The 181,503-nt window shown below is 71.1% G+C and carries 150 protein-coding genes and 3 pseudogenes; 50 read left to right on the top strand and 103 right to left on the bottom strand.

The window, feature by feature from the left end; translation table 11 throughout:
- Window positions 1–3,955 (bottom strand): beta-ketoacyl synthase N-terminal-like domain-containing protein (locus ACZ31C_RS28020; RefSeq protein ID WP_465797823.1); only part of this gene is annotated, 3,955 nt, incomplete at its 3' end.
- A 284-nt stretch (window positions 3,956–4,239) separates the two neighbouring features.
- Here ACZ31C_RS28020 and ACZ31C_RS28015 point away from each other — a divergent pair.
- Entirely contained in the window at window positions 4,240–5,076 is an 837-nt protein-coding gene (locus ACZ31C_RS28015; protein ID WP_465797822.1) for a lantibiotic dehydratase C-terminal domain-containing protein, read from the top strand.
- The gene (locus ACZ31C_RS28010) at window positions 5,073–6,095 is read left to right on the top strand and encodes a 3-dehydroquinate synthase family protein (protein ID WP_465797821.1); all 1,023 of its coding nucleotides are present in this window, start codon (window positions 5,073–5,075) and stop codon (window positions 6,093–6,095) included. The genes ACZ31C_RS28015 and ACZ31C_RS28010 overlap by 4 nt, the downstream gene beginning before the upstream one ends.
- Before the next feature lie 64 nt (window positions 6,096–6,159).
- Here the strand turns inward: ACZ31C_RS28010 and ACZ31C_RS28005 are convergent, their stop codons facing one another.
- The 3 genes from ACZ31C_RS28005 to ACZ31C_RS27995 are packed head-to-tail and all read right to left on the bottom strand — an operon-like array spanning window position 6,160 to window position 9,178.
- Entirely contained in the window at window positions 6,160–6,849 is a 690-nt protein-coding gene (locus tag ACZ31C_RS28005) for an HAD-IA family hydrolase (protein WP_465797820.1), read from the bottom strand.
- A 53-nt stretch (window positions 6,850–6,902) separates the two neighbouring features.
- A complete protein-coding gene (locus ACZ31C_RS28000; protein WP_465797819.1) occupies window positions 6,903–8,012 on the bottom strand; it encodes a Gfo/Idh/MocA family protein in 1,110 nt (369 codons plus the stop codon).
- On the bottom strand, window positions 8,012–9,178 hold the full coding sequence (locus tag ACZ31C_RS27995) for a DegT/DnrJ/EryC1/StrS family aminotransferase (protein WP_465797818.1): 1,167 nt from the start codon (window positions 9,176–9,178) through the stop codon (window positions 8,012–8,014). Before ACZ31C_RS27995 ends, ACZ31C_RS28000 begins: the two co-directional genes overlap by 1 nt.
- 209 nt (window positions 9,179–9,387) lie before the next feature.
- Between ACZ31C_RS27995 and ACZ31C_RS27990 the strand changes: the two genes are divergently transcribed.
- Complete coding sequence (locus ACZ31C_RS27990) at window positions 9,388–9,816, top strand: type II 3-dehydroquinate dehydratase (protein ID WP_465797817.1); 429 nt, start codon at window positions 9,388–9,390, stop codon at window positions 9,814–9,816.
- Here ACZ31C_RS27990 and ACZ31C_RS27985 read toward each other — a convergent pair.
- The gene (locus tag ACZ31C_RS27985; protein WP_465797816.1) at window positions 9,774–10,550 is read right to left on the bottom strand and encodes a thioesterase II family protein; all 777 of its coding nucleotides are present in this window, start codon (window positions 10,548–10,550) and stop codon (window positions 9,774–9,776) included. The two genes, ACZ31C_RS27990 and ACZ31C_RS27985, sit on opposite strands and share 43 nt — an antisense overlap.
- 366 nt (window positions 10,551–10,916) lie before the next feature.
- Window positions 10,917–11,618, bottom strand: a complete 702-nt coding sequence (locus ACZ31C_RS27980; RefSeq protein ID WP_465797815.1) for a lysostaphin resistance A-like protein — start codon at window positions 11,616–11,618, stop codon at window positions 10,917–10,919.
- Window positions 11,619–11,855: 237 nt separating this feature from the next.
- On the opposite strand from ACZ31C_RS27980, the gene ACZ31C_RS27975 reads away from it, so the two are divergent.
- Window positions 11,856–13,535 (top strand): ricin-type beta-trefoil lectin domain protein, encoded by a 1,680-nt coding sequence (locus ACZ31C_RS27975; protein ID WP_465797814.1) that lies wholly within the window; start codon window positions 11,856–11,858, stop codon window positions 13,533–13,535.
- Window positions 13,536–13,538: 3 nt separating this feature from the next.
- On the opposite strand, the gene ACZ31C_RS27970 is transcribed toward ACZ31C_RS27975, so the two are convergent.
- From ACZ31C_RS27970 to eccD, 14 genes are all read right to left on the bottom strand, one after another.
- Window positions 13,539–14,363 (bottom strand): zf-HC2 domain-containing protein, encoded by an 825-nt coding sequence (locus tag ACZ31C_RS27970; RefSeq protein ID WP_465797813.1) that lies wholly within the window; start codon window positions 14,361–14,363, stop codon window positions 13,539–13,541.
- A gap of 44 nt (window positions 14,364–14,407) precedes the next feature.
- A complete protein-coding gene (locus ACZ31C_RS27965) occupies window positions 14,408–14,977 on the bottom strand; it encodes a sigma-70 family RNA polymerase sigma factor (protein ID WP_396750189.1) in 570 nt (189 codons plus the stop codon).
- 146 nt (window positions 14,978–15,123) lie between these two features.
- The gene (locus ACZ31C_RS27960) at window positions 15,124–18,444 is read right to left on the bottom strand and encodes a right-handed parallel beta-helix repeat-containing protein (RefSeq protein WP_465797812.1); all 3,321 of its coding nucleotides are present in this window, start codon (window positions 18,442–18,444) and stop codon (window positions 15,124–15,126) included.
- Window positions 18,441–20,507: a hypothetical protein gene (locus tag ACZ31C_RS27955; protein WP_465797811.1), complete on the bottom strand. Its 2,067-nt coding sequence runs from the start codon at window positions 20,505–20,507 to the stop codon at window positions 18,441–18,443. Before ACZ31C_RS27955 ends, ACZ31C_RS27960 begins: the two co-directional genes overlap by 4 nt.
- Before the next feature lie 76 nt (window positions 20,508–20,583).
- The gene (locus tag ACZ31C_RS27950; RefSeq protein WP_465797810.1) at window positions 20,584–21,618 is read right to left on the bottom strand and encodes a hypothetical protein; all 1,035 of its coding nucleotides are present in this window, start codon (window positions 21,616–21,618) and stop codon (window positions 20,584–20,586) included.
- Entirely contained in the window at window positions 21,615–33,713 is a 12,099-nt protein-coding gene (locus ACZ31C_RS27945) for a WXG100-like domain-containing protein (protein WP_465797809.1), read from the bottom strand. Before ACZ31C_RS27945 ends, ACZ31C_RS27950 begins: the two co-directional genes overlap by 4 nt.
- Window positions 33,714–33,742: 29 nt before the next feature.
- On the bottom strand, window positions 33,743–34,078 hold the full coding sequence (locus tag ACZ31C_RS27940; protein ID WP_465797808.1) for a hypothetical protein: 336 nt from the start codon (window positions 34,076–34,078) through the stop codon (window positions 33,743–33,745).
- Window positions 34,075–34,545: a YbaB/EbfC family nucleoid-associated protein gene (locus tag ACZ31C_RS27935; protein ID WP_465797807.1), complete on the bottom strand. Its 471-nt coding sequence runs from the start codon at window positions 34,543–34,545 to the stop codon at window positions 34,075–34,077. Before ACZ31C_RS27935 ends, ACZ31C_RS27940 begins: the two co-directional genes overlap by 4 nt.
- Window positions 34,546–34,560: 15 nt before the next feature.
- On the bottom strand, window positions 34,561–36,888 hold the full coding sequence (locus ACZ31C_RS27930) for a hypothetical protein (protein WP_465797806.1): 2,328 nt from the start codon (window positions 36,886–36,888) through the stop codon (window positions 34,561–34,563).
- A gap of 46 nt (window positions 36,889–36,934) precedes the next feature.
- The gene (locus ACZ31C_RS27925; RefSeq protein ID WP_465797805.1) at window positions 36,935–37,258 is read right to left on the bottom strand and encodes a hypothetical protein; all 324 of its coding nucleotides are present in this window, start codon (window positions 37,256–37,258) and stop codon (window positions 36,935–36,937) included.
- A gap of 13 nt (window positions 37,259–37,271) precedes the next feature.
- Entirely contained in the window at window positions 37,272–37,568 is a 297-nt protein-coding gene (locus ACZ31C_RS27920) for a WXG100 family type VII secretion target (RefSeq protein WP_387256962.1), read from the bottom strand.
- 35 nt (window positions 37,569–37,603) lie between these two features.
- The gene (locus tag ACZ31C_RS27915; RefSeq protein ID WP_465797804.1) at window positions 37,604–37,903 is read right to left on the bottom strand and encodes a hypothetical protein; all 300 of its coding nucleotides are present in this window, start codon (window positions 37,901–37,903) and stop codon (window positions 37,604–37,606) included.
- A 57-nt stretch (window positions 37,904–37,960) separates the two neighbouring features.
- Entirely contained in the window at window positions 37,961–39,358 is a 1,398-nt protein-coding gene (gene eccB, locus ACZ31C_RS27910; protein WP_465797803.1) for a type VII secretion protein EccB, read from the bottom strand.
- 5 nt (window positions 39,359–39,363) lie between these two features.
- Window positions 39,364–40,761, bottom strand: coding sequence for a type VII secretion integral membrane protein EccD (gene eccD / locus ACZ31C_RS27905; protein ID WP_465797802.1), 1,398 nt, complete (start codon window positions 40,759–40,761; stop codon window positions 39,364–39,366).
- A 187-nt stretch (window positions 40,762–40,948) separates the two neighbouring features.
- Here eccD and eccCa point away from each other — a divergent pair, with 187 nt between their 5' ends.
- Entirely contained in the window at window positions 40,949–44,896 is a 3,948-nt protein-coding gene (gene eccCa, locus ACZ31C_RS27900; RefSeq protein WP_465797829.1) for a type VII secretion protein EccCa, read from the top strand.
- A 7-nt stretch (window positions 44,897–44,903) separates the two neighbouring features.
- On the opposite strand, the gene ACZ31C_RS27895 is transcribed toward eccCa, so the two are convergent.
- The gene (locus ACZ31C_RS27895) at window positions 44,904–46,100 is read right to left on the bottom strand and encodes a S8 family serine peptidase (protein WP_465797801.1); all 1,197 of its coding nucleotides are present in this window, start codon (window positions 46,098–46,100) and stop codon (window positions 44,904–44,906) included.
- A gap of 12 nt (window positions 46,101–46,112) precedes the next feature.
- A complete protein-coding gene (locus ACZ31C_RS27890; RefSeq protein ID WP_465797800.1) occupies window positions 46,113–47,654 on the bottom strand; it encodes a S8 family serine peptidase in 1,542 nt (513 codons plus the stop codon).
- Window positions 47,655–47,786: 132 nt separating this feature from the next.
- Between ACZ31C_RS27890 and ACZ31C_RS27885 the strand changes: the two genes are divergently transcribed.
- Window positions 47,787–49,721, top strand: a complete 1,935-nt coding sequence (locus ACZ31C_RS27885) for a hypothetical protein (protein WP_465797799.1) — start codon at window positions 47,787–47,789, stop codon at window positions 49,719–49,721.
- On the opposite strand, the gene ACZ31C_RS27880 is transcribed toward ACZ31C_RS27885, so the two are convergent.
- Window positions 49,640–51,322, bottom strand: a complete 1,683-nt coding sequence (locus ACZ31C_RS27880; protein WP_465797797.1) for a hypothetical protein — start codon at window positions 51,320–51,322, stop codon at window positions 49,640–49,642. The two genes, ACZ31C_RS27885 and ACZ31C_RS27880, sit on opposite strands and share 82 nt — an antisense overlap.
- A 244-nt stretch (window positions 51,323–51,566) precedes the next feature.
- Here ACZ31C_RS27880 and ACZ31C_RS27875 point away from each other — a divergent pair, with 244 nt between their 5' ends.
- A complete protein-coding gene (locus tag ACZ31C_RS27875) occupies window positions 51,567–52,967 on the top strand; it encodes a S8 family serine peptidase (RefSeq protein WP_465797796.1) in 1,401 nt (466 codons plus the stop codon).
- Between the two features lie 181 nt (window positions 52,968–53,148).
- Here ACZ31C_RS27875 and ACZ31C_RS27870 read toward each other — a convergent pair whose 3' ends face one another.
- The 3 genes from ACZ31C_RS27870 to ACZ31C_RS27860 all read right to left on the bottom strand — a co-directional run bounded on the left by ACZ31C_RS27870 (window position 53,149) and on the right by ACZ31C_RS27860 (window position 56,773).
- The gene (locus tag ACZ31C_RS27870; RefSeq protein WP_465797795.1) at window positions 53,149–54,252 is read right to left on the bottom strand and encodes a glycoside hydrolase family 53 protein; all 1,104 of its coding nucleotides are present in this window, start codon (window positions 54,250–54,252) and stop codon (window positions 53,149–53,151) included.
- Between the two features lie 190 nt (window positions 54,253–54,442).
- Window positions 54,443–55,987, bottom strand: a complete 1,545-nt coding sequence (locus ACZ31C_RS27865; protein ID WP_465797794.1) for an MFS transporter — start codon at window positions 55,985–55,987, stop codon at window positions 54,443–54,445.
- A 204-nt stretch (window positions 55,988–56,191) separates the two neighbouring features.
- The gene (locus ACZ31C_RS27860; RefSeq protein ID WP_350698246.1) at window positions 56,192–56,773 is read right to left on the bottom strand and encodes a TetR/AcrR family transcriptional regulator; all 582 of its coding nucleotides are present in this window, start codon (window positions 56,771–56,773) and stop codon (window positions 56,192–56,194) included.
- 292 nt (window positions 56,774–57,065) lie between these two features.
- Here ACZ31C_RS27860 and ACZ31C_RS27855 point away from each other — a divergent pair, with 292 nt between their 5' ends.
- The 6 genes from ACZ31C_RS27855 (at window position 57,066) to ACZ31C_RS27830 (ending at window position 61,443) form a co-directional block, all read left to right on the top strand.
- Complete coding sequence (locus ACZ31C_RS27855) at window positions 57,066–57,749, top strand: DivIVA domain-containing protein (RefSeq protein WP_465797793.1); 684 nt, start codon at window positions 57,066–57,068, stop codon at window positions 57,747–57,749.
- Window positions 57,750–57,794: 45 nt separating this feature from the next.
- Window positions 57,795–58,367 (top strand): GNAT family N-acetyltransferase, encoded by a 573-nt coding sequence (locus tag ACZ31C_RS27850; RefSeq protein ID WP_449949101.1) that lies wholly within the window; start codon window positions 57,795–57,797, stop codon window positions 58,365–58,367.
- A 222-nt stretch (window positions 58,368–58,589) separates the two neighbouring features.
- A complete protein-coding gene (locus tag ACZ31C_RS27845) occupies window positions 58,590–58,871 on the top strand; it encodes an ArsR/SmtB family transcription factor (RefSeq protein ID WP_465797791.1) in 282 nt (93 codons plus the stop codon).
- Entirely contained in the window at window positions 58,868–59,134 is a 267-nt protein-coding gene (locus ACZ31C_RS27840; protein WP_449949116.1) for a hypothetical protein, read from the top strand. Before ACZ31C_RS27845 ends, ACZ31C_RS27840 begins: the two co-directional genes overlap by 4 nt.
- Window positions 59,135–59,148: 14 nt before the next feature.
- Entirely contained in the window at window positions 59,149–60,117 is a 969-nt protein-coding gene (locus ACZ31C_RS27835; protein ID WP_465797828.1) for an NAD(P)-dependent alcohol dehydrogenase, read from the top strand.
- A gap of 69 nt (window positions 60,118–60,186) precedes the next feature.
- A complete protein-coding gene (locus ACZ31C_RS27830; RefSeq protein ID WP_465797790.1) occupies window positions 60,187–61,443 on the top strand; it encodes a PP2C family protein-serine/threonine phosphatase in 1,257 nt (418 codons plus the stop codon).
- 14 nt (window positions 61,444–61,457) lie between these two features.
- On the opposite strand, the gene ACZ31C_RS27825 is transcribed toward ACZ31C_RS27830, so the two are convergent.
- On the bottom strand, window positions 61,458–61,811 hold the full coding sequence (locus ACZ31C_RS27825; protein WP_465797789.1) for an STAS domain-containing protein: 354 nt from the start codon (window positions 61,809–61,811) through the stop codon (window positions 61,458–61,460).
- A gap of 201 nt (window positions 61,812–62,012) precedes the next feature.
- Here ACZ31C_RS27825 and ACZ31C_RS27820 point away from each other — a divergent pair, with 201 nt between their 5' ends.
- Window positions 62,013–62,420: an ATP-binding protein gene (locus tag ACZ31C_RS27820; RefSeq protein ID WP_465797827.1), complete on the top strand. Its 408-nt coding sequence runs from the start codon at window positions 62,013–62,015 to the stop codon at window positions 62,418–62,420.
- Window positions 62,421–62,559: 139 nt separating this feature from the next.
- Here ACZ31C_RS27820 and ACZ31C_RS27815 read toward each other — a convergent pair whose 3' ends face one another.
- A complete protein-coding gene (locus ACZ31C_RS27815) occupies window positions 62,560–63,714 on the bottom strand; it encodes an acyltransferase family protein (protein ID WP_465797788.1) in 1,155 nt (384 codons plus the stop codon).
- Between the two features lie 267 nt (window positions 63,715–63,981).
- Between ACZ31C_RS27815 and ACZ31C_RS27810 the strand changes: the two genes are divergently transcribed.
- On the top strand, window positions 63,982–64,773 hold the full coding sequence (locus ACZ31C_RS27810) for a LytTR family DNA-binding domain-containing protein (protein ID WP_465797787.1): 792 nt from the start codon (window positions 63,982–63,984) through the stop codon (window positions 64,771–64,773).
- Between the two features lie 5 nt (window positions 64,774–64,778).
- On the opposite strand, the gene ACZ31C_RS27805 is transcribed toward ACZ31C_RS27810, so the two are convergent.
- Together ACZ31C_RS27805 and ACZ31C_RS27800 are read right to left on the bottom strand one after the other, a co-directional pair.
- On the bottom strand, window positions 64,779–65,273 hold the full coding sequence (locus tag ACZ31C_RS27805) for a phosphotransferase (RefSeq protein WP_465797786.1): 495 nt from the start codon (window positions 65,271–65,273) through the stop codon (window positions 64,779–64,781).
- A 96-nt stretch (window positions 65,274–65,369) separates the two neighbouring features.
- A complete protein-coding gene (locus ACZ31C_RS27800; RefSeq protein WP_465797785.1) occupies window positions 65,370–65,840 on the bottom strand; it encodes a winged helix-turn-helix transcriptional regulator in 471 nt (156 codons plus the stop codon).
- Between the two features lie 72 nt (window positions 65,841–65,912).
- Between ACZ31C_RS27800 and ACZ31C_RS27795 the strand changes: the two genes are divergently transcribed.
- From ACZ31C_RS27795 to ACZ31C_RS27785, 3 genes are all read left to right on the top strand, one after another.
- Window positions 65,913–66,881: a zinc-dependent alcohol dehydrogenase family protein gene (locus ACZ31C_RS27795; RefSeq protein ID WP_465797784.1), complete on the top strand. Its 969-nt coding sequence runs from the start codon at window positions 65,913–65,915 to the stop codon at window positions 66,879–66,881.
- 404 nt (window positions 66,882–67,285) lie between these two features.
- Entirely contained in the window at window positions 67,286–67,468 is a 183-nt protein-coding gene (locus tag ACZ31C_RS27790; RefSeq protein ID WP_465797783.1) for a hypothetical protein, read from the top strand.
- Window positions 67,469–67,524: 56 nt separating this feature from the next.
- On the top strand, window positions 67,525–69,030 hold the full coding sequence (locus ACZ31C_RS27785; protein WP_465797782.1) for a cellulose binding domain-containing protein: 1,506 nt from the start codon (window positions 67,525–67,527) through the stop codon (window positions 69,028–69,030).
- Window positions 69,031–69,088: 58 nt separating this feature from the next.
- On the opposite strand, the gene ACZ31C_RS27780 is transcribed toward ACZ31C_RS27785, so the two are convergent.
- Entirely contained in the window at window positions 69,089–71,533 is a 2,445-nt protein-coding gene (locus ACZ31C_RS27780) for an ATP-binding protein (protein ID WP_465797781.1), read from the bottom strand.
- 569 nt (window positions 71,534–72,102) lie between these two features.
- On the opposite strand from ACZ31C_RS27780, the gene ACZ31C_RS27775 reads away from it, so the two are divergent.
- On the top strand, window positions 72,103–72,390 hold the full coding sequence (locus tag ACZ31C_RS27775; RefSeq protein ID WP_465797780.1) for a hypothetical protein: 288 nt from the start codon (window positions 72,103–72,105) through the stop codon (window positions 72,388–72,390).
- 165 nt (window positions 72,391–72,555) lie between these two features.
- Here the strand turns inward: ACZ31C_RS27775 and ACZ31C_RS27770 are convergent, their stop codons facing one another.
- The 3 genes from ACZ31C_RS27770 to ACZ31C_RS27760 all read right to left on the bottom strand — a co-directional run bounded on the left by ACZ31C_RS27770 (window position 72,556) and on the right by ACZ31C_RS27760 (window position 74,592).
- Window positions 72,556–72,726, bottom strand: a complete 171-nt coding sequence (locus ACZ31C_RS27770; protein WP_350698235.1) for a hypothetical protein — start codon at window positions 72,724–72,726, stop codon at window positions 72,556–72,558.
- Between the two features lie 72 nt (window positions 72,727–72,798).
- Window positions 72,799–73,455, bottom strand: coding sequence for a hemerythrin domain-containing protein (locus tag ACZ31C_RS27765; RefSeq protein ID WP_465797779.1), 657 nt, complete (start codon window positions 73,453–73,455; stop codon window positions 72,799–72,801).
- 237 nt (window positions 73,456–73,692) lie between these two features.
- Entirely contained in the window at window positions 73,693–74,592 is a 900-nt protein-coding gene (locus tag ACZ31C_RS27760) for an SDR family NAD(P)-dependent oxidoreductase (RefSeq protein ID WP_465797778.1), read from the bottom strand.
- Between the two features lie 183 nt (window positions 74,593–74,775).
- On the opposite strand from ACZ31C_RS27760, the gene ACZ31C_RS27755 reads away from it, so the two are divergent.
- Window positions 74,776–75,396 carry a TetR/AcrR family transcriptional regulator gene (locus tag ACZ31C_RS27755; protein ID WP_465797777.1) on the top strand — a complete coding sequence of 207 codons (621 nt, stop codon included), beginning with the start codon at window positions 74,776–74,778 and terminating at the stop codon, window positions 75,394–75,396.
- Window positions 75,397–75,667: 271 nt separating this feature from the next.
- On the opposite strand, the gene ACZ31C_RS27750 is transcribed toward ACZ31C_RS27755, so the two are convergent.
- Window positions 75,668–76,063, bottom strand: coding sequence for a DUF4260 family protein (locus ACZ31C_RS27750; RefSeq protein ID WP_465797776.1), 396 nt, complete (start codon window positions 76,061–76,063; stop codon window positions 75,668–75,670).
- A 79-nt stretch (window positions 76,064–76,142) separates the two neighbouring features.
- Here ACZ31C_RS27750 and ACZ31C_RS27745 point away from each other — a divergent pair, with 79 nt between their 5' ends.
- Complete coding sequence (locus tag ACZ31C_RS27745; protein WP_465797775.1) at window positions 76,143–76,268, top strand: hypothetical protein; 126 nt, start codon at window positions 76,143–76,145, stop codon at window positions 76,266–76,268.
- Between the two features lie 7 nt (window positions 76,269–76,275).
- On the opposite strand, the gene ACZ31C_RS27740 is transcribed toward ACZ31C_RS27745, so the two are convergent.
- From ACZ31C_RS27740 to ACZ31C_RS27720, 5 genes are read right to left on the bottom strand one after another with little or no spacing between them, the layout of a single operon-like run.
- On the bottom strand, window positions 76,276–78,747 hold the full coding sequence (locus ACZ31C_RS27740) for an aldehyde dehydrogenase family protein (RefSeq protein ID WP_465797774.1): 2,472 nt from the start codon (window positions 78,745–78,747) through the stop codon (window positions 76,276–76,278).
- Window positions 78,744–79,559 (bottom strand): ABC transporter ATP-binding protein, encoded by an 816-nt coding sequence (locus ACZ31C_RS27735; RefSeq protein ID WP_465797773.1) that lies wholly within the window; start codon window positions 79,557–79,559, stop codon window positions 78,744–78,746. Before ACZ31C_RS27735 ends, ACZ31C_RS27740 begins: the two co-directional genes overlap by 4 nt.
- A 1-nt stretch (window position 79,560) precedes the next feature.
- Entirely contained in the window at window positions 79,561–80,316 is a 756-nt protein-coding gene (locus ACZ31C_RS27730) for an ABC transporter permease (protein ID WP_465797772.1), read from the bottom strand.
- 11 nt (window positions 80,317–80,327) lie between these two features.
- Window positions 80,328–81,092 (bottom strand): ABC transporter permease, encoded by a 765-nt coding sequence (locus ACZ31C_RS27725; protein ID WP_465797771.1) that lies wholly within the window; start codon window positions 81,090–81,092, stop codon window positions 80,328–80,330.
- Window positions 81,093–81,095: 3 nt separating this feature from the next.
- A complete protein-coding gene (locus ACZ31C_RS27720; protein WP_465797770.1) occupies window positions 81,096–82,166 on the bottom strand; it encodes an ABC transporter substrate-binding protein in 1,071 nt (356 codons plus the stop codon).
- A 145-nt stretch (window positions 82,167–82,311) separates the two neighbouring features.
- On the opposite strand from ACZ31C_RS27720, the gene ACZ31C_RS27715 reads away from it, so the two are divergent.
- Both ACZ31C_RS27715 and ACZ31C_RS27710 read left to right on the top strand, forming a co-directional pair.
- On the top strand, window positions 82,312–82,794 hold the full coding sequence (locus ACZ31C_RS27715; RefSeq protein ID WP_396750273.1) for a MarR family winged helix-turn-helix transcriptional regulator: 483 nt from the start codon (window positions 82,312–82,314) through the stop codon (window positions 82,792–82,794).
- A 264-nt stretch (window positions 82,795–83,058) separates the two neighbouring features.
- Window positions 83,059–83,736, top strand: coding sequence for a hypothetical protein (locus tag ACZ31C_RS27710; protein WP_465797769.1), 678 nt, complete (start codon window positions 83,059–83,061; stop codon window positions 83,734–83,736).
- A gap of 107 nt (window positions 83,737–83,843) precedes the next feature.
- Here the strand turns inward: ACZ31C_RS27710 and ACZ31C_RS27705 are convergent, their stop codons facing one another.
- Complete coding sequence (locus tag ACZ31C_RS27705; protein ID WP_465797768.1) at window positions 83,844–84,734, bottom strand: hydroxymethylglutaryl-CoA lyase; 891 nt, start codon at window positions 84,732–84,734, stop codon at window positions 83,844–83,846.
- Window positions 84,735–84,820: 86 nt separating this feature from the next.
- Here ACZ31C_RS27705 and ACZ31C_RS27700 point away from each other — a divergent pair, with 86 nt between their 5' ends.
- Complete coding sequence (locus ACZ31C_RS27700; protein WP_396694313.1) at window positions 84,821–85,477, top strand: GntR family transcriptional regulator; 657 nt, start codon at window positions 84,821–84,823, stop codon at window positions 85,475–85,477.
- A 30-nt stretch (window positions 85,478–85,507) separates the two neighbouring features.
- On the opposite strand, the gene ACZ31C_RS27695 is transcribed toward ACZ31C_RS27700, so the two are convergent.
- From ACZ31C_RS27695 to ACZ31C_RS27615, 17 genes are all read right to left on the bottom strand, one after another.
- On the bottom strand, window positions 85,508–86,467 hold the full coding sequence (locus tag ACZ31C_RS27695) for an ABC transporter ATP-binding protein (RefSeq protein ID WP_465797767.1): 960 nt from the start codon (window positions 86,465–86,467) through the stop codon (window positions 85,508–85,510).
- The gene (locus tag ACZ31C_RS27690) at window positions 86,464–87,501 is read right to left on the bottom strand and encodes an ABC transporter ATP-binding protein (protein WP_465797766.1); all 1,038 of its coding nucleotides are present in this window, start codon (window positions 87,499–87,501) and stop codon (window positions 86,464–86,466) included. The genes ACZ31C_RS27695 and ACZ31C_RS27690 overlap by 4 nt, the downstream gene beginning before the upstream one ends.
- Entirely contained in the window at window positions 87,498–88,364 is an 867-nt protein-coding gene (locus tag ACZ31C_RS27685; RefSeq protein WP_465797765.1) for an ABC transporter permease, read from the bottom strand. Before ACZ31C_RS27685 ends, ACZ31C_RS27690 begins: the two co-directional genes overlap by 4 nt.
- A complete protein-coding gene (locus ACZ31C_RS27680; protein ID WP_465797764.1) occupies window positions 88,357–89,370 on the bottom strand; it encodes an ABC transporter permease in 1,014 nt (337 codons plus the stop codon). Before ACZ31C_RS27680 ends, ACZ31C_RS27685 begins: the two co-directional genes overlap by 8 nt.
- On the bottom strand, window positions 89,370–90,005 hold the full coding sequence (locus ACZ31C_RS27675; RefSeq protein ID WP_449949235.1) for an isochorismatase family protein: 636 nt from the start codon (window positions 90,003–90,005) through the stop codon (window positions 89,370–89,372). Before ACZ31C_RS27675 ends, ACZ31C_RS27680 begins: the two co-directional genes overlap by 1 nt.
- Before the next feature lie 11 nt (window positions 90,006–90,016).
- Window positions 90,017–91,189 (bottom strand): CaiB/BaiF CoA transferase family protein, encoded by a 1,173-nt coding sequence (locus tag ACZ31C_RS27670; RefSeq protein WP_465797763.1) that lies wholly within the window; start codon window positions 91,187–91,189, stop codon window positions 90,017–90,019.
- 191 nt (window positions 91,190–91,380) lie between these two features.
- Window positions 91,381–92,796, bottom strand: coding sequence for an FAD-dependent oxidoreductase (locus ACZ31C_RS27665; protein ID WP_465797762.1), 1,416 nt, complete (start codon window positions 92,794–92,796; stop codon window positions 91,381–91,383).
- On the bottom strand, window positions 92,793–93,581 hold the full coding sequence (locus tag ACZ31C_RS27660; RefSeq protein ID WP_465797761.1) for an alpha/beta fold hydrolase: 789 nt from the start codon (window positions 93,579–93,581) through the stop codon (window positions 92,793–92,795). The genes ACZ31C_RS27665 and ACZ31C_RS27660 overlap by 4 nt, the downstream gene beginning before the upstream one ends.
- Before the next feature lies 1 nt (window position 93,582).
- Window positions 93,583–94,092 (bottom strand): BMC domain-containing protein, encoded by a 510-nt coding sequence (locus ACZ31C_RS27655; RefSeq protein WP_465797760.1) that lies wholly within the window; start codon window positions 94,090–94,092, stop codon window positions 93,583–93,585.
- A gap of 1 nt (window position 94,093) precedes the next feature.
- Window positions 94,094–94,381, bottom strand: a complete 288-nt coding sequence (locus ACZ31C_RS27650; protein ID WP_396694295.1) for a EutN/CcmL family microcompartment protein — start codon at window positions 94,379–94,381, stop codon at window positions 94,094–94,096.
- A gap of 19 nt (window positions 94,382–94,400) precedes the next feature.
- Window positions 94,401–95,030, bottom strand: a complete 630-nt coding sequence (locus ACZ31C_RS27645; protein WP_350698211.1) for a hypothetical protein — start codon at window positions 95,028–95,030, stop codon at window positions 94,401–94,403.
- Between the two features lies 1 nt (window position 95,031).
- Window positions 95,032–96,189 carry a class I SAM-dependent methyltransferase gene (locus tag ACZ31C_RS27640; RefSeq protein WP_449949249.1) on the bottom strand — a complete coding sequence of 386 codons (1,158 nt, stop codon included), beginning with the start codon at window positions 96,187–96,189 and terminating at the stop codon, window positions 95,032–95,034.
- Entirely contained in the window at window positions 96,186–96,953 is a 768-nt protein-coding gene (locus ACZ31C_RS27635) for a hypothetical protein (RefSeq protein WP_465797759.1), read from the bottom strand. Before ACZ31C_RS27635 ends, ACZ31C_RS27640 begins: the two co-directional genes overlap by 4 nt.
- 35 nt (window positions 96,954–96,988) lie before the next feature.
- The gene (gene eutM / locus ACZ31C_RS27630; protein WP_117230296.1) at window positions 96,989–97,288 is read right to left on the bottom strand and encodes an ethanolamine utilization microcompartment protein EutM; all 300 of its coding nucleotides are present in this window, start codon (window positions 97,286–97,288) and stop codon (window positions 96,989–96,991) included.
- A gap of 78 nt (window positions 97,289–97,366) precedes the next feature.
- Window positions 97,367–99,373: a hydantoinase B/oxoprolinase family protein gene (locus ACZ31C_RS27625; RefSeq protein ID WP_465797758.1), complete on the bottom strand. Its 2,007-nt coding sequence runs from the start codon at window positions 99,371–99,373 to the stop codon at window positions 97,367–97,369.
- Entirely contained in the window at window positions 99,370–101,430 is a 2,061-nt protein-coding gene (locus ACZ31C_RS27620; RefSeq protein ID WP_465797757.1) for a hydantoinase/oxoprolinase family protein, read from the bottom strand. Before ACZ31C_RS27620 ends, ACZ31C_RS27625 begins: the two co-directional genes overlap by 4 nt.
- A gap of 115 nt (window positions 101,431–101,545) precedes the next feature.
- A complete protein-coding gene (locus ACZ31C_RS27615) occupies window positions 101,546–103,159 on the bottom strand; it encodes an ABC transporter substrate-binding protein (RefSeq protein WP_465797756.1) in 1,614 nt (537 codons plus the stop codon).
- Window positions 103,160–103,514: 355 nt separating this feature from the next.
- Here ACZ31C_RS27615 and ACZ31C_RS27610 point away from each other — a divergent pair, with 355 nt between their 5' ends.
- The 8 genes from ACZ31C_RS27610 (at window position 103,515) to fxsT (ending at window position 115,538) form a co-directional block, all read left to right on the top strand.
- A complete protein-coding gene (locus tag ACZ31C_RS27610) occupies window positions 103,515–104,303 on the top strand; it encodes a cupin domain-containing protein (protein ID WP_465797755.1) in 789 nt (262 codons plus the stop codon).
- Window positions 104,300–104,746, top strand: a complete 447-nt coding sequence (locus ACZ31C_RS27605; protein WP_465797754.1) for a dimethylsulfonioproprionate lyase family protein — start codon at window positions 104,300–104,302, stop codon at window positions 104,744–104,746. Before ACZ31C_RS27610 ends, ACZ31C_RS27605 begins: the two co-directional genes overlap by 4 nt.
- A gap of 63 nt (window positions 104,747–104,809) precedes the next feature.
- Window positions 104,810–106,300: a CoA-acylating methylmalonate-semialdehyde dehydrogenase gene (locus ACZ31C_RS27600; protein ID WP_465797753.1), complete on the top strand. Its 1,491-nt coding sequence runs from the start codon at window positions 104,810–104,812 to the stop codon at window positions 106,298–106,300.
- Between the two features lie 89 nt (window positions 106,301–106,389).
- On the top strand, window positions 106,390–106,779 hold the full coding sequence (locus tag ACZ31C_RS27595) for a hypothetical protein (protein WP_465797752.1): 390 nt from the start codon (window positions 106,390–106,392) through the stop codon (window positions 106,777–106,779).
- Window positions 106,776–108,563: a caspase, EACC1-associated type gene (locus ACZ31C_RS27590; RefSeq protein WP_465797751.1), complete on the top strand. Its 1,788-nt coding sequence runs from the start codon at window positions 106,776–106,778 to the stop codon at window positions 108,561–108,563. The genes ACZ31C_RS27595 and ACZ31C_RS27590 overlap by 4 nt, the downstream gene beginning before the upstream one ends.
- Before the next feature lie 237 nt (window positions 108,564–108,800).
- Window positions 108,801–110,237 carry a VMAP-C domain-containing protein gene (locus ACZ31C_RS27585; protein ID WP_465797750.1) on the top strand — a complete coding sequence of 479 codons (1,437 nt, stop codon included), beginning with the start codon at window positions 108,801–108,803 and terminating at the stop codon, window positions 110,235–110,237.
- Between the two features lie 22 nt (window positions 110,238–110,259).
- Complete coding sequence (locus tag ACZ31C_RS27580) at window positions 110,260–111,291, top strand: AAA family ATPase (protein ID WP_465797749.1); 1,032 nt, start codon at window positions 110,260–110,262, stop codon at window positions 111,289–111,291.
- On the top strand, window positions 111,288–115,538 hold the full coding sequence (gene fxsT / locus ACZ31C_RS27575) for an FxSxx-COOH system tetratricopeptide repeat protein (RefSeq protein WP_465797748.1): 4,251 nt from the start codon (window positions 111,288–111,290) through the stop codon (window positions 115,536–115,538). Before ACZ31C_RS27580 ends, fxsT begins: the two co-directional genes overlap by 4 nt.
- A 4-nt stretch (window positions 115,539–115,542) precedes the next feature.
- Here fxsT and ACZ31C_RS27570 read toward each other — a convergent pair whose 3' ends face one another.
- The 5 genes from ACZ31C_RS27570 to ACZ31C_RS27550 form a co-directional block, all read right to left on the bottom strand.
- The gene (locus tag ACZ31C_RS27570; protein ID WP_465797747.1) at window positions 115,543–117,330 is read right to left on the bottom strand and encodes an HEXXH motif domain-containing protein; all 1,788 of its coding nucleotides are present in this window, start codon (window positions 117,328–117,330) and stop codon (window positions 115,543–115,545) included.
- Window positions 117,327–118,538 carry an FxsB family cyclophane-forming radical SAM/SPASM peptide maturase gene (locus tag ACZ31C_RS27565; protein ID WP_465797746.1) on the bottom strand — a complete coding sequence of 404 codons (1,212 nt, stop codon included), beginning with the start codon at window positions 118,536–118,538 and terminating at the stop codon, window positions 117,327–117,329. The genes ACZ31C_RS27570 and ACZ31C_RS27565 overlap by 4 nt, the downstream gene beginning before the upstream one ends.
- Before the next feature lie 8 nt (window positions 118,539–118,546).
- The gene (gene fxsA, locus ACZ31C_RS27560; protein ID WP_465797745.1) at window positions 118,547–118,900 is read right to left on the bottom strand and encodes an FxSxx-COOH cyclophane-containing RiPP peptide; all 354 of its coding nucleotides are present in this window, start codon (window positions 118,898–118,900) and stop codon (window positions 118,547–118,549) included.
- 347 nt (window positions 118,901–119,247) lie between these two features.
- Window positions 119,248–119,991: a hypothetical protein gene (locus ACZ31C_RS27555; protein WP_465797744.1), complete on the bottom strand. Its 744-nt coding sequence runs from the start codon at window positions 119,989–119,991 to the stop codon at window positions 119,248–119,250.
- A gap of 356 nt (window positions 119,992–120,347) precedes the next feature.
- Window positions 120,348–121,091, bottom strand: coding sequence for a TetR/AcrR family transcriptional regulator (locus ACZ31C_RS27550; RefSeq protein WP_465797743.1), 744 nt, complete (start codon window positions 121,089–121,091; stop codon window positions 120,348–120,350).
- Between the two features lie 126 nt (window positions 121,092–121,217).
- Here ACZ31C_RS27550 and ACZ31C_RS27545 point away from each other — a divergent pair, with 126 nt between their 5' ends.
- Window positions 121,218–121,997 (top strand): SDR family NAD(P)-dependent oxidoreductase, encoded by a 780-nt coding sequence (locus ACZ31C_RS27545; RefSeq protein WP_465797742.1) that lies wholly within the window; start codon window positions 121,218–121,220, stop codon window positions 121,995–121,997.
- Between the two features lie 330 nt (window positions 121,998–122,327).
- On the opposite strand, the pseudogene ACZ31C_RS27540 reads toward ACZ31C_RS27545, so the two are convergent.
- A pseudogene (locus ACZ31C_RS27540) lies at window positions 122,328–122,673 on the bottom strand (NADAR family protein); the annotation flags it as partial.
- A 150-nt stretch (window positions 122,674–122,823) separates the two neighbouring features.
- Between ACZ31C_RS27540 and ACZ31C_RS27535 the strand changes: the two are divergent.
- Both ACZ31C_RS27535 and ACZ31C_RS27530 read left to right on the top strand, forming a co-directional pair.
- On the top strand, window positions 122,824–123,213 hold the full coding sequence (locus ACZ31C_RS27535; protein WP_465797830.1) for a hypothetical protein: 390 nt from the start codon (window positions 122,824–122,826) through the stop codon (window positions 123,211–123,213).
- 184 nt (window positions 123,214–123,397) lie between these two features.
- Window positions 123,398–124,219 carry a phosphotransferase family protein gene (locus ACZ31C_RS27530; protein WP_465797741.1) on the top strand — a complete coding sequence of 274 codons (822 nt, stop codon included), beginning with the start codon at window positions 123,398–123,400 and terminating at the stop codon, window positions 124,217–124,219.
- Between the two features lie 100 nt (window positions 124,220–124,319).
- Here the strand turns inward: ACZ31C_RS27530 and ACZ31C_RS27525 are convergent, their stop codons facing one another.
- The 3 genes from ACZ31C_RS27525 to ACZ31C_RS27515 all read right to left on the bottom strand — a co-directional run bounded on the left by ACZ31C_RS27525 (window position 124,320) and on the right by ACZ31C_RS27515 (window position 126,473).
- Window positions 124,320–124,745 carry a DUF4259 domain-containing protein gene (locus ACZ31C_RS27525; RefSeq protein ID WP_465797740.1) on the bottom strand — a complete coding sequence of 142 codons (426 nt, stop codon included), beginning with the start codon at window positions 124,743–124,745 and terminating at the stop codon, window positions 124,320–124,322.
- A gap of 250 nt (window positions 124,746–124,995) precedes the next feature.
- Window positions 124,996–125,295 (bottom strand): HAD domain-containing protein, encoded by a 300-nt coding sequence (locus ACZ31C_RS27520; RefSeq protein WP_465797739.1) that lies wholly within the window; start codon window positions 125,293–125,295, stop codon window positions 124,996–124,998.
- A 128-nt stretch (window positions 125,296–125,423) separates the two neighbouring features.
- A complete protein-coding gene (locus ACZ31C_RS27515; protein WP_465797738.1) occupies window positions 125,424–126,473 on the bottom strand; it encodes an alpha/beta fold hydrolase in 1,050 nt (349 codons plus the stop codon).
- Here ACZ31C_RS27515 and ACZ31C_RS27510 point away from each other — a divergent pair.
- A complete protein-coding gene (locus tag ACZ31C_RS27510; RefSeq protein ID WP_465797737.1) occupies window positions 126,450–127,427 on the top strand; it encodes a helix-turn-helix transcriptional regulator in 978 nt (325 codons plus the stop codon). The two genes, ACZ31C_RS27515 and ACZ31C_RS27510, sit on opposite strands and share 24 nt — an antisense overlap.
- Before the next feature lie 153 nt (window positions 127,428–127,580).
- Here ACZ31C_RS27510 and ACZ31C_RS27505 read toward each other — a convergent pair whose 3' ends face one another.
- The 3 genes from ACZ31C_RS27505 to ACZ31C_RS27495 all read right to left on the bottom strand — a co-directional run bounded on the left by ACZ31C_RS27505 (window position 127,581) and on the right by ACZ31C_RS27495 (window position 128,644).
- Window positions 127,581–127,793, bottom strand: a complete 213-nt coding sequence (locus tag ACZ31C_RS27505; RefSeq protein WP_465797736.1) for a trypsin-like serine protease — start codon at window positions 127,791–127,793, stop codon at window positions 127,581–127,583.
- Window positions 127,790–128,083: a trypsin-like serine protease gene (locus tag ACZ31C_RS27500; RefSeq protein WP_465797826.1), complete on the bottom strand. Its 294-nt coding sequence runs from the start codon at window positions 128,081–128,083 to the stop codon at window positions 127,790–127,792. Before ACZ31C_RS27500 ends, ACZ31C_RS27505 begins: the two co-directional genes overlap by 4 nt.
- 66 nt (window positions 128,084–128,149) lie before the next feature.
- Complete coding sequence (locus tag ACZ31C_RS27495) at window positions 128,150–128,644, bottom strand: GyrI-like domain-containing protein (RefSeq protein WP_465797735.1); 495 nt, start codon at window positions 128,642–128,644, stop codon at window positions 128,150–128,152.
- Window positions 128,645–128,793: 149 nt separating this feature from the next.
- On the opposite strand from ACZ31C_RS27495, the gene ACZ31C_RS27490 reads away from it, so the two are divergent.
- Together ACZ31C_RS27490 and ACZ31C_RS27485 are read left to right on the top strand one after the other, a co-directional pair.
- On the top strand, window positions 128,794–129,627 hold the full coding sequence (locus ACZ31C_RS27490) for a phytanoyl-CoA dioxygenase family protein (protein ID WP_465797734.1): 834 nt from the start codon (window positions 128,794–128,796) through the stop codon (window positions 129,625–129,627).
- Window positions 129,628–129,714: 87 nt separating this feature from the next.
- Window positions 129,715–130,539 (top strand): TrmH family RNA methyltransferase, encoded by an 825-nt coding sequence (locus ACZ31C_RS27485; protein WP_465797733.1) that lies wholly within the window; start codon window positions 129,715–129,717, stop codon window positions 130,537–130,539.
- 66 nt (window positions 130,540–130,605) lie between these two features.
- On the opposite strand, the gene ACZ31C_RS27480 is transcribed toward ACZ31C_RS27485, so the two are convergent.
- The 5 genes from ACZ31C_RS27480 to ACZ31C_RS27460 form a co-directional block, all read right to left on the bottom strand.
- On the bottom strand, window positions 130,606–131,163 hold the full coding sequence (locus ACZ31C_RS27480) for a hypothetical protein (protein ID WP_465797732.1): 558 nt from the start codon (window positions 131,161–131,163) through the stop codon (window positions 130,606–130,608).
- Window positions 131,164–131,348: 185 nt separating this feature from the next.
- The gene (locus ACZ31C_RS27475; protein WP_465797731.1) at window positions 131,349–132,104 is read right to left on the bottom strand and encodes a HEAT repeat domain-containing protein; all 756 of its coding nucleotides are present in this window, start codon (window positions 132,102–132,104) and stop codon (window positions 131,349–131,351) included.
- 95 nt (window positions 132,105–132,199) lie between these two features.
- Window positions 132,200–132,565 carry a hypothetical protein gene (locus tag ACZ31C_RS27470; protein ID WP_465797730.1) on the bottom strand — a complete coding sequence of 122 codons (366 nt, stop codon included), beginning with the start codon at window positions 132,563–132,565 and terminating at the stop codon, window positions 132,200–132,202.
- Between the two features lie 166 nt (window positions 132,566–132,731).
- Window positions 132,732–133,463 (bottom strand): hypothetical protein, encoded by a 732-nt coding sequence (locus tag ACZ31C_RS27465; RefSeq protein ID WP_465797729.1) that lies wholly within the window; start codon window positions 133,461–133,463, stop codon window positions 132,732–132,734.
- Window positions 133,464–133,522: 59 nt separating this feature from the next.
- A complete protein-coding gene (locus tag ACZ31C_RS27460) occupies window positions 133,523–134,059 on the bottom strand; it encodes a hypothetical protein (protein ID WP_465797728.1) in 537 nt (178 codons plus the stop codon).
- A gap of 247 nt (window positions 134,060–134,306) precedes the next feature.
- Here ACZ31C_RS27460 and ACZ31C_RS27455 point away from each other — a divergent pair, with 247 nt between their 5' ends.
- A complete protein-coding gene (locus tag ACZ31C_RS27455) occupies window positions 134,307–134,543 on the top strand; it encodes a hypothetical protein (RefSeq protein ID WP_465797727.1) in 237 nt (78 codons plus the stop codon).
- A 60-nt stretch (window positions 134,544–134,603) separates the two neighbouring features.
- On the opposite strand, the gene ACZ31C_RS27450 is transcribed toward ACZ31C_RS27455, so the two are convergent.
- From ACZ31C_RS27450 to ACZ31C_RS27420, 7 genes are read right to left on the bottom strand one after another with little or no spacing between them, the layout of a single operon-like run.
- Entirely contained in the window at window positions 134,604–135,881 is a 1,278-nt protein-coding gene (locus ACZ31C_RS27450; protein ID WP_465797726.1) for a sensor histidine kinase, read from the bottom strand.
- A complete protein-coding gene (locus tag ACZ31C_RS27445; RefSeq protein ID WP_396748803.1) occupies window positions 135,881–136,552 on the bottom strand; it encodes a response regulator transcription factor in 672 nt (223 codons plus the stop codon). Before ACZ31C_RS27445 ends, ACZ31C_RS27450 begins: the two co-directional genes overlap by 1 nt.
- A gap of 52 nt (window positions 136,553–136,604) precedes the next feature.
- Window positions 136,605–137,873, bottom strand: coding sequence for a cation:proton antiporter (locus ACZ31C_RS27440; protein ID WP_396748802.1), 1,269 nt, complete (start codon window positions 137,871–137,873; stop codon window positions 136,605–136,607).
- Window positions 137,870–139,207: a cytochrome P450 gene (locus ACZ31C_RS27435; RefSeq protein ID WP_465797725.1), complete on the bottom strand. Its 1,338-nt coding sequence runs from the start codon at window positions 139,205–139,207 to the stop codon at window positions 137,870–137,872. The genes ACZ31C_RS27440 and ACZ31C_RS27435 overlap by 4 nt, the downstream gene beginning before the upstream one ends.
- Window positions 139,204–140,265: an alpha-hydroxy acid oxidase gene (locus ACZ31C_RS27430; RefSeq protein WP_465797724.1), complete on the bottom strand. Its 1,062-nt coding sequence runs from the start codon at window positions 140,263–140,265 to the stop codon at window positions 139,204–139,206. Before ACZ31C_RS27430 ends, ACZ31C_RS27435 begins: the two co-directional genes overlap by 4 nt.
- A 1-nt stretch (window position 140,266) precedes the next feature.
- Window positions 140,267–141,829, bottom strand: coding sequence for an NAD(P)-binding domain-containing protein (locus ACZ31C_RS27425; protein WP_465797723.1), 1,563 nt, complete (start codon window positions 141,827–141,829; stop codon window positions 140,267–140,269).
- 10 nt (window positions 141,830–141,839) lie between these two features.
- Window positions 141,840–143,336 carry an aromatic amino acid ammonia-lyase gene (locus ACZ31C_RS27420; protein ID WP_465797722.1) on the bottom strand — a complete coding sequence of 499 codons (1,497 nt, stop codon included), beginning with the start codon at window positions 143,334–143,336 and terminating at the stop codon, window positions 141,840–141,842.
- Between the two features lie 63 nt (window positions 143,337–143,399).
- On the opposite strand from ACZ31C_RS27420, the gene ACZ31C_RS27415 reads away from it, so the two are divergent.
- The 6 genes from ACZ31C_RS27415 (at window position 143,400) to ACZ31C_RS27390 (ending at window position 154,177) form a co-directional block, all read left to right on the top strand.
- The gene (locus ACZ31C_RS27415; protein ID WP_465797721.1) at window positions 143,400–144,944 is read left to right on the top strand and encodes an NAD(P)-binding domain-containing protein; all 1,545 of its coding nucleotides are present in this window, start codon (window positions 143,400–143,402) and stop codon (window positions 144,942–144,944) included.
- The gene (locus ACZ31C_RS27410) at window positions 144,934–146,376 is read left to right on the top strand and encodes a class I adenylate-forming enzyme family protein (RefSeq protein ID WP_465797720.1); all 1,443 of its coding nucleotides are present in this window, start codon (window positions 144,934–144,936) and stop codon (window positions 146,374–146,376) included. The genes ACZ31C_RS27415 and ACZ31C_RS27410 overlap by 11 nt, the downstream gene beginning before the upstream one ends.
- 230 nt (window positions 146,377–146,606) lie before the next feature.
- The gene (locus ACZ31C_RS27405; RefSeq protein WP_465797719.1) at window positions 146,607–147,536 is read left to right on the top strand and encodes an ABC transporter ATP-binding protein; all 930 of its coding nucleotides are present in this window, start codon (window positions 146,607–146,609) and stop codon (window positions 147,534–147,536) included.
- Window positions 147,533–148,255, top strand: a complete 723-nt coding sequence (locus ACZ31C_RS27400) for an ABC transporter ATP-binding protein (protein ID WP_465797718.1) — start codon at window positions 147,533–147,535, stop codon at window positions 148,253–148,255. Before ACZ31C_RS27405 ends, ACZ31C_RS27400 begins: the two co-directional genes overlap by 4 nt.
- Window positions 148,256–148,262: 7 nt before the next feature.
- Window positions 148,263–151,421, top strand: coding sequence for an FtsX-like permease family protein (locus tag ACZ31C_RS27395; RefSeq protein ID WP_465797717.1), 3,159 nt, complete (start codon window positions 148,263–148,265; stop codon window positions 151,419–151,421).
- Complete coding sequence (locus tag ACZ31C_RS27390; RefSeq protein WP_465797716.1) at window positions 151,418–154,177, top strand: FtsX-like permease family protein; 2,760 nt, start codon at window positions 151,418–151,420, stop codon at window positions 154,175–154,177. The genes ACZ31C_RS27395 and ACZ31C_RS27390 overlap by 4 nt, the downstream gene beginning before the upstream one ends.
- 24 nt (window positions 154,178–154,201) lie before the next feature.
- Here ACZ31C_RS27390 and ACZ31C_RS27385 read toward each other — a convergent pair whose 3' ends face one another.
- From ACZ31C_RS27385 to ACZ31C_RS27350, 8 genes are all read right to left on the bottom strand, one after another.
- Window positions 154,202–154,813, bottom strand: a complete 612-nt coding sequence (locus ACZ31C_RS27385) for a LutC/YkgG family protein (protein ID WP_465797715.1) — start codon at window positions 154,811–154,813, stop codon at window positions 154,202–154,204.
- Window positions 154,795–156,204 (bottom strand): lactate utilization protein B, encoded by a 1,410-nt coding sequence (locus tag ACZ31C_RS27380; RefSeq protein WP_465797825.1) that lies wholly within the window; start codon window positions 156,202–156,204, stop codon window positions 154,795–154,797. The genes ACZ31C_RS27385 and ACZ31C_RS27380 overlap by 19 nt, the downstream gene beginning before the upstream one ends.
- Window positions 156,205–156,221: 17 nt before the next feature.
- Window positions 156,222–156,995: a (Fe-S)-binding protein gene (locus tag ACZ31C_RS27375; RefSeq protein WP_465797714.1), complete on the bottom strand. Its 774-nt coding sequence runs from the start codon at window positions 156,993–156,995 to the stop codon at window positions 156,222–156,224.
- Between the two features lies 1 nt (window position 156,996).
- A complete protein-coding gene (locus tag ACZ31C_RS27370) occupies window positions 156,997–158,532 on the bottom strand; it encodes a rhamnulokinase (protein ID WP_465797713.1) in 1,536 nt (511 codons plus the stop codon).
- On the bottom strand, window positions 158,529–160,559 hold the full coding sequence (locus tag ACZ31C_RS27365) for a bifunctional aldolase/short-chain dehydrogenase (protein ID WP_465797712.1): 2,031 nt from the start codon (window positions 160,557–160,559) through the stop codon (window positions 158,529–158,531). Before ACZ31C_RS27365 ends, ACZ31C_RS27370 begins: the two co-directional genes overlap by 4 nt.
- A gap of 73 nt (window positions 160,560–160,632) precedes the next feature.
- Window positions 160,633–161,814 (bottom strand): L-rhamnose isomerase, encoded by a 1,182-nt coding sequence (gene rhaI, locus ACZ31C_RS27360; RefSeq protein ID WP_465797711.1) that lies wholly within the window; start codon window positions 161,812–161,814, stop codon window positions 160,633–160,635.
- Window positions 161,811–162,152: an L-rhamnose mutarotase gene (locus tag ACZ31C_RS27355; protein WP_465797710.1), complete on the bottom strand. Its 342-nt coding sequence runs from the start codon at window positions 162,150–162,152 to the stop codon at window positions 161,811–161,813. The genes rhaI and ACZ31C_RS27355 overlap by 4 nt, the downstream gene beginning before the upstream one ends.
- 19 nt (window positions 162,153–162,171) lie before the next feature.
- On the bottom strand, window positions 162,172–162,444 hold the full coding sequence (locus tag ACZ31C_RS27350; RefSeq protein WP_465797709.1) for a hypothetical protein: 273 nt from the start codon (window positions 162,442–162,444) through the stop codon (window positions 162,172–162,174).
- Between the two features lie 305 nt (window positions 162,445–162,749).
- Here ACZ31C_RS27350 and ACZ31C_RS27345 point away from each other — a divergent pair, with 305 nt between their 5' ends.
- On the top strand, window positions 162,750–163,769 hold the full coding sequence (locus ACZ31C_RS27345) for a LacI family DNA-binding transcriptional regulator (protein ID WP_465797708.1): 1,020 nt from the start codon (window positions 162,750–162,752) through the stop codon (window positions 163,767–163,769).
- 21 nt (window positions 163,770–163,790) lie between these two features.
- Here the strand turns inward: ACZ31C_RS27345 and ACZ31C_RS27340 are convergent, their stop codons facing one another.
- From ACZ31C_RS27340 to ACZ31C_RS27325, 4 genes and pseudogenes are all read right to left on the bottom strand, one after another.
- Window positions 163,791–164,546, bottom strand: coding sequence for an AAA family ATPase (locus ACZ31C_RS27340; protein WP_465797707.1), 756 nt, complete (start codon window positions 164,544–164,546; stop codon window positions 163,791–163,793).
- A 175-nt stretch (window positions 164,547–164,721) separates the two neighbouring features.
- Window positions 164,722–165,030, bottom strand: coding sequence for a GNAT family N-acetyltransferase (locus ACZ31C_RS27335; RefSeq protein ID WP_465797706.1), 309 nt, complete (start codon window positions 165,028–165,030; stop codon window positions 164,722–164,724).
- Window positions 165,031–165,174: 144 nt separating this feature from the next.
- Window positions 165,175–165,551: pseudogene (locus ACZ31C_RS27330) on the bottom strand (DUF5996 family protein).
- Window positions 165,552–165,695: 144 nt separating this feature from the next.
- Complete coding sequence (locus ACZ31C_RS27325; protein ID WP_465797705.1) at window positions 165,696–166,109, bottom strand: flavodoxin family protein; 414 nt, start codon at window positions 166,107–166,109, stop codon at window positions 165,696–165,698.
- 191 nt (window positions 166,110–166,300) lie between these two features.
- Between ACZ31C_RS27325 and ACZ31C_RS27320 the strand changes: the two genes are divergently transcribed.
- Together ACZ31C_RS27320 and ACZ31C_RS27315 are read left to right on the top strand one after the other, a co-directional pair.
- A complete protein-coding gene (locus ACZ31C_RS27320) occupies window positions 166,301–166,858 on the top strand; it encodes a dihydrofolate reductase family protein (protein ID WP_465797704.1) in 558 nt (185 codons plus the stop codon).
- Between the two features lie 224 nt (window positions 166,859–167,082).
- Window positions 167,083–168,543 carry an SDR family NAD(P)-dependent oxidoreductase gene (locus tag ACZ31C_RS27315; protein WP_465797703.1) on the top strand — a complete coding sequence of 487 codons (1,461 nt, stop codon included), beginning with the start codon at window positions 167,083–167,085 and terminating at the stop codon, window positions 168,541–168,543.
- A gap of 82 nt (window positions 168,544–168,625) precedes the next feature.
- Here ACZ31C_RS27315 and ACZ31C_RS27310 read toward each other — a convergent pair whose 3' ends face one another.
- The 6 genes from ACZ31C_RS27310 to ACZ31C_RS27285 form a co-directional block, all read right to left on the bottom strand.
- Complete coding sequence (locus ACZ31C_RS27310) at window positions 168,626–170,143, bottom strand: aldehyde dehydrogenase (NADP(+)) (RefSeq protein WP_465797702.1); 1,518 nt, start codon at window positions 170,141–170,143, stop codon at window positions 168,626–168,628.
- A complete protein-coding gene (locus tag ACZ31C_RS27305; protein ID WP_465797701.1) occupies window positions 170,140–171,333 on the bottom strand; it encodes a fumarylacetoacetate hydrolase family protein in 1,194 nt (397 codons plus the stop codon). The genes ACZ31C_RS27310 and ACZ31C_RS27305 overlap by 4 nt, the downstream gene beginning before the upstream one ends.
- Entirely contained in the window at window positions 171,330–172,511 is a 1,182-nt protein-coding gene (locus ACZ31C_RS27300; RefSeq protein WP_465797700.1) for a mandelate racemase/muconate lactonizing enzyme family protein, read from the bottom strand. Before ACZ31C_RS27300 ends, ACZ31C_RS27305 begins: the two co-directional genes overlap by 4 nt.
- Before the next feature lie 6 nt (window positions 172,512–172,517).
- Window positions 172,518–173,348, bottom strand: coding sequence for a carbohydrate ABC transporter permease (locus ACZ31C_RS27295; protein WP_396748739.1), 831 nt, complete (start codon window positions 173,346–173,348; stop codon window positions 172,518–172,520).
- Window positions 173,345–174,304 (bottom strand): carbohydrate ABC transporter permease, encoded by a 960-nt coding sequence (locus ACZ31C_RS27290; RefSeq protein WP_396748737.1) that lies wholly within the window; start codon window positions 174,302–174,304, stop codon window positions 173,345–173,347. Before ACZ31C_RS27290 ends, ACZ31C_RS27295 begins: the two co-directional genes overlap by 4 nt.
- A 66-nt stretch (window positions 174,305–174,370) precedes the next feature.
- On the bottom strand, window positions 174,371–175,618 hold the full coding sequence (locus ACZ31C_RS27285; protein WP_465797699.1) for an ABC transporter substrate-binding protein: 1,248 nt from the start codon (window positions 175,616–175,618) through the stop codon (window positions 174,371–174,373).
- Window positions 175,619–175,762: 144 nt separating this feature from the next.
- On the opposite strand from ACZ31C_RS27285, the gene ACZ31C_RS27280 reads away from it, so the two are divergent.
- A complete protein-coding gene (locus ACZ31C_RS27280) occupies window positions 175,763–176,530 on the top strand; it encodes an IclR family transcriptional regulator (RefSeq protein WP_465797698.1) in 768 nt (255 codons plus the stop codon).
- Between the two features lie 96 nt (window positions 176,531–176,626).
- Here the strand turns inward: ACZ31C_RS27280 and ACZ31C_RS27275 are convergent, their stop codons facing one another.
- Window positions 176,627–178,156: an alpha/beta hydrolase-fold protein gene (locus tag ACZ31C_RS27275; RefSeq protein ID WP_465797697.1), complete on the bottom strand. Its 1,530-nt coding sequence runs from the start codon at window positions 178,154–178,156 to the stop codon at window positions 176,627–176,629.
- Between the two features lie 240 nt (window positions 178,157–178,396).
- The gene (locus ACZ31C_RS27270) at window positions 178,397–179,884 is read right to left on the bottom strand and encodes an alpha/beta hydrolase-fold protein (protein ID WP_465797824.1); all 1,488 of its coding nucleotides are present in this window, start codon (window positions 179,882–179,884) and stop codon (window positions 178,397–178,399) included.
- Window positions 179,885–180,460: 576 nt separating this feature from the next.
- Between ACZ31C_RS27270 and ACZ31C_RS27265 the strand changes: the two genes are divergently transcribed.
- A complete protein-coding gene (locus ACZ31C_RS27265; RefSeq protein ID WP_465797696.1) occupies window positions 180,461–181,246 on the top strand; it encodes a class I SAM-dependent methyltransferase in 786 nt (261 codons plus the stop codon).
- A gap of 164 nt (window positions 181,247–181,410) precedes the next feature.
- On the opposite strand, the pseudogene ACZ31C_RS27260 reads toward ACZ31C_RS27265, so the two are convergent.
- Window positions 181,411–181,503, bottom strand: a pseudogene (locus tag ACZ31C_RS27260) (transcriptional regulator); the annotation flags it as partial.

The following is a 181,503-nucleotide window of genomic DNA, read 5'->3' as shown; positions in this document are numbered from 1 at the left end:
TAACCGCCGACCCCCGCACCACACCCAAAACCCGATGCCCCCGACGCCGCGCATCCGACAACCGCTCCACCAACAACACCCCCACCCCCTCGGACCAGGCGGTGCCGTCCGCCTCGTCCGCGAACGCCTTGATCCGGCTGTCGGGAGACAGCGCGCCCTGGCGGGAGAATTCGATGAAGGATGCCGGGGTCGCCATCACGGCGACGCCGCCGGCGAGGGCCATCTCGCACTCGCCCCGACGAAGGGACTGCACCGCCAGGTGCAACGCGACCAACGACGACGAACACGCGGTGTCCACCGTCACCGCCGGCCCCTCCAGACCGAGCACGTACGCGATGCGACCACTGGCTACGCTGCCGGCGTTGCCGACGCCCAGGAATCCGTCCACGCCGGCGGGAACGCGGCCGACGCCGCTGGCGTAATCGTGGTACATGAGGCCGGTGAAAACGGCGATGTTACGACCGCGTACGGAGGTGGGGTCGATACCCGCCCGCTCGAACACCTCCCAACACACCTCCAACAACAACCGCTGCTGCGGATCCATCGCCAACGCCTCACGCGGCGAAATCCCAAAGAACCCCGCATCAAAACCCGCAACATCCTCCAAGAACCCACCACGACGCACATAAGACCGCCCCACCGCACCCGGATCAGGATCAAACAAACCCTCGACATCCCAACCCCGATCCACCGGAAAATCAGAAACCACCTCACCCCCACCAACCACCACCTCCCACAACCCCTCCGGCGACACCACCCCACCCGGAAAACGACACGCCATCCCCACAATCGCAATCGGCTCATCCACCACCCCACCACCCGACGACACCTCCACCAACCGCTCCGGCACACCGAGGATCAGCCCCAGCAGGTAGGTCGTGACCGCATCGACGTTCGGGTGGTCGAAGGCGAGCACGGTCGGCAGTCGGAGGCCGGTGCGCGCGGTCAGCCGGCTCCGCAGCCGTACCGCGTCCAGGGAGGTGAACCCGAGATCCTTGAAGGACCGTCGACCGGAGGCGTCCGCCACACCGGTGAGTCCGACGACCTCCTCGGCGACGATGGCCCGCACGTACTCGCGCTGCTGTGCCTCTCCCATCTGGGCCAACCGGTCACGTAACGAGGCGACCAATGCGTCGTCGGGCGTCATGGCCGCCGCCGGCAGGTCGATCAGGGCCCGCAGTGGCGCGGGGACGGGGACGGTACCCAGCGTCGCCGGCCCGAGTCGCATCGCGACCGGTGTGACCGCCCCGGTCGTGCCGGCCGCGTCGAGCATGGCCAGCGCCTCGATCGTGCTGAGCGTGTCAGGACCACCGTCGGCGTCCCACGGACCGAGGCTGAGCGCGAGGCCGGGTAGTCCGTGCGCGGCGCGCTGTTCGGCGAGCGCGCAGGCGAAGGCCGCAGGCCCGGCCTCCGGCCCGCCGAGGACGCCGGTCGTGGAGGTGAGCAGAACGAAGGCGACCAGGTCCAGGTCCCGGGCGACCGCGTCGAGGGTGACGGTGCCGGCGGTGTCCGGTTCGGTGTGGAAGATCGCGCGGACGGGGTGCCGCTGCCGACCGACGAGTCTCCGGACGGCCGCCTGGTCACGTACCTCGCAGGCGCGCAGTTCCACCTCTGCGCCCAGGCCGGTCAGCTCGGCGGCCAGTCCGGCGGCCCGGGGGGCCGTGCCGTGTCGGCTGGTCAGCAACAGACGCCGGGCACCATGCGCGGTCACCAGATGGCGGGCCACCTCCGCGGCGACGGGCGACTCCGCGCCGGTGATCAGTACGGTCGCGGCCGGGTCGACGAACTGGACGGCGGCGGTGTCCAGCGGTGGGGTGACGCGGCAGAGCCTTGGCAGCAGCGTGATCCCGTCCCGGATGGCGAGCTGGGATTCGCCGGTGCCGATCGAGGTGGGCAGGGCGGCTGCGGACACGTCCCCCAGATCGAGGTCCACGATGGTGATCCGGTCGGGGTGGCGGGCCTGCGCCGTGCGGACGGCGCCCCAGACCGCCGCCTGGGACAGGTCGGTGAGTCGGTGGTCGCCGGTGGCGGTCAGCACGGCGCCGCGGGTCGCGACGACGAGGAGGGTGCCGGTCAGGTGTTCGTCGGCAAGCGCCGCGTCCAGCGTCTCGGTGATGGTGGTGGCGGCGGCCCCCGCCTCGTCGGCGAGCGAGCCGGCGGACCGCAAGCCACGGCCGGTGGAGAGCAGCAGCGCCTCCGGGGCAGCAGCCCCGTCGGCGACGGCCCGTCGCAAGGCGTCGAGGTCACGGAACGTCTCGACCGTCACACCACCTGCGGTCAATACCGCGGCGAGCCCGAGCGGGTCCGCTCCGGCGACCGCCCACCCGTCGATCCGGGCCGCCACCGGCGGTACGGACGGCTGCGGTATCCAGTCCAGCCGGAACAGCGACTCGAAGTGTGCGCTGCTGGCGGCGCGCAGCCGGGCGGGCCGGTGCAGCAGGGCATGCCGGGTGATCTTGCCGGAGGCGGTACGCGGAATGCGGTCGATCTCGTACAGCTCCTCGGGCACCTTGAAGTAGGACAACCGGTCCCGGCACTGCGCGATGAGTTCCGCAGGGTCGAAGCCCTCGGGCCCGGGAACCAGGAACGCGACCGGCACTTCGCCCAGCACCTCGTGGGGCTTGCCGGCGACCGCCACGTCGGCGACGCCCGGCATCCGGCGCAGTACCTCCTCGACCTCGCCGGGATGGATGTTCTCGCCGCCCCGGATGATGAGTTCCTTGATCCGGCCGGTGATGGTGAAGTACCCGGCGTCGTCGCGCCGGGCCAGGTCTCCGGTGCGGTACCAGCCGTCGCGCAGCGCCTCGGCGGTCGCCTCGGGCTGGTTGTGGTAGCCGACCATGACGCTGGGGCCCCGGACCCAGACCTCGCCTTCGTCACCAGCCGGCACGTCCACGCCGGTGGTCGGGTCCACGACCCGGACGCCCAGTCCCGGCACGGGCAGGCCGCAGGAGCCCTCAACCCGAGCGCCGGTCGGCCAGTTGATGGTGATCGACCCGCACGTCTCGGTGCTGCCGTAGGCGTCGATCAACGGCGCTCCGAAGGTCTCTTCGAACGACTGACGCAGCGCGGCCGTGGTGACGGCGCCTCCGACCAGACACATCCGCAGACTCGGGGCGCGGAATCCGGTGCGACGGCCGGCCTGCACAAGATGGTGGTAGACGGTCGGCACTCCGGCCAGGAAGGTCGAGTCCTCCTCACCGAGCACCCTCAGCACCTCTTCGGCGGAGTACCCGTCGAGGATGCGCGCGGTGGCGCCGACCGCGGTGACGCCGAGCACGCAGGCGATGTGCGAGAGACTGTGGAACAGCGGCAGCGGCCAGAGCACCCGGTCCTCGGCGGTCAGCCCAGGGATCGGCACATAGCAGGCCGCCACGGACCAGAGGCAGTTCCGCTGGGTGGAGAGCACGCCCTTGGGCCGGCCCGTGGTGCCGGAGGTGTAGAGCATCCAGGCGATGTCGTCGAGCCCGAGGTCGTCGCGGGGCGGCAGGGCCGGGGTGGTGGTGGCCAAAGTGTCGAACGAGACGGCACCGGGAATCGCGCCTTCCGGAGCCGTGACCACCACACGCAGATCCGGGCGGGCCGCTCGGAGCGCCGCCAGCATGCCCACGTGCGCCGGATCGGTGATGATCACCCGTGCCCCGCTGTCCTCGATGAGATAGGCCAGCTCGGTCTCCGTCACCCGGGGGTTGATCGGTACGCCGATCGCGCTGGTGCGGGTGATCGCGAAATAGCTCTCCACCAGTTCCACGCAGTTGCCGAGCAGCATGGCGGCGCGGTCGCCGCGCTGTAGCCGCATCTGGGCGAGGTGACCGGCGATGCGGCCGGTGCGTGCGTGGAGTTCGGCGTAGGACACCGACCGGCGGTCGTCCCGGAACGCGATCTTGTCGCCAAAGGTCTCAGCCTGCGTCCGCAGCAGATCGTGCAGGGGCCGGATCAGTTCGGTGCGGAGCATGCCACCATCCTTGGCTCGACGGGGAACCACCGTGCTGCGCCGAAATCGCCGTACACCGACAGGCACGCGGCACGAGGCTCCCCGTCATTGTTGTGCCACCAGCGGCCGCCCCAACCCCTGCCGTACCCCCTATCTGGTCCCTGAAATCGAGGCACCTCAACAGCGCGATGGAATGCTTCGACCGAACGCCAATACGATGCACCGGGAACGCTTCGGGGCCTGCCGAGCCGCCCCTTTTCTCCGTTCTTCGCTTTCATTCTCGACCGCTCCGGAAAGGATCTGCGGTGACCCGCGACTGGTCCTTGTACTGCCTGCGCCGCGCGACGCCCGGTACGGCCGACCTGGCCGTGCCGGACGTCTCGGACCGACTCCTCGCCTTCGCCGACGCGCTGCGCGCGGCCGACCCACGGGCACGCTGGCTGTTCCAGCGGCTCGACAACGGATCCCGGCCCTACCTCGGGGTCTGGACGGACTGCGACCCGGCCGCGGGGTCGGGGGCGGCGGCTTACGCGGCCCTCGCCGTCGACCCCGCCACTGCGGAGGTGCCCGAGCGCTATCTGCCACCGATCGCCCGCTACCCGGACGGACCTGGTCGGGAACTGGCCGAACGGCTGGCCATGGCCTCCAGCGAACTGATCGCCGAGACACCGGTTCCGGCCGCCCTGCCCGTCGTGGTGCTGCACCTACGTGAACTGGTGGAGTTGCTGCCGGCCGCTGACCGGCCTGGCTTCCTCTTCACCTGCTGGCAGGAGTGGTCGAGCGAACTGGGACCGCGCCGTCGGGTGGAACTGGCGGTGGAATCCGACTACCAGGCGGAGCTGCTCGGCACGGCCATCCTGGATCCGGCGCTCTCCGGCGAGCGTGGCCCGGCCTGGGCCGGCTATCTCGACACGCTGCGGCACGTCGCCGGCGCGGCGCACGCCGATCCGCAGACTCCCCTGGGTTACCTGTTGTTCGACCACGCACACCTGACACACAACCGGCTCGGCGTCACACCGGACCTGGAGGCGATGGCCGCCCGGTTGCTGCGCGCCGTGCTGCGGAACGGCTCGGGCGCGCTCGCGACCGTGCACCACAGCCGGCAACGGCTGCTCGATGCGGGCCGAGGCGGCACCTCATGATCACCGCTCCGCCCCACGCCGTGATCGACGTTCCGCTCGGCGAGCGGGCCTACCAGGTGATCGTCGGGGCCCGCGTACGCGAGTTGCTTCCCGCGCTGTTGGCCGGGCTCGGCGCCGGTCGGGTGGCGATCGTGTCCGCCCGTCCCCCCGAGTGGGATCCGCCCACCGGCCTGCCCACGTTGCGGCTGCCCGCGCAGGACGGAGAGCGGCACAAGACCCTGGCCACGGTGGAGCGGTTGTGTCAGGCCTTCGCCGAGTTCGGCCTGACCCGCCGGGACGCGGTGGTCTCCTGCGGCGGTGGGACCACGACGGACACCGTCGGCCTGGCCGCCGCGCTCTACCACCGTGGTGTGCCGGTGATCCACCTGCCCACGACGCTGCTGGCCCAGGTGGACGCGAGCGTCGGTGGCAAGACCGGGGTCAACCTACCGGCCGGCAAGAACCTGGTCGGCGTCTACTGGCAGCCGCGGGCCGTGCTCTGCGACACCGACTTCCTCGGCACGCTGCCGGAGCGGGAGCGGATCAACGGGTACGGTGAGATCGCGCGGTGCCACTTCATCGGCGGTGGGGACCTGCGCGATCTCCCACTGGTGGACCAGATCGTGGCGAGCGTGACGCTGAAGGCGTCTGTCGTGGCCGCCGACGAGCGCGACGCGGGTCTGCGCCACGTGCTCAACTACGGCCACACGTTGGGCCACGCGCTGGAGCGCGCCACCGGGTACGCGCTGCGCCACGGCGAGGCGGTGGCGATCGGTACGGTCTTCGCCGGCCGGCTGGCCGCGGCGCTGGGCCGTATCGGCGAGGATCGTGCTGCCGAGCACCTCGACGTGGTCCGTGCGTACGGTCTGCCTACCCGCCTTCCCGACGGGGTCGACGCGACCGGTCTGGTCACCCTGATGCGGCGGGACAAGAAGGCCACCGACGGGCTCACGTTCGTCCTGGACGGCCCGTCCGGCGCCGAGTTGGTGACCGACGTGCCGGAGGCCGTGGTCCTCGCCGTCCTCGCCGAGCTCGTCTGACCCGAAGGCGCGCGAAAGGGCCGGCGGTCTGTGGAGGATCCGCAGACCGCCGGCCCTTTCGCTCTCAGACGGCCACCGTGGCCGTCAGGATTGTGATCAGCTCGTCCGGTGAGCCGGCAGCCAGATCGGGGCCGGCAGCGAGCAGGCGTTGGGCGTCGCACTCACCCCACAACGCGGCGATCGAGGTCACCCCGGCCGCCCGGGCGCTGGCCAGATCGGTGACCGCGTCCCCCACCATCACGGCTTCCTCGGCGCGCACGCCCATCAGGTCCAGGGCACGTCGCACGATGTCGGGGGCCGGCTTGGGCCGGGCCACCTCATCGGATCCGATGACATGATCGAAGAGGTCCAGCACGCCCAGGTTGTCCAGCAGCGAACGGGCCCGGGGGCCGCTCTTACCGGTGGCCACGGACATCCGCAGCCCTCGGCGACGCAGATCGGCCAGCATGTCCGGTATGCCGTCGAACATGGTGACCCGCCCGGCGAGCCGGTAGCTCTCCCGGACGAACGGACCCTCCATGGCCAACGGGAGACCCATGATCCGCATGATGTCCGGGAAGTAGCGCCCCAGGTGCTGCTCGTACTCCTCGAACGGGGCCGGGCCGGGCCCGACCACCTCGGCGTAGGCGACGGAGAAGGCCTCTCGCATGACCGCGAAGCTGTCAACCAGTACGCCGTCGAGGTCGAAGACCACCGCGCGGAGCGGATGTTCTCGCGGTGTGGCCGTGGGCATGATGACGGTTGGCACGTGCATGACGTTGTCTCCTTCGATTGACCAGGCCCGGGGGTCGTGTCCCCGGGGAGGCCTCAGCCGCGGCGCGCCGGTGTGGCGGTGCGTCGCGTCCGGGCGGACTCGTAGAGCCGGCTGATCAGGGCGATGGTCCGGTGTGCCTCGGTGACGGAGCGGCCGCGGGTGGCGGGCTCGGCGAGCAGCGCGGGCAGCTCGTCGAGCTGCCGGTCGTACTCCGCGCCGACCGGCTCCGGAGGTACCTCGGCGACGACGACTTCGCCGTCGCGCAGGAGCGTCAGGACGGGGCTCGGTAAGCGGTTGGGACTGAAGCCGAACGTGCAGCGCAGGTGGACGGTACCGGCGCTGCCTTCGACTCGGATGGATGTGACGTCGCAGGGTTCGTGCGAGGCCCAGCTCGCCCGCAGCGACACCGCCGTGCCGGCCGGCGTCACGAGGAAGCTGCGCACCGTGTCCTCCACGTCGATCGGTGCCGCGTCTGCGGACGGCGGTGCGTCCTCGTGGTGCCGCCACGCCGCCGCGGCGTCGGAGGCGTGGACGAAGTCGTCGCTGGTGGTCGCCACGGCCTGCTCGAACTCGACCTCCCCGAGTATCGGGCCGACGATGTCGAGCAGGTGCCACCCGAGGTCCATCAGGGCCCCGCCCCCGGCGAGGCGACGCTGGGTGAACCAACCGCCGCCGTCCGGCACGCCGCGCGCCCGCACCCAGGCCAAGTCGATGTGGCGTATCGGGCCGACGGTCCCGGCCAGTTCGTAGAGGCGTCGCACGTCCGCCCGGCAGCGGGCGGCGCTGCCCGCCACCAGGACGCCCTGACCATTCGACTCGGCCTCGGTCAGCCGGTCCGCCTCGGCCGCGCTGAGGCAGACCGGCTTCTCCACGAAGACCGAGACGTCGCGCCGCAGCAGGCGGGTGGCGACCTCGCTGTGCAGATGGTTGGGGACGGCCACGACGGCGAAGTCCACCCGTTCGCGGTCCAGCTCCTCGACGGTGGCGAGCACCGGGACGCCGGCGCTCGCGGCGGCGGCTGCCGCATCCGGCCGAGGCGCGGGGTCGACGGCCGCGACCAGGTCGAAGGCGGGGTGGCGACGCAGGCGGGGCAGCCAGATCGCGCTGCCCGCCCAGCCGAGTCCGACCACCGCCGCCCGCACCGGGCCGGGCCGGTCGTCCATCACGCTCCGACCAGCACGTCGCGGACGATCTCCGCGATCCGCTCCATCTGCACCTCGTCGGCGAGCAACGTGCGGTGATGCAGCCAGATGGCGTCCCGGGTCAGCTCCTCGGTGACCGGGCAACGCTCGGCCAACTGCGTCTCGGTCAGGTGGGGCGCGCCGGCCTCCCAGAAGCCGTTGGACCGGTAGATCGCGCGGAACGCGGCGAAGGCGGGCAACCCGCGTGCGATCAGCTCGTCCACCAGGCGGTTGCGCCGCTCCTCCGTGCAGCCCGGGATGCGGAACATCGCCATGTAGTGCGGGTTTCGATCGCACCGGTCGTCCCGGCCCTGCGGCACCACGCCGGGGATCTCGGCCAGCAGCCGGGCCAGCACCGGCCAGCGACGTTCCCGGGTGTCGATCTGCTCGCCGAGGCGTGCGAGCTGAGCCCGCAGCACGCTGGCGGTGAACTCGTTCATCCGGAAGTTCGACCCGGAGGTCTGGTGGAAGTAGAGGCGGTCGGTCGGGGGTCGGCCACAGCTGTGCCGGAGGAAGCCGTCCTGGTACGACTCGTCGTCGGGGAAGAGCACGGCACCGCCCTCACCTGCGGTCATCAGCTTGCCGTTCTGGAAGCTGAATGCGGCGATGGAGTCGAGTTCGCCCATTCGCCGGCCGTTCCAGCGCGCGCCGTGGGCGTGCGCCGCGTCCTGGAGGATCGCCACTGACGCGTCGGCCGCGAGCTTGTTCAGGGCGTCCATGTCCGCGACCTGACCGCCCATGTGCACGGGCATGATCACCTTAGTACGGGAGGAGATCGCCTCCGCCGCGGCTGCCACGTCGATGCAGTAGGTCTCCGGGTCGACGTCGACCGGAATCACCGTCGCACCGAGACGTTGGGCGGCCTGCGACGATGAGATGAAGGTGAACGCCGGGACGATGACCTCGGTCCCCGGACCGACACCGAGCACCTCCAGGGCGAGTTCCAGCGCGTGCGTACCGTTGGTGACGGCCAGCGCCCGCGGCGCCCCGTGGTACGCGGCAAACTCCTCCTCGAACGTCCTGACCTCGCTCCCGGTGATGCGCCACCACTGTCCCTGTTCGAGCGCCCGGATCAGCCCCGCCCGTTCCTCGTCGCCGAATTGCGGCCAGGCCGGGAATTCCGGACCGCCGGAAGGTGAACCACTCATGATGGACCGTCCTATTCCGGAGTCGTTCATACGGAGGGCGGCGCCGATTCAATGACGCCGCCGGAATACCGCGACCGTACGTCAGCGCCGACGGCGGGAGCCTCCCCTAATCGCCCCCCTACCGAACCCGAAGCATTCCGGTCGGCAGCAATTCACCGCTACCAGCTGCTATAAAAGCCTCAGTCAACCGAGCGGTCGAGGGGACAGCCATGGAATTGCTGCTGCTGAATGGGCCGAATCTCGGTATCCTCGGCCGACGCGAGCCGGAGATATACGGCACGGACACGCTCGCCGACATCGAGGAGGCCGTGCAGGCCGAGGTCGTCGACAGAGGATGGAAGGTCGTCTCCCGGCAGCACGATTCCGAGGGCGACCTCATCGGCACCATCCAGGGCGCGTACCACACGGTGGGCGCGATCGTGAATCCCGGCGCGTTGATGATCGCCGGCTGGTCGCTGCGGGACGCGCTGGCGAGCTACCCCCGCCCCTGGGTGGAGGTGCACCTGTCGAACGTCTGGGCGCGTGAGTCCTTCCGGCACGAATCCGTCATCGCCCCGCTGGCCAGCGGCGTCGTCGTCGGGCTGGGCGCGCTCGGCTACCGCCTGGCAGCCCGTGCCCTGACCGAACTCGTGGCGTGAGCGGCGAGGGTGTTCCGGATGAGCGCGACGACCGCAGCGGCGTGATCGACGAGAAAGAAATGGCCGCCGGGGAAGGTCCGCAGCTCGCAGGGCCCGGTCGTGTGCCGGGCCCAGGCGGCCGCGTCGGCGGTGCTGGTCACCGGGTCGGCGTCCCCGGTGAGGACGGTGAGCGGACTGCGTAGTCGCCCGCCCGACGCGCACTGGTAGGTCTCCACAGCCCGGTAGTCGCCCCGTACCGCAGGCAGGATCACCGCCAGCATCTCCGGGTCGTCCAGCGCCCGCTCGTCCGTACCGCGCATCCGACGCATCTCCCCGATCAGGCCGGCGTCGTCCAGCAGGTGCACCTGCTCCCCGGCACGGCGCAGCGATGGCGCCCGTCGACCGGAGACGAACAGATGCACAGGTCCGCCGCCCGTTTGCGCCTCCATCCGCAGGCCCAACTCGTACGCGACGAGCGCGCCCATGCTGTGTCCGAAGATCGCCACCGGGCGGTCGTCTGCCGGTGGAAGGGCCGGCAGGATCGCGTCGGCGAGTTCGGAGATGCTGCCCGGCACCGGCTCCCGCCGCCGCTCCTGCCGACCCGGGTACTGGATGCTCAACACCTCCACGTCAGGCGACAGCGCGGTGGCGAGGGGCAGATAGAAGGGGGCGGATCCACCCGCGTGCGGCAGCGCGACGAGCCGAGGCGCATCCGGGGCTGCCGGGCGGAAGCGGCGTACCCACAGATTGTCCATCATGTCTCCCTGCGGCTCCCGAACACGGCGTCGAAGGCCGACGATATGAGCCGCACGGGAGCCCGACCACCCCTGCCAGCCCCCTCAATCGGCCCGCACCCGGCCGCCTGTCTGCGTCGGTCGGCCTCGACGTCGACCGACAAGGGCCTGCTTCATGTGTCGCCCGACGGCCGGACACGGTCACCGCACGGTGGGAACGGATCCGATCGTGACCACACCGCCCAAGACATCCTAGGAAGTCATCCTGATCGCAGTAGACGCCGAGCGCCCGACACGTACCTTGGCCCCTCGCCGATGTCTGCTGCGGCACAGAACCGGTGCCGCAGCTTCGAGCGTCCCGGTGTGTCGACGCGTGGCAGGGTTCGGTCAGGCCGCGCCTGCCAGGAGCAGGGCCAGCACCTGCCCGAGCAGGTTGTTGGTGACGTGTACCGCGACGGCGGGCCAGATGGAGCCGCTGCGGCGGAACACCTCGGCGGCGACCAGGCCGACGACCAGTGCGGTCACGAAGACGAGGTTCAGGCCGTGCATCAGCGCGAAGATCAATGAGCTGCCGACGACGCCGACAACCGCGCCGTAGCGCAGCAGTGCCGTGGTGACGATCCCGCGGAACAGGAACTCCTCGCCGATGGGCGTCAGAACCGCCAGAAACAGCAACGACAGGATCAGCGTGAGGATCCCGTCGCCGGCCGCGTCGAGATACGGCTGCTGGACATTCTCGGACGGACTGGTGAGGTAGTAGACCGCGGCGGCGATGATCCGGGAGACGACCAGGGCGACCAGGCCACCCGCTACCCCGATCAGGAGCCAGCGGCCGGTCGTCGGACGGACACCGAGGTCGTTCCAGTTCGTGGAGCGGATGCGCGCGGCGGCGGCGAATGCGATGAGACCGGCGACACCCGAGAGGGCGGCCAGAATGAGGCCGGACGTGACCGGGCTGAGCCCGTCGGCGGCTCCGGTCCGGTCGAGGGTGATGGGGAGGCCGTAGCCGACCAGCGCCATCACGGCCAGCCCGACGAGGATCTCCGGCCATCCCGGCCTCTTCGTCTTCACCGACGTGTCAACGGCCATCGCGATCGCCTCCACTGTGCACCCCGAGCTGAGCCGAGACAGATAGTTGCCCTTCTTGTCCTATCCCAAACCGAAACGATTCGGACCTTGCCCAGCGGGCTGTCCACCAGTGTGCTGCGGGCAGGGCCGCCTGGCGGCCATGGTGGACAGTAGGCTTCGATTCAGGGCGATCGGTCGTGAACTTCGGCCCACTCGCGGGCGTAGTAGGCAGCGGATTCCATGACGAGGAGGGTCGCTGTGCAGGTGACGTCTGGCGCCGACGCCATCCGTCGGATCGGCGACCTCGCCGTTTCCCTGTCCAGGCGTCTCGTTGCCCGCTACCGCCGGCTCGACGTGCGGCTGCGTCGGGCGGTCGCGATCACCGGAGTGCTCGCCATGCTCGGGGTCTCCGCCGTGGCGTCCAGCATCGGCACCGCGACCGCCGAACCGGCCGTCCTGGTCGGCAAGGACGTACCAGCCGACCAGGCGACGGCGATCGTCGCGGCGGCACTGTCGTGTCCCGCGCTCACCCCGGCGCGTCTCGCCGGCCAGGTGATGGCCGCGTCGGGTTTCGAGGTCAACCAGCGCTCCGCCGCCGGAGGGGCCGGCGTGGCCGCCCTCACCGAGGCGACGTGGCAGCGGTGGGCGCCGTGGCCGCAGGCGCCCCGGCTGGACGCCGCCGCGAACATCCTGGCGCTCGCCCGGCACATGTGTGACCTGGTCGGCCAGGTGCGGCACGCCGGTGTCAGCGGTGACCCGTGGCGGTTGGCGCTGGCCGCGTACCACTCCGGCGCCGACGCGGTCCGCGCGGCCGGCGGGGTACCGACGTCCGCCGAGGACTATGTCGCGACGGTCGCCGCCTACGCCGAGGGCTACGCCGGGCGGTCGGACCTGGCGGTGACCGTCGAGCCGACTCCGCCGCCGCGTCCGGTCGAGGCCGCCCCGACGCCGGGCACCACGCCCCGGCCGGTCCCCGGCGCCTACCTCGACCTGGTGCTCGCCGCCGGGAAGGTGTGCGCGACGGTGACCCCGGCCCGGGTGGCGGCGCAGCTGATGGCGTCGTCCGGCTTCAATCCCAACCTGCTCGGCCCCAACGGCGGACAGGGCATCGCGCAGTTCCTGCCGGCCATCTGGGCCCGGTACGCCGCACCGTCGGCCTCGCCGTGGGATCCGACCGTGGCGATTCCGACCCTGGGGCGGGCGATGTGCAGCCTCTCCGGTGAACTGGCCGGGCTCGGGACCGACCCGTATCCGATCGCCCTGGCCGCCTACCAGTGGGGCACGACCGTGGTGCAGCAGGCCGGTGGGGTACCGGACGCGGCCGGGCTGCGCGATTTCACCGGCATGGTGCTGGCGTACGCCGAGCACTATGCCCGGGACCCACGGCTCGGTGCGCCCCCGGCCGCGCCGACCACCGGCCCGAGGTCGGGTAGCCCGTCGGCACCGCCGCTCGCCGACGCTCCCCCACCGGCACCGCCGGCCCCACCGACTCCGGCTCTGCCGACCCCGGGCCGGGCGACGCCGGCGCGCACGACGCCACCTCCGGCGACGACCGCACCACCCAGCTACCCCGGACGACCGATGATCGGCTGGGAGGACCGGTGCATCGAGGTGCCCGGGGCAAGGTCGGTGGATGGTGCCCAGTTGCAGATGGCGCGCTGTGTCGCCGGGAACGTCGGCCAGAAGTGGTCGTTCAGCAAGGGCACGATGATGGCGCTCGGCAAGTGCATGGACCTGGCGTGGGCGGGAACGACCGACGGTACGGCCATTCAGCTCGCCGACTGCAACGGTGGCTGGGCCCAACAGTTCCGGCTGACCAGTGCGGGCGACATCGTCAACCCGCACACCGACAAGTGCGTCGACATCCGGGACTGGGGCACCCGCCTGCAGTTGTGGACCTGCTCGGGTACGGCCAATCAGAAGTGGCGTCGGGGCTGAGGCTCAGCCGGTCGGCGTGGGGGTGACGGGGTCCAGGCGGGCCGAGACGACCGGGCCGCCGTCCGTGCGGGCGACGGTGAAGAAGGTCAGCTCGGCGAGGGTGGCGTCGAGTTCACCGTTGACCTCCTGCGCGCCGGGCCGGCCGTCCCACTCGACCACCTCGTGGGTCTGTCCGTCGCGGGTGACCCCGAAGAGTCGGTAGCGGATGCCGCTCTCCAGGCCGACGACGCTGGCGACGATCGTCGACCGGCCCTCGGTCTCGGCGATGGAGACCGACAGGCGTGCCGAGCCGCCGCCCACGCCTTCGGCGGTCGCGACGCCGACCGGCGTGACCACCGTCGGCTCACCGGTGAGCCGGGGCAGACCGACGGCCAGGCCGCCGACGAGGACGACGGTCGCGGCCAGTGCGCCGGCAGCAAGCCGAAGCCGGCGGGAGAACCGACGCCGGGGGTCTCCCGGTCGGACGCCCTGAGGTCCGGTCGGAGCCGTCCGCCTCGGCGTGCCGGCGGAGGTCGGTCGGGTGCCGGGCTGGTCCTCGACCTCGCCGGACCCGGCTGTCGGTGCCACGGCGGATCCGGCCGCGTGGGTGGTGTGCGCGGGCGCGGCCACGGAGCCGGGCTCGGCGTGCGGGTCGAGGTCGGACGGCTCGTCGTCGAGCTGTGCCAGGGCCAGTGCGAGGGGCCCTACCCGGTCGCACTCGTCGAGGCACTCCCCGCAGCCGGCGAGGTGCACCTCGAAAGCGGCCTCGGCCGCCGGGTCCAGCGCGCCGGCCAGGTAGAGGGCGCAGGTCTGCCGCGCTGCGTCGTGGTCGCTGTCGAGGTCAGTCATCACGCGGGTCCGGGTCCATGCTGTGCAGCGGCGGATGGCACATGTCATACCCCGTCCGTCGGCCCGACGATGGCGCGCAGTGCCCGCAGCCCGTAGTGGGCGCGGGACTTGACCGTACCCTCGGGGATGTCGAGCCGGGCGGCGATCTCGGCGGTGGACCGTCCGTGGAAGTACAGGTCGATCAACACCGTACGCTGCTCCGGCTTAAGCCTCGGCAGGGCGTCGTGAACGGTGTGCACGGCGACGATCTCCTCGACGTGATCGGTCGTGGTCGGCATCCGGGAGACGTCGACGGCACCGACCTCGGTCGGGCGGGCCTGTCGGGCCCGCGCCGCGTCGATCGCGATCCGCCGGGCCACGGTGAACAGCCAGCGGCGCTGGGTCTCCGGGTCCGACGACAGGTGGTCGATGTTGCGCCAGGCCCGGACCATCGTCTCCTGCAACAGGTCCTCGGCGATGTGTCGGGCCCCGAGCGAGAGCCTGAGCAGGAAGCGGAACAGCGGTTCGGAGTGGGTCTCGTAGATCAGGCTCATCCGGGATTCGGCACCGGGTGTCGGTGTCTCGTCCGGTGTGGCGCAGGCGTCTGCACCGGCCCCGCTCGACACCGTCGCCACCGACCCGCCTTTCCTGTCCGGCCACCGTCGGTGCCGGGGCAGGGCCCACTTCTCGGCCCTGCCCGGCTTCGTGTACCGACGGTGCGGGCGAAAGCATACGGGCGTCACTTCACGATCCGGTACCGAATCGCGCATGGTCGCCGATGTCACATGTGGACAGTCGTTCGGGCCCGGACGTCGTCGACCCGCAGCGTCCGCAGGTCGTCGACGCTGGGGGCGGTGACCGAGCGGAGCCGGCGCGCCTGCCGGGTGACCACCTCGTCGAGCAGTTGCCGGGCGTACCGGCCGTTGCCGAACGTACGGCCGGTCTCCACCTGCTCGAAGTGGCCGCGCAGGGCCGTCAACGTGTCTCCCGGGCACTCGTACCCGCTGGCCCGGGCCAGTCCCTCGAAGATCGCGACGAGTTCGTCCGGCGAGTAGTCGTCGAAGTGGATCCGGCGGGTGAACCGGGACTGCAGGCCGGCGTTGGCGGCCAGGAAGGCGGCCATCTCCGTCTCGTAGCCGGCGGCGATCACCACCACCTCGTCACGGTGGTCCTCCATGAGCTTGACCAGGGTGTCGATCGCCTCCCGTCCGAAGTCGTTACGGGCGTCCGGCGGCGCGAGGGTGTACGCCTCGTCGATGAACAGGACGCCACCGCGAGCCCGTTCGAACGCCTCTTTGGTCCGGTGCGCGGTGTGGCCGACGTACTCACCGACCAGGTCGGCGCGGGCGACCTCGACCAGTTGCCCGGCCGTCAGCACACCGAGCGCGTGGAGCAGCCGGCCGTAGAGGCGGGCGACGGTGGTCTTGCCGGTGCCGGGCGGGCCGGAGAAGACCAGGTGCCGCGAGACCGACGGGGCGGGCAGTCCGGCCCGGACCCGCTGGCGGATGTTGGCCAGCAGGTCGATCAGCTCGGCCACCTCACGCTTCACCCCGGCAAGTCCGATCATGTTGCCGAGTTCGCCGAGCAGCATGTCCAGTTCGGAGAGTCGGGGCGTACCCGGGCTGCCTTCGGCTTCGGGCGCGACACCGAGGTCCTGGGGCAGCAGTTGCGCCAGTTCCACTCCGGAGGCGGCACCGGCCTCGGAGAGCCGGTAGGCCTGCCGGCCGATCATGTCCTCGAACACCTTGCGGGCGACCCGGGCGTTGCCGAACGACTCGCCGCGCGGCATCGCCCGGAACCATCCGGCCAGCGCCAGGCGGGTGTCGTACTCCAGCGAGTAGTGGTGGGTGCTGCACAGCCGCTCGACGATGGTGACCAGCTCGTCGTCGGTGTAGCTGTCGAACTCGACCGTGCGGGAGAAGCGGGACGCCAGCCCCGGGTTCGAGTCGAGGAAGGCCCGCATCTGCGGGGAGTATCCGGCGACGATCACCACCACCTCGTCGCGGTGGTCCTCCATGAGCTTGACCAGGGTGTCGATCGCCTCCCGTCCGAAGTCGTGACCGCCGCCGCCGTCGACCGGCGCCAGCGTGTACGCCTCGTCGAGGAACAGCACGCCGCCGATCGCTTCGGTGAACCGTTGCGTGGTCTTCACCGCCGTGCCGCCGACGTGCTCGGCGACCAGGTCGGCGCGGGACACCTCGACCAGTTGTCCGCCGGGCAGTACCTGGAGTGCGGCCAGGATCTGGCCGTAGAGGCGGGCCACGGTGGTCTTGCCGGTTCCGGGGGCGCCGGCGAAGACCATGTGCCGGGACATCGGCGGCATCGGCAGGCCGGCGGCGCTGCGCCGTCGCGCCACCCGGTGCAGTCCGACCATCGTCGCCACCTCGCGTTTGACCCCGGCGAGTCCGACCAGGGCGTCGAGTTCCGCCAGCAGCGGGGTGGCCGGGTCGTCGCCCGGCCGGTCCGGTCCCTCCGCTGCGACGGGCGGTGCCGGGCTGCCGGTCGGCACCGGTGCCGGGCGGGCCGCCGGTGCCGGGGCGTCGTCCGACCGGCCACCGTCCGCCGGTACGGATCCCGTCGCGGGTACGGTCCGGCGTACCTGCTGGCCGGCGTTGCCACGGACGGTCGTGCCGTCCATCGGCACCGGCTTCAGGGTCTCCACCACCACGCCGTCGCCGGTGTTGTCGAAGACCTCGCACCGGTCGAGTCGTCCCCCGGACCGGCTGGCGAACCGTATGCCGTGGCCGACGCAGCCGTGCACCCGGGTCTGCACGAGACGCAGCCGTGCGCCGGCACCGACGTCGGCACCCGATCCGCCGGTCTGCGCGACGTCGCAGGAGGTGGCGGTGACCGATCCGTCGTCGGCGACGAGCAGCCCGACGCCGCCGCCACGGATCCGGCAGTCGGTCAGGGTCAGCGCGCTGTCGGCGGCCACCCGGACCGCGGCCGTGCCGCCGGTGACCGTGCCGCCCTGAACGGTGCCACGGCCGCCGTCGACGGACTCGATGCCGTAGTCGGTGCAGTCGCGGACGGTGGCGTCGGTCAGCACCGGGTCCGCACCGGCGCGCACCAGGAATCCGGTCCGGCCACCGTCGACGGTCACTGCGGTGAACGTGCCGCCGACCGCACCGTCGAGCAGCACCGCGATCCCGGTGCCGCCGTCGATCCGGCCACCCTCGACCCGGGGTGTGGCCTGCCCGGTGGCGGCGAACGCGGCGGCCCCGGTCGCGCTGATCTGGCAGTCGACAAGTGTGCCGGTGGTGGTGCCCAGCACGATCACGCCGTGGCCGGTGGTGCCGGTGACGGTGCACCGACGGGCGGTCGGATCGGCGTCCCCGGAGACGACGATGCCGTGGCCGCCGAGGTCGCGGAACTCGCAGTCGTGGAGTACCGGTCGACCGCCGGTGGTGATCAGCCCGGAGCCGGGGCTGTCGTGCACGACGCTGCGTTCGACGCGTACCGTCCCGTCGTGCTCGACCGCGACGGCCGGGCCGTCGACCGCGCTGATGTCGCAGCCGTCGACCAGGCCCCGACCGGCGCGGGTGGACAGCACCCCGGCGCCCCGCACGTCGGTGACCGTGCAGCGGCGGAAGACCGGGTCGGCACCGCCTGCGATCACGACGGCCGCCGCCGCCACGTTGCGCACGGTGGTGTCGGTGACCGTACCGGCCGCACCGCCGTCGATCAGGAAGCCGGCGCCGCCCGGGTTGCTGACCAGGCAGTCGCTCAGTTCGAGGCGACCGGCGGCGGCGTGCACCCCGACCACCGCGTCGGCGTGCACCTCGCACTGGGTCATGCGCAGGGTGCCGGTGGCGACCTGGACCGCCGGGAACGCCTCGTCGCCGCCGGTGAGGACCAGCCCGCGCAGGGCCACGGTGCCACCGGACTGGAAGACCGCCGGGCCGCCCACGCCGTGTACGGTGACCGACCCCCGGCCGTCCTCGGCGACCAGGGTCACGTCGCCGGTGAGCCGTAACCGTTCCTGATAGATGCCGGGCTGCACGACGACGGTGACACCCGGACGGGCCAGGGCGAGTGCGTCGGAGATGGTCGGCAGGCAGTCCGGATCGGTCTGGGAGACCGACAGCACACCCTGGCTCACGGTCGGGTACCTCCACGTTCGGGGTCGGATGCCGGGCCGGTGGCCTCGGAAGGCTCGGGGACGAGACGCCGGCCGTCGTCGTGCAGGCCGGGGGCGAACCGCAGCAGCCGGCTGGTCCCGTGGGGGTCGGTGGCGTCGGACGGTGCCGGGACGTGCTGTTCCTGCGCCTGACGTAGTCGGTCGCGCATCCGGCCGACCGTGCGGGCTGGTTGCGGCCCGGCGCCGGCCAGGTCGCCGAGCAGTACCCGGGGCGGCCGGCCGGGGGTGTCGGCCGGGTCGACCGCGAGGACGACGAAGCGGCTGCCGGGCGGGAAGAGGGCACCCGATCCGAACCGGTCGACGCGGCGGGCGGTGGCCGACCAGATCGCGAACTCCACGGTCGCCGCCGAGGTCGGCCGCCGGACCAGGTCCACGTCGACGAAGGCGGGCTCCACCAGTTCGTCGCCGGGCTGGTAGCCGTCGAGTATCGGGCTCGGGACCTCCCCGTGCGCGTGTACCGGTCCCAGGACGGTGGGCAGCCGGCGCAGTCCGTGCCGGGCCCCACGGGCGAGCAGCAACAGCTCCGGGACGCCGTCCGGGCCGCCGCGCAGGGCGTCGTTGATCCGGTCGCGCTCGGATCCGCCATACGCGCAGAGTGCCACCAGGGCGGCGACCACGTCGGCGGCGGCGCCGGCGGCCCGGAGTCCCGGCTCCTCGGCCAGCACCCGGGTCACCATCCGGGCGTACCCGTCGTAGCGGCCGTCGAGCACCTGTCGGAGTCGGGTCCGGTCGTTCGGGCCCCACCTGTCGTCGAGCCGGCGCGCGACGGCGCGGGACGGGGCCGGTCCGGGCGGCGCCTCGGGGTGTGTGTGGTCCGGGCCGGTGGGCCCGGGCCGCGGCGTGGGCGACCCGGACTCCCCTGGCACCACGGGCGGCGCGCCAGCGGTCGGTCCGCCGGACGTCACCACCGGTGGGACCGGCGGCGGACCGGGGACAGGTGCCGGGCCGGTCGGGCTCGGCCTCGGGCTCGGGCTCGCGGGGACCGTGACCGGGATGTCGGTGGCGAGTCGGGCGGGGTCGACCGCCGTCGGCACCCGCCACCGGTCGCCGCCGCCCAGTTCGATGATCGTGGCAGGGTCGAGGGCCACCGGCATCGGTTCGTCGCTCGCCGCAGGACCGTCCGGATCCGGGTCGGCGGAGAGCGTCGCGCCGATCTCCTGTGGACGTGGTGTGGTGGGACCGTTGCGGGGCGGCCAGCGGTGGAACGTCGTCGTGGTCGTCAGTGTTCCGTCGTCGGCCGCGGTGACCGTGCCGGTGCAGACCAGGATCGGTTCTCCGAGGGCGGTGGCCAGCCCGCCGAAGATCAGTCCGGCGGCGGCCGGCCCGGTCGGTGTCGTGCCGGTGACGACCAGCACGACCGGACGGGGGTCGTCGTCCCGAACGGTCATGAGCAGGGTGGCCAGGGTCGCCGCTGGCACCGGTCGACCGGCGATCCGGAACCCGGTCGCGCCGACCTCGATCTGCACCACGAATCCCGCCGCTGCGCTCCCGGTGGCGGGTGACCCGGCGACGGGTGAGCCGGTGTCCAGCAACGACCAACCGGTGGCGGTGCGTACGCCCGGCGGCACGGCACGGGTGGGCGGTGCCGGGGCGGGCCAGTCCTGGCCTGTTCCGGCCGGGCGGCCGGGTGGGTAGACCCGCCACTCGTACGGGCCGGTCCACCCGGTCTGGTTCCCGGGCAGCGGGTCCCGTGGGATCGTCACCGCCTGGCCGATCCGCTCCGCCAGCCCACGTGCGGCCCGGTCGACGACGGAACGGTCGGCGTACTCGCCGAGCGGCAGCAGCCGGATCCCGTCGGCGCTGCCGCCCAACTCCGCCCCGAGCACCCGGGACAGCACCACGAAGAACTGCGGCAGGGCGGTGACCTGTGGCGTACTGACCACCGTGATCTGGTCGGCCTCGGCGGGCAGCGAGCCGACGAGGCGTACCACGGGATCGGGGTCCTCGGCTGCGGTGCGCAGCAGCAGCGCGTCGCCGACCGACTCGGTCAGCACCCCTCCCACCGCCACCGTCGTCGAGGCCATCCGTGGTTCTCCCTTCCGCCCGGTCGCGGGCGTACCGACCCGAGTGCCCCCACTACGACCGGAGGGTCGGGGCGGTTCATGGTCGGCGTGGGGTTTCCCGCCGGTCGGTGGGCGTCGAGCGCAGTGCGGCCCGGGCGCGGTGTAGCGCGGCGGGCCCGACCTCGGGCGGGTCGGTGCCGCTGGCGAGCAGATGGGCCAGGAAGGCGGGACCGGGTGCGAGCCGGTGCCGGTCGAGGTAGTAGGTGATCGTGTCGCTCCAGATCCACTCGCCGTCGGTGCGCAGGTCCGTGGGTACGGCCCCGGTCCGGGAGCGGTCCAGGGCGTCGTCGAGGAGGGTCGCGGTGGTCAGCAGCGGCACGCCGGACGCGAGACGGGTCAGCGCCTGCTCGCGGTCCGGCCCGTCGAGGCGGGGCTGGTCGGGGGTGAAGTCGGGTGACTCGGCGACCCTGATCGGGGGGTGTGGCCGGGCGGTCCACAGCAGCGCCGCACAGTCCAGGGCGATCCGGTGCTGCGCGGGCAGGGTCGTCTCGTCGTCGAAGACCTGCACCAGTGGTGCGCTCTCCCCCGCTTCGCGCAGCACTGCCTGCAACCCGGCGGCGGCCGTCGGCAGCGGGCCGTCGGGTCGGTGCACGAGGTAGGCGCGCCGGGGTGGGGTGCCGTCGGTCGGGTAGCGCCATGACCGCCACAGCGCCTCGACGCCGATCACCGCCGGCATCGTGGCGACGATCGCGGTGTCCACCGGGTCCGGTGCGCCAGGGCCGGCGTGCCCGCTGGTGAGGTCGAGGATGGCCGGCATCCGCTGTGCGGCCAGTGCCTTCGGGTCGGCGGGCGCCAGCCCGTACATCGGCGGTGGCGGTCCGTCGGCGCGTCGGACCTCGGCGAGGGCGGCGGTGTCGGTGCCGCCCGCCGACAGCGTTTCCGAGAGTACGGCGGCGTCCGTCGCCGTCAGCGGGACGTCACCGGTCAGCATAGTGAACACGATCGCCTGGGCGACGTCGAGCGCCAGGCCGTCGGCGAGCCAGGTGCGCGCCTCGCTGACCAGGTCGTCGGGGAGGCGGCCGTCGAGGCGGAGCAGGAGGTGGTGCAGCGCGAGCGTGTGGTCTCCGGTCATGGTCCCGCCTCGAAGGTCGTGGGGAGGTGGCCGTGGTCGGCGGCGTACCGGTCGGCGGCGGCCACCGGGTCGGTGCCGTGAAGCAGGGCCTCCTGGATCCGTGTGCGCAGTCCGTCGAGGAACGTCGGATCGACCGGTGGTGACAGGTCGTACCGCATGACGACGGCGTCGACTGCCTGGTGCAGTGCGGTCGGATCGAGATCGGAGTGGTGCCACTGGAGTGCGCTGCCCGATGTGGTGGTGCCGGACGGTGGCGGGTGCACCCCACCGGCCCACGTGGTGCCGTCGGCCGGTTCGAGGGACTGGAAGTGGTTGAAGGTGCGGGCGACGTAGAGACGGCGGGGCGCCAACGGCTGCAACGGCTGGGGTGCCCCGGTCACGAACGGCACGCGGCCGGGGCCTCCGTCGATGGGGACGACGACGATGTCGAGGTCGAGAGCCAGTGCCAGGGCGGTCGGCACATCGTCGCCGATCGCCGAGTTCCACAGGTCGCGCTGCCGCATCGCGGCCTCCAGCAGTTCCACACCGCTGGGTGCCCGGCCGTGTCGTTCGACGGTGTCGAGGACCAGTCTGACCACCTCGGCGTTGCCGGCCTCGTCGCGGTCGGTGAAATGGACGGCGAGCATCCCCAGGACGTTGCGATCGCCGCGGTCGACCCGAGCGGCGACCTCGTCGCGCCACTGCACCATCGGCTGCCGCCGCTCCCGCATGGCGACCGTGCTCTGCACGTGGTCGGCGATGGTCCGGACGGTCGCGGGGTCCTTCGCGGTCAACACCGCGCGCAGATCCTCCCGAGTGAGGTCGTCGACGCCGCTCACGTGGTGTGCTCTGGCGCGGCGGCGCAGCTCGGCGAGCTCCGCCTCGTCGCGCCACGCGGCCCGGGTCTCGGCGGTGGGCGGCACGTACGTCCAGCCAGGGGTGAGGCGTGTGTCGACCTGCTGGCGCTCGAGCTGGTCGGCGAGGATACGGCCGGCGGTACGACCGAGATGCGGCTCGAACCTCGCTGGGTGCTGCGCAATCAGGTCGGCGGCGTGGGCTCGCAGATCCGCCGGGCCGGTCGGGTCGCCGGGCAGCGGCACACGCTGCCGCCGCCCGGCTTCGATCACCGCCCAGAACAGACAGTCACGGTCGTCGGGGACGTCACGTAGCCGCAGTCGCCCGGCACCGGGCACGGTGATCTGGGCGCCGGCCGGGCGCCAGGCCCGGGTGCGTTCGCGCAACCGGCGCAGCTCGGCGTGGTCCGGACTGTCGTGCGGCACGCGGGACAGCATGCGGTCGAGCCGGTCGCGCAGGCCGTCGACCATCTGTTGCCTCTGTGCGACGGTAAGGAGCCGCTGCACGTCGGCGATGGTCCGCCCGACCTCGGACCGGCTGCCGTCGGTTCGGTCCACCGGAGCGGCCGGGTGTCGCTGGTGACCGCCGGTGCCCTGCTGTCGGGGCCGGAGGTGCAGCGACCCGTCGGTGTGGGAGGCGTCCTTCGCAGCGGCCGGGTCGCGATCCTGATCGGGGTCCCTACCCTTTGGTCGACCGTCGGTCTTGCCGTCCCCGTCGGTCTTGCCGTCCCCGTCGGTCGGTCCATCCCCGGGGGGCGGCGGTCCGGGTGGGCGGGGGGTCCCACCGTCCCGGTCGACGCTGCCCAGCCCGTCGGTCTCGACGACGAGGACACCGCGTTCGTGCCACGCCTGTCGCCCGAGCGGCACCCCGTGCGCGTACTCGTCGGCCCGGTCCCTCCGGTCGGCCTGCGCGGCCTCGTCGCTGCTGAGTCGGTCAGCCGGGCCGTCGTCCCCGACCTGCCGCATCGCCTCGGCCTGCGCGAAGAGGCGGTCCAGTTCTCCCGGCGTCAGTCGCAGTTGCCGGGTCGGGTCCAGCTCGGCGATCAGGGCGTGGACGGCCGCGATCTGGTGGTCCAGGATCGTGCTGACCAGCAGGTCGGGCAGATGCGCGGGTGCGGTGTCCGGGTCGAGTCGGAGATGGGCGGCCAGCAGGGAGTCGTTGTACGCCTGGCTGCGGCCCATCCAGTCCGGCGCGTCGTCCGCCGAGGCGGTGAGCCGGTCCTGTTGGTCCGCCACCGTCTGCCGCCAGTCGTCGAGCGCGGCCCGTAGCTCCCGCAGGTGCGTCCGTCGTCGCCCGACGGTGGCGTCTGCGGGCAGCCGGTTAGCGATCCGGGTCAGTCGGGCGTGGTGGCGGAGCCACTCCGTCGGGGCCTCGAACTGCTGCCGGCGATACGTCGACACCGCACCGGCCCGCGGCGGGGCCGGGCCGTCCGGCGAGTCGCCGTACCGGGCGCCGGAGAGGGCGGCCCGACCGGTGCTGTCGCCTCGCATCGCCCGTGGTTCGAGGTGGACGGTGTCGACGCCGAGCAACGCCGACAGGTCGACGCCGCTACCCGGCATCCCGACGGAGAGCAGGGGTCGGTGGCCGTCCTGTCGGAGCCGGTCCAGCAGGTACGCCTGTGCGGCCGGGTCGGCGGGAGCCGGGCCGACGCCGGTCAGGTCGGTGTCGGCGAACAGGTCGGGTCGGCGGGTCCGCAGCGCGGGACCGGGGTCGTCGCCGATCAGCAGCACCCGCCCGCCCGGCTGGCGGTGCCGGTATCCGTCCGCGATCTGCTCCAGGAAGGCGTCCGGCAGGTCCGGTTCGGGGTACGAGCGGCGTACCCACAGCAGCATCACCGGCTGCCCGTCGTCGAGCCCGAGCGTGCGGATCCGGTCGTCGAGGTGGTCCCGGCGATCCTGGGACAGCCTGCCCGGGAGGTCGGTGCGTAGCCGGTCGCGGGCGGCCGGTTCGTCGGTGCGGTAGTGGTCGGCGACCAGCTCGTACGGATCGCCGGCCGCCCGGCCAGCGATCTGGTGGACGTCGTCGATGTAGACGAGTCTGATCCGGTCCGCGGCGACGCCGAGGTTGATCAGGCCGTCCCGGATCTGCTGGGCGCGGGCCAGTCCCCGGCGGGCGAGGTGTCCGACCACCTCGGACCGGGGCGCGTCGGGGCCGGGTAGGTCCGGCTCGCCGAGGAGGCGGGCGTGGTCGACCGGGTCGTCGAGTCCCGCCGACTCGGCGGCCCGGGTGTACTCGGCCAGGTGGGAGACCGGGTCGTAGTAGATCTCCACTCGGTTCTCCGGTGCCAGGTGCAGCGCCGCCGCGTACATCGGCAGGTCGTCGTTGTCGACCATCGAGATCCGGTGGGTCCGGGAGCCGGTCGGGGTGGGCTCGGGGAAGGCTTCCTGGCCGGCGGCGCGCAGCTCGGGGCGGAGGTCGTCGACGAGGCGGGCGTCCTCGGCCGTCCGGTCGACCGGTGTCGTCGGCGGGTCGGTGGGTGGGTCCTGGGTCTGGGCCAGTCGGCGGGCGACGGTGTGCGGATCGGTGCCGTCGAGCAGCGCACCGATGACCCGGTAGCCGTGGTCGAGTAGTACGGCGGCCGACCGTGGCGTACCGGCGTCGTGTCCGGCGGTGATGGCGTCGGCGCGGCGTCGGAGCTGGGTCGCTGCGGCGGCGTCCAGTGCCGCGATTCGCCGGTCGACGGTGGCCCGGTCCACCGGCGGCAGGCCGGGCGGCGGTGGGGGCGGCAGGGGCCGGTCGGTGAACTCGGCCGCGTACCGGCCGGCGGCTGCGGTCGTGCCGGTCTGCCAGCGCGCCTCGATCTCCTCGGCCAGGGCGACGAGCGCGGCAGCCCGGGCTAGCAGGTGGTCGCCGCCGGCGCGACCACCGGGTCCGACCAGCCGGCGGAACTCCTGCTGCAGTTGGCGTCCGGCGACCGTGCGCTGGAGCCGGGCTGCCGTGCGTTGGAGCCCTGCTGACCTGTGCTGGAGCCAGGTGCCCCGCCGGGCGCCGGGTGATCCGCTGCGATGCCGCAGTGCCCGGCGCTGTGCCCGCAGCACCGAGGTCAGGTCGGGCTCGGCAGGTGGGTTCGCGGTGACCTGGTCGAGCAGGGCGCGGGCGGCAGCGGCGAGGTGCACCAGCCTTTGGTCGACGCCCGGTTGTCCGGCCGGTTCCCCTCGTCCGTCGTCGACCTCGGCGTTCGTCTCCGGGGTCAGCTCGCCGCGACGCAGCTGGTCGGCGAGCTGGACGAGATGGTCGCGGTTGGCCCGGGCGGTCGCCAGGTGACGCAGCTGGTCGACGGTGGCGGTACGCGGGCGGCGCAGTACCGCCTGGAAGTCGGTGGTGTGACGATCCAGGGCGGTGGTCAGGTCCTGCGCGGTGGTCAGGTTCAGGTTGCCGAGGGACCGTCCCCGCTCCTCCTCGAACCGTCGTCGGGCGGCCTGGTCGTCGGGCAACGCCGGGATCCCGTCGGCCGTCACGTCGTCCGGCTGTCGACGGCGACCGGCGGCCAGCCGGTCGGCGACTCCCTCGGCCTCCGATCGGGCCTGCAGGTACTGCTCCTGTGCCGCCCGGCTCTCGACTCGGGCCGTGCCGGCCTGTTCCTCGGCCCGCTCCCGCTGCTCCGTCGTGGCGTCGTCGGGAAGGTTGCGCAGCTCGGTGTCGGCGGCCCGCCAGTCTGCGGCCTTCTGCAGCCAGGCGGCGCGGCTGGTCAGGGCGTTCTCCCAGGCGGCCACCGTCGAGTCGATGGCGTGACGGCGGGCCGGGTCGGTGTCGTCGAGCCAGCCGTTGGCGCGGGCCACCTCCTCCGGCACCTGCACCTCGATCGTGCCGGGCAGCGTCACCTCGGTGCCGACCCCGTCTGCGGGCGGATCCGCCGGGTCGCGGACGACGTGCCGCTCCTGCACGGTGAAGGTGAAGACCATCGTGCGGCCCTTGTACTTCACGTTCGAGCCGGTGTTGGCGGTCGCGCCGATCCGGGCGGCGCCGGCCGCGCCGACCCCGAGCTGGCCCGGCATCGGAGCGTCGTGTCGAGTCACCGGACTGATGCCGGCGGTCCCGGTCCGCACGTCGGCCTGGAAGCCGGCGAGGTTGCGGGACTGCGCCTGGGTGGTGGTCGCGACCGAGACCTGTTTGGGCCGCTCCATCCGGTCGTCGGTGACGATCCGGGCCAGCGACGGCGGGCCCAGGCGGGCGTACCGTTCGTGGACCGCTCGGTAGCGCGGGACGATGCCGGGGCCGGTCAGACCGGTGGTGACGCCCTCGTTCGCGATGCGCGGGTACTGCGCCTTCGACCACTCCGGTGTGGCCTGGTCGTGGACGGCCGCCGGGACGATGGAGCGCGGGTTGCGCAGCGGGTCGGCGCCGATCGCGCGCTGGACGGTCGAGGTGCGGGCGTGGGCGGCGACCGCCATCCGGGCCGCGTCCTCGGAGGCTCGCGCGGCCGGGAAGGAGGTGACCATCGCCTCGGTCGGCAATCGGGTGCCACCGCGTTGCCACCGTCGGATGGCGTTCGGCTCGGTCTGCGCGGGGGTCAGCGCGCGCGGTCCGCCGGTGGGACGCCGGTCCGGGTGAGGCGCACCCGAGTCCGCCGCCCGGAGGTCGGGCGCAGGTTCACGGACCCGGGTGGCGGACTCGGGGATCCGTAGTCGGATCGGTACCCGGATCGGTTCACCGCTCGTTCCGCTGGGGGTCGTGACGGTCAGTTCGAGGATGCTCTCGAACTCGATCAGTGGTCCGGTGCCGGTGACGACCCGTTCGTCGACCGTCGCCGTGGTGGTGTTCCGATCCGCCTCGCTCTGGTGGCCGACCCGGGCGCCGGGTCCGGCACCGAATGTCCCCCCGTGGTGCGTCGGTGGGTTCTCCGGGTCGCTGCCGCTGGTGTCCCGGCCGGGCGCGTAGCTTCCGCTGACGTCGACGGTGATGCCTCTCGACCTGTCGGTGGCGGCGGTCCGACTGGCCTTGGTGTAGTACTCGATCTCGGTCGGATCGGAGATGATCTCCGTCAGGCGGGGTGGGGTGAGTCGGGCCCGGATCCGGATGTCGACTCCGGTGGTCGTGCGGGCGATGAAGGCGAACCGGCGCATCCGTCGCCGGTCGTAGAGCCGTACCAGCAGGTCGTTGGAGAGCAGGCTGTCGAGGAACGCGGCCAGACCGAAGCGGCCGAAGATCGCTCGGGCCCGTCCGACGTTGCCGAGCGGATCCTGCAACGGCTCGTCCGGCAGCAGGTCCACCCCCTGCTCCCGGAGCCGGTCGCGGACCTGCGCGTACAGGTCCGGACCGCCCAGGTTGTCGACCCAGGCCCGGCCCAGGTCCCCGGAGTCCAGGGCCAGGTGCTCGGGCAGGTGCCAGGTCGGTGCGCCGGTCGCCGGGGTCAGGTGGATGGTGTCCGGCGGGGTGGGTGCATCCGGAGGCAGTGGCAGTGGCGGGATCTGCCGGTCGGCGTGGGCCGGGTCGGCGTTGTGCTGCGCGATCCAGGCGTTGGTGGTGTGGATGTCGCGCAGGGCGACGGCGATGAGCATGCCGCTCTCGACCGACACCCGCTGGTGCCGGACGCCGATCGCACCGGTGAGGAAGTCGGACGCACCGGCCCACCGGGTCCCTGCGGTCAGGTGCCAGTCGCCGTCGACCCGGTAGAACACGAACGGGCCGCTCTGGACGACGTTGCGTTCGGCACCGCCGGTGTCGGTCGCAGAGGTGGTGCGCAGGTCGGTGTGCCACTGCAGACCGGGTTGCAGGCTGGCGTTCCCGGCGTAGTCGCCGTCCTCCCGGTGCCCGAAGATCCCGAACAGACGCAGGGTGTGCATTCCGCCGGTGACCTGCGCCGAGGTGATCGGGTAGCTGCCCGCCATCGACGATTCGAGTTCCCAGGATCCGGGATCGACCGGACGGAACGCGGTCGGCACGAACGCGACCTGCAGCGAGCCGAGGTCGTCGCGGAACACCCCACCGGCGAACAGCGTGCCCGAGGTCTCTCCGGGACTGATCAGGGTGCGGGTCCGCCCGTTGGCGAACTCGGGGGTGAAGAACGCGTCGATCTGGCTGCGGGACGCGGTACCCGGAGCGGTCAGCACCTCACCGTGCGGCAGGCTTTCGACCAGTTCTACCGCCTCCTGACGGATCCGAGCGAGCGGACCGACGGCCTCGGTGTGGAAGCGCAGTGGAAGGCCGGCGAAGGGCAGTGGCGGCGGTGCGGTCTCGGTGACCGGGTGGACGACCGGGGCTGCCGTGTCGTCCGTGGCGCCGGGCGGTCGAGGGGCCGGCTCCTCGATGCCCATCCGGTCGGCCCACAGCTCGGACACCCAGACTCGCATCGTGCCGGACCGCAGCCTGATCGGTTGCGCGATGCCGGAGAACTCCAGGTGCTCGGCTGCCAGTTGCTGCCTTTCCGGCAGGCTGACCCACTGCTGGTCGCTCCGGTGCGACAGCAAGCCGGCGGAGAGGGTGCGGTAGAGCGCCCGGGGCCGGGTGTACGACGACACCGTCACCTGGAAGTCGAGGTCCAGTTCGTACTCGCGAACGGTGGTCCGGCCGTCCTTCGGCGTCGGGCTGACCGACATCTCCACCTGGGCGACCTGCTGTCCGGTCACCAGTTTGCGTCCGCTGGTGTGGGTGTACTGGTAGCCGAGGCCGGCGGCGGCCAGCGCCCGGGACGACGGTTTGCGCCACCGGTCGAAGAATCCGAAGCGGATGCCGGCCTGGTAGTCCCGGCTGACCGAGGTGTGGGCCTGCGCCCGGTCGCCGCCGATGTCGGTCTCCCGCATCGAGATCGTCTGGGACTGCCCGGTACGACGTCCCGCGGTCCGGGTCGCGGTGAGCTCCACCCGCACGTACTCGTTGCGATACCAGCCGTACCGCTTCAGCTCCACGACGATGCCGGTGTCGAACAGGCTGTCCACCATGGCCCGTACCGCTGGCTGACTCAGCGCGGTCCGTAGCGACTCCTCGTTACGGCGGTGCGCCATCAGGTCCTGCAGGGTCCGGATCGTGTCCACCGGTGCCGGGCCGTCGACGACGAAACCCGGGTACGCCCTGAGGACGGTCTCGATGTCGTCGAGAACTCCGGCGAGACCGGTCACGTCCCGTACCGCCCCGTCGCCGAGCGGCCCGGTCAACACCTGCGCGTCGGCCGGCAGGTGGGTGCCCTGTCCGGACGGTAGGTCCGGCGGGAGGTCGGTCGCCACCCGGACGAAGAGGTGGTCGGGTTCGGTGGAGCTCTCGTCGATTCCGGCGCCCCGGATCGTCCAGGTCACCGGGTAGTCACGTAACTCGGTCTCGCCGGTGTAGATCACCGCCCGCTTGCGTCCGCCGCTGCCGCCGCCCAACGCCGCCTGTTCCCGCCGGCCGGAGACCCCGACGCCGACCGACCCGGTCAGCGGTACGCCCGTCTCGTCGCGCGGCCCATTCCACCCGGCCTGTAGCGCCGCCCCGAAACTCGCCGAGGCCGCCGCGCTGTGCTCGTTGGCGACCACCAGTTGCGCGCTGTCGCGCAACACCACGTCCGAGGCGGTGGACCGGACGATGTGCTCAGTGCTGCTGGCGGTGATGGTGAACGGTCCGGCGGCCTCACCGGTCACCTCGTTCCACAGCGCCGGGATCCGCAACCCACCGGCGAACTCCTCCAGTGCGGCCTCGACGTTGCGGGCGCTGAGCAGGCGGGTCAGCTCGGCCCGGCTCGCCGAGCCGACCGCGAACAGCCCGATCGGCAGCGTGCGCTCGGCCAGTCGCCACAACTCGGGTACGACGGCGGCTTCGACCTGGTGCACCCTCGGAGTCGTCGCCGACGGCCCCAGTCCTCCCTCCCGCGACTGATTCTGGTCGGCGACCAGGGCGTGCCGGGGAATCTTCAGGAGTGCTTCGGTAGGTATCAACCGGGCTTGGCCGACCTGCTGGTTGGTCCCGTCGCCGGCGCGTTCCCACAGTTCCAGCCGGTACGTCGCCCTCGCCGCGATCCGGTCGGCGCCGTTGCTCGGCCGGGCCTGCCGATGGGTGACCAGGGACCGGACCGTGGACAACGCCTGCGTCAGTCGCCGGAGCGTCGCGTGCAGGTTGAGCCCGCCGCCGACAAAGCCGGGCTCGACAGCCCCGGCCGGGCTCACCGTCACCGACGCGTCCACGCCACCGCTCTTCGACTTGGCGATGCCGCTCGTCGTGGTGACCGCTCCGGCCCGGTCGACCCGGGTCAGGACGCTGTCCGGATCCTGGTCGGGGGTCCGGCGAAGGTCGTCCAGCGTCACCGAGACACGCAGTTCCACCTGGCGGCCGTCCACGGTGACCGGGACGTGTTCCCCGCGACCGACGAACCCGTGCAGGTCGCCGCTGCCGTCGGCGTCGTTGTGCAGCCGGCGGAGGAACTCGTCGAGGCCGCGTACCTTCCGGCTGCCCCGCTGCCCGACGAGATCCCGCGCGGCCTGCTCCACCTCGGCGAGGCCGGCCACCCGGACCACCTCGGCGGCGCCCAGTGAGCCGGCGGACAGATAACGGACCGCCACCAGGCCGTCGTCGAGCGGATCCGGGGCGGAATGCCTCCCCTCCTGATCGTCGTCCCGGTGCAGCGCTGCGTCCTCGCTGTCCTCGTTTCCCTCGATGCCCTCGGGCGTCGGCGGCGGGACGACCGTCTCGGCGTCGCCGTCGGAGTCCGTCCCGGTGTCGGCGGACGTGCCCGCCCGACCGCCGGTGGTGTCCGACGAGCGGCCGCCGATCGGCACGTCCAGGCCCCGGACCGGGCCGTCGACCGGTACGCCGTCCGTGGTCGGGACGAACAGCACCGTGTCGGGCTGGATCGTGAGGTCGGCGAGCGTGCCGTTCTGGCCGTCGAGGAAGACCACCCCGTTGTGGTCGTGGACCACGTTGAACGCGTGGGCGAAGTCCCGGCCCGCCCGGTGCACGACGACGATGCCCCGTGACCCCTGCGGTGCGGACCGCATGACCCGGGTGACGGCGGCGAAGTCCGCCACGGCCACCGGCGCGCGGTCGCGGTATCGGGTCAGGTGCTCCAGTGGAGCCAGCGTGGACGGTGACGACTGTAGGCGTTCATCGGGCCGCAGTCTCTCGGTGAACGCCATGTCGGTGACGATCGCCGTGAGTACGCAGTTCGTGCCGAACTCGCCCCGCCGCTGCCGGTACGGGTTGATCCCGGAAAGCCACGGGTAGTCCCGCTGGACGACCGTGGCGTCCGGCTGGGGATCGGCTCGCGGGATGGCCTCGATCCCTGACTCGACGTTCCGCGCTCGGAGGTCCCCACTCGGTCCACCGTCCATTTGCGGTGTGGTGTCCGTCGGCGGGGTGTCCGTCGGCCCGAGGGCGGGCGGGCTGGCCGGGCTGAGGTTCGGCGTGACGGTGATGGTGCTCGCCCCGGTGGTGGCCGCTGTGGGCGCGGCTCCCGACCGGCCGGCGAGCGGGGCGGTAGGCGAGGACGCGGAGGCGGTGGTGGCCGAGGAGGACGGCACCGGTGTCGGCGCAGTGGTGGAGGTGGTCAGGGACGACGACACCGGTGACGGCGTGGGGGCGGGGCGTGTGGGCGACGGCCCGCCGTTCGTCGTGTGGTGGGCGGTCGATCCGCCGCCGTTCGGGGACGAGCTCGCCGGGGACGTGCCGGTGCTGGGTCCCGATGCGGGTGCGGCACCGGTGGGGGCGGCGGCCGGCGCGGGATTCGCGGCCGCCTGCCCGCCCACTGTGGGTGCAGGGGTCGCGGGCGCCTGGCCGCCGACCGAGGGCGTAGGGGTCGCCGGGGGCGCAGGCGCGGCAGGCGGTACCGGTGGAGCGGAAGCCGGCCCACCGGCCGTGGCGACGGCTGCCGCCGGGACGACCGATGGCCGGGCACCCTCCGACGGGGTGGCGCCGGTGGTCGGGGCGCTCGCGACACCGTTGCCGGTCACGGCACCCGGCGCTACCGGTCCGCCCGCCCCTACCGGTCCGCCCGCCGGGTGCGGCCCCGTCGGGTCACCCTGGCGCCCGGGGCCGACCCCGGTGCCGTCCGACGGTGGTGATCCTGACCGGTCGGCATCCCGCTCCCGGCTTGTGCCGGGTGCGGTGGCCGGGTCCGGCCCGGCGGACGTGGTGGATCTGCCGCCGGAGGGTCCTCGGGGCGTACCGACCACGGCGGGCGGACCGGTGTCGTCGGGTGCGGCGGGGGTGCCGACCCCATCCGGGCCGGGCGGTGGCGGGGTGTCGGCCGACGAGGGGTCGTCGAGGGGCGGCGGGGTGCCATCAGGCGGTGGGGACGAGGACTTCGAGGTGGGATCCGGTGTCGGCGTCGTGCGCGGGGGGGCCGGGTCGTCGGGCTCGGCGTCTCGGGTACTGCCGTCGGGGTCCGACCGGATCGCGTCGCCGATGTTCGTGCCGGCGGCGCTGGCCGCTCCGGACACCGCGCCGGAGACCGCCGCCGCACCGCCGACGTTCCATCCCTGGCCGGTCATCACCCCGTAGAGGCCCTCGGTCAGGTACTCGACGACCGCCTCGGAAGCCATCTCACCGGCGGCGTCTGCGGTGGCCTGACGCCCGGTCGGCTTGGGCTCGGGAGTGGTGAGCGCCTGGCGGAACGTCGAACCGGGCGGGGGTACGGAGTCGGCGCCGGTGTCGGTCAGCGCCCGCGCGCCGGGGCCGCCGAGTCGCCGGGCCAGCAGGTTGATCGCCGGACCGAGGAAGGTGGAGACCGCGCCACCGAGCGCGCCGACCGCCGCAGCGTCGCGGGTCAGCTTGCTGTCCCAGCGGTCGCGGGTGCCCGTCGACAGTTGCAGCCGCTGGACGATGGCGTCCATCAACACCTGTAGGCCGATGCCGAGCACCTGGTTGACGGCGACCATCTGGATCAGCCGGCCGAGCAGCGTACGGACCAGGAAGCGGAACACGGCGACCCGGGCGGCCAGCCAGTTCAGTGCCGCACCCGGATTGAAGAACGAGAAGGCGAGGGCGACGATGAAGTCGATCATCAGCTGGATCAACGCGCCGATGATCATCATCTTGACGTACTGGACCTGGGTGCCCGAGGCCCGGCTCTTGGCGCCGAGGTCGCGCAACTGATCGGAGGCGGCCGCGAGGTAGCCGGGATTGCGGACGTACCCCTGCATCGACTCGACGAACGCCTCGTCGGCCCGGCCGGAGACGCCGCGTCGGATGGAGCGGACGGCGTCGACAAGTAGCGGCAGGGCGGAGTCGACCCCGTCGGCCGCGCCGCTGTAGGCCCGTGAGAGCCCGAACAGGCGGTCCTCGTCGGTCCCGGGGAAGTCCTCACCCGAGATCCACTTGAGGAAGCCGGCGAGGTCGTCCGACGCCTCGATCCCCATCTCCGCTCACCTCCCCCGGTCCGACACCGTCAGGTACGCACCGGACCGTTGCCGGACCAGCCGGTCGCCGTGTCGCCGTTCTCCGCCTCGTACCTGGCCAACAGCGCGGCCAGATCTTCCACGCGGCTGCCATCGCCGACCGCCAGCTCCCGCAGGCCGGTCAGCACGTACCTCGCCAGCGGCAACTCGCGGTCCAGATCGGCGGCGACCGCCTCGTCGACCTCGCCGCGCACGCTGAGCACGACCGGGGTGTTCGCGCCCACCTCACCCTCGAACGTCTCGACGACCGCCTGCATGTGCGCGAAGTAGGCGGCGAACGCCTCCTGTCGCAGCCGGTCCGTGTCCGCCGAGAGCGGGGCGCTCACGTCCGGCTCCCGGTGCCGTCGCCGCTCGTGTGCGCTGCTCCCCCGGCCGGTCGAGACGCGGCCGGCTCGGCGCCCGGCCACGGGTCGTTCACCAGCCGGAGCGCGTCGCGCATCATCGACTCGAAGTCGGCCTCCCCGTTGATCATGTCGAGGACCGGCATCCCGGGCGGCAGGACCGAGGCGAAGGCCGCCGCGACGACGGCCTGGGCCTGCTGTCGGGCCTCCCCGATGGTGTCGACGAGCAGGGTCGCCAGTTCGGCCGAGGGCATGCTGCGGTACGACCGGCTCAGGAACCGGACGTCGACGAGGTCGCCACGGCTGTTCACGGTGACCGTGATGACCCGGTTCTTCGACGTCACGCTCGTCTCGCCACCGTCGAGTCGGGCCTGCACGTCGGCGATCGCCGCCTGGCTGGCCGCCAGCTCGGCGTACGCCTGCTCGATCTGGTCCTGCATGGGACCTGGCATCTCGTTCCCCTTCCGCTAGTTCCGGCGCCGGGTGGTGTCCCGGTGCGTCGGGCCGTACGGCGATCCCGGGCCGCGCGACGGTACGGCCGGTCGGCCGGTGCGCGTACCCTCACCGGAGTCCGCCTCGCCGATGTCGTCTCTTCCGATCACGGCCGGTGCGCAGTCGGGATCGGTGCCCCACACCTCTTCCTCCTCGGCGAGCCAGGTGGTGCGTTCGCGGTCTTTGTCGTTGTCGCGGCCGCCGCCCTGTCCCATGCCACCCATCGGCGGCATCATCGGGAAGCCACCCATGCCGCCCATGCCGGGTATGCCGACGCCGGCGGCACCGGCCGCACCGGCCGATCCGAACGGTGCGCCGGCGGTGAAGCCGCCGCTGGTGACCGCGCCGGTGCCGGTGCCCGCCACACCGGCGAAGCCGGGCAGGGCCGAACCGGCCACGTAGCCAGGCGGCGGTTCGCCGATCGGGCCGATGACCGCGCCGCCGTTGAGGCCGCCCGACGAGCTGCCGGAGTCGAAGCCACCGGAGCCCACACCGCCGACCGCGTCCGGGTCGACGACCGAGGGGTGCGGCGTGGACGGCGGGGTCAGGCCACCCAGGCCGCCGCTGCCGCCGGTCGGCACACCGCCGGAGGCCGAGCCGTCACGGCCCGGACCGCCGACGACGCCCGAGTCACCGCCCGACGGGTTCGGCGTGGATGGTGGGGTGAGGCCGCCCAGACCGCCGCTGCCGCCGGACCCGGATCGGGAGCCGCCGCCGGACCCTCCGCCACCGGGCGTTCCGCCCACCACACCGCCACCCAGGCCGGGCAGGAAGGTGCCGGGACCGACCGAGCCGCCGCTGCCGACCGGGCCGACCCCGCCGCCCGTCCCGTCGCCGATGCCACCGGTACCGCCGCCCAGACCGGACGGGTCGAAGCCACCGGCGGACGGCCCGCCGGTGAACCCGCCGCCCGCGCCACCGCCACCGAGCTCCCCGCCCGCGCCGCCACCGGATCCCCCCGCCCCCAGGCCGGACGGGTCGAAGGATCCACCGGAGCCGGATCCGGTCTGTGCACCGTCCGGACCGCCGCCGAAGCCCGCACCGCCCGGCCCACCGCCGATGTCCGCGCCGCCGGAGCCCCCACCACCGAACTCCGCGCCGCCGGAGCCGCCACCACCGCCGCCGAAATCCGCGCCGCCGGAGCCGCCACCACCGCCGCCGAAATCCGCGCCGCCGGAGCCGCCGTCGTTCCCGCCACCGCCGAAGTTGGCGCCGCCGGAGCCGCCCCCGCCCGGCCCGTTGCCGAACGGGTTGTCGTCCTGCGGCGAGTAGTAGACGCCCCGGTACAGCGGGAAGACCCCGCGTCGCATCGCCTGGATCGTCTGGTCGAAGCTGGTGACGAGGGCCTGCGTGGCGTTGAGCGAGGCGAGGTTCAACGCCTCCAGGTTGCTGACCCAGGTGGACTTCATGCCGTCGTTCAGTTGGGTCCAGCCGTCGTTGCTCATCAGGTCGTACGTGCCGAGACCCTGGTCCGGGAAGGAGAAGATCCACGGCTGCTCGGGCCCGGCCGTCCACGTCCCGCTGCTGGTGCGGGCGTCGTACTCGTCGACCTGTCGCTCCATGGAGCGCAGGACCTCCCAAACGAGCGTGTTCGGGTCGTGGTACCGGTATGCGACGAATGCGTTCCAGGCGTTCTCCATCGCGGTCTTGAAGGCGTTGACCGCGTTGCCGTTGTCGTTGAGCAGTTGGACCCAGTCACCCTGTTCGGTGATGTTCTCCTTGAGATAGAGCATGGTCCGGGCCATGTCGTCCATGGCGAAGACGAACGCGTCGGCGGCCGACCCGTCGAAGCCGGCCCGGTCCTGGTCGATCCGGTCGACCACCGCCCGGACGGTGGGTTGGCCGCCGTTCATCAGCCAGTCCGTCACCTGCCAGTAGAGGTGGGCGGCGTCGAAGAAGGTCTGTGCGTCCAGGAACTCGTTGGCGCGGATGCCGGAGACGATCGGTCCGCTGGCGGTCACCGTCTTCTGCGAGTGGTTGGCCGGGGAGTTGTCGCCGCCCTCGAAGAAGGTGACCCAGCCACGGATGAGCTGGAAGTACATCCGGGAGTCCCGGCCGCCGTGCCGGCGTTTGCGATAGAGGGTGATCCGGTTCCAGCCCTCCTGGTCGCCGGGCATCCAGTGGTTCCACGGGCTCTGGTTGCCGTTCTCGGTCACCTGCCAGAACGAGGTGTCGAGCTGTAGCCAGGTGTTGCGGGCCGCGACTCCGGGGTCCGCCTGTTCCTCGGACCCGAGCACGTCCCGCAACGCCGGCATCCACTCCATGGACCGGCCGGCGGTGGGACCGCCACCAGGCTGGGTCATGTTGTTCCCTCCGTTGTCGCAGGTGTGCCCGGGTCCGGGGCGCGGGTCAGAAGGCCGGGAGGCGGGCGCCGAACTCGGCGACCGACATCTCGTTGAGCGTCTCGGCGCCGTCGGTGAGCGCCATGAACGAACGCAGCTGCTGGCCACGGGTGGCGGACAGGGTGCCGATCTCGTTCAGCCGCGCCTGGATGTTGGCGCCGTTGGTGCGGATCAGGTTGCCGACGGTCTGTCCGATCGCGAAGTTCTGGTGTCCGGGGCGGATGACCAGGGTGTCGATCGGGCCCTTCGCGGCGGCGGGTGCCTCGGTGGCCAGGGTCATGTTGACGGCGACGAAGTCGTTGAGCATGCCGTCGTCGACGTGGATCGGCATCGTCGTACCCCGTTCAGAGGTTGCCCTGGAACAGGGCCGCGCCCTGGGCGTCCGCAACCTGGTACGTCTCGCGGATCCGGTCGATGGCGGCGGCACCGGAACCGAGTGAGTTGTTCATCGTCGTCATGCCGCCCTCCCAGACGGTCTGCGCCGCCCGGTACGACTCGGCGGCACCGCCGAGGTTCATGGTGATGAACCGGTTGACGACGGCGTTCAGCTCGTCGAGTGCGTTGTCGATCGACCGGGTGACGCCGCGCAGCTCCTCGCCGCTGCCGAGCAGACCGTCGGGGTTCAGGCCGTAGGTAGCCATCGGGATTTCCTTTCGTTCGGGTGCGGAGGAGGCGGTCAGTCGCCCTGGTACCAGCGGGAGTGCGTGGAGGTCTCCTGCTCGGCGTTGCTGGTGGCCTGGAGGTACTGGCCCATCGCGGTGCGGAGCATCTCCAGGCCGTTGCGGACCTGGTTAAGGCCGCCGCGCCAGTTCGCCAACTCCTGTCCGTAGAGGGTGCGGGCCTCGCCGTGCCACTGCATCGACGAGTTCACCGCGTCGACGCTGGCGTCGGCGGCGTTGCAGTTGGCCATCGCCACCTCGAACGCCGACAGCAGCTGGCGGATGGTCTGTTCGTCTACTTCGGTCTGTGCGGGCATCTCGCTCTCCTTCGTGTCGGATGTCCGGTCCGTGCGGCGTCGCGGGCGCGGCGCCGGTCATCTGCGGGCCAGTTCGGGGTCGAGCAGTGGTCCGGTCGGTAGCAGGTCCAGCAGGGCCCTGGTCACCGTCGCCGCGCCGTCCGGGGGGTAGCCGAGGGTCTCGGCGACGGACGGATCGGCGAGCGGGTACTTGATCCCGGCATCGGTGACGAGGAAGTAGCCGGTGCCGGGAAGCTGTCCGGGTCGACCGAGCCGGATCAGGCCGCCGACCCCGGCAGCGATCGACACGGCACCGGCCGTCTGGGCGGTGCGGGTGATGCCGGTGCCGTCGACGGTGCGCGCGCCCGGCGAGGTCAGCGGCGGTCGTGACGTCACTCCGATGCCGCCGCCGTCGGTGTGCTGCACGCACCAGACGCGGCCCGGTCCGGGGTCGGCGCGGGTCGGCGGGGTGGACGGCAGGTCGGCGGCGACGGTCGGCTGTGTGGAGACCGGCAGCCGGGCCAGTTCCGCGGGGCTCAACGCGGTGGGTGCCACCGGCGTCGGCCCGTACGCCCGGGCCGTGTCCGGGTCGCTTTCCACCAGTCCGTGGGCCAGCGGGCCGAGTTGGCTGAGTCCGTCGCGTTGCAGCAGGTAGTGACGTTCGGGCAGGCCGGCGACGCGGACCACGAAGAGCTGGCCGATGCGGGTGGGACGACCGTCCACCTCCGGTCCCGGTCGGCCCCGGTCGGGTACGGGCACCGGTGCGAGGTCCGGGCCGACCGGCAGTTGCTCCAGCCAACCCGGCTCGACCAGGACGGGTACGCCGTCGTAGCCGAAGGCCCGGCTCAGCCAGTCGCGGGTCAACGCGAAGCGTCGTCCCTGCCAGACCAGGAACGTCGGGCCGGCCGCGACGCGGGCGACCATCGCATGGTCCGCGGGAAGCGGGGTGCCGGTCGTCGACCGGTCGACCGCCAGGGTGGTCGTGGTGGCCTGGGTGCCCGCGCCGTCCCGGATCGCCCGCGCACACACGTGCCAGGTGGTGCCGTCGAGCGCTCCGGGTGCGGGCAGGGCGTCGGGGGCGCCGACGATGCCGAGCGGGCGTCCGCGTGGCACGTCGGCCAGTGAGCGGCCGGAGACCGAGACGACCTTCGGGGAGGCGCCGAGGATCAGCCGGGCGGAGGTGTAGTTGAGCACCGGGCGCAGCGCGCCGTCGACGAGGACGTACCGGCTGCCGGTCTCCTTCTCGACGACGAGTTGTCGGGGTTGTCGCCAACTGTCGGCACCGCCGGGACGCAGGAATCCGTAGACCGCGAAGCCGGCGACGACCAGGGCGGCGACCAGCAGCCCGGCGAGGCTGCCGACCAGCATTCGGCGGTGCGGGTTCTCCGGTGTCTCCGGCTCCCCCGCCACCAGGGCACCGGTGAGCCGGCCCAGGACGTACGACTGGGCCTGCACCTGGTCCCGACGTGACTGCACGGCCCTCAGCCGCCCAACGCCCGGGCGAAGGCGTAGACGTCCAGGACGGCGAGCAGGACCGGGAAGACCGCGACCATCGCCAGGGTGTGGGTCAGGTCGCCGACGCGTCCCCAGTACGGCATGAGCCGCCGGCCGGGCAGGGTTCGGGCGGTGGTGACCAGCAGTGCCGCGCCGATCGGCACCAGGAGCGCCGGCACCAGCAGGCGCGGCCAGCCGGTGCCGGTGGTGCTCAGGTGCAGCAGCACTGTGGCCAGTCCCACCACGGCCGGTCCGCAGAGTGCGAGCCGGTGCCATGCGCTGGTCATCGGGCGGGCGGCGAGCAGCCGTACGGCGGCGACGAGGACGACCAGCGTCGTGGCCGCCCAACCGTCGGCGGCACCGACCAGCGTCAGGGCGCCGAGCGTGACCGTGGCCAGGCCGGCGTGGAGCGCCGTCATGTAGCGGTCGGCGGTGGCGGTGCGGGCGAGCAGTGGTTCGCTCGGCTCCGGGTCAATGCCTTCCTGTAGGTGCTCGGGCTGGACGGGCAGTGGTTCGAGGTGCAGTCCGGCCAGGCGGAACGCGAGCAGGGGAACGGCCGTACCGGCGATGGTGGCGGCGACCGCGACGACGGCGGCGGCCCGGACGGTGCTCATCGGGACGAACGCGGCGAGTGCGGCGCCGGCAGCGGTGAACAGGGCTGCGGTGAGGACGGCGGCGAAGAGTGGACCGGCCCGGCCGAGCAGGATCCGGCCGAGGGCCGCGGTGGTGAACACGGCGGTCGCGGCGACGACGAGCCGTGGTCCGTCCACTATCAGCGCGGTGTCCGGGCGGCCGATCTCCGGCACCAGCAGACCGGCGAGGCCGGCGTGTGCGACGGCGGCGACCAGGAACACCGTTCCGGCGGCCGGGTCGCCGACGGCTCGGGTGAGGGCGAACGCGGCGGCCAGGCAGCCCAGCGCGAGCGCGGCCGCGCAGAAGAGGCGGGGTACGGGTGGGCCGGGCGCCGCCAGCACGGCGGCGCCGGTGCCGAGCAGCACGGCGAGTACGCCGAGCGCCGCCCAGCGCACCATCTGCGGTCGCCACAGGCCGGACCGGGCGCGGGCTCCAGTGGCCACACCGTCGATCAGGTCGTCGAAGTCGACCGGCGGGATCTGTTCGGCGCGCGGGCGCAGGTGCACCGTGTCGCCGTCGCGCAGGCCGAGTGAGGCGACGGTGCCGTCCTCGTCGAACGGTGGTGCGCCGAGGCGTTGCAGCACCCAGCCGCCGTGCAGCAGGCCGGTGTCCGCCAGGTCCTCGCCGAGGTGGTGCAGCAGCGCCGGCAGCAGGTCGGCGACCAGCACCTGGGCGGGTACGGCCAGCTCGATCTGCCGGTCCGGTCCGCAGACGACCAGTCGGCACATCTGCTCACCAACGGCGATGCTCATGCCCTCTCTACGGGCCGTCTCCGAGGCGGTTCAACGAAGGTGCGGAATATTTTTCTGACCCGCCGACCGGCCCGGCGCGTAGTAGGACGCACGCGGGCGGTCGGCAGGGGCCGGCCCGCAGCGGGACAGGAGGCGGACCGTGACCACAGTGGTGTTCCGGCGACCGGCGCGACGCAACGGCCCGGAGATGCCGGCCGGCGAGATCAGCCTCCAGGAGCCGCCGGAACTGCCCGAGACGCAGTCCGGCGGGCTGCGGCACGTCATGACGATCATGCCGATGATGCTGATGTCCGGCGTCATGATGCTGATGTTCGTCGGCGGTGGTCGTGGCGCGATGACCTGGGTGATGATCGGCCTGATGATGGTCGCGATGGGCGGGATGCTGGTCGGTCAGATGGTGGGGGCCGGCGGTGAGCGTAAGCGGCGGCTCGGCGGCGACCGCAGGGACTACCTGCGCTACCTGGCCCAGAACCGCCGGCGGGTGCGGCGGACCGTGGCGCAGCAGCGGGACGCCGGCGCGTGGCGGCATCCCGACCCCGGTGCGCTGTGGTCGGTGGCGATGACGTCGCGGCGGTGGGAGCGGCGGGCCAGCCATCCGGACTTCCTGGAGGTGCGGTTGGGCACCGGTCGAGCCCGGTTGGCCACCCCGATCGTGCCGTTGCAGACCAAGCCGATCGAGGACCTGGAGCCGTTGTCGGCGAAGTCGCTGCGCCGCTTCATCAAGGCGTACAGCACGCTTGAGGAGCAGCCGGTCGCCGTGTTCCTGCGCGGCTTCGCCCTGATCCGGTTCACCGGTGACGCCGACGGTGTCCGAGCGGTGCTGCGCGCCATGGTCACCCAGCTGGTGACCCTGCACGCACCGGAGGAGGTGGTGGTCGCGCTCTGTCTGGGTGGGGAGGGCGCCGCTGCCTGGGAGTGGGCGAAGTGGCTGCCGCACGTCCAGCATCCGGTCGAGCAGGACGCGGCCGGGGCCACGCGGCTGGTGGCGGAGAGCATCGAGGGGGTGGAGCGGCTGCTCGGTGAGGGTTTCCTCGCGCGCCCGCGCTACGAGCAGGGTGCCACGCCGAGTCGCGACGAGCCGTACGTGCTGGTCGTCTGCGACGGTGGGCGGATCCCGACCGGGGCCCGGATGACCTCCGGCGGTTACCGCAACGCCGTGCTGGTCGACATCGGCGTCGCGCCGGCCAGCACTCCCCGCCATCTGCTCTGGCTCGATCTGGTCGAGGACCGGTTGGAGATGGTGCGGCACGACGCGGTCGGTCGGGAGAAGCGGTCGCCGTTGGCCCGCGCCGACCGGCTCAGTGTCGCCCGGGCCCGGGCGGTGGCGAGGATTTTGTCGCCGTACCGGCTCGGCATCGCCACCGAGCCGGTCGCCGAGGCGCTCGACTCCGACTTCGACCTGGGGGCGCTGCTCGGGGTCGCCGACCTGAGTCGGCTCGACCTCGACGCCGTCTGGGCGCCCCGGTCGGCGACGGACCGGCTCCGGGTGCCGATCGGGGTCGACTCCGACGGCGCGCCGGTGGAGTTGGACCTCAAGGAGTCCGCGCTCGGCGGGATGGGCCCACACGGCATGTTGATCGGGGCCACCGGCTCGGGCAAGAGCGAGCTGCTGCGTACCCTCGTGCTGGCGCTCGCGGTGACGCACTCCAGTGAGACGTTGAACCTGATCCTGGTGGACTTCAAGGGCGGTGCCACGTTCCTGGGGCTGGACCGGTTGCCGCACACCTCGGCGGTGATCACCAACCTGGCCGACGAGGCGGCGCTGGTCAGCCGGATGCGTGACGCCCTGCACGGGGAGCTGGTCCGCCGGCAGGAGCTGCTGCGGCAGGCCGGTGGCTACAGCTCGGCGTTGGACTACGAACGCGCCCGGGCGCAGGGAGCTCCGCTCGATCCGCTGCCCACGCTGTTCGTCGTGGTCGACGAGTTCAGCGAACTGCTCGCCGCGCACCGCGACTTCATCGACCTGTTCGTCATGATCGGTCGGCTGGGGCGGTCGCTCGCGGTGCATCTGCTGCTGGCCAGTCAGCGCCTCGACGACGGTCGGATCGCCCAGTTGGAGTCGCATCTGTCGTACCGGATCGGGCTGCGGACGTTCTCGTCGATGGAGTCGCGGGCGGTGATCGGTGTGCCGGACGCGCACGAGTTGCCCAGTCAGCCCGGCAACGGCTACCTGCGAACCGACGTGTCGACGCTGATCCGGTTCAAGGCCGCGTACGTCTCCGGTGCGCACCGACCCCGGGCCGTGCGGTCCCGGCAGGACGTGGTGCAGCGGCAGTTGGTGCCGTACCTGTTGGAGCACGTGCCGTACCGCACTCCGGTGGAGACGCCCTCGGCGGCGGAGGTCACACCGGACGAGGCGGACGTGGCGTCGCCGAGTGTGTTGTCGGTCGTGGTGTCGCAGCTCACCGATCAGGGGCCGCCGGCACACCAGGTGTGGCTGCCGCCGCTGTCCGCCGCCCCGACGCTGGACCAGTTGCTGCCGGCGCTGGCCCCGGATCCACAGGCCGGGCTGCGGGCTGCGGACTGGCCCGGCGTCGGGCGTCTGGCGGTGCCGGTGGGGTTCGTGGACAAGCCGTTCGAGCAGGTCCGGGAACTGATGGTGGTGGACCTGGCCGGCATCGGCGGGCACGTGGGCATCGCCGGTGGTCCGCAGAGCGGCAAGAGCACGCTGCTGCGGACGGTGATCTGCGGGCTGGCGTTGACCCACAGTCCGGCACAGGTGCAGTTCTACTGTCTGGACTTCGGTGGGGGAACGTTGTCGACGATCGCCGACCTGCCGCACGTCGGCAGCGTCGCCGGCCGACTGGAGATCGACCGGGTGAGCCGGATCGTCGCCGAGATCAGTGCGCTGGTCACCGAGCGGGAGCGACGCTTCGGCAGTCTCGGCGTCGACTCGATGGCCACCTACCGGCGGGCTCGGGCCGAGGGCACCATCACCGACGACCCGTACGGTGACGTGTTCCTGGTGGTCGACGGCTGGTTCACGTTGCGGCAGGAGTTCGAGTCCGCCGACTCCGCGATCCGGCAGATCGTCGCGCGGGGGCTGAACTTCGGGGTGCACGTGCTGCTCACCGCCGCCCGCTGGTCCGAGGTCCACCACGGCATGCGGGACCAGCTCGGCACCCGGCTGGAGCTGCGTCTCGGTGACGCCGTCGACTCCGCCATCGACCTGCGGATGGCGGCCACGGTGCCGCACCTGCCCGGTCGGGGGTTGACCGCGCAGAAGATGCACTTCCTCGGCGGGCTGCCGCGAATCGACGGTTGCGGTGAGGCGGAGAGCGTGGCCGAGGGTGCTCGGGATCTGTCCGCGTCGGTGCGGGACTTCTGGGCCGGGCCGCCCGCCCCGCCGGTGCGTACGCTGCCCGCGCTGCTGCCGGCCGGCGAGTTGCCGCCGCCGGACGGCGACCTGCGGGTCGCTCTCGGCATCGACGAGGAGCGGATGCAGCCGGTCTGGCACAACTTCGAGGAGGTGCCGCACCTGACCGTCCTGGGCGACACGGAGAGCGGCAAGACCAGTCTGCTGCGCCTGCTGGTCGACGGGGTGACCCGACGGTTCACGCCGAAGGAGGCCCGGATCATGGTGGTGGACTACCGTCGTCGGCTCTTCGATTCCGTTCCCGGTCCCTACCGGCTCGGATACTCGGTGTCGCCGGGGGCGACGAAGGAGACCGTGGCCAGCGCCGTCGAGGGGTTACGCAGCCGGATGCCGGGCAACGACGTCACCCCGGAGCAACTGCGTCGCCGCGACTGGTGGACCGGGCCCCGGCTGTTCGTCTTCGTCGACGACTACGACCTGCTCGCCGGTCACGACAGCCCGCTGGCACCGCTGATCCCGTTCCTGCCGCAGGGCACCGACATCGGTTTCCATCTGGTCCTGACCCGGGGTGCGGCGGGGGTGATGCGGATGTCGATGGATCCGCTGATCCGCCGTCTGCAGGAGACGAACAGCCCGGACCTGGCGCTGTCCTGCCCGCCGTCGGAGGGGCCGCTGCTCGGCAACACCAAGCCGCGCATCCTGCCGCCGGGGCGGGCGCTGCTCTGCACCCGCCGGGGGCATCGACTGATCCAGACCGGGTGGACGCCGCCGCCGGAGCTGTCGCCGCCGGCCGGTGCGGTGGCCGGTGTCGCCGGATGATCGGTGGTCAGCGCGGGTTCCACCGGCGTCGTCGCCCGCGCCGCAGGACCGCGATCGAGGCCAGTGCCACGGCGGTCGACAGGAGCAGCGCCGTTGCCGCGACGGCGGCGCGGCGGACCGCCGGATTCTGCGCCGGAACCGGCGCCAGGACGACCGGTGGTACCGGTCCGCGGGCCGGGGTGCCGGCCAGCGTCGGGTCGATGACGGCGACCGCCGCGTACGGGTCGACGGTGCCGGCGCCCAGCCGGGGGTCGCCCGGTGTCGGGGGCGGTTCGGCGGTGAGCCGCAGCCGCTCGCGTACCTCTGCCTGCGTCAGCTCCGGGTGGTACGACCGCACCAGCGCGGCGGTCCCGGCGACGTACGCGGCGGCGACGGCGGGACCACCGACCCGGTAGTGGCCGGTGCCGGCGGGTGCGACGCTGACCGCGCCGGTGGCGGGCGCCACCAGGTCGACGCCGGCGGACGGCGGGCTGTCCTCGGTCGGTACGCCGTCCGGGTCGATCCCGCCGACGGCCAGCACCTGCGGGAACGCGGCCGGATACCAGGCCGGTGGCGCGGTGGCCGACGACGGCGTGCTCCGGTCGCTGACGGCGGCGACCACCACGATGTCACGGGCGACGGCCTCGGCGACCGCGGAGGCGAGCCGGTCGTCGGTGCCGGGGCGACCGGCGCCGACCAGGATCACGTCGGCGCCGAGGGTGGTCGCGGCCCGGATCCCGTCGGCGAGCCCGGTCGGCGGCACCCGCCCGTCAGGGCCGGTGATCCGGATCGGCAGCAGCGTCGCCGCCGGGGCAATCCCGACCACCGCGGTGCCGTTGACCGGGCGGGCGGCGACGATGCCCGCCAGTGTGGTGCCCCGGCCGAGACAGTCCCGGTCGGCCCGGCCGCCGTCGGTCACGTCCCGGCCGGCCGTGACCGCTCCCCGCAGGGCCGGGGCGGTGGCGCTGACCCCGCTGTCGACCACGGCCACGGTCACCCCGGCGCCACGGCTCAACGGCCAGGCCGCCGACGGCCCCAGTCGGGCCACCGCCCACGGCATCCCCGTGGCGGTGACCGGTGACCCGCCGACGCACCCGTCGGTCACCGTCGGCAGGGCCGGCGGTTCGTTCTGTCGGGCCTGGGCGGGAGCCGCCGGTACGGCCAGCGCCGTGACCACGACACACGTGCCGAGCGCCGCTCGGGAGACCGTTCGTCCGACGGGCACCGCCGTCTCCTCTCAGCCGGTCCGGTCGGCCGGCGACCCCGGCGGTCGGGCCGGCGGATCGTCGGGCCGGTGGTGGTCGTCGTGGCTGGGCACGGCGTCCGGGAGCGTGTCGACGGGCCGGGTCCGGGCCCGCCGTGACCACCAGGCGAGACCTCCGGCTGCCACGGCCAACAGGAGCACCACCAGCGCGGCGACCGCTGCCGGAGCAGGGGTCGCGTCGGTGCCGAGGGTGGCGAGCTCGTCGTGCCGTTCCTCCTCGGACAGCGTGGCGGTCACGGCCGCGCCGGCGTCGACCATGCCGAAGCCGGTCAGCGGGTCCGGTACGCGCGCGGCGGCCGGGTTCGCGGTGACCCGCAGCCGGTGGGCCACCGCCGCCGCGTCGAGATTGGGCAGGGCCGCCCGGACCAGCGCCGCGGCCCCTGCCACGAACGCGACCGCGTACTGGGTTCCGCTGCTGGCCCGCGTCCCGTCCTTGCCGGCGACCAGGGTGGCGATGTCGATACCGGGGGCGACCAGGTCGACCCCGCCGCTGCGGTAATCGGCGGCGAGCTGGCCGTCGACCCCGACGCCGGCCACCCGCAGCAACCCGTCCGCGTCGTCGGGGCCGGCGGCGGCACCGGTGGTGGTCGTCGCGCCGGCCACGACCACCACGTCGTGCGCCAGCGCGGTGCGGATCGCCTCGGCCACCTCTGGGGCGGCCGGGTCGACGTAGCCCCCGAGCGCGATCACGGTGCTGCCGGCCGAGACGGCGACCTCGATGCCGGTGGCCACGTCGGCGGCCCGTGACTGGGGGGCCGTCGTCACCACCCGCACCGGCAGCACGGCCGAGGCCGGGGCGACGCCGCCGCCGGAATCTGTGCCGTCGCCCCGGGCGGCGATGATGCCGGCCATCGCGGTGCCCGATCCGAGACAGTCGACGTCGCCACGCTCGTTGCCGGCGACGATGTCGACCCCGGTGGTGATCCGTCCACCGAGTGCAGGACGGCTGCTGTCCACTCCGGAGTCGATCACCGCCACCATGACACCGCTGCCCTCGGTGAGCATCCACGCCTGCTCGGCTGCCAGTTCCTGCCAGGCCCAGTCCGAGCCGGTCTGCGGACCGGCCGCGACCGCGCAGCGGCCGGTGTCGGGCGCCGGGGACCGTGCGGGGCGCGGGGTGCTCGACGGCCGGGTGCCCGGCGTCGGTGTGGTGGGGGCGCCGACCGAGGAGAGCATGCCGTAGCGGACTCCCTCGCCGTAGGCGTCCCACGGCAGCACGATGATCCAGCCCGGCCGCAGCTGGTCCGGGTCGGTGAGCCTGCCGCCATCGGGTTGCACTCGGCCGGCGTTGAGGTGCAGGACGTCGGTGGTCCGTGCCGTGGTGCCCAGGAACCGCTGTGTGATCATCGACAGTCGCTCCGGTTCGCCCTGGTAGGACGAGGTCACGACGTAGTACTTGGCATAGGTCTCGACCGGGGCGGCAAGCGCCCGATCCGGTGTCACCAGCGACGCGACGACGGCCAGCACGAGCAGCCCGCACCACCATCGGATCCACCGACGCCGCTGTGCCGTCACCGACAGCCTCCTCCACTCGGGTGGGTCCACCTCATGTCGACGCCTGCACTACGCACGCCACGCCGGACCGGTTCATCACGTGTGTCGTCGACGATCCACAAGGGTCGTACGGCGGTGCTATAGATGGACGATATGCGGCCCATCGCGCGCGCGGCGTCCGGCGGTCCCCCTCAGCTCCGCCGCCTCGACGCGGCCCGGCACCGCCGGGTCGAGGGCCTGTTCGACGTCTGGCTGGAGCCGCGACCGGACGGCGCGTTGACAGCCCTGGGGACGGACGGCCCGGCGCTGACCGCGAAGGACGTCGCCGACCTGGTACGCCGGTCGGGGGCCGCCGGTGACGACGTGCGGATGCTGACAGCAGACGGAGAGCGCCGGGCGAGCCTGTTCCGCGAGGTCGCCGCCATGCTCGGTCAGGACGTGCTGATCACTCCGGCAGGCGCCGACGTCCGGCACCGGTGGCTGCCCGCCGAGCCGGAGGCGCCCCGGGACGCCATCGCCGTGGAGCGGGCCAGCGGAAACCCGGTCGACTGGACGGTGATCCAGCCGCCCGGCCTGGAGTCGTCGCTGCCCGGCTGGTTCGATCTGGTCGACGGGACGGTGCAGGCCCGGACCGGAACCGTCGCGCTGGCCCTGCCCGGCGGGCTGGTGCTGGCGACCCGCGCCGATTTCACCGCCCGGCGGGCGGCGGTGGCCCGGCTCGCCCCGGGTGACCCCGATCTGGTCACCGTGGCCGTCACGATCCGGTCCGCCGGGTTCCTGGTCGGCGACTACCGGGGCACCCAGGAGATCCTGACCGGCCCGGCGCTGGCCGCGGCCCTGTCCACCCTGCCGCTGTACGGCGGTGACCTGCGACTGTGGCTCACCTGGCCGGCTGATCCCGCCGAACGGGTGCGGCTGTCCGCCGCGCTCACCGCGCTCGCCGAGGCCAGTGGGGCGACGGTGTGGACACCGCCGACCGGCGGCACCGCCGAGATCCTCGCCGACTCCGGTGACCTGCGTGCGCTCGACGCTGGCGGCATGCCGGGCCGGTGGCAGGACCATCAGCCGGACAGCGAGTGCGGCGGTCCGCCGCGCTACCTGAGCACCGCCGACGGTCGGCTGCTGCCCACCACCGAGGTCATCATGGCCGGCCTGGCCGCCGCCCCTCGGAGCAGTGTGGTGCCGACCGACGTGCCGACCGACGAACCAGCGGGTCGTCGCCCGGTGCTGGCCGCCGACCCGCAACGTCCCGCCGGGTACGGCGTGAGCTGGTTGACCGACGGCCTGCCGGTGAACACCGCCCCGGTCGAGTTGTACGTGACGGCACCGGTTCCGCCCGCCGAGGTGCTGGCCGGTGGCGTACCGGCTGCGGAGCTGTTCCTGATCGGTCGTCCCGATCTGGCGCAGGCCGCCGCCGGCCGCCGTGACGGGTACCTGTTCCGGGCCCGGGTGGCACCCGGCGGGGCCGTCCGGGTCACCTCCCTCGACCTGCACGTCCCGGCCGACCTGCAGCACCTACTGGCGCAGGCCGACGCGTACCTGTTGCCGGCCGGTCGGCTCGACCGGGTCCGGTTGCTCGCCGCCTACTCCCTGGACCGGGCCTCGGTGTCCACGTTGGAGCAGGAGTTCGACGAGCCGGCACCGGTCCGGTTGCGGTGTTCCGGGGCCCGGCACGGGGTGGCCGGCCTGCCCAACGACGCGGACCGCTGGCCCCGGGCCCGCATCGGCCGCGGCTACGCGCTGGTGCCCATCACGGCACGGGCGCTGCCCGGCGGCTGGCTGCCCCTGCACCGCGAGCAGCCCGGTGTCCGGGACGGCCACTGGCTGATCGAGCTGCGGGTGCCCGCGCGGCGGGCGATCGACGTCGCGGCCACCGCGGATCGGCTGGACGGCCTGCCGCTGGTGCGCTCCCGGGCCCCGCGCCTGCGGGCTGCCGGGATCGCTCTGGTGCTGCCGAGCCGGGCCTATCCCCGGGTGACGGTCACCCGCAGGTTCCGACCGACGGCTCAGGGTTGGATGGTCGTCCCCGGGTCATCGGCCGCCGTGTCGTTGCCGGAGATGCTGTCGGCCGTGCCACCGTCCGCCTGAGTCGGGGTGACCGCTCCGGTCGGGGTCGTCACGTCGACCACGATCGACCATCGGGCGCGGAGGACCTCCCCGGTGAGCACCGGCACCACCCGGCCGCCGCTGTCCGCGGCCATCCGTCGCGCGGCCCGCAGCCGGGCACCGCGTAACCCGCCACTGAACACGACGGTCGGGCCGCTGCCAGGCTCGGGCACGTCCAGGGGGAACTCGTCCCACCAGCGGACGCCGGGCGGCGGCTCGGCACCGAGAGCGTCGCCGACGACCATCACGTCCACGCCCGCCGCCAGCAGTTGCCCGGCGAGTGACGCGGCCCGTCGTCGGCAGGCGACCGGGTCACCGGTCACGGTCAGGACGTCGGGGGTCCGGGCCAGGTCGACCCAGAGGGCCCACCCGTCGCGGTGGCCCAGCAGGACCGGCACTCTGGCGCCGGTGAGCTGTTCGTCGTCGGCCAACCAGGCGTACGCGGGCGGCTCGGACGGTCCGGCCGCACCGACGAGCTGGACCCGCAGTGCGGTGGAAGCGTCGTCGAATTCGGTCCGCAGTTTGGTGTATCCGCTGGTCACGCTCTCGGGCCGAGGGTGCACGGCGGGGTCCGGCCGGCCGGAGGTGAACCGCTGGTCGATCCCGTCCCGCGAGCTCGACGCGACGATTGGACCGTCCGACGTGCTGGCCGGGCTGCGGGAGGTGACGGTCGGGCCGTCCGGCGCGCCGCCGGTGTCCGGCCGGTCAGTGAGATCCGGGGCGCTCGTGGAGTCCGGCCCGGCATCGGCCACCGGGCTGGCACCGGTGAACGGGCTGGCACTGACGGCCGGGCCGACATCGGTGGCCTGGTCGTTCGCAGGGCCCGGTTCGGCTTCGGCGGTCAGACCGACGGGGGCGGACACCGGTGGCGGCAGCGGGACGGCGATCCTCTGCGGGTCGTCGGATGCCGGGGCGGCGTCCAGCGGTCCGGTGTCAGCCGGAACGACGACGGCGGGCATCGGCGGTCCGGATGCCCGGGCGACCTGCGCTCCGGATGCCGGGCTGCGCTCCGGTCGGATGCGCGGTGCGGGCGGTTCCCCGACCGACGCGGTGACGGCCTGGCTCGGTCCCGACCGCCCGCGTCGCAGCATCCACAGCACGATCGCGAGCAGCACCACCATGACACCGAAGGCCGCCAGCCGGAACAGGAAGCCGCCGACACCGTCCGGGTCCGGGTCGGTCGGCGGCGGTCCCGCGACCGGTGCCTCACTGGCGGATGCGGCCGGTGCCGTCACCTCCGGCAACGGTCCCACCGTCACTCCAGGGCCGTCGGCGTCGGCCGGCAACTCCAGCAGCCAGCCCTCGCGCAGCACCAGCGGGTCGGTGAGCCGCTCGCCGTCCGGCTGCAACCGGTCCCGGTTGAGCTCGAAGATCTCCCGGAACCGGTTGCCGTCGCCGAGGGTGCGGGCCGCGATCTGGTACAGGAACTCCGGTGCGCCCTGATCGGTCGCGCCGACGACGTAGTACCGGGTCGTGGTGGAACCCGCGGTAGCTGGCGTCGGTGTGTCCGCAGGTGCAGCGGCACGGGCCGGTCCGGCAGTCGCGAGCGCCAGGAGGGCGGACACCAGTACCACGGCAGCCATGCCACCGGTCCGGCGTCGACTGACGCGAAGCCCCATCGTCGACCGCCCCTTTCCGACCGCGATCCACTCCGGACCACCGACCCGCTACACCGGTTTTGCCGCACCCACTACGCACGCCACCGCCGTCAGGTTCACACGGTGGCGGGAGCACGATGATCGGTCAACGGCTACGACGGACCCGGGTATCTTGCAAGACGGCGGGGCAGTCGTGACGGGGGCGGCTGGTGACCTGGAGGTGTGATCGTTGGGAGCGCCACGACGGTTCATCGCACCGCTGGTCGCCGCTCTGCTGTGCCTCGGCGCCCCGGTGCCGGCCCGGGCCGAACCGGTACCGAATCCGGCCGGTTCCCACGTGAAGTACTACGTCGTGCAGGGCACCGACGGCGGCGCGGCGGAGTCTCTGTGGGACATCTCGACCCGGCTGCTGGGCAGCGGCGACCGCTACCTGTCGATCGTCGCGCTCAACCAGGGACGCCCCCAGCCGGACGGTGGCACGCTCACCGACCCCACGGAGCTCCGGGTCGGCTGGCTGCTCGTCCTGCCCTGGGATGCGTACGGCGACGGGGTCCTGCACGGACTCCTGCCGACTCGCGTCCCGGCCCCGCCCACGCCACCGCCGTCGAGAGCCGACGGCCGTTCGTCCGGCGACGGGTGCGGTTCAGCGGCCACCACCAGCGACATGGCGGTGCCGTGGGCGCAGTTGCGGCTCGCGCCGAGCGTCGCCTGGCAGCGGAGCACCGGCAACGGGGTGACCGTGGCCGTGGTCGACTCCGGAGTCGACGCCACCGTGCCGGCGCTCGCCGGGCGGGTCCGCCCCGGCGCGGACGTGGAGGTCGTCGACGGCCGCGGCGACACCGACTGCCTCGGGCGGGGCACCGCCCTGGCCGGCATCGTCGCGGCACAGGCACGCCCGGGAAGTCACTTCGCCGGGATGGCGCCCGGGGCCGTGATCCTCCCGGTCCGGATCCCGCTGCGCGACGGGAGGGCGACAGGTGAGGACGTGGTACGCGCCGTCGGGCTGGCCGTCGACGCCGGTGCCGACGTGGTGATGGTGCCGGCCGAGGTGACTCTGACCGAGGCGCACCGCGCCGCCCTGCTCGGCTTCTCGGCCGACGCCGACGTGGTGCTCGTGGTCGCCGCCCCGCCGGCCGGCTCCGCGCTCGGCGACGGCCCGTACGACGGGCTGCTGCGCGTCGGGGCGGTCGGCACGGACGACGAACCGGCGTACCCGTACCCGAAACGGGCCGTGGACGTGCTCGCGCCCGGCGTCGCGGTGGCCAGTGTCGGGCTGGGCGGCACCGGAGAGGTCGAGGCCAGCGGCACCGACTTCGCCGTGCCGTTCGTGGCCGGCCTGGTCGCGCTGGTCCGTTCCGCCCACCCGGATCTGAACGCCGCCGCCGTGGTCGCCCGCGTCGTCGACGGCGCCGAACTGGGTCAGGAACGGACGCGGGATCCCCGGTACGGCTGGGGTGTCATCGACCCCGCCGCCACCGTCGGTGCCGCCGCGCAGGCGGGAACCACAGGCGGGCGGACCGGCACGTTCACCGTCGACCGGGGTCCGGGCCTCGCCGCCGTGGTGGTGGTCCTGCTCGGGGTGGTCGGACTGCTGGTGGTGGGTGTCCGACAGGGGCGACGGCGAGAGTGACCGGCGTCCGAGGGTGTCCACTCCCCCGCACCTTCTGACGGCGCCGTAGGAATGGGCGGGTGGCCGGTCGTGCCCCAGTCAGACCGGTGCCCCGCACTGTCCGGGTGCCACCGCGCCCACGGCCCGGCCGTCGTCCACCGGTGGCCCGGCGGGCTCATCCGCCGGACCACCGGGGGGCGGGTCACGGGGTCCAGACCACGTGCGGGTTGACGCGTCCGGTCCAGTCGAAGACGGCCATGTTGTCCCAACCGTTGCCGGTGCCGTTGATGTCCGCCGGGTCCCAGCCGTTGCCCCGGATCGCGTACCAGGTCGGCTCCCAGTAGAAGACGCCCACGCCGCCGGCGTTGCGCACGGTGTTCTGGACCCAGGTGAACTGTTGTGCCTGCCCGGCCCAGGTGGCCGGGATGTTGTCGCACAGCACGGTGCCGGGGATCGCGTTCCCCTGGTGGTCGGCGTCGGCCGTGGTGAACTGGTACGCGGTCTCGGCGAGCACCACCGGCTTGCCGTAGCGGGACTTCACGTCGACGATCACGTTGTACAGGTTCGCCAGGGAACCGTGCCACATGCAGTAGTAGGACAGGGCGGTGACGTCCCAGGTGACGCCCTGTGCCCGGATGCCGTCGTAGAACCAGCGGGCGTTGGCGAGGCTGTCGGCGTTGGCGGTGTGGATCCACACCTGGGTGCCACTGTTGCACGCCTTGGTGGCGTGGTAACCCTGCTTGAGCAGGCTCGCCAGCGGGGCGAAGTCGTTGTTGACGACCCGACCGGTCGGCCACAGCATGCCCACGTTGATCTCGTTGCCGATCTGCACCGCGTCCGGGGTGGTGCCCTGCGCCCTCAGGGCGCTGCACACGTCGTGGGTGTAGGTGTAGACGTCGGTCTGCAACTGGCTGAGCGAATGGTTGGCCCAGGCCGCGGGCGGATACTGCTTGCCGGGGTCGGCCCAGGTGTCCGAGTAGTGGAAGTCGATCAGGAGCTTGAAGCCCTTCGCCTTGATCGTCCTGGCCTGCTGGAGCACCTTCGCCTTGTTGTTGTAGCCGCTGGCCGGGTTGTTCCAGACGCGTAGCCGCAGGTAGTTGACGCCCTTGGCGGCGAGGATGTCGTAGGGGTCGGCCTGGGTGCCGGAGGCGTTGTAGTAGCGCGCGCCGAGGTCGAGGCTGCGTTGCAGCGACGAGACGTCGGCACCGCGCATGGTGAGGGTGGTGGCTGCCTGCGCGGGGGCGGTCAGGGCCAGCGGGGCGGCGAGGACGACCGCCGCCAGGACGGCCCGGAGGGACGGTTTCATGGCGCTCCTTCACGTGGAGGATGCGATGCCCGCGCCGGGAGCGGGCACGTCCGGCTGAACTACCGGACGGCTCGAGGACCAGGTGAGGTGGTGTTGGGCGCGCCGGCGGACCATGGTGAAAGGTGGGTCCAGTGTGGCAGCCAACCCGCCAGGTGTCGACATGCATCGATGCGCTGGCGGACGGTGCGGGTCAGTGCTCGTGCTCCGCGGCGAGATCCGCGTTCGCGGCGGCACCTCGTAGTGTGACGAGGGCCCAGATCGCGGCGAGAACCATGATGGCCGCGCCGATCGCGCCGGTGACGGTGATCGCGTCGGTGAACGCGGTCGACGCGACATCGAGGATGGCGGCTCCGGTGCGGCCGTCGACCTCGCCGGCGACCAGCAGCGCCTCGGCCATCGTCGAGGACGCCCGCTCGGCCAGGGACGCCGGCAGATGCAGGCCCTCGGTGCCGGCGGTGAACGCCCTGGTATACCAGGCGACGAGCATCCCACCCAGCACGGCCGTGCCCAGCGTCGTGCCGACCTCGTACGCGGTCTCCGAGGTCGCGGCGGCCTGTCCGGCTCGTTCGGGCTTGATGGAACTCATGATGATGTCGTTGCTGAGGGTCAGGCCGACACCCGCGCCGAGCGAGACCAGTGCGAGGGCGGTGGCGACCAGGGCCGGGCTCGATGTCGGCGCCAGGAAGGTGGTCAGCCCGAAGCCGGTGGCGGCGATCAGGAGTCCGGCCGCGATGACGTACGCGGGAAGGATGCGCTTGACCAGAGCCGCCGCGACGAATCCGGCGGTGCCGGCGAGGACCGCCTGTGGCATGAGCCAGACGGAAGCCTGAAGTGGATTGAGGCCGAGCACGAGTTGAAGGTGCTGGACGAGCGCGACCAGCGCGCCGACCATCGCGAAGATCGACAGCAGATCTCCGATGACAGCGCCCCGGAAGTGCCGCACCCCGAACAGCCGGACCTCCATGAGCGGCGTCGGCAGGGTGAGCTGCCTGCGCACGAACTGGACGACCGCGATCAGGCCGACGACGAGGGCCGCCACCGCCAGACCGGTGTCCTTGCCGCCGGCCAGGGTCTTGACGGCGTAGACCACGCCGATCATGCCCACCAGGGACAGTCCGACGCTGGGCAGGTCGATCCTGTGCAGCGCGGGGTTGCGGCTCTCGGGCAGCAGGAGTGGACCGACGATCACGAGGAGCAGCATCACGGGCATGTTCATCAGGAACGCTGCCTGCCAACTGAATGCCTCGATGACCCAGCCACCGAGGATCGGCCCGACCGCCGCGCCGACTGACGCCATCGCGCCCCACACGGCCATCGCGTAACGGCGCTGCTGCCGGTCGAGGAACATGTTGCGTACCAACGACAGCGTCGAGGGCATCATGATCGCACCGCCCACGCCCAGGAGAGCGCGGGCGCCGATCAGCATCCACGGCGCTGTGGCCAGCGCGCCGGCAACGGAGGCGATCGCGAAGACGACCGCGCCGATGAGCAGGTTGCGTCGTCGGCCGAAACGATCACCCACGGTACTCATCGCCACGAGCAGACCGGCGAGGACGAGTGAGTAGATGTCAATCATCCAGAGCTGCTCGATGCCGGTGGGGCTCAGGTCGGCGGAGATCGCGGGCAGCCCCAGGATCAGGACAGTGCCGTCGATCGTGATCAGCAGCAGGGGCAGGACGAGAACGGCGAGGCCGAGCCAGGTCCTGGTGGTGGCCTTGGGAGGGGCGTCAATCATCAGGATTCCTCGTCAGCAGTCGGCGGGGCGGTGACCTCCACTCAAGTTACCGTCCAGATGGTCGGTTAGACAACGCGGATGGTTTGTTGAGCCGGGTGATCGTGCGGTCAGGGTCGACCCGTCACCTGTCCGCCAGCCCTCCCGGCACACAAAGAGGTCCGCTGCGCCGGCTGGCGCAGCGGACCCGAAGGAGTAGACAGAAGGTCAGATGGGTGCGGGGAAGGTGCCGTCGGTGGCGAGGTCGAGCAGGAGCCGGCGCGCAGTCGCGATGCTCGCTTCATCCTCTTCCCCGTGCAGGACCGCGAGCGCGACACCCTCAGCGGCTCGACGCACGAGCTGGATCCGCTCGGCACTCAGCCCGTCGGCGGCGAACTGCTCGCTCCACCACACACCGCGCTCGCGCACCACGGCGGCAACCCCGGGAATCGCGTACAGGCCGTTCCAGATCGGCGCCGACGTGACGTCGCGCGCCGCCACCGCGTCGGCGCTCCCGGCGCAGAGTGCGCGGACGTAGGCACGGAGCATCTTGCCGGGGTAGTTCTCCGACAGGTCGAGGTGGCCGAGGACCGCCTCCCCGAAGCGTTCGTACATGTCCTCCACCACGGCGATCACCAACTGCTCCCGGCTGCCGAAGTGGTGGATCAGGCCGCTCTTCGACACGCCGGCGGCCGAGGCGACCTGCGCCAGGGTGATGGCGTCGCCTCTCTCCAGGAGCATCGGAGTGGCCGCGTCGAGCACCGCCCGCCGAGTGCGCTCGGCGTTCCGCGTCTGCCGCCCCTCAGTCACCGGCACACCCACCCGTCATCGACTCAACTACGGACCAGTTGGTCGACAGTACAACGCAAGCGGACCGACCACCCGCACGAGCGGTGCGCGTTGCGCGGCCGCACGACCAGCGGACTCCCGTACGGGACGGGAGGGTGGCGGCACAGGACGGACTTCCGCACGGGATCTTGGTGACTGGCGAGGTGCGGTCGTGCGATGCTCTCCACGGCCATCTCGTGAATCGAGGTCTCGCAATGGAGTTGACGAGGAAGCGGGTTCGTCGGCGCTCGGCGTACTGCTTCTCGCCCTCGGCGTGTTCCTGTTGCTGGGGACGGCGTCGCCCGGCGTCGGCACGTGGATCCTCGCCGGTGCCGCGCTGCTCGTGGGCGGCACGGCCGTCGCCGCCGCGTTCAGGCCGTTCCGGTTCCGGATCACCGCCGACGGGCTGGACCTGCGGGTCGCCGGTCTCGATCGGCTGGTGCCGTGGAGCGAGATCGAGGCGGTCGTCCTCTTCCAGCCGACACCGGGAGCGGGGGCCAGTACGTCGCCACTCCCCTCGTTGATGCTGGTGCCGGCCGCCGGCAGCACCATCGGGACGGCGTCGGGCCGTCGCGGTTCCGCAGCCGGCCTTCGGGGCCTGATCGTGCTGGATCTGGCCGACGTGCGGCAGTCACCGGACGAGACGGCAGCCGCCCTGGCCCGCTTCGGCGGTGACCGCTTCACCGATGCACGGCAGGACGAGGAAGGTCTTGCTTCGCCGTGCTTCGACATCGCGTTGCGCGGCTACGAGAAGCGTCAGGTGGATGATCTGATCGGGCGAGGCGAGGAGGCACTCGCCACCGATCTGCCGACTCGGCGCAGCGCCGTTCGCGCGGAGGTCGAGGCGGCGCGCGGGGACCTCCCCATCGCCCTCCGTGGGTACGACATGACGCAGGTCGACGCCTACCTGAAGAGGCTGTCGGCGGAGCTGGGCAAGGACAGCACCGGCTCCGACTGAGCGGCAGGGTCGGCGGTGTCGGTGGGCGGTGGCAGGGTGGGTGTCATGGAGATCGAGGTACGTCCCGCGACCGTGTTCGAGGATGTCGCGGCCCTCGTCGGCCCGAAGCGGCCGGACGCGAACGTGTGCTGGTGCCTGAGCTACCGCATCGGCGCGAAAGCGAACCAGCAACTGCGTGGGCCGATGCGCGGCGAGCGCGTTCGTGAACTCGTCGGGATGGATCCCCCTCCCGGCGTGCTCGCCTACGACGGCGACGAGCCCGTCGGGTGGGCGGCGGTACACCCGCGCGCCGACACCAGCTTCGCCGGCACCAGACGGATCCCCCACGTCGACGATCTCGATGTGTGGAGCGTGTGGTGCTTCCGGGTCCGGCCGGGCCACCGTAAGCGGGGCATCGTGCACCACCTGCTTGCCGGCGCCGTCGATTTCGCCCGCGAACGCGGCGCGCCGGCGGTCGAGGGCTATCCCGTCGACAATCGCGGTCAGAAGGTCGACCTCACCATGGCCTACGTCGGCACACGCGCCGTCTTCGAACACGCCGCCTTCGTCAAGGCAGCCGACACCACCTCGGTACTCGCCGGCTTCCCGCGCGTGCTCATGCGGCTCGACCTGCGCTGACGACCTGCCCTCGGTGTTTGCTCGCTCGCTTCCGGCCGGCTGCCGTCGGCCTCGCCCGCGAGCTCCTCACGGTGGGTGTCAAGTCAGGACGAGCGGATTCCTTGATCGTCGTCGTGTGTCGGTCTGGGTGTCGGGTACCTCGGCCGATCAAGGCCGGCCTGACGTCGCGCCAGACGCATCAGGACAGCGGCCAGGCCGGCGCAGGTCGATGCCGCGGCAGCGATGCTGACGGCGAAACTCGCCGGTGGCCGCGACTACGTGAGCCACCTGGCCCGCGAGATCGGCGTGAGCCGAACCCTGGTGCACATGCACCTGCAACGGCTGGAAGCCACCGGCCTGATCACCGGCAGCCTGGAGCTGTCCGACGACGGCAAGGCCATGAAGTACTACGAGGTCACCGAGTTCGACCTGCACCTGACCGCGTCGGCGCTCGTCGCCGCCGCACAGACCCTCACCAGCTTCGAACCCACGACGGGTCCGGCACCGAAGGAGCGCTCCCGATGACACAGACCTGGCCCGCGACGGTCCTCGTACTCGGTCTGCTGCTGTTCGCCTTCCTGATCCTCGGCGGCACCGCCGCCACCGTCCTCGAATTCCGCAAGAACCGGATCGACGCCCAGCGCGACGAGGAGCTGCGGCAGCTCGTGGGCCGGTACGAGAAACTGGCCGAGAACACGTTGGACGCCCAGCAACGGGTGGCCGCCGACGTCTCCGAGCTGCGGACCCGCACCGCCTCCATCGAGCAGATCCTGCGGACCGTGGAATGAGCGCGGCGGCCACCATGAAGGCCATCACCCAGGAGCGTTACGGCACCCCGGACACTCTGGCCCTGCGCGACGTCGCGCGGCCCGAACCCGGCAAGGACCACGTCCTGGTACGGGTCCGGGCCGCCGGCATCCACCGGGGCGACCGGATCCTGCTCGCCGGACGGCCGTACGCGGTCCGCGTCGTCGGACCCCGCGCGCCGAGACACCGGGTCGCGGGCACCGAGGGCGCCGGTGAGGTGCATGCCGTCGGCAGCGCCGTCACCGAGTTCGCACCGGGTGACGAGGTGCTCGGCTGGGGCACCGGCCTGTACGCCGAGTTCGCCTCGATCCCGGCGAAGAACCTCGTCCCGAAGCCGGCAACGCTCACGTTCGCGCAGGCCGCCGCCGTACCGGTCTCCGGCATGACCGCCCTGCAGGCCCTCGACGGCCGGACCCGCCCCCGGCCCGGACAGCGGGTCCTCGTCATCGGCGCCGCCGGCGGAGTCGGCACCTTCGCCGTCCAGATCGCCAGGGCGTACGGAGCCGAGGTGACCGGCGTGGGCAGCACCACCAAGGTCGATCTGATCCGGTCGCTCGGCGCCGACCACGTCATCGACTACACCCGCGAGGACGTCACCCAGAGTCGACAGCGCTTCGACGTCATCGTCGACCTGATCGGTGACCACCCGGTGAACCGGCTCCGCCGACTCCTCACCCCGACCGGAACGCTCGTCCTGGTCGGGGTGGAGAACGGCGGCCCACTGCTGGGCGGGTTCGAACGCAACCTCACCACGATGCTGACCGCGCCCTTCCTGCGGCGGCGTCCGGTACGACCCCTCTCGTCGATCGGCCGGAGGGCCGACCTGCTGGCGCTGACGCACCTCGTCGACGCGGGCAGTCTCGCGCCGGTCGTCGACCGTACGTATCCACTCGGACGGACCGCCGAGGCATTCCAGTACCTCGCCGACGAGCACGCACGCGGCAAGGTGGTCATCACCCTGTGAGCCGTCACCCGGCGCCGCCGCCCTCGCCGCGCGGTGCTGGTCGGCGGGGTGGTTCCGTAAGATTCGGGGGTGGAGAGCAGTCAGGGACGTGTACTGGCCGGTCTGTTGGACGCGGCGGAGGATGCCTCACCGGTAGAGGCCGTCGAGGCGGTCACCCGTGAGGTCGGTGCGGCGCTCGGTGCGTCGACGGTCTCGTTCTTGATCACCGATCTGAGCGGTCGGGCGTTGGTGCGACTCGCTCACATGCCGTTCGGCGACGCGGGTGGCGACCGCCGCCACGGCGACGAGGTCGCCACCGTGCAGCCGTTCGACGGGGGTCCCGCAGAGCAGGCGTTGCGGACACAGACGGTGCAGGTGACCAGGCAGGCCGACGACTGGACGGTGTTGGCACCGGTGACCGACCGTGGCGAGGCCATTGGTCTGCTGGAGATGACGTTGCCCAGCGAGCCTGGTGCGCAGGCGCTGGGAGAGATCACCCGTACGGCGCACGCGTTGGCGTTCGTGGTCATCGCGAACCGGCGACACACCGATCTGTTCGAGTGGGGACAGCGTACGACCCCGTTCACGCTGTCCGCGGAGATCCAACGTCGTCTGCTGCCGAGTTCGTTCACCTGCGAGGCCAGTGCGTTCACGCTGTCCGGCTGGCTGGAACCGGCTGCCAGCATCGGCGGCGACACCTTCGACTACAGCCTGGGCCGCGATGTCCTGCACTTCAGCGTCACCGACGCGATGGGCCACGGGGTGGCCAGCGCCCTGACCGCCACCCTGGGGGTGGGCAGCCTGCGCAACACCCGCCGCCGCCCCGCCGGTCTGGTCGAGCAGGCCGACGTCGCGAACGCCGCGGTGGCCGAACACGCCGTGGTGCGCGGCAGCTACGTCACCGCGGTCCTGGGGCGCCTCGACCTCCGCACCGGAGTCTGCGCGCTGCTCAACGCGGGACACGTCCCGCCACTACTGGTACGCGACGGGACCACGCAGCCGGTGCGGCTGCCGGGAAACCTTCCGTTGGGCATGTTCGCCGACGCCGAGTACCACCATGAGGAGATCACGCTGCAGCCCGGCGATCGCCTGGTCCTGGTCACCGACGGCATGCTGGAGCGCAACGCCGCCGGCCTGGACCTCCCAGCGGTGTTGCCGACGCTCGGTGACCTGCACCCACGCGAGGCCGTCCGGGCGTTGGCCGACGCCGTGCTCCAGGTAGCCGGACCCACCCTGGCCGACGACGCGACGCTGCTGGTCCTCGACTGGTACGGCGGACACCAGCGCGGCCGGATCGCCAGCGCCGGCGCTGACTCGAAGCGTGCCAGCGCGGCGTTGTCCGACTGACCGTTGTCGGCCCGTCACACCGCCGAAGGCGGGTACGTCGCTTCGGCGGTCGGTACGTCGTCGTAGATGTCGATCACCCGATCCACCGAGGTGATGCTGAGCACGCGGCGCACTCCGGGCTGCACCGCCGCCAGGCTGAGCCGTCCACCGACCTCGCGCAACGACTTGAACGTCACCACCAGTGCGCCCAGTGCGCTGGAGTCCATGAACCCCACCTCGGTCATGTCCACCACCACCTGCCGGTCACCGGAATCGATGAGCTTCTGCAGGGTGTCCCGCAGCTGCGGGGAGGTCGCCATGTCGAGGTCACCCTGCACCTCCACCACCGTGCACCCCTGACCCGACCGGGCCGACACCTGCAGACTCACCACGACCTCCTCGCACGCGATCCGCACCCCAGCCTATGTGCCCGGCGGCGAAACCACCGGAGACGGCCACAGGTCGAGGCGGCACCTCGGCCGTTTCGGCAGACCGGCCCCGGGTACGGTGGATCAACAGTCGGTGCGGGCAACGGCACACCGACGCGGCCAGCCGACGGCCGAGAGGGAGCTGCGGGAATGCACGTGACCATGAGGCTGTCGCTGCCACGGCAACCCTCCTCGGTGACCCGCGCCCGCCACGTGCTGACCACCCTGCTCAGCCTCACCGACGCCGGCGAGGAACCTCGAGATCACCTCGCGGTGATGATGTCCGAGGCCTGCGCCAACGCGGTGCTGCACGCCGACAGCGGCAGCACCGTCGACGTGACGATTCTCATCGACGGTCACGAGTGCCTGATCGAGGTCGGCAATCGCGGCGACACTCCCCACGCCGGGAGGCTGGCCGCCGAGTTGCCGGATCCGTTGACCGTCGGCGGCCGTGGGCTGCCCCTGATCGGCGCCCTCGCCGACACCGCTGCCTTCCTCGACGCGGAACCCGGCCGAGTTCTGCTCCGCCTCACCAAACACCTGAGCACGATGCCGGCCCCCGTCACGTGATGATCCGGGGCTGAGGTGCTCGTCGGCCGGCGCGAACCGCGCACCGAGCCCTACGGCCGCGTCGTGGTCTTCCTGGACGTCGCCGGCAAACGCCGGGACATGCTCGGGTGGCGGCCTCCGCTCACGCGGCCGCGACGAGCTACCGGGTCGCGGCACGGGCCGGATTGTCCCTGCGCTTGAGTCCGAACAGCGGGCGGATCCAGGAGACCCGTCGGATCAGCAGTTCGTGCAGCACTGCGCAACCGAGCAGGGTGCCGAGAAGGATCACCGAGGCCTCGATCCACAGGGACACGGTGCTGTCGAGGAACGCGTACCCCAGGACGACGGTGATGCCCTGATGCAGGATGTACCACGGCAACACCGCCTCGGTGGCGTACGTCAGCGCCCGTGACGGCCGTGCCAGGAATCGCTGCGCCAGGCCCAGCACCGAGGCGATGACCGCCCAGGCGTAGGCCTCCTGCGTCACCGCGAACAGTGCCCCAGGCCCGCCGGTGTCGCCACCGGCGGACAGCGACAGCGCTGCGCCCAGACCGACTGCGATCAGCAGCGCCGGCACCAGACAGGCCCGGATCGCCGACCAGAACGTCGCGCTCTTGGCCGCGAACCACCCGAGCAGCACCATGGTGAGGCTGTGCGCGTGGGTGGCCCAGTCGTTGATCATCATGTGCGTCGGCGGGAAGGCGGGATCGAGGACGATCGCGTAGATCATGGCGGGCAGCGCCGGCACCACCAGTACCAGCCACGGAGTGCGTCTGAGCATCATTGCCGCCGCCGGGCCCATCCGGGCGCGCACCCGACTCATCCGCGTGTGGCAGGCCGCCAGCAGCAGGCTGTAGACCAGCACGTAGGCGAGGAACCAGAGATGGTTCCAGGTCGGTGTGATTACGGAGAAGGACTCGAAAGGCGAAAGGTATCGGGGAAAGAACCCGAGCAGTCCCGGCTCGATCTCACCCTTGGCGCGCAGTTCGACGTAGGCCTGCGGCATGACCACCACGAGCATGCCGAATCCCAGGGGAAGCAGCAGCCGGTCGATCCGGTCCGAGGCCACCGCGCGCGGCCCTCGGGAGTCGAGCAGGAATCGCAGCGCCACCCCGGAGATGAAGAACAGCAACGCCAGCCGCCATGGATTGACCAGGGACATCAGCGGTTCGAGCTGCGGCGACATGTGGTCGCTCTTCACGTGCCAATCCCACGTGACATAGAACATTCCCACGTGGTAGAGGATGAGGGTGGCGAAGGCCAGGACGCGCAACCAGTCCAGGTCATGACGACGGGGAGATCTGGTGGAGGTCATCGCATCGCAACTTTCCAACGGGGGCCGCATCACCTCGGGTCGTACCTCGCACGCTAGGCACACCGACGGAGGGGTCGAAACCCGGCGGGGACGGGCGGCGGACGGCCGGGACCAGTGGCGGACTCGCACCGCCGGTCAGGGACGAGTGGTGCAGCGCGACGATCTCCCCGACGCCGCGCAGTGGCGGGCCCCTCGGTGAGCACCTCCCGTGGGCAGGACCACGAGCTGGAGCGTCGGACCTGGGTACGCGTCGCACTGATCTGTGTCGTGACGTTCCCGTTGGTGGCGGCGGTCAACGCGATGACACTCGTCACCGATGCTCGGCGTTCCACTGGTGATATCCAGTGGGCTGAACCGTGGTTGCTCGAAATGACCAGCGTGGTCGGGGCCTTGCTGCTCGTTCCCGCCGTCTCCGCCCTGGAACGCCGCGTCCCCTTGGTGTCGGGAATGATGCTGCGGCATGGCGCGGGGCTGCTCGCGGCGAGCGTGCCGTTCTCATTGGCCCATGTCGGAATCATGGTTGGTCTACGCACGGTCCTGATTCCCCTGGCGACCGGTAAGGCGTACACATTCTTCGTCGACCCGCTGACCGATCTGCTCTACGAGTACCGCAAGGACCTGTTTCTCTTCATCGTCATCACCGGGCTCCTGACGCTCTCCCGTCAGATCGAACTCGGTCGGCAGGAGGCGGCGGCGGCACGGGCCGACGCACGCGAGAGCGGCCGACTCACCCTGAAATCCCAGGGCCACACGATCCACCTCCGTGCACGGGACTTCTCCTGGGCACAGGCCAGCGGCAACTATGTCGACGTCATGGCCGCCGGGAAGTCCTACCTGCCGCGGACGACGCTCAACGATCTCGAACAGCAACTGCACAGCGCCAAGGTCGACGTGGTCCGCGTCCACCGTTCACGGCTGGTGAACCGGGAACAGATCATCGAGGTGCGCCCGACACGCAGCGGCGACGTGGAGATCCACCTTGCCGACGGCACGACTGTCAAGGGTTCCCGGCGTTACCGCGACCGGCTGTCCCTGCCCAACAACGCTTCCCCGCAGTAGCGTGGCTACGCGTCCGGGAAGTCGGCCAGCTCTTTCACCGCTGTCTCCAACGCCACGTCGATGCCGTGTTCGATCATCTGCTGGTAGGCCGGGTCGCCGGCTGCCGCGGTGTGTCGGACGCCCCGGGCGGAGGCGCTGACGCGGTCGCGGACGAATTCGATGAACTGGCCGACCGAGCCGTCCCATCCGTAGGCGTCCAGGAACAGCCGTACCCGTCGTGGCCGGTCCGCGAAGGCGGTGAATCCTTCCGCCCGCACCACGTGCCGGGCGTGCAGCGGCACCCAGGAGAAGGCGGTGAACGCCAGGTCCCACTCCGGCGTGACAGGTGCGGCGAGGTCCCAGTCGAAGAAGCCGACGAGACGTCCGCCGCTCCAGGTCGCGTTGTAGGGCGCGGCGTCGTTGTGGCCGACGATCAGACCTGGCCGCCAGGTCCCTCCCTCACGCCACACCGCGTCCGGCGGAGGAACGAAGCTCGCGACGGCGGCATGGAACCGCTTCACCCGTTCCCACCCGCAAGACGCTGCCCCTCGCTCACTCCCCCATCCTTGTCGAGCGTCTCCGAAACCCCTATCGATCGACAGGATCGAACGTCCGCGTCAGCGAGGCTCGGACCGGCGACTGAGAACGCGGCGGCCATCTGCACGTCGCGGAGCCAGACCACGCTCGGCGGACCGAGCAGGAGCGGTGGCTTGCGCCGTCTCTTGGAAGTCGGCGATGGCCCCGCCGTAGTCCCGTGCCCAGGCGGTCAGGACCTCGACGGGTTCGACGAGAGTTCGGCCGAGGTCGGTGAGGTCGTACTCGACCCGCCGTGGCGCTTCGGCTTGACGTTCGACCAGACCGTACTGCTGAAGCCGGCGCAGCGTCTGGGTGAGGACCTTCCGCGAGATGCCGCCGATGAGGTCCACGAGCTCACCGTGTCGGCGGGGCTGAAGGCTGAGCCCGAAGATCACGAGCACGGCCCATTTGTCGGAGATGATCTCGACCGCCAGGCGGGTGGGGCAGTCGGCGAGGAAGGACGGTCCAGCCGCGTTCTGCATGGAAATCGAAGGTACCAGGAGGTAACTCACGCCTCCGTAGCGTCTTCCGTGAGCACGAAGGCCAGCACCGGATGCGGAGGAGTCACCATGCCACGAATCGTTGTGTTCGACGAGGTCGGCGGGCCGGATGTCATGCACGTCGTCGAGGAGCCGGTCGGCCCGCCTGCGGCCGGCGAAGTCCGGATCAGGATCGAAGCGTTTGCCGTCAACCCGTTGGACCAGATGATGCGGTCCGGCGCCCTTCCCGCAGTCGTCACCCTGCCGCACGCTCGCCTCGGTGTGGAGGGAACCGGCGTCGTCGACGCGTTGGGCTCCGGGGTCACCGGGCTGGAGATCGGCGACCCGGTCATCCTCACGGCCGTTGCGGACGCGAGCGTCCGGGGCAGCTACGCCGAATACACCACGGTCCCCGCGAGCCGGGTCGTCGCCCGGCCGGCCGGGCTCGCCGTTGCGGAGGCGGCGGCGATCTGGGTCGCGTTCTCCACTGCCTATGGGGCGCTCGTCGAGAAGGCGAGCATGCGGCCCGGCGACCACGTCCTCATCACTGCCGCGTCCGGCGGCGTCGGCCGGGCGGCGATGCAGATCGCCAATCAGATCGGCGCCGTGCCCATCGCCGTCACGCGGCACACCGCGAAGCGGGACGACCTGCTCGCCGCCGGTGCCGCCGCAGTCATCGCCACCGACCGTGACGACGTCGCCGACGCCGTACGCCACCACACCGGCGCAGCCGGTGCCGACATCGTCCTCGACGTCGTCATGGGTCCTGGCCAGCAGGATCTCGTGAAGGCGGCCCGTCCGGGCGGGACGCTGATCGCCGCAGGTTTTCTGGACCCTCGGCCCACTCCCTTTCCGGCCGGCACACCGCTCACCATCTTTAGCTACCGCAGCTTCGAGCACACCCTCGACGCCGTCGTGGTGAAGCGCATGGCGGCCTTCTTGAACGCCGGTGTACGCCTCGGCGCACTGCGACCCGCCATCGACAGGATGTTCACCCTCGACGGTGTCGTCGAGGCACACCGCCACCTCGAGAAAGGGCTGCACGGTGGGAAGAAGATCGTCGTCACGGTCTAGAAACCGACCATGCCAGCGCTGCTCTCAGACCGATACCGGGAACTGGCTGTTCGATCCGCAGTTGCCGGACCAGTAGACCGATCGCGAGAAGTTCGAACGGGCGGGGGCGGCCACACGGTGCAAGGACGACCGACAGTCGCCGTCGGTGACGGCCCGCGAGGCTGCCGGCGTGTGATGCCGGAGGGTTCGGCGTCCAGATACCAGGCGATCCCCACAGCCGAGACCGCGCGCGGTCGGCGGCAAGATCATGCTCGATCCGGGATCGAGTGGTATCCAAGCGCCGCGATAACCACTCGATCCCGGATCGAGCGATGCTGTACTGGCGGACAGCTCGTCCCCAGCCGCGACCTGTCCGACCGCGGCGTTGGCGTTGCCCGGCGGCATCCGGACGTCGGTGAGCCCGGTTGCAGAACGCCGAGCAGTTCGCGCCGCAGGAGTACAAGACCGACGCCAGACTGACGGACAGCATTGCCATGGCGGGATACGGGCGGCGCACCGACTTCGCGGTGATGAAGTCGGCCGGCGGTACCCGGCGACAGGTGCTCGGCTTCGCGGCCACCGAGACCGGCACATGCCCGGCAGGCTGACTCCTGCCGGGCGTCCTGCCTGTCTCGGACCATCGAACGCCGCTTGACTCACTGTCATGACACGCATTCGGAAAGCGATCACCTGTACGGTGGTCGTCGGGGCACTGGTCGGTGCGACGGCGATCAACGGTCCCGCCTCCGCGTACTCGCAGACCGGCGAGCCGGAGGCCGCCGCGTCCATCCTCGACCTGATCCCGGCCCCGACCCTGGACCGGATGGTCGCCCAGGCGCCGCTGGTCGACGCGGCCAACGTCATCCGCACCGCGGTGGACCGCGCACCGGCACGCGGCTACGCCGGTATCGGGCTGGTCGACGACCACGTCGCCCTGTGGTGGAAGGGTGCGGTGCCCACCGACATCGTCGCCGCCGTGACGTCCGCCCGCCGGATCGCGCCGGTCGAGGTGACCCGCGCCGCCTATTCCCGCGCCGAGCTGCGAACGGCGGCGGCCAGGATCACCCGGGCGGTGGAGGCCGATCCGGCGGACGCGGTCCACGCGGTGCGAGTGCGTACGGACGGCGCCGGCATCGAGGTCGCGGTGGAGGACGCTCCCGGCGTCACGCGGCCGACGTTGCCGGCCACCGGTGTGCGGACCAGCTTCGTGGAGCGTGACCGCATGGTCGAGCGGTCACGGGCCAACGACGCGGCGCCGTTCGACGGCGGCTCGGGCATCGGTTTCACCACCCCCGGGTGCACCGCCGGTTTCGGCGTGCGCAACGCGGACACCAACGCCGGGTACGTCCTCACCGCCGAGCACTGCGGCGCCATCGGTTCGCCGTGGCACGTCGGATGGAACACGAGCACCAACACCGGCACGCTGGTCGGCTACGCGGTCGACAGCAACGACGACCACGACACGATGATCATCTCGACGTCCTCACCGGGCGACCACCTCTATGTCGGCGGCCAGCACGACGAGGTACGCGCCCAGGTGGTGGGGTGGACCGAGGTGTACCCCGGCCAGCTGCTGTGCCAGTCCGGGTACACCTCGGCGGGTGAGCTCGGCGGTCCGGTCTGCAACCTGCGGGTCGATTTCCACTACGACGACATCGAGGATCTCGTCGAGGCCACCCAGCTCGACGGCGACGAGGCCGCCCGGGGCGGTGACAGCGGTGGTCCGGTCTATGCCGTGAACGCCAACGGCACCGTGCTCGCTGCCGGCACCACCACCCGGTCGGCCGGCCCGGGCTTCGGGTTCCAGGACTTCGCCACTGCCCGCGACGACTACGGCAACATCGTGCCGGCGACGGCGATCGTCAGCACCTGCCGGGTCTCCTTCGTCGTCACCGATTCGTGGTCCACCGGCTACACCGCCAGCGTCACCGTCTACAACGACGGCCCGGCCGTCAACGGCTGGTCGCTGGGCTGGTCCTTCCCCGGCGGGCAGCTCGTCCAGGGCCATTGGAACGGCGTCTTCCAGCAGACCGGCGCGGCGGTGACCGTCACCAACGAGAACCACAACGCGGCCATCCCGACCGGTGGCGCCGTCAACATCGGCTTCACCGCGAACGGCACGCCCGCCACCCCGGCGCCCTTCACCCTGAACGGCACCACCTGCAACTGACCCTGTTCACCGGTACCGGGCCCCGCCGTATCGTCGGCGGGGCCCGGTGTGTGTCCGGTCAGGCCCGTGCCAGTTCCCGCCGCAGGGTGGCGCGAAGGGTCCGTACCTCGGGGGCGTCCAGTTCGCCGCACCGGTCCAGGGCCCGCTGGCGCAGCAGGTCGGCCTCGACAGCCCGGGCCGGATCCACGTCGGCCACCGCCGCGAGCGCGTACAGGGTCTGTGCCTCCCACCACGGGCAGCACAGCGCGGCGTACAGCGCCAGCGCCGCCTGCAACGCCTCACTCGCCGCGTCGGCCTCACCCAACGCCTGAAGGGCCAGCCCGTACTGGCGGATGGCGTTGGCCTCGCTGAACGTCGCGCCGAAGGCGTGGAACACCCGCCGCGCGTCGGCGTACGCGTTCGCGGCTTCTCGCCAGCGGCCCAACCCCGCCAGGTCCGCCCCGAGACTCATCATCGCCCCGGCGCCGGCCACCGCCGCGCCGGTACGGCTGAGCCCGTTGCCCCGGCCGTAGAACGCCAAGACCTCGCGGTGCAACTCGGCCGCCTCGGCGAACCGGCCGAGCGCGGCCAGCGCCCCACCCTGCACGCTCGCCGCGCTGTGCTCGCCGAGGGCGTACCCGACCTCGCGGAACAGGCCCACGGCCCGGCGGCAGTGGTCGACAGCCCACCCGGCCCGACCGGTCCGGATGAAGATCACGGCGGTGTAGGTCAGCGCCCACCCCTCCTCCCGGCGGTCCCCGATCCGCCGGGCGAGCTCCAGCGCCCGTCCCAGGGCGGTCAGCCCGTCGGTGTTGCGGTCCCGGCAGAAGTACCGGGCCCAGCCCAGGAAGTTCAGGAGAACCGCCTCGTCGCGGGGGCTGCCGACGGCTCGGGCGGCGGCCACCCCCAGCGAGAAGATCTCGTCCCAGGGGTGACGGTGGCTGTGGGCGTCGGAGTACCAGTGCAGTGCTCGGGCCACCGCGACCACCTCGGTGTGCCGACCGCACCGGGACGCGTCCCGCAGGGCCGCCAGCCAGTTGCCGGACTCGCGGTCCAACCAGGACGCCGCCGCCCGATCGTTGACGAACGGAGAGTCGGCCCGACAGCCGGCCGGCTCGAACATGGCACCGGCCTGTCGGGTGCGCCGCAGCAGCCAGCGGGTCATCCGCTCGTGCGCCCCCGTCCGGCAGGACTGGTCCTCCTCGGCGTCGAGGCGTTCCTGGGCATAGAGCCGGACCAGGTCGTGGAACTGGTACCGGTCCCCCGTCGCGACGAGGACACCGGCCTCGACCAACTCCTCCAGGGCCGCCGCCGCAGCCTCCTCGTCGAAGCCGGCCACGGCGGCGACGAGCCCGGGTGCGAAGTCGGCGCCGGGGATCAGCGAGGCCCGCCGGAACACCTGCGCGGTCCTCGGGTCCATCTGTCGGTAGGACACCTCGAATGCGGAGCGCACGCCCAGGTCGCCGGCGGTCAGCACGGTCAGCCGCCGACGCTGGTCGCGGAGCAGGTCCACCAACCAGCCGACTGACCACTGGGGCCGGCTGGCCAGGCGGTTGCCGGCGATCCGCAGGGCCAGCGGCAACCGACCGCAGAGGTGGACGAGCTGGTCGGCGGCGGTCGGTTCGGCGGCGACCCGGTCGGCCCCGACGATCGCCGCGAGCAGTTGTCGACCGGCTGCCGGGTCGAGCAGGTCGAGCGGCTGGCGGAGCGCACCGGCGAGACCGGTCAACGGACGTCGGCAGGTGACCAGCGCGAGACACCCCGGTCCGGCCGGTAACAGGGGGCGCACCTGGGCCTCGTTCGCGGCGTTGTCCAGGACCACCAGCAGTGGCCGGTCCCGGGTGAGGGTGCGGAACAGGCCGCCCCGTTCGGCCGGTGACACCGGCACCCGAGTGTCCGGCACGCCGAGCGAGCGCAGCAGTCCGGCCAGGGCTTCGGCCGGGTCGACCGGTCCGTCCGGCGAGACGCCCTGCAGGTCGACGAAGAGTTGCCCACCGGCGAAGGCCGGGCTGAGTCGATGTCCGGCTGCGACGGCGAGGCTGGTCTTGCCGATCCCGGGAGGCCCGTACAGCACCACCACCGAGGCGGTGTCCGGCCGCCCGGCGGCCACGTCGTGGGCCACCGTCGAGAGGCGTTCCAGGATCTCCGCCCGGCCGGCCAGGTCCGGAACGGAGGCGGGCAGTTCTCCGGGTACGACCACTGCCGGTTGCCCGGACGGCACCATCGTGCCGTGCTGCGGCGTCGGGCGGTCGGGTGGCCCGGTGGCCGGGTCTGATGGTTGCCGAGCGGCCCGGGCCGAGGCGACGAAGCGGTCCCGGTCCACCCCGCCCAGTCGCAGGGCATCGGCGAGCAGCTCCACCGTGCGGCGCTGCGGACTGCGTACCCGGCCGCGCTCCATCTCCCGGATACCGCGGACACTGGACCGGGCCGCCTCGGCGAGCCCTTCCTGGGTCATCCCCCGCTCCAGACGGAGGGCCCTGAGCAGGTTCCCGAACTGGTCATGCTGTACCTGACCTGTGGGCATGTTCCCCCAACCACCCGACGCCCGCACGCACGTACCGGTGTCGATGCTCGCACGTCAGTGACGATCAGCGGATCCCTCGTATACGGGGTGTGAGCATCGCCATGAAGAATCCGGGACGAGCCATCGAAATCAGCCCATCCCGTCCGTGGCGCCTTCCGGCTTGTCCGGTGTGGATGGCGCGGTCTACCGTGTTGGGTCGTCGGGCAGGGCGGCTCCCCCCGTGGCCGCCCTGCCCGACGCTTCGCCGACCGCATGAGTGTCGGCCTCCCTTCGCCGTCGTGCCCACACACTGCCGCCGCACCTTCGCGCTTCAGGCTCGGGCACCGGCCTGGATGCCCGCCGCCGGCGGGCGGCGAGCCCTTGCGAAACGCCTCGATCGCAGGCTTCGGACCGGCGCGGGTCCACCTGCCGGGGGACGCGGGAGGCCGGCATCACCCGCCTGGTGTACGCGGCAGGTCAGATCGTGGGCCGACGACCAGAGCCCGTTCTCGGCGCAGCATGAACGCATCGATCATCGAAGGACGCCCTCGGCCGGACATCCGGCCCCGGGCGCGTGGGAGGAGAACCCGATGCGCAAAAGATCATTGCGGCAGCGACTGGCGACGACGGCCCTGGCGGTCACCCTGGTGGCCACCGGCCTGGGTACGACGGCCGGGGCCGCCCAGGCCGCCCCCGTTTCCGCCGTCAACACGGCGGTGAGCGCCGCGCCGGTCACGCAGGCCGCGGCGGGTGCCTGGCTGCTCCAGGGTGTCTTCCCCGATCCGATCACCTGTCACATCGCCGGGGTCGCCTCCGGCCGGGAGTACGTCTGCGTCTGGTACGTCCTCGCCTGGGCCCTGAACGTCTGGCAGGACTGAGCCCCGCGTCGTCGCCCCCTCGCCGAACCGTCGAGGAACCAGCACGCATGACAGTGTCGCCCGGTCCGCGATGACGGACCGGGCGACACCTGCCGGTCAGGCGGTGGACTCGCCGACGACGGTGTAGCCGCCGGGAGTGTTGATCGGCTCCGCCCGCGACCGTTGTCATGCCGGCTCGGGTACGCCTCCCGGATCACCGTCGTCGGGCGACGGCTCGACCGGCGCCTCGGGCAGCTCGCCGGGCGTGTCGGGAAGAAGCTCGCCGACGTCGTCCGGCACGGGCTCACGAGGGTCGAGGGGCGGATAGACGTCCGGATCGAGGTCAGGATTTGTCATCGGGCAATTATCCGCCACGACCGGCGTCGCCGCCTCTCACACCGCAGGCCAGGGGGCGGCCGCCCCGCGCGATCAGGCTGCGCTCACCCGGTCCAGGCCCAGTCGCCGGACGTACCTGCCGTAGGCCACGGGTCCCAGGCGGGAGAGCACGAACCAGACCGGCGCCGGGACCACCGCCTTGAGACTCTCGGTGTGTTCGGGCCGGGCGTCGTGCAGCAGCATCCCGAAGATCATCGGCAGTTGGCTCTTCTGCGCCGAGGCCATCCCGTGCTTACCCGCCTCGGCCCACTCCTCGTCGGTCAGGTATTTGTCGATCAACGGCAGCACGTGGGCCTCCTCGGCGTCCAGGTGTGCCGACATCGGCGCGATCAACGCCTCGACGGCTGCGGCGAGCGCTTCCCGATCGGCCACGCTGGCGGTGCGGCGCCACACGGTCGCCCGGTCCTCCACGTCGGCCAGCGCCGCGTGCAGGCTCTCGTGCTGAGTCTCCATGGTCTCGACCAGCGGCGCGATCTCGTCCGGGCCACGTTGCCGCAACTTCGGCCAGACATGCTCGTCCTCACCGCTGTGATGCGTGTGCAACGCGCCGGTGAGCAGCAGCACGTGGTCGGCGACGCGGGCGGCAGCCGGAGCGTCATCCGCGGGTACTGTCCGGACCAGGGCCGCAGCGGCCGGGAACTCGCGCCTGAAGAGGCTGTGCACGACGTACATGTCACGGCTGTCGGCCATGGTCCTTCTTTCCGCTCGATCCGAGGGAGGGCGGGTCTCACCGATGTGGACCGACTCCCACTGAAACCCGTACGTGGCCTGACATATCGTCCGGCCGCGTACGGGCACGGGTGTACCCACCGACGGCGCTCGCCACGCCGACCGACCCCGAATCCGGCGTTACTCCGATCATGGCTCTCGACCATCCTCGTGCTGACGGGCCGGACGTCGGGTGGCGCGGCGTGCGCCGGACACGTCCTAGGTGACCGGTAGCCCGACCAGTTCGGCGCTGTCCCGCCACAGGCGATCCCGCACGTCGTCGCGGCGGGCCAGCTCGGAGGGGGACGGCCAGGTGAGCTGCCCTCGCACGAGCCGTGCGTAGTAGGCGCCGGCGGGCGGCACCGTACGCCCCGAGGCGATGTCGGCCAGCGCGCCCCCGGCGGCCGGGACGCTGTTGAATCGGGGCATCAGTGCCCGCAACGGGGTGCCGAACATTCGCCAGATGAGGCGGACCGGGAGCGGAGTGTTGCGCAGGAGGCTCGTACCCGGCGTCGGACCCGGGTCGAACGCGACGATCCGCAGCCGTGACGCCTCCGGCTGGGCGGCGAGCCCCCGGACGGTGAGGATGTTGCAGAGCTTGGACGAGGCGTAGGCCCGTGCCCCCGCCGCCCTCGCCTCCTCGTCGCGTTGCGGATCCCGTTCGGGGTTGGCCAGCAGCCGCGCGTCGGCGTGGCGGGGTGGGGTGCTGCTCAGCATGGTCCTGATAGCCGGGTCGTGCGTGCCGCTGGTGGTCAACGTGACAACGGCACCCGGTGCGAGCTGGGGCAGCAGTAGCCGTAGCAGGAGGTAGTGCGCGAGGTGGTTGACGGCGAAGGTTGTTTCGAAGCCGTCCGCCGTGCGCTGGTCGCCGGAGGTCAGGCTGACACCCGCGTTGAGCACGAGCGCGTCGACCTCCGCCGACCCGAGCCGGTCCCGCACCGCGGCCGCGAAGGAACGGACGCTGTCGAGCCGGGCCAGGTCCAGCGGGTACGTCTCGACGCCCGCCGGCCCGGCGCCCCGCGCGCCGAGCAACAGCCTGGTGCCGGGGGACTTCGTCAACTGCCCCAGGGCGTACGCGCCGAGACCGGCCGTGCCTCCGGTCATCAGAACGGTCTTCATGTGTGCTGCTCCAGTCGGGTGGTCGGACGGGCCGGGGAACGTGCGGCGACGAGGCAAATAAAGTGAGTCTCGACTCCGGTTCGGATATTATGAGTGATCACTCACCTTGTCAACGGAGCCGTCCGGCGCGGCAGTATCCTGTGGTCGACACAGGAGGCCAGTCGGTGGAAAGGAGCGACCGCAGTGAGCCCAGGTGCCCCTGCGGCCAGCGGCAGAGACGTGCAGGGCAGCCGGCCGTTACGCGCCGACGCGCAGCGCAATCGGACCCGCATCCTCGACGCCGCCGACGCGGTCTTCGCCGTGAAGGGTCCGACCGCGTCGACCGAGGAGATCGCCCAGCGGGCCGAGGTCGCGATCGGTACGCTCTTCCGGCACTTCCCGACCAAGGAGGCTCTGGTCGAGGCGGTGTTCGTCGGCCGCTTGGATGCCCTCGCCGAGCAGGCCCGGTCGCTGGCCGGGGCGGCCGACCCCGGTGCGGCGTTCTTCGCGTTCCTGACCGAGGCGGTACGCCAGTCGACCATCAAACACACGTTCGCGGACGCCCTGGCCGACGCAGGCGTGAACCTGCACGCCTACGAGGGCACCGTGGCCGAGGCCATCCGCGACCTCCAGCAGTCGATCGGTGAGCTGCTCGGTCGTGCCCAGCAGGCTGCAAGAGTCCGCGTCGACATCGACGTGCGAACGCTCATCGCCCTGATAGCCGGTGCCGCCCACGCGATCGGGTACGCGAGCCAGGATCCCGCGATAGAGAGGCTCGTACTGTCGGTGACTTTCGACGGCCTGCGTCCACCGGTGTCGCCCTGAGTGACGGCGGCCGGGTCGCTGGTTTGTGCCCGCCACCGGGCGGCGAGTCCTCCGACGGTGTCCCGCTTCGAGCTCGGCAGCACACCCGGCAACGCCGATGTCAGCCTGCAGGTCCGAATGAGTGGACTTCGGGGTAACGCGGCCAGCCGGGGTCGCCGGTGGTCGCGAAGCGGGTCCATGCCGAGTGCATGCGGGTGGCGAGTTCGCCGGGGGGCGCGGTGTCGCCCAGCAGGGCCTGGGGGCCGTGCAGCGCCGCTGCGGAGCCGACGGTTCAACCGGCCCGCCGGGCCCTGCCGACCGGACCGAGGTGGGTGTGTTCGAATCCCTCGGTGTTCTTGAGCCCGTAACCGAGGGCACGGTCGACGGCGATGTGGAACATCCACGCCACGGCCAGGATGCCGAGCCAGTCGATCCGATCGCCGGACCCGGCCGCCACCACGGCCACCGCCCCCAGCGCCGCCGGTACGGCGTAGGAGTGGGCCAGGTTGTAGCAGGTGGCACCGAGACGCGGCCCGCGCAGGTAGCCGAGCATGGACAGGTCGAAGACGAGGAAGAGCGCGAGCAGCGACCACCACGGGTACCCCACGGCGACGGTCACCACGACCGCGAGGGCCGCGACGACAACGGCCTCGATGCGCTGCATCGCGACCGGGTTCAGGTACGGCATCTCCCACCTCGATGTCGGTCGAAGGAATCGGTGGACCTCAGCTTCGCCGAATCGAGCCGAGCGTGGGTAGCCCTCGCCGATGCCGTCGCCTACTCAGCACCTGAGCCTCGCTGCCGCGTCGGGACTGTCGGCGCTCACCTTCCTGGCCATCGCCGCAGCCTCGATCATGTGGGTGCAGGCGGCAGTCAGCGGCATGGACGGCTGAACACGCTCTACAGGTACGTCGCGAACCAGTCGAGCATGGGTTCGGGGCGGCGCTGGAACTCCAGGTAGCCGTCCCAGCGTGCGGTCGTCCCGTCGATCCAGTGCAGCTTCTTGTCGGTGACGGGGATGTTGTCGTACATGGTCTGGACGTCGTCGGGGTCGGTGAGGATGTCGTCGCGTACCTGGTAGAGGAAGGTGGGGACGCGCACGTGGCGGGCCCACTCCTGGGGGCTGCGACGGGCGAAGTCGATGCCGGTGTGCCGGATGATGAGCTGTTCCAGGTCGTTGAGGCGTTCCGCCGCGTCGAGCAGCGCCAGTCGGCGTTCCATGATGACGCGGGCGGTCACCGGCTGGGGCGCGACGAGGCAGCGTACGCCCTCGAACGCCTGGGGGAACTGGGTCATGGCGGCGAAGGTGGAGCTGGCGCCGAGGCATCGACTGAACAGGCCGATGGTCGCGTCGCGGGTGTCCGGGCGGTGGCGGGCGTAGGTGAGTGCGCCGACGACGTCGCGGGCCTCGAAGAGGCCGCTTGAGCTGATGCCGCCGTTGGCGGCGCCGCTGAGGCCGTGGTTACGCAGGTCGTAGGCGAGGACGTGGTAGCCGGCATCGTGCAGGATGCGGTAGTCGGGGTTGAAGTCGACCTCGAAACCGTTGCCGCTGGCTGCCCAGGCCGAGTGCCAGGGTTCCAGGTGGGTGGGCAGGCCGGCGCGGGTGAAGCCCATCGGGTGGTTCGCGATGACCAGCTTGGTCGAGCCGGGCGCGGGCAGGAACCAGCCTTCCAGCGGCACCCCGTCGTGGGACGGGAAGGTGACGTCCTCGAAGTCGAGCCCGACCTCGCGCGGTGAGTGCAGCACCGGTGAGCGGGGTGGGTGGCTGAATCCGGCCGCGATCCGGTCCAGCAGGTGTGACATCTGGTCGCTCATGGTGTCAGTCCTCTCCGTCTGGTCGTCCGCGTCGAGCCGGTCACGCGCGGCGGCGAGGGCTCTGGCCATGGCGCCGGGTGGACGCGCGAAGGTGGTGGTGGGTGTCGGGGTGGGGCCGGTGTGGACGGTGATGGCGTGTGGGTAGACGAATTCGAGGAGTCCTTCGTCGCCGTGCTTGCGGCCGTGGCCGCTGTGTCCGCGCCCGCCGAACGGCAGTCCGGCGTTCTGGGAGAAGGCGAGCGCGTCGTTGACGCTGGTCATGCCGACGCGCAGGCGACGGGCGATGTCCTCGCCCCGGTCGCGGCTGAACACGGCGCTGCCCAGGCCGTACGGGCTGGCGTTGATCCGGGTGATCGCCTCCTCGGTGTCGCGGACCCGGACGATCGCCAGCACCGGCCCGAAGGTCTCCTCGGTGGCGGCCAGGGCGTCCGGCGGGACGTCGACGAGGATCGTGGGTTGGACGTACCGGTCGTCGGTGCCTCCGTCGGCCGGGGGGCCGACCACGGCGGTGGCGCCCCGTCGGAGGGCGTCGGCGACGTGGTGGCGGATGACCGGGATCTGCGCCGGTAGGGGGACCGGGCCGATCAGGTCGTCGTCACCGCTGCCGGCGTGCACCCGCCCGGCGTGGGCGGCGATCTTCTCCACCAGGGTGTCGTGCACGGCGTCCACGACGTAGGCCACCTCGAGGCTGATGCAGCCGAGGCCGGCGTTCTGCAGCGCACCCCAGGTGATGTGGGCGGCGGCGGAGTCCAGGTCGGCGTCCTGTGCCACCACGACGGCGTCGTTGCCGCCGAGTTCCAGCAGTGCCGGGGTCAGGCGCGTGGCGCAGTCCGCGGCCACGGCCCGGCCCGAGCGGACGCTGCCGGTGAACGCGACCTTGTCCACGCCGGTGGTGAGGTGTCGGCCGGTGGCGGCGAAGCCGACCACGGCTTGGAAGGCGCCGGGCAGGTCGGGTACGGCCCGCCGCCAGGATCGGGCCAGCCAGACGCCTACTCCGGTGGTGACCGGGCTGGGCTTGAGGATGACGGCGTTGCCGGCGGCCAGGGCGTGGATGACGATCGCTCCCGGGGTGCCGAGCGGGAAGTTCCACGGCCCGATCACGCCGACCACGCCGTACGGGAGGTGTTCCACCCACGCCCGCTGGTGGGGCATCGCGGCCGGCGCGGGGATCTCGCGGCGGCCGAGGACCCGTTCGACGTTGTCGAGTGCGAAGGTCAGGTGCCCGAGGACGGAGAGCACCTCTGCCCGGCCGTCTTCCAGGGACTTGCCGTTCTCCGCGTGGATCAGCGCCGCCAGGTCCTCCCCGCCCCGGGCGATCTCCCGGCGCCAGGCACGTAGTCGTACCGCCCGTCCGTCGAAGCCGAGGTCCCACCACGGTCCGGCGGCGGTCCGTGCGACCTGGACGGCCGCGCCGACCTGCTCGGGACCGGCCGCCCGGTAGCGGGCCAGTTCGTCGCCGGTGCTCTGGTCGAAGGTGATCACCTCGTCGCCGGTGGTGTCCGGGTCGCCGTCCCGGGTCGCGGTGCTCTGCGTGGTCTGCGTGGTCTGCGTGGTCATCGTCGTTCCCCGATCGTCGAGTGTCGGTCCGGCGGCGGCGTCGAGCCGTCGAGGGCGGTACGCCGGATCAGCGTCAGTACGTGTGCGCGCAGCTCCGCGAATCGGGGCAGGCGCTTGGTGGACACCTGGTCCCGTGGGCGGGGAAGGTCGACCTGCACCGTGTCGAGTACGACGCTCGGGCGTGCGGACATCACCACCACCCGATCCGACAGGTAGACCGCCTCGTCGATGTCGTGCGTGACGAGCAGCATGGTGACGCCGGTGTCGTCGCGTACCCGCAGGATCAGGTCTTCGAGGTCCGCGCGGGTCTGGGCGTCCACCGAGGCGAACGGCTCGTCCAACAGCAGGATCTCCGGTGCGTACGCGAGGCCCCGGGCGATCGCCACGCGCTGCTGCATGCCACCGGAGAGCTGCCACGGGTAGCGGTCGCCGAACCCGCTCAGGCCCACCGCGTCCAGCGCCGTGGCGACCCGTTCGGCGCGGTCGGCCGTCGACCGGTACCGGTTGCGCAGCGGCAGACCGACGTTGCGTCGCACGGTGAACCAGGGCATCAGCGACCGGCTGTAGTCCTGGAAGACGGAGGCGATCTCCTTCGGTGGACCGGTGACCGGCACGCCGTCGAGGGTGACCGTGCCCGACGACGGCTTCAGGAGGCCGCAGAGGCACTTCAGCATGGTCGTCTTGCCGGCGCCGGACGGCCCGACGATGCAGACGAACTCTCCCTTGTCGACCGTCAGGGTCAGGTCGCGGATCGCCTCGACGGCATGTGCACCGGAGCCGTACGTCTTGCCCAGGTTCGTGACCGAGAGCATGTCAGTTCCTTTCCGTCATGCCGATGTGCCAGCGCAGGACGCGTCGTTGCAGGACGAGGAAGAGGGCGCTCAGTGCCACCCCGAGCAGGCCGAGCAGCACGGTGCCGGCCCACATCTGCGGTACGTCGAAGGAGTTGCGGGCGCTGAGGGTGACGAAACCGACACCGTTGGTCGCGGCGTACAGCTCGGTGACCACCATCATGATGAAGGCGATCCCCAGCGCCGTGCGGATGCCGGCGAAGATCTGTGGTGCCGCCGCCGGCAGCAGGACGAAGGCCAGTCGCTGCACGGGGGTGAGCCGGTACGAGCGGGCCACGTCCTGCAGGTGCGGGTCTGTGCCGCGGACCGCGTCGGCCGTGTTCAACAGCACCGGGAACAGGCAGACGAACGCGATGACCAGGATCTTCGAGGCGTCACCGATGCCGAAGAGGACGACGCTGATCGGGATCAGTGCGGTGCCGGGTAGCGATCGGCCGAACTGCACCGCCGGGTTCAGGGCGTTCCGGAGCAGTCGGTGGCGGCCGAGTGCGGTGCCGACGGCGATACCGACGACGGTCGCGATCAGCAGGCCGGCGAGGAGCCGGGTGACGCTGGGAACCAGGTCCGAGCCAAGTCGTGTGAACAGCCATGACTCGGCGAAGGCGGCCAGGACGTCGGGCAGCGGCGGGTAGAAGGGTGAGGTGCTTGCCGTCGAGGTCGTCCACCAGAGCAGGACGAGCAGCACGGGTACGAGCAGCCGGAGGCCGGTTCTCTTCACGTTCGGCCTCCTCATGCCTGCTGCGTCCGGTAGGCGGAGTGCCAGCGCAGTGCCCGCCGTTCCAGCCGCTCGAAGACGGCGTTGAGGCCGACGCCGAGCAGGCCGGCGATGACGATGACGCCGTACGTCGCGTCGTAGCGGCCGTTGCCCGCGTAGGTGGCCAGGGTGTTGCCGAGGCCGGGTACGGCGCCGATGAGTTCCATCGCGATCGCCACCAGCAGCGTGATCGTCGAGGCGATCCGCAGGCCGGTGAAGAGGTACGGCAGCATGCTCGGGGTCGTCACCCAGAGCAGTCGCTGCGGTGTGGTCAGTCCGAACACCCGTGCCGTGTCGGTGGTGACCGGGTCGACGTCCCGCACGCCGTAGAGCGTCTGGAGCAGCATCGGCCACAGGGCCGCCACCGCCGCGAGCACGACCACCACCACCGGCCTGGCGCCGAGCAGCAGCAACATGACGGGCAGATAGACCACGACCGGGATCGGGCGGAGGAACTCGACCACGCCGAGCAGAAGCTCGTTGACCACCGGGACGCTCGCCATGGCGGCCCCGACGAGCGCGCCGAGCGTGACGCCGATGACCAGCGCGGCGGCCCAGTGCGCCAGGGTCTGTGACACGGCCGTCCAGAGGACGGCGGTGCCGATGTTGGCCCAGAGCCAGGTGGCGATCGCGGAGGCCGGCGGGACCTCGGCCGGGAGTACGCCGATGCCGGCCGCCGCCTGCCAGGTGCCGAGCAGCGCCGCCGTGGTGAGTACGGGTAGCAGCGGGGTGGGTCTCATCGGCTACTCCGAGATCCGGAGCCCGCGCGGGGGCGTGTCGAGGTCGTGCGCGTCCGGTGATTCCGACCAGGTGAACTCGTCCAGCGCCGGTGCCGTGTCGATCCGGTCGTAGTCGACCATCAGCCGGGCGACAAGTTCCGCCGAGCGTCGGTCGATCCCGCTGACGTACCAGGGCAGCGGTAGTCGCGCCACTGCCTCGGTGGGCGCGCCGGTGGTCCGTACGATCGTCGCCCGGACCGCGTCCGGGTTGTCGTTGGCGTACGCGGTCGCCTCGTTCCACGCCTGGAGGAAGCGTCGCATGACGTCCGGATTGCGGTCCACGAACCGCTGGGAGCCCATCAGGATGCTCGGTACGCTGCGCGGGCCGAGCGCGCTGGTGGCGGGGTTGCCGAGGGAACGGAACCCACCACCGGTCAGCAGTTGACCGGCGAACGGTTCCAGGGTGCTGATCGCGTCGACGCGGCCCTGCCGCAGCGCGGCGACCTGGTCCTCGAACGGCACGGCGAGGATCCGGACCGCGTCGGGGTCGCCGCCTGCCTGGCGTACCGCTTCGAGGAGGGTCAGGTCGAAGAAGCTCTCCAGACCGTTGACGGCGACGGTCCGGCCGGTCAGGTCCGCGAACGACCGGATGTCGCTGTGTTCCGGCACGATCAGGGAGAAGGCGTCACCCTCCGGCGACTCGTAGTCGGTGACCAGCGAGGTGACGATCTCCACCGGAAAGCCGGCGGCGACGGCGGCCGGCACGGCGGTGATCTCGCTGACGGCCAGGTGGATCTGTCCGTTCAGGAGCAGCGCGACGCTGTTGGCGCTGGCTCCGGAGCCTGGTACCTGGTCGATCTCGAAGCCGTGTCGTTCGAAGATCCCCTGGTCGACGCCGAGCGAGAGCTGGGCGTTGTTGGCGGTCGGGCTGAAGTCGATGACGAGTCGGGTCAGGCCCGATCCGGTGGTCTCGGCCGGTTCGCCGTCGGTGCCGCAGGCGCCTGCGGCGGCGAGCAGGCCGAGGGCCAGGCTCGTGGCCGTCAGTCTCCGGCCGGCTCTGCGGTGTGGCGGGTGCCGCCCCTGTGTCCCGTGCATGGCCTTGATCCCCTTCCGTGCTCAGTCGCTTGAGTGGATGGATCGTCGGCGGAATCGACGACATCGACCCGCATGACGACAGTATCAAGACCTTGATATGACGCAAGTGCTGAATTCAGATCAAGATGCGGTAAGCTCCGTGACCGTGACCGACGAAACGGCAGTGACCTTCGATCGCGAGGAGATGCTCGGCCGCGTCGCGTCGACACTGCGCCGGGCCGACCTCGCCGTGCTCGCCGCCAAAGAGCCGCCGCTGCGCAAGGTCGGCGTGTCAGGCTCGCTCTACGCCGTCCTGGCCAACCTGGGAGTGGCCCCCGGTCTGACCGGTGCCGAACTCGCCCGCCTGGTCGGGGTGACACCGCAGGCGATCACCCCGCTGGTCGTGAAACTCGTCGAACGCGGCCTGATCGAACGTCGCCCCCACCCGCGCCACGCCAACATCCAGGAGTTGCACCTCACCGACAGCGGGCGCCGCGAGACGGCCAGAGCCGACCGGATCATGCTGCACCTGGACAACCACATCCGCGATTCGCTCGGCGACGAGGACTACCAGCGACTCCGTGTACTGCTCGACGCCGTCATCCGCAGCATGCCCTCCTGGACTCCCCCGCCGGACGAATCGTCCTGACGTACGTCTGCGCTGGGGACATCGACGGCGTAGCACTCACGAACGGATGTCACCGTCGAACGTGGAGTTCCGGCGGCATTCTGTCCTCGGTGACTGCCGGAGCCAACTCAGGACCAACACCCGACACGTGACGAACCGCTCGGGTGGCTGTCGTCACCCGAGCGCTCTTCTCGGTGGCCGCCCGGAGGTTGTCAGTGTTCGTCGGAGGCAAGCAAGCTGACACCCGCAGGGATTCCGCCAAGCGATCAGGAAGCAGGTGCCACAGTGGTCCCGATCGAAGTCGCCGGTCGACCGGTGTCCGACCCGCTTGGCGTCTTCGTCGACTACTGCAAGCAGCATGCCCGCACGGTTCGCGCCTACGACTGGCTGGCCGGCGCGTACCCGGTGTTGACGCCAGCGCTCATCAAGGTAACCCGCGCGCCGTACATGGGCAGCAGGATCAGTCGAGAGCAGGAGCACCACCTGCTCCGGTTGAGCGAGACCGCACCCTGGGGCGAGGTTCCGCTCGACGCTCACCTCCGCGACGCCGACCCGATGGCCGACAACGGCTACTACGACGGTGCGCTCCGGTTGTACCAGCACTTCTTTCAGGATCGGCCGCCAGGGCTCGGGCACGCGAAGGTGCGCAAGGCGCTGCATCTGGTGCGGCCTGGCCTGTTCATCATCCTCGACAGCGCGCTGCTACGGCGGTACCGGCGGGCTGCCGAGGCGGCAGCCCGCGAGTTGCAGCAAGCAGGCCGGCAGGCACCACCGCAGCGGGCGTACTGGGCGGCATACCGCACTGATCTGCTACGAGCCACCGATGGCCTCGCAGCGCTACGGGGCGCCGCCCGCGACCACGACGATCCGCTGGTCGCCGAGGCAGCAGAACGCCTGACGGACGTACGCCTGCTGGACATCCTCGCCTGGACGCCGGACCGAGAGGCTGCAGCGGCCTCGTGACGTTCGATCCGATCGACGCGATCGGTGACCTGACCTCTGTGGATGTCATCCACGACCGCCCACGCCTGTTCGTCGACCGACGGAAGACGCCGATCGCACCGGCCCGCCTAGCGCCGGTCGGCCGGGAACCAGCCGGCCCGACCGAGGGCGCCGGGTAGCCGGTCCTTGCCGAGCTGCTCGCCGATCCACGCCGCCGTCTCGATGACCTTCGACGGGTCGAGGCCGGTGGGGTGGCCGGAGCGGTGCAACGCGTAGGTGAGGTCCTCGGTGGCCACGTTGCCGGTGGCCGCCGGAGCGAAGGGGCATCCGCCGATCCCCCCGACGCTGGCGTCGAGCACGGTGACGCCCGCTTCGACCGCCGCCAACGCGTTGGCGACGGCGGTGTTGCGGGTGTCGTGGAAGTGGGCGCGCAGCGGCACACCCGGTGCCGCGGCCGTCACGGCGGAGACCAGGGCGCGCACCTGGGTGGGTACGCCCACCCCGATGGTGTCCGCGAGGGCGATCTCGTCGGGCTCGCCCTCGGCCAGCCGTCGCGCCAGGTCACCCACGGTCGTCGGAGAGACGTCGCCTTCGAAGGGGCAGCCGAAGGCGGCGGCCACGGTCACGCTGGCGCGCACTCCGGCGGCGTGGGCGGCCTTGGCGATGTCGGTCCAGGCACCGATCATGGCTCCGACGGAGGCGCCCTGGTTGCGCTGGCTGAAGGTCTCGGTGGCGACGACGACGCAGTTCACCTCGTCGACTCCGGCCGCCAGCGCCCGGTCCAGCCCGCGCCGGTTGAGCACCAGGCCGATGTACGATACGTCGCTGCGTCGTGGCACTGCGGCCATCACCGCTTCGGCGTCGGCCATCTGCGGCACCCGGTCGGCGCGGACAAAGGAGACCGCTTCGACCCGTCGGGCTCCGGCCTCGACACAGCGCCGGATCAACTCGATCTTGCTCGCTGTCGACAGGATCTCGGGCTCGTTCTGCAGACCGTCCCGTGGAGACACCTCCACCACCTGAACCACCATATGTATACAATCTCAGACTGTCAGAGCGGCGGCAAGGGTGCCGACGACATGCGGCTCACACGACGGAGGCACGGGTGACGAATGCCGCGGAGGACGCGTACGAGGCGCTGCGGAGCGCGATCCTGAACGGCTCGATCGGCCCGCGTGCCCGCCTGGGCGAGATGGAGTTGTCCCGGCAGTTCGGCGTCAGCCGGACGCCGATCCGGGAGGCGCTGCGCAGGCTCACCGCGGAGGGCCTCGTCGTCTTCCAGCCCAACCGTGGCGCACGGGTCGCGGAATGGTCGCTCGGCGATCTGCAGGACATCTACGAGATCCGCGCCCGGCTGGAGAGCTACGGCGCGGCCCTGGCCGCCAAGCGCATCGAACCCGAGGTCCTGGACCGGCTGGACGGGCTCTGCGATCAGATGGAGGAGCTGGCCCGGCGGATGGGTCCACAGGATCTGGACCGGATCGCCACCCTGAACGCCGAGTTGCACAACGCGGTGCTGAAGGCCGCCGCCAGCCCTCGGCTCACCTCGCTGCTGTCCGCGGTGGTGGAGGTGCCGCTGGTCGTACGGGCGTTCCGCCTCTACACGCCGGATGCCCTGGCCCGCAGCATGGCGCACCACCGGGACCTGGTGGCGGCGCTGCGGGCCAGGGACGCCGAGTGGGCGTCGAGCACGATGCGCGCCCACGTGCTGGCCGCCCGGACGGTGCTGCTCGACGGCATGGTGGACCGCCCCGAGCTGTGAGCGGTCGCTACTCCCCCACCGCCGTGCGGGTCAGCTTCCGGGCGCTCCGGGCTTGATGCAGGCCACCTCCCGGTCGGCGCCGATCGGCGTCAGTCGCACCTCGGTCTGTACACATCTGTCCTCGCCGACCGGGCAGCGTCCGTGCAGGACACATCCCGGTACGAGCTGGGTCGGGCTCAGCGGATCACCGACCAGCCGGGCCGGGGCCAGCTCCTGGTCGGGATCGACGGGCAGGGCCGCCGCCAGCAGGGCGCGGGTGTACGGGTGCTGTGGATCGGCGAACACCAGCTCGGACGGGCCGGTCTCGACGACCCGCCCCCGGTACATGACGGCGATGCGGTCACTGACGTACCTGACCGTGTGGATGTCGTGCGAGATGAACAGGTAGCCCATGCCGAGTTCGGCCTGCAGGTCGGCGAGCAGGCGCAGGATCTGGGCGCGGACCGACAGGTCGAGTGAGGACGTGGGTTCGTCCAGCACGACCAGGGACGGCTCGGTCACCACGGCCCGGGCGATGCCGACCCGCTGCTGCTGCCCGCCGCTGAGTTCACCGGGATAGCGCCGTGCCATGTCGGGGGCGAGTCCGACCTGTTCGATCATCTGCGCGACCCGGGCACGGCGCTGTGCGGTGGACATCGCCGGCCGGTGGATGGCCAGCGGTTCACCGATGATGTCGGCCACCCGCATCCGGGGGTTCAGCGACTCGAACGGCTCCTGGAAGATGATCTGCAGCTTCGCGCGCAGCTTGCGCATCTCGGCGGCGGGCAGCGCGAGCATGTCGGTGCCGTCGAAGCGCACCGAGCCCCGAGTCGGTTCGATCAGACGCAGGGCCAACCGGCCCAGCGTCGACTTGCCGGAACCGCTCTCGCCGATGACCGCCACGGTCTCTCCGGCGTCCACCGACAGCGACACGTCGTCCAGCGCGTAGACCCGGGTGTCGCCGCCGACGTGGAACTCCTTGCTGACGTTGGTCAGCTCCAGCAGACTCACTGCGCTGCCTCCTTCTCCTGGGGCAGGTGACACCAGTACGTCCGGCCGGAGGTCTGGGTCACCGCGGCCGGGACCACCTGGGCGCACGGTTCGAAGGCGTGCGGGCAGCGGTCCCGGAAGGGGCATCCGGACGGGTAGTCGATCAGGTCGGGCAGTCGACCGGTGAGGTGCACCAGCGGCTGACCGGGCCGGGGAATGGCCCGGATGAGCGCCTGCGTGTACGGGTGGCGGGGGTCCTTGAGGACCTCCCGGACGGTGCCGTGTTCGATGACCTTGCCGGCGTACATGACGACGACCCGGTCGCAGTACTGCGCGACGACGCCGAGGTCATGGGTGACCAGCAGCATCGAGCGGTCGTGTTCGCGGACCAGGCGGCGGATGAGGTCCAGGATCTGCCGTTGCACGGTCAGGTCCAGGCCGGTGGTCGGTTCGTCGGCGATCACGAAGGTCGGGTTGAGCAGCATGGCCATGGCGATCACCACCCGTTGGGCCATGCCGCCGCTCAACTGGTGGGCGTAGCCGTCGAGGACCCGGTCCGGTCCGGCGATGCCGACGTCGGTGAGCGCGGTGCGGGCCCGGTCCCGGACCTCGCCGTCGGCCTTGACCCCGTGCGCGGCCATGATGGTGGCGAACTGCCGGTGGATGCGCATCACCGGGTTCAGGGCGCTGAACGGGTTCTGGGCGATGAAGCCGATCTCCTTGCCGCGTAGTCGGCGCAGTTCGCTGCGGCGCAGGCCGAGCAGGTCGACGCCGTCGAAGCGGGCGGTGCCCTCGACCACCCGGCCGGGCGGTCGGACCAGGCCGAGGATGGACCGGATGGTCACCGACTTGCCGCATCCGCTCTCGCCGACGACGCCGACGATCTCGGCCCGGTCGACGTGGAAGTCGACTCCGTTGACCGCGTGGACCAGGCCGTCGGGCGTGTCGAACCGGGTGGTCAGGCCGCTGACCTCCAGCAGCCGTCCGGCGGATCCGCCGGAGGGCGGCGGGGTGGGACGGCTGTCGGGTCGACGTCGGGCGTTGAGCAGGCTCATCGTTGCCTCGCCCGGCCGAAGGTGTCCTGCAGTTCGTCGCTGATGGCGTTGAAGCAGAGCACGGTGAGGAAGATGGCGAGGCCGGGGAAGACCGAGACCCACCACTGGCCGGTCGTCATGTTCTGCGCTCCTGTCTGGATCATCGCGCCCCAACTCGCGTCGGCGGCGTTGATGCCGATGCCGAGAAAGGAGAGCGAGGCGATCACGACGATCGAGTGCGCGACCGCCAGTGACGCCTGGGCCAGGATGATGCCGGTCATGTTCGGCAGGACGTGCCGGAACATCACGCGTGGCCCGGTCGCGCCGATGGCGTGGGCGGCCTCGATGTAGCGGCTCTCCCGGATGGTCAGTCCCTCGCTGCGGACCAGTCGGACGAAGCGGGGGACGTTGATGATGGCGATGGCGACCACGACGTTCTCGATGTTGTTGCCCATCAGCGCCACCAGGGCGATGGCCAGGATCAGCAGCGGGAACGCCTGGAAGACGTCGAGGGCCCGGACGACCCGTTCGCCCCACGGTCCGCGGTGCAGGGCGGCGAGCCCGAGCAGCACGCCGATCACCAGCGAGATCAGCATGCCGGCGAGGGCCAGTGGGATGTCCACCCCGGCGGAGGCCACCAGGCGGCTGAACACGTCGAGGCCGAACTTGTCGGTGCCCATCCAGTGCTCGCCGTCGGGGACGGTGAGGGTGTTGGTGGACGGTTCCGCCGGGTCGTGCGGCAGCGGTGCGAGGTAGGCCGCGGCGAGCATGCTCGTCAGGATGGTGCCGGGCACCCACAGTCGCCACCGTCGGCGGCCCCGGGGCCGTTTCCTGGTCGTCGGGGCGGTGACCGTGGTGGGGTCGGCGGCCAGGGTCTCAGTCATAGCGCACCCTCGGGTCGAGCGCCGCGACCAGGATGTCCAGCGCGGTGAAGGCCAACAGGGTCCCGAGTCCGGCGGCCAGGATGAAGCCCTGCACGGCCGGGATGTCGAGCTGGAGGATCGAGTCGATCGCCCACTCGCCGAAGCCACCCCAGGAGAAGATGGTCTCGATGATGGCCGCGCCGCCGAGCAGCGCGGCGAGCAGGATGCCGCCGTAGGTCAGGATCGGGGTCCGGGCCTGGCGGAAGGCGTACGCGAGGACGGTGCGCTCGCGCAGCCCGCTGGCGCGGGCGAACTCGACCTGCTTGGACTCCAGCGCCGGCACCAGGGAGGCGTACGTGCTGCGGGCGAAGTACGCGGAGTAGTAGATGCCCAGCGTCAGGACGGGCAGCACCGAGTGCGCCACCGCCGATCGGAAGGTGCCCATGTCCCCGGAGATCAGGGAGTCCAGCAGCAGCGCCCCGGTCACGGTCGGCGGTGGTTCGTCCATCAGACCGAGTCGGCCGACCGGTGCCGGCGCCCACCCGGCGAGATAGAAGAGCAGGTAGATGAGCAGCAGCGCGAGGAAGAAGTCCGGGATGGACTGGAAGGTGGTGACGACGAAGCGGGAGGTGCGGTCGGCCACCGTGCCCTTGCGGTAGGCGCCCAGGGTGCCGAGGCCGATGCCGAGGAGCGCGGCGAGGGTGAGGGAGAGGAAGACCAGTTCCAGGGTCGCCGGGGCGAACCGCAGGATCTCGTCGAGGATGGGCCGGTCGGTGTAGTAGGACGAGCCGAGGTCGCCGCGGACCAGGTTGCCGAGGTAGGTGACGAAGCGTTCCCACAGGGGCTGGTCCAGGCCAAGGCGGCGTTCGATCTCGGCCAGTTCCGTCGGGGAGGCGGCCGGTCCGGCGATGACTCCGGCCGGGTTGCCGGGCAGCGCGTTGACCAGCAGGAAGGCCAGCACGATGACGGAGAGCAGGCCGACCGGGAGGAAGAGGATCCGTCGGCGGGCGTATCTGAGGACCCGCATCACGCACCTCCCGGTTCGAGCAGGGTGGTCGCCTCGTCCAGGGTCAGGACCTGCGCGTACTTGGCGTCGAGGTCGAACAGGGCGGCCTGGTGCGGGCGTGGGTCCCGGTCCAGGCAGGCGTCGGCGACGACGAGTGGGACGAAGCCGTGTTGCAGGGCGTCCACCGCGCTCGCCCGGACGCAGCCGCTGGTCGAGGCGCCCGCGATGAGCAGGGCGTCCACGCCCAGGACGCGCAGGGTGCTGGCGAGGCTGGTGCCGAAGAAGGCGCTGGCGTACTGCTTGGTGACGACCGCTTCATCGGCGGCGGGTGCCAGGATCGGTGGTGCGGCGGCGAGGTGGCTGCCGCGTTCGAAGACCCGCAGGGCGGGCACCTTGCGGGTGAACAGGCCGCCGTCGATCCCGCCGGGGGCGAGTTCGACCCGGGTGTGGATCACCGGGGTGCCGTGGCGTCGGGCGGCGTCGAGCAGGTCGGCGCAGGCCCGCAGGGCGGGTGGGTTCTCGTCACCGGCGTAGAGCGGTGAGGCCGGGTCGAGGTAGGCGCGCACCAGGTCGACGAGCAGGAGCGCACGGCGGGTGCCGTGTCCCAGGTCGCCGCCGAAGCCGGCGTTGCGGTAGTCCGCGTGGAGGTCATTCACCGTGTCCGCCTCTAGATGACGCCGCTGGCACGCAGTTCGTTGATCTCGGACTTGGCCAGGCCGACGATGTCGGTCAGCACCTGGTCGGTGTGTTCGCCGAGGCGGGGGCCGGTCCACTTGACCCGGCCGGGGGTGCGCGACAGTCTCGGCACGACGTTCTGCATGGGAAACTCGCCGAACTCGGGGTGGTCGACGCGGACGATGGCCTCGCGGGCGGCGAAGTGCTCGTCGTGGAGCATCTCCGGGGCGCGGTAGACGCGGCCGACCGGGACGTCGTGTTTGATCATGACGGCCATCAGGTCCTCGGTGTCGTGCCGGCCCGACCACTCGGCGATGATGGCGTCGAGTTCGACCTGGTGGCGGCCTCGGGCGGCGTGGGTGGCGAAGCGGGCGTCGGTGCTCAGCTCGGTCATCCCCATGGCCGAGGCGAGGCGCCGGAAGACGGTGTCCTGGTTGGCGGCGATGAGCAGCAGGCCGCCGTCGCGGGTGGGATAGACGTTGGAGGGTGCGATGTTCGGCAGGATGGCGCCGGTACGTTCGCGGACGTGGCCGCCCAGCGTGTACTCGGGCAGCAGCGACTCCATCATCGCCAGGACCGCCTCGTAGATCGCCGAGTCGACGACCTGGCCACGGCCGCTCTGGTCGCGTACGCGCAGGGCCATCACCGCGCCCAGGGCGGCGAAGGTGCCGGCCAGGGAGTCGCCGAGGCTGACGCCCACCCGGCTGGGTGGGGTCTGCGGGTCGCCGACGACGTAGCGAAGGCCGCCCATCGCCTCACCGACCGAGCCGTAGCCGGGTCGACTGGAGTACGGTCCGGTCTGGCCGAAGCCGGAGACGCGCACCATGACCAGGCCGGGGTTGTCGGCGGAGAGGTCCTCGTAGCCGAGGCCCCAGCGTTCCATCGTCCCGGGTCGGAAGTTCTCGACGACCACGTCGCTCTGCGCGATCAGCTGCCGGGCGACGGTCTGACCTTCGGGTGTGCGCAGGTCGACGGTGATCGACTTCTTGTTGCGGGCGACGATCGGCCACCACAGCGACTTGCCGTGCGGCTTCTCCTGGCCCCATTCGCGCATCGGGTCGCCCTGGCGTGGCGGCTCGCACTTGATGACGTCGGCGCCGAAGTCGGCCAGCAGTTGGCTGCAGAAGGGGCCCGCGAGCAGGGACCCGAATTCGATCACGCGCACGCCGTGAAGCGGTCCTTCGTGGTGCGTTTCGCTAGACATGGACACCTCTCATAGCAGCCCACCCGAGTGGGTGTTTGTATACAACAGTTCTGCGTCGTCCGCTGTCAACAGCGGCTTTTGTCAGCCGGAGCCAGAGCTGGATCCCGTGGTGGACCTCCGTGCATACAGTGGTTAGTGGTGTGCCATACCGATCACCCGCCGAGCCGACGGCCGAGCAGCCGCCCGAACGCCAGCGCCGGGGTCACCGCCATTCCCCCGCAGAACGCGGCGCCACTGGTGGCGCCCATGCCGATGGCCTCACCGACGGCGTACAGGCCGGCGATGACCGCGCCGTCGTCGCGGCGTACCCGGAAGGCGGGATCGACGTCCAGGCCGCCGAAGCTGCAGAGCAGCGCGGCGGCCGACCGCACCGCGTAGAAGGGCGGCCGGGCCACGCGGTGGCCCAGCGCCCGTCGGCCGAGCGGATCGACGCCCCGGTCGACCGCCAGGTGGTACGCCCGCACGGTGCGCCGCAGGCCGTCCGGATCGATTCCCGCCCGCCGGGCCAGGTCGGTGAGGTCGTCGGCGACCCAGGCGACGTCTCCCTGCCGTGCCTGGGCGCGGAGCCCGTCCGGCCCCCACGCGGGCACCAGGGGTGACCCGGCGTCGACGGCCGCGTCGTCGCACACGATCCAGAACGCGGCGTCCGGCTGGCTCTGCACGGCCCGCTCGTGACGGGTGACGTCGCCGAGATCCTCGGCCACGAACCGGTCGCCGTCGACGTTGACCCAGATCTCCCGGGGTGCGCGTTCGGCGGGCGCCAGATGCGCCACCTCGGACCAGAAGTCCACCCGGCCCGGCGTCGAGCGACGTTCGAGCAGGCCGAGGCGGGGGGTGTGCAGGTCGGCGAAGCGGACGGCGGCGCCCAACGGCGTGGCCATCTCGACCGCGTCGCCGGTGGACGTGGGCTCGGCGTTGGTCACCAGGCGGGGTGCGCCCGGGGTCACCGCGGAGAAGATCTGCGGGTTGGCCCCGTACCCGCCCGAGGCCAGCACCGTGACACCGGCGCGCAGCTCGCGGTCACCGTCGGGGGTACGCACGACGGCGCCGGTGACGGCACCACCCTCGGTGCTCAGGTGCAGGGCGCGTGAGCGCAGCCGCAGGGTGACCCGACCGGCGTCCACCTGCGCGGCGAGCAGTGGTCGTAGCGTCTCGCGGATCGAGCGGCCCCGATCGACGCCCCAGTAGGTGCGGGGTCGGGAGTATGGCGAGTGTCCGTGGTAGACCACCGGCATGCCGGGTGCGAACGGGAAGCCGTTCTCGTCGAGCCAGTCGACCACCCCGGGGGCCTCGTCGACGGCCAGCCGGATCAGGGCGAGGTCACCCTGGCCGTGCCCGATGCGCCGCACGTCGGCGAAGTGCCGGTCCGGGTCGTCGTCGATGCCGGCCGCGCGTTGCCGGCGGGTGCCGGCGGCGCTCATGTGCCCGGCGGAGACCCGCAGGGTGCCGCCGATGTCGGTGCCGACGTCGACCAGGTCGACGCGGAGCCCGGCGCGGGCCGCCTCGATCGCGCAGGGCAGACCTGCGGTGCCGGCACCGATCACCAGGACGTCGGCGTGGCTGGTCACGGTGCCCGTCCGGTTCCGGTGACGAAGGAGACCACGGCGGTGGCGAACTCCTCCGGCACCCGCCACGGCAGTTGCCCGGTGGTGTCGGTCAACTGAATCGACGTCGCGTCCGGGCGGATCTGCCGGGCGATGTCGTCGCAGTGGGCCAGCATGTCGCGGGCCGCGGTGAGCAGCAGCACCGGGCAGGGTGCGGTGCGCAGCGGCTCGGTGGGGTCGTAGCGGAAGGCGGCGCGGTAGGCCCAGTTGTACCGCTCGAACACCGAGGCGATGTTGGCCACCGCGAGGTTGACCAACTCCGGTGGCTGCTCCCAGATGTCCAGGTACCGCGCCCAGAGATCGCGAAGATGCTGGCCGGACGGGTCGATCGGCTTGTCCGGCGCCCAGGTGGCACCCAGCCGTTCCCGTTCGGCCCGGTCGAGCACGAGGCCGGACAGGATCGCGTGGGTGACCCGGCCGGGCGTGGCGAGGTCGGTGACCGCCAGCGCCAGGGAGGCGCCGGTGTGCTGTCCGGCGACGGCGAACTCGTCGATGCCCAGCGCGTCGACGGCGTCGAGCAGCAGGCGCGCGTAGCCGGGGATCTCCAGGGGCTCGGGCGGCGGGTCGGACTGCCCGTACCCGGGGGTGTCGAAGGCGTACGCGCGCAGTGATCGGCCGAGCGCGGGCATGGCGGGCGCGAAGACGTTGGAGGCCTGCGGCGACTCGTGCAACAGCACGAGCGCCGGTCCCCGGGTGCCGCTGCTCCGGTAGTGGATCTGGGCCCCCGGCGGGCCCACGTATCCGCGCATGTCACTCCCCTCGCTCGGTCGGTGCTGCGGGCGGCGGAGGCCGCCGCTTCGGGGCGGTCGACCGCGCCGACCGTCGCTTCGGGCTGCCGCCGGGTGCGGGCGTCGCAGGGCGGCCGGCCTCACCGGTGGTCTCCCCGACCGGGTCCGGCCGGTCCTCGCCACCGGTGACGTCGGGTTCCGGTCCGGCGCCGTCGGGGCGTTCGGCCTCGCGGGGGTGGCCGCCGGTCGGTGGGGTGTCCCGGACGAGGTGCGCCGGCACGGCGGGACGGCCGACGACGGTCGCGGCGATCGTGCCGCCGGTCGCCGCGACGGCTCGCCGGGCACTGTCCACCGCCGCCGTCGTCGAGGCCATGTCGCCGATGAAGGAGACCGTGACGAGGCCGTCGCCGATGCGGCTGACGCCGATCACCGTCACCTCGGCTGCCTTGGCCATCACGTCGACGGCGACGATCGAGGCAGCCAGTCCGCGCGTCTCGACCATGCCGAGCGCACCCGCATTCCACAGGTCCACGTCAGTCCTTCACATAGTTGACCCACGCCTCGGTCTCCAACCGGTCGACGATCGCGACGATGGTGGAGTCCACGGGCGCCTGGCTGGATTGCCGTTCCGCCAGCCGCGCGGCACTGCCGCAGGCGACCAGGACGACCTCGCCCCGGCCCGCGCCGACGGTGTCGACGGCGACGTACGGCTCCACGGCGTGCCCCTCACCCAGGGGCGTGACGACGAGCAGCTTGGCGCCGGTCAGCGTCTCGGCCTTGACGGTGCTGACCACCGACCCGATCACCCGGGCGATACGCATGCCGGATCACCTCGTTCCTCTAGCGCCGGGACCAGGGCGTCTTCTCGAAGGCCAACCGGACGGCCTGCCGGGCCGACTCGATCTCGGCGTGCAGTCCGGAGACCCACAACCGCCCGAACTGGCCGACGCCCCGCACGTCCACGATCTTGACGTCCGCGGACTTCTCCACCTCGTTGCCGACGGCGGAGATGTAGGCGGCCGGCTGGCACTCCACCACCAGCATCGACTCGCCGGCCACCAGCAGGGAGCCCTTCTTCGACCGGTTGACCAGTTGCGCCTGGTAGGCGTCGATGTTGGAGACCACCTTCGCCGAGACCAGCTCCGCGGGCTGCGCGTCGGCCTCGGTCATCCCGAGCAGGTCGAGGATGGTGCGGCCGGCCTGGCGGACGGCGTCCTGCGACATCGAGTGCAGCTCCGTCATGCCGTACTGGCGCTCGACCACCTGGGAGCCGGGCCGGACCCCGGCACCCTTGACGGCCGCGTCGACCAGGGCGTAGACGTCACTGCCGGGGGATATCTCCAGAAAGAGCTGGGACATCCCCTCGACGACCGGGTCACCGGACATCACGCTGCCGAGCAGGGCGGCCATCTGCGGCTGGAGTCGGTCGACGAACGCGTACGTGCGCAGCTCCACCTCGCTGCCGGCCACGTCAGCGCCGACCCACGAGCAGCGAGAGGGTGCCGCTGCGCCGACGTTCGCCGCTCTGCAGGACGCGACCGGTCGGCGTGCTGACCTCCTCGACGCACTCCCGTTTGCAGGACAGCTCCGAGCAGTCGCCGGTGAATCCGGCGTCCCGGGCGGCCTGGAGGAGATCCATGTCCCGCATCGGGCCCCAGAACGGCTCGTTGTTGTTCCAGGTGTCCCAGTCGATGAGGAACTGCACCAGCGGGTCGAGGCCGGCGTAGCCGGGGAAGTCCGCGTGGATCATCATGCCGCCGGGGGCGAGCAGCCGGTGGCACTCGCGCAGGATGGCGCGTACCGCGTCCGGCGGCACCTCGTGCAGCACGATGTGCGAGACGATCAGGTCGAAGTGCCCGTCCGGGAACGACGTCGCCTCGGCGTTCTGCTGGGAGAAGTGCACCTTGCGGCCGAGTGACTCGGCGCGGGCGTGGCCGTAGCGCAGCAGGGCCGCGCCGACGTCGATGCCATGCACTTCGGCGTTCGGGTAGGCGTCGACGTAGGGCAGCGTCGAGTTGCCCACCCCGCAGCCGATCTCCAGGATCCGCTTCGGGCGGAAGTCCCGGTGGGACTGCTTGAGGTAGTTGTTGACCACGGACTGGCCGTAGTCGTCGTTGAGGGCACCCATCTGGCCCATGGCGTACACGTAGACGCCCCGGTCGTAGAGGGCCCCGGCGGTGAGGTCGTCCGCCGTGTACTCGCCGCGGTAGCCGCCGGGCATGGCGTGGATGTCGATGCCCCAGAAGTACCAGGGCAGTTCGAAGGCGGGATCCAGTTCGAGGGAGCCGAGCCCCCGTTCGGCCCGCTGCGCGCGGGCGGCCAGGTCGTCCCACTGCCGGGCGATGCTGTCGGCCACCACGTTCCAGAGCAGGTCCTGGCTCGCCCGGCGTACGGAACTCCAGAGCTGGTAGTACGGCTCCGGTTCCATGGCCCGACGGACCGCTTCCCGGTCCCGGGGCGCGACGCCCATCTCCTGCTGGTAGCGGGGTGCGACGCGGTGTGCGTACAGCTCTCGTACCCCGGGGGTCACCTCGGTGGAGATGTGCGACTTCAGTGCCCGGACGAAGTTCTCGCGCGCGAGTTCGTCGTGGTTCTCGCGGGGCAGGACACCGTGCTCCTGCTGCGTCATTTCCCCTCCCCCACCTGTGCGAAGGCCTGCCGGATGACCTCCCGGTAGGACTCCGGGGTCTCCTCCCGCACGATCTCCTCGCGCCACTCGTAGAAGACCCGCAGCACCCGGGCGACGAACGCCGCCGCCTCGGTGTCGCGGGCCTGTGCGTCGTCGCCGGAGACCGTGTACGCGTCCACGGCGCCGCGCTCGACCACCCGCCGGTCGGCGAGAAGCTGTTCCAGCGTCGTCAACCGTTCCCGCAGCACCCACACCTCGGAGGAGAGGGTGACCACGGTCGAGACGAGGGCCTCCATGCCCGGCTCGGCGAAGAACTGCGGGCGGGCGCCCTTCGCCTTCTTGGGCAGCGGCTGCCCAGGCAGTGGCTGCGCCTGGTCGGGACGGCCCACACCGGGTCCGCCGAACGCCCCCAACGCCTTGAGCGTCTCGTTGGCGACCGTCGAGGCGTCCGCGTCCGGGTTCGCCGACAGCACGGCGGCGGCGACGGTACGGAGAGTCCGTTCCGCCTGTTCCTCGGCGTCGGTACAGCCGCACGAGCAGTCGTCGGCGTCGCCGCATCCGGCGCCCGTGCCGCCGGTGGGTGCCGGTGGCGCGGGCGTCGGCGGTGGCGCGTCCTGTCCTGCTCTGCGGACGTCGATGCCCAGGTTGCGGGCCAGGTCCTCCGCGTGCGGCGAGATCAGGTCACGCGCGCCCAGAAGGATTTCGCGCGGCCCGGTCGACCGGGCGACGTCTTCGATATCGACCGCAGTCCATACCCGACTCATGTATCAACTCCTTCGACGAGCACGCGGCGCCCTGTTCAGGCCTTGGTTCCGCCCCGGGTGGCCCCGGTCGGCAGGATCGCCTCGACCTCGCCGTGCGGGCGCGGGATGACGTGCACGGAGACCACCTCACCGAGCCGGGAGGCGCTGGCCGCTCCGGCGTCCGTGGCGGCCTTGACCGCGCCGACGTCGCCGCGTACGACCACGGTGACCAGGCCACCGCCGACGTACTCGGTGCCCACCAGCACGACGGTGGCGGCCTTGACCATCGCGTCGGCGGCTTCGATCGCCGCGACCAAGCCACGGGTCTCGATCATTCCGAGCGCGGACATCTGCAGGTCAGCCATGACAGTTCTCCTCCGGTAGTTCGTCGGCGGACGGGTGTCCGCCGGTGTTGTGGGCCTTGCTGGTCCGGCTCATCGCCCGGTCACCTGCCGGGCGATGCGGTGCACGAGCACCTCCAGCGGGGTGCGGGGGGTCGTCTGCGGACGTGCGTCGGTCGCCCGTTGACCGCCAAGCGCCGCCGACGATGTGCTGCCGGGTCCGGTGCCACCGGTGGCCTGCGCCGGGACGCGGGTGGGTGCCGGGTCGCGGGGCGGTTCCAGGCCGGTCTCGGCCCGGCACCGGGCCCGCAGTTCATCGACCGTGCCGCCGCGGTGGAATCGGGGCAGCTCCGACCGGTTCGCGGCGATCTCGGCGCGGAGTCGGCGGGTCTGGTCGTCGTCGACGCGGTCGCCGACCAGGACCACCCCGTAGCGGCGGGCGCCCTCGACGGTGACCAGTCCCCGTTCGACATCGTGGCGCACCTGCTCCGGGTCGCGCTCCAGTGGGTCGCCCCACCCACCACCACCCCAGGTGACGAAGTGCAGCAGGTCGCCGGGGTGCACGCCAACGTGGTCGCACTTGGCCGGCACGGTCTGCTGCGATCCGTCGGCCCGTTCCAGGATCTTCGTGCCGCGCTGTCCCGGCTCACCGCCCAGCACGCCCCAGGGTTTGGTGAACCACCGGTCGTCGTGGATGGAGACCTCGCCCGGTTCGAGGAACCGGTAGCCGACCCGGATGCCGTTGCCGCCCCGGTGCTTGCCGGCGCCGCCGGAGTCCGGGATCGACTCGTAGGACTCGATGCGCAGCGGGTAGTACGCCTCCAGGTACTCGTTCGGCACGTTGGTGAACGAGGGCCACATCGAGTGGCCGTCGAAGCCGTCGCCGATCGGTCGGGCGGGCACCCCGCCGAAGCCGATCTGGTAGAGCTGGAACCAGGTGCCGGAGCGGTCCAGGCCGGAGTACATCAGGTGTGGGCTGGACGAGAAGCCGGCCGCGCAGAGGAAGTCCGGCTGGCACTGGCCGAGCAGTCCGGCCAGGACGTCGAAGAGCCGGCCCAGGGCGTGCGTACGGCAGGACAGTGCCGCCGGGCGTCGGGGCTTGAGCAGGCTGCCCTCGGGGATGCGGACGTCGACCAGCGGATAGAACCCGTCGTTGAACATGATCAACGGGTCGACGGCCATGATGGTGTACACGCCGAAGAACATCCGCAGCACGTTCTCGTTCAACAGGAAGTTGATCGAGCCCTCGGCCTGGTCGCTGGTGCCGGTGAAGTCCAGCACCACCCGGTCGCCGTCGCGCCAGAGCGTGCACCGGATCCGGAACGGCCCGGCGCCGCGCCCGTCGTCGTCGATGTAGTCCTCGAAGGTGACCGGCTGCTCGGGCACCACCTGCCGGAACAGCTTCGCCATGGCCTGCCGGTTGCGTTCCAGCAGCAGGTCCAGCGTCGCCAGGTAGGTGTCCAGGCCGAAGCGCTCGCACAGTTCCCGGACCCGGGTCTCGGCGGTCCGGCAGGACGCCAGGACCGCGTTGAGGTCGGCCCGGTTCCAGTTGGGCAGGCGCACCTGGTTGAGGACGGTGTCCAGAAGCTGCTGGTCGAGCGTGCCGCCGCGGACCAGTTTCACCGGCGGGACGATGACGCCCTCTTCGTAGATCGACACCGCGTCGGTCGGGAGACTTCCCGGGACCTTGCCGCCGACGTCGCTCATGTGGCCGAACATCGCCGCCCAGCCGACCAGCGTGCCGTCGGCGTAGATCGGCAGCAGCACCAGCCAGTCGTTGGCGTGGCTGATCGCGCCGTCGCAGGCGTACGGGTCGGAGGTGAAGAAGACGTCGCCCTCCTCCACCGTTCCGTCGTAGCCGGAGAGGAAGCCGTCGATGAAGGAGCCGAACTGTCCGGCGACCATCCGACCCTTGCGGTCGGCGATCAGCGGGAAGGCGTCGTTCTGTTCCCGGATGCCCGGGGACATCGCGGTGCGCAGGACGACCGCGTCCATCTCGAACCGGGCGTTGCGCAGGGCGTTCTCGACGATGTCGAGCACGGCGGTCTCGACGTCGACCGGACGCGGCGACCGGGTCGTCTCGACGATGACGGCACTCATCGGGGCCCCTTCTCCTCGGCGGGCAGGATGAGCAGGTTGCCCAGCCTGTCGACGCGCGCGACGCAGCCCGGCAGGATCAGGCTGGTGGAATCCATCTCGACCACGATCGCGGGACCGCGCAGTTCGTCGCCGGCGCGCAGGGCGGTGCGGTCGTAGAGCGCGGCCTCCTGCCAGCCGCCGTCGACGTACACGCGCTGGCCGCCGATGACCGCGCGGGAGGCGTCGTGGTCGCCCGACTCGATCTCGACGGGTCGGATCCGTTCGGCGTCGGAGACCCCCACCGCGCGGATGTTGACGATCTCGTGCTGCTCGTCGAGGGCGAAGCCGAACAGGCGTCGGTGGGCCTCGTCGAAGCCGTCGCGCAGCGTGGGGATCAGCGGCCCCTGGCCGGCTGCCGGGACGCTGACGGGGACCTCGAAGCCCTGCCCGTGGTAGCGCACGTCCGCCTCGAAGCGGACCGTGCGGGCGTCGACAGGTACCTCGGCCCGGTCGAACTCGGTGTCGATCTGGGTGGCCAGGTCGCTGAACTCGCGGCGCAGCAGCGCCTCGTCGAGGTCGTCGAGCGGGCGGACCAGTGACTTGTTCGCCTCGGCGCGAACACCGGTGGAGGCGTCTCCGTAGGCGCAGAGCACCCCTGGGGACTGCGGGATCACCACCGGCCACGAGCCGAGGAGTTTGGCCAGGGCGTTGGCGTGCAGGGGGCCCGCGCCGCCGAACCCGAAGAGGGCGAAGCGTCTCGGGTCGTAGCCGCGTTGCACCGAGACCAGTCGGAGGGCGCCGAGCATGTTCTCGTTGACGATGTCGATGATCGCGGCGGCGGCGGCTTCGACCGTCACGCCGAGTTTGGTCGCCACGGTGCCGACCGCGGTGCGGGCCTTCTCCACGTCGAGGGGCATCGCGCCGCCGAGCAGCGCGTGCGGCAGGTAGCCCAGCACGACGTTGGCGTCGGTGACCGTGGGCAGGACGCCGCCACGACCGTAGGTGGCCGGGCCGGGTAGGGCGCCGGCGCTGGCCGGGCCGACCCGGAGTGCGCCGGTCAGGTCGGGGACGTGGGCGATGGAGCCGCCGCCGGCGCCGACGGTCTGCACGTCGATCGAGGGCGAGCGGACGGCGAGGTCGGCCACGGTCGTCTCGCGGCGGATGACCGGGGTGCCGTCCTCGATCAGGGCGACGTCGGTGGAGGTGCCGCCCATGTCCAGGGTGAGCAGGTCACGGAAGCCGGCGGCCGGTCCCAGGGCCACGGCTGCGGCGACGCCGCCGGCCGGTCCGCTCATCAGCAGGCTGACCGGGATGTCCTCGGCCCGTTCGAAGGTCATCAGTCCGCCGTCGGAGCGCAGCACCCGACGGTCGCCGACCAGGCCCTCGGCGATCAGTTTGCTGCTCAGGTTGCGCAGGTAGGCGCCGACACCGGGGCGGACGTAGGCGTTGGCGACGGTGGTGAGAGTGCGTTCGTACTCGCCCAGTTCCGGTAGGACACCGGCGGAGGTGGAGACCGGTACGCCGGGTGCCTCGGAGGCGGCGATCTCGGCGGCCCGCTGCTCGTGGGCAGGGTTCGCGTAGGAGTTGACGAAGCCGATGGCCAGCGCGTCCACGCCCCGGTCGACCAGGTCGCGGACGGCGGCCCGCACGGCCGTCTCGTCCAGGGGGTCGATCTCGGTGCCCCGGGCGTCCAGCCGGCCCCGGACCTCTCGGACGTCTTCGAGTGCGACCAGTTCGGCGGGTCGGTCCCAGACGATCCAGCCACCGAGTCCGCCGGGCACGAACGACCTGGCGATGTGCAGGACCTGCCGGTAGCCGACGGTCACGATCAGACCGACCCGGGCGCCCCGGCGTTCGAGGACGGCGTTGGTGGCCACGGTCGTGCCGTGCAGGAACTGGCGGATGTCGGGCGCGCGGGCGGTGGCGTCGGCGAGGACCCGGGTCACGCCCTCGACGACGCCGACGGACTGGTCCTGCGGCGTGGAGGGCACCTTCGTGCGGCGGGTCCGGCCGGTCGCCTCCTCGATCAGAAGGACGTCCGTGAACGTGCCACCGACGTCGACTCCAAGTCGGTACATCAACGACCTGCTTTCTCGGGTACGTCAGCTGTCTCGGAACGTCGTCGCCGGCGGGTCCGACCGTGGGCCCCGCCGGTCGGCGTCCCCGGCGTGTGCACCGGGGACGCCGGCCGGGTCAGGAGACGGAGATGTCGTAGTAGTTGACGTGGCCCTGGGAGTAGCTGACGAAGCCGGTCACGCCGTCGCGGAAGGCGTAGAACTTCTGGGAGTCGACCAGCGGGATGGCCGGCATGTCCCCCACCATGAAGTCGTTGACCTGCTTGACCAACGCCTCCCGTTCGGGCCCCGGCTGGGTTTCGAGGATCTGCCGGGACAGCCCGTCGACGGTCGAGGAGCTGTAGTTCTGCAGGTTGGTGAGTCCACCGGTGGAGTAGAAGACCTGCAGGTAGTAGGCGGGGTCGGGCACCAGCGGGGTGCTGGTGGCCAGCCAGCTCTGCAGCTTGCCCTCGCGCTTGGCGGCGTCGAAGTCCGCACCGGAGGCGACATTGTTCAATTTGACCTCGATGCCGACCTTGGCCAGTTGCGACCGCAGCAGGACGGCCACCTGTTCGCTGTGCGCGCCGACGTTGGCCGCGTTGTAGGCGAGTTCCATCGGGAAGCCGTTGGGCAGGCCTGCCTCGGCCAGCAGTTGCTTGGCCCGGTCGATGTTGTGGGTGAGGGACTGCGCCGCCGCCGGGGCACCGAAGTCGTCGTGGATGAAGTCGCTCGACGCGGTGGAGTAGCCCTGGTAGGCGGATTCGACGATCGCGGCGCGGTCGACGGCGTAGGAGATGGCCTCGCGGACCCGCTTGTCGTCGAAGGGCTCGGCCTTCAGGTTGGGCACCAACACGTCGATGTTGGGATAGAGCACCCGTTCGAGCCGGACGCCGTCGCTGTTCTCCAGCGAGGAGAGCTGGTCGAAGGTGAGCGCGCTGGCGACGTCGACCTGGCCGCTCTGGGCCAGTTGAAGCCGGTTGGAGGTGTCGGCGACGGCACGCACCACCACGTCGGTCACCGTGGGCGTACCCCGGAAGTAGTTCTTGTTGGCGGTGAGCCGGACTTCCTTGCCCGGGTCGAACGAACGCACCTCGTACGGGCCGAAGGTGGCGGTGTTCTCGCCCAGCCACTTGTAGGCGTACGGGTCGTCGCCGGTGGCGTGCTTCTTGGCCTCGACCGAGTCGTAGATCGTCATGAAGAAGGTGCTCAGGATCGAGACGCTGACCGCGTTCGGCTGGGCGACGTTGATCGTGACGGTCCGGTCGTCGGTGACGGTGACCGGGTTCTCGATGTCCCATCCGCCGATGCCCATGAGGATCTTGGCGATCGGTACGCCTTCGCTGTTGACCATGCGGTCCACGGACCACTTCACGTCCTCGGCGGTGAGGGCGTTGCCGAACTGGCTCTTGGCCTCGCGGAGGGTGAAGGTCATCTGCTTGCGGTCGTCGCTGAGTTCCCAGGACTCGGCGAGCTCGGGCTCGATCTGGTCCGGAGTCTGCAGGGTCGTCGCGCCGGCCTCGGGCTTGGTGAAGCGCACGAGGGTCCCGGAGATGTTGGGTAGCAGGTCGATCGAGATGAAGCCCTGGTAGCGCTCGGAGTCGAGGCTGGAGACCACTCCGGGCGCGGCGACGGTCAACGCCTGGCTGGTGCCGGCGTCGGCGTCGTCGCCGTCGTTTCCACTACAGCCCGCGACAGCCAGGCTCGTCACGGCGAGCGCCGCCACGGCCCGCATCCGAACGGAAGTCGTTCCCATGCCGACACCTCCACATTGTGTGCAAGGTTGCTATATCAGGCGTGCTTGACTTGGTGAAGCGGATCACAGGATGCGATGTTTGTATACAGGTTGCCGGCTGTCAAGGCTTCGTTCCGCCAGATCGGGGTCACCCCGACGGGCCAGGAGCGGGCACCCGGCGGTCAGCAGGGCAGACACCCGCACGCACCGGAGCACGCGCACCGCTGCCAGGCTTTGCATACATGGACTTTGCGACACCCTAGCGCCGCACCGAGCCCAGAGCTACTAGCTGCGAAGTCAGCGCGAGTGCCACTCGCGGACCTAGACGACCTCCTGCGGATTACATACAATCCGCGTCAACGTGAAGGAGGTCACCGTGACTCATGCCGGTAAGCGACGGGTCATCATCGATCAGGTGCCGCACCGCGTGTGGCGGGCAGCGGGCCTGCCCTTCGGACTTCTCACCCGCCAGATCAACGCCGACCCGGAGACCGGAGCGCAAACGCTGGTCGTCGACGTCCCACCCGGCTGGCACATGCCGGAGCACTGGAACGGCGCCGACCTCGAACTGCTGGTCCGCGACGGCGACCTGACCATCGCCGGGCGCCAGTGCCGCCCCGGGCACTACCTCTTCCTGCCCTCCGGCACCGAGCTCGGCCCGATCTCGTCGGAGCACGGCGCCACGTTGATCTTCTGGACCGACTCCCCCTTCGAGGTCCGCACGGACGCCCCACCGGCACCGTCGACACCGCTGGGCGAGACCGTCGACATCTTCGACCAGGCCAACTGGCAGCCGGTACGGGAGGCGTTCGCGGGGGTCACCGACACCAGCAGCCACGGCGACCTCGAGGTCCCCACCCAGTGCATCCGGCTGCGCAAGGTCGAGGAGAGCGGCAAGGACACCATCCTGTTCGTCCTGCCCCGGAGGTTCGCCAAGACCGCCCTGGAGTTCCACCACAGCACCGAGGAGATCTTCTTCCTCGGCGGCTGGTGCGCCACCGACCCGGAGCACGTGTACCACGCCGGTGAGTACCTGTGCTGGGAGCCCGGCGTCATCCACGGCGTGGTCACCGGCTGGGAGGCCATCTGCCTCTCCAAGCACCACGGGCCCCTGACCAGCCCACAGATCCCCCTCGGCGCCACCAGCGTGGACGCCGAACGGTGACCCGGTTACCCCGCGACGGTCACCGCCGCAGCACACCGGGGACGCCACGCCCGCCGTTCGTCGTGCGCCGCGACGAGCTGGAGTACGAGCTGATCTCCGCCCTCAACCACAACCCGGACGACGAGGGACTGGTGCACCGTCTCGTCGACCGGGACACCACCGGCGATCCGGAGTGCGAGTTCCTGACCGGCGTCTACCGCATGGAACCCGGGATGAGCCACCCGCTGCACCTGCACGCCGACTCGGCCGAGTTCTACTACGTGCTGGCCGGTACGGCCCGGTTCACCCTGGCCGACGAGGAGTTCGAGGCGGGACCGGGCACCGCGATGTACATCCCCGCCGGCGTCGCCCACGCGATCGAGACCGGCAGCGCCGACGGCATGGAGCTCGTGTACTCCTTCAGCACCCCTGACCTGCGGGGAATCGGCACCAGGTGGCTCTAGGCCGGTATCGGGCCCGGACCCACCGCACATCGACGCAATCGTGGATCGACGAAGGAGACGAGGGTGCGCAGCATCGAACATTGGATCGGCGGGGCTTCCGTCGCCGGCAGCGGGTACGCGACCGTGTACCAGCCCGCGACCGGCCGGCCCCAGGCACAGGTCGCGATCGGTGCCCAGCCCGAGATCGACCAGGCCGTCGCGGCGGCGGCCCGGGCTTTCGAGTCGTGGGGCGACGTGTCCCTGTCCCAGCGCGCCAAGGTCCTCTTCCGCTTCCGTGACCTGGTCGAACGGCACGAGGACGAGTTGGCGAAGCTGGTCACCGCGGAACACGGCAAGACCGTCGAGGACGCGCGCGGTGAGGTGATCCGGGGCCGAGAGGTCGTCGAGTTCGCTTGCGGCATCCCGCAGCTACTCAAGGGCGCCTACTCCGACCAGGTCTCCACCGGTGTCGACTCGTACTCGCTGCGCGCGCCGCTCGGGGTCTGCGCCGGCATCACCCCGTTCAACTTCCCGGTGATGGTGCCGATGTGGATGCACCCCATCGCCATCGCCTGCGGCAACACCTTCGTGCTCAAGCCCAGCGAACGCGACCCGTCCGCGTCGAACCTCGTCGCGCAGCTCTACGCCGACGCGGGCCTGCCCGACGGTGTCCTCAACGTGGTGCACGGCGGTAGGGAGGCGGTCGACGCGCTGCTCGACCACCCGGACGTCGCGGCGGTGTCGTTCGTCGGCTCCACCCCGGTCGCCCGGCACGTGCACCAGCGCGCCGCCGCCTCCGGCAAACGGGTGCAGGCGTTGGGCGGAGCGAAGAACCACGCCGTGGTGCTGCCCGACGCCGACCTGGCCGAGGCGGCACGGCAGATCACCTCCGCGGCGTACGGGTCGGCCGGACAGCGCTGCATGGCGATCTCCGCCGTGGTCGCGGTCGGCGCCGCCGGTGACGAACTGGTCGACCTGCTCAGGCGGGAGGCCACGGCCATCGTGGTGGGCCCCGGCGACCAGGAGTCGTCCCAGATGGGTCCGGTGGTCACCGACGAGGCACGCGACCGCGTCATCACCTCCGTGGACGGTGCGCAGAAGGCCGGCGCCACAGTGGTCGTCGACGGCCGGGACCTGCGGGTGGACGGCCACGACGACGGATACTTCGTCGGCCCCTGCCTGCTGGACCGGGTCACTCCCGACATGGCCGCGTACCAGCAGGAGATCTTCGGACCGGTGCTGGTGGTGGTGCGGGCCGAGAGCCTGGACGAGGCGATCAGGATCATCAACGCCAACCCGTACGGCAACGGCACCGCCCTGTTCACCTCCGCCGGAGCGGCGGCCCGCCGCTTCGTGCGTACCGTTTCGGTCGGCATGGTCGGGGTGAACGTCCCGCTGCCGGTGCCGATGGCCTACCACTCCTTCGGCGGCTGGAAGGCGTCACTCTTCGGCGACACGCACATCCACGGCCAGGAGGGCGTGGCGTTCTACACCCGCGGCAAGGTCGTCACCAGCAGGTGGCCGGGCACCACCCCGACGGCCCGCCCGGACTTCCACTTCCCCACCGCCACCTGACCGGAACAGGACCCACCCGCCGAATTGACATCGATGGTCATGCTGGAAACCCAGTCAGGTACGGGTGGACCGGTACGGCAGGAGGCGACGTGGCGGACGCTGTCGACGACGTGGTGGTGACGGCCTTTCTGGGCGCTGGTCCCCAGGAGGATCCGTCGGATCTCGAACGGGAGTTGAGCAACCTCAACCAGGAGTTGTGGAGCCTGGGGACCGTGCTGCCAGCGCCCACGGCCCCAGCCCCCGACGGTACGCGGGGCGTCGATCTCGCCGCCGTCGGTGCAGTCTGCGTGGCGGTGCTGCCGGTCCTGCCGGACCTGCTCGCGGTGGTACGCATCCTGCGCGACTGGGCCGGACGTGGGGCCGGGCGCACCGTCAAGGCGGTCCGGGCGGATGGCTCCCGCATCGAGCTGACAGGATTGTCGGAGCAGGACGTGCAGGCGCTGGTGACCGATTGGATCGACCGCCGCCCGTCGTCGTGACTGCGCGGCGAGCCCTGCTCGTAGCGTGCGCCGAGTACGCGGACCCCCGGCTGAGGCGGTTGCGCTCACCCGTGCATGACGTGGACGAGTTGGCTGCTGTCCTCGCCGATCCGCGGATCGGCGCGTACGAGGTCGAGCCACCGCTGATCAATCGGTCTGACGCGGAGGTCCGGCGTGCGGTGTCCCGGTTTCTGCGGACCGCCAACCGGTCCGACACCCTCCTGCTGCATTTCGCCTGTCACGGCTACAAGGACGACGGGCAACTGCACCTGGCGGCACAAGACACCGATCTCGACGACCTGATGGTGAGCGCACTGCCCGCAGATCTCCTCAGCCGGCTGATCAACCGCTCACCGTCCCGCCGGAAGATCCTGATTCTCGACTGCTGCTTCAGCGGTGCCGTCTCACGGACGATGATCCATCGTGGCGTGGACGACCACACCGTCAACATCGCCGGCTTGTTCGGTGACGATGACGGCCAGGGCCTGGGCATCATCACCGCCAGCCAGGCCGAGGAGTACGCATTGGACAGCTCCGCGGAGCCGGTGGCGTTGACGGCCGAGGTGGCGCACTCGGTGTTCGCGGCGGCCCTGATCGAAGGCCTGCGCAGTGGCGGCGCCGACCTGGACGGCGATGGGCGGGTCTCCTTCGACGACCTTTACCAGTACGTCTACCGCCGGGTGGTCGCCGCCGGTGTGCCGCAGACTCCCGGCCAGTGGAACTGGGTACGCGGAAGCCTGATCGTGGCGCATCGCCCACCCACCGTCCCGCCTGCGCAGGAGCCGACCGGTTCGGGCGTGCCGACCCGGGCGGACTGCCGCTCCCCCTGGGACGCCGCGCTGCTGGACTGGCGGTTCGCGGTCACGCCGGCGGTGGACCGGCTGCTCAGCGTCCAGGCGCGTACGCCGGCCGAGCGATATGGCTGGGGGTTGTTGCGCAACGGGGAATGGGACGTCGCGCAGGTGCGTTTCGCGGAGGCGGTACGGCATTCCGGGGGTGGATCGGCCTGGTGGGGACGAGCGGTCTGTCACGCCGCCGAGGAACAGTGGGGCGACGCGGGTGAGGCGTTTGAACGGGCCGCCGACCGGCTCGCCGCCGGGCTGGGCGGCCGCGACCAGGGCACGGGCTCTCCGTCGACGGTCGACTCTGCTGGGCTGTGCGCCGCAGCCGCGCTGCTCGGCGCGGTCACCTTCGCGGCGGCTGGCAGTCCCCGGGCCGACGACCTCCTGGTCACGGGCCTACACCGAGTTCCGTTCTGTCCCCAACTTCTTGCCTACCGGGGGCTTCTGCACCAGGAAAGGGCACCCCTCAGCCTCGCCCTGCGCCTCGATCCGGGAATCGTGGACGACTTCGCGGCCGTCGGGCTGGACATCGAGCAGGCTGTGCTCGACGCGGCGAGCGAGCTCGATCGGCGGCTCGACACCCTCGCTCGGGAGCGCGACCGGCTCGCCGCACTCGCCCGGACGGTTCCCACCGTCCGGGAGGAGCCGCCCACTGCGCAGTCGCCACCGCGTACGGCCACGCCTCGCGAGCGGCTCGACGCCGGCCATCGGCGGATGCACACGGAGCGGGAATCGCTGACCGCTTGGGCCCGGCGACTCCGCATGGACGCCCTGGCGTTGCTCATGGGCACGGAGACGGTCGCCAGCCCAGAGTCAATGATGCGGGAGACCGTGATGATCGAGGTGATCCGGTCGGCGGTGCTGGCTGTCGAGGCTCTTCAGCGCACGGAACTTCCACCTCCGGTCACCGCGCTCGGTGTTCCACCACGACTGGCGCGGTAAAAGCTGTCGCCCTTTGGACAGTCGTCCCGGCGGCGGTACTGGGGATCGCCGCCCGACACCTACCATTAAGAGACGCACATCACTACAGGAGTCGTACGAAAGGCCGCTGGAACGCCTCGGACGCCATCGGTGTCCGGCGTTGCCTGACCCACCCGGCCGCGTCCGTTGGAGGAGTGGACCTGTGTCAGTGATCAGAGCCACCCCCGGTCGGACTCCCTCTGCACGTCGGGAACGCTAGTGGCACCCCTCGCCTATCACGGGCGGCTGGTCGATGCGATCCTCCAGTTCCCCGGCAGCCGGCAGCGGGAGACCCGCGACCGATACGCCAGTGCGCTCTCGCTGCTTCTCGACGCGCAACCGGATCCACCCCGGTCCGACGATGCCGCCGAGGATGTCGCCGCCCTCGTCTCGTGGTGCGCCGGCCGGACGGACGGACTGACGAAACTGGTCGAGGCGGTCGCCCTGGTGGAGGGGCCGTCGGAACACCTCGACCGGCTCCGTGCCCTGGAGTCGATACGCCGTCCCGCTGAGGTGCTCGAACCGGACGAGCGGGCCCGGGTGGAGGCGCTGCTGGCCGAGCTCGACCCGGCAACCGTGCTGCCGTTGCTCCGGGACCTGCTGACCCGATGGGGTCCCCGGGTGCGCTCGGACGCCAGCGACCCGGGTGCGGTGGTGCGGCTGCTGGAGGACTCGATCAGGGGTGCCGACCCGGTCCATCCGCTCTACGCCTTCCTCAGCCGACTGGTCGGTCTGCTCCACGGTCCGGCCCGCGAGGATATCGCCGAGCTCGTCAGTAACGTCGGCGACCGCACCGGCGTGCCGCCCGAACCGCCCCTCGGGCGACCACCGACGGTCGGCGAACCGGGACAGCACCACTTCGTCATGCGGCTGGCCGAGGACGGTCGGACCAACTCCCGGTACCTACTGCACGTCTGGTTGGTCACCGAGGACGGCACCTGGCACCTGCGGTACACCTCGGACACGCCGCATCTGCTGGCCGAGATCCGGGTCAAGCTGGACGAGCAGCTCGCCGAGTTGGCCCGCGACGAGGACGTGGACGTAGGCGCGCTCTCGGTCGAGTTCATCCTGCCCAGGGCGTTGCTGGGGCATGACGTCGACCAGTGGGTGGTGACGGCGCCAGGCCACTCCGACCCGATCGGGGTGCACTATCCGGTGGTGGTCCGCGACCTGGCGCGGATGCGCAACCGGATCAGTCGGCACCGCTGGCAGCAGCGCTGCGATTCGCTGCGCCGCGACGGCGAAGGCGCGACGGCGGGTGCCGTCCGGTTCGAACACGCCAGCGGTGTCGCGCCCGTCCGGTTCGCCGAGTTGATGCGCAACCTCGAACAGCCGGTTTGCCTCATCGTGCTCGGCGCGTCCGCTCGTCACGTGCTGCACAACATCGGTGCCTGGCTCACCGCCGGATTACCGGTGATCGCCTGGTGCCGAGCAGAGGAACACGCGGCGCGGTTCGACGCCGACATCCCGGGTGTGCTGGTGAGCGGCGGTATCCGTGCCCTGCCCGCGGCCGTGTGGCGGCTGCGGCAGGACGCGGGCGGCACGGAAGCGTCCACGGGGCATGTGGGCCACCACATCACCCTGCTCTGGGACGAGCAGGACCGGTTGCCCCCGGACGAGCGGACCCGGCTGAGCCATCCGGCTCAGCCACGGTAGCGGGAGAGGAAGGCGGAGAGCGGTGACCACGGACACGAACGCCACGGCCGGCGCCGACGGCGACTGGCGGATCTACCGGGGCAGTGGCCACAGCCACGACGACATCGGTCGGCTGCCGCCGCCGCCGCGTTGGCGGCGGTTCCACGGCGGTGACCTGGTCGAGCCACGCTTCCCGGCCGAGGATCCGGCGGCCAAGCGGGCGGCCGGCTATCAGATCACCGATGATGCGATCGAGATGGTCAACGCCGCGCTCTACCTGCGGCGTCCGCTGCTCGTGACCGGCAAGCCCGGCACCGGCAAGTCCACCCTCGCCTACAGCATTGCGGCGGAACTCATGCTGGGGCCGGTGCTGCATTGGCCGATCACGAGTCGGTCCAGGTTGGACGACGGTCTCTACCGGTACGACGCGATCGGTCGGCTTCAGGAGAGCAACCTGCGTCAGTCCGCAGAGCGCGACCACGAGGTCCTCGATGTCGGCCGGTACATCACGCTCGGTCCGCTCGGTACGGCGTTGCTTCCGCAGGCCCGGCCCCGGGTGCTGCTGATCGACGAGCTGGACAAGAGCGACATCGACCTGCCGAACGATCTGCTCAACGTGTTCGAGGAGGGTCGGTTCGAGATCCCGGAGCTGGTCCGGCTGCCGGCGGAGCAACGAGAGGTGGAGGTGATGACTGCGGACAGCACCGACCGGGTTCCGGTGCGGGACGGCCTGGTGTGCTGCCACGCCTTCCCGGTCGTCGTCATCACCAGCAACGCGGAGCGGGAGTTCCCGCACGCGTTCCTGCGCCGGTGTCTTCGGCTCGACATCCGGCCACCGGACAAACGGACTCTCGGGAAGATCGTGGAGTCCCTGCTGGGTGCTGAGGCCGCGGCACACAGCACCGATCTGATCAGCCAGTTCCTGGAGCAACGCGACCGTGGTGAGGCGGTGACCACCGACCAGTTACTCAACGCCATCTACCTGGTCACCTCGGGCATCCGGCCGCCCGAGTCGACCCGGGCCCGGCTACGGGCGAACCTGATCCGCGACCTCAGCGCGACCGGTCCGCAATGATCGACCGGTTGATCGCGGGGCTCGGTGAGGCGGCGTCCGCGCTGACCGCGGAGGAGCTGGCCGAGGCCCTGTGGTTGGCCGGTTACATGCCGGTGCCGACGGACTTCTCAGCGGAGGACACCGGATCGTCGGCGCCGGTCGCGATGCCGGAGCCGCCCGCCGGTCCGACCAGTGGCAATCTGGCACGGCCGGCCGAGGACGCACCGGCCGGCGGCGGTGCCACCGCGAGGACCGGAGCCGGCGCAGCAGGCAGAGCGCACCTGTACCTCGCCACGACCGACGGCCGGCAGGGCGAGGCGTTGTGGGCCGGAAGTCCCGCCGTATCCGCGCTGCCCCACGCGCTCGCCCTCGGTCGGGCACTCGGCGGACTACGCCGGGCCGTCGACTCGCCTCGGCAGGTGGAGTTCGACGAAGACCGCACGGCGGATCTGATGGCCGAGACCCGTATCCCACAGGTCGTCTTCCGCAGCGGCCGGGACCGGTGGCTCAACCTGGACCTCGTCGTGGACACCAGCCCGTCGATGGTGATCTGGGAGTCGACCGTACAGGAGCTGGTGGCCCTGGCCCGGCGGATCACCGCGTTCGGCGCAGTACGGGTCTGGCGGGTACACCCGGACGTGACGGAGACGACGCCGGTACTGAGCACCGGGACCACCGGGACCCGGCGGAGCCCGGGCGAGCTGATCGACGCGACCGGACGCCGACTGATCCTGATCTTCAGCGACTGTATTGCGCCGATGTGGGCTGGCCCGGAGATCCTCCGCTGGTTGGAGAGCTGGGGACGCTCCGGTCCCGTCGCAGTCCTGCAACCGCTGCCGCAGCGGCTCTGGCACCGCTGCCGGACGCCGACACACCTGGTCACGCTGCATCCGCCGGGGCCGGCAGCGCCGATGGCCCGGATGCGCCCGACGTTGAGGGACGAGGGGACACCGGTTCCGGCGGAGGCGGTCGCGATCCCGGTGCTCGAACTCACCGCGCCGTGGTTGGAGTCCGGGGTGGCCATGATCACCGGAAGGGTCGCCCGGCTCCCTGCTGTCGCCCTACTCACCCGGCAGCCGGACGATCTGCTCGACGACGCCGGCCTGCTGAACGACGATCCGCCACCGAGCGACCCGGACCAGACGGCGGCGATCGACCTGGTGCACACCTTCCGCGCGGGTGCCTCGACCAACGCCCGCCACCTCGCCGAATTCCTCGCCGCAGCGCCGCTCACCCTGCCGGTGATGCGGCTCGTGCAACGGCTGATGTTGCCCGACTCGCTTCCCCGGGATCTGGCGGAGGTCTTCCTCAGCGACCTGCTGTACCGCAAGACGCCGCTCGATCCTCCGGTCCCGGCCGACCGGGTGCTCTACGACTTCCGTACCGACGTCCGGCAGATCCTGCTCACCGGGCTGCGGGCGGGCGAGGCGTTGACGGTGCTGGACGAGGTGTCGCACTTCGTCAACCAGCACATGGGCACCTCGTTCGACTTTCCCGCGCTGCTGGCCGGGCAACAGCGCGGGATACCCACCGACGAGCTGGGCCAGCCCTTCGCGGAGGTCGCCCGGGAGGTGCTCACGGCGCTCGGTGGCCGCTACGCCGCCCTCGCCGACGGTTTGCTGCCGGCGGCCACCACACCCGGCGCGGGGCCGGCCGGGTTCACGAACGACGATCCACCGTCGCGCCGGCCGGACCGGAGACGGAAGGGAGATCAGATGACCCCCACCCACGACCGTGGCCCTGCCGTCCCGGACACCGACCACCGGCCGGCCGTCTGGGGCGGCGACATCCCGCCGCGCAATCCCGACTTCACCGGCCGGGAGGAGCTTCTGCAGCAACTACGTGGCCAGTTGACGAGCCAGGTCCGTGCCGCCTTGTTGCCGCACACCCTGCACGGGCTCGGCGGGGTGGGCAAGACCCAGCTCGCCGTCGAGTACGCCTACCGGTACGACCACGCGTACGACCTGGTCTGGTGGGTGCCGGCCGAGCAGCCGACACTGATCCGGCAGTCGCTCAACGCGCTCGCGGTACGGCTCGATCTGGTCGCGCCCGACGACGTCGATGTCGGACGGGCATTGACCCGCGTGTACGACGCACTGCGCACCGGGCGGCCGTACCGCCGCTGGCTGTTGATTTTCGACAATGCGAACCGGCCCGAGGACCTGTCGCCGTTCCTGTCCATCCCGGGCGGGCACCTGCTCATCACCTCCCGTAACTACAGTTGGGCGGGCATCGCGCAGACCCTTGAGGTCGACGTGTTCAGCCGAGCCGAGAGCAAGAAGCTGCTCAGGTCCCGGCTGGACGGTCTCACTGAGCCGGACGCCGACCGGTTGGCGCAGTTGCTCGGTGACCTGCCGTTGGCGCTCGAACAGGCGGTGAGTTGGATCAACGGAACCGCGACTCCGGTGGCCGAGTACGCCGAACTGTTGGAGAAGCGGACCGTGGAGGCGTTGCGCGAGGGCACGCCGGGCGTCTACGGCGTCCCCGTCTCGGCAGTCTTCGGGCTCGCGCTGGACCAGTTGGCCGAGCAGAACGAGCCGGCCCTGCAGTTGCTGGAGCTGTGTGCCTTCTTCGGCGCCGAACCGATCTCGATTCGCCTGCTGCCGATGGGCAGGTACGCCAACAACCTGCCAGAGGCTCTCAACGAGACGGTCCGTGACGACATCGCGTTACGCCGGGCGGTGCGGGACATCGGCCGGCTCGGTCTGGCCCGGGTCAATCCCACCCGCAACAGCATCCAGGTGCACCGGCTCGTTCAGGCGGTGCTGCGTAACCGGCTGGCGCCCGGGCAGCAGGCCGGGTACCGCCGTAGTGTCCAGGAGATCCTCGCTGCCTACAACCCTGGCGACCCGACCGACGACCCGAAGACCTGGGACCGGCACGCCGAGATCGGTCCGCACGTCGCCACCTCCCAGGCGGTGGAGAGCGATGCCACGGAGATCCGGGACGTGGTGCTCGACCAGATTCGGTACCTGTACGTGACCGGGGACTACGTCAGCAGCCGGGAGCTGGGGCACACCGCGTACCAGACCTGGACCCGAAAGCTCGGCGCCGAGCACCGGCTGACCATCGTGACGGCTCGGTTCCTCGCGAATGCCATGCGCTCCACAGGTGAGCTGGCCGCGACTCGAGAGCTCAACGAGAAGATGCTGGATGTCGCACGACGCTCGCTCGGCGAGGATCACGAGCACACGCTGGCACTGGCCAACAGCCTCGGAGCGGACCTACGGCTGTCCGGTGACTGGCACCGGTCCCGCACGCTCGACGAGGATCTGCTGGTCCGGCATCGCCGTGTGTTCGGCGAGGACGATCCGAACACCCTGCGGGTGGCCAACAACCTTGCCATCGACCTGCGCCTGCTGGGCGACTTCCGTGCCGCGTACCAACTGGACCTGGAGACGTGGAACCGGCGCCGGCGGGTCCTCGGCGACGACCATCCGGCTACCGTCCACGGTGTGCTCGGTGGGTTGTCCCGCGACTTGTACGGTCTGGCCCGCTACTACGAGGCGATCGACCTACAGCAGCGCTGGCTTCCGGTGCTGCGGGAGCGGCTGGGCTCGGACCACTCCAACGTGCTGCTGGCCTCCCGGGTCCACGCGGCGACGCTGCGCGAGGCCGGGCGGTCGCACGAGGCTCTCGACCTGGCCAGGGACGTCGCGGAACGTCGCCGGGAACGCTACGGCTCGGACCACAACGAGACGATGAGCGCCATGCTCACCCTGTTCACCATGCTCGCGCAGACCAACCGGCTGGCCGAGGCGCGGCTGATCGGCGAGGAGACGTTGGCCGGATATCGTCGGCTCGTCGGCGAGCAGCACTCGTTCACGTATGTCGCGATGACCGACCTGGCCATCGTGCTGCGGATGGCCGGCGACTATCAGCGGGCACGGGATCTCGACGAGGCCGCTCTGCACGGCATGATGACGGCGACGGCGCTGGGCCCGGAGCATCCGTACACCATCTGCACGACGGTCAACATGTCCAACAACCTGGCGTTGGCGCGCGAGTACGACGCGTCCGTCGCGCTGCTGTCGGAGACCTGGGATCGAGCCCGACGGGTGCAGGGGCCCGAGCATCCCGAGGCACTCGCCATCGCCGCGAACCTGGCCTTGGACCTGCAGGCCACGGGTCAGGTGGAGGCCGCGCGGCAGCTGCGTGAGGAGGCGCTACGCGGGCTGCGACGCACGCTGCGGGAGGGCCACCCGGACATCGACGACCTGGTGCAGGGCCGGCGGTTGTACTGTGTGGTCGATCCGCCGCCGACCTGATCCGTCAGCGCGGTTCGGTTGCCTGATCCGCCATGGCCGGACCGGCCAGCCACTGACCAAGGCGTATCGGGTCGGGGGCCGGTCCGCCGGCGGCCCGGACAGCGCAGTGCAGCGCGAAGGGAATCTCCGGACGGGTATGCCATGGTTCATCGGCGGGTGCGTCGCACCGTCGACACGCCAGCGTCAGGCCGAGCCAGCCGCCCCGGTCGTCGGGGTCGGCGGCGATCTGATCGCGGTATGCCACGACGGCCGCCGCGAAATCGCCCCGTGCGTACGCGTGATCCCCGGGTGTGCCCGGCAAGTCGGTCCGGTCACGTTCCCCGGGCTGGGCGCAGGTGCCGGCCGGGCGAGCAGGTGCGGCCATCCGCTGTAACGCCAGGTCGAGGCGGACGTTGCGGGCCAGTGCCCGGACGTCTGCCGCGGCCACGCGCACGGTCAACTGGTCCAGGGTTCCCGGTGCGGCCGGTTCTCCGCCCAGCCATGCGTCGGCGAGGCGTCCGAGCTGTTCGGGGTCCGGCCGCAGGTTACGCAGCCGCCAGCCGGCCCAGTGGTCTTCGGCGGCCTCCGCCGCCAGCCGATCGAGCTCCGCCGGCACCGGATCGGCCAGCCACGACTGCTGCGTCGCCCGCATCCCGTCGAGGAAGCGGCGCCCGTAGGCGTCGAACCGGCCGGACCGCTCGATCGACTGGAACGTACGCCACACCCGCTCGCGCCAGCGGGCGAACTCGAAGTGGGCGAATCGGGCCCGGGCCCCGGACAGCTCAGCGCGCTGAACTCGCCAGAAGTCGGTGACACCGAGGAACGCGTACACGCCTTGTAACAGTCCACCGAGGGGACGGGGGTCGTCCCGCCACGGCGCGTAGTGTCGGCGAACGGCGTCGTCGGTGTAGAGCGGGAACAGGTCGAGCAGCGCACCGAGCTTGGCGTGCTGGAACTCGTGCAGCAGGGACGAGGCGAAGCCGAGGTCGTCCCGCGGCAGCGTGAGCGACACCGACCCGAAGGCGTGCATGGAGGTGCCGTTCACGCCGTTGCCCGAGGCGGGCGGGGTGAGCGGCACGATGCTCAGCAGACCGGCGGCGATCGCCTCGGCGTAGCGGCGGTGGTGCTCGACGAGGAGATGCCAGGACGGGTCGAGTATCTGCTGCCACCGGTTCGCCTCGACGGCGCTGAGTCGGCCGGTCGCGTTGAGCCGGTGGGTGTCCCGGTAGGGGTCGAGGTCGTCGAGCCGGACGTCGAGGATGAGGCCGTCCCGCTCTGCCCGCAACCGGCGCAGCCCCTGCCAGTCGGGACCGTCGATGGCCGGATTAGCCGGCACGGCCACGGATCCTACCCGGATGTCGCCGGACCGGCCGGCGACGACGACCCGACCGGGGCCGGTGCGCGCCCAGCCCAGTCCGGGCAGGTACACCCCGCCGTCGACGGCGGCCACCTCGATGGTGAAGTCCAGTCCGGCGCGGGCGGCCGCCGCGGCCGCGATCGCCGCGAGGTGATCGAGAGGGTCGGCACCATCGCCGATGGCACCGCGAGCCGTTCGCGAGGCCGTCACGACCCAGGCACCGAAGTGGGGTGCGGCGACGGCCTCGGTCACCACAGCCGGGTCGGCCCGCTGGGCGGCGGCCAGCAGGCGGTACGGCTCCGTCAGCCGGTCCGGTGTGGCGTCCAGGACGCCGCGTAGGAGCAGTAGCCGGCGGCTCACCTGCGCCGACCGCAGCGCGCGGATCGTGGCGGCACCGCCGTGGCCGGCGGCCAGATCGTCGAACTGGTGTGCGTTCAGCGTGTGGGTACGGATCACGATTGCCGCCCTACGACCGATGCCGCGTTGCGGGTCGCGGTCAGTCGCTCGACGTCCGCGTGAACTCGGCGGGAGATGTGTCGGATCAACTCAAACAGGTCTGAGCAGTAGACCGACGGATTGCGGAAGCCGTTGTCCGCCCGATACCGGTGCGGATAGTAGCCACCACCGCAGACGCGGCGTACCGGGCAGGCGCGGCAGGCTTCGGCAAGCGACTCGATCCCGGCTTGCCGGTCGCGCGCCGCCCCGCGCGCCAGTGCCGCGTCGAACGAGTGCTCAAATACATTGAAGGGCGTGGATACTGCGCCCGGGTAGGTGGTGCGGAGGGTGTCGACCTGCTCCAACGCACCGTCGGTGTCGACCACGATCACACCGAGCGGACTCAACCCGATTGATTCGGACCGGCTCGCCCCACCGAGCAGCCCGGTGATTATCTCCCCGAAGAGCCGCACCTCGGTCTCCTGCTGCGGCGCCTGATACCAGCGGTCGAAGACAGCGATCAGCCACTCCCCGTAGGGCGCGCTGTTGTCGGCCGGGCGGCCGGGCGGCGGGGCGGTCCAGTTGCCGTGCGGGAGGAGGAAGTCGATGACTTTCGGTGTCTGTTCGAGCAGCGCGGTGTACGTCTCGACCGGCGGGTTGTCCAAATCAATGACGCACAACAACCCGGCGTAGACGTCCGGATAACGGCGCAGTGCGGCAAGCCCTCGCAGGACCTTGTCGTGGCTGGACCGTCCGTCGGCGTACCGGCGGTGCCGGTCGGTGGCGGCTCGACCGCCGTCCAGGCTCACGCCTATCCGGATGCCTGCCGAACGCAGCGCTTCGATCCGCCGCTCGGTCAGAAGCACACCGTTCGTCTGAACGGTGAAGGTGACTTCCGGTCCCGGCTTGAGCGCGGCGCGGAGCCGGTCGGCGGTCCGGATGAGCGGTTCCACACCCGACAGCAACGGCTCGCCACCGTGGAACACGACGCGCACCCGGGGCAGCTGGTGAGTGGCCGCGTGCTCCGCGATCCGCTGGCAGGTTTGCGCGACCACCTTCTCCGGCATGGCGGTGCTGCCCGTCGACCACGGATCTATCGAGTGATATAGATAGCAGTAATCGCAGTCGAGATTGCAGCGGCCGTTCATCTTGAGAACGAACTCGGAGAACGGAACGACCGGTTGGCCCGATTGCATTCGTCCGCTATCTTCCCGAGCGCCGGCGGCCATGGCGACGGTCAGACAGCCGACTGAAACCCGGCGACCGCGTCCTGCGGTCGGTCGATCTCGTGCAGGACGCGGCGAAGGCTGCGGTTGATGGCCGTATCCGGCAGATCACGGAGGTCCGCAAGGCTGAGGCCATTGATGTTCACCAGATCCGAGACCGGATCTCCGTCGGCGATCAGGCGCGCACCAGGCACGATCGGGCGGTGCTGGTCGGCGTCGCTCGACCCCATGCCGGCCTCCAGAAGGCAGGAATGACAACGATTTGCCCGTACCGGTGGACCCGCGAGCGCGGTAACGCTACCACTAGTACGGTCGATGGTTATCGCCGTCGTAGCTCCCTTGCGCAACACCGCCGGTACGGTCATCTCGGGTAGCTATCGATATGCTGAGGTAGTTTTCAGCCAGCTCAGCCTACTCCTCGCACTGCCCCACCGGCCCCGTTTTGCCCATTTTGCGTCAGTACCGGATCCGGCACGTCGACAGTCGCCTACCTGGTGGCGGACGTAGGTTCATGAGACCTGCACCCCGCTACCTACGGCTGCTCATCGATGGCATGCGTGCCTCGCCGAAGGTGAGCGATCTAGGCACACCGGCGCCGAGGTCGATGCGCTGCTGCGGCCCCACAAGAAGCCTTCTGGGTCGACGCGTTCGAGGTCGATGATCCGTACCCGAGGAAGCACGGTGAAGCAGCCCTCGTCCAGTCGACCGGTCACTATTCGGCAAGGCCGAGCTTGTGACGGGCGTGGGCGCGAACGTCAGGGTCCGGGTCGTCAGCCAATACGCGAAGGATCCGTAACGGAACGGGCGACCTGACGGAGAGCCACCAGCGCACGTGGACAGAGCGGTCGGTGGCCAGCCTCGCCAGGTCCTCGTCTTCGAGTTCGACGGCCTGTACGAGTGCCATCCGGACGTCTGCGGACCGGTCCCGGGCTAGGCGTCGGCGCTGTTCGCGGCTGGTGTTGGAATTCAGCGCGGCCTGCGCGCGTACTCTCGGGTCCGGGTCGTCGACCAGGTCCGCCAGGACGTGGGCGGCGGTGGTAGCCGACGCCAGTGATCCGCGCACGGCCGGGGCCGGATCCCGCCGGAGCATGTCCACGACGGTCTCGTCCAGTGACTCGCTCCCGGCGAGGCGGTAGCGGACGTCCTCGTGCGCAGATCGGCAGATCGCCTCGTGCACGCTGCTGTCCGCGCGAGGGTTCTCCAATGCCGAGAAGCGAACGTGGAAGTCTGCGTCAGCGACCAGCACGACAAGCACGTCCGGATGGCAGTCGGGGTTCTCTGCCACTGCCATCCGGACTTTGGCGTTCTCATCTGCCGCCAGCCGACGCGCCAGAGACGTCCGGAGACGGGCCCTGGCGGCGACAGCCCGTCTGACCTGAGGGTTCGGATCGCCGACGAACGCCTCGACAAACCCGTCCGGGGTCTGCGGGTCACCCGCCATGGCCACCCGCGCCATGACGCCACGAGGAACCGGGCCGGAAGGAGCGCCGGGCCGGCCACCTCTGGCCTGCCCTCGAGGGACGGTCACCAGTGTCCTCTTCCCTGAGCAGTACCCGACTCGCCACGCCACTCCGCCGACCAGGCATTCGGTTCACCGAACACGGCCACTACGTTGATCTCAACGCTACCGGCAGGTTGAGCCTCCAGACAGGCCTTCCTCCCGCGCACCAGTCCGAGCACTCCAGAAGAGGCCTTGAAATCCACACCGCTAGGTATGCGACCCGGAGAAGGCCTGAGGCATCAGTCGCTTGTCGAGCGATGACGTCGAGGACGGTCTCCACGCGTACACCGTAAATTTGTCCTGCCTGAGGATCAGTCTTCCGGCTGGTAAGGCTCGGGCTGGGGCTTGTCCGTGGAGTCTGCTGCCAGGACTCCTCGGCGGCCCTGCGTGTCTTCCGCAGCAGACGCGGTAACGACCTCGCGGTCCCGGTGGGGAACGTCGGTGCCATACCGGGCGACCATGGTGCGGACGGCTTCGTCCACGACCGCCATCGTGCGGGCAGGGGTCACCGTCCAGTCCGGCAGCAGAAGGCGCGGCCAGAACAGGTAGTTGGAGATCATCCCGAGGAACTGCGTTGTCGCCATCTCCGGGTCGGCGATGTCTGCGGCTCCCGCGTCGCGCTCGGCCAGGAGGTAGATCCGGACGTTCTCGAAGTACGGCAGTTTGCCCTGCGAGAAGTGCGCCTTGGCCAGTTCGGGAAAGCGTGGCAGTTCGGCGATGACGATGCGGAACAGGTCGGTCATCTCCGGCCGGCTCAACAGCATCGCGTAGTGCCGTCCGAGAACCGTCAGGCCGGTCGTCAGGTCCCCGGCGGGCGGCACGTCGGCGACGTCGTTCTTCGCCCACGAGTCGATGACGATGGCATCGAACAGCGCTGCCTTCGTCGGAAACTGCTTGAACAGCGTTGCTTTCGACACGCCAGCGCTGTCGGCGACACGCGCCAGGGATGCCCGGTCGTAGCCCGACTCGAGAAAGAGCTCGGTAGCGGCCTGCACGATGAGCGCGCGCTTCTCCTCCGCCACACGCTGGTGATAGGCCGACGGCGCTGGGGTCATGCCGCCATCATAGCGAGGTGAGTGGGTTGACTCACCACTCGCGGGAGCGTAGCTTCGGCAAGGTGAGTCGATCGACTCACCACCCGGTCTCGGGTTGTCGTCTCGCATACGTACTCGGAGGACCTGATGTCCCGCTTCGCCGATCAGACCGTTCTCGTGACCGGCGGCACCGGTGGGCAGGGGGCCAGCCATGTCCGCGCCCTGCACGCCGAAGGCGCCAACGTCGTCATCGGCGCCATCAATGCCGAGCGCGGAGCTGACCTCGCCGCCGAGTTGGGAGACCGGGCGCGTTTCGTCCACCTCGACGTCTCCCAGGAGGAGTCGTGGACCGCCGCCGTCGCGGAGACCGAGAAGGCCTTCGGCGCGCTCACGATCCTGGTCAACAACGCCGGGGTGCAGAACCCGCCGGCCCTCATCGAGTCCACCGACCGGGCTACCTGGGCTCGCATCCTCGACATCAACCTCACCGGCACGTTCCTCGGCATCAAGGCAGCCGCCCCGGCGCTACGGCGCGCGGGAGGAGGAGCGATCATCAACATCGCCTCCACCACGGGCCTCGGCGGTACCGCCTTCTACGCGCCCTATGTCGCCAGCAAGTGGGCAATTCGCGGGCTCACCCAGACCGCTGCCCTCGAGTTGGGCCGCGACAACATCCGCGTCAACGCAATCCACCCCGGCGTAGTCGCCACCCCGTTCATCACCGAGCCGGCAGCCGGCGCCGATGCCCCGATCGCCGACTTCTACTCCCCCGAGCCCTTCGCCGTCCCGCGACTCGGGCAGCCCGCCGACATCACTGCGCTGCTGTTGTTCCTCACCTCGCCGCACGCGACGTTCATCACCGGCGCCGAGTATGTGATCGACGGGGGACTGCTCCTCGGCCCCGCGCTGCAGAAGGAAGCCGCATGAACCCCGCAGACCCGCATGATGAGCACCGGGCGCGCGACCCGCTGGCACACCTCCCGCACGAGATCAGGCGCGCCATCACGATCATGCATAGCCTCACGACCCTGGCACCATCAGGCCGCCCCATCCAGACGACTGGGCCGCCAGCAGCCTGATGCGGATCACCTTCGGCTGAGCCGCCTCGCATGCGGCGAAGCGGCGCCAGCCGTCGTCGGCCAGAAGCGCGTACCGACCCTCCGTTCGTCATCGCGGCGGAGGCCGACATTTGGTCCTGCGGTCATCACGGGTACTCCTTTCAGGCACAACGCCCGGCAGACCAGGCCGGGAACACCGCTAGATCCATGTCCTTGTGTTTCCTGGCGGAACCGAGGAGCCGGTGTCGTGAATCGCCGGAAGGGGGATCCCGGCCTCGGCGGCTGCGAGTTCGGAGCGGATCACCTCCAGCAGCCGGCCGATCCAGTTCGTCGCTCGTTCGCCACCGGCGGACCAGTAGGCGGAGTCGAAGTCGGGCGTCGCCGCTCGCGAGCAGCGCCTGTGCCATCTGCGGGTGTCGGGTGTACTTGGCGCGCAGCAGGATCGTCATGACGGCCAGACGTGCCGCAGTTCAGTCGGCGCGGCGGGGTGCCTGCTCGGCGAGTTTGCCGGCGTCGTATCCGCGCGGTGCCGTAGCGATCTGATCTTCTCCGGGCGCACGCCCGCGTGCCCGGCCCTGATCCGCGCCGCTCGGGGTCTCGGCCAGGCTGGTACGCCTGCGGCCGCTACAGATCGCGCACGGTGAGCATGGGAACCCGGCTCGATGCTCGTGATGAGGCGGCGTAGCGTCCTCGTCGTGGCAGGTCGTTGGCATCCGGAACACGGGCCCGAAGGCTTCCTGGCTGCAACGGCCGATCAGGCACGTCTTGTGCTCGATGCCGAAGAGGGCTGGCCCACCTACGACGCGGGCCTCGAGTTCCAGGGGCTGTCCGCGAGGGCGATGATCCACACCCCTGCAGGCGAGTATCTGCCCGACATACCGACCGCGCTCAACCTCATCTGGGGAGCGCTGACAGATGAGATGGACGCCCCTGGCAGGGGATCACCGGAGCAGGACGCCGCTGCAGTCCGACACATGAAGCATGCGGCAGTCGAATGGCTAGCCGTCGTCGATTCGCCCGTCGACAGGGCGACCTACCTTGATCGTTGGGTACACGAGGAGTGCGGCTACCGACGGAGCCTCTAAACCCTCGACATCCCACAACCAGCGAGAAAATCACCGGTGAGACGCGGCTGTGAGCCAACCACCTGCAGCGGACCGTGACGCCCCCTCGACGCATCAGCTTGCGCTGTCGCTGTCGCCATAGTTCCTGATGCACGGAGACAGAATTGCGGCTGCTGCGCGGAAAACGCTCAGTTACGGTGCTTCGATGCAGGCGTATGCGGTCCAGCGGGCGACACAGGCAGCCATGTCGATCGCCTCGTCCCTCGGCCTGACCGCCCACGACGCCACCGTCCTGCACAACTCGAACAAACTCACCCTTCGCCTGCAACCCTGCGACGTCCTGGCACAGGTGGCACCGGCGGCGCACCATAGCGCCCAGCTCGAAGTGGACACCGCACAGCGACTGTTCGAGGTCGGGAGCCCGGTGGCCGCACTGAAAGCACCCGAGGTCTTCGTCCGGGACGATCACGTGGTCACTCTGTGGACCTACTACGAATCGGTGACTACTCAAGCGATCCCACCTGCGGACTACGCCAGAGCACTCGAACGTCTACACGCCGGTATGCGGCGGGTCGACCTGCCCACCCCGCACTACACGGACCGGGTTTCCGAGGCCCAAACGCTCGTGGCGGACCACGACCGGACGCCGAAGCTGGCCGACGCGGACCGGGCCTTTCTCGCCAGCACGTTGGACCGCCTGCACCGCACAGTCAGCGATAGCGGCCGACCCGAACAACTCCTGCACGGCGAACCTCACCCGGGCAACCTACTCGCGACCCCGACCGGCCTGCTCTTCATCGACTTCGAGACGTGCTGCCGGGGGCCGGTCGAGTTCGACCTGGCCCACGCACCCGACGAAGTCGGAGACCTCTACCCAGGCGTCGACCACCACCTGCTCCGAGATTGCCGAACCCTCATGCTGGCGATGATCACCGCGTGGCGCTGGGACCGCGACGACCAGTTCCCCGACGGCCACCGGCTCGGCATCCGGTGGCTGAGCGAACTCAAGAAGGCGACGGCTCGGTAGGTGACGAAGCACTGTCATCGGCACGACCGGGACGGCTTCGGTGCTGCGGTCGGTTACTCAGCGCACCGCCGTTCGGTGGGCAAAGCGCGGGTCTCGTCGTTCATGTCGCAAAGAGCGTCTCTCGCTGCGGCGGGTCGAGGACATTCCGTAGCGCGATGATGTTCCGGCGCCATTGCTTTCCTTCCGCGGCATCGTTCCATTCGACGGCACGCCAGGAAGACGCTGCGAGGACGTTATCGAGGGCGTCGACGGCCAGCCCTCTCAGCGAGTTCGGGAACTGCGGCATCAGCGTGGACGGGCCGTAGACGGGGCAGGTAGCTTCGCCTCCCGGGCATCGCGCAGCGATGAGGGCGGCTGCGGCTACGGCCTTCGGGATGCCCATGTCGACGTCGTCGTTTGCCGTGACCACACGGTCGAGCGCCCTGCCGACCATCTCGATGCGTACGTCCTCCGCCGCGGCGTCGAGGTCGCCGGCGAAGTCTGCGGCGTCGTCGTTGTCGAAGGGGCCTACGTCCCAGAAGCCCAAGGCCGTTACCCCCAACTGATGTTTTCGCGATCTTCGGCCAGCTCGATGCGGGTCGTCAACCCGCACGGTCTTCGGTTAATCCGTAGCCGAGGGAACGGCTGGCCACGTGGATCGTCCTTCCTGCGTCCGGCTCACTCGGGCGCGTTGCCGACTAAGTCTTTCGGTCGGCGGCGAGCTTCTCGCCCAGCTACGGCCCCCGAACGAGCCTCCGGAACGTCTCCTGTCGGTAGTCTGGTTCCGCCCGAGGTGCTCAGGCTGTCCGGTACAGATGAATGTCGAGCGGCAGGCCGTTGCGTTCGAGGATCAGCAACAGCATCCACAGGTTCGGCACCCTACGGACCGGGACCGAGACCGGCTTCTGGGCGTCGCGGGTCGCGATCGTGAGCCGAACCCGACGCAGTCGCACCACGGCGATGTCGGAGAAGGCCGCGGGCCCGTCGCCGACCAAGCCACCCCCATCATGAGCGGGATCAGCCGGTCGAGACCGCAGTGGAATGAGCACGCCGTCGATGTCGACAAAGATCATCGGTTGGTTGACGTTGACAGGCATCGCCGAACCGGACCGCCCGCTCGGGGTCCCCACCGCTGTCGTGAACAACCCGCAACCCTGCACGGCGCGCGGGAGGTGGCAGATGACGGTATCCCGGCCCAGGTGCGGCGGACCCGACTGATCCAGAGTCACTGCGCCGATGGATATCGCTGGTTCAGCCACGTAAGGATCGCCTCGTTTGTTTCTTCCGGCTTCTCCTGCTGGATCCAGTGGCCGCAATCCAGACTGACCACGTCCACGTTCGGCACGAATTCCGTCAGTCTTGCCGACCTCGCGATCATGTCGCGGTCGCCGTAGATCATGAGGGCAGGCTGTTGGATGATCGGGTCCGCGTCCGCCAGCAGATGCCAGTTGCGGTCCAGGTTCCGATACCAGTTCAGGCTGCCGGTGAATCCCGTCGATTCGAAGGCCGAGACGAAGACGGCCAGTTCGCCGTCGCTCAGGATGGGCTCACCGGGTGGGGTTTCCATTCTGGCGAGATTGATCCATACGTTGCCCGGCTGCGGCGCCGCGAGAGGCAGGTCCTTGCGGTACATGTTCCGCAGGAACTGGAACGTGTTCTCCTCGAACACGGCGTCCGCGACGCCCGGCTGCCGGTTGAAGTGGACGAAGTAGAAGTCGCTACCGAGCACCTCCTCCATGAACTCGATCCAGGGCTTGTCCCCGCGCTCGAGGTACGGCAGGCTCAGGTTGATCACCCTGTTGACACGCTTCGGATGCAACAGGGTCAGGCCCCAGACGACGGCGGCACCCCAGTCGTGGCCGACGAAGGTGGCGTCGTCGTATCCGTAGTGATCGAGCAGTGCGACGAGGTCACCGGACAGGTGTGCGATGTCGTAGTCGGTGACCTCGGTGGGTCGGGACGAGTTGCCGTAGCCCCGCTGGTTCGGGACGATGACGTGGTAGCCCGCTGCCGCGAGGGCGGGCATCTGATGGCGCCAGGAGAAGGCGTGCTCCGGCCAGCCGTGACAGAGCACGATCGGGTTCCCCGCGTGCTGCCGGCCGGCTTCGAAGACTTCGAGTTCCACACCGTTGACCGAAACGCGGGAGGGCTTGGGAAAGTCGATCGTCATGCCGGCATCATGCCGACCGATACCGGTCACCTCCTGACCGGTTTTCGTGAAAGTGTTGCCGGAGTGCGAGCCGACCGGTTGATGGCCATCCTGCTGCTGCTGCAACAGCGCGAGCAGGTGACAGCAGCGGAGGTCGCCCGGGAGTTGGAGATCTCCGAGCGCACCGCCCGCCGCGACCTCGACGCCCTGGGTATGGCCGGGGTCCCGGTGTACTCCGTGCAGGGCCGAGGCGGCGGCTGGCGCCTCGTCGGCGGTGCCCGCACCGACCTGACCGGGTTGACCGCAGGTGAGAGCCGCGCCCTCTTCCTGGTCGCCGGCCCGGCCTCGTCCGCGACGCCAGCCGTGAAAGCGGCGCTGCGCAAGCTTCTCCGGGCACTGCCGGAACCCTTCCGGGTGCAGGCCGAGGCGGCAGCGTCGTCGCTCGTCACGGACCCGCAGCGATGGGGGTCGAGCCGGGTCGAGCCTCGACCGCCTCGCTTCCTCGGCACCCTCCAGGATGCGGTGATCCGCGGCGTCCAGGTGCGGCTCGGTTACGTGGACCGCGAAGGCACCGAAACCGAGCGCACCGTCCACCCGCTGGGCGTCGTCGTCAAAGGCCCATCCTGGTACCTCGTCGCCGACACCGAGGCCGGTCGGCGTACCTTCCGAATCGACCGCGTGTCGTCCGCCGACCTGACCAGCGACCCCGTGCACCGGCCCGAGGACTTCGACCTCGCCGAGAGCTGGCGCGCGATCGCCGACGAGATCGACCGCAGACGTACGCCCCTCGAAGTCCAGGCAGTGTGCACGCCTCAAGGGATAGGCGTGCTGCGGATGGGGTTCGGCGGTCGACTCCAGGTCGGAGGTCCCAGGACCGACGGACGCATCGAGGTCGTGATCCGCGGCAACGACGAACACACACTCGCCGGCGAGCTAGCCGGGCTGGTCGAATGGATCGAGGTGATTGGCCCTCCGGGTGTGCGAGGCCATCTGGCCTCGATCGGTGACACGCTCGTCGAGCGATACGGCGGAGACCGGCACGACGACAACCGCGGTCATCAGGATCCAGCCCACCGATGAACACCGACTGATCGCACGCCACCACGACGAGCGCCATCTACACGGCCACGATTGGCCGTGAGCAACCCGTACTCGGCCTCAGGATCGAACCGGTCACGGCGCCGCCGCGAGCGTCGGTGCCGTGACCGGTCGGGCTGACGCTGCCGGTGGTGATCAGCTGGAGCTTGAGAGCAGGTGGTCGGCGGCGCGTTGGATGCTCTGGCTGAAATAGGCGACGTCGGTGTAGACGGGGACCGGTTCCTCACCGATGTCCCAGTCGCAGTCCGAGCCGGCGCTCACGATGCCGACCTGTTCCCAGGTGCCGTTGGGGAGCCGGTGCAGGGCCGGCCCACCGGAGTCACCGGGGCAGTGGCTCTTCTGGTTCACCGACTTCGCACAGATCGTCGACCTCGGTACTCGGGGTGTTCCTGCCACCAGGGGTCGTCGAAGCACTGCTCGTCCGGCAGGAACGGCAACTTCACCTTGTTGAGGAAGCGTTCCTGAGGGCCGCCCGACTTCTTCGTGCCCCAGCCGGTCACGGTCAGCGTCTGCAACTGACGGGGCTCGGCGGCCAGCCGCACGACGGGCAGGTCCAGTGGCCGCTCCAACTTGACCACCGCCCAGTCCGGTCCATTCCACCACTCGGCTCCGCCGAGATGGGCGGTGGATCTGGTGATCGTCGGGCGTGGGTGCTTGAGACGCCGGGCCGGACCCCTGGCGCTGTCTGGATGCTCGCCAGGTCGTTACGACGGTTCGACGGGCAGCCAGAGATCAGAGGTCACGGTGTCGACGTCACTCGTGGGCCCCTGCACCGCGACGATCTCGGGACCTGGCCGCATGCGCCACGGGTTGAACGGGAACCACGCTGTTGCGGCCGTGGCCCATGCCTCCTGCAGGGTCTGCGGATGCGGTCCCGTGGTCCGGATGACCAGCCATCTGCCGGCCGGAACGTCGATGATGTCGAGGTCGCCGGGGGCCGGCGTACCCGTCGACACGGCGACCCCGTGGAGGAAGGTCAGCTCGCTGCCCTCGGCGTAGTCGGGGTCAAGGTCGTCGCTGACCGCGAGCAGGCCGCGTGGCTCGGTGTTGCCGAGAGCCTTCAAGCGCAGGTGCTCCTCCATCGGCAGTGCGGTGATGTGCCGCTCGATGTGCGGGTTGATGCCGTGATGGACCAGCCGGACACGGGCCGTGTGCCCCACGAGTCGGAACTCGGGATGGTCGACGATGCGGGTCTCCACGTGTTCGCTCCCTTCGACGGTCGGACGCAGTGCCGGGATCATCGAGCCTCTGTCCGACAACCCTTCTCGCGGCACCCCGGGCAGCACCCGACACAAGTGGTGCGGAATGTGTCGGGTGACCGGGACCGGCACCGCCGCACGATGGGGGTATGGATGACACGACCCTGGTATCCCGCTTTCTTCGCGACGGCTTCGTCAAGCTGGAGGGCGCCGTCGCGCCGCGCGTGGCAGCGGACTGCGCGCGGCTGCTGTGGCGGGAGACGGGCTGCGACCCGGACGATCCAGTGACGTGGACGCAGCCTGTGCACTGGGTGCCCGGCATGGCGCAGGGGCCGTTCGCCGCCGCTCCCAACTCGCCGTTCCTCCATCACGCGTACGACCTGCTCGTCGGCGCGGGCCGTTGGGAGCCGCGCTACTCGCTGGGCACGTTCCCGCTGCGCTTCCCGCACGAAGAGGAGCCGGACGACGCGGGCTGGCACATCGAAGGCAGCTATCTCCCGGAGGGCGAGAGCTGGTACTTCACCAATGTGCGCTCCCACGGCCGGGCACTGCTGATGCTGTTCCTCTTCAGTGAGGTCGGTGAGCAGGACGCCCCGACCCGGATCCGGGTCGGCTCCCACCTGGACGTACCGAAAGTGCTGGAGAAGTACGGGGAGGACGGCGCGAGCGGGCTGGCCCTCGCGCCCGACCTGGTGGCGGCGTCCGAGCACCGGCCGCTCGCCCTCGCCACCGGATCTCCGGGCGACGTCTTCCTGTGCCACCCGTTCCTGGTGCACGCGGCGCAACCACACCACGGAACGCGACCCCGCTTCATGGCCCAACCGCCGCTGATGCCAGCCGCACCGTACGAGCTGGAGCGGGCCGATGGCGCATACTCACCCGTGGAGATCGCGATTCGTCGGGGTCTCGGACAGGATGCCCTCGGTCCGGACGGGGACGGCACCGACCGCGACGCCGTGGCGACTCGTTCCGTCCGGTCCTGAGCGCCTGGCCGAAGGTCTCCTCGGGGCGCCAGCGGCCGGTGACGTGTGGCAGGCAGGGCATGGGCGAGCACGGAGGCGGGGTAGGCAATGGTGCTGCGAGTGAGTGGCCGCAACGCGCGGTTCCAGCAGTGGGAAGCTCTCCTCGGCAACCGGACCAAGCGGCAGCGACGTGGCGAGTTCCTCGTGCAGGGCGTGCGTCCGATCACCATGGCCGTCGAACACGGCTGGCAGATCCGGGAGCTGCTCTATGACACCAGCGCTCAGCTGTCCGGCTGGGCGCGCGAGACCCTGGACGCGGTCCGGGCCGAGAAGTTCGCCGTCTCCCATGACCTCATGCACGACCTGGGAGGCAAGGCGGACACGGTTCCCGAGCTGCTGGCCGTGGTCGCGTTGCCGGAGGACGATCTGCGCCGTATCCCGGTCGGTCCGACCATGCTCACCGTCGTGTTCGATCGGCCCACCAGCCCCGGCAACATCGGGACCCTGGTGCGGTCGGCGGATGCCTTCGGCGCCGGCGGCGTCATCGTCACCGGCCACGCCGCAGACGTGTACGACCCGAAGGCGGTCCGGGCGAGCACCGGCTCGCTGTTCGCCTTGCCCGTGGTCCGGGTGCCCTCCCACCAGGCCGTCCTGTCCTGGGTCGCTGACGTCCGGGCCGAGGGAATCGGCATGAGCATCATCGGAACCGATGAGCGCGGCAATCTGGACGCCGCCGAGTACGACTTCACACAACCCACCCTGGCATTGATCGGCAACGAGACCGCCGGCCTCAGCTCCGGCTGGCGCGAGGCATGCGACCAACTCGTCCGGATCCCCATGGTCGGGTCCGCCAGCTCCCTGAACGCGGCGACCGCCGCGACTGTCGTGCTGTACGAATCGGCACGCCAGCGGGCCGCCGCAGCCCGGCGGTAGGGCACTGTCGCGGGCGGCCGCGCCGTACGCGCAGTTCGGTAACGCGACCGGGTCAGGCGTTGGGTGTCACTCGCGGGTGAGTCCCGGTGGTAGAGCGTCTTCGTCGGGTCGGACCCGACGGGCGTTGGCCAGGGGGTCGCGTTGGAGGGTGTTGATCAGCGGTTCCGGGCCGCCGACGCAGGTCCAGGTGTCGTCCCAGAGTGCGGAGACCAGCCATGATCGATCGGCGGGGAAGAACAGGTCGGGTAGCGATCCGTCACCGTGGCGCATATGACCGGTGCGCCAGGTGAGTGCCTGCTCGGGTCCGGCCTCGACCAGCACGTAGGACCAGTTCCAGTAGAGCGACACCCTGGGGGCACGGGGAAAGACGATGTCGTGGAGCCCGGTGTCGAGGTAGGCCAGCCACCAGGGCTGGTCGGGGGTCTGTGTGATGAGGTCCTCGACCAGGGCGTGTTCATAGGCGGCGACGGTGACGCCGCCGGCCTGGTGGGTCGTGGCGTACGCGTCGAAGACCGGCGGGATGGCGGTGGTGATCGACATGCCGGCAGTGGTCTGACCGACGATCCACTCCACGTCGGCGGCGCCGCCGATCCGCCACTGCCGCCCGTCCTTGTTGACCTGCACACCGCTATTCAAGTCGCTGTGCTGACGGTTGGCGCAGCAAACAGGCTGTCTCCGGCGTGGCCGACCCCTTCCGCAGGATGCGCATACGGCCGAGCGCTGCTGATCGTCTGTCCTGCGTAGGCGTTCTACGACAGACGTGTTCGCCTCGCAGGCCCGCGTGCAGCCGTCCGGGTCGGCGGTTTCGATCAGCGGTGGTCGGGGTGTGCCGCTGATGAAGCGCTGAGCTGCAACTGCTCGCGGAGCCGCCGCGCTTCGCGGCCGCGGTAGGACCGCAGGACCCCTGCGAGGGTGTCGCGGACGTCCGGGTCGGGATGATCGGCAAGGTACGCCAGTTCCTCGGCACCGCCGCGTCGACCTCGACCAAGCTCACCGAGCACCTCGATGATCTCGTCAGCGGTGCTCGCCGCGCGCAGCCGCGTCATCAACTCGCTCTTCGGCCGGACAGGCTCGGCGTCAGAGAACCGCCGGCGCACCGTGGCCACCTTGTACGCCCCACGCGGCAGACAGGCCGGGCACGGGCAGGGCCGCCGACCATGGGCTGCCGGCACGTACCGCCACCCCACCCCCTGCGGCACGTCACGGACCCGACGTACCTCACCGACGCCGATCGCGCGAGGCACGAACACCTCGTAACCACGCGGATCATCGAGCTCACGCACCGCCGCAACAGCCTGCGAAGCGGTGGCCTCACGCGGCGGGGCACCGTAACGCCCGACAGTCACCGGCTGATCGTCAGACAGCCGAAACTGCACCGCGACCAACACGCCCGCATGCCAGCGCCGCAGCTCACGGACCCACTGATAGGTAAGCGTGAACGACGACAGCACCGGCATGCAGTACACGCCACGCCCGCCAGCCCACCCGTGGCTACGCGCCGCGATTCCCGAACGCTGGATGCCGCGCGCCGACCGCGCCCCGGTAACGTGCACGAACTCCGCCATTACCAGGGATGATAGCCCCCCGACGGGCAGCGATGATCAACGGTTCTCGGGCACGCCCACGGGACACGAGATTGGCATCGCCGTCTCACCCAGGCTCATCTGTCCTGCGGCAGCGACCTGGGCGTCAGTAGGTGTCCCGATTGCGGGTCGTACGAGTCAAGCCCGTACAGACTGGCGAGAGACGGAAGCACGGTGGTGCCTTCCCAGCCATAGGGCAGGTTCACCCCGACGAACCGATCGGCGAGGTCGATGCGGCCCCACGGCTGCCGCCAATCCAGATCGTGGTGCCACGGAAAGATCATGTCCGCGAGGTCCGGCCAACGGCGTAGCAACTCGGCGCGAAAAGCTAGGACACGCTCATCAGATACAAGACCGCTGGCCGTCTCGTCCGCGAGCCGGTCAGCCAGCCGGTCAGGGTCTTCTGCTGCTCCGGACGGCCAGAAGTACAGGTCGTAGCTCACCCGCAGCAGCGTAGCGACCTCCAGATCGACGCATCCTCCTCAGCAGAGCTGAGCGTTCGCGCCCCGCGAGGGCGTTCCGGTCGGCAAGCGACAGGCGCCATCTGACACGACGTGACGCGCGGATGACGCTATGCGGGTATCCGATGACACGTGGCTCTCGAGTCGCTCAGGGGAGAAGGTGGCGCCCCTCCCAGGTTCCGTGTTCGGACAGAGGGCGGAACCGCATGAAAGCGGACTCGTGGTGGAAGTCCCGGCGATGCTGTTCAGCCATGGCGACGGCATGGGTATGTGCCTGTGGGACGGCGCTGCGGCCGTGAACCATGTCGGTCATCTCGCGGACGCTGCGCCAGATCGTGAAGGTGGAGAACGTGTGTGGCGGGCGTACCGCTGCGGTGGCGAACGTGGTGCCGGGGTGGGCGGCGACCAGGCGTTCGACCGGCCTCCCCCACTTCAGGAACCGGGGTAGTTCGAGAAACTTGAGCCGGGCGAGGGTGACGGCCACAATCGGCTCCTCCGGGTCCCACCGGCCCGCCTGCACCGGCAGGCCGGCGAGCGCGGCCAACCCGCCGTAACGCCGCAGGTACTGCAAACGCACATGCCACCCGCCGTCGAGCCGCCGGCCTAGCTCGTCGTCCGCGAGGAACCGCTCCAACGCCGACTCGTCGTCCCATTCGGCGAACATCGCAAGGCGTCGCAGCTGCATCCGTTCCACCGACAACGCCGGGGAGCCGAGCCGCATGAGCGCGAGGCATTCGGCGTGCCGCAGCCCAGCCGCCCGAGGTCCGCGACGCAGGGTGCGCAGGGTCAAGGCCGGCGGAAGCAGTGCCAGATGGAACGAGTGCATCATCGGACCATCGTCCCAGTCGTCCGCACGCTGCCCCTCCCGCAGCGTGCGCATTGACGTCGAGGTCCTCGGTATCCGACTCGTCGTCGAGCGCCCTACGAGCGGGACACGGCTCAGTAGCCGAGCAGGGCGATGATCAGGGAGGAGGCTGCGGCCGTGAGGAGCACGCTGCCGGTGCCGACCCCGGTGACCGCGCTGACCGGCAGGGCTCGGTGGCGGGCCACCGGGACGGCGGCGAGCGAGACCAGCGTGATCAGCGCCGCCACCACGTGGATCAGCGGGTAGCCGATCAGGGCGGCAACCGGGAACAGGTGTACGCCGACGACGAACGCGATCCAGGCCGGGATGATGTCGCGGCGGCGTACGGTGGCAAGGATGCCGGCTCCGAGTGCGGCGAGTCCGAATTCGATGCCGACCACGATGCCGAAGGTGCGGCTGGTCTCCGCAGTGAACGCCGTGCCATCCGACCAGTGCCGCCAGGTCACGAGCGCTCCGACCACCAGCACGAGCACCGACGCGATCGAGGCGGCGACGAGCGGCTTGCGCCAGCGCGGCGGAGGTGCTTCCTGTGCCCACCCGAACCAACTGGAGGCGAAGAATCCGAAGACGACAGCGGTGGCTGCCGCATCGCGGACGTACTCGGCGATCATCAATCTCCATCGGTGGGGCCGGCTCTGCCGTAGGAAGCTACCAGGCGGGCAGGCCCTGACCGGGCGGTCCACCCCGGGCAGCCTGGATGCCTCGCCTCGCTCGCGACCAGGAATCGTGAGGACGACACGACCACGGCTTGCGCCGCGGCGTCTCGACCCAAAAGGGCCAAGATCGAGCTGCCGTACGGTGCCGCGTCCTGCCGATCATGAAATGACCGGCTGCCGCCGTTAGGTTGTGACCGTGTTGATGGTCAACCTGGTGGAGAAGTTCGGCGCGGACGACCTCCTGGAGCGGTCGTGGGTCCTGCCGCCGGATGTCGTGGAGCCGCTTCGGGCGCACGTCGACATGACGCGCGATGGTGGGATCATGAACGTGTGGCCGATGACGTCGGACATCGCGGCCATCACGCAACCCTGGGTCGACGAGCCCATCGACATCGGATCAGGTGCCTGGTTCGTCAGTTCCTGTGGGACGGCCGGGTAGGACGGCGGCACTATTTTGCCTGCACCCGGACACCGCAGCGACAGCTCCGCGATCCGGTGTTCACGTACCGGCTCGTAGCTGCCGGGTCCGAAGGTTCCTGATCCGCGAGGCTCTGCCCGTGGAGATCGGCGATCGCATCGGCAGGCGCACCGTGAAGCGGGCGCCTCGGGCCGGATGACCCTCGGCCTCGATGGTGCCGTGGTGGCTCGTGACGACTTCCTGGAGCAGGGCCAGTCCGAGGCCGAATCGGCGGTCTCCGGAGCCTGGGCCGCGGTGGAACCGGTCGAAGATACGTCTGGCGTCCGCCTGGTCGAACCCCTTTCCGGTGTCGGCGATGACGAGTTCGGCGCAGTTGTCGACGGTCCGCAGCGTCACGGTGATCCGGCCTCCTGCGGGGGTGTGGGTCAACGCGTTCGCCAGAAGTTCGCCGACGACGCGGCGCAGGGCCGACTCGACACCGGGCACCGGCAGTGGGTCGGTGGGGGTGTCCAGGGTGAGGGTGACCTGTCGTTCGGCGGCGCGTTCGGTCTCGGCGGCGACCGTCGTGGTGATCAGTACGGTGAGGTCGACCGGCGGGTCTGGTGGCCGGTCGGCGGGGGCGGCGGCAAGGCGGGCCGAGAGCAGCAGGTCGTCGACGACTTCGCCGAGTCGGCGGGTGGTGCCGATCAGCCGTTCCAGGTCGTCGAGGTTCGTGGTGGCGCCGTCGGTGCGGGCTCGTCGGGCGATCAGTTGGGCTCGGGTGTGTACCTGGGCGATCGGGGTGCGCAGTTCGTGGCTGGCGTCGGCGACGAAGCGGCGTTGCCGGGTCAGTGCCTCGGCGAGTGGTGCGACGGCTCGGCGTCCGACGATGACCCCGGTCAGCATGGCGGCGAGTAGTCCGACCGCTGCGGCGAGGCTGAGGGCGAGCAGGAGGTGCCGGCGGTCGGAGAGTTGGAAGCGGGCGTCGAACACCGCCTGGATCACGCGGTCGCCGCGGGCTTCGGTGCGGATGTGGTAGGTGGTGCCGTTGCGCGTGAGCGTGGTGGTCTCGGTGGTCCGGGTGGTCGCCACGGTGTCCAGTGCGTCGGTCAACGGGAAGCCCGGTGGTGGTGGGTTGAGGCCCGTCTGCACGGTCATGCCGTCGTAGTGGAAGATCCAGCTGCAGGCGGGTGGGCCGGCGATCGTGCCGTGTGCGGTGCCCCACGCCAGCTCGCGCTGGATCTGTGCTTCCTGGCTGTGGACCAGCAGTGCGTAGGAGATGCCGCCGGCCAGGAGCAGGAGGGCACCGATGGTCAGGCCGACGAGCAGGCCGATGCGGAGTCGGGTCCGTCGGAGGATCGCGTGGTCGGTTGCGTCCATCAGAGCGTGCCGAGGCGGTAGCCGAGGCCGTGCACGGTGCGTATGACCGCGCGGCCGAGTTTGCGTCGGAGGTAGTAGACGTAGGTGTCCACGATCGATGCCGCGGCGGCTTCTTCGAAGACCTTGCGGCGCAGTGTGGTGCGTGGGTGGACGGTGGTCGGTTGGGCTGCCAGGACCCGCAGTAGCTCGAATTCGCGGGTGGACAGGGCTACCCGGGTGCCGTCGGGCAGGACCGCGTCGCGGGGTGCGAGGTCGAGGAGTCCGGCGCCGATGCGGAGTACGTGGGTCGGTTCGGTCGCGCGTCGGCACAGTGCCCGGACGCGGGCGCTGAGTTCGTCGAGGTCGAAGGGCTTGATCAGGTAGTCGTCGGCGCCTGCGTCGAGTCCGGCGATCCGGTCGCCGACGGTGCCGAGCGCGGTGAGCATCAGGGTCCGGGCGGGGATCGCACGGGCGCGGAGCCGGGTGACGAGGTCGAGGCCGTCGAGTGCGGGCAGCTTACGGTCGATGACCATCACGTCGTAGGGTCGGGTGAGCCCGAGATGGAGTCCGCGGTGGCCGTCGGAGGCCCGGTCGACGAGGTAGCCTTCGTGGCCCAGCGTCTCGGTGAGTAACTCGGTCAGGTCGTCGTCGTCCTCGACCAGAAGTAGCCGGTTCGATCTTTCCCCCCGCATATGTCCACGATCCCATAGATCAGTGCCGATGCAATAACCGATAGTTGTCTCTTCAACTATGTGAAACCGCCATCGCGGACGGGTGTGTGGTGTCGGAGCGTCGGGCTTCCCGGCGTGCGATCCAGCTCAGCATCGGCGTGGTCATCAGGGTGGTGACCAGCGCGACCAGGACCAGCACGGTGAACAGGGCCGGGTTCACGATGCCCGCCTCCAACCCGACGTTGAGCGCGATGAGCTGCATCAGGCCGCGGGCGTTCATCAGCGCGCCGACGCGTAACGCGACCCCCGACGGCTCTCCGCGAAGTCTGGCCGCGGCCCAGCACGCGCCGAACTTGCCGACGATCGCCGCGGTCACACAGGCCAGCGCGAAGAGCAGCACCGGCGGTGAGCCGAGGAGTCCGAATTCCGTGCGCAGTCCCGAGTAGGTGAAGAACAGCGGGAGGAAGAGCGTCGCCGCGACGGGGGTGAGGGTGTTCACCACCGTGTCGGTGTTGTCGGTGCGGGGCATCACCACGCCGACGGCGAACGCGCCGAAGACCGCGTACAGCCCGATCTCGTCGGTGTACCAGGCGACCAGGAACAGCAGGGCGACGGTCCCGAGCAGTCGGGCCCGGTCGTTGAGGCCACGATGGGTCATCAGCGCGGTGGTGAGCGGACGTCCGCCGAGCCAGAGCAGCAGTCCGAACAGGAGCGTGCCTCCGGCGGTGACGATCGCGGGACCGGCGCGGCCGGAGGCGACGGCCAGGACGGCGGCGAGCATGATCCAGGCGGCCATGTCGTCTATCGCGCCGCTGGCCAGGGAGAGTGTGCCGTGCCGGGTGCCGGCGTGGCCGTGCTCGGTGATGATGCGGGCCAGCATCGGGAACGCGGTGATGGCCAGGGCGACGCCGACGAACGCGGCGGAGACCCCGAGTGAGGTGCCGTCGGCTCTGATCGGGACGGCGTCGGCGGTCACCAGGACCAGCAGCACCCCCAGCAGGAGCGGCGCGGCGACCCCGGCCAGGGAGATCACCCCGGCGGTGCCGGCGAGGCCGGTGACGCGGTGGGCGCTGAAGGCGTAGCCGGCCTGGAACATGAACAGCACCAGGCCGACCTGACCGACGATGTAGAGGACCGGCAGCAGGGGAGCCGGGAACAGGGCGTTCTGCACGTCGGGCAGGAGGAGTCCGAGCAGCGACGGACCGAGGAGTACGCCGGCGAGCATCTCGCTGACCACGGCGGGCTGGCCGGCTTTGCCGAGGAGCCAGGCGACTCCTTTGCAGAAGATCAGGATCACCGTGACGGCGATGAAGAACCGTGGTGCCAGCTCTGTGGGGGTCATCGGACCGCCTTCTCGAAGTAGGTGGTGCACAACCGTTTCCGGCGGGCGTCGACGACCATGAAGGTGCCGAAGACCAGTTGTCGGACACTGCGGACCACGTCGGCCCACCGGTCCCGCAGCCGCATGGCGGCCAGCCGCAGCCGCCCCGGGCCGGGGTGTCCGGGCGGGGTCAGGTAGGCCGGGCCTCGGCTGGGCAGCGACCGGGTGTGGGAGGCCGAGGAGGTCAGGGCGTACCGGCGCAGGACCTCGCGGGTCGCCGCGCGCAGCATGGTCGGCGCGGTGCCGCGGGCCGGGCAGGCCCGGTTGGCGGGGACGCCGAACGGGATGAAGTGTGCGTCGCCGCGGGCGAGCGTGTGCCACCGGTCCGGGGCGAACCGGCCGTCCGCGGCGGCTCCCCCTCGGTGGAAGGCCGGATAGTTGAACAGCAGCACCGACCCGGTGGGCAGGGACAGCCCCGTGGGCAGGGTGATCGGCGCCGAGGTGATCCGGTGGGCGACGCCGAAGAGCGGGTACACCCGCAGTGTCTCGTCGATGACCCGGTCCAGCGCGTCGTCGTCGGCATCGTGTTGGAGTTCGGGATGGGTGGCCAGCGCCAGCAGCACGTGCGCCATCGCCTCGGACATCTGCACGATCGCCGTGTTGAAGAAGGCGCCCTGCAGGTACCAGGCGGTGTCCTGGGCGGAGAACGGAAGCGGCAGCGTCACCGGACACGTGCCTGCCTCGATCCGGTCGCGCAGGTATCGGGTCAACCGGTCGCGTCGGTGCATGTGGCGCGGCCCGAGGCACTTGAGCGCGGTGACCACGTCGTCGGCGTTGGCGACGATCAGCGCCCGGGCGGCGGGTGTGGCCACCTCGTCGAAGACCAGCTCGTGGTAGACCTCGGCCCACACCGGCATCATCAGGTCGCGCAGCCGGACGTGGCTGGTCCGGTCGGTGGGCAGTTCGTCGAGCGCCCGGCGGGTGGCGGCGGTGGCGAGGACGTCGGCGCGGTCTCGGCGGATGGCGAGGACCCGTCTGGTGGTGGCGGCGACCGTCCGGTAGCGCTCGCCCGGCTCCAGGTGTTCCTGGTGCATGTGCGGCCCAGGTGCCAGCCAGTACCAGAACAGGTCGGACAGTCCGGCGCCCCGGCTGCGGCCGTCGGCGGCCGGGTCCGCGTACACCCGCTCGAAATGCTCCATGCCGACGGTGGGACCCGGGATCGGAATGCCCTCGCTGCCGTTGACTCTGGCGAAGACCCATTCCCGGAGCCGGACGACGGCCGGTGGCAGCCAGTATGGGACTGTCCAGGCCGCGCCGCCCACCGCCAGGACGGTCAGGACAGTCGGGGTGCTCATCCGGGGGCCGCCGTGGTGACGAGGTCGGCGGTGACGTCGCCGGGTCGCGCGGCGCCGGCCAGCGCCAACGCCCGGTCGAGGTCGGCGTGCAGCAGGTCAAGGACGTGCCGTACGCCGGCGCTGCCACCCACCGCGAGTCCCCAGAGGGCCGGGCGTCCGATCAGCACCGCGGTCGCGCCGAGTGCGAGCGCCACCAGGATGTCGGTTCCTCGGCGGATACCGCCGTCGAGCAGCACCGGTAGTCGGCCTTCGACGGCGGCCACGATCCCGGGCAACGCGTCGAGGGTGGCGACCGCTGCGTCGAGTTGTCGGCCGCCGTGATTGGAGACCAGCACACCGTCGACGCCGTGTGCGACGGCCAGCCGGGCGTCGGCCGGGTGCAGGACGCCCTTGAGCAGGATCGGCAGCGTCGTCAGCTCCCGCAGCCAGCCGATGCGCTCCCAGTCCAGTGCGGCGTTCATCTCGATGTCGCGGACCCGGCCGCTCGGGTCGCGCATGTTCTCGCAGACCAGGCCGGTCGGCAGGTCGACGAAGCGGTGCCGCAGGTCGCGTTCGCGCCGGCCGAACACGGGCGAGTCGACCGTGACGACCAGGGCGCGGCAGCCGGCGGCCTCGGCCCGCCGGACCAGGGCTGCGGTGAAGCCGAGATCCGACTGTGGATAGAGCTGGAACCACAGCGGTCCGCCAGTGGCGGCGATCTCCTCGACCGGCCGGGTGGCGGCCATGCTGACCACCATGATCGTGCCGGCATCGGCGGCGGCGCGCGCGGTGGCCACCTCTCCCTCGGGGTGGGCCAGCCGGTGGAAGGCGGTCGGCGCGATCAGCACCGGCATCGAGAGTCGACTACCGAGAAGCGAGATCCGCAGGTCGCGGTCGCGGGTCCCGCGCAGGATCCGGGGCAGGATCCAGCGTCGGGTGAAGGCGTCCTCGTTGGCGCGCAGCGTCCGTTCGTCGCCGGCCCCGCCGGCGAAGAAGTCCCAGTGCACCGGGTCCAGGCGACGCCGCGCGCCGTCGGCCACGTCGCCCAGGTTGAGCTGCGTCCCGTCCAGGGTGAGCATGTCAGCCCTGTGCACTGCTCAGGCAGCGGTCGAGGAACGCGGTCAGCGGCGCGACGTGGACGTCGGGTCGGTCCCACTGGTTCTCCAGGTTCTCCGCCAGGTGGTGGGTGGCCACGACCTGCCCGTCCCGGTGGTAGCGGACGACGGGGTGCAGGTAGGCGGCGGCGTGGGCCTGGCCGACGACGTTCTGGGCCACCCGGCTGACCGTGATGTCGAACGGATCGACCTGGTCGTGCTCGGGGCCGTACTCCAGGGTCACGACGAAGGCGTGCCGGTAGTCGTGGTCGGCGGTGCGCAGGCCGGTCTCGGTGAAGTAGTCGACCGGTACCTCGTCGTGGTAGCGCGCGTGCGGTCCGGCCACGGTGACCACGTCGGCGAGGAAGCCGAACTGCTGCCACAGGGCCGAGGTGCGGTTGACGCGGGCGATGACGGCGTCGGTGATCGACTGCGCGGTGGCGTCGAGCGTGGCCGACGGCCAGGGCGTGTCGTCGTACCGCCGTTCGAGGATCTTGTGCAGGGCGCGGACGGCGTACCGGAAGCCGTGGATGAACCCGCTGGTGGAGCGTTTGAAGTCGCGTTGCTGGGTGAGGGTGCCGGCGAAGTAGAGGTCGGGGACGTTCACCGACTCCCAGGCGGAGGTCTGGGCCGGGAAGCGGTCCTTGATCGTCAGTTCCGGGCGGCAGGTGTCGTCGAAGATCGACGGGTCGAAGGCGAATCCGGCGCAGGCGAGCACCCGGTCGTACCAGAGTTCCTTGGTCACCTCGTCGGCGCGGGAGAACGCGAACGTGACCCGGAAGCCGGTGCCGTCGCGCTCGATGCGTCGGACGTCGCCGTCCAGGATCGCGTTCGCCGACTTGAGTTGGTAGGTGTCCAGGAAGTTGTTGTTGACTGCGCGCAGATGCCCCACGTAATGGGTCCGCCAGGCCATCCGGACCGAACTCGGCCCGGCGAGATGGATCAGGGTGGTGGTCTCCATCAGATTGTCCGCGGTCTCGAACGCGGAATTTCCCTTGCCGATGATCAGGACCTTCTGGTCGAGGTAGTCGCGCGGGTCCACGGACATGTCCGCGTACTGTTCGGCGAGTTCCAGGCCCGGAATCGGCGGGGTGTACGCCCGGGAGACACCGGTGGCGACGATGAGGCGTCGCGCCCGATAGGTCTGCCCGGCCTGGACCTCGAAGATCCCGTCGACCTTGCCGACCGAGGTCACCCGGGAGTCGTAGCGGACCTTCGCGCCCGTCTTCGCGGCGAAGTCGGCCAGGTAGCGCAGCATCACGTCGGCGTCCGGGAAGTACCGCTCGGTGTAACCGGTGAACCGCAGTGCGGGATCGTCGCTGAGCAGCGAGTTCCAGTCCAGCCGCAGGTTCGCCTCGGGGTCGTCCGAGCCGGTGTGCGGCTTGTTGATGGAGATCAGTTGCCGGTGGCGGGGATAGCGGGCGAAGAACGCCCCCGGGATGTCCGCGCCCTCCAGCACCAGATAGTCGTGCTTACCGTCGGCCTCCAGCACAGCGGCGAGCTGCAGGCCGGCCGGCCCGGCCCCGATGATCAGATAGTCAAGCGTCACAGCAGCCACCTCAGGTGAGAGAGTTCGGAGAAACGTCGACAGTCGCGATGACCTCGGCGGCGCGCCGTACGTCACCGTCCAACGGCCGGTCCGGGTCGATCGGCGGTACGGCCGCGACCAGCGCGGCCAGCACCTCGGCGCAGCCGGGCGCGGTGGGTGCACGCGCACCGACGTACACGGCCTGGCGCAGCCCCACCGCGAGCGACCCGACGATCAGGTGCAGCAGCCGGGCCTGGTCCAGCGCCCGCAGCGCGGCCTGGGTGCCCAGCGGGATGACGTCCTGGTTGTGCAGGTTGGTCGGCAGGCTCTGCATGCTCGCCGGTACGGCGTCACGGCGGATCTCGGCGACCATCGCGGTCGAGGCCAGTTGCACGCCCTGTAGTCCGTGCTGCTGTCCTGGTCCGGCGGCCAGCATCGGTGGCAGGCCGCCGTTGCGGTGCGGGTCGACGAGCAGGTCGAGTTGACGTTCGGCGAGGTTGCCGACCTGCGCCACGACCATCGACAGCAGGTCGGCGGCGAACGCGGCCGGCTGGCCGAAGAAGTTGCCGCCGTGCACGACGAGGTCCTCGTCGGGAAAGAACAACGGGTTGTCGCTGACGCCGTCGAGGTCGGCGGTGACGACGGAGTCGACGTAGCGCAGCGCGTCGGCCGCCGCGCCGAGCAGTTGCGGTGCACAGCGGATGCTGTAGGGCTCCTGCAGTGGGCGTGTGCCGGACGGCACGAGCCCGACGCTGACCCGGCGCATGTACGCGCCCACGTCGATCGCGCCCGGATGGCCGTAGGCCCGCAGGAGTCGGGCGTCGAGGAACTGCGGGTCGCTGCCGAGCAGGTCGGCGAGCAGGCAGGTGAGCACCTGGACCGCCCGGTGCGAGGCGCGCACCGAGTCCAGGGCGAGCGCCGCCGCCGCGGTGGTCAGCGACGTGCCGTTGACCAGGGCCAGGGCGTCGCGGCCGTCCAGGGGCAGTGGTGTCAGACCTGCCTTCTCCAGCGCCTCGGCGGCGGGCAGTCGCACCCCGTCGAGATAGGCGTACCCGCGACCACGCAGGGCCTGGGCGGCCGCGCCGAGCGGGATCAGATCGCCGCTGGCGCCGACCGACCCCAGCCGGGGCACGGCAGGGACGAACGTGGTCGCGAGCATCGCGGTGAGGGCGTCGATGACGTGCGGGGACACCCCCGAGGCGCCTCTGGCCAGCGACCGGGCCCGGATCAGCAGGGTCGCGCGGACGACCTCGGGTGCCAGGTCCGGGCCCTGCCCCGCGCCGAGATGCGCCAGCGTGTTGTCGGCCTGGTCGCGCAGCTCGGCCCGGCCCGCGTACCCCACCAGCGCACCGAAGCCGGTGGTGGCGCCGTACACCGCGCGGTCGTCGCCGAGCACGTCGGACAGGAACGCGCGGGCGGTCGTGACCCGGCGCCGGACCTGCGGACCGACCACGACCGTGACCGGGTCGCGCGCGGCGCTCAGGTCGGCGATCCGCAGCGGGGCGGCGAGATCTACCTCTCTCGTCATGCGACCGGACCCTAGAGACAGAATCTCAGAACGCTCTGAGATCAGCTCGTTACGGTGCGCCGCATGCCGCTCGATTACCTGATCATCGGAGCCGGACCGGCTGGACTCCAGCTCGCCGCCCTGTTGGAGCGCGACGGTCGTGACTATCTGGTGCTGGAAGCCGGTCCCACACCGGGCACCTTCTTCACCACCTATCCCCGGCACCGGCAACTCATCTCGATCAACAAGATCTGGACCGGTTCCGAGGATCCGGAGTTCAACCTGCGGGCGGACTGGAACTCGCTGCTCACCGACGATCCGGCGCTGCTGTTCAAGAACTACAGCCGGCGCTACTTCCCCGACGCGGACGACCTGCTGCGGTACCTCGCCGACTTCGCCCACGGCCTACAGGTCAGATACGACACCCGGGTCACCCGCGTCGCGCGGGACGGCGACGTTTTCACCGTCTGCACCGACGGGGACACCCTGACCGCCCACCGGGTCGTGGTCGCCACCGGCGTCTCCCAGCTCTACGTTCCGCCGATCGAGGGCGTCGCGCTCGCCGAGCGGTACGACACCGTCAGCGTCGACCCGGACGACTTCACCAACCAGCGCGTGCTCATCATCGGCAAGGGCAACTCGGCCTTCGAGACCGCCGACGCGCTCGTCGAGACCGCCGCGGTCATCCACGTCGCCGGCCCCCACTCGATCAAACTGGCGTGGCAGTCCCACTACGTCGGGCACCTGCGCGCGGTGAACAACAACTTCCTCGACACCTACCAACTCAAGTCGCAGAACGCGGTCCTCGACGGCACCGTCGAACGGATCACCCGACGCGACGACGGCGGCTACCGCATCGACTTCCGCTACGCCCGCACCGTCGAGTCGACCCGGCACCTCGACTACGACCGGATCATCCTCTGCACCGGGTTCCGGTTCGACGCGAGCATCTTCGACCCCTCCGCCCGACCGCGACTCGTGCACAACGACCGGTTCCCCGAGCAGACCTCCGCCTACGAGTCGGTGAACGTCCCGGGCCTGCACTTCGCCGGCACCCTCACCCAACAACGCGATTTCAAACGCTCCACCAGCGGTTTCATCCACGGCTTCCGGTACGGCGTCCGCGCGCTGCACCGGATCCTCACCGCCCGTCACCACGACACGCCCTGGCCGTCCACCTCGCTGGACAGCACCCCCGAGGCGATCGCCGACGCCGTCATCACCCGCCTCAACCGCACCTCGGCGCTGTGGCAGCAGTTCGCCGTCCTCGGCGACGTCGTCACCGTCTCCGGCGACACCGCGCGCTACCACGAGGAGGTACCGGTCGACTACCTGCACGACGGCGGCCTGGGGCCCGCACCGTTCGCCATCGTGGCCACCCTGGAGTACGGGCCGGACCACGACCAGGTCGACCCCTTCGACGTCACGGTCCCCCGGATCGCCGAGAACGACGCCGAACACGCCCACGACGCCAGCTACCTGCACCCGGTCATCCGGGTCCACCGCGGTGGCCGGCTCGTCGCGGTGCACCACCTCGCCGAGAACCTCGAGAACCACTGGGACCTTCCCGCCGTCCACCACCAGCCACTCGTGCTCTTCCTCAAGGGCGTCCTGTCCGATGCCGACTGAGATCTGGCCACAGCCCGTTTTGGACCTGCTCGCCACCGGCGGCGACCGGCCGGTCTTTTGCGACGGCGACCGGACGGTCACCGCCGCGCAGATGTCCGGACTGGTCCACCGGATCGCCGCCGGACTACGCGCCGCCGGAGCCGGCCCCGGCGTCGGAGTGGCCCTGCGACTCGGGGTCACCGCCGAAGCCTTCGCGACGATCATCGCGGCCTTCGCCGTCGGCGCCCGGGTCTCCGGCATCCGCCCCGACCTGCCTGCGGCGCAACTCGCCCACCAACTCCACGACAACCCGCTGCTCGTCACCGACGCGCACGTCGGCGACCTGGCGGCCACACCCGACCCCGGGACCCGGCTGGTCGCGGCCGGACGCCTGCGCGACATCGCCCGGATCACCTGGACCAGCGGCAGCACCGGCACCCCGAAGGGCTGCGCCCAGACGTACGCGGCGATGAGTGCGGCCTGGGTCCCGTACCCGGACCGCTGGCCCCCGGCGGTCGCCGACCTCGCCCCCCGCCTCCAGCGCTACCTCGTCTTCGGCTCGCTGAGCAGCCAGGTGATGCTGGAGTACGCCATCCTCGCCCTGACCGCCGGTGGCACCCTGATCGCCGACCGGTCCCCCGGCTTTCCAGGGATGATCAGCCGCAACCGGGCGACCGCGAGTGTGATCACCGTCGGCAAACTGCACCAGCTCGTCCAGGACCACCGCGCCGACCCGACCGACCTGAGCAGCCTGCAGGCGCTGCTGGTCTCCGGTTCCCCCCTCGCGCCGGGCCGGCTCGCCGAAGCACTCGACGTCCTCGGCCCGGTGATCTTCCACGGCTACGGCCAGACCGAGACCGGCATGATCACCATGGTGACACCGGCCGAGATGCTGGCCTCCCCCACCGCGCTCGCCTCGGTCGGCCGACCACCTCCGGTGACCGACCTGTCCATCCGCGACGCCGACGGCCACCCCGCCACCGAAGGGGAACTCTTCGTGCGCACACCGGCGCAGGCCGCCGCCTACTGGAACGACCCGGTCGAAACCGCCGACGTCTTCGTCGACGGCTGGGTCCGCACCCGTGACCTGGCCCGCCTGGACAGCGACGGCTACCTGCACCTGCTCGGCCGCATCCGGGACGTCATCATCGTGCACGCCACCCTCGTGTACGCCGGCCCCATCGAGCGGGTCCTCGCCGCCGACCCCACGGTCGCCGAGGCCTACGTCGTCGGCCGTCCCGACGACCTCACCGGGGAGGCGGTGCACGCCTTCGTGGTGCCGGCCGCCGGCCACACACCCGACGCGGCACAGCTGCGTGACCTGGTGGCGCAGACCCTCGGGGCACCCTCCACCCCGCAGACGATCCAGACGATCGCGCGGGTGCCGGTGGGGCCGAGCGGCAAGCCGGACAAGCGCGCCCTGGCATACCGCGAGGCGGACCTGCTCGGGTAGCGGCTGGTGGAGCGCCTTCTCGTCCGGGATCGCAGGAAAGACGCCCCGGGGCATGGTCAACGCCGCCGCCGGTTGCGAGACTGCTTCAATCTGCGTCAACGCGGGCAATCGGGGCTCTCGACACATCGGCAACCATGCGTACCGACGGGGCGACACCACGTGCCCAACGGTGGGCCGGAGAGTGGTCCCGGGGCCGGCTCGACGTCGGCACGACCGGGACGGAGGAAGGAATGTCGAGTACGCCGCTGTCCCTGCCGCAGCCAGCCGCGCGGGCGCCCGAGTTCGGTCGGGACGCGCTCATCGTCTGCGAGAACCTGGTGCGGATCTATCAGACCGGTTCCATCGAGGTGCAGGCACTTCAGGGACTGGACCTGGCCGTGGACAGCGGGGAGATGGTCGCCGTCGTCGGCGCCTCCGGGTCGGGCAAGTCGACGCTGCTGTCCATCCTGGCCGGCATCGACGCCCCGACCGCCGGGCGGGTCCGGGTCGACCGGTGGAACCTGCTCCGCATGTCCCGCGCGGACCGGGTGCACTACCGGCGGCGCACCGTCGGGTTCGTGCGGCAGCAGACGGCGAGCAACCTGATCCCGTACCTCACCGCACGGGAGATGGTGGACCTGCCGATGACGGCGGCGCGTACCGCGAAGGCGGAGCGCCGGGACCGCGCGGCCGAGTTGCTGGACGGCCTCGGTGTCGCCGACTGCGCCGACCGGCGACCCGGGCAACTCTCCGGCGGGCAGCAGATGCGGGTCGCGATCGCGGTGGCGCTGGCCAACCAGCCGCGGGTGCTGCTCGCCGACGAGCCGACCGGCGAACTGGACGCCGCCACGTCCGCGGAGGTCTTCGGCGTGCTGCGGGACGTCAACCGGCGCTACGGCGTCACCGTGGTCGTGGTGACCCACGACCCGCAGGTCAGCGGCCAGGTCGAACGGACCGTCGCGATCCGGGACGGGCGCACCAGCAGCGAGGTGCTGCGCCGCGCCACCACCGACGCGGTGGGCGACACGCACATGATCGCCGAGGAGTACGCCGTGATGGATCGCGCCGGGCGGGTGCAGGTGCCCCGTGACTTCCGTCAGGCGCTGGCGCTGACCCGACGGGTCAGGCTGGCCCTGGAACCCGAGCACATCACGATCCGCCCCTCGGGAGACGACGAATGAGCGGTGAGGCGCTGCTGCGCGTACGCGACGTGCACCGGCGCTTCCGCACCGGGCCGAGCGTCGTGCACGCCCTACGCGGCGTGTCGTTCGACGTGGCCGCCGGGTCCATGGTGGCGCTGGTCGGCCGGTCCGGGTCGGGCAAGACGACCCTGCTCAACACCATCGGCGGACTGGACCGCCCGGACGCCGGCACCGTGCACGTCGACGGCACCGACGTCACCGCGCTCGACGAGGACGGTCTGTCCCGGCTGCGGCGCGAGAAGGTGTCGTACATCTTCCAGAGCTTCGGGTTGATCCCAGTGTTGTCGGCCGCGGAGAACGTCGCCGCCCCGCTGCGGCTGGCCCGCGTGGCCCCGGCCGAGCGCGAGCGACGGGTCGCGGTGCTGCTGGAGCTGGTCGGGCTGGGCGATCACGCCCGGCAGCGGCCGGCCGAGCTCTCCGGCGGCCAGCAGCAGCGGGTGGCGATCGCCCGCGCGCTGGCCGCCTCGCCCCGGCTCCTGATCGCCGACGAGCCCACCGGGCAACTGGACGCGGAGACGGGCCTGTCGGTGATGGCCCTGCTGCGCGGGGTGGTCGAGTCCGAAGGCGTCACCGCCCTGGTGTCCACCCACGATCCCGTGATGATGGCGTTGGCCGATCGGGTGGTCCGGATCCACGACGGGCAGCTCCACGACGAGGCGGCCGGGCAGCCGGACGAGCCCGGGCCGGACGCCGGGTGACGCGCCGATGCTGAGGCTGGTCGGCCGGCGCGCCCGCGCGCAGTGGCCGTTGCTGGCGGCCCTGATCGGGGTCGTCACGGTCGGCGCGACCCTGCTGGGCACCTGCACCCTGCTGAGCACCCGCACCACGGAGCGGGCGTTGGAGGTCGCCATGGCCCGCGCCGCCCCCGCCGACGTCGACGTGACCGTCTACACCGGCACCGTCGAGGGCCCGGACGCGTGGTCCGTCGCCGCCGACACCCGCACCGTGGTGACCGCCGCGCTCGCCCCGTTCCCGGTGACCACCACCGCGCGGGCGTCGACGGTGCTGCGGGCGCTGCCGCCCGGGCTCGCCCCGGGCACCACCGTGCCGGCCCAGACGTACCTGTCGGGGCTCGACGACCTGTCGACCCGCGCCGAGCTGGTCACCGGGGGCTGGCCGCGCGAGCGTGGGGACGCGGTGGTGCTGGAGTCCACCGCGCAGTTGCTCGGCCTCACCCCCGGTCGCCGGGTGCGTCTCGGCGCCGAGCTGGCCCACGACCCCGTCCCGGCCGTCGACGTGACCGTCGTCGGTGTGGTGCGCCCGGTGCCGGGGCGTGGCTGGGACCGCGATCCGCTGGCTGCGGCAGGCGCCGCGACCGGCTACCAGGACGGCCGGTTCCGGCAGCCGGTCAACGCCTACGGCCCCTTCCTCGTCGACCTCGGCGACCTGCTCACCACCGGTGCCACCGTCGACCGGATGGAGGTCACCGCCCATCCGGACCTGTCCCACGCCACCCGCCGTGACCTGGAGGTCGTGGCCGGGGCCGTCCGCAGTGCCGACGGTCGGCTGGCCGGCACCCTCGGCGAGCGCGTCCGGCTCGCCCGGGTCGCCTCCGACCTGCCGCTGACCCTGCGCTCCGCCGACGCGCAACGGCACGCCACCGCCGCTCTCGTGCTCGCCATCGCCGTCCTCGGCGGTGTCCTGACCGCGACGGCACTCGTCCTCGCCGGCCGGCTGACCGCCGGCATCCGCGCCGACGAGACCGCCGTGCGGACCGCCCTCGGCACGAGCCGCCGTCAACTCGCGGCCACCGCGACACTCGACGCCGGGTTCGTCGCCGTCGTCGCCGCCGTGCTCGCGGTACCGGCGTCGTCGGCCCTGCACGCCGGCCTGACCCACCTGCCTGCCCTGGACGCCGCCGGCCTGACCGCCCGGCCCGCCGTCACCGGTGCCCAGATTCTCGCTGTCGCCGGCGGTGCGCTGGCGCTCGCCGCGGTCCTGACCGTCCTGGCGATCCGGCCCGGCCCGGCACCCGGCGACCGACGCACCCGCCGCGAACTGCTGGCCCGATCCGGTGCCGATCTGATGCTCGCGGCCCTCGCCGCGACCGCGTGGTGGCAGCTGTACGCGCAGCCCACCACCGCCAGCCCCCGCGCCGACGTGGTCCGGATGCTCGCACCGGCGCTGCTGCTCGCCACCGGCGCCGCCCTGGCGCTGCGGATGGTCCTGCCCGCCCTGCGCGGTGCCGACCGGCTGGCGTACCGCGCCCGTGGGCTGGCCGTGGTGCTGGCGGTGGCCGAGGCCGCCCGCCGGCCCCAGGCGGTCGCCGCCGGGCTCCTCGTCGGGCTGGCCTGCGCGGCGGCGACCTTCGGCCTCGCCTTCGACACCACGTGGCACCAGTCGCAGCGCGACCAGGCCGCGCTCTCCGTCGGCACCGACCTGGCACTGTCCCTCAGTGCCACGCCGTCGCCCGGAGACGGCGCGGCCGTCGTCGCGGCCACCTCGGGGGCGGTGAGCCCCGTCCTGGACCGGGGTACCGCCGTCGGTCAGTGGCTCGGCACCGCCGGCGACGCGCCGCGCCTGGTCGCCGTCGACACCACCCGCGCCGACACACTGCTGCGCGGACGGCTCGACCACGACCGCACCTGGACCGACGTCGGCGCGGGGCTCGCCCCGCCGACCCGCGCCACCGGCCTCACTGTCGCCGCCGGTGCCCGACTGTCGATGAGCGGCACCGCGACTGGCGACACTCCCCTCACCGTGACACCGCACCTGCTGCTGCAGGACGCCGCCGGTCTACGCCTGCCCTGCACCGGTCCCCCGGTGCCGCTCGACGGCCGGGCACACCGGCTGCCCGGGTGCGCGGCCACCGACGGACTGCACCTCGTCGCGGTGTCCCTGCCGGTCACGGCCGACCCCGACGCCGCAGTCGGTAACCGCATCGCCCTCGCCGTCACCCTCACCGTGCCGTCCACCGGATCGGCGCAGGGATCGGAGTGGACCGCCACGTCCGCGCCGCCGATCCCGACCAAGCTGCGCGACCCGAGCGTCGTGCTCGCCGCCACGCCGACGCAGACCGCGCTGCGGCTGGCGGCGACCGTCGACCTCGGCGGCGCGGACGCCGCCCGCACTCTGGTTGCCACCGCCTTCCCCGACCCCGGTCCGGTGCCCGTCGCTGTCTCCGCCCGCTTCGCCGACGCGGTCGGTGGCATCGGCAGCCGGCTCAGCGTCACGGTCGGCACCACGCCGGTCCCGATCGTCGTCACCGAGGTCGTGCCGACCGTGCCGTCCGCCCCCGGCGCCGTCGCCGTCCTGGCCGACCTGGACATGCTGTCGCGCGCCCGTGCCGTCACCGGTGACCTGACGTTCCCGGTCGACGCCTGGTGGGTCGGTCACCCCGCCGGTCCCGATGTCGCCGAGCGGGCCGCCGCCCTGCACCTGGGCACCGTCACGACCCGCGAGGTGGAGACGACCCGTCTCACCGGCGGCCCGCTGCAGGCCGCGCTGCCCGCCGCGCTGCGGCTTCTCGTCGGTGCCTCGGCGCTGCTGCTGCTCGCCGGTGTCGTGCTGCACGTGACCTGCGATTTGCAGGTCCGCGCCGTGGAGGTGGCGCGGCTGCGGGGTCTGGGGATGACCCGGCGCGGCATCCGAATGGTGCTCCTGGGTCAGCACACCGTCATCCTGCTGCCCCTGCTCGCGGTGGGCACGGCCGTCGGCGCGCTCGGCACCGGCCTCGTCGCTCCTCTGCTGGTCCGCTCCGACACCGGCGACGCGCCGATCCCGGCCGTCCAGCCGTACTGGCCGTGGCCGGCCGAGGCCGCGCTGCTCGCCGTCCTGCTGGCCGGCTGCCTGCTGGCGGTCGCCGCGGTGGTCAGCGTCCAGGTCCGGCGGGCCGACGCCGCGCACCTGCGGGTGGCACCGTGACCCGGTGGCTGACCCGCAGGCGGCCGGCGCCGCACTGGCCCAGCGTCCGTGGCCGGGGCCGTACCGACGCCGGGGCGCTGCTGCTCACCGCCGCCGTCATCGCGGCCGTCGCGCTGCTCGCCGGGGCAGTACCGGCGCTGGTACGTGCCGCCGCCGACGACGCCGTCCAGGACACGGTCCGCCGCGCCGGCACCGACGCGCACGTTCTCGTCCACGCCGACTGGGAACGCGACGACGGGCCGACCGGCGGCCGGTTCCGGATATCCCGCCTCGCTGAGGACGTCGACGACTTCCGCGACCGGGCGGCCTCCGCGCTCGGACCCGACCTGGACGCCGCGCTGCTGCCGCCCATCGCCGTGGTCAACGCCCCGGTCCTGGGCATCACCGGCGGCAACCTGCCGCGTACCTTCCAGCTCACCTACCTGGCCGATGACGGCGGCGGCCCGGACGTGACCTGGATCGCCGGCAGCGCGCCCGGCCCCACGGTCCCCGAACGGTCCATCGAGATCCCCTACGACGGACCGCCCTGGCCGGTGCAGGTCGGCCTCTCCGAGGCCGACGCCGCCGCGCTCCGCCTCGGCCCCGGCGATCGGATCCCGGCCCAGGACGGCCAGGGCAACGACAAGGACATCCGGATCAGCGGGATCTACCGTCCCGCCGACAGCGCCGACCCCGCCTGGCGACTCGCCCCGGCGCTGCTGCGTCCCCTGCCCGGTGCCGACGGCGTGGGCACCACCCGGTTCGCCGGACTGCTGTCGCGCGAGTCGCTGCCGGACGCCCGGCTCGCCTTCGACCAGGACCAGCTGCGGCGCACCGTCCACTTCGCCCCCGAACCCGACGCGCTGACCTGGGGTGCCACCGCGACGCTCGCCAGCCAGGTGGTCAAGCTCAAGGCGGCCTCCGGCTCGTCAGCCGTACGCGACGACTCTCTGAAGTGGGAATCGTCGCTCGACAGCGTCCTGCGCGACACCCGCACCCAGATCAGCGCCGCTTCCGTCCAGGCCGCCGTCCTGCTCGCCGGCGTCCTGACCGCCACGGTACTGGTCCTGCTGCTCGCCGCCGACCTGCTGGTCCGCCGCCGTACCCCGGCGCTGGCCGCTGCCCGGCAGCGCGGTGCGGCGCTCCCCGACCTCGGTGCGGAACTGATCATGGAGTCCACCGTGGTGTCCGTGTCGGCCGCCGCCATCGGGCTCGCACTCGCCCGCGCGGCCGTACCGGGTGTGTCCTGGACCTGGGCCATCCCTGTGGTCCTGGCCGGTGTCGTCGCCGGGCCGGTGTTCGGCATCCTCGCCGCTGCCCGCGCCAGTCGCGACCGGCACCAACCCGCCAACCCGGCCGCGCGGCGTTGGATCCTGGCCACTGGCCGGCTTCGCCGCGCCGCCGTGGAGGCCGCCCTGGTGATCGCCGCACTCGCCGCCGTCGTGACACTGCACCAGCGCGGGCTCCTGCCCGTCGCCGCCGACGGCAAGGCCGGTGAGCTGACCGGCGACCTGGTCCTCCCGATCAGCGCCGTCGCGCTGGGCGCGCTCGCCGGCGCACTCGTCGTGCTGCGGCTGGTGCCCGTCGGAGCGCGGTTGGGGCTACGACAGGCCCTGCGGTCACGCCGCCCGCTGGCCGTGTTCGCCGCCGCCCGGGCGGCCACCACCGCTGGTCGGGCGCTGCCGCTGCTGGTGCTGGTCAGCGCCGTGGCGCTGGCGTCGTTCGCGCTTGTCGTCGGCACCACCATCTCCCGGGGGCTGACCGACGGCGCGTGGAGCACCGTCGGTGCCGACGCCCGTCTCGATGTCGGCACCGACGCCGCGGCCGCGACGCCCGCACTCGCCGAACGCATCGCGGCCGCACCCGGGGTCGAGCAGGTCGTCGTCGCGCAGGTGACCGACTCGGCACGCGTCTTCACCGAATCGACTCCACTCACTCCACGGCTGGTCATCGTGGACGCCGCCGCGTTCCAGCGTCTGCTGGCCTCCACCCCGCTGCCCGACGCGCCCGCGCTGGCCCGGCTCACGACATCCGGGGCCGGCACCACGGGTGTCCCCGCGCTGGTCCGATCGGGCACCGGCGACCTGCCCACCGGAACCCGGCTGCAGTTGTCACGCGACGATGCTCCGACGATCCATCTCACCGCGGTCGGTACCGCTCCCCCCGTCGGCGATGCCGGCGACGTCGTCATCGTCGACGCCGCAGCGCTCGCCGAGGCGGGACTGTCCGCCGTTCCCAACACCGTCTGGGTGACCGGCCCCGGTGCGGCGCAGGCCGTGTCGAACAGCGGCGTCGCCGCCGACGTCGTCCTGCGCACGGACGTGCAGCGGGCGCAGCGAGAGGCGCCGCTGACCGCAGGGACACTACGGCTGGCGTGGACGGCTGCGGTTGTGGTGCTGGCGCTGGGGCTGCTCGGCCTCACACTCGCCGCCGCCGCGGGTGCCTCGGAACGGTGGCAGACCCTGAGTCGGCTGCGGACCCTCGGCCTGCGACCACGCGACGCCCGCTGGGTCGCCGCCGGAGAGGTGCTGCCGCCGGTCGTGGCCGCCGCGGTGTGCGGCCCGCTGCTCGGGGCCCTGCTCGCGCACCTGACGCTCGGCCCGCTCGAACTGCGGATGCTCACCGGTCAAGCCGCCGACCCGACGACGGTCCTGCCGTGGTGGCTGCTCGGCCTGGTAGGTGTGGCGCTGGTGGTGGCGGCCGCCGCAGTCGTACCTGTCGAGGCGGCGCTGCGGCGACGCGACCGGCTGAGCGAGGTGCTCCGCGCCGGCGAGTGAGCGGCTAATGCGGCGCTGGTGCGGTCAGGGCAGCAGGAGGACGTGCAGGGTACGGGGGCCGTGTACGCCCTCGACCCGGTTGAGTTCGATGTCGCTGGTGGCCGACGGTCCGCTGATCCAGGTGAGGGGGCGGTGCGGGGTGAGGCGGGCGAGCGCCTCGGGGACCCCGGCGACCACCTGGGCGGCGCGGACCACGCAGATGTGTAGGTCCGGTAGGAGGCTGAGGACACGACGGCCCTGGTCGGGTGCGCCGTCGAGGACGACGGTGCCGGTCTCGGCGACCGCGACGGCGGCGGCGGTGACGACACCGTCCGCAGCGGCGATCCGGTCGTTGTCCAGCCCGTCGTCGGGCAGTACGGTCACCGTCGCGGGCAGCCAGGCCGGCGGCAGTCCCGGTGGGACGACGAGCGTCGCGGACAGCGGCAGGATGTCGGCGATCACGTCGGCGACCTGCGCCTCCGGCACCCGGTGCACCCGGGCCCGGTAGTCGGTCAGCCGCTCCACCAGCAGGTCCAGGTCGACCGTGCCCGCCCGCCGGTAGTCGCGCGGCACCTCGACGTCGGCTCCGCGCTCGCCGAGAGCGGCGCGCAGCCGACCGAGGACCGTCTCCCGGCCGCTCACCGCTTCGACCACCATTCGCGGAAGGTCTCCGCGGGCGGTTCGGGCAGGTCGCGACTGGCGGTCCAGCCGTCCAGCGGCGGTGGTAGGCCCCGACCGCGCCGGCCGAGCAGTCGACTCGACCGGGCGGCACGTTGCGCGGCCGCGTACAGGGCGGGATGGTCCATGGCGTACGCGGCGGCGGCCATCGCCGTCGCCTCGGCGCGCGGGTGGGGTGCCTGGTCGCGGAGGTGCACCAGCAGGTCCGGAATGTTGATCTTCACGGGGCAGGCGTCGTAGCAGGCGCCGCAGAGCGACGAGGCGTACGGCAGGGAGGCGTTGTCGGCGATCCCGGTCAGTTGCGGGGAGAGCACCGCCCCGATCGGGCCCGGGTACACCGAGCCGTAGGCGTGCCCACCGGTGCGCTCGTAGACGGGGCAGACGTTCAGGCAGGCCGAGCAGCGGATGCAGTGCAGTGCCTGCCGGCCCACCTCGTCGGCGAGCACGGCGCTGCGTCCGTTGTCGAGCAGCACCAGGTGGAACGCCTGCGGACCGTCACCCGGGGTCACGCCCGTCCACATCGAGGTGTAGGGGTTCATCCGCTCCCCGGTCGAGGCCCGGGGCAGCAGTTGCAGGAACACCTCCAGGTCGCGCCAGGTCGGCACCACCTTCTCCACACCCATCACGGTGATCAGCGTGTCCGGCAGGGTCAGACACATCCGCCCGTTGCCCTCGGACTCGACCACGGCGAGGGTGCCGGTCTCCGCGACGGCGAAATTCGCCCCGGACACCGCCACCGGTGTGGAGAGGAACGTCTGCCGCAGATAGCGGCGCGCCGCCGCCGCCAGGACCGCCGGTTCGTCGGTCAGGGCCGGGTCCACCCCCGGCATCGCCCGCAGGAAGATCTCCCGGATCTCGGCCCGGTTGCGGTGGATGGCTGGTACCAGGATGTGGCTGGGTCGGTCGTCGCCGAGCTGCACGATCAGCTCGGCCAGGTCGGTCTCCACCGGGGTGATCCCGGCCGAGACCAGGGCCTCGTTGAGGCCGATCTCCTGGGTCGCCATCGACTTGACCTTGATCACCCGGTCGCTGCCGGTGGCCGCCACCAGCTCGGTGACGATCCGGTTCGCCTCGGCCGCGTCGGCGGCCCAGTGCACCACTCCCCCCGCGGCCGTGACCCGCGACTCCAACTGCTCCAACAGCTCCGGCAGGCGGGCCAGCACGTCGGCCTTGATCGCCGAACCGGCCGACCGCAGGTGCTCCCAGTCCGGCACCTCGGCGATCACCGCACCGGACTTCGCGCGGATCGTGGCCGTGGCGTGCCCGAGGTTGCGACGCAGCTGCGGATCGGCCAGGGCCCGCCGCGCGGCGGCCGGGAAGGTCTCGTCGCCGCGCAGGTTCCCGACGCCCGCCGGAGCGGTGGCCGGCATACCGAGGAAGGTCCGGGTCACGACCGCACCACCGCATCACTCCGCTCGTCGACGGCGCCGTCCTGCTCGGTCGACGCCAGGATCTCCGCCAGGTGCACCGTGCGCACCCCGGTCCGCAGCCGGGACAGCCCACCACCGATGTGCATCAGGCACGACGCATCCCCCGCCGTGCAGACGTCCGCGCCGGTGGACAGCACGTGCCGCATCTTGTCCGCCAGCATCGCCGTCGAGGTGTCCGCGTTCTTCACCGCGAACGTCCCGCCGAACCCGCAGCACTGCTCCGCCGCCGGCAACTCGACCAGGTCCAGACCCCGCACCTCGCGTAACAGCCGCAGCGGCCGGTCCCCCACCCGCAGCACCCGCAACGAGTGACACGTCGGGTGGTAGGTCACCCGATGCGGATAGAAGGCACCGACATCGGTCACTCCGAGCACGTCCACCAACAGCTCCGACAGCTCGAACGTGCGCCCGGCCACCGACTCGGCCCGGGAGGCCAACCGCTCGTCACCGGCCCGCCGGGCCACCACCGCGTGCTGGTGCCGCACCGATCCGACACACGACCCCGACGGCGCCACGATCACGTCGTACGGATCGAACACCCGCGCGTACCGGCGCACCAACGGCAACGCCTGCCGCTGGTAGCCGGTGTTGACGTGCATCTGCCCGCAACACGTCTGCCCCTCGGGAAAGACCACCTCGTGTCCCAGGCGCTCCAGCAGCCGCACCGTCGCCTTCGCCGCCTCGGGGAACATCGTGTCGGCCAGGCAGGTCACGAACACCGCGATCCGCACGTCACACCTCCGCCCGCCCCGCGATCGTCCGTGCCGCCACAGTGCCACCCTCGGGCTGGTAGCGCACGATCGGTTGAGTCTGCCGCACCAATCGCCGCAGTGCCGCCAGGTCACCACCGACCGTACCGACGGCGCGGGCCTGCACCAGCACGTTGCCGATCGCGGTGGCCTCCACCGGTCCGGCCAGCACCGGCAGTTCGCAGGCGTTCGCGGTGAGCTGACAGAGCAGGGCGTTGCGGGCGCCACCGCCGACGATGTGCACCGCCTCGACGTGTCGGCCGGTGAGTTCCTGCACCTGGTGGACCGCGCGGCGGTGGCCCAGCGCCAGGCTGTCGACGATGCAGCGGACGACGGCCGCCGGTGACTGCGGCACCGGCTGCCCGGCCCGGCGGCAGGCGTCGACTATGCGGGCGGGCATGTCGTCGGGCGGCAGGAACGACGGATCGTCGATGTCGACGACGCTGCGAAATCCAGGTTCGCGGGCGGCGGCGGTGAGCAGGTCGGGCAGGTCGGGGTCACCCCAACTGCGGAGGCATTCCTGCAACGGCCACAGCCCCATCACGTTGCGCAGGTAGCGGATGGTGCCGTCGACGCCACCCTCGTTGGTGAAGTTGGCCCGACGGCTGGCCTCGGTGAGCACGGGTCGGTCCAGTTCGACGCCGACCAGCGACCAGGTGCCGCAGGAGATGTAGGCAAAGTGTCCACTGTCGGCGGGTACCGCCACCACGGCCGAGGCGGTGTCGTGGGAACCGACCGCCACCACGTCCGGCGTACCGGGCAGGTCCAGTTCGGGCAGGGTCGGTCCGACCAGGGTGCCGGGTTCCCGCAGGGGCGGGAAGAGGTGCCGGGGGATGCCGGCGTCGGCCATCAGGCCGTCCGCCCAGGCGCGGGTACGCAGGTCGTACAACTGGGTGGTGGAGGCGTTGGTGGCCTCGGCGCCGATCTGCCCGGTGAGCCAGTAGGTGATCAGATCCGGGATCATGAGTAGGCGGTGGGCGGCGGCGAGTTGCGGGGTGGCAGCGGCGGCCGTGAGTTGGTAGAGGGTGTTGAACGGTAGTTGCGCAAGGCCGGTGGTGGCGTAGAGACGGTCGGCGCCGAGCCGTCGCGTCACCTGGTCCAGGACACCGTCGGTGCGGGTGTCCCGGTAGTGCACCGGGTTGCCCAGCAGCGCGCCGGAGGCGTCGAGCAGACCGTAGTCGACCGCCCAGGAGTCGATGCCGATACCGGCCACGGTGCCGGCCGCGCGGAGTCCGGCCAGCACCTCGCGGAAGATGCCCAGGATGTCCCAGTGCAGCGTCCCGCCGACGCGCACCGGCTCGTTGGCGAACCGGTGCGCCACGGTCACCCGCAGAGTCTCCGGGCCGACCTGCCCGAGGACCACCCGGCCGCTGGAGGCACCGAGGTCGACGGCGGCGACGTCGGCCCGCCGGGTGCCACGAGGGTGTGATGCCGGGCCGGGTCGGGCCGTCGCGTCGGCTTCGGCCGCAGAGGTCGGCCCGGGTGCCCGGGCCGGGGCGGCGGGCGGCGGCGTGGTCACCGCAGGAAGGCCGCGGGGACGCCGGCGTCGACCGGAACGTGCAGGCCGGTGGTGTGCGACAGGTCGCCGGCGGCGAGTGCGAAGACCGCGTTGGCGATGTGCTCCGGCAGCACCTCCCGCTTGAGCAGGGTGCGTTGTGCGTAGAACTCGCCGAGCTTCTCCTCCGGTACGCCGTACACGGCGGCCCGGTCGGCGCCCCAGCCGCCGGCGAAGATCCCGGAACCGCGGACCACCCCGTCGGGGTTGACGCCGTTGACCCGGATGCCGTGCGCGCCCAGTTCGGCGGCGAGCAGCCGTACCTGATGGGCCTGGTCCGCCTTTGCCGCGCCGTACGCGACGTTGTTGGGGCCGGCGAACACGGCGTTCTTGCTGGCGATGTAGACGATGTCGCCGCCCAGGCCCTGGGCGACGAGTACCCGGGCGGTCTCCCGGGCGACCAGGAACGATCCCTTGGCCATTACGTCGTGTTGCAGGTCCCAGTCGTGGGCGGTGGTCTCCAGCAGTGACTTCGACAGCGACAGGCCGGCGTTGTTGACCACCAGGTCGACGCCGCCAAAGGCGAGCACCGCGGCCTGGACGGCGGCGGTGATCTGGTCCTCGTCGGTGACGTCGAGCGACACGGCGACGGCGGTGTCCGGGCCGCCGATCTCGGCCGCGACGGTCTCGGCGGCGTGGGCGTCCCGGTCGGTGACGACGACGCAGGCGCCCTCGGCGGCGAGCCGGTGGGCGATCGCCCGGCCGATGCCGGAGCCGGCACCGGTGACCAGCGCGATCCGGGTGGCCAGGGGCTTGGGCTTCGGCCTGCGCTGGAGTTTGGCCTCCTCCAGGGCCCAGTACTCGATGTGGAACTTCTCCGCCTCGTCGATCGGCGCGTAGGTCGACACCGCCTCGGCGCCGCGCATCACGTTGACGGCGTTGACATAGAACTCCCCGGCCACCCGCGCGGTCTGCTTGTCGGGGCCGAAGCTGAACATGCCGACACCGGGCACCAGCACGATGGCGGGGTCGGCGCCCCGGATGGCCGGGCTGTCCGGCTCGGCGTGGCGCTGGTAGTAGGCGCGGTAGTCGTCGCGGTAGGCGGCGTGCAGGTCCGTGAGCCGCGCGACGGTCTCCGCCAGCCCGGCGTCCGGCGGCAGGTCGAGCACCATCGGGCGGACCTTGGTCCGCAGGAAGTGGTCCGGGCAGGAGGTGCCGAGCGCGGCCAGCTCCGCCATCCGTTCGCGGCCGACGAAGTCGAGCACCACCTCGTCGTCGGTGTAGTGGGCCACCTGTGCCCGGTCGGTGGAGGCGAGACCGCGCAGGACCGGCAGGAGGGCGGCGGCGCGGGCCCGTCGGTCCGGTGCGGGCAGTGGCGCGTGCACCAGGCTGCCGAACGGCTCGGGTCGGCCGTGTTCGGCGAGGTAGCGGGCCGCGCTGGCGATGATCTCGCGGGAGTTGGCCTCGCACTCGTCGCTCGTGGTGCCCCAGGCGGTGATGCCGTGCCCGCCCAGGACGACGCCGATGGCCTGCGGGTTGTCCCGTTGCACGGCGGCGATGTCGAGGCCCAGTTGGAAGCCGGGGCGACGCCACGGCACCCAGAGCACCCGGTCGCCGAAGATCGTGCGGGTCAGCGCGGGCCCGTCGGCGGCGGTGGCGATGGCGATGCCCGAGTCGGGGTGCAGGTGGTCGACGTGCGGCGCGTCGACCAGACCGTGCATGGCGGTGTCGATGGACGGTGCCGCGCCGCCGCGCCCGTACAGGCAGTAGTCGAAGGCGGCGACCATCTCGTCCTCGCGCTGCACGCCGGGGTAGACGTCGACCAGCCGGCGGAGCCGGTCCAGTCGGAGCACGGCCAGACCGCCCTCGGTGAGGGTGCCGAGGTCGCCGCCGGAGCCCTTGACCCAGAGCAGGTCGGTGGGTTGGCCGGTCACCGGATCGGTCTGCACGCCCTTGGCGGAGGTGTTGCCGCCGGCGTAGTTGGTGTTCGCCGGGTCGGCACCGAGCCGGTTGCTGCGGGCCAGCAGGTCACGCACCGCGGGATCCGTCATGGTGTCCTTCCGAGTTCTCGGGGTGCGCGCTGCGCGCGCGTGTCGCGTGGGTCCGGTCGGCGGGGAGAGTGCGTCAGGCACCCCAGCCCGCCTGGTCTCCGCCGACCCGCTCGGCGGTGACCCGCGCGAGGTGTCCGGAGCGTTTGTAGGCGGCGACCGGATCCGGGTCCAGGCCCCGCTCCTCGCGCTCCTCGCGCAGCAGCGGCCGTACGTCGGTGTGGTAGGCGTCCATCAGCACGGCGTTGGCCTCCAGCACGTCACCGCTGTGCTGGGCGGCGGCCAGCGCCGCCACGTCCACCAGCAGCGCCTTGGCGGTCGCCTCCTGGACGTTGAGCACCGACCGGATGACCGCCTGCACCTTCGGCTCGATGTTGTGGCACTGGTCCAACATGAACGCGATGCCGTAGGACGGGCGCAACGCGTCGGCCAGGACGATCTCGTGCATGATGCGGAACAGTTGGAACGGGTCGGCCGCCCCCGCCATCAGGTCGTCGTCGGCGTAGAAGCGCGAGTTGAAGTCGAAGGCGCCCAGCTTCCCGACGCGCAGCAGGAACGCCACGATGAACTCGATGTTGGTGCCCGGAGCGTGGTGACCGGTGTCGATCACCACCTGTGCCCGCTCGCCCAACTCGAGGCAGTGCGCGTACGCGGTGCCCCAGTCCGGCACGTCGGTCAGATAGAACGCCGGCTCGAAGAGCTTGTACTCCAGCAGCAGCCGCTGGTCACCGGTGAGCCGGTCGTACGTCTGCCGCAACGCCGCCGCGAGCCGGTCCTGACGGTGCCGGGCGTTGTCCTGGCCGGGGTAGTTGGTGCCGTCGGAGAACCACAGCTTGAGGTCCCGCGAGCCGGTGGCGTCCATGACGTCGACGCAGTTCAGCAGGTGCCCGATCGCCTTGCGGCGTACCGCCGGGTCGGGATTGGTGACCGACCCCAGGCGGTAGTCGTCGTCCTGGAACACGTTCGCGTTGATCGTGCCCAGCTCGACCCCCCGCTCCCTGGCGTAGGCGGCCAACGCGGCGTAGTCGTCGACCCGATCCCACGGGATGTGCAGGGCCACCGTCGGCGCGACGCCGGTGAAGCGGTGCACGGTCGCCGCGTCCGCCACCTTCTCGTACGGGTCGCGGGGCACGCCCTGCTGCGTGAACACCTTGAACCGGGTACCCGAGTTGCCGTACGCCCAGGATGGTGTCTCGATGCGCTGCTCGCGCAGGGCGTCCAGGACCCGCCGACGCGTACCCGGGTCGATCTCGGTCATTGTTGCTCCCCAAGTTGCTCTTCGAGATGGAAGATCTCGGCCAGGACGCGGAACCCCTGGTCGGGTCGTCCACCGGGCAGGTCGGCGAAGAACGGCGCCATCTCGGCCTGCCACCGGGCGTTGACCTCGGTCGCCTCCATGGCCGCCTGGGCGGCGTCGAGGTCCTCGGTGAGGAGGTAGCCGACCAGCAGTCCGTCGTCGCGGAGGAAGAGTGAGTAGTCGTGCCAGCCCGCCTGCTTGAGCGCGACCAGCATGTCGGGCCAGACGGCGGCGTGGCGGCGCCGGTACTCCGCCATCCGCTCCGGCCTGACCTGGAGGGTGAAACAGACCCGGCGCACGCCACACCTACCCGCGACTCTAGAAGTTGAACTGGTCGATGTTGGACGCGGTGAACTCGAACGGGTCGCCCAGCAGGACCTCGCCGTTCGCGCCGAGGGTGAACTCGCCGAGCTTGCCGGCGGTGAACGCGATCTCGACGAGTTGCTGGTCGGCGATGGACAGGCCACGGGCCGGCCGGTCGGGATCGATCCGGACGCCGAGCCGGGCGAACAACTCCTCGGTGCGTCTGCGCATGGTGGCGACGGCGCCGAACGACTTGTCCACGCCCTCCAGCGCGAGAACGGGATGCACGTGGCCTCCTTCGTGGGTGGGGCGGGGTACCGAACCAGAAGGGATGAAACGTTTCACTAGCGTTTCGACTGTAGGTGTGGCCCGCAGCACAGGTCAAGGGTTTCGACCTGGCTACCGTCTCGTTATGCGGAAGCTCGCTGTCGCGGCACGCCACCAGCGGACATGGGCTCTTGCTGACGGCAGGCCGCGCCGGGTTGAATGAATGAAACGTTATAAAAGCGATAGACTCGCTGCCCGATCGGCACCCCGCAGATCACCCCGGCACCGACCGACCACCACCGCACGTCGACACCGTCGAGGGGACCATGGCAACGGCAAGCATCAAGGAGGTCGCGCGGCACGCCGGTGTGTCCCTCGGCACCGTCAGCAACGTGCTCAACCGACCGAACACCGTCGCGCCGGCCACCCGACAACGGGTCCTCGACGCCATCGCCGAACTCGGCTACGTCCGCAACGACTCCGCGCGACAGCTCCGCGCCGGCCAGAGTCGCACGGTGGCGATCGTCGTGCTCGACGTGAGCAACCCGTTCTTCACCGACGTGGTACGCGGTGCCGAGCAGGTCATCGAGGAGGCCGGCGCGATGCTCATCGTCTGCAACAGCGGCGAGGACAGCGCCCGGGAACGTCGGCACCTCGAACTGCTGGAGGAGCAGCGGGTACGCGGCGTCCTCATCACCCCCGTCGCGCACGGACCCCAACCCGACCTCGAACGCCTGCACCGACGCGGCACCCCCGTGGTGCTGGTCGACCGCGGCTCGGGACAGGCCAGCCGATGCTCGGTGGCCGTCGACGACGTCCTCGGCGGCCACCTGGCCATGACGCACCTGCTGGAGCAGGGACACCGGCACATCGCGTACGCCGGAGGGCCCTTCTCCATCCCCCAGGTCGCCGACCGGCACGCGGGCGCCGCGGCGGCGCTGGCCGACCACACCGCCGCCGAGCTGCGGGTGGCGACCACGACCAGCCTGACAGTGGCTTCCGGCCGGCGCGCGGCCGAGGAACTGCTGACCCTGCCCGCCGCGCACCGCCCCACCGCCGTGATCTGCGCCAACGACCTGATCGCCCTCGGTGTCCTGCAGCACCTGACCGAGCAGGGCGTGCGGGTGCCCGACGACGTGGCGATCGTCGGGTACGACGACATCGAGTTCGCGGGCGCGGCGGCGGTGCCGCTGTCCTCGATCCGCCAACCCCGGGAGCAGTTGGGGCGCACGGCGGCGCTGCTGTTGCTGGAGGAGGCCGAGGCGGGATCGGCGCACCGCCACCGGCACGTGGTCTTCCAGCCCGAGCTGGTGGTCCGCCGCTCCAGCGAGCGCCGGCGCGGCTGATCGGCCCCGCTGCGTACCCGGTCAGCGTTCGGTGAGCAGGTGGTGCAGGAACCGTCCCGGATCGGCGAGGAACGCCCGTGTCAGGGTGACGGGCTCGGCCTGGTCGTAGTCGACCGGTGCGATGGTGCCGTCGGCGTCGATGTGCAGGATCGTCGCGTCGGGGCAGGCGAGCAGGATCGGTGAGTGGGTGGCGACGAGGAACTGACAGCCGTCGGCGACCAGGTCGGCGATCCGCAGCAGCAGCGCCAGGCAGCCGTGTACGGACAGGGCCGCCTCCGGCTCGTCGAGCAGGTACAGGCCCTGCGCGCCGAACCGGTGGTTGACCAGGTCCAGGAACGACTCGCCGTGCGAGCGGTGGTGTGGGGAGACGCCGCCGTAGGAACCCAGCAGAGGTGGAGAGTGCGGGTCGGCGTCGAGCCGTTCGATCTCGGTGGCGACGTTGTAGTACGACTCGGCGCGCAGGAAGAACCCGGTGCGGGGTTTACGCCCGGCGACGCGTCGCAGCACCAGATGCTCACCGAGCGGGGACTCGGTGGCGCGGGTGGCGAACCGGAAGGAGGTACTGCCGCCCTCCGGATTGAACCCGGCGGCGACCGCGACCGCCTCGACCAGAGTCGACTTGCCGGTGCCGTTGTCACCGGTCAGCAGCGTCACCGGCGTGGTGAACTCGACGCCCGGATCCGCAAGCGCGCCCACGGCCGCCATGGTGTACGGCCACCGGCCGCGATCCGCCGACGCGAACACGCCGGACGGCACGTAGGCGCCCCGTACGAACACCGCCGTTCCCCCTCCTGCCGGACCAGCCGTCACAGCAGCCCACACGCCCTGCGGGAGCAGGTTGCCGGCTTGGCGGCGAGATCGGGCCGTCGCCACGCTACCCGGCACCTCGTGCTGATGCCGCCGGCATCACCGGCTGCCTCTGCCGGTGTCCGTCGCTGTCGTGCCCGGCTGTTCAGTCGCTGACTCTGCTGCGGGACTGGTACACCAGGTCCTGGTACTCGGGGTGCCGGGCGATCCACCCGGCGAAGAACGGGCAGGTGGGCAGCACCAGCAGACCTGCGGCGCGGGCCTCGTCGAGGCCGGCGCGGGCCAGGGCCGCCCCCACTCCCCTGCCCTCGTACTCCCGCGAGACCTCGGTGTGCACGAACGCGATGAGTTCCGTGGTGCGGATGTACTGCGCGATACCCGCAACCGTGGACTCCCCCTCGACCCGAGCCTCGTACCGGTTGGCTTCCGGGACATCCTTCACATTCACGACCATGTGCCCTCCATCAGATCTCATCTCCGACACGGACCGACCGACGCGGCGATCCGACCAACGGTCGCTTCCGACGTGTCCGGCGGGCACCTGCGTGTCCCGGGATCCAGTATTCGGTGCTCCCCGGCCACGAACAGTGCCACCACGTCACCAGCGATCGTGACACCGCGCCACTGACGACTCGGGCGCGTCCGCGCTGTCATGGGCGACGCGCTCGTCGTGGTCACGGATCGACGCCGGTGCGGTGCCAGCGCAGCGGGTCGTCCTCCAGCGCGGCAGCAGGAACTGCTGGAACTCGGTGCTGAAGTACGCGCCGTCGGGGCCGACCGGCCGCTCGGCGAACCCGTCGGGCGCGGGATAGGCGTACGAGTAGAAGGCGCCTTCCGCACCGCCGCCCGGCCAGAACCCGCAGCTGGACAGCTCGCGGGAGTAGCCCTCGACCATGACCCAGTCCCCGCAGCTGGGCACTCCCCCGGGTGCGGCGGGGCCGAGCGGCCGGAGAAGCGGGTGCAGGCGAGATCCATCCCGCCCCAGAAGAAGTGCACCGGACTGACCTTGCCCACGAAGTGCGATCAGCGGTACTCGGGGTTCGCGGCGTCCGGACGAACTCCTGCGTCCCAGGCGGTGCGCTGGTTGCCGCAGGCCGGGGCACCCGCCGGCGCGACGGATCATCGACGCGAGGTGCAGCAGGTTGTAGTCATGAACGCGGTGTTGCGGTCGGTGAAGTCGTTCTCCGGCCCGCCGGATCCCTCGTCGAGGTAGGACGGCCCGGGGCCGACCTCACCGAGCCAGATCGGACCGGCGATGACCAGGATGTCGGCCGCCAGCACCCGGGTCAGCAACGCGGGCCGCTCGTCGGTGTCCCACCCGTGCTCGGTCATGTCGGGTCGTACGCCGGTGGCGATGTCGCGGTCGACGGCGCGGATCTGGTCCACGCTGACCCCGTTCGCTTCCATGATCGCCACGCTGCGGTCGACCACTCCTTGGGTGTGGCTACGGCCGGGGGAACGGTTGAGGGTGCAGTTGATGTACATCGCGCGCAGCCCGGCGAAGTCGGGCTTCTCGATCGCTGTCGCGGTCATGGGGTCCTTCCGTGTGGTCGGTCGTACCGGCGGACCCTCGCTCAGGTAGGCCCACGTCACGAGTGTCGGATGCTGCGGCCCGCGCCGGATCGGCCGGTCAATCGGTCGGTCCTGCTCGCGACTCGCCTCATGTGCGTCGCCGGACCGGAGTTCCCCGAGTCGGGCCAGGTCCGGCGTTAGACTCGCCGGCCATGGGACTGCTCACCTTCAGCCTCAACCTCACCCTGGACGGCTGCGTCGACCATCGGGAGGGGATCGCCGACGACGAGACGCACGCCTTCTTCACTCGTCTCATGGACGAGGCCGGGGCCATGCTGTGGGGCCGCGTCACCTACGAGTTGATGGAGAGCGCCTGGCCGGCCGTCGCCCGCGGCGACGAACAGGCGCCGCCGGCCCTGCGTGAGTGGGCGGTCAAGCTGGAGGCCAAACCCAAGTACGTGGTGTCGTCGACGCGCCACCACTTCCCGTGGGCCAACAGCCACCACATCGACGGCGATCTGCGTGAACGCGTGCAGAGGCTCAAGGACACGACCCCGGCCGGGGTCCTGCTCGGAAGCGGCAAGCTCGCGACCGAACTCGACCGGCTGGACCTGATCGACGAGTACCGGTTGCTCATCCATCCCAGGATCGCCGGTCACGGCCCGACGCTGTACGAAGGCGGGCTGCCCGGCCCCCGCCGGCTCGAGTTGGTCTCGGCGCAGCCGCTCCACAGCGGCGTGGTGGCCATGCACTACCGCCGCGCGCACTGAGTGACACGGAGTCCATCGCCGCCAGGTCACCGGCAGCGCGGGCCGTGCGGGGTGAACGGCTCCTCGACGGCGAGGACACCTCGTCGAGGTGTGATTTCGACGGTCTCCGCGCTGGTGGACAGGCGCGGGGATGCGTCGGAGGCCGCGCGGTGCGTACAGTTCCGGGTCGGACTTGGGGTGGGCCGGATGGATCCGGCGCAGGGAACGGGACGAGCAGCGACGGCATGACGGCAGACAAAGACACCGAAAACGGTCAGTACCGCATTGACCCGTCCCGGCTGGAGACCTGTCTCAGCGTCTTCGAGGCGTTGGAGGACCTGCCTCCCGATCACCCCGACGTGGTGCGGGTGCAGCGGGCCACCGCGAGGCTCTACAAGACGATCAAGCAGCGGCGGCGCGAGGAACGGCGGGATGCCATCGCGGCGGCCGACCGCGCGGTGACGGCGGCCACCGCCACCGGCGCCCCGGGCCGGATCGACGATGAGACCCAGGGCAACCCGCTCGTCTCCCCGACTGCGGGTGCCACGGCCGGCGTGCTGCACAAACCGCGCGGCTGCTACACCTGCAAGCAGCGCTACCGCGATGTGGATGCCTTCTACCACCAGCTCTGCCCGCCCTGCGCCGCGCTGAACCGGGAGCGCCGGGACGCCCGTACCGACCTGACCGGTCGACGCGCGCTGCTCACCGGCGGTCGGGCGAAGATCGGCATGTACATCGCGCTGCGGCTGCTGCGCGACGGCGCGCACACCACGGTGACCACACGGTTTCCCCACGACGCGGTCCGCCGATTCGCCGCGATGCCCGACAGCGGGGAGTGGCTCCACCGCCTGCGGATCGTCGGGATCGATCTGCGCGACCCCGCCCAGGTGATCGCCCTCGCCGATTCGGTCAGCGACCAGGGCCCACTCGACATCCTGATCAACAACGCGGCGCAGACCGTCCGCCGCACGCCCGCCGCGTACGCGCACCTCGTCGCGGCGGAGGCGGCGGCCCTGCCGGACGGCCCACTCCCCGAGATGATCACGTTCGCCAAACCGGCCGGCCGGGGTGACCCGGCGGGCAGTCTGATCGCCCCACCGACCTCGCCCACCATCACCCCGCACGCGCTCACCGCACTGGCGCTCACCAGCGGCTCCGCCTCGCCGGAACGCATCGCGACAGCCAACGCCATCGACGCCGGCGGTCTGGTGCCGGACCTTGACCCGGTCAACAGTTGGGTGCAGCGGGTGCACGAGGTGAATCCGGTCGAGCTGCTCGAAGTGCAACTGTGCAACGTGACCGCGCCGTTCGTGCTGGTCAGCCGACTGCGACCGGCGATGGCCGCGGCGACCGCCCGCCGCAAGTACGTGGTGAACGTGTCGGCGATGGAGGGCCAGTTCGGCCGTGGTTACAAGGGGCCAGGGCACCCGCACACCAACATGGCCAAGGCCGCGCTGAACATGCTGACCCGGACCAGCGCCCAGGAAATGCTGGCCGACGGCATCCTCATGACCAGCGTCGACACCGGCTGGATCACCGACGAGCGGCCTCACCCGACGAAGATGCGGCTGGCGGAGGACGGCTTCCACGCCCCGCTGGACCTGGTCGACGGCGCAGCCCGGGTCTACGATCCGATCGTCCGTGGCGAACAGGGCGAAGACCTGTACGGCTGCTTCCTCAAGGACTACGCGCCCTGCGCCTGGTGATCCCTTACTGCCCGACGTTCTCCTGCTCCGACGCTGGTCGTCGCGGACCGACCGGTTCCGCGACGACCACGCCCTCGTCCCGTCAGCGGCGGCCCGCGTCGAGGCGGCCGTCGAGCCGCCGGGGGATCTCGGTGTAACCGTCGCGTAGCTCCTCGGGCAGCAGCCACTCCGGCGCGTTCTGCCAGGCCAACGGGCGCAGGAATCGGCGGATCGCGGTGGCGCCCACCGAGGTGTGCAGGGAGTTGGTCGACGGCCAGGGGCCACCGTGGTGCTGCGCCCAGGAGACGCGGACCCCGGTCGGGTAGCCGTCGAAGACGAGCCGCCCCACCCGTGCGGCGAGCAGATCGGCCAGCCCGCGTACGGTGGCCCGGTCCTCGTCGGTGCCGACGTGGATCGACCCCGTGAGCGACGGCGGCACGACCGCGAGCGTCGCGTCCAGGTCGGCGGCATTCGGGTAGCGGACCACGACCAAGGCCGGGCCGAAGCATTCGTCGGCGAGGGTCGCGGACAGTTCGGTGTGCTCGACCTCCAGCAGCACCGGTGACACGGTGAAGCCGGCCGTGGCGTCGACCTCGGGTCGGGCGAGCAGGCGGGCACCGGCCTGTTCGAGCGTCGCGGACCCGGCCAGGAAGGCGTCCCGGATGCCCTCGTTGAGCAGGACCGCTCCGGCGGCGGCGCCGACCTTCTCCCGCAGCGTCCCGACGAGCCGGTCGCCCGCCTCGTCGGACGGGACGAACGCGAGGCCGGGCTTGGTGCAGAACTGACCGCCGGAGCCGGTGAAGGAGGCGAACAGCCCCTCGGCGATCTGCGCTCCCCGCTCGGCGGCCGCCGCGGGCAGCACGATGATCGGGTTGACGCTGCTCAGTTCGCCATAGAGCGGGATCGGGTCGGTGCGCTCGTCGATCGCCGCCTGGATCGCGCGGGCCGCGCCGACCGAGCCGGTCAGGGCGGCTGCCCGGATCGCGGGCTCTCGCACCAGGGACCGTCCGGCCGCCTGGCCGTGGATCAGCGCCAGCACGCCGTCGGGGCCGCCCATGCTGCGCACCGCCGACTGGATCACGATCGCCGACGCATGGGAGGTCAGCGGGTGGGACGGGTGCGCCTTCGCGACGACCGGGCAGCCGGCGGCCAGTGCGGAGGCCGTGTCACCACCGGCGACGGAGAAGGCGAACGGGAAGTTGCTGGCACCGAAGACGGCGACCGGGCCGACCGGGACGAGCATCCGCCGGACGTCCGGTGCCGGGCCCAGCGCCGTCTCGGCGGCACGGTCGACGGCAGCTTCCAGGTACCCGCCGTCGCGCAGCACGTCGGCGAACATCCGGAACTGGACGGCCGATCGGGTGAGCTCGCCGTCGAGCCGGGCCGCACCGAGACCGGTCTCGCCGTCGGCGGTCGCGACCAGGTCGGCGCGATGCGACTCCAGCGAGTCGGCGATCGCCTCGAGCAGTCCGGCCCGGCCGAGCCGGCCGAGACTCGCGAGCCATCCCTCGGCGGAGGCGGCGACGGAGACCAACGCCGCCAGGTCAGCGTCGCTGGTCTCGCGCAGGTCGGTGTCCCGGCGCTGCCCGGTCCTCGGGTCGGTGGTGCTGACGACGTTCACAACAGTCCCCTCTTCACGAGATTGCGCATCAGGTCGCGTACCCCGAAGTCCCAGGGTTCGCACTCCTCCGCGTGCCGAACGCGGTTGACCAGAGTGCCGAGGGCCGGCGAACTGATCCGCACGACGTCGTCGACCTTGTGGGTGAACCCCTCACCGGGATGGTCCCGGTCCTGGATGGGCGCGAACATGGTGCCGAGCATGAGGACCGCGCCGTCGGGATAGCGATGGTGTGGACCGATCAGCTGGCGTACCAGTGCCTCCGGTTCACGGGACATCTGCGCCATCTCGGATACCGCGTCGAGGTGGAAGCCGTCCACGCCCCGGATCTCCAGTCCGATCTCGAGCCCGCGTACCCGGTCCAGCCCGAAGCGGTCGTCGAAGAGCCGGATGAGCGGACCCAGCGCGCACGAGGCGTTGTTGTCCTTCGCAAGTGGCAACAGCAGCGCTGAACGGCCCTCGACGTCGCGAAGGTTGACGTCGTTACCCAGCGTAGCGCCCACGATCCGACCGGTCGAGGCGACGATGAGCGCCACCTCGGGCTCGGGGTTGTTCCAGGTCGACGCGGCGAGTACACCGACGGGCACCGCGGTGCCCATGGCGGACAGTATCTGCCCCTTGGTGAAGATCTCCGCGTCCGGCCCGATGCCGACCTCCAGGTACTGGCTCCAGACCCCCTCGGCGACGAGCTGGTTCTTGAGCCGGGCCGCCTCCTCCGAGCCGGGCGACAGCTCGTGCAGCTCGGTGCCGACGTCGGCGAGCATCCGCTGACGGATGTCGGCGGCGAGAGCCAGGTCGCCGCGGGCGCGTTCCTCGATGACCCGTTCCAGCATCGACACCGCGAAGGTCACGCCGGCGGCCTTGAGCACCTGGAGGTCCACCGGGGTGAGTAGCCATGGCCGGGTCTGGTCACGCACGTCCGCCCCCGTGTTGGCGAGCACCTCGAAGAAGCTGCCGACCCGTTCGCCGTCGAGCGTGGCCACCACGGCGGCGGGGTCCGGCAGTTCGCAGATGTCGCAGACGGTCGCGAAGTGGGCGCTGACGTCGAAGACATCGCCGTTTCGCACCACCACCGGTGACGGCCCGCCGGCGGCGGGGTCCCAGATCCGTCCGATCAGGATGCTCTCTTCGGCGTCGTCCGGCAGCGCCTCGGCGGCGGTGCCGAACCAGTTCGACTCGCTGTGCAGGCTCATGCACCGGCTCCCAGGTTGAAGAAGGAGCATTCGTCCGTCGGGCGGATGACGTAGACGGCGTCCCGGAACATCCGCACGGGGTGCGGTGTGAACGGGTGTTCCGCGATGGCCTCCAGGTCGAGTTCGATGCCGAGTCCGGCGGCGTCCGGGATCAGGACATCGCCCTCCTCGGTCAGCACCAGGCGTTCGTTGGTGATCTCCGGACGCCACGGCACGTCGGTCGCCATGATCTCCAGGTACCTGAAGTTGGGCAGGGTCGCGCCGAGTTGCAGTGTCGCGGCCGTGCTCAACGGTCCGCTCGGGTTGTGCGGGGCGAAACCGACGTAGTGGGTCGCGGCGAGGGTGGAGATGAAGACCAGTTCGGAGATTCCGCCGGCATGGGTGACGTCGGGTTGGACGAAGTCCACCGCCTGGCGGGCGAGTGCCGGGGCGAAGCCCTGCCGGCCGAACCAGCGTTCCCCCGCGGCGATGGGCACCGGCGAGGCGCGGCGGATGTCTACGAGGGCGTCGAGGTTGTCCGGCGGGCACGGCTCCTCGAACCAGACCGGATCGAACTGCGCGATCTCGCGCGCGATCTTGATGGCGTGGCGCACGTCGAACCGGCCGTGGCCCTCGATGAACAGTTCGACGTCGCGCCCGACAGCGGACCGGACCGCGTCGATCTGGGCCAGTACCCGGTCGAGCTGTCGGCTGGTGATGGTGAGGTCGTAGTTCTCGAATGGATCCCACTTGAGGCCGCGAAACCCGCTGGCGACGGTGCGCCGCGCGGCGTCGGCGTAGTCCGCCGGGGTGGAGGCCCGGGAGAACCATCCGTTTGCGTACGCGCGCACCCGGTCGCGGGTGGCGCCGCCGAGCATCCGGGAGACGGGGACACCGAGTTCCCGTGCCGAGATGTCCCAGAGCGCCATCTCCAGCGAGCTCAACGCGGTCATGATGACCGGTCCGCCGCGCCAGTACCAGTCCCGGGCGGTCTCGTAGAGGATGCGCGAGATGTGCGTCGGGTCGAGACCCACCACGGCCTCGGCCAGTTCGGCGATCGCCCCCTGGACGGCGCGTTCCTTACCTTCCAGGGTGGCTTCGCCGAGCCCGACGATCCCCTCGTCCGTGGTCACCCGGACGATCACGAGGTTGGTGCGGTAGAAGTCGACGAGGAGCGTGTCGACTGAAACGATCTTCATGCGGTATCAACCCTTCACGGCGCCGGCGGTCATGCCGGCCACCACGTACTTCTGCGCGAACAGGTAGAAGGCGACGGCGGGCAGGGTGAACATGAAGGCGACCGCCATCACCGTCTGGATCGGTGTCCCCAGCTCACCGATGAAATTCGCGATGCCGACCGAGGCCGGCTGGATCTCCGGGTTGAAGATGAACGTCACCGCGAAGACGTACTCGTTCCAGGCGTGGAAGAACGCGATGACCGCGCTGGCCGCGATCGACGGTGCGATCAACGGGATGCTGATGCGGGTCAGCACGGTGAAGGGACGGGCTCCGTCGACCCGGCCGGCCTCGTCCAACTCATGCGGAATGCCGTCGATCGCCCCCTTGAGGATCAGCGCGACGATCGGCAGGACGAAGGCCGAGTTGGCCAGGATGAGCCCGGTGAGGGAGTCAAGCAGGTCGAAGCGCCGGAACAGGGCGAACAGCGGCACCACCATGAGCGCCTCGGGCAGCATCTGGGTGAACAGCAGCACGATGGTCATCACGGCCTTGCCGCGGAACTTGAACCGGGACAACGCGTAGCCGAGCGGGATGCCGAGGGCGATCGAGAGGACTGTCGTGCCGGCGGCGATCACCAGGCTGTTGAGCAGCCAGCCCGTCGCCTTGCCGTCGGCGAGCGCGTCGACGAAGACCGCGAACTGGGAGAAGTCCGGGATGAGTCGGGGCTTCTCGCCGAAGAGGTCGGCGTTGCTCGTCAGCGCCGTGACGAACATCCAGTAGAGCGGGAAGACCGCAAGCCCCAGCACCACCAGGACGGTGATGATGCGCAGGGTGAGACCGATACGGAGCCGCCTCATCGGGAGTCCTCCTTCTCGACGGCGCGGGCGACGAACCGGCTGCCCATGATGACGATGAGCGAGATGACGACGCCGACCATGCCGATCGCCGCGGCGGATCCGAGTTCCTTGGAATCGAACGCCTGGGAGTAGAGGTCGATGACGAGGGTCTCGGTCGCGCCGACCGGCCCGCCCTTGGTCATCAGCCAGATGAGTTCGAAGCGTCGCAGCGACCAGATGGTCATCAGGAGGGCGAGCAGCCCGACGGTGGGTTTGATGACCTGCCAGGTGACCGCACGGAAGGTCCACCATCGGCCCGCACCGTCCATCGTCGCGGCCTCGGTCAGGTCGTGCGGGACGGACTGCAACGCGGAGAGCAGCACCACCGAGGTGAACGGGAACAGTTGCCAGATGGTCGTCGCCAGGATCGCGGGCAGGGCGTACCTCGGACTGTCGAGGATGGCGCCGCCGGGCACGCCGAGACCGATCGCGTCCAGGAAGCGGTTGACGATGCCGTACTGCGGGTTGAGCATCCACGTCGCGATGAGCGCGACCGCGATGCCCGGCGCCGCCCAGGGCACGGTCACCAGGGCGCGTGCGATCCCCCGGCCCCGGAACCCCCTGTTGAGCAGCAGGGCGATGGCGAGACCGGCACCGACCGCGCCGACGACACAGACGACCACGTAGACGAAGGTGGTGAGGAGGGTGCGGTGGAAGTCCTCGTCACCGAAGATGCGGACGAAGTTCTGCAGTCCCACCCAGGTGCTCTCGGTGGGGTTCAGCAACGTCGTACGCGTGAAGCTGAGGAAGATCTCCTGCGCGAGCGGGACGGCTTGGAAGACGAAAATGAACAGGGCTGCGGGCGCCAGGAAGAGGTACGGCGTCCATTTGCTTCCCTGTGGGCTAGGTCGACGGGGGCCGCGTCGACGCCGGGCCTCGGAGCGAGGCACCTTGGTCTGCTGCTCCAGCACAGTCATCGGATTCGTTCCTTGTCCGCTAGGACGCCGCCGGCGCGAACGGTCTCGCGCCGGCGGCGTCGCTGGTCAACCGACCAGTTCGGTTGCCTGCTGCTGGGCGCGGTCCAACGCGGTCTTGAGATCCACCGAACCCTGGAGTGCGGCGATCACGTTCTGCACCACGACCTTGCGGATGTCCGGCGTCTTTGCCTCGAACCCGAGCACGATCTGCGGCAGGCTCGACGGGGTGAGCTCGTCGAAGACCGGCAGGAACGGTGTCTCGGCGAGGGACTCGGCACTGCGTTCGGTCACCGTCGCGACGCTGCTGGCACCCAGGATCTCCTGCAGCTTGACCTGGTTGGCCGGCTCCAGTGCCCAGCGGATGAAGGTGGCTGCCGCCTCCTGCGCGGGGCTCGCCTTGTTGATCACGATGGGCGCGAGGATCGAACCCTGGCTGCGGACCGGGAACGGGATGGGCGCCACGCTGAAGTTGAGGTTCTCGTTCTGGCCGCGGGTCGCCGTCACGTAGCCGCCGTTGTTGAGCTCCATGCCGACCTTGCCCTCGGCGAACATGCGGCGGAAGGTCGCCGCGTCGGTGCCGCGCGGGATCACGTTGGCGTCGTAGAGGTCCTTGTACGCCTGGAGGCCCTCCAGGTTCTTCGGTGAGTTGATCGTCAGGTTCGTGCCGTCGGACCACGCGCCGCCGAAGCCGTAGACGTAGTTGAAGATGTCCTGCCACACGCCGGCCTCTTCGGCCTCGGTCTGCCGGAACGCCAGGCCGAAGACGTCGCCCTTGGTCAGGGTCCGAGCCGTGTCGAAGAACTGCTGGTAGGTGGTCGGCGGGTTCGGGATCAGGTCGGCGTTGTAGAACATGGCGTAGTTGGACGCCTCGAAGATGACGCCGTGGCGTACGCCGTCGTGGACCATGAACTTGTCCGGCTGCTCCAGCAGCTTGTACTCGCTGGTGTCGATCACGTCGTCGAGCGGCGCGATGAGGCCGGCGTCCGAGGCGGCCTCGAACTCGGGCATGTCGAAGCGGATCAGGTCGGGTCCTCGGCCGCTGCCCATCTGGGTCAGCACGGTCTGTCCGAAGGTCGGGTAGGGCACCGCCGCGGCGGCGACCCGGATCGAACTCTGGCTGGTGTTGAACTCGTCGAGCCATTCCAGCAACTGGGGCCCACGCCCGGGGTCGCCGAAGGTCGAGGCGGCGAACGTGACGGTCGTGACGCCGTCCTCGGAGCCGCTGTCAGAGCCGCAGCCGGTCAGCAGGGCCGCTGTGATGCCAATGATGCTGGTCGCCGCGAGGGTGCGGCGACGGAAGGGGTGGGTTCTCATCGTTACTCCCCAGTTACGGAGTTAGCGGGACGGGGCACTCGATGGTGACTTGCAACGATCGTAGGGACATATGCAACGGTGTCAAGTAGCGGTTGCGCATCACATCCGATACATTGCACATGTCGCAACCGAGGGGGTGTAACGATGGGTCAATCGATCCAGCGCGCGATCAACCTGATCCGCAGGTCGGCGGAGCATCCGCTGACCCTGACCGAGGCTTCGGAGGTGCTCGGCGTCCACAAGTCGACCGCGCTCCGGATCCTCCAGACGCTCGAATCCGCCCGGTTCGTGCGGAAGACCGGCGCGGGAACGTACGTCTTCGGCAGTGGGCTCATCGAGTTGTCCGAGCTGGCACTCGGCTCGATGGACCTGCGCCAGTTCGCTGCGGCCCATCTACGTCAGCTACAACGGCAGACCGGACACACGGTGCATCTTGCCCAGCTGACCGGGGACGAGATCGTCTACATCGACAAGGTGGACAGCCCGGCGTTCGACGCGGTCAAGCTGCCCTCCCGGGTCGGCCGGGCGGTCTCGATCTACGCGAGCGCGGTGGGCAAGGTGATCCTCGCCTTCCTGCCCCGCGACGAACGCGACCGGCTGCTCTCGCACGTCGTCTTCGAGCGGTACACCGAGACGACGTTCGCCGACCGAGACGCGCTCGAAGCCGAGCTGGTCCACGTCGGCGAGCAGGGCTGGGCTGCGGACAACGGCGAGCACGACGCGTACGTCATGTGCATCGCGGCACCCATCCGGGACTCCCGCGGGCGCGTCATCGCCGCCATCTCGATGACCGCGATCGAGGTCATCGCGAGCCTGGAGACACTGAAGGACAGCCTTCCGCTCCTCCTGGAGACCGCGACGCTGATCTCCCGGGAGATGGGTTACACACCACAGGCGGTCGCAGCGCACTGACCCGCCACCTCGGCTCTCGGACCAGGGACGCACCGGGTACGGATCCGCGTGGTGGCACCTCTGCCAGGAGGTGCCACCACGGGTCCGTGACCCGGACTAGCCGATGGTCACCGGAGTGCTACGGGACTCGTTGAACAGCTTGTCGCCCTGGTACTGCGCGACCACCGGCCCGTCCAGCAGAGTGCCCTTGACCGCCTTGTGGAAGCGGGCCACACCGTTCTTGACCGGTGCGGACCCGAGGTAGGTCTCGCCCACGTAGAAGTCGACCTTGCCGCCGGGGGTGGTGGCGTTGGCGGTCACCGCGTCCACGGTCGCGGTGGCGGTGACCTTGACGTTCCCCGAACGACCGGCCGGCTCGGTCGCCACGTCGAGACCGGTGTCGGTGGTGCGGAACGCCACGTTGCGCAGGTAGTAGTTCAGGAGCGGACGCCAGGCGTGCCAGGTGTGCACGCCCTCCACGTTGTGCTCGGTGAGCTCGACGCCGGCCGCGCGCAGTGCGGCGGCCCGCGCCACCGAGTTCTGGGCGATGTTGCCCAGCCGGTCCTGCAGACCGGTGCCGATGTGGATGCCGCCGGGAATGGCCTTCATCCGGTCGATCTGCGCCTGGTTCGCCGCCGGGCCGCCCCAGCTCCAGGCGGCGTGGTATCCGAACAACTCGGTGTTGTCGTACAGGATCGTGAAGGCTCGGCTGCCGCCGGCGGAGAACCCGCCGAACGCCCGGTCCTCCACCCGGGTCGAGACGTGGTAGTTCTGCTCGACGAACGGGATGACGTTGTTCCGTAGTTCGTTGGCGTAGCCCTGGTTACCGCCGGGCAGGCCGTTGAAGTCGGTGGAGACGATCACCATCTGCTGGGCCGCCTTGTCGGTGATGGCGTTCTCCAGGATGTGGTGCGCCACCCCCTGCATGGTCCAGGCGGTCGAGTTGTCGCCCGAGCCGTGGCTCAGGTAGAGGGTGGGGTAGGGCACGGCCCGGTCGGCCCGATAGCCGTGCGGCAGGTAGACCACGATGTCGTGGACGCCGGCCGGGTTGGTGGACAGCGGCGAGACGTACCGCCGCGATTCCAGCGTGCCCGCCTTGTTGGCCTTGACCGGCCGCTGGTAGTCCGTGTCGTAGGTGGGGAACTTCTTGTTGCTCGGGACGAAGACGGTGCTGCGAACCGCACCGGGCGCACCCGGGTACTGCGGCATGATCTGCCACGGGTTGGCCGGGTCATGGTGCAGGGCGCAGCCACTGGCGGTGCTGCTGGTGCAGTCGTGCGTGAAGGCGTAGCGGTATGTGCCGGCGGGCAGCGGGACGGTGGCCTCCCAGACGCCGTCTGCCCTCAGCTCCATGGGCAGAATGTGCCAGGGGGTGGCCGCGATGTCGCCGGGCTGCCACTGTGCGGGAGCGCGGCCGTCGCCGCAGTCGTTGCAGACGACGCTCTCCGGGCGGGAGAAGAACCAGTCGCCGTAGACGTGGACGGTGTCGACGCCGGCCGGAGCCCGGTATCGGAACGTCACCGCCTGCCCGCTCGGCGCCTGGTTGGTGCTGACCACTGTGGGGCCCAGGGGCGCCGATGGCTTCGCCGCCGCGGGTGCCGCGACCGCGCCGGCCACGAGCGTTCCCGCGACCGCGAGACCTGCCACCAGGGATCTTGTCAGCCGCCGATGCGGCGGGTGTGTGAGAAGGGGACGTGCCACGAACATCTACCTCTCCTTCACGGACTGTGTGTCGGCTTGATCCAGAACTACGTCAGTCGTTAACGCAGTTGCAACGATCGTAGTGACATATGCAACGCTGTCAAGACCGGATTGCGCATCGCATTTCGCTCGTTGCTCCATATGCAACGGCGGTGGGAGACCGTTCGGGGCGCGGAACGGATCGGATCAGCCGGCGTCCGATGCGGTACTCCGCGACTCGTTGAACAGCTTGTCGCCGCGATACTGCGCGACCACCGGAGCGTCGAGCAACGCGCCGTTGACCGCCTTGCGGAACTGGGCGACGCCGTGCCGGACCGGAGCGGAACCGAGATAGGTGTCGCCGGCATAGAAGTCGACCTTGCCCGTCGGCGAGGCGGCGTTGGTGGTCACCGTGCCCACCGTCGCGGTCGCGGTCACCCGCACGTTGCCGGACTTGCCGGCTGGTACGGTCTCGACCTCGAGCCCGGTCGTGGTGGTGCGGAAGGCCATGGTGCGCAGGTAGTAGTTCACCAGCGGACGCCAGACGTGCCAGGTGTGCACACCGTCGACGTTGTACTCGGTGATGTCGACGCCTTCCGCCTTGAGGGCGGCGACCCGCGCGATCGACAACTGCGCGGTGTTGCCCAGACGGTCCTGCAGGCCGGTGCCGATGTGGATGCCACCGGGAACGGTCTTCATGCGCTCGACCTGGGCCGCGTTCGCGGCCGCCGCCGGCCAGCTCCAGATGGCGTGGTAGCCGAACAGCTCGGTGTTGTCGTACAGGATCGTGGTGGCCCGGTTCCCGCCCATCGAGAGGCCGCCGAACGCGCGATCCACGGAACGGGTCGAGACGTTGTAGTTCTGCTCCACGTACGGAAAGACGATGTCGCGGAGGTGGTTGGCGTAACCCTGGTTGCCGCCGGGCAGGCCGTTGAAGTCGGTGGAGACGATCACCATCTGCTGTGCCACGCCATCCCGGATCGCGTTCTCCAGGATGTAGTGGGCGACCCCCTGCATCGTCCAGGCGGTCGAGTGATCGCCGCCGCCGTGGCTGAGGTACAGGGTCGGGTACGGGGTTGCCCGGTTCGGGTCGTAGCCGTGCGGTGTGTAGACGACCATGTCGTGGACGCCGAGCGGGTTGGTCGAGCCGGGTGAGGCGTAGCGGCGAGACTCGAGCGTGCCGGTCTTGTGGGGTGCCGTCGGCTTCTGGTAATCGGTGTCGTAGGTCGGGAACTTAGCGCTGCTCGGCACCCAGATGGTGCTGCGCACCGCGCCGGGGGCGCCCGGATACTGCGGGAAGATCTCCCAGGGGTTGGCCGGGTCGTGGTGCAGGGTGCAGCCGCCCGCGGTCGGGCTGACGCAGTTGTGGGTGAAGGCATAGCGGAACGTGCCCGCCGGCAGCGGGACCGTGGTCTCCCACACGCCGTCGGAGCCCTGCTCCATGGCGATCGTGCGCCACGGGGTACCCGCGATGTCGCCCGGCTGCCAATCCCATGGCAGACGGCCGTCGCCGCAGTCGTTGCAGACGACGCTGTCGGGCTTGGTGTAGGTCCAGTCACCGTAGACATGGACGGCGGTGACGTCCTGGGGCGCCTGGTAGCGGAACTTCACCGCGTATCCGCCCGGAGCCTGCTCGGTCTTGATCACCTCGGGCCCCAGGGGTGTGGACGGCGCCGCTGCCGCCGCAGGAGCCATGACTGCCACGGCCGCCAGCGTTCCGGCGACCGTCAGGCCGGCCAGAAGCGGCCGGCCAAGCCGACTACCTGGCGGAGTTGTACGACGAGGACGTGCTGTGGACATGTGCCCTCCTCCATCGAGTTGGCGGTCGGACCACGCCGACCACCCCGACCGTTAACATGTTTGCAACGATCGTAGGGACATATGCAACGCTGTCAAGGGACGGTTGCGCATCGCGGTCTAGTCTTTGCGCGTAGCGCAACACCACAATCTAGGGTCAGTGTGGAGAAGCCACCCAGCGAGTGCAAATAGTGCGTCGAGTGGTGTTCCGGTCGGCGCGCACGGCCTGAGCGCGGAACCGGGTGTAAGGACGCGTCGACCTGGCCCGACCGCAGGGCCCCGGCGATCTCACGCTTCTCCCGCGGCTCGTAGGTCTGTCGATCCTGGGATCGACAGACCATTGTTGTCCCGTCCACGATGCTCCAGCCTCGATCGCAACGAACGACCCGAGACCCTGACCGGCGGCAATCCATGACCCAGTGAATGGCGATGACTCCAGCCGGTTCAGCTACCGAGCGATAGAGGGCAATACCTGTGTCATTTCTTCTCGAGTTCCTGCGCAGCCCTCTGACGGTCGGAGCGATCCGGCCGAGCGGTCCGGCACTGGCCGAGCTGGCCACAGCCTCGGTGCCGGCGACGGGCTGTCCCGTCGTCCTAGAGCTCGGCCCTGGAACCGGCGCCTTCACCGCGCCCATCCAGCAGCGCCTGGCCGGATCGGGCCGACACCTCGCGATCGAGATCAACCCTCGCTTCGCCGAGCGACTGGCCATGCTTCATCCCGCTGTCGAAATCGCGGTCGCGGACGCCGCGTCCCTCCGCGAGGTGCTCGTGCAACGCGGCGTCGACCGGGTCGACGTCGTGGTCAGTGGCCTGCCATGGGCGGCTTTCGACGAAGAACTGCAACGGAACGTACTGTCTGAGGTGGTAACCGTTCTGCAGCCGGCCGGCGTCTTCACCACATTCGCCTACGTTCACGCCCGGTGGGCCCCATCGGCCCAGCGATTGCTGGCGTCTCTCCGATCGCGGTTCGAGGAAGTCGTCGTCAGCCGGACGGTGTGGACCAACCTGCCACCCGCCCTGGTCTATTTTTGCCGACGTCCAATCGCGGTTGTCGACGAGAGCTTCGGAGGGCATTCGATTCTCGGCCCCAGCCGCGCCGAATGGTCAGTCCTGCAGGCTGCATCCCGATGCGCGGACGGCAGATCCCTGGAATGGAAGCGACGTCAGGTCCGTGGCTGCCGATTCGCCGGGCCGCTGGAGACGAGGCGGCTCGATCGACGGGAACGCACGCGGCAGACCGCTGGTGGCCGCACCCCTTGATCGACACGGTGACCCTGGCATCTGCGAACGCGTCGGTGCCGTCTCAGGCGCCGTCACGTCGTCGACCGGCGCGCGACGTCACCACCGTGCCGATTCAAAGCGGCGCCCCCGTCAGGGGCCGGCAATTCCTTATCGGCCTCAGGGGACGTCTGGGGTGGCGTCGGTCAGCGGGTCTTCTTCGTTGCGCGTTTGCGGGGCGGGGTCAACAGGTCAGCGACCGCAGCGATGGCAGACGGCACCAGACGGTAATACGCCCA

It is taken from the genome of Micromonospora sp. NPDC023869 (genome assembly GCF_055559695.1).
The sequence above is the reverse complement of the archived record's forward strand: the minus strand, read 5'-3'. Positions and strand labels throughout refer to the sequence as shown.

What these genes read in the sequence shown, in the direction of transcription:
- ACZ31C_RS28010 (WP_465797821.1), top strand. Translation starts at nt 5,073, where the DNA reads ATGATCACCGCTCCGCCCCACGCCGTGATCGACGTTCCGCTCGGCGAG.
- ACZ31C_RS28005 (WP_465797820.1), bottom strand. Translation starts at nt 6,849, where the DNA reads ATGCACGTGCCAACCGTCATCATGCCCACGGCCACACCGCGAGAACAT.
- ACZ31C_RS28000 (WP_465797819.1), bottom strand. Translation starts at nt 8,012, where the DNA reads ATGGACGACCGGCCCGGCCCGGTGCGGGCGGCGGTGGTCGGACTCGGC.
- ACZ31C_RS27995 (WP_465797818.1), bottom strand. Translation starts at nt 9,178, where the DNA reads ATGAGTGGTTCACCTTCCGGCGGTCCGGAATTCCCGGCCTGGCCGCAA.
- ACZ31C_RS27990 (WP_465797817.1), top strand. Translation starts at nt 9,388, where the DNA reads ATGGAATTGCTGCTGCTGAATGGGCCGAATCTCGGTATCCTCGGCCGA.
- ACZ31C_RS27985 (WP_465797816.1), bottom strand. Translation starts at nt 10,550, where the DNA reads ATGGACAATCTGTGGGTACGCCGCTTCCGCCCGGCAGCCCCGGATGCG.
- ACZ31C_RS27980 (WP_465797815.1), bottom strand. Translation starts at nt 11,618, where the DNA reads ATGGCCGTTGACACGTCGGTGAAGACGAAGAGGCCGGGATGGCCGGAG.
- ACZ31C_RS27970 (WP_465797813.1), bottom strand. Translation starts at nt 14,363, where the DNA reads ATGACTGACCTCGACAGCGACCACGACGCAGCGCGGCAGACCTGCGCC.
- ACZ31C_RS27955 (WP_465797811.1), bottom strand. Translation starts at nt 20,507, where the DNA reads ATGGCCTCGACGACGGTGGCGGTGGGAGGGGTGCTGACCGAGTCGGTC.
- ACZ31C_RS27950 (WP_465797810.1), bottom strand. Translation starts at nt 21,618, where the DNA reads ATGACCGGAGACCACACGCTCGCGCTGCACCACCTCCTGCTCCGCCTC.
- ACZ31C_RS27945 (WP_465797809.1), bottom strand. Translation starts at nt 33,713, where the DNA reads ATGGGGATCGAGGCGTCGGACGACCTCGCCGGCTTCCTCAAGTGGATC.
- ACZ31C_RS27935 (WP_465797807.1), bottom strand. Translation starts at nt 34,545, where the DNA reads ATGCCAGGTCCCATGCAGGACCAGATCGAGCAGGCGTACGCCGAGCTG.
- ACZ31C_RS27930 (WP_465797806.1), bottom strand. Translation starts at nt 36,888, where the DNA reads ATGACCCAGCCTGGTGGCGGTCCCACCGCCGGCCGGTCCATGGAGTGG.
- ACZ31C_RS27925 (WP_465797805.1), bottom strand. Translation starts at nt 37,258, where the DNA reads ATGCCGATCCACGTCGACGACGGCATGCTCAACGACTTCGTCGCCGTC.
- ACZ31C_RS27920 (WP_387256962.1), bottom strand. Translation starts at nt 37,568, where the DNA reads ATGGCTACCTACGGCCTGAACCCCGACGGTCTGCTCGGCAGCGGCGAG.
- ACZ31C_RS27915 (WP_465797804.1), bottom strand. Translation starts at nt 37,903, where the DNA reads ATGCCCGCACAGACCGAAGTAGACGAACAGACCATCCGCCAGCTGCTG.
- eccD (WP_465797802.1), bottom strand. Translation starts at nt 40,761, where the DNA reads ATGAGCATCGCCGTTGGTGAGCAGATGTGCCGACTGGTCGTCTGCGGA.
- eccCa (WP_465797829.1), top strand. Translation starts at nt 40,949, where the DNA reads ATGCCGGCCGGCGAGATCAGCCTCCAGGAGCCGCCGGAACTGCCCGAG.
- ACZ31C_RS27885 (WP_465797799.1), top strand. Translation starts at nt 47,787, where the DNA reads ATGCGGCCCATCGCGCGCGCGGCGTCCGGCGGTCCCCCTCAGCTCCGC.
- ACZ31C_RS27880 (WP_465797797.1), bottom strand. Translation starts at nt 51,322, where the DNA reads ATGGCTGCCGTGGTACTGGTGTCCGCCCTCCTGGCGCTCGCGACTGCC.
- ACZ31C_RS27870 (WP_465797795.1), bottom strand. Translation starts at nt 54,252, where the DNA reads ATGAAACCGTCCCTCCGGGCCGTCCTGGCGGCGGTCGTCCTCGCCGCC.
- ACZ31C_RS27865 (WP_465797794.1), bottom strand. Translation starts at nt 55,987, where the DNA reads ATGATTGACGCCCCTCCCAAGGCCACCACCAGGACCTGGCTCGGCCTC.
- ACZ31C_RS27850 (WP_449949101.1), top strand. Translation starts at nt 57,795, where the DNA reads ATGGAGATCGAGGTACGTCCCGCGACCGTGTTCGAGGATGTCGCGGCC.
- ACZ31C_RS27845 (WP_465797791.1), top strand. Translation starts at nt 58,590, where the DNA reads ATGCTGACGGCGAAACTCGCCGGTGGCCGCGACTACGTGAGCCACCTG.
- ACZ31C_RS27840 (WP_449949116.1), top strand. Translation starts at nt 58,868, where the DNA reads ATGACACAGACCTGGCCCGCGACGGTCCTCGTACTCGGTCTGCTGCTG.
- ACZ31C_RS27835 (WP_465797828.1), top strand. Translation starts at nt 59,149, where the DNA reads ATGAAGGCCATCACCCAGGAGCGTTACGGCACCCCGGACACTCTGGCC.
- ACZ31C_RS27820 (WP_465797827.1), top strand. Translation starts at nt 62,013, where the DNA reads ATGAGGCTGTCGCTGCCACGGCAACCCTCCTCGGTGACCCGCGCCCGC.
- ACZ31C_RS27815 (WP_465797788.1), bottom strand. Translation starts at nt 63,714, where the DNA reads ATGACCTCCACCAGATCTCCCCGTCGTCATGACCTGGACTGGTTGCGC.
- ACZ31C_RS27785 (WP_465797782.1), top strand. Translation starts at nt 67,525, where the DNA reads ATGACACGCATTCGGAAAGCGATCACCTGTACGGTGGTCGTCGGGGCA.
- ACZ31C_RS27780 (WP_465797781.1), bottom strand. Translation starts at nt 71,533, where the DNA reads ATGCCCACAGGTCAGGTACAGCATGACCAGTTCGGGAACCTGCTCAGG.
- ACZ31C_RS27775 (WP_465797780.1), top strand. Translation starts at nt 72,103, where the DNA reads ATGCGCAAAAGATCATTGCGGCAGCGACTGGCGACGACGGCCCTGGCG.
- ACZ31C_RS27770 (WP_350698235.1), bottom strand. Translation starts at nt 72,726, where the DNA reads ATGACAAATCCTGACCTCGATCCGGACGTCTATCCGCCCCTCGACCCT.
- ACZ31C_RS27765 (WP_465797779.1), bottom strand. Translation starts at nt 73,455, where the DNA reads ATGGCCGACAGCCGTGACATGTACGTCGTGCACAGCCTCTTCAGGCGC.
- ACZ31C_RS27760 (WP_465797778.1), bottom strand. Translation starts at nt 74,592, where the DNA reads ATGAAGACCGTTCTGATGACCGGAGGCACGGCCGGTCTCGGCGCGTAC.
- ACZ31C_RS27750 (WP_465797776.1), bottom strand. Translation starts at nt 76,063, where the DNA reads ATGCCGTACCTGAACCCGGTCGCGATGCAGCGCATCGAGGCCGTTGTC.
- ACZ31C_RS27745 (WP_465797775.1), top strand. Translation starts at nt 76,143, where the DNA reads ATGCCGTCGCCTACTCAGCACCTGAGCCTCGCTGCCGCGTCGGGACTG.
- ACZ31C_RS27740 (WP_465797774.1), bottom strand. Translation starts at nt 78,747, where the DNA reads ATGACCACGCAGACCACGCAGACCACGCAGAGCACCGCGACCCGGGAC.
- ACZ31C_RS27735 (WP_465797773.1), bottom strand. Translation starts at nt 79,559, where the DNA reads ATGCTCTCGGTCACGAACCTGGGCAAGACGTACGGCTCCGGTGCACAT.
- ACZ31C_RS27725 (WP_465797771.1), bottom strand. Translation starts at nt 81,092, where the DNA reads ATGAGACCCACCCCGCTGCTACCCGTACTCACCACGGCGGCGCTGCTC.
- ACZ31C_RS27720 (WP_465797770.1), bottom strand. Translation starts at nt 82,166, where the DNA reads ATGCACGGGACACAGGGGCGGCACCCGCCACACCGCAGAGCCGGCCGG.
- ACZ31C_RS27690 (WP_465797766.1), bottom strand. Translation starts at nt 87,501, where the DNA reads ATGAGCCTGCTCAACGCCCGACGTCGACCCGACAGCCGTCCCACCCCG.
- ACZ31C_RS27685 (WP_465797765.1), bottom strand. Translation starts at nt 88,364, where the DNA reads ATGACTGAGACCCTGGCCGCCGACCCCACCACGGTCACCGCCCCGACG.
- ACZ31C_RS27680 (WP_465797764.1), bottom strand. Translation starts at nt 89,370, where the DNA reads ATGCGGGTCCTCAGATACGCCCGCCGACGGATCCTCTTCCTCCCGGTC.
- ACZ31C_RS27660 (WP_465797761.1), bottom strand. Translation starts at nt 93,581, where the DNA reads ATGCGCGGATACGTGGGCCCGCCGGGGGCCCAGATCCACTACCGGAGC.
- ACZ31C_RS27650 (WP_396694295.1), bottom strand. Translation starts at nt 94,381, where the DNA reads ATGCGTATCGCCCGGGTGATCGGGTCGGTGGTCAGCACCGTCAAGGCC.
- ACZ31C_RS27640 (WP_449949249.1), bottom strand. Translation starts at nt 96,189, where the DNA reads ATGACGCAGCAGGAGCACGGTGTCCTGCCCCGCGAGAACCACGACGAA.
- ACZ31C_RS27635 (WP_465797759.1), bottom strand. Translation starts at nt 96,953, where the DNA reads ATGAGTCGGGTATGGACTGCGGTCGATATCGAAGACGTCGCCCGGTCG.
- ACZ31C_RS27625 (WP_465797758.1), bottom strand. Translation starts at nt 99,373, where the DNA reads ATGAGTGCCGTCATCGTCGAGACGACCCGGTCGCCGCGTCCGGTCGAC.
- ACZ31C_RS27620 (WP_465797757.1), bottom strand. Translation starts at nt 101,430, where the DNA reads ATGTACCGACTTGGAGTCGACGTCGGTGGCACGTTCACGGACGTCCTT.
- ACZ31C_RS27615 (WP_465797756.1), bottom strand. Translation starts at nt 103,159, where the DNA reads ATGGGAACGACTTCCGTTCGGATGCGGGCCGTGGCGGCGCTCGCCGTG.
- fxsT (WP_465797748.1), top strand. Translation starts at nt 111,288, where the DNA reads ATGATCGACCGGTTGATCGCGGGGCTCGGTGAGGCGGCGTCCGCGCTG.
- ACZ31C_RS27565 (WP_465797746.1), bottom strand. Translation starts at nt 118,538, where the DNA reads ATGGCCGCCGGCGCTCGGGAAGATAGCGGACGAATGCAATCGGGCCAA.
- fxsA (WP_465797745.1), bottom strand. Translation starts at nt 118,900, where the DNA reads ATGACCGTACCGGCGGTGTTGCGCAAGGGAGCTACGACGGCGATAACC.
- ACZ31C_RS27555 (WP_465797744.1), bottom strand. Translation starts at nt 119,991, where the DNA reads ATGGCGCGGGTGGCCATGGCGGGTGACCCGCAGACCCCGGACGGGTTT.
- ACZ31C_RS27550 (WP_465797743.1), bottom strand. Translation starts at nt 121,091, where the DNA reads ATGACCCCAGCGCCGTCGGCCTATCACCAGCGTGTGGCGGAGGAGAAG.
- ACZ31C_RS27545 (WP_465797742.1), top strand. Translation starts at nt 121,218, where the DNA reads ATGTCCCGCTTCGCCGATCAGACCGTTCTCGTGACCGGCGGCACCGGT.
- ACZ31C_RS27530 (WP_465797741.1), top strand. Translation starts at nt 123,398, where the DNA reads ATGCAGGCGTATGCGGTCCAGCGGGCGACACAGGCAGCCATGTCGATC.
- ACZ31C_RS27520 (WP_465797739.1), bottom strand. Translation starts at nt 125,295, where the DNA reads ATGCCTGTCAACGTCAACCAACCGATGATCTTTGTCGACATCGACGGC.
- ACZ31C_RS27510 (WP_465797737.1), top strand. Translation starts at nt 126,450, where the DNA reads ATGGCCATCCTGCTGCTGCTGCAACAGCGCGAGCAGGTGACAGCAGCG.
- ACZ31C_RS27490 (WP_465797734.1), top strand. Translation starts at nt 128,794, where the DNA reads ATGGATGACACGACCCTGGTATCCCGCTTTCTTCGCGACGGCTTCGTC.
- ACZ31C_RS27485 (WP_465797733.1), top strand. Translation starts at nt 129,715, where the DNA reads ATGGTGCTGCGAGTGAGTGGCCGCAACGCGCGGTTCCAGCAGTGGGAA.
- ACZ31C_RS27475 (WP_465797731.1), bottom strand. Translation starts at nt 132,104, where the DNA reads ATGGCGGAGTTCGTGCACGTTACCGGGGCGCGGTCGGCGCGCGGCATC.
- ACZ31C_RS27465 (WP_465797729.1), bottom strand. Translation starts at nt 133,463, where the DNA reads ATGCGCACGCTGCGGGAGGGGCAGCGTGCGGACGACTGGGACGATGGT.
- ACZ31C_RS27460 (WP_465797728.1), bottom strand. Translation starts at nt 134,059, where the DNA reads ATGATCGCCGAGTACGTCCGCGATGCGGCAGCCACCGCTGTCGTCTTC.
- ACZ31C_RS27455 (WP_465797727.1), top strand. Translation starts at nt 134,307, where the DNA reads ATGGTCAACCTGGTGGAGAAGTTCGGCGCGGACGACCTCCTGGAGCGG.
- ACZ31C_RS27450 (WP_465797726.1), bottom strand. Translation starts at nt 135,881, where the DNA reads ATGGACGCAACCGACCACGCGATCCTCCGACGGACCCGACTCCGCATC.
- ACZ31C_RS27445 (WP_396748803.1), bottom strand. Translation starts at nt 136,552, where the DNA reads ATGCGGGGGGAAAGATCGAACCGGCTACTTCTGGTCGAGGACGACGAC.
- ACZ31C_RS27440 (WP_396748802.1), bottom strand. Translation starts at nt 137,873, where the DNA reads ATGACCCCCACAGAGCTGGCACCACGGTTCTTCATCGCCGTCACGGTG.
- ACZ31C_RS27435 (WP_465797725.1), bottom strand. Translation starts at nt 139,207, where the DNA reads ATGAGCACCCCGACTGTCCTGACCGTCCTGGCGGTGGGCGGCGCGGCC.
- ACZ31C_RS27430 (WP_465797724.1), bottom strand. Translation starts at nt 140,265, where the DNA reads ATGCTCACCCTGGACGGGACGCAGCTCAACCTGGGCGACGTGGCCGAC.
- ACZ31C_RS27420 (WP_465797722.1), bottom strand. Translation starts at nt 143,336, where the DNA reads ATGACGAGAGAGGTAGATCTCGCCGCCCCGCTGCGGATCGCCGACCTG.
- ACZ31C_RS27415 (WP_465797721.1), top strand. Translation starts at nt 143,400, where the DNA reads ATGCCGCTCGATTACCTGATCATCGGAGCCGGACCGGCTGGACTCCAG.
- ACZ31C_RS27410 (WP_465797720.1), top strand. Translation starts at nt 144,934, where the DNA reads ATGCCGACTGAGATCTGGCCACAGCCCGTTTTGGACCTGCTCGCCACC.
- ACZ31C_RS27405 (WP_465797719.1), top strand. Translation starts at nt 146,607, where the DNA reads ATGTCGAGTACGCCGCTGTCCCTGCCGCAGCCAGCCGCGCGGGCGCCC.
- ACZ31C_RS27400 (WP_465797718.1), top strand. Translation starts at nt 147,533, where the DNA reads ATGAGCGGTGAGGCGCTGCTGCGCGTACGCGACGTGCACCGGCGCTTC.
- ACZ31C_RS27395 (WP_465797717.1), top strand. Translation starts at nt 148,263, where the DNA reads ATGCTGAGGCTGGTCGGCCGGCGCGCCCGCGCGCAGTGGCCGTTGCTG.
- ACZ31C_RS27385 (WP_465797715.1), bottom strand. Translation starts at nt 154,813, where the DNA reads ATGGTGGTCGAAGCGGTGAGCGGCCGGGAGACGGTCCTCGGTCGGCTG.
- ACZ31C_RS27380 (WP_465797825.1), bottom strand. Translation starts at nt 156,204, where the DNA reads ATGCCGGCCACCGCTCCGGCGGGCGTCGGGAACCTGCGCGGCGACGAG.
- ACZ31C_RS27365 (WP_465797712.1), bottom strand. Translation starts at nt 160,559, where the DNA reads ATGACGGATCCCGCGGTGCGTGACCTGCTGGCCCGCAGCAACCGGCTC.
- rhaI (WP_465797711.1), bottom strand. Translation starts at nt 161,814, where the DNA reads ATGACCGAGATCGACCCGGGTACGCGTCGGCGGGTCCTGGACGCCCTG.
- ACZ31C_RS27345 (WP_465797708.1), top strand. Translation starts at nt 162,750, where the DNA reads ATGGCAACGGCAAGCATCAAGGAGGTCGCGCGGCACGCCGGTGTGTCC.
- ACZ31C_RS27335 (WP_465797706.1), bottom strand. Translation starts at nt 165,030, where the DNA reads ATGGTCGTGAATGTGAAGGATGTCCCGGAAGCCAACCGGTACGAGGCT.
- ACZ31C_RS27325 (WP_465797705.1), bottom strand. Translation starts at nt 166,109, where the DNA reads ATGACCGCGACAGCGATCGAGAAGCCCGACTTCGCCGGGCTGCGCGCG.
- ACZ31C_RS27320 (WP_465797704.1), top strand. Translation starts at nt 166,301, where the DNA reads ATGGGACTGCTCACCTTCAGCCTCAACCTCACCCTGGACGGCTGCGTC.
- ACZ31C_RS27315 (WP_465797703.1), top strand. Translation starts at nt 167,083, where the DNA reads ATGACGGCAGACAAAGACACCGAAAACGGTCAGTACCGCATTGACCCG.
- ACZ31C_RS27305 (WP_465797701.1), bottom strand. Translation starts at nt 171,333, where the DNA reads ATGAGCCTGCACAGCGAGTCGAACTGGTTCGGCACCGCCGCCGAGGCG.
- ACZ31C_RS27300 (WP_465797700.1), bottom strand. Translation starts at nt 172,511, where the DNA reads ATGAAGATCGTTTCAGTCGACACGCTCCTCGTCGACTTCTACCGCACC.
- ACZ31C_RS27295 (WP_396748739.1), bottom strand. Translation starts at nt 173,348, where the DNA reads ATGAGGCGGCTCCGTATCGGTCTCACCCTGCGCATCATCACCGTCCTG.
- ACZ31C_RS27290 (WP_396748737.1), bottom strand. Translation starts at nt 174,304, where the DNA reads ATGACTGTGCTGGAGCAGCAGACCAAGGTGCCTCGCTCCGAGGCCCGG.
- ACZ31C_RS27285 (WP_465797699.1), bottom strand. Translation starts at nt 175,618, where the DNA reads ATGAGAACCCACCCCTTCCGTCGCCGCACCCTCGCGGCGACCAGCATC.
- ACZ31C_RS27280 (WP_465797698.1), top strand. Translation starts at nt 175,763, where the DNA reads ATGGGTCAATCGATCCAGCGCGCGATCAACCTGATCCGCAGGTCGGCG.
- ACZ31C_RS27270 (WP_465797824.1), bottom strand. Translation starts at nt 179,884, where the DNA reads ATGGCTCCTGCGGCGGCAGCGGCGCCGTCCACACCCCTGGGGCCCGAG.